The sequence below is a fragment of the Streptomyces sp. NPDC008139 genome, from assembly GCF_042957025.1.
In the GTDB taxonomy this organism is placed as follows: Bacteria; Actinomycetota; Actinomycetes; order Streptomycetales; family Streptomycetaceae; genus Actinacidiphila.
On record NZ_JBIBHM010000014.1, the window covers coordinates 1 to 224,429 of the forward strand.

Annotated in this window: 188 protein-coding genes and 13 pseudogenes; 80 read left to right on the forward strand and 121 right to left on the reverse strand. The window is 71.3% G+C overall.

Annotated elements, in window-relative coordinates:
* Positions 1-92: 92 nt before the first annotated feature.
* Together ACFZBB_RS27385 and ACFZBB_RS27390 are read right to left on the reverse strand one after the other, a co-directional pair.
* Positions 93-611: pseudogene (locus ACFZBB_RS27385) on the reverse strand (Shedu immune nuclease family protein); the annotation flags it as partial.
* A gap of 57 nt (positions 612-668) precedes the next feature.
* Positions 669-1,196, reverse strand: coding sequence for a GNAT family N-acetyltransferase (locus tag ACFZBB_RS27390; protein ID WP_391127553.1), 528 nt, complete (start codon positions 1,194-1,196; stop codon positions 669-671).
* 91 nt (positions 1,197-1,287) lie between these two features.
* Between ACFZBB_RS27390 and ACFZBB_RS27395 the strand changes: the two genes are divergently transcribed.
* The 3 genes from ACFZBB_RS27395 to ACFZBB_RS27405 all read left to right on the forward strand — a co-directional run bounded on the left by ACFZBB_RS27395 (position 1,288) and on the right by ACFZBB_RS27405 (position 4,225).
* Positions 1,288-2,055: a transposase gene (locus tag ACFZBB_RS27395; RefSeq protein ID WP_391127557.1), complete on the forward strand. Its 768-nt coding sequence runs from the start codon at positions 1,288-1,290 to the stop codon at positions 2,053-2,055.
* A 146-nt stretch (positions 2,056-2,201) separates the two neighbouring features.
* Complete coding sequence (locus ACFZBB_RS27400; RefSeq protein ID WP_391127560.1) at positions 2,202-3,485, forward strand: putative toxin; 1,284 nt, start codon at positions 2,202-2,204, stop codon at positions 3,483-3,485.
* On the forward strand, positions 3,482-4,225 hold the full coding sequence (locus ACFZBB_RS27405) for a HEAT repeat domain-containing protein (protein WP_391127563.1): 744 nt from the start codon (positions 3,482-3,484) through the stop codon (positions 4,223-4,225). Before ACFZBB_RS27400 ends, ACFZBB_RS27405 begins: the two co-directional genes overlap by 4 nt.
* A gap of 1,566 nt (positions 4,226-5,791) precedes the next feature.
* Here ACFZBB_RS27405 and ACFZBB_RS27410 read toward each other — a convergent pair.
* Positions 5,792-6,249, reverse strand: a pseudogene (locus ACFZBB_RS27410) (AAA family ATPase); the annotation flags it as partial.
* A 27-nt stretch (positions 6,250-6,276) separates the two neighbouring features.
* On the opposite strand from ACFZBB_RS27410, the gene ACFZBB_RS27415 reads away from it, so the two are divergent.
* On the forward strand, positions 6,277-6,468 hold the full coding sequence (locus ACFZBB_RS27415) for a hypothetical protein (RefSeq protein WP_391127565.1): 192 nt from the start codon (positions 6,277-6,279) through the stop codon (positions 6,466-6,468).
* 33 nt (positions 6,469-6,501) lie between these two features.
* On the opposite strand, the gene ACFZBB_RS27420 is transcribed toward ACFZBB_RS27415, so the two are convergent.
* The 5 genes from ACFZBB_RS27420 to ACFZBB_RS27440 all read right to left on the reverse strand — a co-directional run bounded on the left by ACFZBB_RS27420 (position 6,502) and on the right by ACFZBB_RS27440 (position 11,116).
* Positions 6,502-6,942, reverse strand: a complete 441-nt coding sequence (locus ACFZBB_RS27420; protein ID WP_391127568.1) for a hypothetical protein — start codon at positions 6,940-6,942, stop codon at positions 6,502-6,504.
* 357 nt (positions 6,943-7,299) lie between these two features.
* The gene (locus ACFZBB_RS27425) at positions 7,300-7,668 is read right to left on the reverse strand and encodes a VOC family protein (RefSeq protein WP_391127571.1); all 369 of its coding nucleotides are present in this window, start codon (positions 7,666-7,668) and stop codon (positions 7,300-7,302) included.
* A 115-nt stretch (positions 7,669-7,783) separates the two neighbouring features.
* Positions 7,784-8,107 (reverse strand): hypothetical protein, encoded by a 324-nt coding sequence (locus ACFZBB_RS27430; protein ID WP_391127574.1) that lies wholly within the window; start codon positions 8,105-8,107, stop codon positions 7,784-7,786.
* A complete protein-coding gene (locus tag ACFZBB_RS27435; protein WP_391127577.1) occupies positions 8,104-9,585 on the reverse strand; it encodes an extracellular solute-binding protein in 1,482 nt (493 codons plus the stop codon). Before ACFZBB_RS27435 ends, ACFZBB_RS27430 begins: the two co-directional genes overlap by 4 nt.
* A complete protein-coding gene (locus tag ACFZBB_RS27440; protein ID WP_391127580.1) occupies positions 9,566-11,116 on the reverse strand; it encodes a SulP family inorganic anion transporter in 1,551 nt (516 codons plus the stop codon). The genes ACFZBB_RS27435 and ACFZBB_RS27440 overlap by 20 nt, the downstream gene beginning before the upstream one ends.
* A gap of 381 nt (positions 11,117-11,497) precedes the next feature.
* Here ACFZBB_RS27440 and ACFZBB_RS27445 point away from each other — a divergent pair, with 381 nt between their 5' ends.
* From ACFZBB_RS27445 to ACFZBB_RS27455, 3 genes are all read left to right on the forward strand, one after another.
* On the forward strand, positions 11,498-11,902 hold the full coding sequence (locus ACFZBB_RS27445) for a MerR family transcriptional regulator (RefSeq protein ID WP_355343487.1): 405 nt from the start codon (positions 11,498-11,500) through the stop codon (positions 11,900-11,902).
* A 180-nt stretch (positions 11,903-12,082) separates the two neighbouring features.
* Positions 12,083-12,406, forward strand: coding sequence for a multidrug efflux SMR transporter (locus ACFZBB_RS27450; protein ID WP_188282846.1), 324 nt, complete (start codon positions 12,083-12,085; stop codon positions 12,404-12,406).
* Positions 12,403-12,939: a TetR family transcriptional regulator gene (locus ACFZBB_RS27455; protein ID WP_391127583.1), complete on the forward strand. Its 537-nt coding sequence runs from the start codon at positions 12,403-12,405 to the stop codon at positions 12,937-12,939. Before ACFZBB_RS27450 ends, ACFZBB_RS27455 begins: the two co-directional genes overlap by 4 nt.
* A 10-nt stretch (positions 12,940-12,949) precedes the next feature.
* Here ACFZBB_RS27455 and ACFZBB_RS27460 read toward each other — a convergent pair whose 3' ends face one another.
* The 14 genes from ACFZBB_RS27460 to ACFZBB_RS27525 all read right to left on the reverse strand — a co-directional run bounded on the left by ACFZBB_RS27460 (position 12,950) and on the right by ACFZBB_RS27525 (position 29,845).
* Positions 12,950-13,627 carry an FCD domain-containing protein gene (locus ACFZBB_RS27460; protein ID WP_391127586.1) on the reverse strand — a complete coding sequence of 226 codons (678 nt, stop codon included), beginning with the start codon at positions 13,625-13,627 and terminating at the stop codon, positions 12,950-12,952.
* Positions 13,628-13,691: 64 nt separating this feature from the next.
* A complete protein-coding gene (locus tag ACFZBB_RS27465; RefSeq protein WP_391127589.1) occupies positions 13,692-14,579 on the reverse strand; it encodes an LLM class flavin-dependent oxidoreductase in 888 nt (295 codons plus the stop codon).
* Positions 14,576-15,772: an amidohydrolase family protein gene (locus ACFZBB_RS27470; RefSeq protein WP_391127592.1), complete on the reverse strand. Its 1,197-nt coding sequence runs from the start codon at positions 15,770-15,772 to the stop codon at positions 14,576-14,578. The genes ACFZBB_RS27465 and ACFZBB_RS27470 overlap by 4 nt, the downstream gene beginning before the upstream one ends.
* Positions 15,769-17,481 carry a hydantoinase B/oxoprolinase family protein gene (locus tag ACFZBB_RS27475; RefSeq protein WP_391127594.1) on the reverse strand — a complete coding sequence of 571 codons (1,713 nt, stop codon included), beginning with the start codon at positions 17,479-17,481 and terminating at the stop codon, positions 15,769-15,771. The genes ACFZBB_RS27470 and ACFZBB_RS27475 overlap by 4 nt, the downstream gene beginning before the upstream one ends.
* Positions 17,478-19,517, reverse strand: a complete 2,040-nt coding sequence (locus ACFZBB_RS27480) for a hydantoinase/oxoprolinase family protein (protein WP_391127597.1) — start codon at positions 19,515-19,517, stop codon at positions 17,478-17,480. The genes ACFZBB_RS27475 and ACFZBB_RS27480 overlap by 4 nt, the downstream gene beginning before the upstream one ends.
* A 29-nt stretch (positions 19,518-19,546) precedes the next feature.
* Positions 19,547-20,548 (reverse strand): ABC transporter permease, encoded by a 1,002-nt coding sequence (locus tag ACFZBB_RS27485; protein ID WP_391127600.1) that lies wholly within the window; start codon positions 20,546-20,548, stop codon positions 19,547-19,549.
* Positions 20,545-22,107, reverse strand: a complete 1,563-nt coding sequence (locus tag ACFZBB_RS27490) for an ATP-binding cassette domain-containing protein (protein ID WP_391127603.1) — start codon at positions 22,105-22,107, stop codon at positions 20,545-20,547. The genes ACFZBB_RS27485 and ACFZBB_RS27490 overlap by 4 nt, the downstream gene beginning before the upstream one ends.
* A 3-nt stretch (positions 22,108-22,110) precedes the next feature.
* Positions 22,111-23,130 carry a substrate-binding domain-containing protein gene (locus tag ACFZBB_RS27495; protein WP_391127606.1) on the reverse strand — a complete coding sequence of 340 codons (1,020 nt, stop codon included), beginning with the start codon at positions 23,128-23,130 and terminating at the stop codon, positions 22,111-22,113.
* A 100-nt stretch (positions 23,131-23,230) separates the two neighbouring features.
* On the reverse strand, positions 23,231-24,679 hold the full coding sequence (locus ACFZBB_RS27500; protein ID WP_391127609.1) for an aldehyde dehydrogenase family protein: 1,449 nt from the start codon (positions 24,677-24,679) through the stop codon (positions 23,231-23,233).
* Between the two features lie 75 nt (positions 24,680-24,754).
* Positions 24,755-25,684, reverse strand: coding sequence for a dihydrodipicolinate synthase family protein (locus ACFZBB_RS27505; protein WP_391127611.1), 930 nt, complete (start codon positions 25,682-25,684; stop codon positions 24,755-24,757).
* A complete protein-coding gene (locus tag ACFZBB_RS27510; RefSeq protein WP_391127614.1) occupies positions 25,681-27,174 on the reverse strand; it encodes an FAD-dependent oxidoreductase in 1,494 nt (497 codons plus the stop codon). The genes ACFZBB_RS27505 and ACFZBB_RS27510 overlap by 4 nt, the downstream gene beginning before the upstream one ends.
* Positions 27,161-27,421 carry a 2Fe-2S iron-sulfur cluster-binding protein gene (locus ACFZBB_RS27515; protein ID WP_391127617.1) on the reverse strand — a complete coding sequence of 87 codons (261 nt, stop codon included), beginning with the start codon at positions 27,419-27,421 and terminating at the stop codon, positions 27,161-27,163. The genes ACFZBB_RS27510 and ACFZBB_RS27515 overlap by 14 nt, the downstream gene beginning before the upstream one ends.
* Positions 27,418-28,602, reverse strand: coding sequence for an FAD-dependent oxidoreductase (locus ACFZBB_RS27520; RefSeq protein WP_391127620.1), 1,185 nt, complete (start codon positions 28,600-28,602; stop codon positions 27,418-27,420). The genes ACFZBB_RS27515 and ACFZBB_RS27520 overlap by 4 nt, the downstream gene beginning before the upstream one ends.
* Positions 28,603-28,645: 43 nt before the next feature.
* The gene (locus ACFZBB_RS27525; RefSeq protein WP_391127623.1) at positions 28,646-29,845 is read right to left on the reverse strand and encodes an MFS transporter; all 1,200 of its coding nucleotides are present in this window, start codon (positions 29,843-29,845) and stop codon (positions 28,646-28,648) included.
* 56 nt (positions 29,846-29,901) lie between these two features.
* On the opposite strand from ACFZBB_RS27525, the gene ACFZBB_RS27530 reads away from it, so the two are divergent.
* The 3 genes and pseudogenes from ACFZBB_RS27530 to ACFZBB_RS27540 form a co-directional block, all read left to right on the forward strand.
* Positions 29,902-30,480 carry a CGNR zinc finger domain-containing protein gene (locus ACFZBB_RS27530; RefSeq protein ID WP_391127626.1) on the forward strand — a complete coding sequence of 193 codons (579 nt, stop codon included), beginning with the start codon at positions 29,902-29,904 and terminating at the stop codon, positions 30,478-30,480.
* Positions 30,481-30,594: 114 nt separating this feature from the next.
* Entirely contained in the window at positions 30,595-31,005 is a 411-nt protein-coding gene (locus ACFZBB_RS27535; RefSeq protein ID WP_391127629.1) for a MazG nucleotide pyrophosphohydrolase domain-containing protein, read from the forward strand.
* Positions 31,006-31,064: 59 nt separating this feature from the next.
* Positions 31,065-31,763: pseudogene (locus tag ACFZBB_RS27540) on the forward strand (SAM-dependent methyltransferase); the annotation flags it as partial.
* A gap of 38 nt (positions 31,764-31,801) precedes the next feature.
* Here ACFZBB_RS27540 and ACFZBB_RS27545 read toward each other — a convergent pair.
* The 5 genes from ACFZBB_RS27545 to ACFZBB_RS27565 form a co-directional block, all read right to left on the reverse strand.
* Positions 31,802-33,376, reverse strand: coding sequence for an isocitrate lyase/phosphoenolpyruvate mutase family protein (locus ACFZBB_RS27545; protein ID WP_391127632.1), 1,575 nt, complete (start codon positions 33,374-33,376; stop codon positions 31,802-31,804).
* Between the two features lie 189 nt (positions 33,377-33,565).
* The gene (locus tag ACFZBB_RS27550) at positions 33,566-34,483 is read right to left on the reverse strand and encodes an ABC transporter permease subunit (RefSeq protein ID WP_391127635.1); all 918 of its coding nucleotides are present in this window, start codon (positions 34,481-34,483) and stop codon (positions 33,566-33,568) included.
* Positions 34,480-35,697 carry an ABC transporter permease subunit gene (locus ACFZBB_RS27555; RefSeq protein WP_391127638.1) on the reverse strand — a complete coding sequence of 406 codons (1,218 nt, stop codon included), beginning with the start codon at positions 35,695-35,697 and terminating at the stop codon, positions 34,480-34,482. The genes ACFZBB_RS27550 and ACFZBB_RS27555 overlap by 4 nt, the downstream gene beginning before the upstream one ends.
* A gap of 49 nt (positions 35,698-35,746) precedes the next feature.
* Positions 35,747-36,988: an extracellular solute-binding protein gene (locus tag ACFZBB_RS27560; protein WP_391127641.1), complete on the reverse strand. Its 1,242-nt coding sequence runs from the start codon at positions 36,986-36,988 to the stop codon at positions 35,747-35,749.
* Positions 36,989-37,211: 223 nt separating this feature from the next.
* Positions 37,212-38,297 (reverse strand): substrate-binding domain-containing protein, encoded by a 1,086-nt coding sequence (locus tag ACFZBB_RS27565; RefSeq protein WP_391127644.1) that lies wholly within the window; start codon positions 38,295-38,297, stop codon positions 37,212-37,214.
* A gap of 165 nt (positions 38,298-38,462) precedes the next feature.
* Here ACFZBB_RS27565 and ACFZBB_RS27570 point away from each other — a divergent pair, with 165 nt between their 5' ends.
* Positions 38,463-40,685, forward strand: coding sequence for a glycogen debranching N-terminal domain-containing protein (locus ACFZBB_RS27570; RefSeq protein WP_391127647.1), 2,223 nt, complete (start codon positions 38,463-38,465; stop codon positions 40,683-40,685).
* 36 nt (positions 40,686-40,721) lie between these two features.
* On the opposite strand, the gene ACFZBB_RS27575 is transcribed toward ACFZBB_RS27570, so the two are convergent.
* Together ACFZBB_RS27575 and ACFZBB_RS27580 are read right to left on the reverse strand one after the other, a co-directional pair.
* The gene (locus ACFZBB_RS27575) at positions 40,722-41,546 is read right to left on the reverse strand and encodes an ROK family protein (protein ID WP_391127650.1); all 825 of its coding nucleotides are present in this window, start codon (positions 41,544-41,546) and stop codon (positions 40,722-40,724) included.
* Between the two features lie 264 nt (positions 41,547-41,810).
* Positions 41,811-43,277 (reverse strand): cation:dicarboxylate symporter family transporter, encoded by a 1,467-nt coding sequence (locus tag ACFZBB_RS27580; protein WP_391127653.1) that lies wholly within the window; start codon positions 43,275-43,277, stop codon positions 41,811-41,813.
* Positions 43,278-43,413: 136 nt separating this feature from the next.
* Here ACFZBB_RS27580 and ACFZBB_RS27585 point away from each other — a divergent pair, with 136 nt between their 5' ends.
* The 3 genes from ACFZBB_RS27585 (at position 43,414) to ACFZBB_RS27595 (ending at position 47,135) form a co-directional block, all read left to right on the forward strand.
* Positions 43,414-45,225, forward strand: coding sequence for an ATP-binding protein (locus tag ACFZBB_RS27585; protein ID WP_391127656.1), 1,812 nt, complete (start codon positions 43,414-43,416; stop codon positions 45,223-45,225).
* The gene (locus ACFZBB_RS27590; protein WP_391127659.1) at positions 45,222-45,908 is read left to right on the forward strand and encodes a response regulator; all 687 of its coding nucleotides are present in this window, start codon (positions 45,222-45,224) and stop codon (positions 45,906-45,908) included. The genes ACFZBB_RS27585 and ACFZBB_RS27590 overlap by 4 nt, the downstream gene beginning before the upstream one ends.
* A 246-nt stretch (positions 45,909-46,154) precedes the next feature.
* Positions 46,155-47,135, forward strand: coding sequence for an aldo/keto reductase (locus tag ACFZBB_RS27595; RefSeq protein ID WP_391127662.1), 981 nt, complete (start codon positions 46,155-46,157; stop codon positions 47,133-47,135).
* A gap of 16 nt (positions 47,136-47,151) precedes the next feature.
* Here the strand turns inward: ACFZBB_RS27595 and ACFZBB_RS27600 are convergent, their stop codons facing one another.
* Both ACFZBB_RS27600 and ACFZBB_RS27605 read right to left on the reverse strand, forming a co-directional pair.
* Positions 47,152-48,756, reverse strand: coding sequence for an ATP-binding protein (locus ACFZBB_RS27600; protein WP_391127664.1), 1,605 nt, complete (start codon positions 48,754-48,756; stop codon positions 47,152-47,154).
* Positions 48,753-49,415 (reverse strand): response regulator, encoded by a 663-nt coding sequence (locus ACFZBB_RS27605; RefSeq protein ID WP_391127667.1) that lies wholly within the window; start codon positions 49,413-49,415, stop codon positions 48,753-48,755. Before ACFZBB_RS27605 ends, ACFZBB_RS27600 begins: the two co-directional genes overlap by 4 nt.
* Positions 49,416-49,550: 135 nt before the next feature.
* On the opposite strand from ACFZBB_RS27605, the gene ACFZBB_RS27610 reads away from it, so the two are divergent.
* Positions 49,551-50,165, forward strand: a complete 615-nt coding sequence (locus tag ACFZBB_RS27610) for a hypothetical protein (protein ID WP_391127669.1) — start codon at positions 49,551-49,553, stop codon at positions 50,163-50,165.
* A gap of 81 nt (positions 50,166-50,246) precedes the next feature.
* On the opposite strand, the gene ACFZBB_RS27615 is transcribed toward ACFZBB_RS27610, so the two are convergent.
* Positions 50,247-50,843, reverse strand: a complete 597-nt coding sequence (locus ACFZBB_RS27615) for a substrate-binding domain-containing protein (protein ID WP_391128041.1) — start codon at positions 50,841-50,843, stop codon at positions 50,247-50,249.
* 186 nt (positions 50,844-51,029) lie between these two features.
* Between ACFZBB_RS27615 and ACFZBB_RS27620 the strand changes: the two genes are divergently transcribed.
* From ACFZBB_RS27620 to ACFZBB_RS27630, 3 genes are all read left to right on the forward strand, one after another.
* The gene (locus tag ACFZBB_RS27620) at positions 51,030-51,470 is read left to right on the forward strand and encodes a protein-tyrosine phosphatase family protein (protein ID WP_391127673.1); all 441 of its coding nucleotides are present in this window, start codon (positions 51,030-51,032) and stop codon (positions 51,468-51,470) included.
* Between the two features lie 378 nt (positions 51,471-51,848).
* Entirely contained in the window at positions 51,849-52,343 is a 495-nt protein-coding gene (locus ACFZBB_RS27625) for a hypothetical protein (RefSeq protein WP_391127676.1), read from the forward strand.
* 127 nt (positions 52,344-52,470) lie between these two features.
* Positions 52,471-53,424 (forward strand): GNAT family N-acetyltransferase, encoded by a 954-nt coding sequence (locus ACFZBB_RS27630; RefSeq protein ID WP_391127679.1) that lies wholly within the window; start codon positions 52,471-52,473, stop codon positions 53,422-53,424.
* 123 nt (positions 53,425-53,547) lie between these two features.
* On the opposite strand, the gene ACFZBB_RS27635 is transcribed toward ACFZBB_RS27630, so the two are convergent.
* Positions 53,548-54,762 (reverse strand): FG-GAP-like repeat-containing protein, encoded by a 1,215-nt coding sequence (locus ACFZBB_RS27635; protein WP_391127681.1) that lies wholly within the window; start codon positions 54,760-54,762, stop codon positions 53,548-53,550.
* Positions 54,763-54,944: 182 nt separating this feature from the next.
* Complete coding sequence (locus tag ACFZBB_RS27640) at positions 54,945-59,234, reverse strand: glycoside hydrolase family 3 C-terminal domain-containing protein (RefSeq protein WP_391127684.1); 4,290 nt, start codon at positions 59,232-59,234, stop codon at positions 54,945-54,947.
* Between the two features lie 452 nt (positions 59,235-59,686).
* Here ACFZBB_RS27640 and ACFZBB_RS27645 point away from each other — a divergent pair, with 452 nt between their 5' ends.
* Both ACFZBB_RS27645 and ACFZBB_RS27650 read left to right on the forward strand, forming a co-directional pair.
* Positions 59,687-62,947 carry a family 78 glycoside hydrolase catalytic domain gene (locus ACFZBB_RS27645; protein WP_391127687.1) on the forward strand — a complete coding sequence of 1,087 codons (3,261 nt, stop codon included), beginning with the start codon at positions 59,687-59,689 and terminating at the stop codon, positions 62,945-62,947.
* A 171-nt stretch (positions 62,948-63,118) separates the two neighbouring features.
* A complete protein-coding gene (locus tag ACFZBB_RS27650; RefSeq protein WP_391127690.1) occupies positions 63,119-63,421 on the forward strand; it encodes a DUF1330 domain-containing protein in 303 nt (100 codons plus the stop codon).
* A 31-nt stretch (positions 63,422-63,452) separates the two neighbouring features.
* Here ACFZBB_RS27650 and ACFZBB_RS27655 read toward each other — a convergent pair whose 3' ends face one another.
* Positions 63,453-63,992 (reverse strand): hypothetical protein, encoded by a 540-nt coding sequence (locus ACFZBB_RS27655; protein WP_391127692.1) that lies wholly within the window; start codon positions 63,990-63,992, stop codon positions 63,453-63,455.
* Positions 63,993-64,116: 124 nt separating this feature from the next.
* Between ACFZBB_RS27655 and ACFZBB_RS27660 the strand changes: the two genes are divergently transcribed.
* Positions 64,117-65,340, forward strand: coding sequence for a cytochrome P450 (locus ACFZBB_RS27660; protein WP_391127696.1), 1,224 nt, complete (start codon positions 64,117-64,119; stop codon positions 65,338-65,340).
* Here the strand turns inward: ACFZBB_RS27660 and ACFZBB_RS27665 are convergent.
* Positions 65,321-67,678, reverse strand: a complete 2,358-nt coding sequence (locus ACFZBB_RS27665) for an FUSC family protein (protein WP_391127698.1) — start codon at positions 67,676-67,678, stop codon at positions 65,321-65,323. The genes ACFZBB_RS27660 and ACFZBB_RS27665 overlap by 20 nt on opposite strands.
* 125 nt (positions 67,679-67,803) lie before the next feature.
* On the opposite strand from ACFZBB_RS27665, the gene ACFZBB_RS27670 reads away from it, so the two are divergent.
* Complete coding sequence (locus ACFZBB_RS27670; RefSeq protein WP_391127701.1) at positions 67,804-68,400, forward strand: HD domain-containing protein; 597 nt, start codon at positions 67,804-67,806, stop codon at positions 68,398-68,400.
* A 172-nt stretch (positions 68,401-68,572) separates the two neighbouring features.
* Positions 68,573-69,553, forward strand: coding sequence for a helix-turn-helix domain-containing protein (locus tag ACFZBB_RS27675; protein WP_391128044.1), 981 nt, complete (start codon positions 68,573-68,575; stop codon positions 69,551-69,553).
* A gap of 571 nt (positions 69,554-70,124) precedes the next feature.
* Here the strand turns inward: ACFZBB_RS27675 and ACFZBB_RS27680 are convergent.
* On the reverse strand, positions 70,125-70,397 hold the full coding sequence (locus ACFZBB_RS27680) for a hypothetical protein (RefSeq protein WP_391127703.1): 273 nt from the start codon (positions 70,395-70,397) through the stop codon (positions 70,125-70,127).
* Between the two features lie 10 nt (positions 70,398-70,407).
* Here ACFZBB_RS27680 and ACFZBB_RS27685 point away from each other — a divergent pair, with 10 nt between their 5' ends.
* Positions 70,408-71,031 (forward strand): thaumatin family protein, encoded by a 624-nt coding sequence (locus ACFZBB_RS27685; protein ID WP_391127706.1) that lies wholly within the window; start codon positions 70,408-70,410, stop codon positions 71,029-71,031.
* On the opposite strand, the gene ACFZBB_RS27690 is transcribed toward ACFZBB_RS27685, so the two are convergent.
* The 3 genes and pseudogenes from ACFZBB_RS27690 to ACFZBB_RS27700 form a co-directional block, all read right to left on the reverse strand.
* Entirely contained in the window at positions 71,004-71,801 is a 798-nt protein-coding gene (locus ACFZBB_RS27690; protein ID WP_391127709.1) for an alpha/beta fold hydrolase, read from the reverse strand. The genes ACFZBB_RS27685 and ACFZBB_RS27690 overlap by 28 nt on opposite strands.
* Positions 71,802-72,008: 207 nt before the next feature.
* On the reverse strand, positions 72,009-73,244 hold the full coding sequence (locus ACFZBB_RS27695) for an alginate lyase family protein (RefSeq protein WP_391127712.1): 1,236 nt from the start codon (positions 73,242-73,244) through the stop codon (positions 72,009-72,011).
* Positions 73,245-73,465: 221 nt separating this feature from the next.
* Positions 73,466-73,777 (reverse strand): annotated as a pseudogene (locus ACFZBB_RS27700) (glycoside hydrolase family 88 protein); the annotation flags it as partial.
* A gap of 17 nt (positions 73,778-73,794) precedes the next feature.
* On the opposite strand from ACFZBB_RS27700, the pseudogene ACFZBB_RS27705 reads away from it, so the two are divergent.
* Positions 73,795-74,292 (forward strand): annotated as a pseudogene (locus ACFZBB_RS27705) (sigma factor-like helix-turn-helix DNA-binding protein); the annotation flags it as partial.
* 80 nt (positions 74,293-74,372) lie between these two features.
* On the opposite strand, the gene ACFZBB_RS27710 reads toward ACFZBB_RS27705, so the two are convergent.
* From ACFZBB_RS27710 to ACFZBB_RS27730, 5 genes are all read right to left on the reverse strand, one after another.
* Positions 74,373-75,134: a TipAS antibiotic-recognition domain-containing protein gene (locus tag ACFZBB_RS27710; protein ID WP_391127715.1), complete on the reverse strand. Its 762-nt coding sequence runs from the start codon at positions 75,132-75,134 to the stop codon at positions 74,373-74,375.
* 108 nt (positions 75,135-75,242) lie between these two features.
* Positions 75,243-78,332: a glycoside hydrolase family 38 C-terminal domain-containing protein gene (locus ACFZBB_RS27715; protein WP_391127718.1), complete on the reverse strand. Its 3,090-nt coding sequence runs from the start codon at positions 78,330-78,332 to the stop codon at positions 75,243-75,245.
* 139 nt (positions 78,333-78,471) lie between these two features.
* On the reverse strand, positions 78,472-79,476 hold the full coding sequence (locus ACFZBB_RS27720) for a substrate-binding domain-containing protein (RefSeq protein WP_391128047.1): 1,005 nt from the start codon (positions 79,474-79,476) through the stop codon (positions 78,472-78,474).
* A 61-nt stretch (positions 79,477-79,537) separates the two neighbouring features.
* Positions 79,538-80,551 (reverse strand): ROK family protein, encoded by a 1,014-nt coding sequence (locus ACFZBB_RS27725; protein ID WP_391127721.1) that lies wholly within the window; start codon positions 80,549-80,551, stop codon positions 79,538-79,540.
* Positions 80,548-82,242 carry a class I mannose-6-phosphate isomerase gene (locus tag ACFZBB_RS27730; RefSeq protein WP_391127724.1) on the reverse strand — a complete coding sequence of 565 codons (1,695 nt, stop codon included), beginning with the start codon at positions 82,240-82,242 and terminating at the stop codon, positions 80,548-80,550. The genes ACFZBB_RS27725 and ACFZBB_RS27730 overlap by 4 nt, the downstream gene beginning before the upstream one ends.
* Positions 82,243-82,555: 313 nt before the next feature.
* Here ACFZBB_RS27730 and ACFZBB_RS27735 point away from each other — a divergent pair, with 313 nt between their 5' ends.
* The 5 genes from ACFZBB_RS27735 to ACFZBB_RS27755 are packed head-to-tail and all read left to right on the forward strand — an operon-like array spanning position 82,556 to position 89,965.
* Complete coding sequence (locus ACFZBB_RS27735) at positions 82,556-83,815, forward strand: extracellular solute-binding protein (protein WP_391127727.1); 1,260 nt, start codon at positions 82,556-82,558, stop codon at positions 83,813-83,815.
* Positions 83,812-84,762, forward strand: coding sequence for an ABC transporter permease subunit (locus ACFZBB_RS27740; RefSeq protein ID WP_391127730.1), 951 nt, complete (start codon positions 83,812-83,814; stop codon positions 84,760-84,762). The genes ACFZBB_RS27735 and ACFZBB_RS27740 overlap by 4 nt, the downstream gene beginning before the upstream one ends.
* A 1-nt stretch (position 84,763) precedes the next feature.
* On the forward strand, positions 84,764-85,573 hold the full coding sequence (locus ACFZBB_RS27745; RefSeq protein ID WP_391127733.1) for an ABC transporter permease subunit: 810 nt from the start codon (positions 84,764-84,766) through the stop codon (positions 85,571-85,573).
* 14 nt (positions 85,574-85,587) lie between these two features.
* Positions 85,588-86,793: a glycoside hydrolase family 76 protein gene (locus ACFZBB_RS27750; protein WP_391127736.1), complete on the forward strand. Its 1,206-nt coding sequence runs from the start codon at positions 85,588-85,590 to the stop codon at positions 86,791-86,793.
* 58 nt (positions 86,794-86,851) lie between these two features.
* Positions 86,852-89,965, forward strand: coding sequence for an alpha-mannosidase (locus ACFZBB_RS27755; protein ID WP_391127739.1), 3,114 nt, complete (start codon positions 86,852-86,854; stop codon positions 89,963-89,965).
* Here ACFZBB_RS27755 and ACFZBB_RS27760 read toward each other — a convergent pair.
* From ACFZBB_RS27760 to ACFZBB_RS27830, 15 genes are all read right to left on the reverse strand, one after another.
* Positions 89,857-90,699: a GntR family transcriptional regulator gene (locus ACFZBB_RS27760; RefSeq protein ID WP_391127742.1), complete on the reverse strand. Its 843-nt coding sequence runs from the start codon at positions 90,697-90,699 to the stop codon at positions 89,857-89,859. The genes ACFZBB_RS27755 and ACFZBB_RS27760 overlap by 109 nt on opposite strands.
* A gap of 114 nt (positions 90,700-90,813) precedes the next feature.
* Positions 90,814-91,428 carry a TetR family transcriptional regulator gene (locus tag ACFZBB_RS27765; RefSeq protein WP_391127745.1) on the reverse strand — a complete coding sequence of 205 codons (615 nt, stop codon included), beginning with the start codon at positions 91,426-91,428 and terminating at the stop codon, positions 90,814-90,816.
* Complete coding sequence (locus ACFZBB_RS27770; protein ID WP_391127748.1) at positions 91,428-92,276, reverse strand: oxidoreductase; 849 nt, start codon at positions 92,274-92,276, stop codon at positions 91,428-91,430. Before ACFZBB_RS27770 ends, ACFZBB_RS27765 begins: the two co-directional genes overlap by 1 nt.
* Positions 92,277-92,397: 121 nt before the next feature.
* Positions 92,398-93,633 (reverse strand): alpha/beta fold hydrolase, encoded by a 1,236-nt coding sequence (locus ACFZBB_RS27775; RefSeq protein WP_391127751.1) that lies wholly within the window; start codon positions 93,631-93,633, stop codon positions 92,398-92,400.
* A gap of 199 nt (positions 93,634-93,832) precedes the next feature.
* Positions 93,833-95,380: a glycoside hydrolase family 88 protein gene (locus ACFZBB_RS27780; RefSeq protein WP_391127754.1), complete on the reverse strand. Its 1,548-nt coding sequence runs from the start codon at positions 95,378-95,380 to the stop codon at positions 93,833-93,835.
* 40 nt (positions 95,381-95,420) lie between these two features.
* The gene (locus ACFZBB_RS27785; protein ID WP_391127757.1) at positions 95,421-97,814 is read right to left on the reverse strand and encodes a polysaccharide lyase family 8 super-sandwich domain-containing protein; all 2,394 of its coding nucleotides are present in this window, start codon (positions 97,812-97,814) and stop codon (positions 95,421-95,423) included.
* Positions 97,815-98,115: 301 nt separating this feature from the next.
* Positions 98,116-99,405 (reverse strand): GDSL-type esterase/lipase family protein, encoded by a 1,290-nt coding sequence (locus tag ACFZBB_RS27790; protein WP_391127759.1) that lies wholly within the window; start codon positions 99,403-99,405, stop codon positions 98,116-98,118.
* A gap of 193 nt (positions 99,406-99,598) precedes the next feature.
* On the reverse strand, positions 99,599-100,111 hold the full coding sequence (msrA, locus tag ACFZBB_RS27795; RefSeq protein WP_391127762.1) for a peptide-methionine (S)-S-oxide reductase MsrA: 513 nt from the start codon (positions 100,109-100,111) through the stop codon (positions 99,599-99,601).
* Between the two features lie 202 nt (positions 100,112-100,313).
* Positions 100,314-101,123: a phosphatase gene (locus ACFZBB_RS27800; protein ID WP_391127765.1), complete on the reverse strand. Its 810-nt coding sequence runs from the start codon at positions 101,121-101,123 to the stop codon at positions 100,314-100,316.
* A gap of 93 nt (positions 101,124-101,216) precedes the next feature.
* A complete protein-coding gene (locus ACFZBB_RS27805) occupies positions 101,217-105,308 on the reverse strand; it encodes a discoidin domain-containing protein (RefSeq protein ID WP_391127768.1) in 4,092 nt (1,363 codons plus the stop codon).
* A 419-nt stretch (positions 105,309-105,727) separates the two neighbouring features.
* A complete protein-coding gene (locus tag ACFZBB_RS27810) occupies positions 105,728-107,236 on the reverse strand; it encodes an alpha-L-arabinofuranosidase C-terminal domain-containing protein (protein ID WP_391127771.1) in 1,509 nt (502 codons plus the stop codon).
* A gap of 153 nt (positions 107,237-107,389) precedes the next feature.
* Positions 107,390-108,325, reverse strand: coding sequence for an ABC transporter permease subunit (locus ACFZBB_RS27815; protein ID WP_391127774.1), 936 nt, complete (start codon positions 108,323-108,325; stop codon positions 107,390-107,392).
* Positions 108,315-109,232, reverse strand: a complete 918-nt coding sequence (locus ACFZBB_RS27820) for an ABC transporter permease subunit (protein ID WP_391127777.1) — start codon at positions 109,230-109,232, stop codon at positions 108,315-108,317. Before ACFZBB_RS27820 ends, ACFZBB_RS27815 begins: the two co-directional genes overlap by 11 nt.
* A 5-nt stretch (positions 109,233-109,237) precedes the next feature.
* Positions 109,238-110,518: an extracellular solute-binding protein gene (locus ACFZBB_RS27825; RefSeq protein ID WP_391127780.1), complete on the reverse strand. Its 1,281-nt coding sequence runs from the start codon at positions 110,516-110,518 to the stop codon at positions 109,238-109,240.
* Between the two features lie 280 nt (positions 110,519-110,798).
* A complete protein-coding gene (locus ACFZBB_RS27830; protein ID WP_391127783.1) occupies positions 110,799-111,842 on the reverse strand; it encodes a substrate-binding domain-containing protein in 1,044 nt (347 codons plus the stop codon).
* A 293-nt stretch (positions 111,843-112,135) separates the two neighbouring features.
* On the opposite strand from ACFZBB_RS27830, the gene ACFZBB_RS27835 reads away from it, so the two are divergent.
* Positions 112,136-114,010 (forward strand): arabinofuranosidase catalytic domain-containing protein, encoded by a 1,875-nt coding sequence (locus ACFZBB_RS27835; protein ID WP_391127786.1) that lies wholly within the window; start codon positions 112,136-112,138, stop codon positions 114,008-114,010.
* Positions 114,011-114,095: 85 nt separating this feature from the next.
* Here the strand turns inward: ACFZBB_RS27835 and ACFZBB_RS27840 are convergent, their stop codons facing one another.
* Positions 114,096-116,417 carry an FUSC family protein gene (locus ACFZBB_RS27840; protein WP_391127789.1) on the reverse strand — a complete coding sequence of 774 codons (2,322 nt, stop codon included), beginning with the start codon at positions 116,415-116,417 and terminating at the stop codon, positions 114,096-114,098.
* A gap of 307 nt (positions 116,418-116,724) precedes the next feature.
* Here ACFZBB_RS27840 and ACFZBB_RS27845 point away from each other — a divergent pair, with 307 nt between their 5' ends.
* Complete coding sequence (locus ACFZBB_RS27845; protein ID WP_188280047.1) at positions 116,725-116,931, forward strand: cold-shock protein; 207 nt, start codon at positions 116,725-116,727, stop codon at positions 116,929-116,931.
* A gap of 87 nt (positions 116,932-117,018) precedes the next feature.
* Here the strand turns inward: ACFZBB_RS27845 and ACFZBB_RS27850 are convergent, their stop codons facing one another.
* The 17 genes from ACFZBB_RS27850 to ACFZBB_RS27930 all read right to left on the reverse strand — a co-directional run bounded on the left by ACFZBB_RS27850 (position 117,019) and on the right by ACFZBB_RS27930 (position 132,896).
* Positions 117,019-117,996 carry a MurR/RpiR family transcriptional regulator gene (locus tag ACFZBB_RS27850; RefSeq protein WP_391127792.1) on the reverse strand — a complete coding sequence of 326 codons (978 nt, stop codon included), beginning with the start codon at positions 117,994-117,996 and terminating at the stop codon, positions 117,019-117,021.
* A gap of 53 nt (positions 117,997-118,049) precedes the next feature.
* Positions 118,050-118,472: a cyclophilin-like fold protein gene (locus ACFZBB_RS27855; protein ID WP_188280045.1), complete on the reverse strand. Its 423-nt coding sequence runs from the start codon at positions 118,470-118,472 to the stop codon at positions 118,050-118,052.
* Positions 118,473-118,526: 54 nt separating this feature from the next.
* On the reverse strand, positions 118,527-119,018 hold the full coding sequence (locus ACFZBB_RS27860; protein WP_391127795.1) for a hypothetical protein: 492 nt from the start codon (positions 119,016-119,018) through the stop codon (positions 118,527-118,529).
* A 61-nt stretch (positions 119,019-119,079) separates the two neighbouring features.
* The gene (locus tag ACFZBB_RS27865; RefSeq protein WP_391128050.1) at positions 119,080-119,832 is read right to left on the reverse strand and encodes an ATP-binding cassette domain-containing protein; all 753 of its coding nucleotides are present in this window, start codon (positions 119,830-119,832) and stop codon (positions 119,080-119,082) included.
* Between the two features lie 22 nt (positions 119,833-119,854).
* A complete protein-coding gene (locus tag ACFZBB_RS27870) occupies positions 119,855-120,835 on the reverse strand; it encodes an ABC transporter permease subunit (RefSeq protein ID WP_391127798.1) in 981 nt (326 codons plus the stop codon).
* On the reverse strand, positions 120,832-121,779 hold the full coding sequence (locus ACFZBB_RS27875; protein WP_391127801.1) for a transporter substrate-binding domain-containing protein: 948 nt from the start codon (positions 121,777-121,779) through the stop codon (positions 120,832-120,834). Before ACFZBB_RS27875 ends, ACFZBB_RS27870 begins: the two co-directional genes overlap by 4 nt.
* Before the next feature lie 247 nt (positions 121,780-122,026).
* Positions 122,027-123,358 carry an ammonium transporter gene (locus tag ACFZBB_RS27880; protein WP_391127804.1) on the reverse strand — a complete coding sequence of 444 codons (1,332 nt, stop codon included), beginning with the start codon at positions 123,356-123,358 and terminating at the stop codon, positions 122,027-122,029.
* Positions 123,359-123,437: 79 nt separating this feature from the next.
* Positions 123,438-124,793, reverse strand: a complete 1,356-nt coding sequence (locus ACFZBB_RS27885) for an ammonium transporter (protein WP_391127807.1) — start codon at positions 124,791-124,793, stop codon at positions 123,438-123,440.
* A 79-nt stretch (positions 124,794-124,872) separates the two neighbouring features.
* A complete protein-coding gene (locus ACFZBB_RS27890) occupies positions 124,873-125,937 on the reverse strand; it encodes an urease accessory protein UreD (RefSeq protein WP_391127809.1) in 1,065 nt (354 codons plus the stop codon).
* Positions 125,934-126,563, reverse strand: coding sequence for an urease accessory protein UreG (ureG, locus tag ACFZBB_RS27895; RefSeq protein WP_355349715.1), 630 nt, complete (start codon positions 126,561-126,563; stop codon positions 125,934-125,936). The genes ACFZBB_RS27890 and ureG overlap by 4 nt, the downstream gene beginning before the upstream one ends.
* An 81-nt stretch (positions 126,564-126,644) precedes the next feature.
* On the reverse strand, positions 126,645-127,343 hold the full coding sequence (locus ACFZBB_RS27900; RefSeq protein ID WP_391128053.1) for an urease accessory UreF family protein: 699 nt from the start codon (positions 127,341-127,343) through the stop codon (positions 126,645-126,647).
* Between the two features lie 74 nt (positions 127,344-127,417).
* Complete coding sequence (ureC, locus tag ACFZBB_RS27905) at positions 127,418-129,142, reverse strand: urease subunit alpha (protein ID WP_355349718.1); 1,725 nt, start codon at positions 129,140-129,142, stop codon at positions 127,418-127,420.
* Complete coding sequence (locus ACFZBB_RS27910; RefSeq protein ID WP_391127813.1) at positions 129,142-129,606, reverse strand: urease subunit beta; 465 nt, start codon at positions 129,604-129,606, stop codon at positions 129,142-129,144. Before ACFZBB_RS27910 ends, ureC begins: the two co-directional genes overlap by 1 nt.
* Positions 129,607-129,649: 43 nt before the next feature.
* On the reverse strand, positions 129,650-130,486 hold the full coding sequence (locus ACFZBB_RS27915) for a sirohydrochlorin chelatase (RefSeq protein ID WP_391127815.1): 837 nt from the start codon (positions 130,484-130,486) through the stop codon (positions 129,650-129,652).
* The gene (locus ACFZBB_RS27920) at positions 130,483-130,788 is read right to left on the reverse strand and encodes an urease subunit gamma (protein ID WP_355349727.1); all 306 of its coding nucleotides are present in this window, start codon (positions 130,786-130,788) and stop codon (positions 130,483-130,485) included. Before ACFZBB_RS27920 ends, ACFZBB_RS27915 begins: the two co-directional genes overlap by 4 nt.
* A gap of 106 nt (positions 130,789-130,894) precedes the next feature.
* Entirely contained in the window at positions 130,895-131,884 is a 990-nt protein-coding gene (locus ACFZBB_RS27925; protein ID WP_391127818.1) for an urea transporter, read from the reverse strand.
* Positions 131,885-132,362: 478 nt separating this feature from the next.
* The gene (locus tag ACFZBB_RS27930; RefSeq protein ID WP_391052165.1) at positions 132,363-132,896 is read right to left on the reverse strand and encodes a TerD family protein; all 534 of its coding nucleotides are present in this window, start codon (positions 132,894-132,896) and stop codon (positions 132,363-132,365) included.
* 364 nt (positions 132,897-133,260) lie between these two features.
* Between ACFZBB_RS27930 and ACFZBB_RS27935 the strand changes: the two genes are divergently transcribed.
* Positions 133,261-134,121: a GH25 family lysozyme gene (locus tag ACFZBB_RS27935; RefSeq protein WP_391127821.1), complete on the forward strand. Its 861-nt coding sequence runs from the start codon at positions 133,261-133,263 to the stop codon at positions 134,119-134,121.
* A gap of 143 nt (positions 134,122-134,264) precedes the next feature.
* Here the strand turns inward: ACFZBB_RS27935 and ACFZBB_RS27940 are convergent, their stop codons facing one another.
* A complete protein-coding gene (locus tag ACFZBB_RS27940; protein ID WP_391127824.1) occupies positions 134,265-134,519 on the reverse strand; it encodes a hypothetical protein in 255 nt (84 codons plus the stop codon).
* 102 nt (positions 134,520-134,621) lie between these two features.
* Complete coding sequence (locus ACFZBB_RS27945; RefSeq protein ID WP_391128056.1) at positions 134,622-135,428, reverse strand: VOC family protein; 807 nt, start codon at positions 135,426-135,428, stop codon at positions 134,622-134,624.
* Between the two features lie 345 nt (positions 135,429-135,773).
* On the opposite strand from ACFZBB_RS27945, the gene ACFZBB_RS27950 reads away from it, so the two are divergent.
* Genes ACFZBB_RS27950 through ACFZBB_RS27960 form a run of 3 tightly spaced genes read left to right on the forward strand, consistent with a single transcriptional unit; the run spans position 135,774 to position 139,320 of the window.
* Complete coding sequence (locus tag ACFZBB_RS27950) at positions 135,774-137,456, forward strand: FAD-dependent oxidoreductase (RefSeq protein ID WP_391127826.1); 1,683 nt, start codon at positions 135,774-135,776, stop codon at positions 137,454-137,456.
* Positions 137,453-138,973, forward strand: coding sequence for an ATP-binding protein (locus ACFZBB_RS27955; protein ID WP_391127829.1), 1,521 nt, complete (start codon positions 137,453-137,455; stop codon positions 138,971-138,973). Before ACFZBB_RS27950 ends, ACFZBB_RS27955 begins: the two co-directional genes overlap by 4 nt.
* Positions 138,970-139,320 carry a UBP-type zinc finger domain-containing protein gene (locus ACFZBB_RS27960; protein ID WP_391127832.1) on the forward strand — a complete coding sequence of 117 codons (351 nt, stop codon included), beginning with the start codon at positions 138,970-138,972 and terminating at the stop codon, positions 139,318-139,320. Before ACFZBB_RS27955 ends, ACFZBB_RS27960 begins: the two co-directional genes overlap by 4 nt.
* A gap of 98 nt (positions 139,321-139,418) precedes the next feature.
* On the opposite strand, the gene ACFZBB_RS27965 is transcribed toward ACFZBB_RS27960, so the two are convergent.
* From ACFZBB_RS27965 to ACFZBB_RS27975, 3 genes and pseudogenes are all read right to left on the reverse strand, one after another.
* The gene (locus ACFZBB_RS27965; RefSeq protein ID WP_391127836.1) at positions 139,419-140,408 is read right to left on the reverse strand and encodes an LAETG motif-containing sortase-dependent surface protein; all 990 of its coding nucleotides are present in this window, start codon (positions 140,406-140,408) and stop codon (positions 139,419-139,421) included.
* A 315-nt stretch (positions 140,409-140,723) separates the two neighbouring features.
* Positions 140,724-141,140 carry an ATP-binding protein gene (locus ACFZBB_RS27970; protein WP_391127839.1) on the reverse strand — a complete coding sequence of 139 codons (417 nt, stop codon included), beginning with the start codon at positions 141,138-141,140 and terminating at the stop codon, positions 140,724-140,726.
* 211 nt (positions 141,141-141,351) lie between these two features.
* Positions 141,352-142,036: pseudogene (locus ACFZBB_RS27975) on the reverse strand (D-alanyl-D-alanine carboxypeptidase family protein); the annotation flags it as partial.
* A gap of 127 nt (positions 142,037-142,163) precedes the next feature.
* On the opposite strand from ACFZBB_RS27975, the gene ACFZBB_RS27980 reads away from it, so the two are divergent.
* The 3 genes from ACFZBB_RS27980 to ACFZBB_RS27990 all read left to right on the forward strand — a co-directional run bounded on the left by ACFZBB_RS27980 (position 142,164) and on the right by ACFZBB_RS27990 (position 145,675).
* On the forward strand, positions 142,164-143,036 hold the full coding sequence (locus tag ACFZBB_RS27980) for a universal stress protein (protein WP_391127842.1): 873 nt from the start codon (positions 142,164-142,166) through the stop codon (positions 143,034-143,036).
* Positions 143,037-143,204: 168 nt separating this feature from the next.
* Complete coding sequence (locus ACFZBB_RS27985) at positions 143,205-143,828, forward strand: FAD-dependent oxidoreductase (protein ID WP_391127845.1); 624 nt, start codon at positions 143,205-143,207, stop codon at positions 143,826-143,828.
* A gap of 143 nt (positions 143,829-143,971) precedes the next feature.
* Positions 143,972-145,675, forward strand: coding sequence for a GAF domain-containing protein (locus ACFZBB_RS27990; RefSeq protein ID WP_391127848.1), 1,704 nt, complete (start codon positions 143,972-143,974; stop codon positions 145,673-145,675).
* Between the two features lie 12 nt (positions 145,676-145,687).
* On the opposite strand, the gene ACFZBB_RS27995 is transcribed toward ACFZBB_RS27990, so the two are convergent.
* The 4 genes from ACFZBB_RS27995 to ACFZBB_RS28010 all read right to left on the reverse strand — a co-directional run bounded on the left by ACFZBB_RS27995 (position 145,688) and on the right by ACFZBB_RS28010 (position 148,821).
* Positions 145,688-146,677: an Acg family FMN-binding oxidoreductase gene (locus ACFZBB_RS27995; RefSeq protein WP_391127851.1), complete on the reverse strand. Its 990-nt coding sequence runs from the start codon at positions 146,675-146,677 to the stop codon at positions 145,688-145,690.
* A gap of 100 nt (positions 146,678-146,777) precedes the next feature.
* The gene (locus tag ACFZBB_RS28000; RefSeq protein ID WP_391127853.1) at positions 146,778-147,488 is read right to left on the reverse strand and encodes a response regulator; all 711 of its coding nucleotides are present in this window, start codon (positions 147,486-147,488) and stop codon (positions 146,778-146,780) included.
* A gap of 209 nt (positions 147,489-147,697) precedes the next feature.
* Positions 147,698-148,129: a cyclic nucleotide-binding domain-containing protein gene (locus ACFZBB_RS28005; RefSeq protein ID WP_391127856.1), complete on the reverse strand. Its 432-nt coding sequence runs from the start codon at positions 148,127-148,129 to the stop codon at positions 147,698-147,700.
* Positions 148,129-148,821 (reverse strand): CBS domain-containing protein, encoded by a 693-nt coding sequence (locus ACFZBB_RS28010; RefSeq protein ID WP_391127859.1) that lies wholly within the window; start codon positions 148,819-148,821, stop codon positions 148,129-148,131. Before ACFZBB_RS28010 ends, ACFZBB_RS28005 begins: the two co-directional genes overlap by 1 nt.
* A 329-nt stretch (positions 148,822-149,150) precedes the next feature.
* On the opposite strand from ACFZBB_RS28010, the gene ACFZBB_RS28015 reads away from it, so the two are divergent.
* Positions 149,151-150,278 carry a universal stress protein gene (locus tag ACFZBB_RS28015; RefSeq protein ID WP_391127862.1) on the forward strand — a complete coding sequence of 376 codons (1,128 nt, stop codon included), beginning with the start codon at positions 149,151-149,153 and terminating at the stop codon, positions 150,276-150,278.
* Between the two features lie 281 nt (positions 150,279-150,559).
* A complete protein-coding gene (locus tag ACFZBB_RS28020; protein WP_391127866.1) occupies positions 150,560-152,944 on the forward strand; it encodes a phosphoketolase in 2,385 nt (794 codons plus the stop codon).
* Positions 152,945-153,023: 79 nt separating this feature from the next.
* Here the strand turns inward: ACFZBB_RS28020 and ACFZBB_RS28025 are convergent, their stop codons facing one another.
* Positions 153,024-154,184: a cation:proton antiporter gene (locus ACFZBB_RS28025; RefSeq protein ID WP_391127869.1), complete on the reverse strand. Its 1,161-nt coding sequence runs from the start codon at positions 154,182-154,184 to the stop codon at positions 153,024-153,026.
* An 81-nt stretch (positions 154,185-154,265) separates the two neighbouring features.
* Complete coding sequence (locus tag ACFZBB_RS28030) at positions 154,266-154,820, reverse strand: hypothetical protein (protein ID WP_391127872.1); 555 nt, start codon at positions 154,818-154,820, stop codon at positions 154,266-154,268.
* 488 nt (positions 154,821-155,308) lie between these two features.
* Between ACFZBB_RS28030 and ACFZBB_RS28035 the strand changes: the two genes are divergently transcribed.
* The gene (locus ACFZBB_RS28035; protein ID WP_391127875.1) at positions 155,309-155,932 is read left to right on the forward strand and encodes a hypothetical protein; all 624 of its coding nucleotides are present in this window, start codon (positions 155,309-155,311) and stop codon (positions 155,930-155,932) included.
* 145 nt (positions 155,933-156,077) lie between these two features.
* Here ACFZBB_RS28035 and ACFZBB_RS28040 read toward each other — a convergent pair whose 3' ends face one another.
* Positions 156,078-156,584, reverse strand: a complete 507-nt coding sequence (locus ACFZBB_RS28040; protein ID WP_391127878.1) for a hypothetical protein — start codon at positions 156,582-156,584, stop codon at positions 156,078-156,080.
* A gap of 60 nt (positions 156,585-156,644) precedes the next feature.
* Complete coding sequence (locus ACFZBB_RS28045; RefSeq protein ID WP_391127881.1) at positions 156,645-157,802, reverse strand: site-2 protease family protein; 1,158 nt, start codon at positions 157,800-157,802, stop codon at positions 156,645-156,647.
* Between the two features lie 604 nt (positions 157,803-158,406).
* Between ACFZBB_RS28045 and ACFZBB_RS28050 the strand changes: the two genes are divergently transcribed.
* A complete protein-coding gene (locus tag ACFZBB_RS28050; RefSeq protein ID WP_391127884.1) occupies positions 158,407-159,969 on the forward strand; it encodes an arabinofuranosidase catalytic domain-containing protein in 1,563 nt (520 codons plus the stop codon).
* A 12-nt stretch (positions 159,970-159,981) separates the two neighbouring features.
* Here the strand turns inward: ACFZBB_RS28050 and ACFZBB_RS28055 are convergent, their stop codons facing one another.
* Positions 159,982-160,866, reverse strand: a complete 885-nt coding sequence (locus ACFZBB_RS28055; protein ID WP_391127887.1) for a ribonuclease BN — start codon at positions 160,864-160,866, stop codon at positions 159,982-159,984.
* Between the two features lie 206 nt (positions 160,867-161,072).
* On the opposite strand from ACFZBB_RS28055, the gene ACFZBB_RS28060 reads away from it, so the two are divergent.
* Positions 161,073-162,125, forward strand: coding sequence for a phosphotransferase (locus ACFZBB_RS28060; protein ID WP_391127890.1), 1,053 nt, complete (start codon positions 161,073-161,075; stop codon positions 162,123-162,125).
* Position 162,126: 1 nt separating this feature from the next.
* On the opposite strand, the gene ACFZBB_RS28065 is transcribed toward ACFZBB_RS28060, so the two are convergent.
* The 3 genes from ACFZBB_RS28065 to ACFZBB_RS28075 all read right to left on the reverse strand — a co-directional run bounded on the left by ACFZBB_RS28065 (position 162,127) and on the right by ACFZBB_RS28075 (position 166,467).
* The gene (locus ACFZBB_RS28065; protein ID WP_391127892.1) at positions 162,127-162,945 is read right to left on the reverse strand and encodes a family 1 encapsulin nanocompartment shell protein; all 819 of its coding nucleotides are present in this window, start codon (positions 162,943-162,945) and stop codon (positions 162,127-162,129) included.
* Positions 162,942-164,024 (reverse strand): Dyp-type peroxidase, encoded by a 1,083-nt coding sequence (locus ACFZBB_RS28070; protein ID WP_391127895.1) that lies wholly within the window; start codon positions 164,022-164,024, stop codon positions 162,942-162,944. The genes ACFZBB_RS28065 and ACFZBB_RS28070 overlap by 4 nt, the downstream gene beginning before the upstream one ends.
* 223 nt (positions 164,025-164,247) lie before the next feature.
* Complete coding sequence (locus ACFZBB_RS28075) at positions 164,248-166,467, reverse strand: NADP-dependent isocitrate dehydrogenase (protein ID WP_391127897.1); 2,220 nt, start codon at positions 166,465-166,467, stop codon at positions 164,248-164,250.
* Between the two features lie 432 nt (positions 166,468-166,899).
* Between ACFZBB_RS28075 and ACFZBB_RS28080 the strand changes: the two genes are divergently transcribed.
* The 5 genes from ACFZBB_RS28080 to ACFZBB_RS28100 are packed head-to-tail and all read left to right on the forward strand — an operon-like array spanning position 166,900 to position 170,801.
* On the forward strand, positions 166,900-167,088 hold the full coding sequence (locus ACFZBB_RS28080; protein WP_188280008.1) for a hypothetical protein: 189 nt from the start codon (positions 166,900-166,902) through the stop codon (positions 167,086-167,088).
* A 14-nt stretch (positions 167,089-167,102) separates the two neighbouring features.
* Complete coding sequence (locus tag ACFZBB_RS28085) at positions 167,103-167,819, forward strand: hypothetical protein (RefSeq protein ID WP_391127900.1); 717 nt, start codon at positions 167,103-167,105, stop codon at positions 167,817-167,819.
* Positions 167,816-168,799 (forward strand): DUF6895 family protein, encoded by a 984-nt coding sequence (locus ACFZBB_RS28090; RefSeq protein WP_391127903.1) that lies wholly within the window; start codon positions 167,816-167,818, stop codon positions 168,797-168,799. Before ACFZBB_RS28085 ends, ACFZBB_RS28090 begins: the two co-directional genes overlap by 4 nt.
* Positions 168,799-169,725, forward strand: coding sequence for a DUF6895 family protein (locus ACFZBB_RS28095; RefSeq protein ID WP_391127905.1), 927 nt, complete (start codon positions 168,799-168,801; stop codon positions 169,723-169,725). Before ACFZBB_RS28090 ends, ACFZBB_RS28095 begins: the two co-directional genes overlap by 1 nt.
* Entirely contained in the window at positions 169,722-170,801 is a 1,080-nt protein-coding gene (locus ACFZBB_RS28100; protein WP_391127908.1) for a serine hydrolase, read from the forward strand. Before ACFZBB_RS28095 ends, ACFZBB_RS28100 begins: the two co-directional genes overlap by 4 nt.
* 1 nt (position 170,802) lies before the next feature.
* On the opposite strand, the gene ACFZBB_RS28105 is transcribed toward ACFZBB_RS28100, so the two are convergent.
* Positions 170,803-172,461: a DHA2 family efflux MFS transporter permease subunit gene (locus tag ACFZBB_RS28105; RefSeq protein ID WP_391127911.1), complete on the reverse strand. Its 1,659-nt coding sequence runs from the start codon at positions 172,459-172,461 to the stop codon at positions 170,803-170,805.
* 130 nt (positions 172,462-172,591) lie between these two features.
* The gene (locus ACFZBB_RS28110) at positions 172,592-173,560 is read right to left on the reverse strand and encodes an oxidoreductase (RefSeq protein WP_391127914.1); all 969 of its coding nucleotides are present in this window, start codon (positions 173,558-173,560) and stop codon (positions 172,592-172,594) included.
* A gap of 292 nt (positions 173,561-173,852) precedes the next feature.
* On the opposite strand from ACFZBB_RS28110, the pseudogene ACFZBB_RS28115 reads away from it, so the two are divergent.
* A pseudogene (locus ACFZBB_RS28115) lies at positions 173,853-174,847 on the forward strand (aldo/keto reductase).
* Positions 174,848-174,944: 97 nt separating this feature from the next.
* Here ACFZBB_RS28115 and ACFZBB_RS28120 read toward each other — a convergent pair.
* The 5 genes from ACFZBB_RS28120 to ACFZBB_RS28140 all read right to left on the reverse strand — a co-directional run bounded on the left by ACFZBB_RS28120 (position 174,945) and on the right by ACFZBB_RS28140 (position 182,404).
* On the reverse strand, positions 174,945-176,270 hold the full coding sequence (locus ACFZBB_RS28120; protein WP_391127917.1) for an NtaA/DmoA family FMN-dependent monooxygenase: 1,326 nt from the start codon (positions 176,268-176,270) through the stop codon (positions 174,945-174,947).
* A 17-nt stretch (positions 176,271-176,287) separates the two neighbouring features.
* Positions 176,288-177,619: an NtaA/DmoA family FMN-dependent monooxygenase gene (locus ACFZBB_RS28125; protein WP_391127921.1), complete on the reverse strand. Its 1,332-nt coding sequence runs from the start codon at positions 177,617-177,619 to the stop codon at positions 176,288-176,290.
* A gap of 170 nt (positions 177,620-177,789) precedes the next feature.
* A complete protein-coding gene (locus ACFZBB_RS28130; RefSeq protein WP_391128059.1) occupies positions 177,790-178,653 on the reverse strand; it encodes a DMT family transporter in 864 nt (287 codons plus the stop codon).
* Between the two features lie 180 nt (positions 178,654-178,833).
* A complete protein-coding gene (locus ACFZBB_RS28135; protein ID WP_391127924.1) occupies positions 178,834-181,215 on the reverse strand; it encodes a chitobiase/beta-hexosaminidase C-terminal domain-containing protein in 2,382 nt (793 codons plus the stop codon).
* Positions 181,216-181,552: 337 nt separating this feature from the next.
* The gene (locus ACFZBB_RS28140; RefSeq protein ID WP_391127928.1) at positions 181,553-182,404 is read right to left on the reverse strand and encodes an alpha/beta fold hydrolase; all 852 of its coding nucleotides are present in this window, start codon (positions 182,402-182,404) and stop codon (positions 181,553-181,555) included.
* 101 nt (positions 182,405-182,505) lie between these two features.
* Between ACFZBB_RS28140 and ACFZBB_RS28145 the strand changes: the two genes are divergently transcribed.
* Positions 182,506-182,928 (forward strand): winged helix-turn-helix transcriptional regulator, encoded by a 423-nt coding sequence (locus ACFZBB_RS28145; protein WP_391127931.1) that lies wholly within the window; start codon positions 182,506-182,508, stop codon positions 182,926-182,928.
* 159 nt (positions 182,929-183,087) lie between these two features.
* Here the strand turns inward: ACFZBB_RS28145 and ACFZBB_RS28150 are convergent, their stop codons facing one another.
* A complete protein-coding gene (locus ACFZBB_RS28150; RefSeq protein WP_391127934.1) occupies positions 183,088-183,654 on the reverse strand; it encodes a TetR family transcriptional regulator in 567 nt (188 codons plus the stop codon).
* Positions 183,655-183,763: 109 nt separating this feature from the next.
* Here ACFZBB_RS28150 and ACFZBB_RS28155 point away from each other — a divergent pair, with 109 nt between their 5' ends.
* On the forward strand, positions 183,764-184,687 hold the full coding sequence (locus ACFZBB_RS28155; protein ID WP_391127937.1) for an NmrA family NAD(P)-binding protein: 924 nt from the start codon (positions 183,764-183,766) through the stop codon (positions 184,685-184,687).
* A gap of 63 nt (positions 184,688-184,750) precedes the next feature.
* Here the strand turns inward: ACFZBB_RS28155 and ACFZBB_RS28160 are convergent, their stop codons facing one another.
* On the reverse strand, positions 184,751-185,332 hold the full coding sequence (locus ACFZBB_RS28160; protein WP_391127941.1) for a TetR family transcriptional regulator: 582 nt from the start codon (positions 185,330-185,332) through the stop codon (positions 184,751-184,753).
* 137 nt (positions 185,333-185,469) lie between these two features.
* On the opposite strand from ACFZBB_RS28160, the pseudogene ACFZBB_RS28165 reads away from it, so the two are divergent.
* A pseudogene (locus ACFZBB_RS28165) lies at positions 185,470-185,769 on the forward strand (class I SAM-dependent methyltransferase); the annotation flags it as partial.
* Positions 185,770-185,880: 111 nt separating this feature from the next.
* Positions 185,881-186,366, forward strand: a complete 486-nt coding sequence (locus tag ACFZBB_RS28170; protein WP_391128061.1) for a GNAT family N-acetyltransferase — start codon at positions 185,881-185,883, stop codon at positions 186,364-186,366.
* Here the strand turns inward: ACFZBB_RS28170 and ACFZBB_RS28175 are convergent.
* On the reverse strand, positions 186,356-186,799 hold the full coding sequence (locus ACFZBB_RS28175) for a glutaredoxin domain-containing protein (RefSeq protein WP_391127944.1): 444 nt from the start codon (positions 186,797-186,799) through the stop codon (positions 186,356-186,358). The genes ACFZBB_RS28170 and ACFZBB_RS28175 overlap by 11 nt on opposite strands.
* A gap of 183 nt (positions 186,800-186,982) precedes the next feature.
* On the opposite strand from ACFZBB_RS28175, the gene ACFZBB_RS28180 reads away from it, so the two are divergent.
* Entirely contained in the window at positions 186,983-187,528 is a 546-nt protein-coding gene (locus ACFZBB_RS28180) for a GNAT family N-acetyltransferase (protein ID WP_391127948.1), read from the forward strand.
* Positions 187,529-187,549: 21 nt separating this feature from the next.
* Here ACFZBB_RS28180 and ACFZBB_RS28185 read toward each other — a convergent pair whose 3' ends face one another.
* Entirely contained in the window at positions 187,550-187,789 is a 240-nt protein-coding gene (locus tag ACFZBB_RS28185) for a MarR family winged helix-turn-helix transcriptional regulator (protein ID WP_391127951.1), read from the reverse strand.
* On the opposite strand from ACFZBB_RS28185, the pseudogene ACFZBB_RS28190 reads away from it, so the two are divergent.
* The 3 genes and pseudogenes from ACFZBB_RS28190 to ACFZBB_RS28200 all read left to right on the forward strand — a co-directional run.
* Positions 187,780-188,298, forward strand: a pseudogene (locus tag ACFZBB_RS28190) (virginiamycin B lyase); the annotation flags it as partial. The gene ACFZBB_RS28185 and the pseudogene ACFZBB_RS28190 sit on opposite strands and share 10 nt — an antisense overlap.
* A 141-nt stretch (positions 188,299-188,439) precedes the next feature.
* A pseudogene (locus ACFZBB_RS28195) lies at positions 188,440-188,820 on the forward strand (phosphotransferase); the annotation flags it as partial.
* 243 nt (positions 188,821-189,063) lie between these two features.
* A complete protein-coding gene (locus tag ACFZBB_RS28200; protein ID WP_391127954.1) occupies positions 189,064-190,263 on the forward strand; it encodes an anhydro-N-acetylmuramic acid kinase in 1,200 nt (399 codons plus the stop codon).
* Between the two features lie 107 nt (positions 190,264-190,370).
* Here the strand turns inward: ACFZBB_RS28200 and ACFZBB_RS28205 are convergent.
* Positions 190,371-190,583: pseudogene (locus tag ACFZBB_RS28205) on the reverse strand (VOC family protein); the annotation flags it as partial.
* Positions 190,584-190,585: 2 nt separating this feature from the next.
* Between ACFZBB_RS28205 and ACFZBB_RS28210 the strand changes: the two are divergent.
* Both ACFZBB_RS28210 and ACFZBB_RS28215 read left to right on the forward strand, forming a co-directional pair.
* A pseudogene (locus ACFZBB_RS28210) lies at positions 190,586-190,933 on the forward strand (MarR family winged helix-turn-helix transcriptional regulator); the annotation flags it as partial.
* A gap of 148 nt (positions 190,934-191,081) precedes the next feature.
* Positions 191,082-191,738, forward strand: coding sequence for an isochorismatase family protein (locus ACFZBB_RS28215; RefSeq protein ID WP_391127957.1), 657 nt, complete (start codon positions 191,082-191,084; stop codon positions 191,736-191,738).
* A 274-nt stretch (positions 191,739-192,012) separates the two neighbouring features.
* Here the strand turns inward: ACFZBB_RS28215 and ACFZBB_RS28220 are convergent, their stop codons facing one another.
* The 4 genes from ACFZBB_RS28220 to ACFZBB_RS28235 all read right to left on the reverse strand — a co-directional run bounded on the left by ACFZBB_RS28220 (position 192,013) and on the right by ACFZBB_RS28235 (position 196,142).
* Positions 192,013-192,855: an alpha/beta fold hydrolase gene (locus tag ACFZBB_RS28220; protein ID WP_391127960.1), complete on the reverse strand. Its 843-nt coding sequence runs from the start codon at positions 192,853-192,855 to the stop codon at positions 192,013-192,015.
* Between the two features lie 86 nt (positions 192,856-192,941).
* Positions 192,942-194,285 (reverse strand): glutaminase, encoded by a 1,344-nt coding sequence (locus tag ACFZBB_RS28225; protein WP_391127963.1) that lies wholly within the window; start codon positions 194,283-194,285, stop codon positions 192,942-192,944.
* Positions 194,286-194,415: 130 nt separating this feature from the next.
* A complete protein-coding gene (locus ACFZBB_RS28230; RefSeq protein WP_391127966.1) occupies positions 194,416-195,075 on the reverse strand; it encodes an NAD(P)-binding domain-containing protein in 660 nt (219 codons plus the stop codon).
* Positions 195,072-196,142: an Atu2307/SP_0267 family LLM class monooxygenase gene (locus ACFZBB_RS28235; protein ID WP_391127969.1), complete on the reverse strand. Its 1,071-nt coding sequence runs from the start codon at positions 196,140-196,142 to the stop codon at positions 195,072-195,074. Before ACFZBB_RS28235 ends, ACFZBB_RS28230 begins: the two co-directional genes overlap by 4 nt.
* 472 nt (positions 196,143-196,614) lie before the next feature.
* Between ACFZBB_RS28235 and ACFZBB_RS28240 the strand changes: the two genes are divergently transcribed.
* The 3 genes from ACFZBB_RS28240 (at position 196,615) to ACFZBB_RS28250 (ending at position 199,109) form a co-directional block, all read left to right on the forward strand.
* A complete protein-coding gene (locus ACFZBB_RS28240) occupies positions 196,615-198,090 on the forward strand; it encodes an alpha/beta fold hydrolase (protein ID WP_391127972.1) in 1,476 nt (491 codons plus the stop codon).
* A 262-nt stretch (positions 198,091-198,352) separates the two neighbouring features.
* Positions 198,353-198,661, forward strand: a complete 309-nt coding sequence (locus ACFZBB_RS28245) for an N-acetyltransferase (protein ID WP_391127975.1) — start codon at positions 198,353-198,355, stop codon at positions 198,659-198,661.
* Positions 198,662-198,698: 37 nt separating this feature from the next.
* Positions 198,699-199,109, forward strand: coding sequence for a (4Fe-4S)-binding protein (locus ACFZBB_RS28250; protein ID WP_391127978.1), 411 nt, complete (start codon positions 198,699-198,701; stop codon positions 199,107-199,109).
* 84 nt (positions 199,110-199,193) lie between these two features.
* Here the strand turns inward: ACFZBB_RS28250 and ACFZBB_RS28255 are convergent, their stop codons facing one another.
* Complete coding sequence (locus tag ACFZBB_RS28255) at positions 199,194-200,162, reverse strand: zinc-binding dehydrogenase (protein WP_391127981.1); 969 nt, start codon at positions 200,160-200,162, stop codon at positions 199,194-199,196.
* Between the two features lie 168 nt (positions 200,163-200,330).
* On the opposite strand from ACFZBB_RS28255, the gene ACFZBB_RS28260 reads away from it, so the two are divergent.
* From ACFZBB_RS28260 to ACFZBB_RS28270, 3 genes are all read left to right on the forward strand, one after another.
* Positions 200,331-200,921, forward strand: a complete 591-nt coding sequence (locus ACFZBB_RS28260; protein ID WP_391127984.1) for a TetR family transcriptional regulator — start codon at positions 200,331-200,333, stop codon at positions 200,919-200,921.
* Between the two features lie 174 nt (positions 200,922-201,095).
* Entirely contained in the window at positions 201,096-201,380 is a 285-nt protein-coding gene (locus tag ACFZBB_RS28265) for a helix-turn-helix domain-containing protein (RefSeq protein ID WP_391127987.1), read from the forward strand.
* A 118-nt stretch (positions 201,381-201,498) separates the two neighbouring features.
* Positions 201,499-201,966, forward strand: coding sequence for a MarR family transcriptional regulator (locus tag ACFZBB_RS28270; protein ID WP_391127990.1), 468 nt, complete (start codon positions 201,499-201,501; stop codon positions 201,964-201,966).
* A gap of 147 nt (positions 201,967-202,113) precedes the next feature.
* Here ACFZBB_RS28270 and ACFZBB_RS28275 read toward each other — a convergent pair.
* Positions 202,114-202,386 (reverse strand): annotated as a pseudogene (locus ACFZBB_RS28275) (GNAT family N-acetyltransferase); the annotation flags it as partial.
* A gap of 62 nt (positions 202,387-202,448) precedes the next feature.
* Positions 202,449-203,471 carry an SIS domain-containing protein gene (locus ACFZBB_RS28280; protein ID WP_391127993.1) on the reverse strand — a complete coding sequence of 341 codons (1,023 nt, stop codon included), beginning with the start codon at positions 203,469-203,471 and terminating at the stop codon, positions 202,449-202,451.
* Positions 203,472-203,735: 264 nt separating this feature from the next.
* Between ACFZBB_RS28280 and ACFZBB_RS28285 the strand changes: the two genes are divergently transcribed.
* The 4 genes from ACFZBB_RS28285 to ACFZBB_RS28300 are packed head-to-tail and all read left to right on the forward strand — an operon-like array spanning position 203,736 to position 208,443.
* Complete coding sequence (locus ACFZBB_RS28285) at positions 203,736-205,025, forward strand: extracellular solute-binding protein (protein ID WP_391127996.1); 1,290 nt, start codon at positions 203,736-203,738, stop codon at positions 205,023-205,025.
* 1 nt (position 205,026) lies between these two features.
* Positions 205,027-206,007: an ABC transporter permease subunit gene (locus ACFZBB_RS28290; protein ID WP_391127999.1), complete on the forward strand. Its 981-nt coding sequence runs from the start codon at positions 205,027-205,029 to the stop codon at positions 206,005-206,007.
* A complete protein-coding gene (locus ACFZBB_RS28295; protein ID WP_391128002.1) occupies positions 206,004-206,840 on the forward strand; it encodes an ABC transporter permease subunit in 837 nt (278 codons plus the stop codon). Before ACFZBB_RS28290 ends, ACFZBB_RS28295 begins: the two co-directional genes overlap by 4 nt.
* A gap of 7 nt (positions 206,841-206,847) precedes the next feature.
* On the forward strand, positions 206,848-208,443 hold the full coding sequence (locus ACFZBB_RS28300; protein WP_391128005.1) for a glycoside hydrolase family 3 N-terminal domain-containing protein: 1,596 nt from the start codon (positions 206,848-206,850) through the stop codon (positions 208,441-208,443).
* Between the two features lie 67 nt (positions 208,444-208,510).
* On the opposite strand, the gene ACFZBB_RS28305 is transcribed toward ACFZBB_RS28300, so the two are convergent.
* On the reverse strand, positions 208,511-209,809 hold the full coding sequence (locus tag ACFZBB_RS28305) for an MFS transporter (protein WP_355347595.1): 1,299 nt from the start codon (positions 209,807-209,809) through the stop codon (positions 208,511-208,513).
* 75 nt (positions 209,810-209,884) lie between these two features.
* Here ACFZBB_RS28305 and ACFZBB_RS28310 point away from each other — a divergent pair, with 75 nt between their 5' ends.
* A complete protein-coding gene (locus tag ACFZBB_RS28310; RefSeq protein WP_355347598.1) occupies positions 209,885-210,439 on the forward strand; it encodes a TetR/AcrR family transcriptional regulator C-terminal ligand-binding domain-containing protein in 555 nt (184 codons plus the stop codon).
* 16 nt (positions 210,440-210,455) lie between these two features.
* Here ACFZBB_RS28310 and ACFZBB_RS28315 read toward each other — a convergent pair whose 3' ends face one another.
* Positions 210,456-211,688, reverse strand: a complete 1,233-nt coding sequence (locus ACFZBB_RS28315; protein WP_391128009.1) for an ROK family protein — start codon at positions 211,686-211,688, stop codon at positions 210,456-210,458.
* Between the two features lie 178 nt (positions 211,689-211,866).
* On the opposite strand from ACFZBB_RS28315, the gene ACFZBB_RS28320 reads away from it, so the two are divergent.
* The 6 genes from ACFZBB_RS28320 to tkt all read left to right on the forward strand — a co-directional run bounded on the left by ACFZBB_RS28320 (position 211,867) and on the right by tkt (position 218,466).
* The gene (locus tag ACFZBB_RS28320; protein WP_391128011.1) at positions 211,867-212,895 is read left to right on the forward strand and encodes a substrate-binding domain-containing protein; all 1,029 of its coding nucleotides are present in this window, start codon (positions 211,867-211,869) and stop codon (positions 212,893-212,895) included.
* Positions 212,892-213,905: an ABC transporter permease gene (locus ACFZBB_RS28325; protein WP_391128014.1), complete on the forward strand. Its 1,014-nt coding sequence runs from the start codon at positions 212,892-212,894 to the stop codon at positions 213,903-213,905. The genes ACFZBB_RS28320 and ACFZBB_RS28325 overlap by 4 nt, the downstream gene beginning before the upstream one ends.
* A gap of 137 nt (positions 213,906-214,042) precedes the next feature.
* Positions 214,043-214,828 (forward strand): ATP-binding cassette domain-containing protein, encoded by a 786-nt coding sequence (locus ACFZBB_RS28330; protein ID WP_391128062.1) that lies wholly within the window; start codon positions 214,043-214,045, stop codon positions 214,826-214,828.
* Complete coding sequence (locus ACFZBB_RS28335; RefSeq protein ID WP_355347614.1) at positions 214,825-215,535, forward strand: nucleoside/nucleotide kinase family protein; 711 nt, start codon at positions 214,825-214,827, stop codon at positions 215,533-215,535. The genes ACFZBB_RS28330 and ACFZBB_RS28335 overlap by 4 nt, the downstream gene beginning before the upstream one ends.
* Positions 215,532-216,299, forward strand: a complete 768-nt coding sequence (locus tag ACFZBB_RS28340; protein WP_355347616.1) for a glucose 1-dehydrogenase — start codon at positions 215,532-215,534, stop codon at positions 216,297-216,299. Before ACFZBB_RS28335 ends, ACFZBB_RS28340 begins: the two co-directional genes overlap by 4 nt.
* 52 nt (positions 216,300-216,351) lie before the next feature.
* Entirely contained in the window at positions 216,352-218,466 is a 2,115-nt protein-coding gene (gene tkt, locus ACFZBB_RS28345) for a transketolase (RefSeq protein ID WP_391128017.1), read from the forward strand.
* 128 nt (positions 218,467-218,594) lie between these two features.
* Here the strand turns inward: tkt and ACFZBB_RS28350 are convergent, their stop codons facing one another.
* Complete coding sequence (locus tag ACFZBB_RS28350) at positions 218,595-219,188, reverse strand: hypothetical protein (RefSeq protein WP_391128020.1); 594 nt, start codon at positions 219,186-219,188, stop codon at positions 218,595-218,597.
* Positions 219,189-219,401: 213 nt separating this feature from the next.
* On the opposite strand from ACFZBB_RS28350, the gene ACFZBB_RS28355 reads away from it, so the two are divergent.
* Together ACFZBB_RS28355 and ACFZBB_RS28360 are read left to right on the forward strand one after the other, a co-directional pair.
* On the forward strand, positions 219,402-219,653 hold the full coding sequence (locus tag ACFZBB_RS28355) for a hypothetical protein (protein WP_391128023.1): 252 nt from the start codon (positions 219,402-219,404) through the stop codon (positions 219,651-219,653).
* A gap of 113 nt (positions 219,654-219,766) precedes the next feature.
* On the forward strand, positions 219,767-220,405 hold the full coding sequence (locus tag ACFZBB_RS28360) for a TetR family transcriptional regulator (protein WP_391128026.1): 639 nt from the start codon (positions 219,767-219,769) through the stop codon (positions 220,403-220,405).
* 54 nt (positions 220,406-220,459) lie between these two features.
* On the opposite strand, the gene ACFZBB_RS28365 is transcribed toward ACFZBB_RS28360, so the two are convergent.
* From ACFZBB_RS28365 to ACFZBB_RS28375, 3 genes are all read right to left on the reverse strand, one after another.
* On the reverse strand, positions 220,460-220,801 hold the full coding sequence (locus tag ACFZBB_RS28365) for a hypothetical protein (RefSeq protein WP_355347631.1): 342 nt from the start codon (positions 220,799-220,801) through the stop codon (positions 220,460-220,462).
* A 110-nt stretch (positions 220,802-220,911) separates the two neighbouring features.
* Positions 220,912-221,553 (reverse strand): HAD-IIIA family hydrolase, encoded by a 642-nt coding sequence (locus tag ACFZBB_RS28370; protein WP_391128029.1) that lies wholly within the window; start codon positions 221,551-221,553, stop codon positions 220,912-220,914.
* Between the two features lie 117 nt (positions 221,554-221,670).
* Entirely contained in the window at positions 221,671-222,888 is a 1,218-nt protein-coding gene (locus ACFZBB_RS28375) for an AAA family ATPase (protein WP_391128031.1), read from the reverse strand.
* 194 nt (positions 222,889-223,082) lie between these two features.
* On the opposite strand from ACFZBB_RS28375, the gene corA reads away from it, so the two are divergent.
* Positions 223,083-224,066, forward strand: coding sequence for a magnesium/cobalt transporter CorA (gene corA / locus ACFZBB_RS28380; protein ID WP_391128035.1), 984 nt, complete (start codon positions 223,083-223,085; stop codon positions 224,064-224,066).
* 171 nt (positions 224,067-224,237) lie between these two features.
* Here the strand turns inward: corA and ACFZBB_RS28385 are convergent.
* The coding region (locus ACFZBB_RS28385; protein ID WP_391128038.1) for a biotin/lipoyl-containing protein at positions 224,238-224,429 on the reverse strand (192 nt) is incomplete at its 5' end.

Here is a 224,429-nt window from a genome sequence, read left to right on the forward strand (position 1 = left end):
CCCTCCGCGCGAAGTCCACGCCGAGTATGAGAAGTTGCGAATCGCCGCGTGAAATAAACGGTCAGAAGCCTGTCCGGAAAACGTGAGGCCCCTCAGTCGAAGGTGATGATCTCGACGTCCTGGATCGATGTCCGGTATAGCTCGAAGGAACTGATCTTCTCTGGATTCACGGCGCCATTGTGGGTGAACTCGCGCAGGCTTCCGATCACCAGGGCCTGCCGGGGTCGTGTGGTGGATAGTTCGACGCCGGTCGGGGTGCCATCGTCGTCGTGCATCCGGGTGATGAACTCGTGGGAAATGAGCTGCAGGGCCTTGGAGACGGTCTTCTGCACCTGCGCCACGCCGCCGCCCAGTTCCTTCGATGCCTGGTAGACGCCCCTGCGGTACTCGGTCTTGGCGAGCAGTTCCGTGTCGTGGGTCTTGATTTCACAGAAGAGCATGCTGCTGATCAGGCCCTTGGAACGCATGATGGCGTCGATGCGTTTCCCAGCTCCGCCGAAGATGTTGGCGCCGGTGGTGATGCGTTCCAGTTTGCCGTCGTCGATGGATTCGCAGGCGATGAGGTTGAGTCCGTAGCCGAAGATCCACTGGTTCGCCTCGAAGAATGCCTGCCAGACCGCCTCCGCCCCACGTGTCGTTGCTAAGGGTTGTCCCGTAACTGCTGGTCTTCACTGGGGAGCGTGACGCAGGTCCCGGATGTACCAGTCGAACTGTCTGCCGTCCTTGCTGTGCGGCTGCTTGCCGCGGGTGAATCCTGCCCGCTGCGCGACTGCAGCGGATGCGGGATTCTCCGGATCAACCTGGATCACCGCCTCCTCCCCGCCCTCAGTGGCCGCGTACTGGGACGCCAGGAGGACTGCGCGGGTAGCCAGGCCACGCCCCCTCCAGGACGGATAGAGGCCGTAAGCGACATTCACCTGGCCGGGAGCCAAGCCCTCGCCTGCGAACCGCAAGTCGATCGTCCCCGCGAGCGCCTCGTCGGCGCCCACACGGATGCCGAAAGCGCGGAGCGGCCCGGCAGTGTCCCACTGTTCCCGACAATGCCGGAAGTACGCTTCGACGCCCTCGCGCGTGCCGGGACCGCCGTTGAGCCAGCGAACCAGCAGCTCATCCTCCCCAGCGAGATGTGCCTCCACATCGTCCAGGTGCAGCGGCGACAGAGTGACGATCTCCTCGGACAGCTTCACTTCATGCATCCGCCGATTCTTGACGCCGAAGCCGCGTCGCACCATCGGATTCCGGCGGGACGTCGCGCAGAGCTCCCCCGCCACAGGAGATGATCTTGGTGTGGCTGGTGTGATCACGGCGTCGGAGCCGTCTTGGACAGCCCCGTTCACCGGGCTGAGTCCGCGCTGCTTCGGCAAGCCGCTGACCGCGCTGCGGCGCGAAGGCGCGGACGCGGCCCGCAGGGGACGACCGTGGAGCCTGCCGTTGGAGGACCGGGCACTGCTGGTCGCGGCGTACTGGCGCACGAACTTGACGATGCGGCAGATCGCACCGCTCTTCGGAGTCTCAAAGTCCGCGGCCGATCGGATCATCGACCACCTCGGGCCGATGCTCGCGCTCCGGCCCCGCAAACGGTTCGCCAAGGACACCGTGCTCATCGTGGACGGCACCTTGGTGCCCACCCGCGACCACACCATCGCCGCGCAGTCGAAGAACTACCGGTACTCCACCAACCACCAGGTCGTCGTCGACGCCGACACCCGCCTGATCGTCGTGGTCGGCCGGCCTCCGCCCGGCAACCGCAACGACTGCAAGGCATGGGAGGAATCCGGCGCCAAAACTGCCGTCGGCAAGACCATGACGATCGCCGACGGCGGCTACCCAGGCACCGGACTCGTCATGCCGCACCGCCGCCGCAAGGGCGAAGACCTGCCCGACTGGAAGGAAGTCCACAACAAGCCCCACAAGCAGGTCCGCGCCCGCGTCGAGCACGTCTTCGCCCGCATGAAGACCTGGAAGATCCTCCGCGACTGCCGCCTCAGAGGTGACGGCGTCCACCACGCCATGCTCGGCATCGCACGCCTGCACAACCTCGCCCTCGCTGGATAGATGTACGGGCCGCACAGCGAACAGCCACGTCCGCACTGACCCAAAGATCATTTACGGGACAGCCCTTAGGCGCCCGCGACTACGACCCCACCACCGGCCGCTTCATCAGCGCCGACCCCATCCTCGACACCGCCGACCCGCAGCAGATGAACGGCTACAGCTACAGCAACAACAGCCCGGTCACCTACAGCGACCCCAGCGGCCTCCGTACCGACTGCGGCAGCAGCAGCCGCGACGGCGCCGCCTGCCCCAAGAACGACCAAAACGGCAACGGCCTGCCCGACAACGGCAAACAAACAGGCAACAGCCCCGCTCCCGTAACCACGAGCACGGACACGTCCTACTGCGACCAGGACTGCCAGCGTATGAGGGACGCCTACAAGTGCGGTGTCCTCGGCTGCCAGGCAACACACAACCTTGGCGAATGGTGCCAGCACAACGAAGTCCTGTGCTACGCGCTCTCCAAGTCCGAAGGGTTCAACCGCACGATACAGAAAATCTGGGACACCGAGAAGGAAATACTCGGGATCTCTGACTTTGAGTCATGCAGAAACGGAGACCTCCTAGCCTGCGCGGAACTCCAGGCGAGCGTCGTATTCCAGAGCAAGCTGAGAGTCCTTGCGGCAGCGCTTCGCGAGGGCAACAAGTACACCGGTGGCACTCTAGGATGTTTGACGCGGGAAAACAGCTTCTCGCAGTCCACCCTCGTGCTCATGAAAGACGGCAAACTCAAGCCGATCAAGGACATCAAGCCCGGCGACGAGGTCGAAGCGGCAGACCCGAAAACCGGAAAACACATCGGCACCCGCCGCGTAACCGCCAGACTCGTCCACCACGACGACGACCTGACCGACGTCACAGTCCAGGCCTCGACCGGCGAGACAAAGACGCTTCACACCACTTCCCGCCACCCCTTCTGGGACGACACCAGCCACACCTGGGTGGAGGCAGGTCAGCTCACACCAGGCCATGTCCTCAACACGGCGGACAACAAGCACACCCGCATCCTCTCTGTCGCCGGCCGGCCCGGCGCCGCCGCGATGTACAACCTCACCATCGAACAGCTCCACACGTACTATGTACTCGCCGGCACCACGTCAGTCTTGGCGCACAATGACGGCGGAACGATAATTTGCCAGCTCGGACAACAGGACGAGAAAGCTTCCGGAATTACCAAGAATACTCAAAAACTGATCATCAATGGACGGACCAGAATTCCCGATGAGCTCGACCCTGCGGCAGGTGTGATCGGAGAAGTTAAGAACGTGAAGTACCAGCACCTATCGAAGCAAATAAAGGACGACTTGTCCTACGCCAGCGCAAACGGCTACCAGTTCAATCTCTACATCCGCTCTACCACTCGAATTTCCAGGCCACTTCAGGATTTGGTCAATTCGGGTGACATTAACTTGATCAGGAACCTTCCATGACAGAAAAAGATCCGCGTGCGAGTAGCACTCGCCTCAGTCGCGAGGAGATCAGTGAGGTCGTGCACGGTGACCCTATTGCCCGAGCAGCGAAATCACGCAATAACCAGGTCATTCGGCGTCGGCAACTCTACGCCAATAGCGCTGGCGGGGTGCTAGCGGACCTCGCAGGTGTGGGTTTTTCGATTGAAAGCGTCGGAGAGCTGCTTCGGCTACGTTTGAACTACCGGACTGCTGTACCAATACTGCTCGACTGGCTGCCCCGATCTTCATACTTGCCACTCGCAGAAGACATCACGCGGACACTATCGGTCGGGTTCGCCAAAAAAGAGGCTGCACCTAAATTCTTGACACTCTTCCGCGAGCCGCCGGAAGTTGAAGATCCGATGCGACCAGAGAATTCTGAGCCACCAAAAGAACACCTACGATGGGTGCTAGGAAATGGACTGGGGATCTTCGCCGATCCATCAATAACTGATGAACTTTTCGATCTTGCGTGCGATCGAAGATACGGCCAGGCTCGTTCACAGATCGTTCTCGCCTTGCCCAAGACCAAGGACGATAGAACCCCAAGGATACTGCAAAGCCTATTGGAAGATTCTACGGTTTCAGCCTTCGCAATCGAGGCTCTCGGGAAGATGAGAATCACGGAAGCGCGTAAACAGATCGAAGGAATGCTCACCAGCCCAGACATGAATATTCGAGACCAGGCCAAAAAGGCACTCAAGCGCATCGCCGAGTGAGAATTTTGTTCTCGCCGACTCTGGACCTGGCTCCTCGCGATCGTGGAAGCCGAGCGCCAGGGTCGCCGATACGCTCGGATGGCCCCACTCTGCCTGTCGCAGAGTCGGCTCATGAGCACTCCGTCGCCGCCTGTCCGCATATCTGTGACGGCCGCCGTTGTTGGCGTATTGCTGATCCTGGTTCTCGCCAGTTGCACCACCGGCGAGGGCGCTGCTCATACCTCGGGCGCGACTCCGAATTTCTCCGCAAACCACCCGGACATGTTCCGATGTCAAAACAGACTTCGACCGCCAGGAGAAGCTCCTCGAAATCAGCCGGGACCCGGCCCAGTTGCGGATCGGCATCAACCTCATCGTCAGGAACCCCGCGTGCTTCTCCACGGAGGCGGTCAACGGCGCCCATGTCGTCGCCGACCTGAACAAAGGCGTCAGGCCCACCACGCCGCCGTTTGCTTCATGACCAATGAGTGGAACGGGCAGCCCCTGACCGCCACACGAGCCGCAAAAGATGTTGCACAACACTGACATGGCTCTGCCCGGAGTTCCGTGAATTCCCAGGCCAAAAGGACGTGTGCGGGAAAATTTCGGCGAGGAACGCATTGCTGGTGGGGGTTTGCTCGCTGGATGACGCACTGCTCTCGGACGTCGATGTGCGGATAGAGTCCATAGACTTCACGGCGGACGTCCTGGTTCCGGTAACGGCCGTGTGCGGTCCGCCACTCAGATGCCTGGAATGCCGAGCCAGGGCTCGGCGGGTGCACTCCTGCTACAAACGCTCTCTGGTCCAGCGACCTTCGACCGGGAAGAAGTTGCTGGTCAGACTGAGGGTCAGGCGGTCATCCACAACCTGGCCGAGCGCCGGAGGCGGACATACGTCGAGCAGGTCAGCGGGTTGAACGAGCGGTACCGCCGCTCCAGTCTCGGGCTGAAGGCCTGGCTCCAGCAAGTCGAGCTCGGCGGGCGGCCGTGCGCCGCCTGCACATCGTCGCAGGCCGCCGTCGAGCTTCCGCGCGATCGCGCCCAGTGTGTGTGCAGGTTCTCCAGCCGGACGGCCTCGGCCAGCGGCAGCGAGTGGCGTGCGGTCCATTTCCAGTCCGACGGCTACATCTGCTGGGGGGCGCCCATTCCCCGTTCTGGCGGCGGCTCATGCGGAATCAGGGCTGTTTCAAAGTCCGAGTGATCCTGCGAAGTCGCAGGTCACGGTGGCGTGCCGATTCCCGGTCGACCCGTCTCTCACAACCGACACCGACACCGACCACGGTGCAACCGCACAACCACCAACGCATCAGAAGTGCCGTTTCCATGACAGTGGAGCGGGACGGGGTGTACCACCCCGTGTCAGCCGAAACCCCTGCACGTACCGTCTCGTGTCAGTGACCCAAACCCCCGCACCCACCACGACCAGCAGGAAGACCGAGGGCTGACGTGCCGTCACTGACACCACCCCACTGACACCAAAGCGGCACATCGCACAGCGAACACGGCGAAGTTGTCTTCGAGATGGTGTGCCAGCCGCTGCCAGCGGCGTGCTTTTCCCGGATCACCCGCCTGCTGGTCGGTGGGGCTCGGGTCTTGTCCGGCTGTGTCGATGACGAGGTGTTCCCGGTTCCACGGCTCGTAGTCGCGGTTGAGGACCTGCTGCCAGTCGGGCAGGGGCAGGTCGGGGATGTCGATCGATCGTGTGGTCACGCGCTCGCGGTGCTCGACCGGGTCCGAGCAGATGACTTCCACTTCGACGACGGGGACGGCCGCCTGGGTCCCCGCGCTTTGCCAGCGGTCGCGGGTGACGTCAGGGGGTTCACGGATTCCGCGATCACGGTCAGTCCTTGCCGGAGATGTTCCTCGGCCAGGGCGTATCCGATGACGTAGCCGGCCGGTCCGACGGGGTGCTGTGCGAGGCCGGAGCGGACGATGGCCTGTTCGATGGTGTCGATGCGCAGGTGGACCGCGCCGATGCGCCCCGCCGTCAGCCAGGCCAGGGTGGTCTTGCCGGTGCCGGGGAGTCCGCCGATCACGATGAGCATGTCCTCATCCTGCCGGAGCGGAAGGAGATGAAGCAGGTGGTGCCGTGGGAGAGCTGGTGCCGGTCCGGGATGCGGGCCCGCGGCGGGGCGGCCGAGCCGCCGCTCCTCACGGGCGACCTGCCGGGCAACGACGTCACGGTCGGCGTACAGGGTGACGGCGGGGAGTGCCAGGCGCCGGAGTTCGGCGCCTGGCACTCGGTGAGATCCGGGCGGGTGTAGCGCTGCCACGCTCACCGGGGAAACGGGCCCCTGTTACTTGGGCCAGACCGTGTGTACGCCCCCGGCCATCTGGGTGCACTTACCGTTGTTGCCCAGTCCCTCCCGGACCCAGATGTTGCGCACGCTGGAGGCATAGTTGAAGGACTTGTCCAGGGTGTGGCCGGCCCCCGCGACGTACACCCACTCATCCCGGGTCCCACCGTCGGCGTACGTGGCGTGGAGCTGCGCGCAGGCCCCCTTGCCGTCGCCCTTGGTGTCCTCGATGGTGACGTCGATCTGGACCCTGCCGCTGTCCAGGGTGCATCCCTCCCCGTGCGTGTAGGCCCCCGCGATGTCCGCGGCCGTGCCGGTGGTGCCCCAGCTCCTGCAGTTCGCGGCGGAGGCGCTCTGTGCGGGGCCCATGACGAGTGCCCCGCACACCAGAGTGAGAGTGCCGATCGCCGCCGACGCGGCCTTGTACTTCAGTGCTGTCATGCCCTTTTCTCCTTCAGGAGAGTGCTGTCCTGGGGTGGTGGCGGCGCGGGTGGACCGCGCCGCCCGGCTTGCACCACCGACATTGCCGGACGTTCCCGGGCCCTCACAGCGTCCGCCGCCAGCTGACGTACTCATGGGCCGTCCCACCCCCTGAGCTGCGCAGATGCCGCCGCGCATGACGAAGCCGTGGGACGCGGCGCAGGGCGCCAGCCGCCGCGAATCGAGTACACGACGACCGCTACCTCGGCCAGGACGACGGGGACGATCCCGTGGTCGTCACCGGCTACAGCGCCCGGCTCGTCGGCAGTTGATCGCTACCGCCGGAAGTCCTCGACCAGCGCACGCCCCAGGGCGGCGTCAGCGGGCCGGGATCGGCTGGGTGAGGTTCACCGGGTTGCCGTCGGGGTCCTGGATGTGGGCGACGCGTTGTCCCCACGGCATGTCGGTGGGGCCGCCGCGGACCGAGCCGCCCAGCGCCTCCACCCGCCCGAGCGTCTCATCGACGTCGGCGACACCGATGCTGAGCAGGATCCGCGGCGCCGCAGGCGTACCCGGGTCCGCCTTGGCCACCAGCCCGAGGTCGGTGTCGCCGATGCGCAAGCCGAGGTAGAAGGCCGGACCTTCCGCCGGCTCCCGGAAGATCTCCTCAGCGCCGAACAACTGCGTATAGAAGCCGAGCAGAACGTCCTGGTTCGCGGTCACGATCACGGGCTGGATGGTGGACATGGCACTCCTGTCGAGAACGGTCGGGTCGCTGGGTAGACCGTTCGGCGACGGTGAACTCATCGGGCCCGGCACGTGGGCGCCCTGACCGGCACCGGGCGCCCGCCACCGGAATCCCCTACCGCCCCGCGAACCGGAAGCGGGCGATGGCGATCGCCGCGAACAGCGCGATGACCAGCGGCAGCACCACCGACGACAGTGTCACCGCCAGCGGATTGCGCACGAACACCCCGAAGTGCGGTTTGGCCAGGGCGCGTTGGAAATTGCCCAGGCTGATCGGCCAGGGAACGAACTGCGGCACCGCGCTGAGGATCTTCCCGCGCGGCTTCAGCGCGGTGCCCACCATCCAGTAGACGGGGAAGAGCATCACCGCGGAGATCGCCACGGCGATCGTGCCGTTGACGCTGCGGCGGCGCCGCGCGGGGGTCATGCGCATACTCATGCCGTCTCTCCCCGGTCGTCTCCCTGGTCGTCTCCCTGCTTCGCCGTCCTGCGGACGTAGGCGACGGAGAACACCGCGAGGATCAGTACGGTCACCACCGCGATCGGCGCGCCGCTGCCGTAGTCGTTGCGGCTGAAGGCGGTGATGTACGCGTACACCCCGAGCGTCGTGGTCTGTCCGTCGCGCCCGCCCTGCGCCAGCACCCAGATCGGGGTGAACGAATTCACCGACCGGATGACCTCCAGCAGGGTGAGGATCGCCAGCACCGGCCGCAGCACCGGAATCGTGATGTGCCGGAATGTCTGCAGCGTCCCCGCACCGTCCAGGCGCGCCGCCTCGTACAGCGACTCGGGTATCTGCCCGCGCGCCGCGAAGAGCGTCAGCGCGACGAACGGCAGGCCCTTCCAGACCGTGAGCAGGATGACGAGCCCGAGCGCCTGGTGGGGATGGGAGAACCAGTCGTACGCGGTGAGGTCTCCGAAGACCCGCACCTTGGTCAGCAGCCAGTTCCCGACCCCGTACTGCGGCTGGTACATCCACTGCCACACCAGCGTCCCCGCGACCATCGGCATCGCCCACACCACGACCAGCGACACGGTCGTGACCACGCGGGCCCACGCCGACACACCGGTCAGCAGATGCGCAATCAGGAACCCGGGCACCATCAGCAGTGCCACGCACACCACGGTGAAGACCACCGTGCGCAGCAGGACCGAGCGGAAGTCCGCGCCGGAGAACAGGGGGGTGAAATTGTCGACGCCCACGAAACCGGCGTGCCCGGTGAACAGCGACCGGGGGCCGAAATCCTGCGTGGACAGCACCAGCAGGCGGAGCAGGAGGTACCCCTGGCTCCACAGCAGCGCGACAGCCGCGGGGGCGGTCATCACCCACGGCAGCAGACGCCGCCGGGTGGCGGCGCCGGTGACGATCCGCAGCCAGTCCCGCGCGGCCTTCTTGTCGGGGCTGTTCGCCGCGATGCCGATGGTCGAGCCGGACACGGTCACCGGCATGGCCCTGTCCGCGGTGTGGCCCGGCAACGCGAAGAAGCCGATGTCGTCCTTGAGCGCGGGGTTCTTCCCCAGGACCGCCGCGGGCTCCCACGCCTTGACGTAGACCATCGCGGCCTTGCCGTCGGCGAAGAGCTGGTCCTGGCCGGGGCTGTCGGTGTTGACGCCGACCGAGGACTTGGTGGAGCAGGTGTTCTGGAAGGTGCGCCACGCGGCGAGGCCCGCCTGATCGGCCGGTGAGAACATCTCGGCCTTCCAGGTGCCGTCCTTCTGCGTGGCGACGGTGCCGCCCTTGCCGAACAGGAACGGCATCCCGCTGAACCAGTACCGGCCCGGCAGGTAGAAGCCGGAGAAATCCGCCGTCTTCTTGTTGGCCGCGGCCAGCTTCCCGCAGTCCTCCTGGAGCTTCCGGGGCGGCCGCCGCTGAGGTCGGCCGCCCCGGACGCGTGCGTCACGTGCTGATGAGTTCACCGGTGAGATTGCCGTGCATCTGGGCGCTGGCCCGGTTGAGGCCGACGATCTCCACGCTCTTGCCGCGGGCGGCGTACTTCGCCGTGACCGTGTCCAGGGCCGCGACGGAGGAGGCGTCCCAGATGTGCGCGTCGGTCAGGTCGATGACGACGGTACAGGGGTCGGCGGCGTAGTCGAACCGGGCCACCAGGTCATTGGAGGACGCGAAGAAAAGCTCGCCGGTCACGGCATAGACGACGCTGTCACCATCCGGGTCGGCGACAGCGGTGACCTCGGTGAAGCGCGCGACGCGCCGGGCGAAGATCACCATGGCGGTGACCGTGCCGACGACGACGCCGATCGACAGATTGCCGGTCGCGACCACGACCGCGACAGTCACCGCCATCACCACGGTCTCCCCCACCGGCATCCGTTTGAGGGTGGCGGGCTTGATCGAGTGCCAGTCGAACGTGCCGACCGAGACCAGGACCATGACGGCCACGAGGGCAGCCATGGGGATACGGGAGACGACCGGACCGAACACGATGCACAAGATGAGCAGGAAGAACCCGGCCAGGAAGGTGGACAGGCGGGTCCGCGCACCGTTCTTCACGTTGATCATCGTCTGACCGATCATCGCGCAGCCGCCCATGCCGCCGAAGAAGCCGGTGACGATGTTGGCGACGCCCTGCCCGATGGACTCACGGGTCTTGTTGGAGCGGGTGTCGGTCATCTCGTCCACGAGCTTGGCGGTCATCAGCGACTCCATCAGCCCCACCAGCGCCATCGCCAGCGCGTAGGGGGCGATGACGGTCAGGGTGTGGACGGTGAAGGGCACGTCCGGCAATCCTGGCACCGGCAGTGAGGAGGGCAGTTTGCCCTTGTCCCCGACGGTGGGCACCGCGATACCGGCGGCGACGGTGACCACGGTGAGGATCACGATCGAGACCAGCGGCGCGGGCACCGCCCTGGTCAGCCGGGGGAAGAACACCATCATCGCCAGACCGGCCGCGACCAGCGGATAGACCTGCCAGGGCACGTCGTGGAGGTTGGGGACCTGCGCGGCGAACAGCAGGATGCCGAGCGCGTTGACGAAGCCGACCATCACCGCGCGCGGTACGAACCGCATGAGCGTGGCCACGCCGACCGCGCCCAGCGCGATCTGGATGATCCCGGCGAGGATCACCGTGGCGATGAGGTAGCCGAGCCCGTGCTGACGGGCCACGGGAGCGACGACGAGCGCGACCGCGCCGGTGGAGGCAGAGATCATCGCGGGCCGGCCGCCGACGAACGCGATGACCATCGCCATCGTGCAGGCGGCGAACAGGCCGACCTTGGGGTCGACGCCCGCGATGACGGAGAACGAGATCGCCTCAGGGATCAGCGCGAGTCCGACGACCAGACCGGCCAGGACCTCGACGCGGAAGACCTTCGGGGACAGCCACGGGGGCGGGGGCAGAGCGCGCAGGCGCGCGGACGGGAACGGGAAGGAGGTCGGCAACACCGGGGGGACCTGTCGTGCTCGGGCGCGGCCGGTCGGCAGCGCGGTCATGGGGCGCAGGGCCGGGACGGCGGTGCGCGGATCGCCCGTCGGCGCGGGCGGAAGTCCGGGAGCGCGGCCGAGCCGCACGGCAGTTGGCGGAGGCGACTCAGTACGCTGGTGATGTCACGGCGGGCAGCAGGCGGCGTACGGCTGTGGCATGCGCACGCTTCGTCTCTCCTGCTCGCGAAATGAGCGGGGGCGTCGTCGGCCCCGACACTGCGGTGGGCGGACACGACGGAGCCGCGCACCGTTGGGGAACGACGCACGCCGTCCTCAACAGCAGCGACTCTACCCTAACGTTAGGGTAGAGATGGGTTCAGGGCCGCACGGGACGCGGCGGTTCACCACCGGGGCGGCGTCCCGCGACGAGAAGGGGCCGAGAAGACGGTCGTGGGCAGCACACACATGCAGATCGGCGAGGTCGCCGAACGAACCGAGCTGTCCCTGCGGACGATCCGGCACTACGAGGAGGCCGGACTGGTCACCCCGTCCGCCCGGTCCCAGGGCGGTTTCCGGCTCTACACCGAGACCGACGTCGCCCGCCTCATGGTCATCCGCCGGATGAAGCCGCTCGGCTTCACCCTGGAGGAGATGCGCGACCTCCTTGACGCCACCGACCGGCTCGACGCGGCGGACCTCGCTCCCGGCGCCGAGCGCGACGCGCTCCTGGAGCGCGTCAGGGCCTACGAGCAGGCCGCCGTCCAGAAGATCCACGACCTGCGCGTCCAGTTGGCGCGCGCCGAGGACTTCGCCGCGACCCTCCGCGTCCGCCTGGACCGCGCTCCCCGGCCCTGACCCTCACGTCACCGCCCGTCCGGACGGAGTTGGGCTCGCCGTGAGCGGCCCCCGGGAGGGCCCCCGCAAGGCCCTGTTCCGACCCCCGCGCCTCTCCCCGCCGAGGGCCAGGCCATGCCGTGGGACAACCGAGTAGTACGTTTGTACTTGTACATCCGTACTACTCGGGAGGCGCGCGGCGTGCCCTACGTATTGCTCGGTCTGGCCATCGTGGCGGAGGTGCTGGGCACCAGCCTGCTCAAGAGCACCGAGGGGTTCACCCGGCTGTGGCCGACGGTGGTGTGTCTGGTCGCGTACGCGGGCGCGTTCGTCGCCCTGGCGGTGGCCGTGCAGAAGGGGTTGCAGGTCAGTGTGGGGTACGCCGTGTGGTCGGGGCTGGGGACGACGCTGATCGTCATCATCGGGGCTCTCTTCCTGGGCGAGCCGGTCACGGCGGTGAAGGTGCTCGGCGTCGCCCTGGTGGTCGCCGGGGTCGCGGTACTGAACCTCAGCGGTGCGCATTGACCGGGCGGCGCGATCCCGAGGGGCGTCGGCGGCGGATCACCGAGGCCGCGTGCCAGGTCATCGCCGAGTCCGGGGTGGACGCCGTCACGCACCGCCTCGTCGCCGCGCGCGCCGGGGTGCCGCTCGGCGCGACCACGTACTACTTCGCGAGCCTGGACGACCTCACCGCCGCCGCGCTCCGCTACGCCGCGGATCTCTCGGCACAGGAACTGCGCGCCTGGGAGACGGCTCTCCACGACAGCGCCGACGTCCCGGCCGCGCTGGCCGAGCTGACCGCCGCGTACCTCGCCGACCGTCCCCGCGCCCTGACCGAGATGCAGCTCTACCTCGCCGCCGCCTACCGCCCCGAACTCCGCCCCGCCGCCCGTGTCTGGGCCGACGGCCTCACCGACATCCTCACCGCGTACGCCACCCCGCGAGCAGCGCGAGCGGCCGTCACGTACCTCGACGGCGCTCTCCTCCACGCCCTCACCCGCGACGAGCCCCTGAGCGCGGCTTCGCTGTCGGCGGCCCTCGCCGCCCTGCTCGGCTAGGGGGAAGGGGTCAGGCTTCGGTGTGGCCGGACCACCAGCCGAGGACGTGGCCGATGTGGCGGACCATGAGGTCTTCGCACGCGTCGGCGGAGCCCGCTTCGAGGAGGTCGAGCATCTCCAAGTGCTCGCGGGCGGACGCCTGGAGTTCTTCGGTGGCGACCAGGTCGGCGAGGCCGGTGAGGCGGGTCTGGGCGCGGAGGTCGGCGACGATGTCGTGCAGGCGCGTGTTGCCGGCGAGCTTGAGCAGGGTGAGGTGGAAGGTCGTGTCGGCCTGGAGGTAGCGGGCGAGGTCGGCGTCGCGGGCACCGCGCACGATCTCCTCGGCGAGGCCGCGCAGATGGGCCAGGTCGGTGGGGGTGAGCCGGCCCGACAGGCGGCGGACCGCCGGGGCTTCGAGCAGTTGGCGGACGTCGACGATCGCGCGCAGATCGTCCTCGCTCACAGCGGTGACGCGGAAGCCCTTGTTGCGCAGGATCTCGACCATGCCGCGCTTGGCGAGGTTGAGCATGGCCTCGCGGACCGGGGTGGCAGAGACTCCGAAGCGAGCGGCGAGGGTGGGTGCGGAGAACACCTCGCCCGCGGGCATCTGACCGGAGACGATGGCCGCGGCGATCGCCTCCTCGACCCGCTCGCGAAGGCTGGTCGAGGGGGTGAGCAGCCCCAGAGACGTGCTGTCCTCAATCGCCATGATCTTCCCCATCACCAGTCAACAGCCAATCCCTGTCAGTGCAATGGCACATCTTACGGTTCGGTCAGGTCCCGCAGGCGGCGTGGGTCGCGACGACCGTGTCGAGCGCGGCGGCCGGGACGCCCCGTCCGTCGGGGCGTGGCCAGTGCACGGTGAGTTCGTCGAATCCGGCCGCTGCCACGTCCTCGGCGAACCGCCGGTAGGTGTCCCGGTCGCGGAACGGGCGGGTCTCGTCGAGTGCCACCTGGGCGATACGGCGGATCTGCTTGCCCGGCGCGACGGCGGCGATCGCGGTGTCCAGATTGCGGTTCTGCTCGGCGATCGCCGCCAGCCACTCCTGCGGCGCCGGTGACTGGCGGTAGGGCCCGTACGTCACCCAGGCCGAGCCGAGGAGCGCGGCCAGGCGCATGCTCCGGGGGCCGGTCGCGGCGACGGTCAGCGGCACCCGGGGCGTCTGGACGCAGCCGGGGATCATCCGCGCGTCCCTGGCGCTGTAGAAGGACCCGCTGACGTCGGTGCGGTCCTGCTCCAGCAGGGTGGCCAGAAGGGTCGCCCACTCCTCGAAACGGTCGGCGCGCTCCTTGCGGGACAGCGGCGCCCGGCCGAGCACACGTGCGTCGGCGTCCTCCGCGCCCGCTCCCACCCCGAGGTCCAGCCGCCCGCCGGCCAGATGGTCGAGGGTCATGACCTCCTTCGCGAACGGCACCGGGTGGCGGAAGTTGGGCGTGGCCACCTGCGCGCCGACGCGCACGGTGGACGTCGCGCCGACCGCCGCCGCGAGCAGCGGCACCGTGGCGAACCAGGGGCCGTCCGCCAGGTCGCGCCAGGACAGGTGGTCGTACGTCCAGACCGTGCGGACACCGGCCTGTTCCGCGTCGCGGACCCGGGCCAGGAATTCGGCCGGGGCCCGGTCGGGCAGGACCAGGCAGGAAAGGCGAGGGACAGTGGTCACTTCAGCACTCCGCTCTGCACCACGGTGCGGCTCCTGGTCTCGTCCCAGAGCAGCGTCCGGTCGTCGGTGAGCGGCCCGTCCAGCAGGAGCAGGTCGGCGACGGCGCCGACCTCGACGCGCCCGAGGTCGGGCCGGTTGATGAGGTCCGCGTTGACCCGGGTCGCCGAGCGCAGGGCCGCCTGCCAGCCGATCGCCTCGCTCTGGAGCCTGAGCCCGCGCAGTTGGTCGTCCTCCAGGTCGGCCATCAGGTCGGTCCCGAAGCCGACGCGTACTCCCGCCTGTTGGGCGCGTCGCACGGCGATGAGGCCGGAGTCCAGGACCTCGGCGTTCTTGGCGCGCTGCACGGGGCTCAGGCGCACTTCCTGCCAGCGCCTGGCCATCGCGTCGTAGGCCGCGAGGGTCGGTACGAGGAAGGCGCGCGCCTCGGCCATCGCGGTGGCGGTGTCCTCGTCGAGCAGATTGCCGTGCTCGATGGAGCGCACGCCGTTGGCGACGGAGTGCCGGATCGCCTCGGGTGAGTAGGCGTGGGCGGCGACGTAGGAGCCCCGGCGGCGGGCTTCGTCGGTGACCGCCCGGATCTCCTCGGCCGAGTACTGCGGCACCCGGATCGGGTCGGTGGGCGACACCACCCCGCCGGAGGTCATGATCTTGAGGGCGTGGGCGCCGCGGCGGAACCGGTCGCGGGCCGCGGCGCGCAGATTGTCGACCCCGTCGACGACCTGGTTCATGGGTCCTGAGTGGAAGCAGATGTCGGTGTCGGCGGCGCGCGGGTCGCCGTGGCCGCCGGTCTGGCTCATGGCGGGTCCGGTCCACAGGTAGCGGGGGGATTCGATCAGGCCGGTGGTGATCGCCTGGTCGAGTCCCGCGTCGCCGCCCGCGACGTCCCGGACGGTGGTGAAGCCGCGGCGCAGCGCCCTGCCCAGTCGGCGAGCGCCCGCCAGGGCCACGTAGCTCAGCGGTGCGTTCTCCAGCCGCCACGCGTCGAGGCTGGTGGCGTAGGCGTGGAAGTGCGCGTCGATGAGCCCCGGCACGAGCGAGGCTCCGGCGGCGGCGAGTGTGCGCGCGGCGGTATGTCCTTTGGCCGCGCCGGGGCCGACGGCCACGATCCGGCCGTCGTGGACGACCACGTCGGCCTCGGCGGGTTCGTCCTCGTGCAGCAGCGCGTCGGTGACGACGAGGTCGACGGCGGTCATCGGGCTGCCCGCAGTTCCGCGGTGGCCGACCGGTCGACGGCCCAGGGCTGTTCGGTGATCACGACGCCGTAGGCGGACCGGGCGGCCTCGACGGACACATAGCCGTCGATGACGTCCTCCAGCACCTTGGCCGGGTCGCGTTCGTACGCGGGACCGTAGCCGCCCCCGCCGCCGGTGACGTTGGCGAGCACGTCCCCCGTCTCCAGCGAGTTGTAGCTGCCGCGGGTGACGACCTCGCGGTCGGTGCCCGGGTTGAGCACGATACGGGCGGGGGTCGCGGGATCGCCGCCCTCGACCGGCCACGGCGCGGACTTGGTGCGGTAGACCAGCGCGATGCCGGTGGACGGCGCGGTGAAGCGGTAGACGCGCTGGACGCCGACGCCGCCGCGATGTCTGCCGGGGCCCGCCGTGTCGGGGACGTAGCCGTAGCGCTCGATGAACATCGGTGACTTCTGTTCCAGCACCTCGACGGGGTTGTTCCGGCATCCCGGCTCGGACATGTGCATGATGCCGTCTTCGCCGTCGCCACCGGTGTGTCCGCCGAACCCGACGGCCTCGTTGGTCGCTTCGAGCCAGGGCTGGCCGGTGCGCGGGTTCGTGCCGAGGCCCATCATGGACGAGACGTCGCCGCCGGAGCAGGCGGGAATGCGGTCCGGCATGCCCTGGGCCAGCGCCTTGAGGATCACCTCGCCCGCGAGCAGGCCGGTCCAGAGGGTGAAGGTCGGCATCGGCGGCACGGCGTGCATGACGCTGCCGGGGTCGGTGACCACCCGCAGCGGGGCGAAGTTGCCCGCCACCACCGGGGTGTCCGGGGTGGTCAGGGCCTTGAACACCAGGCTGGACAGGGCGATCGTCTGGCCGACGGGCAGGTTGATGGGGCCGCGGACGTCGCGTTCGCTGCCGGTCCAGTCGACGACGAACTCGTCGTCGGTGATGGTGACCGTGGCCTTCAGGAGGATCTCGCGGTCGGTGTCGACCCCGTCGGAGTCGACGATGTCGGTGGCGCTCCAGGTGCCGCGCGGCAGTTGGGCCAGGGCCAGCCGGGCCAGCCGTTCGCCGTGGTCGTTGATCGACCCCATCGCGGCGACGAGGACGTCGGCACCGTGCCGCTCGGCGAGTTCCTGGGTGCGGCGTACGCCTGTCACGCAGGCCGAGACCTGGGCTTGGAGGTCGCCGATGGTCCGCTCGGGCATCCGCGAGTTGAAGCGGATGATGTCGAAGATCTCCTGGTTGTGGACGCCCGCGCGGTACAGGCGCGAGCCGGGGAAGAACATGCCCTCCTCGTACATGTCGAGCGAGTCGAGCACGTATCCGGGGTTCTTCTGTTTCAGGTCCAGGACGTGGATACGGCAGGAGGCGAAGCCGATCAGCCGCGTGCCGACGTGGATCGGGGCGAAGACGAGGGTGTCCAGGGTGTGCGCGGACGACCAGTAGGGGTAGTTCAGCAGGAACACATCGCCGGGTGCCATGTTGTCGGCGCCGATGTACTCGATCACCCGGCGGATGCCGTAGTCGTTGCCGCGGGTGAAGATCGCGATGCCGGGGGCGTCGGCGACCACGTCGCCGTTCGCGTCGTGCACGCCGATGCCGTAGTCGTGGATCTCGTAGACGACGGTGTTGTACGCCGTCCGGCACAGATTGCGGGCCATCTCCTCGGCGGTGGCGAGCATGGCGTGCCGGATGACTTCGAGGGTGATCGCGTCGGTCACTGGTCCTTCTCCTCCGCCTTGACGCTGATGACGAGTTCGCCGTGCTCGGCCACGCGCAGTCGGTCGCCGGTGTGCAGCACGGTGGTGGCGGTGTGCTCGGCGACCACTGCGGGGCCGTCGATCGCGTCGCCGACCAGCAGGGATTCCCGGCTGACCAGGCGGTACGGCACGCCGCTGTCGGAGTGGGCGTAGACCTGGCGCCGGCCGAGCACCGGCGGTTCCCCGGCGGTGCGCTCGGGGTGCAGCGGCCACGCGGGCTTGTCGACCAGGCCGACCGCGCGCAGCCGCAGCGTCACGATCTCGACCGGGTCGTCCATCACGTGGCCATAGAGGCGTTCGTGGAGTTCACGGAAGCTCTCGGCCAGACCCTCGGCGGCGTTCTCGGCCGGGTGGGGCACGGTGGCCGCGTGTTCCTGGCCGGAATAGCGCAGGTCGACCGAGCGGTACAGGGCGCGGTTCTCCGGTGCGAAGCCCTCCGCGCCCAGGGCGGCGTTCGCTTCGGCCTCCATCGCGGTGAACGCCTCGTCGAAGTACGCGTCGGGCGTCGAGGCCAGCGGGAGCACGTCGGTGCGCGCGTGGTCGTGCTGCACGTCGGCCATCAGCATGCCCAGCGCGGAGAAGGCGCCCTGTCCCGGTGGCACGATGACGGTGGGGATGCCCAGTTCGCGGGCCACGTCCACCGCGACCAGACCGCCGCCCCCGCCGAAGGAGAGCAGCGCGAAGTCCTTGGGGTCGCGGCCCAGTTCGACGGTGATCGCCCGGACCGCGCCGACGATCTTGGTGGTCGAGATGCGGACGATGCCGCGGGCCACGGTGGTCAGGCTCATCCCGAGGTGGTCGGCGATCGGCTGGAGCGACTTGGCGGCGAGATCGTGGTCGAGCACCAGCGACCCCCCGAGCGGCAGGTCACTGCCCATGTAGCCGAGGACCAGGGCGGCGTCGGTGAAGGTGGGCTGGGTGCCGCCCCGCCCGTACGCGGCGGGGCCCGGGGAGGCCCCGGCGCTCTGCGGACCGACCTGGAGCGCGCCGGCCGCGTCCAGCCAGGCGATCGAGCCTCCGCCCGCGCCGATGGTGTGGATGTTCAGCGATGTGGTGTTGATGGGCAGGCCCTCGAACTCGGCGCCCTGGTGCAGCACCGGCTCGCCGTCGAGGACCAGGGAGGCGTCCAGGCTGGTGCCGCCCATGTCGATGGTGATCAGGTTGGGGATGCCGATCACCTTGGCCAGCGAGGCGGCGCCGACGACCCCTCCGGCCGGGCCCGACAGGATCAGGTTCACCGGCTGCCTGGTGGCCGTCGCCGCGGTCATCGCGCCGCCGCCGGAGCGCGACATAAGGAACCGTCCGGTGAAGCCGCCCTCGCCCAGCCGCTTCGTCAGGGCTTCGAGGTACGTCCGCATGATCGGCTTGATGTACGCGTCCAGGACGGCGGTCGAGGTGCGCTCGTACTCCCGGTACTCGCCGGACAGTTCGTGCGAGAGCGTCACCTCGACGCCGGGCGCGACCTCGTGCAGCACCTCGCGCATGGCGAGTTCGTGCGCCGGGTTGGCGTACGCGTGCAGGAAGGCGACCGCGACGGCCTGGTAGCCGCCGCCGACGATCTCGGCGGCGACCGAGCGGGCACCGGCCTCGTCGAAGGGTGTGGCGACGCTGCCGTCGTACAGCGAACGCTCCACCACTTCGAAGGTGTCGCGCCGCTTCAGCAGGGCCTCGGGCTTGCGGTAGGTGAGCGCGTACATCGGCCGCCGGTCGGTGCGCCCGAGCAGGTAGACGTCGCGGAAGCCCGCGGTGCCGACGACCGCCACCTTCGCTCCGGTCCGTGTCAGCAGCGAGTTGAGGCCGAGGGTGGAGCCGTGGTTGAAGGTGGTCACCTCGCTCAGTACGGACTCGGCGGCGGCGAACGCCTCCAGCACTCCCCTGGTGGGCTCGGCGGGTGTGGTGGCCACCTTCTCGAACCGCAACTCCCCGCTTTCCGGGACGAGTTTCACCACATCGGTGAAGGTGCCGCCGACATCGATGGCGATGCGCACTTCGGCCATGTCGAACCTTTCTGCGTTCGGGTAACTGGTCAGCGCCGACGGCGGTCGGCTGCCGCGAGCGCCACAGCGGCGAGGATGATGACGCCCGTGACCAGGTCTTTCATCTGCGGATTGATGTTGAGGATGTCGAAACCGTTGCCGATCAGGGCGATCAGGAACACACCGACCACCGAGCGCCAGACCGCGCCGACACCCCCGTAGATGCTGCTGCCGCCGAGGATGATCGCGGCGATGGCCTGGAGTTCCAGGCCGCTGCCCGCCTGGGGCTGGCCGGACGCGAGGCGGGAGACCCCGATCGCCGCGGCGATGCCGACGGCCAGACCGCTGAGCGCGAACACGGTGACCTTGACCCGGTCCACGCGCACCCCGGACAGGTGCGCCGCGTCCGGGTTGCCGCCGACGGCGAACACATGGCGGCCGAAGACCGTGCCGTTGAGCAGCAGCCACCCGATGGCGAAGACGGCCAGCAGGATGAGGACCGAGTAGAAGATCCCGGCGACCTGGCCGCGCCCGAGCTTGGAGAAGCCGCTGTTGGTCACGGTGATCAGCGAGCCGCCGGTGACGAGCACGGCGATCGCCTTGTAGACGAGGCTGGAGGCGAGCGTGGCGAGGAACGAGTGGACGTTCAGCCGGGTCACGGCGAGCCCGTTGAGCGCGCCCATCGCCATGCCGAGGAACGGGGCGGCGAGCAGCGCCAGCCAGACGCTGCCGCTGGAGGTGGCGATCTGCGCGGCGACCACGCTGACCACCGCGTACATCGCCGCCGTGGAGAGGTCGAACGCCCCCGAGACGATGACGAACGTACCGGCGACGGCGATGATCGCCAGCGGCGCGTTCTGGTTGAGGATGTTCATGACGTTGGTGAAGGACAGGAACGACGACGAGATGATCGACAGGGTCACGAAGACCGCGACCAGCAGGATCAGTGCCGCGTAGTCCCCGGCGAAGGCGATGACGCGCGGGCCGATGGGGGTGCCGCCGCGGACGGCGGCGCCTGCTCCGGCGTCGGGCGCGGTTTCGGTGGCGGTCATTGGACGGACTCCTTTGCCTTTCCGGCTTCTGCCGTTCCCGCTTCGCCTGTCGCGGGCGGGTCGGCGACGTCGAACAGCCGCCGTAGGACGTCTTCGACGGCCATGCCCCGGGGGTCCACCTCGTCGAGCACTTCGCCCCGGCTGACCAGGTGGGCCCGGTGGGCGAGGCCGAGCACTTCCTCGTGTTCCGAGGAGATCAGCAGCACACCGATGCCGCGGGCGGCCAGGTCGGCGATCAACTCGTAGATGGCGAGCTTGGCGCCGACGTCGACACCGCGGGTCGGCTCGTCGAGGATCACCAGCTTGGGGTCGCCGACCAGCCATTTGGCGATCAGCGCCTTTTGCTGGTTGCCGCCGGAGAAGCCCTGTACCGGCAGCTCGGGCTTGGCCGGGCGCAGTTCCAGGCGGCGGACCAGCTCGTCGACCTGCTTGCCGACGGCCCGTCGGTCGATCACGCCGAACCGGGAGAAACGGCTCAGCGAGGGGAGCGTGATGTTCTCGGTGACGCTGCGCTGGAGTACCAGGCCCTGACCGTGCCGGTCCTCGGGGACCAGGACGAGTCCCTCGTCGCGGCTGCGCCGCGGCGTGGCGCGGCGCAGCGTGCGGCCGGACAGCGTGACGGTGCCCGCGGTGGCGTGGTCCGCGCCGATCAGGGCGCGGGCGATCTCGGTGCGCCCCGAGCCGACCAGGCCCAGCAGCCCGAGGATCTCGCCGGGCCGTATCTCGAACGAGGCGCGCCTGACTCCCCGGTCGCTGGCCAGCCCGTCCACGGTGAGCAGCGGTGGTACGTCCTTGGCGGGCGCGGGCGGCAGCGGCGGGAACGTGACGGCGAGTTCCCGGCCGAGCATCGCCTCCACCAGGGACGACTTGGTCTGGTCCGCCGCGGGCGCGGTACGGATCTTGTGGCCGTCGCGCAGCACCGTGACGGTGTCGCTGACTTCGAGGACGGCGTCGAGGAAGTGCGAGACGTAGACGACCGCCCGTCCCTGCGCGGTGAGATGGCGGATGACCTCGTGCAGCCGCTGGGTCTCGTGCGCGGTGAGCGAGGAGGTCGGCTCGTCCATCACGATCACCTTGGCCTCGCGGGCCAGGGCGCGCAGGATCTCGACCTTCTGCTGGTCGGCGATGCGCAGGTCGCCCACCCGGGCCTCGGGGGCAATGCCGAACCCGGTGATCTCGTCGAGCTCGGCGAACCTGCGGCGCTGGTCGCGCCGCAGGACGCCGAATCTGCTCTGCTCGATGCCGAGGAACACGTTCTGGGCGACCGTCAGATCGCTGACGAGCGACAGCTCCTGCGCGATCATCACGAGCCCGCGGCGCTGTGCGCGTACCGTGTCCCACCGCCCGACCGGCTGCCCGTCGACGCGGATCCGTCCCGCGTCGGGCGAGTAGACCCCGGCCGCGATCTTGCCGAGGGTGGACTTCCCCGCCCCGTTCTCGCCGACCAGGGCGTGCACGCTGCCCGCGTGCACGGCCAGGTCGATGTCGTCCAGGGCCACTGTCCCGCCGAACCGCTTGGTGATGCCGGTGAGTTCGACGACCGGCTGGGCGGTGACCATCGGTCAGCCGTTCCACTCGCCGGTGAAGTCCGGGGTCTTGGCCAGCGTCTCCTTGGTCGCGTACGGCTCGGTCGCGCCGACCTCGTCCGCGTTGACGACGGCCTTCGCCGTGCCCCCGTCCATCGCCTTGATCAACTGCTCCATGGCGGCCTTGCCCATGCTCACCGGGAAGTTGACGTAGTCCGCCTTCCAGGTGCCGTCGCGGACGGCGGCCACGGCGTCCTTGGTACCGCCGGCGCCGGTCAGGTAGATGCTGCCCGGCTTGATGCCCGCGTTCTGCAACGCGATCTGGGCGCCGGCGGCCTCCTGGTCGGCGTTCGACAGGATGACGTTGATGTCCTTGTGGGCCTGGAGCACATTGCTGATCGCCTTGAGCGAGGTGTCCCGGTCGTACTGGCCCTCGACGGTGCTGACGACCTTGATGTTGGAGTGGGTGCCGAGCACCTTGTTGTACGCGTCGCGGCGGGCGACGTCGAGCGGCGTCGACAGGTTGCCGACCAGCAGCACGACGTTGCAGGGGCTGATGTTCGCGCAGTAGGTGGCGACCCCCTCGGCCTGCTTCTGCGCGGCCGTGGCGGCGGGTACGCCGACGGTGGTGACCACGCCGTCGACCTGCGCCTCCATCGTGTTGATGTCGGGGCCGATCGGGTTGAGGACCGTCGCGACGGGGATCTTCTTGGGCAGCGGGAACGCCGCCGCCAGGCCGACCCCGTCGTTGGGTACGACGACGACGCCGTCGTAGTCACCGGTGCTGGTGACGTTCTGGAGCTGCGAGAGCTGGGTGTTGGAGTCGAACTGGCCGTCGAGGAGCTTGAGGGTGACCTTCTTGCCCGACGCGGCGGCAGCCTCCTGCACGCCCTTGTAGACGGCCTGGTTGTAGCCGTTCTGGCTGGAGGCCGCGAGCACGGCGACCTTGAACGTCCCGCCCTTCGAGCCGCCCGAATCGGCGGCGCCACAGGCGCTGATGAGGAGGAGGGCGGTGGCGGTCACAGCCACGCTGCCGGAGATACGCAAACTGTTCATCGGAGAGCCTCCGGTTAGATTGCCATGGCTTAGTGATATGTCACACTGCACACATCGGGAAAGGGCTCCCCGGTAACAACTGTGTTTCGGCCAGTGGTTGTCAGGCGGAACGGTTTCCCCAGTTCTGCGACGCACCCGCTGCCGCGCGCCGCTGGGGAACCCGCCAGGGGTTGTCGTCGCGCAACGGCGCAGGCAGCAGCTCCGTCGGGCAGTCCTGGAAGACCACTGGGCGCAGGAAGCGCTGGATCGCGGCCGTGCCGACGGACGTCGTCGCCGGGGCGGTGGTGGCTGGGAATGGTCCCCCGTGCTGCATCGCCGGGGTCACCGCGACGCCGGTCGGCCAGCCGTCGAACAGCAGGCGGCCCACCCGTTCCCTCAGTACCGTGACAAGACCGCGCAGCCACGCGTCGCTCTCTCCCGCGGCGCGGTGCACCGTGGCGGTGAGCGCGCCGGGGAACAGCTCCCCGACCGCCGCCACCAGGAGGTCGAGGCGGTCGGGGTCGTAGCGCACGGCGATCGACAGGGGACCGAACGCCTCGTCGAGCAGTGTGGCGCGGTGCTTCAGCAGATCGTCGAGTCCGACCTCGACCAGGGTCGGTGCGGCCAGGCTCCGGCCGGATGGCTCGGCCTCCACCGCTCCCTCGGCCAGTACGGACACGCCCGGGGTCGCGAGTACGGCGGCGCGGCGCGCGGTGTAGGCGGCGGCTATGCCCTCGTACAGCAGCGGATGGCCGGGCACCGCCTCCGCCGCCGAACCGAGCTTGTCGGCGAGGCCGTGGCCCTCCGGGAGGAAGAGGAAGCCGGGTTTGGTGCAGAGCTGTCCCGCCGAGCCGGACACGCTGGCCACAAAGCCGGTCGCGATCGTGTCGGCCCGCTCGGCGAGCGCGCCCGGTGTCACGACGACCGGGTTCACGCTGCCCAGTTCGCCGTAGAAGGGGATCGGGCGCTCGCGCCCGGCGGCGATCGCGGCGAGCAGCCGGCCGACCTTGTAGGAGCCGGTGAACGCCGCCGCAGCGATCCGGTCGTCGTCGCGCAGCAGCCGTACGGCGGCGTCCTGGTCGTGGACCACGGCAAAGGTCTCCTGGGGCAGGCCGACCTTGACCAGCGCGGCCCGCACCTTCTCGGCGGTCAGCGCCGACAGCCGCGGGTGGCCGGGGTGCGCCTTCAGGATCACCGGACAGCCGGCCGCCAGCGCGGAAGCCGTGTCGCCTCCGGCGACGGAGAACGCGAAGGGGAAGTTGCTCGCGGCGAACACCAGCACCGGCCCCACCGGCAGATGGAACCGCCGCAAATCGGGACGGGGGCCCAGGACGAAGTCCGGGTCGGCCTCGTCGATCCGCACGTCGAGGAACTCCCCCTCGGCGCACACGTCGGCGAACATCCGCAGTTGCACGACCGTTCGCTTCAGCTCTCCGGTCAGGCGTGCCTCGGCCAGTCCGGTCTCCGCCATCGCGAGCGGGATCAGTTCGTCGGCCGCGGACGACAGCTCGTCCGCGATCACGTTGAGCAGCGCAGCGCGCTCGTCCGGCGAGGTCTCGGTCAGCTCCATGGCGCCTCCCCGGACGGTGCGAGGGCTGCCGGATACCGGTCGGCTGCCGGGCGCAGCCGTCGTCGCGCCCGCACGTCAGACCGCTTCCGCGGACAGCGCTTCGATGCCGGAGATCGCGCGGTCCATCGCGGCCCGTACCTGCTTGTCGTGCTCAGGGGTGAGCGGTCCGCGCGGCGGGCGGCACGGGCCGCCGTACCGGCCGACCATGTCCATTCCCAGCTTGATGGCCTGCACGAATTCCGTCCGCGAGTCCCAGCGGAAGACCGTGATCAGTTGCTTGTAGAGCTCTCGGGCCTGGTCGTACCGCCCGGCCACCATGTGCTCGTAGATCGCGACGGACTCTGCGGGGAAGGTGTTGGGGAAGCCCGCGAACCAGCCGACCGCGCCGTCGAGCATCAGTTCCAGGAGTACGTCGTCGGCGCCCGCGACGATGTCGATGTCGCAGAGTTCGCTGATCTCGAAGGCCCGCCGGACGTCGCCGCTGAACTCCTTGACCGCCACCACCCCGTCGATCTCGGCGAGTTCCGCGATCAGGGGCGGCACGAGGTCGACCTTGGTGTCGACCGGGTTGTTGTAGATCATCGTCGGCAGGCCGACCCCGGCGATGTGCCGGTAGTGCTCGACCACCTGCTCGTCGCTGGCCCGGTAGAGCGTGGGCGGCAGGGCGAGTACGGCGTCGGCGCCGTCTGCCTTGGCCAGTTCGGCCCAGTGCTCGGCCTGGTGCCAGCCCGCGCCGTGCACACCGGCCAGTACCAGTCCGCGCCCGCCGACGGCCTCGACGGCCACCTGCACCACGCGGCGGCGCTCCTCGTCGGTCAGCGATGAGTATTCGCCGAGCGAGCCGTTCGGCCCGACACCGCGGCAGCCGTTGCTGATCAGCCAGTCGCAGTGCTCCGCGTAACGGTCGTAGTCGACGGCGAGTCCGGCGGGGGCGGAGCTGTCCGGCTTGTAGGGCAGCGCCGTCGCGACGATGACGCCGCCGAGGTCGAATTGCTTACTGGTCATGGTCTGCCTTTCATCGGTGGGGTGTTCTGAGGTGGATCGGTGGGAGAGGGCGTGGTGGTCGATGGGGCCGCCGCCGGTCGGACCGTGGCGATGTCGCCGAGCCGGACCGGTACGACGATCGGGCGATGGGCCATGCGCCCCAGGTCCAGCGGGGCGGTGGGCAGGAGGTCTTCGACGTTCCGGCCGCAGGTGCGGCCCTGGCACATGCCAAGACCCGCGCGGGAGCTGAGCTTGAGGGAGCGCAGCCCCCAGCTCCCGGTGGCGGTGGCCGCGGCGCGCAACCGCTCCGCGGTCACGTCCTCGCAGCGGCACACCACGGTGCTGTCGCCGACCCATGAGCGCCAGCCGGGCCGGATGCCGTGTGCGCGGTGCATGCGGTCGGCGAAGGCGCGGTGCCGGGTCAGTTGAGCGGTGCCACCGGCCCCGCCCGCCGCGGCTCGTCCCGCCGCCTCGCCCTCGGCGAGGGCCAGGTCCGCGCCGCCGATACCGGTGATCTCACCGGCCGCGTAGACACCGGGTACGGAGGTGCGCTGTTCGTCGTCCACGCGCACGCTTCCGTCGGCGGTGAGCGCGCAGCCCGCCGAGATGGCGATCTCGGTGCGCGGGACGAACCCGTGGCCGACGCACACCGCGTCGACCTCGATACGCCGCTCGGTGCCCTCGCGCGGTGTCCAGTCGTCGGTGATCCGGGCGACGGTGACGGCTGTCACCCGGTCGTCGCCGTGCGCGGCCACGACGGCCGCGCCGGTGCGGTAGGGGACGCGCCGTACGGCCAACGCGCCGACGTATCCGCCGAGTTCGGCGGACTTGGACAGCACGTCCTTCGGCCGCATCTCGTACGGGCGGGGCAGCCAGCCGCGGGCGATCCGCCGCCAGGTGCTCGCCTCGACGACGCCGACCACGCTCGCGCCGACGTGGAGGAGGCCGGTGGCCACGGGAAGCAGGAACGGACCGGTGCCCGCGACCAGGACCCGCCTGCCCACGGCGACGCCGTCGCCCTTGGCCATCGCCTGCGCGGCGCCCGCCGTGTAGACGCCCGGCAGGTCCCAGCCCGGGAACGGCAGTGTGCGCTCGTGCGCTCCGGTGGCGATCACCAGGGCGCGGGGTTCGAAGACCCGGCGGCGCCGGTCAGCGCCGTCGGCCGGGCCGACCAGCGTGTGGACGACCGGCGGCCCCGCGTCGCGGCGGTCCACCGCCCAGACCTGGGCGCCGGTGACGATCTCGCAGTCGGGGTCCCGCGTCAGCGCGGCGCGCAGCGCGGTGAAGCGGGCCCACTTGTGTTGCAGCGCGTGGCTGTCCGGCGCGGAAGTCCTGGCCGGCGCGTGGCCTTCCGGGGCGGAAGCCCCGGCCGCCGCGTGTCGCCAGAACTGGCCGCCCAGGACGGCCGACGCGTCGAGCAGGACGACCCGCGCCCCGCAGAGCCGGGCCGCCCGAGCCGCGGCGAGCCCGGCCGGTCCCGCTCCGATCACCAGCACGTCAACGCTCGACATCGCTCGCCCCCGTCTCGACGATGTCGCCGTCGGCCACCAGGCGTTGGCAGGCCCGCACGTCACCGAGGCCGTTCACCGTCACCAGGCAGTCGAAGCAGACGCCGATGCCGCAGAACAGGCCGCGGGGCCGACCGGTGCCGGCGGTGGTGCGCCAGGAGACCCGGCCCTGCGTCATCAGCAGCCCCGCGATGGTCTGTCCCTGCCGGGCTGACAGGCGTTCGCCGTCCAGCGTCACGGAGATCTTCATCCGGTGGTCTCCTCCTTCAGTCCCAGCGACGGTCGGGTCACGGCGTACGGGGCGGCCGGGATCTCGGGCTCCGTGCCGGTCATCAGTGCGCCGATCAGTTCCGCGGTGCCGGGCGCGAGCCCGATGCCCGCGCCCTCGTGTCCGGTCGCGTGCCACAGGCCGGGCAGCCGGGGGTCGGGCCCGATGACCGGGAGGTGGTCGGGTACGAACGGCCGGAAGCCGCCGTACGCGCGCATGACCGGAACGTCGGCCAGAAACGGGAAGAGCAGCATGGCTTTGGCGGCGAGTTCGCCGACCACCGCGGCCTCGATCCGCTCGTCGAATCCACGGCGCTCGCGCGAGGAGCCGATCAGTACGGTCCCGGCCGCCGTCGACTCGACGACGCTGGACGTCTGGAGGGCCGCGTCACCCGACTCGACGGCTCCCACATAATCCGCGTCGTACACCTTGTGCCGGACGCGGTGCGGCATGCGCGCGGTGACCAGGACGGTTCCGCGTCGGGGAAGCACCGGGAGGCGGACGCCCAGACTGGCCGCGACCTCGGCGGACCAGGGTCCGGCGGCCACGACCGTGTGCCCGGCGGCGAAGCGCCCGGCCGTGGTCTCCACACCGACGAGCCGTCCGCGGTCCACGACGCCGCCGAGAACGGTGACGCCCTGTCGTACCCGTGCGCCGTGCCGACGGGCCGAGGCGAGCAGCGCCTCCGTCGCGACGGCCGGTTGCACCTGGGCGTCGCCGGGATAGAAGACGGCCGCTTCGACGCGCGGCGTCAGGTCGGGTTCCAGCTCGGCGGCCTCCGCCGCCGTCACCGCACGGGCGTCCACGCCCGCCTTCCGCTGTGTGGACGCGAATGCCAGGAGCGCGTCCGCCCCCGCCCCCGTCGTCGCGACCACCAGGCCGCCCTTCGCCTCGAACTCGGGGTCGGGGAAGCCGGGCCCCAGCTCCTCCCCCAGATCGGCGGCGAGTTCGGTCCACAGGCGGCCGGACAGCACCGCGAGGTCGAGTTCGGCGCCGGGGCCCTTGTCGGAGACCAGGATGTTGCCCTCCCCGCTGGACGACGTCCCTCCGGCGGACGCGCCGCGGTCCAGGACGGTCACCCGGAATCCGCCCATGGCCAACTTCCTGGCCACGGCGGCCCCGATGATCCCGGCCCCCACGATGACGACGTCCGCACTTCGCATTTCAGTAGCATGTCACATGTCACGCGCCATTGGTAGATGTGGTTCAGGGCCATACGCGCAGGCCACCGGGTGCGCGGCCCGGCGCGGGGATTACGGAGAACGCCAGAGCGGCCAGCAGCGCCGTGATCGCGGCGAGGGTCAGTGAGCAGGACAGCGACCGGCTCGCCAGTGGTCCGGCGGTGGCCGCCCCCAGGGCGTAGGCGGTGATCTTCAGACTGGCGCCCGTGGTGAAGATCTGGCCCCGCAGGTGCGCGGGGGCCTCGCGGTGGCGGACGGCGAACAGGGCGGCGAGTTGGGGGCCTTCGCCGATTCCCGCCAGGAGGAAGGCCGCGACGAGCGCGGCCGGGTGGCCCCCTATGGCCAGGGCCCAGGCGGCGGACTGGACGAGGGCCCCGGCCCAGATGATCGCGTCGGGGGCCGCCGCACGCGGAAATCGGGCGAGCGCGGTCGTGGCCAGCAGAGCGGAGACCGCCGCGCAGGACAGCAGGAGGGCGCCGCGGCCGGCGCCGCCCAGGACCCGCTCGCCCAGGAGCGGGAGGCACGCGGTCACCATGCCTTGGGCCACGCAGGAGATCACCGAGGTGAGGGTCGCCCGGGCCAGCGCGGGTCGGCCGAGGATGACCCGGGTTCCGGCGGCGAGGTCGTGGAGCACCGACGTGGTCCGGACACCTCGCGCCGGACTCGGGCGGCCGGGCAGCGTCCACGCGGCGGGCAGCGCCAGGGCGATGAACGTGAGGGAGACGACCACGGCTGTCGAGGCGCCGAGCGCCACCGCCACACCGCCCGCGAGAGCCGGACCGGCCAGGCTCGCGGCGCTGAAGGTCATGGCGTCGAGGGCGTTCGCGCGGGGCAGGCGGTCGCCCGTTGCCACGCGCGGGAGTTGGGCCGTCCATCCGCCGGACAGGGCAGGTCCCAGCAGTCCGGTCGTCACGGCGATCACGATGGTGAAGGGGAACGGCAGGCGGGTAAGCCCCGCGAGGATCACGCCGAGCCCGGTCGCGTAGAGGACGAGGGCCCAGGCGAGCAGGCGCCCCGGTCGTACGGCTCGGTCGAGGAGCGCGCCGAGCAGCGGCCCGCCGATCGCGGCGGAGACCGTGATGCCCGCGAGCAGCGAGCACGCGGCGGTGGTCGAACCGGCCAGGGTGAAGCCCGCCAGCATCAGCGCCGGCCCCGACATCTCGTCGCCGGTACGGGCGGCGACCGCGCCGGTGAGATAGCGGCGGAGCGTGTAACGGTTTCTCATCTCCAGGACGTTATGCAGGTAACTCAAATCTCGGCAAGATGCGTTACATTCGACAGATGTCCTCCCACAGCGACGACTGGTCCACCCGGCACTCGGTGCTGGCCACCGCGCGGCGAACGGCCGCCCTGCTCAACGTCCTCGCCGACGAGCGCCCCGACCCGGCCGGGGTCGCCGACACGCTCCGCGCGTACGGCGAGGCGGAGCCGGTCGACCTGACCACCGGCGATGTCGCGGCCATGCGCGCGGCCGCCGCCCTGCTGCGACCAGCCTTCGCCGCCGAGGACGCCGACGCCGCCGCGGCCGTCCTCAACCGCCTGCTCAAGGACCACACGGGACCGCTGCGCCTGTCCTCGCACGGCGGCGGCACGCCGTGGCATCCGCACCTCGACCACGACGACGAAGCCCCCTGGGACGAATGGCTCCTCGCGTCGTCGTGCATGGCCCTGACCGTTCTCGTCTGGGACCGCCAACGCCCGCCCGGCGGGACCTGTGCCTCCCCCAGTTGCCGGAACGTCTTCCTCGCGCAGGGCAGCGGTCCCGAACGCCGCTACTGCTCCCGCCGATGCGCGACCCGCGAACGCGTCGCGGCCCATCGACGCGCGCACGCCACCGGACAGTCGGGCGAGGTCACGTAGCGCGTCGCGGGCGCCGACCGGCGGACCGTCCGGGCGCTCCGGGGCGCAAGGACCGAAACCGGGCGGCGAACACCAACAGCCCGTGTCGACAACGCGGTTGGCTACAGTCGGCGTATGAGCGCTTCCTCACCCGCCGACCTGGTCCGCACATTCCACCGCGCCTTCGGACTCGACGTCCGCGATACGCCGACGGAGGTGTCGCCCGTTCTCGCCGCGCATCGCGGGGAGTTGCTCGCCGAGGAGGCGACGGAGGTCGCCGAGGTCTCGGTGACCGGTCCGCTGGACCATCTGGCGCACGAACTGGCCGACGTCGTCTACATCGCGTACGGCACAGCCCTGGTGCACGGGATCGACCTCGACGCGGTCATCGCCGAGATCCACCGGTCCAACATGACCAAGCTGGGCCCCGACGGACAGGTCTCGCGCCGGGCCGACGGCAAGGTACTCAAAGGGGAGCACTACGAAGCCCCGGACGTGTCAGCGGTGCTGCGCCGCCAGGGCTGGGCGCCCGGCGGCGCGAGTTGAGGACTCCGAGAGAATCGCCGCCCATGGACGCCGACAGCGCGAGGCCGCACGCGGGACGCATGCTCGACTTCTATCTCGGCGGCACCCTGCACACCGCCGCCGACCGCGCCGCCGCGCGGCGGATGCTGGAGGTCAACCCGCATCTGATCACCAGCGCGCGCGTGAACCGGCGGTTCATCGACCGGTCGGTGCGGTATCTGGTCGGCTCCTGCGGGATCACGCAGTTCCTCGACCTGGGGTCGGGCATCCCGACCCGTACGGCCGAATACCCGAATCTGCACGAGAGCGCGCAGGCCGTCGACCCCGCCTGCCGTGTCGTGTACGTCGACAACGACCCGGCCGTCCGCGCGTACGCGGCCGGGCTGCTGACCAGCACACCGCGGGGCCGGGCCGTGTACATGGAGGCCGATGTCACCGACGGCGCGGCGCTGTACGAGCGTCCGGAGATCGCGGGCGTCCTCGATCTCACTCGGCCCGTCGCGCTCGGCATGAACGCGCTGCTGCACTTCTTCGCGGACGACGGCCAGGCGCGCGGGCTGGTCGAAGCCTTCACCGGGCCGTTGGCGGCGGGCTCGTATCTCATCCTCACGCACATCACGCGCGACTGGGCGCCGGAGGTCATGGACGCCCTCGTCCGGCTGTACCGCAAGGACGTCACGGACGGGGGCGCCCGCTCGCGCGCCGAGATCGAAGCGCTCGTCGGCGGACTCGACGTCGCCTCCCCCGGTGTCGTCAATCCTGCCGACTGGCGCCCCGGCCCCGGCGACGCCCCCGTACCGTCCGAGCAGGTCAACCTCTACGCGCTACTCGCCCGGGTCCCGACGGGCCCTAGCCGCTGGACCTCGGCGTACGAGGGGGCGGTGAGATCCGTCGGCCGCCCGTCCCGGACGGCCGTCGCGGTGGAGACCGCCGAGGCCAGGGCTCCTCGGTAGAGGAGGGAGCCGAGGCTGACCCTGCGTACGCCCATCGCGGCCAGTTCGGCGAAGGGCGGTCCGCTCGGCGCGTACAGGATGTTCAGCGGTACGACGAGGGACGACGTCAGGGCGGTGATCTCGTCCGGGTCCGACAGTCCGGGGACGAACACCCCGTCCGCACCGGCCTGTTCGTAGACCGCGAGGCGGGACGAGGTCGTGTCCTGCTCGCAGCCGAGCCAGTGGGTGTCGGTGCGTGCGTTCACGAACAGCGCCGGTACGGCGGATTTGACGGCGGCGATCTTCGCGGCGTGCAGGGCGACGGGGGCGAGCGTGCCGTCGGAGCGGCCGTCTTCGAGATTGATCCCGGCCGCGCCCGCCGCGTACAACTGCTCGGCCAGTGCGACGACTTCGGCCACGTCGTCGCTGAAGCCGCCTTCGGCGTCGACGGTGAACAGGAAGGAGCCGCGGCCGAGTCGGCGGGCCAGGGCCACGGTCGCGTCCGCGGTGGCGGCGGCGCCGTCCGGCAGGCCGAGGGCCGCGGCCACGCCCAGGCTGGTGGTGCCGATGGCGGGAAAGCCGGCTGCCGCCAGGGCGGCGGCGCTGGCGTAGTCCCAGGCGTTGGGCAGCAGCAGCGGGGCGGCCTGGTGGTGCATGCGGGCGAAGGGGGTGAGCGGGCGCCGGAGCAGTCCTTCTGCCAGGGCGAGCGCGTGGGCGCGGCCGGGGCAGACGCGGGGCGGGGCGCCGAAGGTGAGGGGTACCGGGTGGGTGCGGTTGGCGGTCGCGAGGTCGAGGAGCACGGTGTCGCCCGCGGCGATCTCGCGGCCCGCGATCCGGGTGGCCGCGACGGCGACGCGCCGCATGACCCGTACCGGCGGGGCTTCCCACAGCACCCGCGCCAGCGGTACGTCACCGCTCTCGGCGGCGGTCTCGACGAGCGCGGCGGTCGCCTCACCTGCCTGGACGAGCAGTCCGATGCGGTGGGCCGCGGCCTCCAGCACGGCGTCGTCTCTCGGCTCCGGCGCCAGGAGCGCGACCAGCCGGGCGACCGCGGCGTCCGCCGTCCCCGCGTCGCCGCCGCCGAAGTAGGCACCGCCGATCGCGCTCACCCCCTCCGCCACCGCGCCCGGCTCCGGCATCCCCAGGGCTTCGGCCAGGACACGCACCACCACGCGCGCCCGGGTCTCGCTGTCCGAACCTTCCGAGCCTTCCGAGCCGTCGGCGGCTGCCGCATCCCGTAGCGTCACGGGTTCCAGCCGCGCGAGTTCCGCCTCGACCAGAGCGCGCCGTCGCCGGTGCGCCTGCCCGGAGCTGAAGCGGGCGACCGCGGACCGCAGCCACGCCACGCTCGCCCCGGCGGACCCGATGTCCCCGGCCGGCGGTTCCGGTACGAGCGCCGGGTCGGCGAGCGCCGCCCGTACGTCCGCCCAGCGGTCGAACTCATGCGTCTGATGCCTCATGGCCCCGACGCTACGACCGGTTCCTTTCGGCGCCGGCCGAAGCGTCCCCGCCACGCGGCGGCACAATCGGCGGCCCGACGCGGACGCCGACACACCACACCCGGCGGGCGCCCTGTCAGGTGGGCGCCCGCCGGGGGGACTGAGGGGCCCGGAGGCCGTGGGCGGAGTGCGGAGTGCGGGTCGGGAAGGCTACTCCTTGACCGCACCCGAGTTCGCGCTGCGGACGAAGTGCCGTTGGAAGACGAAGAACAGCAGCGCGACCGGGATCGTCGACAGCAGGGCCGCGGTGAGCTTCAGCGGATACTGCGTACCCGCGCTGAGGCCGCCGGAGACCAGGTGGGCCAGACCCGTGGTGAGGGTCTCGTACTGCGGGGACTGGGTGGCGACGAGGAAGTGGGTGAACTCGTTCCAGGAGCCCTGGAAGGACAGGATGGTCAGGGTGATCAGCGCGGGCTTGGCCATCGGCAGGACGACGGACCAGAAGGTGCGGAAGACGCCCGCGCCGTCGATCCGCGCCGCTTCCTCCACTTCCTTGGGCACCGACACGAAGAACTGCCGCATGATGAACACCCCGGCCGCGTCGACCAGCAGCGGCACGATCATTCCGGCGTAGCTGTCGAACATCCCGAGCTGGTTGAGTACCAGGAACTTCGGGATGAGCAGGACCACGCCGGGCACCGACATGATCGTCAGCAGCCCGTTGAACAGCAGGTTGCGGCCCCGGAAGTCCAGCCGGGCCAGGGCGTATCCGGCGAGCGAGTCGAAGAAGACGCGTCCGGCGGTGATGAAGACCGTGACCACGATCGAATTCGCCAGCCAGCGGGTGAACGGCACCGCGTCGCCGGTGCCGCCGAGGCCGAACAGGCGCCGGTAGGAGTCCAGCGAGAACGGGTTCGGCAGCAGCGACAGCGGATGGGCCGCCGCGTCCGGGTCCGTCTTGAGCGAGGTCGCGATCTGTACGAAGAACGGCAGGACGTACAGCAGTCCCATGCCGATCAGCAGCCCGTACACCACGATCCGCAGCGCCTGGCTGCCGGACGACCGGCTGCCGGGACGGCCTTTCGCGGACCGGCCGGAGGAGCGTCGTTCCATCGTCCCGGCGCTCATGACGTCCTCCCTCGCACCAGCCGCGCCCGCAGGCGGCTGAATCGTGTGACCGCGTCGCGGTCGCGCAGCAGGACGCGCTGCACCAGCGTCATCACCAGGATGATCGCCAGCAGCAGGAAGGCGATGGCCGCCGCGCGCCCGTAGTCGGCGTCCTGGAATCCCGCGGTGTACGACAGGTAGGCGGGGGTGAGCGTCGTGTTGGCGGGTGCGCCCTGGCTCATGACGTACACCGCGTCGAAGACCTGCCAGGTGCCGATCAGTCCGAGGGTGACGACCAGGAAGAGCACCGGGCGCAGCGCGGGCAGCGTCACGTTGCGGAACGACTGCCAGCGGTTGGCGCCGTCGAGCAGCGCGGCCTCCTCCAGCTCCGCGGGTACGTCCTGGAGCGCGGCGAGGAAGATCAGCATGTACGTGCCGGAGCTGGTCCAGATCGCGAGAATGATGATGGTGCACATCGCGATGGAGGGTCCGGCCAGCCAGTCCCACCAGGACAGTCCGAGGAATCCGTGCGCGGCGAGCGCGGGCACGGGCTTGTCCGGGTCGACGATGCCGAGGCCGCCGAGCACGGTCCACACCAGGCCGTGCGCGTCGGTGAACCACTTCGGTCCGGTGATGCCCACCCACTTCAGCAGCGCGTTGACCGCGCCGCTGCCCTGGAAGAGGAACAGGAACACCGTGGATATGGCGATCGAGCTGGTCACGGACGGGAAGTAGAAGACCGTGCGGAACAGGCTCTTGCCCTTGACGCGGCGGCTGTTGACCGCCACGGCCAGAGCCAGGGCCAGGGCCGTCTGGACGGGGACGACCAGCAGGACGTAGTACAGATTGTTGCGGATCGACGTCAGGAAGAGCTGTCGGTCCTGACCCGGCCGGGTCAGCAGATCGGAGTAGTTGCGCACCCCGACGAAGTCGGCGGCGCCGCTGAAGGGGTTCGACTGCCCGTTCCAGTGCAGCAGGCTGACCCACAGCGCCATGCCTATGGGCAGGAGCAGGAAGAGGCCGAGCACGACCACCATCGGGCTGACGAACAGCCAGCCCCACAGGCCCTGATGCCCCTTGATCGCCCGGTCGCGGCGCCCGCCGCCGAAGCGGGGACCGCGGCGCGTACCGGCGCCCGCCGTCCCGCCGCCGCGGGCGCCCCGTGTGCCCGTGCCTCCCGGCGGGGCTCCCGACCCCGCCGGTACGGCGACGGCGCCGCTGCCGTGCTGGCTCATCTCTTTCTCCTCCCGCTCCTGCCCCCGCGGTGCTGCCCGGCCGGTACGGTCAGTTGTCGCTCTTGAGTACCTGGTCGCCGTTGGTCTGGAGGCTGGACAGGATCTTCTTGGGATCGCCGGTGGCCAGCCCGGACAGGTCGGTGTCGAACTGGGCCAGGACCTTGGTGAAGCCGGGTACGGTCACCGGACCCTGCGCGTACGCGGTGCCGTCGGCGAACGCCACGCTCGCCGGGTGCTTCTCCTTGAACGTCGCCAGCGCGCTGTCGCGCGAGGGCAGCACACCGATGGCGTCGGCGAAGGACAACTGCTGGTCGACGGTGGTGAACGCCTTCACCAGGTCGACGGCCGCGTCGTGGTGGGCGCTCTTGTTGGCCACGCCCCAGCAGTTGCTGAAGGACAGCGTGCCCTTGCCCTTGGGCCCCTCGGGCAGCGGGACGACCTTGTAGCCGACCTTCGGGTAGTCCGCGGTCATCGCTCCGGTCAGCCAGTTGCCCTCGATGGTCATCGCGGCCTTCTGGGTGCCCAGTGCCTCACCGCCCCAGCCGGTGTCGACCTGCTTGGGGAACTTCATCACGCCGTCGTTGAGCAGCTTCTTCACATACGTGAGCGCCTCGACGTTCGCGGGGCTGTCCGCGGTGACCTTGCTCTGGTCGGCGTTGGTGACCCAGCCGCCGGCCTGCTTCATGAAGGGGCCGAGCTGGTTGTACGAGGCGTTCACGACCAGACCGGTGGTCTTCTTCGTCGTGAGCTTCTTGGCGACCTTCTCCAGGTCGTCCCACGTCTTGGGGTAGTCCGCGTCGGTGAGCCCGGCGTCCTTCCACATGGCCGTGTTGACCGCGAGCGCCAGCGTGGAGCTGTCCTTGGGCGCGCAGACGAACTTGTTGTCGTAGGTGAAGGACGCGCGCAGCGCGCTGTTGAAGTCGTCCTTGTCGGAGAGCTGGTCACCGTAGGCGTACAGCGAGTTGCCCTTGGCGTAGTTGGCGAAGACGCTGGAGCCGACGTAGAAGACGTCCGGCGGCTTGCCGCCCGCGAGGGCCTGGCCGAGCTGCTGGTCGAGGTTCTGGGCGGCGATCACCGAGACGGTGTTGCCGGTCTTCTTCGCCCACGCGGTGGCGGCCTGCTTCACGGCGTTGGTCTCGTTGTCGCCCGAGGAGCCGATCATCACCGTGAGGCTCTGCTTGCCGCCCGAGTCCTGCTTGCCGCTGCTGTCGCTGCCGAAGTTGGACGAACACCCGGCGACCAAGAACACCCCGCACACGGCGGTGGCGGTCGCGGCTCTGCGTACTGTCATCGTTTCTCTCCAGGACTGTCCGGATCATCCGGAACCTACGGAACTCCGCGAGCCGGGCGATGAGGGCGCCCGATGGCGGCGGGCCTGCGTGGCCGTGCCGCTTTATCGCTTTGTAGCTTTATGGCGTGACAGACGTGTCCGGTCTGTCAGGTCAGGACCGTGGGGCGCGGTCCATGTCACCCCACGGTCCTTCAACCCTTCGGACCAGGCGGTCCGTCGGGAGCTAGGGGGCGGACGGCCGGTCGTCGGGCGACTCCGCGGCGGACGGTCCCGCCGCGGAGCTCTCCCGGACGATCAGCTCCGGCGTCAGCAGCACATGCTCGGGATCGGCCTCCGGGTCGCCGATGCGCGCCATGAGCAGCCGGGTGCAGACCCGGCCGACCTCCTCCAGCGGCTGACGGACGCTGCTGAGGCCAGGACTGAGCAGACCGGCCGCCGGGGAGTCGTCGAAGCCGACCACCGCCACGTCCCGGCCGGGGGTCCGGCCGCTGTCCCACAGCGCCCGGTAGCAGCCCAGCGCCAGGGTGTCGCTGGCCGCGATGACCGCGGTCACTCGGGTCAGGACCCGCGCCACCGCGTCCCGCGCCGCGTTCACGTCACCCACCGAGGAGACCCGCAGGTCACGCACCGGCAGGTCGTGGCGCCGCATCGCCTCGCGCCAGCCCGCGGCGCGGTCGTCACCGACGCCCGAGCCACGCGGCCAGCCGAGGAAGGCGATCCGGGTGTGTCCGGCGGCCACGAGCTGGTCGACGGCCGCCGACGTACCGTACGCGCCGTCCACGTCGACCCAGTCGCCGGTGTCACGGGCCGACCAGGACCGGCCGAACGCCACGAAGGGTACGCCACGTTTGTGCAGCCAGGCCGGGCGCCGGTCGCCGCGGTGGGTGTTGCTCAGCACGAACGCGTCGACCGAGTGGTCGCGCAGCAGCGCGTCGTAGCGGTCGACCTCGTCGTCCGCGCCGGACCGCGCCGCGAACAGCAGCACACGGTGCCCCGCCTTGTCCGCGGAGTCCGACAGCGCGTGCAGGAAGTCGTCGAGCACGGGGGTGGATTCCCCCGCGAACGTCGGCTGGATGGCATAGCCGATCAGCCGGCTGGACCGGGTGCGCAGCGAGCGGGCGGCCTGATGCGGCCGGTAGTCCAGCTCGCTGATCGCCTCACGGACCCGCTCCAGCGTGCGGGGTGCCAGCAGATCGGGCGAGTTCAGCGCGTTGGACACGGTCTGTACGGACACGCCAGCGCGCTGGGCGACCAGAGCCAGTGTCACCGGCTTGTTGTTGCGCCCGCCTGAGCTGGTCGTACGCGGCACCACGGCCTCCGTTGTCCATGCGCCGCACCACTCGAAATGCGGCGCTGCATCTTCGATGGATCGATAAAACTCCCTTTCACTGCTGGTTGGCAAGGGTTAGAGTGAATTTTGATCGATCCAAATTCTGAAGCACTATCTCGGTCCACCGACGAGAGGCACCACCCTGTGAACACGGCCGTCCAAGGGCACAGCACCGCGAACCCGTCTCCCACGGACGTCGTCACCGAGGGCTTGCAGCCCTTCCTGCACGACGCCTGCACCACGCTCTACGCGCCCAGCCTGGTGCTGTCCCGACCAGGCGGGGACATCTCCGCCGGTGCGGACGGCTTCTTCCACGGCGACCGCCGGGTGCTGTCGAGCCTGGCGGTCCGGGTCGAAGGCGTCCCCCTGATCCCGGTCGGCCACACGCTCGGCCCCGCCGACAGGACCGCCTTCCGCGCGATCCTGCGCGGTGTCGGGGAACACACCGCCGACCCCGCGGTCACGCTGCGCCGGATCCGCTCGGTGGCGCCGGGCACGCTCCGCGAGGAGCTGGAGATCGTCAACGCGGGGCTGCGGCGGATCCGTCTCGACGTGGTGGTCGCCGCGGCCACGGACCTGGCGCGGATGACCGACGTCAAGTCCGGGCGCACGGTCGCCGCGCTCCCCGCGAGGGCCGAGGACACCGGGCTGACCTGGGGCGACGACGAGCTGACCGTACGGCTGCGGCCGGTGTCGGTGGCCGTGACCGCGCCCGGCGCCGGTACGGCGTCGGGTTCGGTGTCCGGCCGCGCGCCGATGCCGGGACAGGACTCCGGCAACGGTTCAGGACCGCGCGAGCCGCTGGTCGACGCCGACAGCGGTGAGCTGCGGTACACCGTGGAGCTGCCGTCGGGCGGCACCTGGCGGGCGACGGTCGAGTGCGGTGTCAGCGACGCGGAGCCGGACCAGTTCCCGGCCGTCGCGCGGGACGCCGTACCGTGGTCGCCCACCGAACTGCACAGCGCCGACGGCCGTCTGGACCGGCTGCTGGCCCGGTCGGTGGGCGACCTGGAGCGGCTGCTTCTGTCGGACCCGCTGCACCCCGAGGACCGTTTCCTGGCCGCCGGGTCGCCGTGGTTCCTGACGCTGTTCGGCCGGGACTCGCTGTGGGCGGCGCGGATGCTGCTGCCGCTGGGCACGGAGCTGGCCGCGGGGACGCTGCGCACGCTGGCCCGGCGCCAGGGCACCGTCACCGATCCCCGTACCGAGGAGCAGCCCGGCAAGATCCTGCACGAGGTGCGCCGCGAGACCCTGCACCTGGCCGAGGGCGCGAAGCTCCCGCCGGTGTACTTCGGCACCGTGGACGCCACCCCGCTGTGGGTGATCCTGCTGCACGACGCGTGGCGCTGGGGTCTCGACCCGCGGCAGGTGCGCGAGCTGCTGCCGCACGCCGAGGCCGCCCTGGAGTGGCTGGCCACCTACGGCGACGCGGACGGCGACGGGCTGCTGGAGTACATCGACACCACCGGCCACGGGCTCGCCAACCAGGGCTGGAAGGACTCCGGCGACTCGATCCGCTGGCGCGACGGCCGCCTCGCCAAGGCGCCGATCGCGCTCTGCGAGGTCCAGGCGTACGGCTACGAGGCGGCGATGGCGGGCGCGGCGCTGCTGCGGGCCTTCGACCGGCCGGGCGCCGAGCGCTGGGAGCAGTGGGCGGAACGGCTGCGCAGCCGGTTCCGGGAGAGCTTCTGGGTCGAGGACGAGCAGGGCCGTTACCCGGCCGTCGCCCTCGACGCCGACAAGCGTCCGGTGGACGCCGTGACCTCCGGCTTCGGCCACCTACTGGGCACCGGGCTGCTGGACCCGCAGGAGAGCGCCCTGCTGGCCGCCCGGATCGCCGGACCCGAACTGGACTGCGGTTTCGGGCTGCGCACGCTGAGCACGGACTCCACCGGTTTCAACCCGTTCGGCTACCACATCGGCTCGGTCTGGCCGCACGACACCGCCATCGCGGTGCACGGCCTGGTCCGCGCCGGATTCCCCCGCGAGGCCGCCAAGCTGGCCGAGGGCCTGATCGCCGCGTCCGCCGGTTTCGACGGACGGCTGCCGGAGCTCTTCGCCGGGCACGGCTCGGAACTGGACAGCGCGCCCGCCCCGTATCCGGCGGCCTGCCGTCCGCAGGCGTGGTCGGCGGCCTCCGCCGTCCTGCTCGTCCAGGCCGCGCTCGGGCTCGAGGCCGATGTGCCCGGCGGGTCGCTGCGAATGTCCCCGCTTGCGGCGGGCCGTCTCGGCCCGCTGACCATGAGCGGTCTGCGGGTCGGCGAACAGCCGCTGACCGTACGGCTCGACGCGGACGGCCGGGCGGGGGCCGACGCTCCGGACACCCTGACGGTGGAGGGCGCGGACCGCTTCGGCGCGGCGAACTGAGCGCCGCCGCGCCCGCGTAGCCGTGAGGTCCTTCGGTCACTGCCCCCGATCGGTGGGCTTCGGCCCTGGTCCGGGGTCGGTGTTCGAGGCGGTACGGGCAGGGACGGAGGTCCAGGCGGCGTCGTGCTCGGCGCTGCGCTGGACCGCGTCCAGGACGAGCTGGACCTCCAGGGCGTCCGCGAAGGACGGCTCGGGGGCGCGCTCCTCGGCGATGGCGGTGACCAGGTCGCGGGCCTGGTGGGTGAAGGCGTGCTCGTACACGAACAGGAGGTTGTCGACGGAGCGGGCGACGCCGCTGTGGTGTTCGCCGAGCGCCATCAGATTCACGTCGTTGTCGACGACGACCGGGCAGCCGTGCTCGCTGGTCAGAGTGGAGCGCACCGGGAAGCGGTCCCAGCCGGGCATGATCGGCGGGGAGACGGAGACGCCGTCCCGGAAACTGACCGGTCCCGGCAGGCCGATGCCGATGGTGTCGAGCCGGGCGCTGCGGCTCTGCGCGCCCAGTTTGCGCAGGAGTTCGCTGACCCGGTCGAGCACGGGTCCGGGTCCCTGGCGGATGTCGGCGCTCTCGGAGTACGAGGCGACCGCCGCCAGGCGGCCGTCGGTGATCTCGACGTCGATGGAGCTCGCACCCAGGTCGACCGCGGCGAAGCGCAGTTCCGGGTCGAGTTGGACGAGGGTGGAGCGGCGACCGCCGCGCGAGGCGGCGGGTCCCGCCTCCAGGATCGTGCCGCTCGCGATCATCCGGTCGAGTTCGGCCACCAGCCGTGGGCGCGGCATCTCCAACTCGTCGGAGAGCTGCGCCCGGGACAGCGGCCCGAGGTCACGCAGTCGGCTCAGTACGCGGTACTGGATGCTCACAGGCCCACACTTCCTCTGATGGCATCAGAAGTTGTGACGGAACGTTAGGACCGCACCAAGGGTTGGTCCAGAGCTTTCACCGAGATTGCTAAAGGTAGTTATAGGGATGACAAAAAGAGTGGACGGTCCGAACTGAAGGTGGATCACTTCCGGCCACGCGTCGGGGAGTTGTTTCGGTGGCGGGCGTTCCGGGGCGCCGGGCACACGCGCGGGCCCCGCCGGAAGGGGGAGTTCCGACGGGGCCGTTCGGGAGGGCGCGGGAGGTCAGAGGGCGGCGGTCTCCTTCTTGGCCAGGGCTCCCTCGGGCGCGGACTGATCGGGCGCGGACTGATCGGGCGCGGACTGATCGGGCGCGGACTGATCGGGCGCCGGCCGGCCGGGAACGGGCTGGCCGGGTGTGGCCGACGGCACGTAGGCGTCGTCCTCGTCGGACAGGGTCGACTCGTCGAAGGGCAGCTCTCCCGCGAAGACCCGCTGCGCGCGGTCGCGGTCGAACTCCTTCGTCCAGGTGCCGATCAGCACGGTGGCGACGGCGTTGCCCGCGAAGTTGGTCACGGCGCGGGCCTCGCTCATGAAGCGGTCGATGCCGACGATCAGACCGATGCCGTCGACCAGCGCGGGGCGGTGCGACTGGAGCCCGCTGGCGAGCACGGCCATGCCGGAGCCCGACACCCCGGCGGCGCCCTTGGAGGCGATCATCATGAACAGCAGCAGCGAGATCTGCTGGCCGAGGGAGAGCGGCTGGTCCATCGCGTCGGCGATGAACAGCGACGCCATCGTCAGATAGATCATCGTGCCGTCGAGGTTGAAGGAGTAGCCGGTCGGGACTGTGATGCCGACGACGGGCCGGCTCACCCCGAGGTGTTCCATCTTGGCGATCAGCCGCGGCAGCGCCGACTCCGACGACGACGTGGAGACGATCAGCAGGAACTCCCTGGCGAGGTAGCGCAGCAGGTGGAAGAGGTTGACCTTGGCGAACAGCCACAGCACCGCGCCGAGGATGACCACGACGAAGATCAGGCAGGTCACGTAGAAGCCGATCATGATCGTGGCCAGCGCCTTGAGCGCGTCCACGCCCGCGGAGCCGACGACGGCGGCGATCGCGCCGAACGCGCCGACGGGGGCCGCCCACATGATCATCGACAGGACGCGGAAGACCAGTTTCTGGATGTGCCCGACGCCGCGCAGCACGGGCGCCCCGACCGGTCCCATGGCCTGGAGGGCGAAGCCGACGAGCAGCGCCACCAGCAGCGTTTGCAGCACCTGGCCTTGTGTGAAGGCGGAGACCAAGGTGGTCGGGATGATGCCGAGGACGAAGTCCACGCCTTCGGTGGGGGCGTCGGTGGCCTGGGCCTGGCCCGCGTTCTTCAGCGCCTCGGTCAGGTGCAGCCCGCTGCCGGGGTGCAGGATGTTGCCGACGAGCAGGCCGATGGCGAGCGCGGCGAACGACATGGTGACGAAGTAGCCGAGCGCGAGGCCGCCGACCTTGCCGACCTTGGCGGCGTTGCGGACGGATCCGATGCCGAGCACGAGTGTGCAGAAGATGATGGGCGAGATCATCATCTTGATGAGATTCACGAAGCCGGTGCCGATCGGCTTCAGCTCGACGGCCACACCGGGCGCGAGGAGGCCCAGCACGGCGCCCGCTATCGTCGCCAGGATGACGGCGGTGTAGAGGTAGTGGGTATGGTCTCGACGGCTCGTGACGTCGCTGGGGGCCTGGGCTGACACCTTCGTCTCCCTCGGTCCGCGGGCGCCGTCCCGAGCGCCCGCGATCGGACAGGTCCCGGTGACTATGCGCTCGGGGCGTGAGCCAGGTCACGTTTGCGTTCATTGAGTTCGCGGGTTGGCGTGCACACTGTTGTGCATGCCCGCCATACCCCCCACGTCGAGCACGGCGGCCGGACCGACGCGCCGGGCCGCGGCGGCGAGCCCGGCCGCCCCGACGAGCCGGCGTGCGCAGACGAGTCCAGGTACGCCGACGAGCCCGGCCGCCCCGACCGTCGAGCGCGCGACGGCCCGGCGTTCCAGGCCCGCCCGGTTCACCGTGCCCGGACTGAGCCGCTTCCGCCGCACTCGGACCCGGCCGCGCAGCCTGGCCGGTCAGCTCTTCGCCGTGCAGGTGGTGATCGTGGCCCTGGTGGTCGGGGGCTGCGCCGTGCTGGCGTACGTCAACGCGGCCAGCCGGGCCGAGGACGCGGCCCGTGACCGGGTCTCCGCCGCGGCCACCGCCGTCGCGGACTCCGACACCGTGGTGCGGGCGGCGCGCTCCGCCGATCCCACTGCGGCCCTCCAGCCGTACGCCGACCGCGTCACCGCGGACGCGGGCGTGGACTTCGTGACGATCATGGACACCCACGGCATCCGCTGGACCCATCCCGACAGGTCGCTGATCGGGAAGCACTTCCTCGGCCACATCGGCCCCGCCCTGCGCGGGCAGACGTTCACCGAGACGTACACCGGTTCGCTCGGCGCCTCGGTACGCGTCGTGACGCCGGTCCGCTCCGGCGACCGGATCGTCGCGCTGGTGAGCGTCGGCATCAAGGTCGACACCATCAGCCAGCAGGTCCGCAAGCAGCTCACCGCCCTGGTCGTGGTGGCGCTGGCCGCGCTCGTCGTCGGCGGCCTCGGCACGTATGTGGCCAACCGACGGCTGCGCACGCACACCCACGGGATGGCCGCGACGGAGCTGAGCCGGATGTACGACTACCACCAGGCGACGCTGCACGCGCTGCGCGAGGGCCTGATCCTGCTCGACGCCGACCGCAGGGTCGCGCTGTGCAACGACGCGGCGCGCGAGCTGCTGAGCCTCGGCGAGCAGGAGGTCGTCGGCCGGTACGTGGACACGCTCGGCCTGCCCGTGTCGCTGACCGGCGCGTTGCTGGCCGCCGAGCCGCGGGTCGACGAGGTGCACCTGACGTCCGAGCGGGTCGTGGTCGTGAACACCTCGCCGGTACGCGGCGGCGAGCGCCGCGGCACCGTGGTCACCCTGCGCGACCACACCGATCTCCAGGCGTTGACCGGGGAGTTGGACTCGGTGCGCGGCTTCGCCGAGGCGCTGCGTTCCCAGGCCCACGAGTCGTCCAACCGGCTGCACACCGTCGTGTCGCTGATCGAACTGGGCCGCGCGCAGGAGGCGGTGGACTTCGCCACCTCCGAGCTGGAACTCGCCCAGGCGCTCACCGACCGGGTGGTGGCGGCGGTCGGCGAACCGGTGCTCGCGGCGCTGCTGCTCGGCAAGGCCGCCGAGAGCCACGAGCGCGGGGTGGAGCTGACCGTCACCGAGGACAGCCGGATCGACGACGGCGTCCTGCCGCCCGCGCTCACCGCCCGCGACCTGGTCACCGTGCTGGGAAACCTGATAGACAACGCGATCGACGCGGCCATCGAGGGGGCCGCCCGCGGCGGCGGCCGGCCGTCGGTCACCGTACGGGCCAAGGTCGAGGAGGACGAGCTGCTGCTGAAGGTCACCGACTCCGGGCGCGGCGTCGACCCCGCCACCATCCGCGAGGTGTTCCGGCGCGGATGGACCACCAAGAGCGAGGGCCACGGTCTCGGCCTCGCCCTGGTCGAGCAGGCCGCGCGCCGCGCGGGCGGCACGGTCGGCCTCGACCGCGCCGAGGGCGGTGGCGCGGAGTTCACCGTACGGCTGCCGCTGGGGCAGGAGGCACGCGCGTGATCAGGGTACTGGTCGTCGAGGACGATCCCGTGGCGGCCGACGCGCACCGGATGTACGTCGAGCGGCTGCCCGGCTTCGCGGTGGCGGCCGTCGTCCACACCGGCGGCGCCGCGCTGCGCCTGCTGGGCCGGCAGCCGGTGGACCTGGTGCTGCTCGACCTCAATCTGCCCGACGGTCACGGTCTCGACCTGGTACGACGGATGCGCAGCGCGGGGCAGAGCGCCGATGTGGTGGCGGTGACCTCGGCGCGGGATCTCACGGTCGTGCGGCAGGCCGTCTCGCTCGGAGTCGTGCAGTACCTGCTCAAGCCGTTCACCTTCCCCTCGCTGCGGGACCGGCTGGAGCGCTGGGCGCGCTACCGCAGTGACGCGGCGGGCGGTGAGGCGTCCGGGCAGGACGAGGTGGACCGGGTGCTGGGGGCGCTGCGCAGTCCGCAGGCCACCGTGCTGCCGAAGGGGCTGAGCGGTCCGACCCTCGAAGCGGTGACCTCGGCCTTGCGGGCGGCGGCGGACGGCGGCTTGTCCGCGGCTTCGGCGGCCCAGGCGGCGGGGGTCTCGCGCATCACGGCCCGCCGCTATCTGGAGCACCTGGTCGACACCGGGCTCGCGGTCCGAAGCCCGCAGTACGGGCAGGTCGGCCGCCCGGAGCTGTGTTACCGCTGGTCGGACGGGGCGAAGCCGTAGGGCGGTACGGTCCGGGCCGGTCACGGACGGTGCGGGTCGGTACGGGCCCAGTCGGCCCGGGCACGGTCGGCCCGGGCACGGTCGGTGCGGCGGGTGACGGGCGCGGCGGCGGGCGACGTACGGTGATCATGCGGGTGGGCGGGATGTCGCGGGTGTACGCCCGCGCCGCACAGCCGCAGCCGTGTTCGTTTTCGCAGCCGTCCTCGTCGTAGCAGTCGCAGTCGCCCCACGGTCAGGAGCCGTCGCATGGTCACGCAGCCGCCGCCGTCGCTCGCCGACGTACCCCACCGGATCGGCCTCGGCCTGGCCGCTCTCGGGCGGCCCGGATACATCAATCTCGGCCGGGAGCGGGATCTGCCGCCGGGCCGGGACGTGGCGGCGATGCGACGGCGTACGCACGAGGTGCTGGACTTCGCGTACGCGCACGGCGTGCGCTACTTCGACGCGGCGCGCTCGTACGGCCGGGCCGAGGAGTTCCTGGCCGAGTGGCTGGACGCGGGCGGTGACCGGCCGGGGGTCATGGTCGGCAGCAAGTGGGGTTACACCTATACGGCGGGCTGGCGGGTCGACGCGGAGACCCATGAGGTCAAGGACCACAGCGTCGGGGTCTACGACCGTCAACTCGCCGAGACGCGCGCGCTGTTCGGCGATCGGCTCGACCTCTACCAGGTGCATTCGGTGACACCGGACAGCCCGGCTCTCACCGATCCCGTCCTGCACCGGCGGCTGGTCGCGCTCGCCGGTCAGGGGGTGGCCGTGGGCATCTCGACCAGCGGGCCCCGGCAGCGTGACGCGATCCGCGCTGCCCTCGATGTCAGCGTCGACGGGCGTCCGGTGTTCGGCAGCGTCCAGTCCACCTGGAATGTCCTGGAGCCGTCGGCGGGCCCCGCGCTGGCGGAGGCGCACGAGGCGGGTCGTACCGTCATCATCAAGGAAGGTCTCGCCAACGGGCGTCTCGCCGAACGCGATCCGCGGCTGGACGCGGTGCTGGCTCCGGTCGCCGAGGCGACGGGAGCCTCCTACGACGCTCTGGCGCTGGCCGCCGCGCTGCGTCAGCCGTGGGTCGACGTGGTGCTGTCGGGAGCGGCGACCGAGGATCAACTGGCCTCGAATCTGCGCGCGACCGACGTCCGTTTCGACGACTCGCAACTCGGCCGTCTCGTCACGGAGTTGGCGCAGACACCGGCCGCGTACTGGGATCATCGCTCGCGCATGCCGTGGAACTGACGCGGAGCTGACGGAGTCACACATCGGCGGCCGGCAGCCGGAGTTCGAAGCGGGCACCGCCGCTCGGCGCGGCGCCGACGGTGAGCGTGCCGCCGTGCCGGTGCGCCACGTCGCGGGCGATGGCCAGGCCGAGTCCGGCCCCGCCGTCGTCCCGGCTGCGGGCCTCGTCGAGCCGTACGAACCGCTCGAATATCCGCTCGCGCTCGGCCTCCGGTACGCCTGCGCCGTCGTCGGCGACCGCGAGCACGATCCGGCCGTCCCCGCGGCGTACGGACACGGTGACCTCGGTGCGCGCGTGCCGTTGGGCATTGTCGAGCAGATTGCGGACGAGCCGGCCCAACTGACCGCGTGATCCGTTGACTTCGGCTCTCAAGGCGGCGTCCTGACCGATGTCGACGGCGACCGGCGTACGGTCGGCGGCCCGCCCCTCGGCCTCCTCGCGCACCAACGCGGCCAGATCGACCGGCCGTTGCGTCGGGGTCTCCCCCGCGTCGAGACGGGCGAGCAGCAGCAAGTCGGCCGCGAGTCGCTGAAGCCGCACGGTGTCCTTGACGGCGCCGGGAACGTCGAGCAACTGCGGGTGCGCGGAACCCACTTCGAGCTGCGTGCGCAGGGAGGCGATCGGGCTGCGCAGTTCGTGCGAGGCGTCGGCGACGAAGCGGCGCTGCCGCTCGACGGACGCTTCGAGGGCGGTGAGCGTTTCGTTGGTGGTACGGGCCAGCCGGGCCACCTCGTCGTGCGCCGCGGGCTCCGGCACCCGCCGGGAGAGGTCTTCCGAGGCCGTGATGGCGGCCATCTCGCGGCGGATGCCCGCGACCGGGGCCAGTGCGCGGCGGGTGACCAGCCAGGTCACGCCGCCGACGACCGCCAGCAGGACGGGCAGTCCCGCCAGCATGACCACGGTGGTGGTGCGCACGGCGCTCTCGCGCGCCGCGAGTGAGGCGCCCGCGTGGACCAGGACCGTCTGCCCCGCGAGGTCGGTGGCCTTGACCGACGCGAAGCGGTAGGCGGCGCCGCGGCCGTCCAACGTGGCGTGTCCCGCGCCCTCTTGGACGGTACCGCTGATCTCGCCGACGACGGGGTCGGCGGTGCCGGTGGGCGTGGCGTGGTCGTCGCTCCCTCGGCCGCTGGAGGTCGTCTCCTGCGCGTCGCCGTCGCGCCCGCCCTTGCCCCGGCCACGGCCGCCACCTCCGCCGCCGTGGTCGTCGGCGGACCCGCTCGGCGACACGGTCGGTGGCGGCGTCGGCGCCGAGGTCGGACTGACGGTGGGTGTCGGCTCGGGCGCAGACCCACGCGGCCTGACGTCCGGCACTCCCGTCCCGCTGATCTTCTCCAGGGTCCTGCTCGCGGCGAGCAACCGCCCGTCCGTGGTGGCCACTTGGACGGGTGCGTCGTCGGGGAGGGCGAGCCCGGAGTAGAGCGCGGCGTCCGCCTTGCGGGTCGCGACGGCCACGGCGACGCGGCGGGCGGTGTCGTTGGCCTGGCTCTGGGCCTGCTCGGTGAGGTTGGCGCCGAGCGAGAGGAGGACCGCGATCCCGGCGGCCACCATCGCCACCGTCACCACGGCGGTCGCGCCCAGCACCGTCTTGGCCTGCACCGACCCGAGCGGGCGGCGCCTCATGACGTGACCAGGCGGTAACCGGCGCCGCGTACCGTCTGGATGGTGGCCGCGCCCAGCTTGCGGCGCAGCGCGCTGATGTAGACCTCGATGATGTTGGGGTCGCCGTCGTAGGCGAAGTCCCAGACGTGCTCCAGGATTTCCGGCTTGCCGACCACCTGGCCCGCCCGGACGGCGAGTTGTTCGAGGACGGCGAACTCCTTGGCGGTGAGCGCCACTTCGTCCTCGCCTCGGAACACCCGCCGGGCGGAGGTGTCGACGGCGAGGCCGCCGACCCGCAGGACCGGCGAGGCGCCGGGCGAGGCCCGGCGGCGCAGCAGTGCCTTCACCCGTGCGACGAGCACGACGTAGGAGAACGGCTTGGTCAGGTAGTCGTCCGCGCCGGTGTCCAGGCCCTCGGCCTCGTCGTACTCACCATCCTTGGCCGTGAGCATCAGGATCGGTACGTCGTTGCCCGCGGCGCGCAACGCGGCGCACACGCGGTAGCCGTTCATGCCGGGCAGCATGATGTCGAGGACGACGAGGTCGTAGGCGCGGTCTCCGGCCAGGTGCAGTCCCGATAGCCCGTCGTGGACGACGTCCACGGCGAAGCCCTCGGCCGTCAGTCCCCTGGCCAGGGAGACGGCGAGTCTCTTCTCGTCCTCCACGATCAGCAAGCGCATGGGCCCACCCTCCCAAATCGAACCTGAAGCGATCTTCAGGTCGCTTCAGGCTGCCTTCAGCTTGCTCCAGCCATCGTGTTGGCACGGACACAGCAACGACACAGGCCGGGTACAGCCCGGCCGGGGAGGCTCCTCATGAAGCGCAACATCACCGTCGCCGCCGTCGCCGCGGCGGCCCTGCTCGCCGGTGGCGGCTACACCGCCTTCGCCGCGGGCGACGACCACGGCGGCCGTGCGGCGGCCGTCCCGAGCGCCACGTCCCCGCACGACGCGGGCGACGACCACGGCGGCGACCGCCGTACGCCGTCGACGGCTGCCCCGACGGGCGTCCCGCGCACCGGCGCCCCGACTCCCAGCAGCACCGGCCTCACGGCGGCCGAGGCCGTGGCCGCCGCGCTCACGTTGTATCCGGGGACGGTCGTCTCCGTCGAGCGTTCCGGCGCGGACTTCTGGGAGGTCAGGGTGCTCGGAAAGGACGGCGTCCTGCGGGAGTTGAGGGTGAACGCGACCTCCGGCGCCGTCAGCCTGGACGGTCACGGCGGCGGCCGGGGCGCGGCGACTCCCCGCCCGACGCGCTCCCCCGGAGGTGACGACCACGGCGGTGGCACCCCGAGCCCGACCCGTTCCCCCGGAGCCGACGACCACGGCGCCGACGACCACGGCGGTGACCGGTCGGGCGACCGTCATGGGAGCGGGCACGGCGCGGACGACGGCGGTCAGCACCGGGGCCGGGGCGGCGACGACTCCTGAGCCGTGGGCGCGGCGGGTACGAGAGGTGGGTCGCGGTGCCGTCGCCGTACCCGCCTCCCCCGGCCCCGTCGTGACCGGGCGTCAGCTGTCGGAACCCTTCCGGGCGGGTCCGGTGCTGTGGCGCACGATCAGGTCGGGACGCGGAAGGTGGAGGGTGGCGGTCTGCGGGCCGGCGAGGCGGATGGCGCGCAGGAGGAGTTCGACGGCCTGTCGGGCCATCTGGCGTTCGGGGATGGCGACCGTGGTGAGGGCCGGTCGGGAGAGCCGGACTTCGGCGTTGTCGTCGTGGCCGACGACCGAGAGGTCGTCCGGGACGGAGCGGCCGAGGGCTCTGGCGGCCTCCAGCGCGCCGAGTGCGAGAACGTCGTGGGTGGCGAAGACGCCGGTCACGCGCGGGTCGGCGGTGAGGGCGGCGGTCGCGGCGGCGAAGCCGCCCTCGGGGGTCGGTTCCGGGCCGAGGAAGACGGCGGTGTCGGGTACGGCGAGGCCGTCGGCGGCGAAGGCGCGGCCGAAGCCCGTGACCCGGACGGTGTGCGCGGGGCCGGCGACGACGGCGACCCGCTCGTGGCCGAGGCCGCGCAGGTGCCGTCCCGCGAGGTGACCGGCGCCCTCGTAGTCGATGGTGACGACGGGGAACAGCTCGGGGGGCCGCGTTCTCCCACGCGCAGAGCGCGACAGGGAAGCGCGCGGCGGCCAGCAGCGGGAGGTGGTCGATGAGGTCGCGGTCGCCCGCTATCAACAGGGCGTCGACCGAGCGGCTGGACAGACCGGCCATGACCGCCTGTCCGCGCGCGTTCGCCGCGCCCGGTGTGGCGGCGGCCCCGCGCACGGGAAGCGACCGGCGGGCCTCGGTAGGGTGCCGGGATGACCGAGAGCTGGGACCCGTCGGGCGACGGGATCGTACGGTTTCCGTCCGGTGCGCTGGTGCGCGGGCGGGGTCTGCGCCGACCGCTTCCGGCGGGGCCGACGCCGTCCTTCGGCGTCTATCTGCTGGGCGGCGAGCCGCCGTTGACCTGCTGGGAGGCGCGGTGGGTGCGCTGGCCGGATTTCCGGCTGCCCGCCGATCGACGGCAGGCGCGGGCGGCCTTCGAGGAGGCGCTGGCCCGGGCGGCGGACGAGCGGGTGGAGGTCGCGTGCGGCGGCGGCATCGGGCGGACCGGAACGGCCCTCGCCTGCATGGCCGTTCTGGACGGGGTCCCGGCGGACGAGGCCGTCGCCTTCATCCGTCGGCGCTATCACCACCGCGCGGTGGAGACGCCGTGGCAGCGCCGCTTCATCCGCCGCTTCGACCGCGCTGAGCGCTGAGCGCGCGCCTGCGGCGATCCCCAACGCGCCAGGCCGGTACGGGAATCCGTCATCGCTTGTTCGCTGATCGTAACGCGGGCGAAATGCCGGTTTGATGTCCTGTCGAGTCACAGAACGGCCCGGTCCCCGGCCTCTTCGTGAGAGCCGCACCGGAGGCGCTCAGGGCTCGGGGGCTCGGGGGCTCGGGGGCTCGGGGGCTCGGCGGACCCAGCGGTTCCGACGGGTCCAGCGGGTGAGCGGGGGAGGACGGCCCGGATGGCGATGGACAGCGGGTCGGCGGTATGGGCGGACGGACCTCAGCCGCCGAGCGGCCGATGTCTGGTCAGTGTAGAACTCGGCATTGAGCTCGGCGTCGAACTCGCCGTCACGCAACGGGACATGCCCACGGCCTCGGTGGCCGACCGACCGGCGCCCGCGCTCTCGCTGGCCGTACGGACGCCGGGGCGGCAGGCCGTCCTGTCGGCCGCGCCCGGCGCGGCCCTGCCGGGTGAACACCGCGTCGTGGACGAGCACTTCGTGGTCGACGCGGACACCCACGAGGCGCCGAAGTGGCGGCAGCTCGCCGATGTGCTCTACGGGAGCAGGTCGCGCTCGGCAGGCGACGCGAGCCGCTGGCTGCTGGCCGTCACCGCGGCGCACGGCACCTGCCGGATAGCGGCCGTTCCCTTGGTCAGGGACGGCGGTTGGGCGGTGCTCGACACCACGGACCGGCAGATCACCTTTTTACCGGTGACGACGTCGCTGCGGCCGTGGTTACTGCCGTCGTGCCTGCTCGGCTGGCTGACGGCGGGCGGCACGCTCCAGGAACTGGCCGACGCCCGCCTGGACTGCTTCCCCGCCGAGTCGGACGGCCCGCGCCCCGGTGAGGGCTGAGCCCGATCCAGCTCTGCCGCCCCCGAGGTCGGTCACAACACGCCCGCCCCGTGTTCTCGGCCACCGCGACCGGTGGGCCCGGAAAACCGTTCGACGGCTCCGCCGAGTCCTGGCACCGTGGCGGACCATGACCGACTTCGAGCTGCTGACCGCCGCGGACGTACAGCTCATGCAGGACATGGCGCAGCGCGTCACCGCCGTGCGCCCTGACCTGGTGAACACCGACGCGTCGTACGGCGAGCTGGCGTGGAACTGGGGCAAGGGACACGCCGCCGCCGGCGCGAACTGGCCGCGGCGGCTGTGGTTCTCCGGCGGGGAGCCGGTCGCGTGGGGCTGGGCCCAGCTTCCGCACCGGCTGCGGCGCAGCGACGGTTCTGTGCGGGATGCGACCGGCGCCTATCTGGCCTATCAGGTCCATCCCGACCACGCGGGACTGGTCGACGAGGTGATCGACTGGTTCCACGCCACGACGCCGGACGTCGAGCGGACGGTGGTGCCGAGCGGTGCCGACACGTTCGGCCTGACGCGGTGGGCGGCGCACGGCTACGAGCCCGATCCGGCCTCGCTCGGCGAGAAGGGATCCTGGACGCAGCTCAACGAGCGGGAGCTGACCGACGTCGAGGAGCCGCTGCTGCCGGACGGATTCCGGTTCCGTACCGCCGAGGAGGCAGGGCCGCAGGCCGCGGTCCGGGCCCATGTGGACGCGTGGGCGCCCTCGACGTACACGGCCGAGAGCTATGAGGGTGTCCGGCGGGCGACGGGCTACCGTGCGGATCTGCACCTCCTGGTGGAGGCGCCGGACGCGACGATGGCGTCCTCGACCGTCATGTGGTTCGACGAGGCGAACGCGACCGTCGAGTTCGAGCCGGTCGGCACCCATCCGGACTACCGGCGTCTGGGGCTGGCCAGGGCGATGCTTCTGCACGGCATGCGTCGCGCGCGGTCCGCCGGGGCCACGCACGCGACCGTCGCCTGCCTGGGCGCGCCGGGCTATCCGGCGGCGCGCGCCCTGTACTACGGCGTCGGATTCCGGGAGTTCTCGCGGGACGCGCCGCTGATCAGGGTCCGCGCCTCCGGCTGAGCGGCCCGCGCCGAGCACCGCCGGACCAGCGCGGCGACCGGCGCACCGACCGCCGCGCGTGACCTCCTCGACTCCCTGGTGGGCCGTCCGCCGGACGCATCCGTCCGGTGACTCCCGGCGGGCTCAGAACAGCGCGTCGCCCTCGGACAGGCTCACGCGCGCCCCGGTGTCGAAGACGCCCTCCGACGTCCCCGCCGAGTACACGCGCATCTGCCCGGTGGTGGCGGCCACCAGGTCGGGCAGCAGGTCACCGGTCAGGTCGCCGATGCCGAGGAGCGTGGTGAAGGGCGTCCAGCCGCCGGTGCCCGCCAGGACGCGGGCGCCGAGGCGTCCGTGCCCGTCGCCCGGATAGAGCCACAGCTTGCCCGTGGACAGTTCGGTCACGACGAGGTCGGGGCGGCCGTCGCCGGTCAGGTCGCCGGGGGCGGCGAAGGCGCCCATCACGTTCCAGCCGGGGCCGACGAGCAGGCGGGTGCCGAAGGTGCCGTCGCCCCGGCCGGGGTACATCCACAACTGGCCGGTGGTGTCGCGGGCCAGCAGATCGCCCGTGCCGTCGCCGTCGAGGTCTCCGGCGGCGGTGACGGCGGTCATCGTGTTCCAGCCGGGACCCACCAGGAGCCGGGCGCCGAAGGTGCCGCGGCCGGTGCCCGGATACATCCACAGCCGGCCGGTGGTGTCGCGGGCCAGCAGGTCCTCCGTGCCGTCGCCGTTGAGGTCGCCGTGCCGGGTCAGCGCCGACATGGAGTTCCAGCCGGACCCCTCAAGACCCGCGGTGCCGTCGCCGGGCAGCCGCCACAGCTTTCCGGAGTACGTCCGCAGCAGCAGGTCCTGGCGGCCGTCGCCGTTGAGATCGCCGAACGGCTGGGCGGGGCGTTTGAAGACTCCGTACGGCGCGATCCACGGCAGGTACTCGGGGCCTCCCTGGCACTCCCGCATGGTGTGCGCCCAGCGGAAGGAGCTGAGGTTGTGGTCGAGAGTGGCGCCGGGGCTGGTGAACCGCGACAGCTCCCAGCGGTCGTCGCCGGTGCCGGTGGTGTCGGCCTCGACGTCGTGCACGGCGTCGAGGTACTGGTAGTCGGCCAGGCTGTACATGCACAGGGCGTGGTAGCCGGTGCGGTTGTAGACCGAGGACGCCTTGTCGTCCCACGCGCCGAGGGTCGGCTGCGCGGCCGTGTAGGACGTCAAGGCCCCCTGGCCGCCGGGCTGGTCGAACAGGCACAGGGCGCCCTGCGGGCAGCGGTCGTAGCCGGTCGCGGCTTGCGCGGGGGCGACTCCCCCGGCCACAAGTCCGAGCGCGACGGCGGTGGTCAATAAGGTGGCGCGCAGTGAGATACGCATGATGGTCCCCCCAAGGAACATCCGGCCCGCCGGGCGGGTGCGGGCCGGGCACACCCTAGTCGTGCCCGGCCCGGCGTGTACGGCACTCGGCGGTACCGTTCCCCGCCCGGGAGGGGTGGACGGGGAACGGCGGTCATGGTCCGGCGGGTCCTGTCGGCCAGACGAGACTTTGCGGACACGCCCTAGGTGACGGTCAGGCCGAAGACGTGCAGCCGGGTGCCCGCCTGATCGCCGGTGACCGTGGTCGGCAGGGTGACGTACGCCAGCGTCCTGCCCGCGGCCAGCGGGATCTTGGTGGCGTACAGGCTGACGGCGGTGTCGGCCGGATAGCCGCTGTTCGGCGGACGGTTCCAGCGGGGTGCGGTGGCGACGGGTTCGTCCTCGGGAAGCGGGGTGCTCGGGGTCCAGTTGGTGAGGGCGAGGGTGAACGGGGCGGTGCTGCCGTCGGTGTACGTGAGGGTGCCGGTGCCCGATCCGCTGCCGTTGTTCGCGGCGCCGAGGAACCACAGGGCGGATCCGCTCTTGTCCACCGCGATGTGCTGTCCGGCCGCGACCACGTTGTCCGCGCCGCCCGGTGCCGGGTCCGGCCAGGTGAAGGTCGCCGGGCCGTGTGCGACGGGCTGGCCCGGCTTGACGCCGACGTCGGCGAGGGCCTGGGCGGAGTAGCTGAATCCCGCGCCGTCGAAGTCGGCCGCGCCGGGGGCGGTCTCGTCGCCGACCCCGGTGTTGTCGTAGGCGGCGGCGAGTGATCCGTACAGCAGGGGCAGTGCGAGCGATCCGCCGTCGAGCGGGTGGTCGTGGCGGGCCACGGTGGCGGTGCCGGTGAGGTCGAGCGCCGCGGAGGTGGCGTTCGCCCCGACGGTGACGGTCAGCTTGGTGGTGGCGGTGGCGCGTGGGCGCAGGGTCACCGCGGCCCGGGACGGTGTGACGGTGACGCCGGTCGGCGCCTTGATGTCGGCGGCGACGGTGACGGTCTGGTCGGTCGCGTTGCGCAGGGTGAGGGTGGCGGGGAATGCGGTGCCGGTGCGTGCCAGCTTGGTGGCGGAGGTCAGTCGCGCGTCCACCAGCGGCGCGGTGGTGACCTGTTGGCCGCCGGAGACGCTGAATCCGCCGCTCGCCGTGGCCGTCGCGGTGAGCCGCCACAGGCGGTTCTGCGCGTCGGCGGGCGGGGTCACCAGCCATGAGGTGCGTGGGCGGGTGCGGGGGTCGACACGGTTGAAGGTGGCGGGCGTCAGGGCCCGTACGGTCCATCCGGCGGGTACGTCGAGGCCGAGCCGGACGTGCTGGAGCGTCCGCGTGCCGCCCGCGGTGAGGGTGGTGGTGACCACGTTGCCGTGGACGGGGTCGAGCGCGGCGGGGGCCTGTGCGGTGACGGTACGGGCGCCGGTGGTCGTGGTGAGGGTGTGGGCGCCGGTCAGCGGCAGATCGCGGGAGGAGTTTCCGACGTAGATCCGGTACGTGCCCGGAATCGTCGTCCAGGCGTGGGCCTTGGAGTCCCAGGTGCGCAGGTCGTCGGGCGCGAGGGTGAAGGTGACGCGCTGCGACTGTCCGGCCCGGAGGGTGACGCGCTGGAATCCCTTGAGCTGCTTGGGGGGTTCGCCCGCGCCCGCCGGGTCGCCGACGTAGAGCTGGGCGACCTCGGAGGCGGTACGGGTGCCGGTGTTCTTCACCGTCGCGGAGACCTTCACCGGCCCGGTCGTGCCGGTGACGCCCGGTGAGACGGTGAGCCCGCTGAAGGAGAAGGACGAGTAGGTCAGGCCGTAGCCGAACGGGAAGAGCGGGGTGAGGTGGTGGGCGTCGTACCAGCGGTAGCCGACCTCAAGTCCCTCGCTGTAGTGGTAGTTGGTGGTGTTGGTGGCGACATCGACGGTGCCCGGGTAGCGGGACGGGTCGGCGGTCGGCAGTTGCGCCATGCTCGCGGGCCAGGTCTGGGGCAGCTTGCCCGAGGGGTTGACGTCGCCGAACAGGACGGAGGCCAGTGCGGCGCCGTTCTGCTGGCCGCCGTACCAGGACTCGATGACGCCGTCGACCTTGTCGAGCCACGGCATGAGCACGGGCGCGCCCGTGTTGAGGACGACGATCGTGTGCGGGTTGGCCGCGGCGACGGCGGCGACGAGGTCGTCCTGCGCGCCGGGCAGGGTGAGATTCTGCCGGTCGCCGTCCTCGCTCTCATCGTCGTTGACGACGACCACGGCGACGCTGTCCTGTCGGGCGGCAGCCGCCGCGGCGGCGATGGCCGCGGTGTCGGGCACCTGCCAGCCCAAAGTGACCGAGCCGTTGCTCGGCGGGCTGGTCGGCGTCCCGGCGACCGGTCCCGTGGGGCCGTTGACCGGCTGGTAGTTCTCGACCGTGATCGGGGTCCGCACACCGCCCTTGAGGCGGATCGCGGACACGCCGGGGCCGTACTGCGCCCAGTCCTGGAAGACCGGCTGCCCGTCGAGGGTCATCCGGATGCCGCCGGTGTTGGCCATCGAGAACGTGTACGTGCCGGTGACCGGGGCCGTCAGGTAGCCCTTCCACCGCACGGAGAATCCGGCCGGGTTGACGCCGGGTCCGGGCGCGGCCGTGTAGTGGTCGTCGACGGTCGGCTCGACGCGGGTGAGCGCTGGGGTGCCGGACAGGTCGAGGTTGTTGAAGTACTGCGTGGTCAGGCCGGGTTGGCCGTCGGCGGTGGTGAAGGTGGCGGCCGGTACGGTCGGCAGTTTGTCGGTCACGCCGGGGACGTCGACTCCGGTTCTGCCGATGGCGACCTGGGCGCCGGTGCCGTCCGCGCCGAAGGCGGTCAGTTCGGCGATCGACCACCAACTGTCGGCGGTGCCGGTCTGTTCGATCCTGATGTAGCGGGCCTGCCGGGCGGCGAAGGTCGCGGTGACGACCTGTCCGGTGCCGGCGCCCTCGGCGACCGGGTCGCCCCATGTGGCGCCGTCCGCGGAGAGCAGGACGCGGTAACCGCGGGCGTAGTCGGTGCTGTTGCCCGCGTCCAGGGTGACCCGGTCGATGCTGTGCGAGGCGCCCATGTCGACGCTGACCCACTGGCCGTCGGCCATCGGGACGCCGCTGGACCAGCGGGTGCCCGCGTTGCCGTCGACCATGTTGCGCGGCTGGTCGGAGGGGCCGGCGGAGGAGGACGCCCGGGCGGCCCAGGAGCCGAGGTAGTCGACGCGGCCCTTCGTCCCGAGCCGCTGGGCGATGCCGTCGGCCACGGTGACGACGGACGAGGCGTCCACGGGTACGTGCGAGCTGCCGCCGCCTCCGGTGATCGGCGCGTCCTTGGCGGCGGCGCCGATCACGGCGACCGTGGGCGTCCTGGCAGGGTCGAGCGGGAGCAGCCGGCCCGCGTTCTTCATCAGGACGGTGCCCTGCGCCGCGATGTCGCGCGCGGTGGCGACGTGCGCGGGGGTGGTCGCGGTCGCGGCCGGCGAGCCCGGCGTGGAGTCGAAGAGGCCGTAGGCGAATTCCTCGGTGAGCAGCCGGGCGACCTTGTCGTTCAGCACGGCCATGCCGACCTGCCCGGAGCGGACCGCGTCGGCGAGCGGCTGTCCGAAGTTGCCGGGGGCGGGCATGTTGAGGTCGAGACCGGCGTTGGCGGCCTGGACGGTGCTGCGGGCGCCGTCCCAGTCGGTGACGACGAATCCGTCGAAGCCCCAGTCCTGCTTGGCGGTCCGGTTCAGCAGATACGCGTCCTCGTTGGAGTGGACGCCGTTGACCAGGCTGGTGGCGGCCATGATGGAGGCGGCGTCGCCCTGCTGGACGGCCTGCTTGAACGCCGGGTAGTAGATCTCGTTGAGGGTGCGTTCGTCGACGATGGCGTTGCCGTTGTTGCGGTTCTGCTCGGTGTCGTTGGCCGCGAGGTGCTTGAGGTCGGCCATCACGCCCTGGGACTGGACGCCTTGGACGTACTTGGTGGCCATCGCGCCGGACAGGTAGGGGTCCTCACCGGCCATCTCGAAGACGCGTCCGCCGCGCGGGTCGCGCTCCAGGTTCACATCGGGTCCGAGGTTGACGCTGACGCCCTTGGTCTTCGCCTCGGCGCCGACGACCTGTCCGTAGGCGGTCTCCACGGCCGGGTCCCAGGTGGCGGCGGCGGCGACCGGAGCGGGCATGGCCGTCGTGCCGCCCATCACCACGCCCGCTCCCCCGTCGTTGAGGTTCAGCGCGGGTATGCACAGCCGGGGTATGGGGGCCACCACGCCCGCGTAGCCGGGGAGTTGGCTGCCGTGGGTCATCGACAGCTTCTCGTCGGTGGTCATCCGCGCGAGCACCTGCGCGGCCCGCTGTTCCGGGGCGGCCTTGGAGTGCAGCCAGGGGCAGGAGGCCGTGCCGCTGTCGGCCGCGGCCTGTCCGGTGACGGCGGGCAGCAGTCCGGTGGCCGAGGTGAGCAGCAGGGCGGCGGTCAACGCCCGTACGAGCCTGGCCCGTCGGGCCCGTGCGGGCCGTCCGCCGTCGGGCTGCGCTGCGGGGTGTGCGGTCATCGGTGTCCCATCTGGAGTACGTCGCGCGGTGCGCGGCCGTGGTGCGGCGCCGCCTGCCCGGTCAATCGATTCAGTCCGTCGTCGCGACGAACGGGCCCGCCTCACAGGGGTGGTGCGGGGCCGGTCGCCGGGCGCGGGCCCACGGGGGACGCGCCGTATCCGAAGCGGAGCAGGCCATATAACGATTCAACAGGAGCCGTGGAGAACCTAAGTCCATCTCAGCAGCCGGTCAATAGGCGTGAGCGCGGAATTACCCGAAAGCCCAAGACCAGGAAATTGAAACGTCTTTCAATGTCGACAACGATGTCTGCTTCGATGGATCGGGCGGACACCCCCGGATGACCGCTGCACGGAACCGGGCCGCGTCAGAAGTATTGACGCCCCGCCACGCGTTCTCATACGTTTCTCACGCCCCAACGGAGTGAATCGTTTCACTCACTGCAAGGAGTCCGATGTCCGGTTTTGCGCGGGAAAAACTGTCGTACGGGATCGCCGTCGCGGTCCTGGTGACGTCGCTGTCCCTGGGCGGCGCGCCCTTCGGCCACCCCTCGGCCGCGCAGGCCGCGTCCGGCGGAATCTCCGTGGGTGAGCTGACCGCTGACGCCACGACGGATCCGCTGGGCATCGACGATCCGCGTCCCGCGCTCGGCTGGAAACTGCGCGCCGCGGCCAACGGCCAGCGGCAGAGCGCCTATCGGGTGCTGGTGGCGAGCAGCCCAGCCCGCCTGAACTCCCCGAAGGCGGACGTCTGGGACAGCGGCCGGGTGGCGACGGACGATTCGACCGGCGTGCCCTATGGCGGTCCGGCGCTGGAGTCCTCCCGCACCTACTACTGGAAGGTGCAGGTCTGGGACGCCTACGGCCGGGCGTCGGCCTGGAGTCCGGTCGGGCACTGGGAGATGGGCCTGCTGAACCCGGCGGACTGGAAGGGCGCGCGGTGGATCACCCCGGACACCGGCGGCGCCGCCTCCTGGTCGGACTTCACCCTCGACACGGACTTCACCATCAAGGCGGGCGCGGCCAGCGTCCTGTTCCGCGTCAAGGACAGCCGCAATTACTACATGTGGCAGATCAACGCCGCCTCGACGCCCGGCAAGGTGCTGCTGCGCCCGCACGTCCAGAAGGACGGCTCCTTCGCCACCCTCGGCGAGGTGGACCTCAGCCCGGTGATCACCCCGGCGAACGCCGGCGCGCCCCACCACCTGACCGTCAGGGCGGACGGCGCCACGATCACCACCTCGGTCGACGGCACGCGGGTGGACACCCGGACCGACACCACCTTCACCGCCGGCACCCTGGGCTTCCGCACCTCGACCACCGGTGGTGTCGCCGAGGACGCCCTGTACGACAACATCGTGGTGCGCGGTCTCGACGGGGCCACGCTGTTCTCCGACGACTTCTCCGCCTCGCCCGACCCGTACTTCCCCGACTCGGCGGTCACCGACGGGCAGCTCGAACCCAAGGGCGACCCGACACTGCTCGACCCGAACCCCGCGGCGCCCCTGCTCCGCAAGGGCTTCACCCTCGACGGCCGGAAGAAGGTCACCAAGGCGCGGGCGTACGTCTACGGCCTCGGCTTCTACGAGATGCACCTCAACGGCGCGAAGGTCGGCGACCGGGTGCTCGCACCGGCGAGCACGCCGTACGACCAGCGTGATCTGTACGCCACGTACGACATCACCGGCTCACTCAAGCAGGGCGCCAACACGGTGGGCCTCTGGCTGGGCAACGGATACGGGCCGCGATTCAGCCCGTACGGCTTCCGCTGGACCGGGCCCAAGCAGGCCGTCGTACTGCTCGATGTCAGCTACTCCGACGGCACCCGGCAGAGCGTCGTCAGCGACGACTCCTGGAAGTGGTCGACCGGCGCCGTCACCGCCAATGACCTCTACGCGGGTGAGAGCTACAACGCGCGCCTGGACAAGCCGGGTTGGGACCGCGCCGGGTTCGACGACTCCGGCTGGCAGCCGGTACGGACGGTGGCGGCGCCCTCCGACAAGCTCGTCGCGGACACCATGCCGCCGGTCAGGGTGACGGACACGCTCCGCGCGGTGAAGCTGACGCGGCCTCAGCCCGGCGTCTACGTCTACGACTTCGGGCAGAACATCGCGGGCTGGGAGCGGCTGCGGGTGACGGGGCCCGCCGGGACGACCGTGAGGATGCGGACGGCGGAGGAGATCGGCGCGGACGGGATGCTGGACACGGCCACCAACAGGTCGGCGGCGTCCACCGATTCCTACACTCTGGCGGGCACCCGTACGGCGGAGACGTACGAGCCGCGCTTCACTTACCACGGCTTCCGCTATGTCGAGGTCACCGGCTTCCCCGGCACACCGGCCCTGAGCACCCTGGACGCGCGCGTGGTGCACGCCGACGTGGCCTCCACGGGCACCTTCACCTCCTCCGACGCGCTGCTGAACCAGATCTGGCGGAACAACCGGTGGAGCGTCCTCAACAACTCGATGAGCGTCCCGACCGACAACCCGGTCCGCGACGAGCGGACTCCTCCCGGCATGGACGTGCAGGCGTATCACGACGCGTCCACCCGTGAGTTCGGCATGGACCGCTACTACGCCAAGTACCTCCAGGACATGCCGCCCGGCACGGCGCTGCCGAACGACGCGGGCAACGCGCAGCAGCCCGACATGGGCGGCAACCAGGTCACGCTGGCGTGGACGCTGTACGAGCAGTACGGCGACCGGGCGACGCTGGCGGCCACGTATCCGGCGATGAAGGCGTTCGTCGACAAGAACGCCGCCGATGTGCCGGGGCACATCTGGCCGAGCAACCGGGGCTTCGGCGACTGGTGTCCGCCGGACCGCAGTGCCAACGCCAACGGGGGGCGCGGCGGACCGAACGCGGGCGCCTGCACCAGCGAGGTGTCGGTGGTGAACACCGCGCTGTCGTACCTTCAGGCGGTGGATGTCGCCAAGTCGGCGACGGCGCTGGGCCACAGCGCGGACGCCGCCCGCTACGGGACGCTGGCGCGGGACATCAAGGACGCGTTCAACGCCGCGTTCCTCAACGCGGCGGGCGACACCTACGGGGACGGGCGGCAGACCACGAGCGTGCTGCCGCTGGCCTTCGGCATGGTGCCCGCGGCGCATGTGGCGGCCGTCGGACGGCAACTGGTCGCCACCATCACCGAGAAGGACGGCGGACACCTCGACACCGGCATCTTCGGCACCCGCTACCTGATGGACGCGCTCGCCGCGATCGACCGGATCGATGTGGCGATGACGGTGCTGGACCAGCGCACCTACCCCGGCTTCGGGTACGAGATCGGCCAGGGCGCGACGAGTTCGTGGGAGCAGTGGACGTACTACTCCAACATGGAGACCCACGACCACGCGATGTTCGCCGGTGTCAACGCCTCGCTCTACACGCGGTTGGCGGGCATCGAGCCGACCGGGCCGGCCTACCGTACGGTGACGGTCGCGCCGCGGATCCCTGCGGGGATGCGGCACGCCGCGGCCTCGATCGCCACCCCGCTCGGCACGGTCGCCAGTTCCTGGACCGTCGCGAACGGCCGGACCACGCTCGACGTCACGGTGCCGGTCGGCTCGACCGCGACCGTCCATGTGCCGCTGCCCGACGCACGGCATCCGCGGGTCGAGGCCACGCACGGCGCTCGGCTGCTGCACAGCGACGACGGGGAGGCGGTCTACACGATCGGTTCCGGCCACTGGCGGTTCACGGCGGCGGGGCGGTGAGCCGTTCGCGGGCCGGAGCGTGACAGTCACGCCAATTCCCGCACGGCGCGTGGACTTTGGGACCATTGCGCGGCCGTCCCGAATTCGGCATGCTGAGCGCCGGATCACATGTGATCCACAGCGTTCCACGTCATGTGACGTATTTCGCAGCCGAATTCGGGGAGACCGCAGATGACCGCGTATGTCCTGCTGGAAATCCAAGTGACCGACATGGCCGCCATGGCGGACTACCGGGAGATCGCGCAGAAGGCGGTGGCCGAATTCGGCGGCGAGTACCTGATGATCAACGCCAGGCCGGAGGCGGTCGAGGGCACGTGGGACGGGGCCAAGGGACTGACGCTGCTGTCGTTCAGCAGCGTGGAACAGGCGCGAGCGTGGTACAACTCGGACACCTACGCGCCCGGCATCGAGATCGCCAAGAAGGCGACCGTACGGCGCCTCGCCATTCTTCCCGGCTTCGGCGAAGCGGTCTGACCGGTTCGGCGCCGTATACGGTCCGCGCGGATCAGGGCAGTTCGAGCATCGGCTCGCCGCAGGACTGGCATTCGGCGTACACATCGAGCTCGTTGAGGATTTCGGCGTATTCGCCGTGTCCCTTGAGCGCGGCCGTGGCCGCGAGCAGATAACCCGTGGTGACCTGGTCGTGCTCGCCCGCCACCAGCGTCTCCCCGAGCAGGGCCAGCGCCTCGGGGAGCGCCTGCCGGTACGCCTGCGCGAGGTCGTCGGGCAGGCCGTCCCAGACCTGCCCGTACTCGCCCGAGCACATGGCGACGAGCCCGATCACGTACAGGTAGTCGTCCCTCTCGGCCGCCGGGAGGCCGCGCGCGATGGCGACGATGTGCGGCACGGCGGCGTACGCGGCGGGCCAGGCGGTGCCCTCGGAGCAGAGGTACGGCCACAGGTCGTCGAAGCGTTCGCGGTCGGCGGGGTGGTCGAGCAGATGGCGCAGTTCGTCGGGCACGCAGGGGGCGTCGGAACCGCCCTTGCCGTTCGACCGGTCGCGGTGGTCGAGCGTGGGCCAGCGGGGGTCGTCCAGAGGCAGCATGGCCAGGAGTGTAGGGGCTGGCACGGGGCGCGAAAGCGCCTAGGTGCGGCTGCCCGCAGTGCCCTAGCGTCGTGACCGCCCGCATGCCGTACGCGCCCGTGAGCAGGGAAGCAGAGGACGTATCGTGACCGTCGTACCGCAACCGCCCGACATCCTCTCGCCGCAGTTCGCGGCCGACCCGTATCCGGCCTACCGAGTGCTGCGGGAGCACTACCCGGTCGTCTTCCACGAGGGCACCGGCAGTTGGCTGCTGTCGCGGTACGAGGACGTCGAACGGGCCTTCCGGGACCCGGTGTTCACCACCGACAACTACGCCTGGCAGCTCGAACCGGTGCACGGCGGGCGGACCATCGTGCAGATGAGCGGGCGGGAGCACTCCGTCCACCGGGCGCTGGTGGCACCGGCCTTCCGCGGCCGGGAGTTACGGGAGCGGTTCCTGCCGGTGATCGAGCGCAACGCGCGCGATCTGATCGACGGCTTCCGTGACGCCGAACAGGCGGACCTGGTCGATCAGTTCGCGACCCGCTTCCCGGTCAATGTGATCGTCGACATGCTCGGGCTCGACCGCGACGACCACGACCGCTTCCACGCCTGGTACGCCGCGGTGGTCGGCTTCTTCGCCAATCTCGCGCAGGACCCCGAGGTCGCCGAGGCCGGGATGCGCGCGAGCCGGGAGCTGGCCGCGTATCTGGTGCCGATCGTCCACCGGCGGCGGGCGGAGCCGGGCGAGGACCTGCTGTCGTCGCTGTGCACGGCGGAGATCGACGGCACGGTGATGACCGACCAGGACATCACCTCGTTCGTGAGCCTGCTGCTGTCCGCGGGCGGCGAGACCACCGACAAGGCTATCTCGGGGATGTTCCGCAATCTGCTGGCCAACCCCGAGCAGTTGGAGGCCGTGCGGGCCGACCGCGACCTGGTGGCGGCGGCCTTCGCTGAGTCCCTGCGGTTCACTCCCCCGCTCCAGATGATCATGCGGCAGCCGGCGCAGGACGTCACGCTCCACGGCGTCACCGTCCCGGCGGGCGCGACGGTCACCTGCCTGATCGGCGCGGCCAACCGGGACGAGCGGCATTACGACAGGCCCGACACCTTCGACATCCACCGCACGGACCTGACCACCGCGAACGCCTTCAGCGCCGCCGCCGACCACCTGGCGTTCGCGCTCGGGCGGCACTTCTGCGTGGGCGCGCTGCTGGCGAAGGCCGAGGTGGAGGTCGGCGCCAACCAACTCCTGGACGCCTTCACCGAGATGGGCTTCGCCGACGGGACGCCGGCCCCGGACAGCGGGGTGTTCGTCCGCGGTCCGCAGCGGCTCGACCTCAGCCTCACGCCCGCGAGGACCTGACCCGCAGCGCCCGACGCGGGCCGAACGGGCCTCGGCCCTGACGCAGGGTCGCGGCGGCCCGCGCCGGGCGCAGGATGCCCGCCTGGAGGCGGCGGGCCGCGTCGATGTGGTCGAAGGTCCAGATCATCTTGACGGCGGTGGAGGTGCCGCGCCCGTCGTCGGCGGTGAGGTCGCGGCGTACGGCGTCGAGCAGCCGCCCGTCCGCGGCCTCGTCGCGGGCGGCACGGTCGGGGACGGCGCCGGAGCCCGCCAGGGCCCGCGCGGCGGCCTCGTACCAGTCGACCAGCAGGGTGCCCGCGTAGAGGATCTCGCCGCGGGCCGCCGTCCTGTCCTCCTGCGAGGTGACGGTCTCGCGCTCCCACAGGTCGAGGATCGCGTCGGAGGTGAGCCGCAGCGCGGCGACGCCGGTGATGAGGGTCGTCACGTCGGCCAGCGGGATGTGCTTGGTGCCGCGCTCGGCGAGGAAGCCGCGGAAGGCGTCGTCGAGGCGGCGCGAGGCGGCGGCGGCCCGGCGCCGCTCGTCCTGCGGGGTGGCGGGCGCGGGGGCGGCGGCGTCGCAGCGTGCGACGCCGTACTGGATGGCGCCGCGCAGATAGTGGGCGCCTTCCGCGTAGGAGTCGGCCAGCGCCTGGCCGAGGGCGCGTCCTGCCCCGCGTGGCCAGAACAGCGCCCCGGCCACCAGGGAGACCCCGCAGCCGAGGGCCACGTCCTCGACGCGGACGAGCCCGATCTGCCAGCCCGCGGGCTCGATGATGTTGTAGAGGATGAGCAGGACGGTGGTGAATCCGGCCTGTCCCGCGGCGAAGGAGATGGCGGCGGGGGCGAGTCCGGCGAAGGCCACGGCGAGGGGCAGCAGCAGCCACAGGGCGGTGGTGTGGGTGCCGACGCCGTAGACGATGCCGCCGCCGATGACGAAGCCGACGCCCGTGCCGAGCAGGCCGCGCAGCGCGTTCTGGCCGGTGCTCAGGGCGTTGGAGCGCAGTACCGCCAGGGTGCCGAGGACGACCCAGAACGAGTGCTGGACGCCGGTCGACTCGGCGAGCAGGACGGCCAGGGCGAGCGCGATGGCGCCGCGGACGCTGTTGTGCAGCCAGACGGAGTGGCGCTCGACGTGGGCTCCTGCGCGTTCCTGCGCGGAGGACAGGAAGGACGGCACGCCCGAGGGCCCGCGGCCCAGGACGTGGTCCCACCAGCCGCGGCGCAGGGCGGCGACGGTGAGGCCGATGTTGGTGGCCATGGCGGAGATCGCGAAGCTCATCTCCTGGGCGCGAAAGCTCGGTTCGAGGGCGCCGAGGATTCCGGCCATGGCGTCGTCAGCGGCGGGGGTGGCGGGCGTCTCGGCGGAGCCCGGCGTCGTCGTCCGGGGCCGGTGCAGCGGCAGATCGCCGGTGACGGCCGTCTCCATCGCCTCGCGGGCGGCCTCCAGCCGCCGCAGGTCGCGCTCCAGCTCCGCGGAGCTGTCGGAGACCGACTCCAGGCTGGCCGCGCCGTGTTCGAGCAGGGTCGCTGCGGCCACCTTCACGTCGCAGACGACCGCGTCCGTCGGCCCGGGCTCCTCGTCGAGCGGCATGCGCTCCAGGATCGCGTCGAGCCACACCACCTGGTCGACCAGCCGGACCAGCGTACGCGCCGACGTGGACAGTCCCGTGGGGCGGTACGGCGTCCCGAAGAACGAGGTGCGCAGCGCGGCGACGGCGGCGCCCGCCTCGTCGGACAGCGCCCGGTACTCGGCCGCGCCGACCGGTCCGAAGCCGCCGCGGACGCAGTCGACCTCGGAGCGCAGCCGCCGGGCCAGCAGCGCGCACGCCGTGGCGGTGGCCAGCCGCAGCGGTTCACGCCGGGGCGCGGGCCACAGCAGGCCGACGGCGATCACCGACGCCGCCCCGGCCAGCAGCCAGCCCGCGAGCCGGTCGGGCAGCGCGCTCACCGGGGCGGGCAGCGTCACCGGCAGCACGAAGGCGACCAGCAGCGCGGTCGAGGCGCCGGCCAGCACCGAGCTGACGACCCCGGCGAAGAGCACGAGAAAGCCGACGACGAGGGTGACCAGGACGGCCAGCCACGCCGTCCGCGAGGCGAGCGTCCCGACGGTCACCAGGACCGCGCCCGCCGCCACCAGACCGGTCTGCGCGGCGAGCCGTTGGCCCATGGCGCCGCTGAAGTCGACGAAGAGCAGGCCGGACAGCGCGCCGAACGAGGCGAAGGTGGCCATGGCCGGGTTGCCGACGACCTTGTCGCACAGGGCGAACAGGGCGGGCATGACGATCGCGGCGCGTCCGGCGCGGCGCAGCGCGGACAGGTCCGCGTCGCGGGTGCGGAGCCAGTTCAGGACGTTCAGCACGGCGGCGCCCCGCGTCGTCGTGCCCGCCGCGCCGCGTCCGGTTCTGTGGTCATCAGTAGAGCATCGCACTGCGTACGGCCGCCCGCGGGCCCCGGGCGCGGGGTGTCGGGTCATACGCTGCGGAAGTGAATCTTCCCACCGCCGAGCGCGTGCGCGCGCTGCACGAGAAGTACGCTCCGACCCGTGAGTCCCTGTCCCTCGTCCGCACCCACTGCGAGATCGTGGCGCGGATCGCCCTCGACCTGGCCGCGCGTTCGCCCGAGCCGGTCGACATCGGGCTCGTCGAGACCGGCGCACTCCTGCACGACATCGGCGTCTACCGGCTGGGCGACGACGCGTACGTCCGGCACGGGGTGCTCGGCCATGAACTGCTGCGCGCGGAGGGCCTGCCGGAGGAGCTGTGCCGTTTCGCCTCCCACCACACCGGCGTCGGGCTGACGCGTGCCGACATCGAACGGCAGCGGCTGCCCATCCCGCCCGGTGAGTACGTCGCCGGGACCGTCGAGGAGCGGCTGGTGATGTACGCGGACAAGTTCCACTCCAAGTCCAGCCCGCCGAAGTTCCTGGACGCCGCCGCGTACGCCGGGAAGGTGGCGCGGTTCGGACCGGACAAGGTCGTCGCGTTCCGTGCGCTGATCGCCGAATTCGGTGAGCCGGACCTCGACCCGCTGATCGCCGAGTTCGGGCACCGCGTCCGGCGCGGTGACGTGCGAAGGACCTGACCGCAGGGCGTGCCGGGTCGGCGACGCCGCCGGGTGCCGTGCGGGGCTCGCCGGGGCGCATGGCAAACTCACCGGGGTCGCCGACGCGGCGCCGTACGTTCCGCTTTCCGGGACGGCCGGGGCGGGCACGACGTCGGCGGCGCGATGTCGCGGTGCGGAAGTGGGTGTGGCGATGCTGGCGGAGACGGTCTTCCGCAGCGAGGACCTGGCGGTCGAGGACCGATTCGACGCCTGGCGCGAGTGCATGAACCGTACGCACGCCCCGATGCGACTGGAGAGCGAGTGCGCGGCCGACTTCAAGGCGCATCAGCGGCTGATCGGGCTGGGCGCGGTGTCGATCTGGCCCGCGACCTTCGAGCAACTGGTCTTCCTGCGCACCCCGAAGCTGATTCGGCAGTCCGACCCCGAGGTCTACCACCTCTCGCTCCTGCTGAGCGGTGAGGCCGGGGTGTCGTGGGGCCGGGAGGAGAACTCCTACGGCGCGTTCGACATCCACACCAACGACTCCTCGCGGCCGTACGAGATCTGGACCGGGCACGGGTCGATCTCCTCGGTGGGCGTCGAGATCCCCAAGGTGCTGCTGCCGCTTCCGCAGCACCGGCTGGACAAGGTGATCGGGCGGCACATCACCGGACGCGAGGGCGTGGGCGCGCTGCTCGCGCAGTTCCTCACCCAACTCGCCGCGGACACCGTGCCGTACGCGCCCTCCGACGGTCCTCGGCTGGGCGCCGTGCTGGTCGACCTGGTGGCGGCGCTCCTCGCGAACGCCCTGGACGCCGAGGCGGCGCTGACACCGGAGACGCGGACCCGGGCACTCACCTTGCGGGTGAAGTCCTTCATCCGGCAGAATCTGCACGATCCGGAGCTGACGCCTCGTCATATCGCTGCGGTGCACCATATTTCGCGCAGTTACCTGCACCGGCTCTTCCAGGCGGAGGCCGAGACGGTCGCCTCGTACATACGCCGCCTGCGGCTGGAGGGCGCGCGTCGCGACCTGGCCGATCCGGCGCTGCTGGAGACGCCGATCCATCTCATCGCGGCCCGCTGGGGCTTTCCGCGGGCGGCCGACTTCAGCCGCGCCTACCGCGCCGTCCACGGGGCGGCGCCCACCGACCACCGCCCGCGGTCCGTACGTCCGGGTGCGGGTTCCTAGGGCGGTCCGGCGGCCGTTGTGGACGCATTGCCAAGTCGTCAGGCGACCGGCTGCTAACGACAGGCCGACGCCGTGACCGGCAGGCTGGCCAGTGCATGCCCCAGGTCGGGCCCGCCACCCGCGGGCCCCGGCCACGGGGCGGCCCGTCCGTCGCCCGTGAGGGCGGTCCACCACGGACGGTTCGCCGACAGACAGGAACCGATCATGCACATCGACACGCCGAAGGCGGCCCGCCGCCGCGCCAACTGGGTCCCGCTGCACGACGACGAGACCTAGCGGAATCCCGGACGGCAGGCGCCGGGACTTCCTCCGCGCCCGGCCGGACGGCCGGGGCGCGCCGGCGGTTGCGGTCCGAGTGACAGGGGCGGGAGCCACGGGGGTGTTCCCGCCCTTCGCCATGCCGTCGCCGGACGGTTTGTGTTATCCGGCCGCGTCCCACGGGGTCTCCGACGTGTACCGATGCACGGGGCACGGCTGGAGGCGGCACGATGGGACGCAGGCGGCGGACGAGATCCGTACGGGGCTGGTGGGGGCTGGTCGTGGCCGCCGTGGTCGCGAGCGGGGTGGTCTTTTACTGGCCGTCCTCGCCGGGCGGTGACGGCTCCGCGAGTACGGAGGCGGTGGCCCGCCAGGCCGCGGCTTCGGCTCCGGCGGCCCCGACCGTGTCCGGGTCGCCGACGGCGTCCGCGACCGCGACCCGCGCGTCCGCCTCGCCGTCGGCGACCGCGCGCCCGTCGCACCGGCCGAGCCCCAAGCCGTCTTCGCCGAAGCCGTCCGCGCCGAAGTCAGCGGCGGCCGGGGCCGGTTCGGGCGGTGGGCGGACGATCACGGTCGTCAACCGCACGCAGGAGACGGTGTGGGCGATCGTCACCGGCACCGCCGCGTATCCGAACGGCCGGGAGCTGCGGCCGGGGCAGAGCACGTCCCTCACCGTGGGCAACAAATGGGGCGGCCGGATCTGGGGCCGTACCGGCTGCACGTCCGGCGGCCAGGGCGCGTGCCTGACCGGGGACTGCACGTCGCAGTGCTCGGGCGCCAACCCGCCCACCACGCTCGGTGAGTTCACCTTCGACGCGTACGCCGGGCTCGACTTCTACGACGTGAGCATGGTCGACGGCGCGAATCTGCCGATGTACATCAACATCTCGCACACCGTGACCGCCGATCCGGTGAGCGCGACGGGTTGCTACAAGGGCACGTGCACCAAGCCGGTGGACTGCCCCAGCGCCATGCGGGCCATGTCGGGCGGCCGGGTCGTCGGCTGCAAGCCGCCGTGCGCGGCCTTCGGCGGGGACACCTACTGCTGCCAAGGCGCCTGGGCCGGGCGGGAGAACTGCGTGCCGTCGAAGTGGCCGGTGGATTACACGCAGGTGTTCAAGAAGGCCGCGCCGTACGCCTATTCGTACGCCTTCGACGACGCGGCGACGATGTCGTGCAAGGGGCGGTGCGACTACCGGGTGACCTTCGGCGTCACCTGAGGCGCGCGCGGGGCCTCACCCCACCGCTCCCCCAGGAAGTCCTTCAGCAGGTGGGTGACGGCGGCTGGCCGTTCCATGCTGGGCAGGTGTCCGGCCCAGGGCAGTTCGAGGTGGCCGGCGTCGGCGAGCAGTCCGGGCAGCCGGGCGGCGATCTGCCGGTAGTCCGCCAGATCGTGGGCGCCGGAGACGACGAGGGACGGCGCCCGTACCGCCGCGAGGTCGTACGGCGGCCGGAGCTGGTCGAACTCCTCGGCGGCGAGCTGTACTTCGTAGGCGTTCAGCTGCTGGACGCGTACGGCCTGCCGGGTGGTCTCGTCGCCCTCGGGGCCGATCCAGGTCTCGACCATCAGCTCGACGGCGCCCGCGAGGTCGCCCGCCTCCAAGAGCGCCTCCTCGCGTTCGTCCAGCGCGTCGAGTTCGGCGGAGGCTTCGCACCCGGCCATTCCCGGACACAGCAGCACCATCGCGCCGACCCGCTCGGGGTGGCGCGCGGCGATCTCCAGCGAGGTCTTGCCGCCGTAGGAGGCGCCGACGAGCGCCGCCTGACCGATGCCGAGCGTGTCGAGGAGTGCGATCACGTCGTCGGCGTTGTTGTACGGCGCGTCCGGCGCGGGGGTCAGGCCGAAGCCGCGCAGGTCGCAACGGATCACGCGGTAACCGGCGTTGGCCAGCGGCTGCCATTGCGGGTCCCACATCCGCCGGTCGCAGACCCCGGCGTGCAGGAATACCAGTGCGGGGCCGTCGCCCGCCGTGTCGTGAGAGAGAGTCATCCGGCAGACGGTACGCACCGCGCCGCGTGATTCCCTCCGGTTTTCGCTCTCGGCGACACTGTCGGCCGCCGCTGCCGGGCCGAACCTCCGGTGTCCGTCGGGCGCTTGCCGGACGCCGTGGTCGCGGGGCTCCGCGCAGAGCGCGCGACGAGGGCCGCGCAGCCCGGTGGGGTGCGCGGCCCTCGCGTGATTCGCCGTCCGCGTGGGTCAGTTGGGGTTCTCGGCGTTCGTGAGGGTCTCCCAGGCCACGAAGAGGTTGTTGGAACCGGCGGGCCGGTTGTTCTGCGTGAGGGTCTGCGTGTTGGTCATCGCGACCCCGCGCCGGGTGTGCAGCGCGTTGTAGCCGGTCTCGGTGATCGGGCCGAGGCCGCGGTTGACACTGCCGTTGCACAGCCAGCTCGGCGGCGCCGTGCCCAGTTCGTACTTGGACTGGAAGCCGAGCGCCTGCCGCAGCCGCTCGCCGATGTCCGTGCCGTACAGGTCGTCGCCCTGGATGCGGCTGGTCTCGGCGATGTGCGAGATCGCGGAGATGCCGTAGCCGGTGTGCGTGAAGTCGCGGCAGGTCTCCTGGGTCAGCCCGTCGACGAAGGTGGACTGCCCCTGCCAGTAGCTGACGATCTTGGCCTTGGTGTCGAGGTTCTGGCTCGGCACCGTCTTGGGCAGCGCCCCGTCCGCGGCGATGTAGACATAGGCCGCAGCGCGGGTGCGGAACTTGGCCATCGCCTTGTCGTAGTCGCTCTTGTCGTCGAGGAAGACGGAGATGCCGACGGCGGCCTCCATCATCGACAGCTCCCAGTTGCCGTTGCTGTTCGAGCCGTTGATGATCTCGGGCAGGTAGACGTTGCGGAGCATGGTGCCGAAGCGCCCGGCGTTCGGCCAGCCGCCGGTGTAGGTCGACTTGATGATGTCGGCGGCCTTGGGCCACGACGAGCCCGCCCAGCCGGTCTGCAACGGGGCGTTGCTGTTGGTGTGCTGGGTGATCGTCGCCGACCACGCGTCCATCAGCTTGATGGACTCCTGCGCGTAGCGCGCGTCACGGGTGAAGTACCAGGCCAGGGCGTCGGTGTAGGCCGCTATCGCGTCCTCGCGCTCGTCCGTGCAGCCGTTGTTGGGGTTGGAGTACGAGCCGCACTCGACGTTCGCGCGCGGCTTGGGCGTACGGGTCAGCGAAGCGTACGAGCTGGCCATCATCTGGTTGTACGCGCTCTTCCACGGCTCGGCGTTGGCCTGCACCTTGGCGCGGGCGAAGTCGAGTTGGGCGGCGGAGACGGTCACTCCGGGGTGGACGAAGGCGGCCGGTGCGGCGCTGGCGCGCTGGGCGCCTCCGGGCCAGGCGGAGAAACCGGTTACAAGGGCCGCAGCCGCACAGGCGGCGGTGACCAGCAGAGCGGGGCGCCGTACGCGGCGGTGGCGCGCGGGCGAGGGCGTGGGGGTGCCTGCCATGCGGTGACCATCCGATCTTGAATGGGGGGCTGCTCGTGAGCGGGCGCGTTCCCGGGTGTGCGCGTGGGTGAGCGCGTAATCCCCGGTGTGCACTGTGGCGTTCCTGAGTGTGAACTGAGCTTGCATCTCTGAACACTTGACTGACCGCAGACCATAGGTACGGACTAATATCCCCGTCAAGCCCCTGCGCCGTGCGGGAGTTGGCCGAACCCGGCTCGCGATCAGGTGGCGAGCGCCGCGAGTTCGGTCCCGGCGAGCAGGAATCCGCCGACGCCGAAGTCGGCCGTGCTGTCGTACGTCACGGGCTGGCTGGAATCCGGCCGGTCGCCGACCTTCTGGATGTAGCCGAGGGTGCCGTCGGGGTGAACCGCCGTGGCCAGCAGGCCGTTCCAGGCGCGCGCGGCGACCGGCAGATACGTGGCCCGGTCGACGAGTCCCGCGCGTACGGCGTACGAGGTGCCGTAGGCGAAGAAAACGGTTCCACTCGTTTCGGGGCCGGGGAAGTGCGCGGGGTCGGCGAGGTTGACGTTCCAGAAGCCGTCGGAGCGCGCTGGTCCGCAGGCACGGCCAGTTCGAGGAGTGCGAGGACGCCGTGCAGGAGGCGGTGCTCGCCGCGGCCGTGAAGTGGCCGGCCGACGGTGTGCCGGACCATCCGCGCGGCTGGCTGATCACCGCGGCCTCCCGCCGGCTGATCGACCAGATCCGCAGCGACCACGCCCGCAAGGCGCGGGAGACGGCCGCGGCGGCCCAGTCCCCCGAGCGGGAGGCGGGCGTCAGCCCGGGTCCCGGCGAGGACGGCGCGCCGGAGGGTGACGACACCCTGATACTGCTGTTCCTGTGCTGCCACCCGGCGCTGACGCCCGGCTCGCAGACCGCCCTGACTCTGCGCGCGGTCGGCGGTCTGACCACGGCGGAGATCGCCCACGCGTTCCTGGTGCCCGAGGCCACCATGGCCGTACGGATCAGCCGGGCCAAGCAGCGGATCAAGGCTGCGGGCAGCCGCTTCACCCTGCCCGAGGCACGCGAGCGCGAGGAGCGGCTGCACGCGAGCCGTCTGAAGCCCGGCGCGCGCTGAGCGGGTGACAGCGGGGTACGGCGACCGCGTACCCGACGGGCGCGAGCGGTGGGTCAGCTCAGCCGGTCGTCGGCGTAGACCGCCATCGCGTCGCGCTGGTACTCGGCCAGCCCGGCCGCGATCTTGTCGTACGCCGAGCGGAAGCGCGGGTCGTCGGTGAACATCTGCCCCAGTCCCTTGTACGCGGTCGCGTCGGGAGTCCAGAACCCGCACAGCCATTGGTAGTGGGCATCCGTCTCGGCCTGCACCGCCGGGTCGGCCACTGGCGTACCGGCCGCCATGAAATCGGCCATGCGGACCATCCGCGCCGTGATCTCGCGCTGCGTCCGCTCCTGGTCCTCGGCCGTGAGCGGGCCGGCGATCCGCCGGGACTGCTCGTACTCGCGCGGCCACCGCTCGCGCGCCTCGGTCTCGTAGCGCGAGGCGTCGAAGCCCTCGAACAGATTCTCCGGCCTGTTGATCTCCGGCATGTCGTCCCCGTCCTTTCCTTCCTCCAACTCCGCGATGGTGCGGCCGACCGTGCGGACCAGGGTGTCGAGCCGGTTCCGCTCCGCCAGCAGACGCCGGTGGTGCTCCCGGAGCACGGCCACCCGGTCCGCCTGCCTGTCGAGGACGGCCGCGATGTCCCGCAGCCCCAGGCCCAACTCCCGCATCAGCAGGATCTGTTGCAGCCGCAGCAGATCCCGCTGCTCGTAGGAGCGGTGCCCGTTGCGGCCGGTCCCCGCAGGGGGCAGCAGACCGATCTCGTCGTAGTACCGCAGCGTCCGGGACGTCACTCCGGACAGCCGGGCCACGTCCGCGATCGACCAGGCCATCGCCCTGCCTCCCCTCGCCGGCCGGTCGTTCCGGCCACATGGACGACCGTAGAAGTTGACGCGGCGTAAAGCGCAAGTCGAAGGCGGGCGGTGCCGACGACGGGCGGGTCAGTGGTCGGACAGGGGCGGCGCGGTGTCCGTCGAGGGGGTCAGGCGCAGCGTGACGATCTCGAACGGTCGCAGGCGCAGGTCCACCGCGCCGTCACGGATCTCGGCGGGCGGCTGGTCGGCCAGGGGGCGTTCCAGCAGGTCGCAGGGGGTGGCGGTGTGGAGGGCGAAGCCGGGGGTGAGGGTGGTGCGGGTCCGGGCGCCGTTGGCTTCGTAGAGGCGTACGACGATGTCGCCGCTCGCGTCGTCGGCGAGCTTCACAGCGCTGACGACGACGCCCTCGTGGTCGACCGTCGCCAGCGGTTCGACCGTGGTGGCGCCCGGCACGCGGCGCTCGGGCAGATGGATGGCGTACCCCTCGCGGACGGCGTCGCCGATGGACGCGCCGGGAAGCAGGGCGTAGCGGAAACGGTGCACGCCCTGGTCCGTCTGCGGGTCGGGGAAGCGGGGCGCGCGCAGCAGGGACAGGCGCACGGTGACGGCGGCGCCGGGGGCGCTGCCGCTTGTGGAGCGGGTGACGTCGTGGCCGTAGGTGGAGTCGGTGACCAGGGCCACGCCCCAGTCGGGCTCCGCGAGGTGCAGGAATCGGTGGTTGCACGCCTCGAAACGGGCGGCGTCCCAACTGGTGTTGGTGTGGGTGGGCCGGTAGACGTGGCCGAACTGGGTCTCGGCCGCGTAGCGGTCGGCGTGGACGTCCAGCGGGAAGGCCACCTTCAGGAACTTCTCCGTCTCGCGCCAGTCCACCTCGGTGGAGACGTCCAGGCGCTTGTGCCCGGCGGTGAGGGTGAGGTCCTGCAGGGCGCGCGAGTGGCCGAACGAGCGCTCGACCCGGACGGTGACGGCGTGGGCCGTCGCGGCGGTCACCTCGACGCGGTCGGCGGCGGTCAGGTCGGTGACGGTGTTGCGGTAGTACGCGTCCACGTCCCAGGCGTCCCACATGGTGGGGAAGTCGGGGTGGAGTTGGAGCAGGTTGGCCGGGCGCCCCTCGGCGAGGGTCTCGCGGTCCGCGGCGAGGTCGTGGACCGACACCACCAGGCCGCGGTCGTCGATCTCGACCCGCAGCAGGCCGTTGTCCAGTACGTGGCCGCCGCCGGGGCGGGCCGAAGCGGTGACCGTCCCGTCGGCGCCGCGGTCGGCGACGCGCGCGGCGCCCCCTGCCGGGACACCGCCGCGGGCGTGCGGGGCCGCGTTGAAGACCAGGGCACCCTCCCCCTCCTGGTCCCCCTCCCGCGACGGCGCACCGGCCAGAGCGAGTTGGGCGGCGTCGATGATCGACCGCAGCTCCACCGCGAGGGCGGCGTACGTCGCCTCGGCCTCGCGGTGCACCCACGCGATGGACGAGCCGGGCAGGATGTCGTGGAACTGGTGCAGCAGCACCGTCTTCCAGATCCGGTCCAACTCCTCGTACGGGTAGGGCAGTCCGACCCGTACGGCGGCGGTCGCGGACCACAGTTCCGCCTCGCGCAGCAGATGCTCGCTGCGGCGGTTGCCCTGCTTGGTGCCCGCCTGGCTGGTCAGCGTGCCGCGGTGCAGTTCGAGGTACAACTCCCCGACCCAGACCGGCGGTTCGGGGTACTCGGCGCGGGCCTTGGCGAAGAACTCCGCCGGGGACTCCCACTCCACCCGGGCCGAACCCTCCAGGTCGCGGAGCCGAGCGGCCTTGGCGATCATCTCGCGGGTCGTACCACCGCCGCCGTCGCCCAGCCCGGTCGGCGCCAGCGACCGCCCGGCCATGCCCTTCTCCCTGAAGTTGCGGGCGGCGTGGGCGACTTCGCGGCCTTCCAGGCCCGCGTTGTAGGTGTCCATCGGCGGGAAGTGCGTGAAGACCCGGCTGCCGTCGATGCCCTCCCAGGCGAAGGTGTGGTGCGGGAAGGAGTTGGTGCGGCTCCAGGAGATCTTCTGGGTCAGCAGCGAACTCGACCCGGACGCCCGGATGATCTGCGGCAGCCCGGCCGCGAAGCCGAAGGTGTCCGGCAGCCACACCTCGTCGCTCTCGATGCCGAACTCGTCCAGGAAGAACCTCTTGCCGTGCACGAATTGACGGGCCATCGCCTCGGAGCCGGGCATGTTCGTGTCCGACTCGACCCACATTCCGCCGGTGGGCACGAACCGCCCGTCGGCGACGGCCTGTCGGACCCGGGCGTAGACCTCGGGGCGGTGCTCCTTGATCCAGGCGTACTGCTGCGCCTGGGACATGGTGTAGACGAAGTCGGGCTCGTCCTCGATCAGGGCCGTCATGTTCGCGGTGGTACGGGCCACCTTGCGGACGGTCTCACGCAGCGGCCACAGCCACGCGGAGTCGATGTGCGCGTGGCCCACCGCGCTGATCCGGTGGGCCGACGCGTGCGCGGGCGCGGCCAGCACGTCGGCCAGCAGGGCTCGGGCCGCATCGGCGGTGCCGCCGACGTCCTGGAGGTCGATCGCGTCGAGCGCCCGTTCCACCGCGCGCAGGATGTCCCAGCGGCGGGCCGAGTCGGCGGGCAGCTCGGGCATCAGCTCGCCCAGCACTTCGAGGTCCTGCACGAGCTCCCAGACCGTGCGGTCCAGCACGGCCAGGTCCATCCGGCCCAGGACGTACTGCGACGCGCGGCCCGCCGTCGCCTTGTCGCCCAAAGCGGTCGGGCGGAAGGGCGGGGTGTCCAGCACGATCGGGTTGGCCGCGGCCTCGACGTGCAGCAGGATCTGCTCGCCGCCGGTGACGGGGTCGCCGACACGCACCCACTGATTGCGCGGGTTGAGGCCCTTCACCGGGGTGCCGTCCGGCCGGTAGACCAGGCCCTCGCACTGGAAGCCGGGGGTGTCCCGCTCGAAGCCGAGGTCCAGCAGCGCCTCGACGGTGCGGCCCGCCCACGCCTCGGGCACGGTACCGCTGACGGTGAGCCAGCTCGTCCCCCACGGCGGACCCCACGGCTCGCCGGGCGCGATCGGCCGGCGGGCCGCAGCGATGCCTTCGGCCACCGGGACCGGCTCGTCGGGCGCGTCCCAGATGCCGACGGTCAGCGGCACCCGCTCCCCGTACACCGCGGGGCGGACGCGCTCGTTGAGGACGCGTTCCAGGCGGGACTCGATGAGGCTGCGGTCGTCGTGCATGTACGGGCTCCGGGGTGTGGTGGGCGGCCGGGTCGAATGGCTTACGGGCGTGGCGGAGTGGGAGCGGGGCTCGGGGACCGTGAGGCTCCGGACGGGCAACGCGCCTGCTTCCGGGGCGCGTTGCTCCGGCGGCGCGCGACTAGGACACGTCCCGGTCCGGGCCGCGGTCCTCTCCGTGGGCGATGATCGTGGTGCGCACCACGACCCGGCGCGGCGGCAGCGCTCCGGCGCCCTGCCGGGCCAGGCGCTCGCCGAGCAACTGGGCGGCGCGGCGCCCGATCTCGTCGGGGTCGTAGTCCACCACCAGCACCGGCACGCTGAGCACGTCGGCGAGGTCGAAGTCGTCGAACCCCGCGAGCGTCGCGCTGGCGCCGTGGTGCCGCAACGCCCGGTAGGCGCCCAGGGTGTTGCGGTTGTTGGTGCAGAACACCGCGGTGGGCGGCGCGGGCAGCGCGAGCAGTTCGGCCGCCGCCGCCTCGGCCGAGGCGAGATCCTCCTGGCCGCGCTTGACCAGGGCGTCGTCGGGGTCGATGCCCGCCTCGTGGAGGGCCGCGCTGTAGCCGCGGTAGCGCTCGGAACCGGTGTACACCGACGGCGGGTTGCCGAGGAAGCCGATCCTGCGGTGTCCTGCCGCCAGCAGTCGGCTGGTCGCCGCGTACGCGCCGCCGAAGTCGTCGACCAGGACGCAGTCCGCCTCGAATCCGGCCGGGGGGCGGGCGACGGTGACCACGGGCAGGGAGGTGGGCAACTCCTCGGCCAGATACGCCTGGTCGGCCCCCGCCGGTACGAGGATCACGCCGTCGACCCGGCGCGCGGAGAAGTCCCGGACGGCGTCGCGCTCGCGGCCCGCGTCACCGGCCGTGTTGGTGATCATCACCCGCAGGCCCTCCTCGGCGACCGCCGCCTCGATGCCGAGCGCGAGCCGGGCGTAGAAGGGGTTGGCGAGGTTCGTGACGATCAGGCCGATGGTGCCGGTGCCCTGTCCGTGCCGGAAGTTGCGGGCCAGAGCGTTGGGCCGGTAGCCGAGCTGCCGTACCGCGGCCTCGACGCGTGCGCGTTTGTCCGCCGACACCCCGGTGTCGCCGCGCAGGACGCGGGACACGGTCATCGCGCTGACCTCGGCGAGGGTGGCGACCTGTTTCATGGTCGGTGGTGCGGTGGTGAGCGGCGCGCCGGCCACGGTGGTCTCCCTCTCGGCTCGTTGACTAGAGAATAGAGGCATCGTTGTCTTCCGGAACCTCGGCCGCGTACCGCGCCGCGCCGATCAGCCCGGCTTCGGCCGGCCGGGCCGCGGGCAGCGGCGGCGGGAGGTCGCCGGGGAGCCCCGCGGTCAGTGCCGGACCGATCAGGTCCCAGGAGCCGGTCATCGAACCGCCCACCACGAGCGCGGTGGCACCGAAGCGGCGCAGCCACGGGCCCAGCGTCTCGCCGAGGACGGCGAAGGCGTCGTCCAGCACCCGGCGGGCGGCGCCGTCCCCGCCCCTGGCCTCGGCGGCGATCTCCCGTACGTCCAGGTCGCGTCCCGACGCCTGCCGGTAGGCCGCGATCAGGGCCCGCCGGGACACCCGGTCCTCCAGCGGGGCGCCGTGGTGGGTGAGCAGGTCGGCGCGGCCTTCCGGCGGTACGGTCGGGCCGTCGTTGACGGCCGCGCCGTCGTGCAGGAAGGCGGAGCCGACTCCGGTTCCGAGCGTGATGCCGACGACTCTGGCGTGTCCGCGGCCCGCGCCCTCCGCCCACTCGCCGCGCAGGAACGCCTCCGCGTCGTTGAGGAAGACCGCCCCGGTGCGGGACGGCAGACCGGCCCGCAGCAGCGCGCCGAGGTCGGTGCCTTCGAGCGCGTCGAATTTGCCGACGCCCCGGTAGCGGGCGATGCCCCGGGCGTAGTCGAACGGGCCGGGCAGCGCGACGCCCCAGCGGGCGGGCGGCGCCGACGGCAGGGCGTGGGCGGCGTGCAGCAAGGTGGCGGTGATCCGGTCGGCGCCCGCGTGGCCGTCGAGGGGTTCGCGGTGGGAGGCGAGCACTCGGGAGCGCGCGCCGCCGAGCCGCACGAGCGCGGCGGTCACATGGGTGCCGCCGACCTCCAGGACGGGGACCGACCGGCCCGTGTCCGTACCCCTGGCGTCCTTGTCCACGCCGTCCTCCGCCCCGGAGTCGGCCTCTGTCCCGGCGCCGCGGTACACGTCTCCCCCGGCGCCGGTGTTCCCTCCCCGCTCGCTCACTTCACGAACGCTTTCACGATCCTGGTCTCGCCCGCACCCGTGCCGGTCAGGGTGTACGCGCCGACCGCGGCCGGTACGACCAGCGTCTCGGCGTATCCCAGGCGGTGCCGCGCGCCGGATTCGGTGCGGACCAGGACGCCTTCGCCCTCGACGACGTTGATCACGTGGAAGCGGCCTTCGGTGCTGTCCGGGGCGGTGGCCGCACCCCGGACGCTGAGCCGGTGGACCACGAAGAACATCTCGGGGAGCTGCCCGATGACCTCCTCGCGCCAGCCGTCGCCCTTGCGCACCACCTGCGGGGCCTGGACGAGGTCCCGGCCGACGGCCTCGCCGGTCCGCTCGGTGTCGAGGTTGCGGAAGGCGTGCTCGACGTGGACGGCGCGCTGCCGGTCCCGGGCGTCGCGGCGCAGCCAGTCGTAGAACCGCAGTGAGTAGAGGTACGGGGTGGCGCTGACCTCCAGCACCACATTGCCCTTGCCGCTGCCGTGCGGGGTGCCGCCGGGGATGAGGAAGAGCTGGTGCGGGGTGGCGGGGAAGGTCTGCACGAACTCCTCGATGGCGAAGGCGTTCCCGCCGGAGTCGGCGTCGTGGGCCCGGCCGCGGAATTCCTCGACGTCGGCGTCGCCGCGCAGGCCGAGGTAGACGGTGTTCTGCTCGCTGCCGACCATCAGGTAGTACGTCTCGTGCTGGGTGTACGGCCAGCCGAAGACGTCCTTCATGTAGTCGGGCTGCGGGTGGCAGTGCACGGAGAGGTTTCCGCCGGCCACGGTGTCGAGGTAGTCGAAGCGGATGGGGAAGGAACTGCCGAACATGGCGTGGACGCGCGGGCCCATGACGCGCTCGGGGTGCAGCGCCACGAGGAGCTGGAAGGGGATCTCGACCTGGGCGGTGTCGTCGCCGATGAGGATCCCGGACTCGGGGGCGATGAGTTCGTAGCCGAGCGCGGTGTTCGGGCCCTCGGGGTTGAAGCCGAGTTCGCGGCGGGCCCACTGGCCGCCCCACGGCGTGGTGTTAAAGGTCGGGCGGGTACGGAAGGGGCGGCCGGTGAGGTCCGCGGCGCTGGCCCGCAGGGCGGCGCCGCTCAGTGACACCGGTCCCGCGGGGTCCTGGAGGTCCAGCCAGCGGTCGATCCGGTCGGCGAGGCCGTCGCGGTGCCGGTCGAGTACCGGCCAGTCGATGTAGAACAGCCGGCGGTTCCGCGCCGCGCCCTCCCGCTGCCCGAGGTTGGTAACGGTACCGGCGGCGACGGCCGCCTCGGCGTACCGCTTGGGCAGATCGGCGTACCAGAGGACGTCGTGTGCGACGAGCGCGGCGCCGGGGCCGTAGACGACGGTGAGCCCGTCACCGGCCTCCAGGGTGGGCAAGGGGCCGAAGAAGTCGGCGAGGGCCGCCTCGGACAAGGCGGCGAAGTGCGGGTCGTCGGCCAGTGGTCCCGACGCGCCGAGCGCTTCGATCTGCGACCAGGGGGCCAGGTGGGAGCGGATGTCCACGAAGGACAGGCCGGGGCCTGCCGCCGCGAGGCCCGCGCGCACGGCGTCCCAGTCGAGCGCCCATGGGCCGTCCACGGCCAGGACGCCTCTGGGCTCCGGCAGTTCGGCCAGGGCCGCCGCCCAGCCGCGCCGGGGCCGTGCCCCGACGGCGTCGTAGCGCGGATTGGGCTGGTAGGGCAGGCCACTGCCGTCGTGGTGCACGGGGACACCTTTCGTCGTTCGGGTCACTCAATACGGTATCGGTACCATAACCCATCGCCAGCGACCGGTCTCAATCCGGCGACAATCAACGGCGCTCCACACGGCATTTTCGGGTTTCCGACAGATGAACCCTTGCCACCCCTCATTGTTACCGTTACCTTCAAGGCGGTCGTGCACCCGGCGGCTGTTTCCCGCCGGGGTCGCACAGGACGGCAGATGACGGAAGGACAGGTCGATGCAACCTGGCCGCGCTGATGACAGGGCGGAGCCCGACGGCTCGACGAGCCCCCCAGACGGTCCCACCCGCCGCGGAGTGCTGGCAGGCGCCGGGGGTCTCGCGCTGGCGGTGGCGCTGGCCGGCTGCGCCCGGGGCAGCTCCACCACGAGCGTGCCCGGCGCGGCGAACCTCTACAACGACAACGCCACCTGGTCCGACGGCTACAAGAAGGCCGGCGCGGTGCTCAAGCGGATCAGCGGCTACGACCTGCGCCCGTTGTCCAACGCCTCCACCACCTCCTACCAGGAGGTGGTCCACACCTCGGTGCAGACCAACCGGGCCGCCGACGTCGTCAAGTGGGCGTCGGGCTATCCGCTGTACTCACTGGCCCGCTCCGGCGGTCTGACCGAACTCGGCGCCCCGTGGGAGGCCGCGGTCCAGCGCGGCTGGGTCTCCACCGAGCTGAAACCGGCGGTCAGTTACGAGGGCAAGGTGTACGGCATCCCGCTGTACCAGTCGTCGTACGTGTTCTTCTACGCCAAGCCGGTGTTCGCCAGGTACGGACTGCGCGAGCCCGCCACCTGGGCGGAGTTCACCCACAACGCCGAGGTGCTGAAGAAGAACGGTGTGACGCCGTTCCTCGCCACGCAGAACGGCGTCTGGCCGGCGTTCGAGTGGTTCGAGGAACTGGTCAGCAAGATCGACCCGGACTTCTACACGCGGCTGGTCAACGGACAGGCGAAGTACACCGACGACACCGCGGTGGAGGCGCTCACGCTCTGGCGGGACTTCTACGCCAAGGGCTGGATGACCGCGCCCGACTTCGACGGCGCCAACGGCCCGGCGCGGATGAAGGCCGGGAAGCTGGCGATGTTCCTGCACGGCACCTGGGAGTCGGCCGCGATCGGCGCCGCCGGACTCACACCGGGCACCGACTACGGCGCGTTCATCATGCCCGCGGTGCACGAGGGCACCAAGCCGTCGGTGATCGCCGAGTCGGGGGTCTTCGCGGTGCCGAGCCGCGCCGCCAACCACGACGGCGGGATCGCCGCCGTCTCCCACTGGCTGGACCCGAGGGTGCAGCGGGTGTGGTCGGACTTCCTCCAGGACAGCTCCGCGAACCCGACGGTGCCCGCGTCCAACCCGGTGATCGAGGGCGTGCAGCAGGACATCAAGCGCAATCACCGGACGCTGCTGACCCGCTACAACGAGGCGAGTCCGCCCAATCTGATCCAGGGGAACATCCTCGACCTGGGCAATTTCATGATCCATCCCACCGCGGTCCGCTCGACGCTCGGCTCGATGCAAAAGCGCGCGGGCAAGGAGTGGGACATCTGGCGGAAGGGCGGCTCATGAGTGCGACGACCGATTCGATCCGTGCGCGGCGCGGACTGCCGTCCGGCGGTCCGAAGCCGCCCGCGGCGAAGGGACGGGCGGCGGCGCAGCTCAAGGAGCGGCTGATGGCCGGCGGTTTCCTGCTGCCCGCCGCCCTGTTGGTGACCGCGGTCCTGCTCGCGCCGTTCTGCTACACGCTCTATCGCAGCTTCTTCAGCGACTACACCCACTCGACCTTCAACGGTTTCGCCAACTACCGCGCCTTCTTCACCGACCCGAATCTGCTCAAGTCCCTGGAGAACACCCTGATGTGGGTGGTGGGCGCGATCGTGCTGCCCACCGGCATGGGCCTGCTGATCGCGATGCTCACCGACGCGACGCGGTGGAGCCGCGCGGCGCGGCTCGCGGTGACCATCCCGTACGCGATCTCCGGTTCCGCGGTCGCGGTGGTGTGGAATTTCATGCTCACCAGCGACGGAGCGGTGAACGGCGCGCTCAGGGGGCTGCATCTGGGCGGCCTGACCGGCACCTGGCTGCTGAGCTGGCCCGGCAACACCATCGTGATGATCATCGCGAGTTCCTGGCAGGCGACCGGCGTCGCGGTGATCCTCTTCATGGTCGGACTCCAGGGCATCGCGCCGGACACCCTGGAGGCGGCGGCGCTCGACGGCGCCGGGCCGTGGGCGCGCTTCCGCCATATCGTCCTGCCGCAGTTGCGTCCGGTGTCGATCATCGTCATCGGGATGAGCCTGGTGAACGGGCTCAAGGCGTTCGACCTGATCTTCGTCCTCACCCAGGGCGGTCCCGGCCGGGCCACCGAGACGCTGGCGGTGTCCATGTACCAGGAGACCTTCCTGTTCCTGCGGCCGGGAGCGGGCGCCGCCATCGCCGTACTGCTGACGGTCATCGTGCTGCTGGCGTCCTGGACGTATCTGCGCCGACAAGTACCGACCCAGGGCAAGGTGTGACATGAGCAGAGTCATCCGCAATACCGTCGTCGTCCTGGTGGCGCTGCTCTGGTTCGTCCCGACGTATCTGCTGCTGGTCAACGGGCTGACGTCGGTGGGCAGTTACTCGGGCAGTCCGCGCTGGTACCCCAACAGCTTCGGTCTGTTCTCCAACATCCGCGCGGCGTGGAATCTCGCCGACCTCGGTCCCGCCATGGCCAACAGCCTCTACTACGCGGTGGCCAGTTCGGCCGGTGCCGTCCTGCTGGCCTCGCTGGCCGCGTTCGCCGCAGCGATCATGCCGGTGCGGCGCCGCGCCCTGTGGTTCTGGCTGATCTACGCGGGCACCCTGCTGCCGCTCCAGGTCTTCCTGCGCCCGCTGTTCCTGGCGTACGCCAACACCGGTCTGTACGACACCCAGATGGGCATGGTGATCATCTACATCGCGATCGCCATCCCGTTCGCTTTCTTCGTGCTGCGGAACTTCGCGGCCACGCTGCCGTCCGAGGTGATCGAGGCGGCCCGGCTGGACGGGGCGTCCTGGTGGCGGCTGTTCTGGAGCATCTACGTGCCGCTGTCGAAGTCCGCGATGGTCGCCGCCTTCGTCTTCCAGTTCGTCGCCGTCTGGAACGACCTGCTGTTCGGCATCACACTGGCCACCAGCCGCAACATCCGGCCGATCATGGCGGCCCTGGCCGACCTCCAGGGCAACTACTCCAACGTGGGTCCGCCGGTGGTGCTGGCCGGCGCGCTGGTGGTGTCGCTGCCCACCGTCGTCATCTTCTTCCTCTCCCAGCGGTTCTTCGTCTCCAGCCTCAAACTCAACGCCTGACAGGGAGTCCTGCCATGACAACAGCGCGTACCGCCCGCCGGGCCGGTCTGCTGCTGACCGCGCTGGCCACCGCAGCGGCCGGTCTGCTCGCCGCGCCCGCCGCGCACGCCGAGGGCCACCGGACCACCGACTGGGCCGGACGCGCCGAGGCGAGCTACCAAGCGCTCCAGCGCGACCTCTACCTCGGCCCCGCGGGTCACCATCTGTACCGGGAGACCACCCCGCAGGCGCCGGGCGGCAACCCCTACTCGTACCTGTGGGAGTTCCGCGAGGCCACCCAGGCCACGGTGTATCTGCGGAACACCCCGCACAACGCGGGCCGGTACCGCAAGGACGTGGCGGACCGTTTCGCCGCCCTCCCGCGGTACGCGGCCACCGATCCGGCCCGTCCCGGTTACGCCTCCTACCCGTCCGCCCCGCTGGGCACCGGCGGGGACCTGTTCTTCGACGACAACGCGGTGGTCGGCCTGTCGTTCCTGACGCAGTACCGGGCCGACGGCGACCGGGCGATGCTGGCCAAGGCCCGCGCGGCCTTCACCACCGACACCCGCGCCTGGGACGACGACGCCGCCAAGACCTGCCCCGGCGGCATGCACTGGGTCGAGACCGACGCCAACACCATCAGGGCCGCGAACGTGACCGGCCTGTTCGCCCAACTGTCCGCCGGGCTGTACCAGATCACCAAGGAACCGACGTATCTGGACTGGGCGCGCAAGGCGTACGACTGGAACAGGACCTGCCTCCAGCAGTCCCCCGGCCTCTACCGGAACGACCGGGACGACAACGGCAGCGTCAACACCACGCTGTGGACGTACAACTCGGGCGCGATGATCGGCACCGCCACCGAGCTGTACCGCGCGACCGGCCGCCGCGCGTACCTCGACCAGGCGGTGCGCGACGCCGACGGCGCGCTCGCCTACTGGACCGCGGACGACCGGCTGTACGACCAGCCGGCCATCTTCAACTCCTTCCTCTTCCAGGACCTGCTCCTGCTGGACTCCCAGCGCCACGACCCGCGGTACCGCCAGGTCCTCAGCGACTACGCCGACCGGCTGTGGGAGCAGAACCGGGACCCGGCCAGCGGGCTGTTCCGCTTCCAGGCGAGCAACGGCGGCGCCCCCGACCCGGCCCAGCCGGTCGCCACGCTCAACCAGTCCGCCGCGGTCCAGCTCTTCTCGCTGCTGGCGTGGGACCCCAGGGACTACGACCGCACCACCTGACGGCGACCGCGCCCGCCCCCGGCCCACCGCACACCCACGCCAAGGAAGCACGCATCCGATGACCTCAGGTCACACCCGCCCCTCGTGGTGGGACTCCGCCATCGCCCGCGACGCGCTGCGCGAGCGCGCCGTCGCCCAGGTCCACCAGCACGGCGGGACGACGGTCCGGCTGTCCCCCGAGCCGCTGCTGCGGCGCACCGCCTCGGGCGGGCTGACCCAGTCGGTCCGGGTCGACGTCGCTCCGGCCCCGCCGGCGCCTGTCACCCGCGCGGTACTGCGGGTCGCCGACGGCGCCCCGGTCGACTGCGAGGTGATCGACGGCCCTGCCGGTGCGGTACGGGTGCTGGTGCCGGAGGTCGACGCGGAGGTGTCCGCGACACTCGACCTGCCGGGGCTCGGGCTTCCCGAGCCGCTGCCGCTGACCTTGCGCCCGCAGCGGCACTGGACCGTGCACCTGGTCCAGCACGCGCACCTGGACATCGGCTACACCGACCCGCAGGGCACGGTGCTGGCCGAGGGCCGCGCGGCGCTCGACACCTGCCTTGAGCTGATCCGGGCCACCGACGACTGGCCGGAACCGGCGCGCTACCGCTGGTCGGTGGAGGGCTTGTCGACCTTCACCGACTGGGCCGCGCACCGGCCGCCGGGGCAGGTCGCCGAATTCGTCCGGCGGGTCCACGAGGGCCGGATCGAGCTGACCGCGCTGCCGTTCAACCTGCACAGCGAGACCTGCTCGGTGGACGAACTCCACGAGTTGCTGCGGGACGCGGTCGCCATCAGGGAACGTCACGGGGTGCCGCTCACCACGGCGATGCAGACCGACGTGCCGGGTCAGGTGGTCGGTCTCCAGGACGCGCTCGTCGAGCACGGCATCCGCGGCCTGTCGGTGGCGCACAACTGGGCCGGGCGGGCCGTCCCGCACCTGGTCGGCGGGGCGCGGTTGCCGCGGCTGTTCCGCTGGCGGGCCGGCGACGGGCGCTCGGTGCTGGTGTGGCGGACCGACACTCCGCACGGGCTGGCGTACATGGAGGGTTCGATCATCGGCTTCGACGAGTCCGCGGCGGCCGTCGACGACCTCTTCCCCGCCTATCTGACGGCGCTGGCCGCCCATCCGGTGCCGCACCAGGGCAAGGGCGTCCCCGGCTACCCGATCCTCGACGCCCCTTACGAGGCCGACCCGTATCCGTGGGACCTGCTGCACCTGCGGGTGCTGGGCACCTTCGCCGACAACGGGCCGCCGCGGCTGGTGGCCGCCGAGACAGTACGGCGCTGGAACGAGACGTGGGCCTACCCCCGGCTGCGGCTCTCCCGGCACGAGGACTTCTTCGCCGACGCCGAAGCCCGGTTGGGCGACCGGCTGGAGACGTTCGAGGGCGACTGGTCGGACTGGTGGGTGGACGGGGTGGGCGCCGGGGCGGCGCCGATGGCGATGAACCGCGCCGCCCAGTCCGCGCTCACCGACGCCCAGACGCTGGACACGCTGGCCGAGCTGCGCGGCGCCGAGGGCGAACCGGCCCCGGCCGCGGACACCGCCGAGGTCTACCGGGCGGCGTCCCTGTTCAACGAGCACACCTGGGGCGCGGGCGACCCCTGGACGTACGGCTGCCGGGGGCACCGGTCCGGGGAGCAGCAGTGGCACTGGAAGTACGGGCAGGCCGTACGGGCCCACGACGGGGCCCTCGCGCTGCTGGAGCGGGCCGGACACCGGCTGGGTTCCGCGCTGCCGGTGGGCGAGGGCGCCCGCGCCAGCTTCCATGTCGTCAACACCCGCGGCCGGAAGCGCACCGACGTGGTCCGCTTCTTCCTGCCGGAGAGCGTGCTGCCGCTGGACCGGCCGGTCCGGGTGACGGACGGCCGCGACGGCCGCGACCTGCCGGTGGTCTGCGAGCCGCAGACCAATCCGCTGCACCGGGCCGCCGGACGCCATCTGCACGTGACGGTGGCGGACGTGCCGCCGCTGGGTACGGTCCGGCTGGATGTCACGCAGGCCGACCCGGTTTCTGTTGAGGGTGACGTGCCGGAGAGTACGGTGCCGGACGGCGCCGTGCTGGAGAACGACTTCCTGGCCGTCCGGGTCGACCTGCGCCGCAGCCGTATCGCGTCCGTGGTGGACAAGGCCACCGGCGCCGAACTCGTCGCGGACGACGCGGTGTTCGGCTTCAACGGATACGTCTACGACCGGTACGCCACAGCCGGCGGCTTCAACCACCAGTCGAGCAAGACGGTCGCCGACGACTCCATGCACCTGCTGGCCGGGCGCGAGGTGGCGCCCGCGTCCGTACTGGTGGAGCGCACCTCCTCGGCGGTGGCCGAGACCCTGGTGTACGAGTGCGTGCCGCCGGGCGCGGCGCGGCTTCGCACCACTGTCACACTGCCGCACGGCGTCGCCCGGCTCGACATCGCCAACCATCTGGCGAAACCCGCCACCATGACGAAGGAGAGCGCCTTCTTCGCCTTCCCCTTCGCGCTCGACGCCCCGGTGGTCCGGATGGAGGCCAGCGGCGGCGTCGTCGGGACCGGCCTGCCGCTGGTCCCCGGCTCCGCCCTCCATATGCGGGCGATCCGCCGCTGGGTCACGCTCGCGCAGGGCGACACCGCCGTGGGCTGGGCCACCCATGACGCGCCGCTCCTCCAGCACGGCAACATCGCCGTCCCGTACGTGCCCTACCCGCCGTCGGTGCCCGGCCAGGAGCCGGGGACGCTGTACTCCTGGGTCCACAACAACATCTGGGACACCAACTTCCCCAGCCAGCAGGCCTTCGAGCAGACCTTCCGCTACAGCGTGGCGGTGCGCCGGGGCGGTGACCCGGCGTCGGCGGCGGCCCTGGGCATGCGCGCCTCCGACCCCGGCCACCCCCTGCTCGCGGTACGGGCCACGGGCGCCGTCGGCGGCGGCGCGGCCGAGACGTCCCTCGTCTCGGTGGACCACCCGGAGGTCCGGGTCGTGGGGCTGCTGCCCCACGAGCCCGACGCGTTCCTGATCCGCCTCCAGTCCTTCGCCGACCGACCGGTGGCAGCCGCCGTCACCCTGACACCGCCGTACACCACCGCGCTGCGCTGCTCCTACCTCGGCGAGAACGGCGAGCCGGTCACCCCGGACCCGGACGGCACGCTCCGCGTACGGCTCGCCCCCAGGGGCACGGCGGCGCTGCTGGTGGTCACGGAAGCCTGACCGGCGGCGGGCCGCCGACGCGGACCGGTCCCGCGTCGGCGGATGCCGCGTGCCGGGCCGCCTCGATGACGCGGAGTACGGCGACGCTCTCGCGCGGGTCGACGGGCGGTGGGGTGCCGGTGCGCCGGGCTGTTGCCAGCTCGGAGTAGCAGGTCTCGTACGAGCCGGGGCGGGTGGGGACCGGGCGGGGGGGCGGCGCCGGCGGCGATCTCGCCGCGCGGTTCGGCGGGCTTGACCCCGACGTCGGCGTCGCCGGGGCGCAGTTGGACCTCCTGCAGGTCGAGGCCGAAGGTGCGGTGCGAGCCGCGGGCGCCGCGCAGCAGGAAGCGCGGGCGGTCCTGGGCCGCCAGGGAGCTCATCCACAGCCGGGTGCGTACGCCGTTGGTGTGCCGGAGGGGCACCAGGACGTCGTCGTCGTTGACGGCGTTCGGCCGGCGGGCGTCCTCCTCGAACAGCCCGATCATCGCGTGACCGAAGCCCTCGGACGACTTACGGTCGGCGACGAAGGTGCCGCGGCCCTTCTCCCGGATGACCGCGCCCTCGCGTTCGAGCCCCTGAAGCGCCTGGCGCACCACGGTCCGGGACACGCCGTAGCGCTCGCACAACTGGAAATCGCCGGACAGGCGGTCGCCCGGTTCGAGTCCACGCGCCGCGATGTCCTCGATGATCAGCTGCTTGAGCCGGTGGTAGAACGGGACGACGGAACCATGGTCGATGCCACGGGCACAGTGCACGGCACAACGACAACCGCCCCGTCGCGTCGTCAGCTCCTGGCTCTCCCGTGGCACACAGGACTCGCCGTGACGCACGGGGTTCGGTACCGGACCCCGCGGTCCGCCGCGGAGGGCTCACACGGTCAGGCCGGCGGTGGTCAGCCAGATGTGTTCGCAGGTCGCGGACGCCTCGCGCAGCTTTTCCGGGGACTCCCGCGAGGCGTGGTAGAAGGTCCGCTCGATCATCCAGCACAGGGCGCGGGCCAGGGCGGAGGACTGGTGGGGCGCGGTGCCCGGTGTGATTCCGGCGCGTTCCAGGACGGCGGTGATGGCCGTGATGAAGAGGTCGGCCGTGTGGTTCCACAGCTCGCCGATCTCCGGCACGGTCAGGGACAGGTCGATCGCGGTGCGCATGACCAGGCCGTGCGCGTTCCACAGCTCGACCGTGCGCCGCATGGCCGCCGCGACGGCCTGGCGCGGTTCGTCGGCCTGGGCGGTGGTCCTGGACCGCTCCCACAGGTGCTCGACCGTTCTGGCCACGAGCGCGGTGACCACTTCCTGCTTGGAGCCGAAGTAGAAGTACAGCGCGCCGCGGGTGATGCCCGCGCCCCGGGCGATGTCGGCGACCGTCATGGCCTCGTGGCCCTTGGTCGCCAGCAGTGCCTCGCAGGTGTCGAGGATGGCGCGCTCCCGGACATCGCCCTTGCGTTCGGCGGTCCGGCGGCCTCGGGCGGGTTCGTGGCCGGGCATCAGAGCTGAGCGCCCTCGGCGAAGTCGGTCGTACGCGACAGCGTCTCCCATGCGCGGATGTCCTCGTCCACAGCCGTGCGCGCGGCGGCGACCAGGCGCAGCGCGTCCGAGCCCAGGACGAGGTGGGCGGGCGGCCGGTCGACCGACGTGATGTGCACGACCGCCTCTCCGGCCTTGGCCGGGTTGCCCAGTTGGTTCCCGCTGGCCTTCCGCCGCGCTTCGCGGATGGGGGTGAACAGCTCGTCGTAGTCGTCGATGGACTGCTCGGCGCGCGTCATGGACCGTCCGGCCCAGTCGGTGCGGAAGGAGCCGGGCTCGATCGCCGTCACATGGATCCCGAACTGTGCGACCTCCTTGCCCAGCGCTTCGAGGATGCCTTCCAGGGCGAATTTGCTGCCGCAGTAGGCGGACATGCCGGGGACGGCCATGAGCCCGCCCATGGAGGTGACGGCCATCAGGTGTCCGCGACGACGGCGCCGCATGGGGGGCAGCGCCGCCCGCAAGGTGGCCACGGCTCCGAACACGTTGACCTCGAACTGCCGCCGCACCTCGGCCAGCGGCGTCTCCTCGAACGTGCCCTCCAGGCCGTAGCCGGCGTTCGCGACGACGACGTCCAGCGGGCCGACGCTCCGCTCGACCTCGGCGACCACGGCCGTGACGGCGTCGCCGTCGGTCACGTCCAGGACGCGGCCGTGCGCGCGCCCGGATTCCAGCTCCTCGAAGGCCAGCAGGTCCTTCTCCGAGCGGACGGTGCCGACGACGGTGTGCCCGGCGGCCAGGGCGGCCTGGGCGAAAGCGCGCCCGAGGCCCGTGCTGACGCCCGTGATGAGCCAGTTCCGCGTCTCCATGTGCTCCTCCTCGACAGTCTCGCGGGGAGCCGAGGTGCTCCCACACCAAAAAGTCTACACCGTGTCGATTTTTATCCCCGCCGTGTCGATTCTGCCGTCCGGGGAAGAGATCGCCCGGCGCTCAAGGCCTGCGCGTGCGGAAGGTGCCGCGGAGGTCGGTGACCCAGGCGTCGGGGTTCTCCCAGGGGATGAAGTGGCCGCCGTGGTCGTGGGCGTTCACGTTGACGTGGTGGAACCAGCGGGACTGCGGCCCCGTCTTGAACGCCCGGACGCGGTCGGCGGCGGAGTGAATGCCGGGCGGGTTCTCGTACGTGACGAAGGTGAGGCCGACCGGGGTCTCGACGACCGGGGTGCGGTCGTGGGCGGGGGTCCAGGGGTAGCGGTTGGCGTTGGCGTAGTACCGCATCGACGTGGCGATGGAGTTGTTGACCCAGTAGATCGTGGCGTGGGTGAGCAGGTCGTCCTTGGTGAAGACGGATTCGAGGTCGCCGCCGTTGTCGCTCCAGGCGTTCCAGCGTTCGAGCAGCCAGGCGAGCAGTCCCGCGGGTGAGTCGCTCAGCCCGTGGGCCAAGGTGGCGCCGTCGAGCATGTGCGCCACCAGGTGGGTCGCCGAGCGGCGGTCCTGTTCGATGATGCGCGCGCGGATGTCGGCGGGCTGGTCGTCGGTGAGGGGCCGGTTCCGGGCGAAGTCCCAGGCGCGGGGGCCGGTGAAGAAGTCGAGGGGCAGCCCCGAGCCGATGTGGATGCCGTACAGCTCGTCGGCGTATTTGTGGCCGAGCTGGCTGGTGACGATCCCGCCGATGTCGCAGCCCCCGGCGGCGTACTTCTCGTATCCCAGGGTCTGGGTCATCAGGGTGTGCCAGAGGTCGGAGACCTTCCAGAAGTTGACGTCGGGGAGGCCGGTGAGCGGGCCGGGGAAACCGAAGCCGGGCAGGGACGGCACGATCACGTCGAAGGCGTCGGCGGGGTCGCCGCCGAAGGCGGCCGGGTCGGCGAGCGGGTCGATCACCTTCGACCAGTGCCAGAACGTCCACGGCCAGCCGTGGGTGAGGATCAGCGGGATCGGGCGGGGGCCGCGCCCCGGCTTGCGCAGAAAGTGCACGGGGACACCGGCGACCTCCACCTGGTAGTGCTCGTAGGCGTTGATGGCGCGCTCGGCCGCCCGCCAGTCGTAGCCGTCCTTCCAGTAGGCGACCAACTCCCGCAGATAACTGGCCGGGACGCCGTACGACCAGTCCTCGTTCCCCTCGTCCAGCGGCGGACGGGTCAGTTCGAGACGGGTGCGCAGGTCGTCGAGGACGCGGTCGGCCACATGGATCGCGGTGGGCTCCAGCGCGATGGCGTGCGCGGTGGTCATGGCGTCATTCCTTTACCGGGTCGAAGAGAGCTGCGCCGTCGGCCTGTCGGGCCGACGGTCGTAGCGTTCCAGAACCGGGAACGGCGCTCCACCGCCACTCCCCCGCCCACGGGCCCGCGGGCGCACGGAACTGAGGCGGGCTCGCGCGCGCTCATGGGCGGGGAGGTCTGCCGCGGATCTGCTCGCGGGAGCAGAGCTCTCAGCCGTTGACCTGCTCGAAGAAGTAGAGGAAGGCGCCCAGCCCGTGGAAGTCGTTCGTGGCCCGGGAGCGGGCGGTGTAATACGCGTAGTCCCCGACATTGGTGCCGACCGAGATCGAGGTCAGATACGTCAGGCCGTCGCTGTGCAGGGAGATCCGGTCCAGTTCCCCGCGCTTTCCGGCGTCCACCGTGGCCTGGTACGTGGCGGCCGGGACGTATCCGCGCTTGATCGCCGCGTCGGCGGTCAGGGTGAACATCGCCGAGCACGACGTCTCGGTCCAGTTCCCCGCGCTGCTCCCCTTGTCCACGACCTGGAACCACCGACCGCTGGCCGGGTCCTGGTAGGCGGCGATGCCGCGCACCAGATCGCGTACGGTCGCGGTCAACTGGGCCCGCAGCGGGTGGTCGGCCGGGATCAGGTCGAGGATCTCGGTGGCGGCGACGCCGTACCAGCCGACGGCGCGGCACCAGTATTCGGAGGACAGGCCGCTGTTCGGGTCGGACCAGGTCGCCGCCTTGGACGCGTCGTAGGCGTGCTTCAGCAGCCCGTTCGCCTGTTGCAGATGGCTGGCGTAGACCACGAGCTGCTTGGCCGCGATGTCGTAGGACTGCGCGCTGTCGCCGATGTACCTGCCGTACTGCGCCATGAAGGGGTCGGCCATGAAGGTGCCGTCGGACCAGAGCTGGTTGGCCCGGTCGGCGCTGTTGGCGTGCCAGAAGCCGCCGTCGCTCGTGGTCGGGTACCCGGCGCCGGGGAGCAGCCGGTCGTGGATCTGTTTGGCGGCCAGGCCGTACTTCGCCTCACCGGTCTCGCGGTACAGGGCGATCATCACCTGTCCCGGCATCATGCTGTCCAGGCTGTTGAAGGTGATGCCGATGTGCCCCGAGGCGTCCACGAAGCGGTCGGCCCACGCCTTGATGTACGCGATCAGGGCCGCCCGGCGCGCGGGGTCCGCGGTGTGCTGGGCGACCTGGTACTGCCCCATCAGGTAGAGGGCGACCGGGTAGCTCCAGCCGCCGACGGTCGCGGGGGTGTACCGCTGCATGGTGGAGTCGACCAGCGCGTCGGCCCAGTCCGTGCTCCGCGGGTCGGAGACGGTCAGCGAGTCGAGGTTGGGCAGGCCGCCCGCCGTGGTGCCGGTCACGCGGATCGCGTTGGTTCCCGCCCGCAGCGTCACCGGTATCCGGGTGACTGCCCAGGTGTTCCAGTCCGTGGTCGCGGCGAAGGCCGGTGCGGAGATCACCGTGCCGTTGACGCTGACGGTGCCGGCGCGTCCCGCCCCCGTCCCGTTCGCGTGGCGCAGGGCCAGCGCGAAGCCGCCCGCGGCCGGTGCGCTCACGCTGAACTCGACGTACGCGCCCACCTCGTTGGCGGTGTTGACGAAGCCGGTCCCGGTGTATCCCAGGTGGTCGCGGTCCACCGTGCCGTGGAAGACGGTGGCGTTCTCCGCCTCGTAGAGCGATGACGCCGCGTGCGCCGAGCCCGACGTCACGCCGTAGCTCGCGACGAGCATGCCGATCACCACTGCTAAAGCCCTCATGCGCATGTGCGACTTCCTTTCTCGCGGGCTGGCGGGCCGCCGGCTGTCAGACGGTGAAGCGTGCGACGAAGGTCTTTCCGGCCGCTCCCGCGACCGCTACCGAGAGGCGGAGGTCGGGCGCTGTGGCGAGGACGGTCACCCCGGGGTCGACGGAGGTGGCGGCCGAGACGGCGCCGTCGACGGTGACGACGACCGACCCGGTGAGCTGCTGGGTCGGGTCGCTCACGGCCACGCTGAGCGTTCCGTTCGTCCGGTGCGTGACGACCGAGGCGGTCCTGTCGACCTGGATTCCGGCGGCTTTGGGCGCTCCGGCCTGCCAGACGTTGGCCATGGCCACGCCGGAGCCGGAGCGGCTGACGGCCTGCACGGCGGCGGTGTTCGAGGCGACGGTCACATCGTTCGACGCCGCGAACGCCGAGGTCTGGGCCGAGGTGGCGGCGGGCAGTTGGATGTAGCGGTAGCTGCCCGCGGTCGGGCTCACGCCGTGGTCGACCCACATGGTGACGAACCTGCGGGTGTACGCGGCGGTGTCGTCGTAGACGCCGCGGTGGTCCATGTCGGTCCACTTGCCGGTGCGGTCCTGGCGCAGGAGGGTGACGTGGCCGCCGACCGGGAAGACATAGCCGCCGAGGTTGTCCACGAAGATCGACCGCGGCTGGACCACCGTCGGCGTATTGCTCGGCGTGGACAGGACAACGTTGCCATCGACGTGGATGTTCGCCTGCCCGTTGGGGCCGGTGTTGCGGTTCTCGATGACCGACTCGATCGTATGGCCGTCGTCGCTGGTGATCCCGGCGCCCAGGCAGATGACGACGTCGTCGACGCAGAACCACGACTTGTGGCCCTTGAGGGTCTGCACGGCGAACGACAGCCCCATACCGGCGGCCACGTTCCCGTCCAGCAGCGCGCCGCCCGCCCAGGTGTTGGTGGAACCGCGGTTCGCGCCGAGCGCGAGGGTCTTGGTGTCGAGCGTGACGCCGGGCAGCCGGTACTTGTCCCCGGCCGGCCAGTACCCGTTCACCCAGTGACCGGGCTGCGTGGGCAGATAGAGGTACGTGGCGCCCTCGCCGGTGTACCAGCCCTGGAGGTTCTCGTTGTTCGCGGACTCGTACGGCTTGATCCGCGTGCTGTCCATCGCGATGCCGAAGGCGAACGTGGGCCGCCGGTGCACGATCCGCGCCATCGAGGTCGACACGACGGAGGTGGTGGACTCCGCCGCCGCCGGGATGGCGCTGTCGGCGACGACGGCGCGGCCGAGCGCGATGGACGAGATCCGCACCTGTTCGAGCGGCGCCGCGTCGAAGGCGAAGAAGTCCTGGTAGGTGTCCGCGCTGATCCAGCCCTTGGCCTGCGACCGGACGGTGAGCGCCTGGTCGGCCGGGAAGACGCGGGCGAGTTGGAGGAGGGTGGCGGTGGTGAGGCGGCCGATACGGTGGTCGGTCTCGTAGAAGCGGGAGAGCGCCCGTCCGCGCACCATGTCCATGAACGCACCGCGGTAGATCCACGGCCGGTAGTTCGCCTGCGTCCAGGTGTAGACGCGCTGCACCTGGTCCGTTGTCGCCGCCCACGGGGTGCCTTGCACGGTGACCAGCAGGTAGGTCAGGTACTGGAGCAGCGACACGCCGTAGGAGCCGTTGTAGGCGTGGACCGAGTGCTGGATGAAGCCCCCGTCGGGGTAGAAGCCGTCGCCGCTGGTGCTGTACGGGAAGAGGTGCGCGATCGCCGCCATGGCGCTGTCGATGACGGCCGCGTCCTGGCTCAGCGCGCCGCGCACGGTCGCGATGGCGCAGTTCCAGTTGAGGTTGGCTCCGGTGGCCGTCCCACCGTTGACCTTGGTCGGGTCGGGCGCGTAGCGGGTGACCGCGGCCATCGCGGTCGAGATCTGGCTCGCCGAGAGGTGGTCGTACAGGGCGACGCAGGTGTCGTTGAGGGCCAGCGGTATGCCGATCTCGAAGTCCCACCAGTTGTCGTACCGCGCGGTGACGCCGTACTTGTGGGCGAGGAACCAGTCGAGTGCGGATGTGAGGTCCGCCAGGAGCGTCGCGTTGCCCGACAGCGACGAGCCCGGCGAGGCGTAGGCGAGGGCGAGTTGGCGCAGCCGTCCGATCACGTCGCGCTGGACGGCCGAGACGGTGGAGCTGTTCAGGTCCGCCCACAGGTAGGTGCGGGAGTTGGCGGTGTTCAGCGTCGACCACAGGCCGTTCGCCGTGTCGGCCATCGCCTGCGCGTAGGCGGAGATCACCTGGTCGGAGGCGTCGTAGCTGCCGATCAGCGTGTTGCCCCACTGGGTACGGACCGTCGCGAAGTCCGAGGCCGTCGCCGCGGCGGCGCGACTGGGCGCGGCGCCGGCGGCGCCGAGGAACCAGGCGGGGGCCAGCGCGGCACCGGCCAACAGGGCGGAGCGACGGGTGAGGCCGCGGGACGAGTGGTCAACGGACATGGAGCACCCTCACGGTTGGGGGGAGGACATCGGCCACGGGAGCGGCGCGGCCGATCGGGAGACGCTCGGCGCCGTGAGGGATCGTGGCTTCCGGATTCCCGGAAGTCAAGGGATAATACGTATTAGTACGGGGCTCCGCGCCGACCGCTGAGCGTCCGACGGCCGGTCAGCGACCCTTCCAGGAGGGCTCGGTGGCGTGACGGGGCGGCCGTGACGGAGTGCCGGGCACGGGTCCGCTCAGGCCGAGGTCGGGCACGTCCTGCCGCCGTGCGCCGTGGCCGCCGAGCCGTACGGAGACGGCTCAGCGGAACAGGTCGAGCGCAACGGCCGCGGCCATCGCGGTGTGGCCCGCGTCGTTGGGGTGCAGGCCGTCGCCGCTGCTGTACGCGGCGGCCAGCTTGTCCGGGTCGGCAGGGTCGGCGGTGACGCGGGCGAAGTCGATCACGGCGTCGTACACACCGCTGGTGCGGATCCAGTCGTTGACGGCGTTCCGCTTCTCGGCGTTGGCCTGGCTCCAGAAGCCGAAGGTGTCGTCCTTGAAGGGCATGATCGTGCCGCCGATGGCGATCAGGCCCGCGGCGTGCGCGCGTGCCACCAACTGCCCGTGCCCGGCGATCAGTTGCTCGGCCGTCACCGTCTCGGACAGCGGCGCCACGGTGCCCGGGTGGCCGAGGTCGTTCACGCCGATCAGGGTGATGACGTACGCCGCCGCGGGCTGGGCGAGCACGTCGCGGTCGAAGCGGCGCAGGGCGCTCGGTCCGAAGTTGAGCGCGTACGCCTCGGCCGGGTTGCCCGCGGGCGGATTGGGGTCGTGCAGCAGGCGGTTGCCGGAGATGCCCGCGTTCACCACCGCGCGGTCGCCGGCCGGGCGGGCCGACCGCAGGCGCGCGGCGAACTGGTCCGGCCAGCGCAGATCGGCGCCGACGGTGCTCTTGCCGCCGTCGGTGATCGAGTCCCCGAGCGCGACGATCGCGGACGCCTGCCGCCCGGCCCGGACGCTGACGCCGGACACGAGGTACACCGCCTGCGGCTCGGCGGTCGGCGTGACCGCCGTCGCGCCCGTGACATTGCCCGCGGCCACCGCGTTCTTCTGGAGGGCGTACGCGTGCAGGCTCGTGGCGGCCGTACGCTCCGGCAGGTAGAGGCTCACCACCAGGTCGGCGCCGCCGGGAAGGGCCAGGTCGACGGGATCGCTGACGGCCGGAGCCCCGGCCGGGATGAGGACGGACCCGCTGCCGCCGAACGTCACCCGGCGGTCCGTGGCCGGGACGATCGCCGTGCCCTGCGTTCCCGCGCGGCGGGCGACCCGTACCTCGCCGATGTACGCGGCGCTCTCACCGAATTCGTTCGTCAGCCGTAACCGAAGCGCGGAGCCGCCGAGGCTCAGACGCAGCACATGGCGGACCGTCTGGTTCTCCAGGTGGACGACGGCGGCCGTCGGCGCGGCGTTCGGGGGCCCGGCCCAACTGCCGACCCACTCGGCCCCCGGGCCGCCGGGGCGCGCGTGCGCGGGCTCCGCGGAGGCCAGGGATCCGGCGCCGGCCGCCGCCGCGGACGCGGCGCCCGCGAGCAGCAGAGCCCTTCGTCCCATGGGGCGCCTCGGCGTGCCGCCCGACGACGACCCCGACATCTGGCCTCCCGGATACGAGTCGCCACGCGCACTGTATGCGCCACGGTCCGACGCTATCAATGGGGCGTCGGACGGCCAGCGGGGAAAGGCCGGATGCGGCAACCAGCGGTGCCGGGTGTGCTGGGCTTGCTGAGCGGGCCGGGCGGGCCGGGCGTCAGTCCTTGGCACGGGCGGGCAGGCGCCAGCCGGGGCGTACGTAGTGGCAGGTGTAGCCGTCGGGGTAGCGCTCCAGGTAGTCCTGGTGCTCGGGCTCGGCCTCCCAGAAGGTACCGGCGGGCGAGACCTCGGTGACGACCTTGCCGGGCCACAGGCCGGAGGCGTCGACGTCGGCGATCGTGTCCTCGGCGACGCGCTTTTGCTCGTCGTCCTCGTAGAAGATGGCCGACCGGTAGCTGAGGCCCATGTCGTTGCCCTGGCGGTTCTTCGTGCTCGGGTCGTGGATCTGGAAGAAGAACTCCAGCAGCGCCCGGTAGTCGGTCCGCTCCGGGTCGTAGGTGATCTCGATCGACTCGGCGTGGGTGCCGTGGTTGCGGTACGTGGGATTCGGCACGTCGCCGCCCGCGTATCCGACCCGTGTGTCCGTCACGCCGGGCAGGCGTCGGATCAGGTCCTGCATGCCCCAGAAGCATCCGCCGGCGAGGACGGCCTTCTGTGTCTGAGCGGTCATCTCAGTCCTCCTCGTGTTCCATGGCGGTAACACACGGCGGACGCCCCGTGTTCCGGGGCGTCCGCGGCGGTCTCTGCGGTGCTTCGGGCACCCACCGGAAGCGTACTGGCCGTGGGCGGCCGGTGGGCCCCGCCGGGGTGACGCGGCTGCGTTCCGCGGGGTCGTACGGGACGGGGCGCGGTCGTACCGGCTCGCGCGGGTCTCAGGCGGTGAGCCCGGCCTCCGACAGCAGATAGGCGGTCATCGGCTCGTACGCCTGCGGGTCCACCACGTGGTCGTCGAGCGGGACGGTCACCGCGATGGTGCCCTCCGCCTCGCCGAGGAAGAGCGCCGGATCGTTGCAATCGGCGAAGGCGACGGTCCTGATCCCGCGCTGCCCCGCGCGGCCCGCCCAGCCGTGGTCGGCCACCACCAGGTCGGGCAGCGGCTCGCCCGCGGCGGTCAGCGCGTCGAGAATGGCCGACATCGGCTGCGGCGCGTGGGTGTGCCACAGGGTGGCGCCGTCCTCCAGTACGGCGACGCTGCCGAACTGACGGACGTCGCCGTAGGAGTCGTCGTCGCCCTCGGTGGTGGACAGGCCCTTGGGAATGGCGACGACGGTGGCGCCGGCCGCGCGCAGCGCCCGCGCGATGGCCTGGTGCACATCGAGCAGCCCGCCCGGGTGCCCGGTGGCGACCAGCACCCGCCACCGCTGCCGGGCCGCCTCCCGCAGGACGGCCGCCATCCGGTCGAGTCCTTCCACGGTGAGCCGCGCGTCGATGGTGTCCTGACCCTGGAGGTGTCCGGGGTCGGCCACCACGCCGACGCGCTCGGCCATCACGGCCAGCACCGTCTCCTCGGTCCACCGCTCCCCCAGCTCCAGCCCCAGCCAGAAGCGCCGGTTTCCCTTCACCAGCTCCCTGTAGTGCCGCAGATTCCCCTGCCGCGGGGTGGCGACGTCCCCGGCGATGCGGGTCCGTCGCAGATGGTCGATCAGCTCGTCACGCGAAAAACGTATATCCACCGAATCCATGCCCCCATTCTCCGTGTCCCCCGCCGTCCGCCGACGGCGGGGGTGGGACTGACCTGCGGATTCCCCCGCCGCCGCCCGCCTCGCGCCCCGGCGTCAGGGGCGGGTGAGGGTGGTGGGGGCGGTGTAGGACTCGGCGCGCAGGGCGGGCCGGGAGGAGGGGAGGGCGGCGGCGGGGAAGGTCAGGGTGAGGGTGCGGGACTCGCCGGGCAGCAGCCAGAGGTAGTTGTCGCTGTAGAGGGTGGGCAGGACGCGCTCGCCGGTGTGGTCGTCGAGGAGCGACAGCCGGACCATGGCGGCGACGGCGGAGCCGCGGTTGCGGACGGTGGCGGTGAGGCCGCGGCGGGCGCCGGAGTGGGTGAGACGGCCGAGGTCGGTGGACAGGCGGGTCTGCTTGGCCTTGTTCAGGGCCCGCATGTCCTTGGTGTCGCGGTAGCGCCAGTAGGTGTTCTCGGACAGCACGCGGCCGAGCGGGTCCTCCAGGCGGAGCCGGAGCAGGTGGAAGGACGGCAGGGTGTCCATCCGGTCGGCGGTGAAGGCGGTGACCGACGACGACGGCGCGATGTTCACCAACTTACGCTGTTCCGGGACGAGTCGGCGGCCGTCGAGGTCGTAGTAGTTGGCCGTCACCCGGGCGCCGGTGACCGCGTGCGGGGTGTGGTTGACGGCGATGACCTGCCACTTGTCGGGGTCGGCCTGGACGTGCAGCGCCTCGCACGCCTTGCGGGCCCCGTAATAGGTGCCGTTGACGTCGAAATCGTAGTCGTAGGTCTGCCACACCGTGCTGTGCCACGCCGGGTGGGACATCCACAGCATCAGGCCGCTGGCGTCCTTCCACAGGTTGGCGTTCCACGCCTCGAACATGGCGCGGGTGTTCTCGTAGTTGACGAACTGCGCCTTGCGCGCGAAGTCGTCGAGGCCGGTGGCGGTGTCGAGGCGGGCCTCGATGGCGGCCTGGTAGTTCTGCGGCGCCTGATTCCCGCGTGTGCTCCAGTCGTGGTAGTACCAGGCCGCGCCGACCGGCCACTCCGGCTCGTCGCCGACGAGATTGCGCATGCTGGCGGCCGTGGACACCACCGGCATGCCGATCTCGGTGTGGAAGCCGAAGCTGCCGCTGCCGTACGTGGACGGCGCGTAGTAACGGGCGGGCTCCACCCATCCGTAGGGGCCGCCGCCGGTGATGATGCCGCCCGCGGAGTTGTTCTGGTACATCACGCCGGGCGCCTCGGAGGTGACGGCGTCGCGCATGCCGGTGTCGATCGCGGCGGGCGGATTGCCCTCGTTGGCCCCGCACCACACGACGACGCTCGGGTGGACGCGGTAGCGCCGTACGGTGTCGCGCGCCAGGTCGTTGTACGCCTGGTGGTCCGGCGGGTCCATGCCCCACGCGTTGGGGAAGTCGTTCCACACCAGCAGGCCGTGCTCGTCGCAACTGGCGAAGAACTCCTCGCGATTGCTGCTGGCCACCCAGTTGCGGATCATCGTGAAGTTCATGTCGCGGTGCATCCGCACGGCCGCGTCCATCCGCGAGGCGGGCATCCGGCGCAGCAGTTCGTCCCAGCCCCAGTTGCCGCCGCGGCAGAAGACCCGGACGCCGTTGACGCTGATCTTCAGCGGTTCGGGCGTGTTGTCGACGGACTTCACGTCCGTCCAGGTCTTCGCGTCGGCGGACACCTGGATCGTGTACGTCTTCGGGTAGGCCGCTTCCCACACGATGACGACGCGGTCGAAGCTCTGGGCCGAGCCGAGGTCGACCTGGATCCACTGGTTGTCCCGGTACTCCGACGACCAGCGGGAGTTGGGGTCGCCGTCGGTGGCGTGGGACGCCGGGTTGCCGGAGTCCTCGGAGGAGGCGCTCGCGGTCTTGTGGAGCGCGAGGTCGGTGCCGGGCCTGGCGCTGTCGACCACGGAGAGCGTCCACAGCGAGTTGCCCCAACTGGTCGCGCGGGCACCGCCGTTGATCCGTACGTAGCGGGCGGTCACCGCGCTGAAGTCCTCGGTCTGGAGGCTGGCGTCGCCGCCGTTGAAGGGCAGCGGGACCGCGGAGTTGTCGACGGACTTCGCGTCGGTCCAGGCCGAGCCGTCCGCCGAGACCTGGACGACGTACGTGCGCGCGTACGCCTGTTCCCACGTCAGGTCGACGCGGTCGAAGGCGACTTGGGCGCCGAGGTCGACCTGGACCCACTGGTCGTCCTCGAAGGACGAGGACCAGCGGGTGCCCTGGTCGCCGTCGGTGACATTGCCCGGCTGGTGGTCGTCCTCGTCGACCGACGAGGCGGTGGCCGTCTTGCGCAGCGCGAGGTCGGTGCCGGGCGCGGCGCTGTTGACCACCGACAGGCTCCACAGCGACGAGCCCCAGGCGGTGGCGCGGGTCAGGCAGTGCACCCGTATGTACCGCGCGGTCCGCGCCCCGAGGTCGACGGACTGCGTGTACGCGTCGCCGCTGGCGGTGAAGGGCAGCGGCACGGCGAATTCGTAGCCGAACTGCCGGATGCCGAATCGGGTGGTGCGCCGGTCGCTGGTGCGGCCGTCGACGGTCGCGGTCAGCGTCAGGTCGTGCAGGGCGGCCTCGCCGTAGCCGTTGGGCCACCACAGCTTGGGGTTGCGCAGCCGCAGCTTGCCGTACACGGACGGGGTGAAGGTGACGTCCTTGCCGCCGCCCGCGGGCACGGTGACCGTCTGGGTCACCTTGACGTCGTCGAAGGCGGCGGTGACGGTGACGCGCCGCTCGGTGGTGTCGGCGTTGCGCACGGGGACGACGATCGTCACCTCCGCGCTGCGGGTGTCGGGCAGATCCGGCAGGACGGTGTCGACGCGGGGGTCGCCGATGACGGCGTGGCCGGTGGAGCGCAGCCGTACGTGGTTCCAGATCCCGGAGACGCGGTCGCGTACGGCGGGCATCCAGTCCCAGCCCGAAGAGGCCAGGTAGGTGGGCGAGTTGCGGTTCATCATGGTGGCGCCCGCGTCCACGAAGGCCAGTCCGGCCGCCCCCTTGTCGCCGGGGCTGCCGGGGAACGGCATCGGGGTGATCTTCACGGCGAGGGCCTGTTCGCCGCGGGCGGTGAGCAGCGCCGTCACGTCGTGGGCGGAGCGGGCGAAGGGGTAGGTCAGGCCGCCGACCCGCTTGCCGTTCAGCCAGATGTCCGCGGTGTGGTTGACGCCGTCGAACTCCAGCCAGATGTGGCGGCCCGAGCCGGTCGTCAGGTTACGGGGCAGCTCGAAGCCGCGCCGGTACCACCACGAGTGGCGGGACAGCGCCTCGGGGATGTGCAGGTTGTTCAGGCCGGCCACCGGGTCGGGCAGATGGCCCTGTTCGACCAGTGAGGCCAGGACGGTGCCGGGCACGGTCGCGGGCAGCCAGCGGCTGGTGTCCACCGACGGGCGGGACAGCTCGGCGCCCTCGCCGCCCGCCCAGTCGTCCATGGTCAGCGTCCAGCCGGACTCCAGCGGCACGGTGCCGTCTGCGGCGGTCTTCAGCGCGGGGGCCTGGTGGTGATGGGTGCCCCAGTCGGTCCAGCCGGTGGCGGCGGGACGGTGGGCGCGCGAAGTGCCGTACACCGCGAAGCCGTTGAGGCCCAGCGGGTTGGCGTTGGAGCGCTTGCGCACGGTCAGCCGCACCCAGCGCGCGGTGACCTTGCGGTCCAGCGCGATGTCCACAACGCCGCCGGTGCCCGAGGTGGTCCGGTACACGGTGGTCCAGGCGTGCTGGTCACGCGAGGTCTCGATGACGAAGTCCACCGCGCAGCTCGACAGGATCTCCTGCCCTGTGGTGCTGTCGCGCGGATTGCCGCTGTCGGAGGGAGTGAAGACCGGGTCGTTGACCGTGGCCTCGAAGGTCAGCTTCACGGAGTCGACCTCGCAGTCCGCCTGGAGGTCGACACAGATCCACTGCGGGTCGCCCGCCGCCGCCCGCCAGCCGGTGCCGCGTACGCCGACGGTGCCGATCCCGTCGACCGCGAATTCGCCGGGCGTGGGCGCGTAGTCCGTGGACGACACGGTGATCGGACGGTAGGCGGCGAGTTCGGCCCGCGCGGCGGCGGTCCCCGACGGCGCCGCGGGCCCGGCGGCGGGGGCCGGGGTGAAAGCGGAGGCAGCCGTGGGAAAGGCGGTGCCCAGGCCGAAGCCCGCCAGGAGGGTGGAGCCGGTGGCGACGATCCTTCGCCGGGAAAGGTGCGGCTGATCCGACATGTCCAAAAGTCCAATCCCACGTGAGCCGACGGAACGATCGGCCCGGCTCTCAACTCAGATGACAACGTTGCCATAGGCTGTAATCCCTACCGGCTTCTGTCAAGACCTGCCGCGATGTCCGGATCTCCGACACGGGTGGAAAGGGGGGTGAGCGGAGAGCGAGGGACCGCTGTCGAGCGATGTCGACACGCGACGTGAGCTGACCTTTCCGCCACCGGAGGGGCGGCGCCGCACGTGCGTACCGGCCGCCCGCGAACGGCACGCCTTCGTGCGGATTCGCGGGAGCCGCCGCCCTCCCCCGCGCACGGCCCGGGCGGGCGGCGCCGCCCGGTCGTCCGGCGGGCGGCATATCCGGCCTACGGGTCGAAACGGCTCCGGGGTACGGGCGGCGCGGGGACGGAGCCAGAGGGTCCGGCGGATCAGCTCGTGATCGGCGCCGTCCGGATCATCGTCCAGGAGACCGGCGGAAGCTCGGCGGACAGACCGTTGGCGTCCACGAAGTGCCGGGTGCTGGAGCGCGGCTCGACGCGGCCGGGTGCCGTCTTGGAATTCGTGGCGAGCAGGTCCTGGCCGCCGAGGACGACGTGCTCGACCACGTCGTGCTCGGCGCCGACCATCCGCAGCCGCAAGGTGGCCGCCTGGGTGTCGTCCCGGTTGACGGCGAAGATCGTCGTCTCGCCGGTCTCGGGGTCGCGGGTGGCGGTGACGTCGACGGCGGCGACGTCGCCGAGCGTCGTGGAGTGCAGTACGGGTGAGTCCGGCTCGACGCGCAGGACCTCGCCGCGGGCGTGCCGGGCGGTGAGGGCGAAGGGGTAGAAGATGGTCTGCCGCCAGGCCCCGGTGTCGGGTTCGGTGCGGATGGGCGCGATGACGTTGACGAGCTGCGCGAGGCAGGCGATGGTCACCCGGTCGCTGTGCCGGAGCAGGCTCATCAGGAGGTTGCCGAGGACGACGGCGTCCTCGACGGTGTACTCGTCCTCGATCAGCCGGGGCGCCTGGGCCCATTCGAGGTTGTCCTGGCCCTCGAACCGGCTCTCGTACCAGAGATTCCACTCGTCGAAGGAGAGCTGGAGCTTGCGGCGGGAGCGCTTCTTGGCGGCGATGTGGTCGCAGGTGGCGACGACTCCCTCGATGAAGGTGTCCATGACCTGCGCGGAGGCGAGGAAGCCCACGCGGTCGTCGCCGTGCTGCTCGAAGTACGCGTGCAGTGAGATGTAGTCGACCACGTCGTACGCCTCGTCCAGGACGTCGGCCTCCCAGGAGCCGAAGGTCGGCATCCGTTCGTTGGAGCTGCCGCAGGCGACGAGTTCGACGGACGGGTCGATCCGGCGCATGGCCTTCCCGGTCTCGGCGGCCAGACGGCCGTACTCGGTGCCGGTCTTCTGGCCGACCTGCCAGGGTCCGTCCATCTCGTTGCCCAGGCACCAGGTCTTGATGCGGTGCGGTTCGCGGACGCCGTGGGCGATGCGCAGGTCGGAGTAGCGGGTGCCGCCGGGGAAGTTGGCGTATTCGAGCAGATTGCAGGCGTCCTCGACGCCGCGGGTGCCGAGGTTGACGGCCATGATCGGTTCGATGTCGGTCTGTCTGGCCCAGGCCATGAACTCGTTGAGCCCAAAGGTGTTGGGTTCGAGCGAGCGCCAGGCCAGGTCGAGGGCGACCTGGCGCTCGTCGCGGGGGCCGACGCCGTCCTCCCAGCGGTAGCCGGACACGAAGTTGCCGCCGGGGTAGCGGACGGCGCTCACGCCGAGTTCACGGGTGAGCTTGATGACGTCGAGCCGCAGGCCGTCCACGTCCGACTCGGGGTGGCCTGGTTCGTATATGCCTCCGTAGACGCAGCGGCCCATGTGTTCGACGAACGAGCCGAACAGGCGCGGCGGAACCGGGGCGATGACAAAGGCGGGGTCGATGGTCGCGGTGCAGGTGAGCACTCCGGTCTCCGGTTTCTCTGTGATGTCTCAGCGAAATGGGCACGGCGGAAAAGGGCAGGCGGAAGGAGCGGTACGGCGCGGGGGGGGGGACGGCGGGGGATGACGGGGCGACAGCGGGGCGCGGAAAGGCGGCGGGAAATGGGCCGGGCGGCGCTATTTGATTCCCGTGGTCGCGACGCCCTGCACGAAGAAGCGCTGGAGGACGAGGAAGGCGATGGCCAAGGGGCTCAGGGAGATCGCGGCGCCCGCCATGAGCGCGGCGTGATCCACACCCGACTGACTGGAGAACAGCGTCAGAGCCGCGGGCAGCGTCTGCATGTCCACGTTGTTCGTCACGACCAGCGGCCACAGGAAGTCGTTCCACAGCGCGGCGAACTGGATGATGAACAGCGAGGCGAGGGCCGGTTTGGCGTTGGGCAGGATGATCCGCCAGTAGACCGTGAAGTCGTTGGCCCCGTCGATCCTGGCCGCGTCGTCCAGTTCGCGCGGCAACTGCATGAAGAACTGGCGGAGCAGGAAGATGCCCAGCGCGCTGGTCGCGCGGGGAATGATCAGGCCCTGGTACGAATTGAGCCAGCCGAGGTGGAACAGGGTCAGGAAGACCGGCACGAGGGTGACCTGGAAAGGCACCATCAGCGTGGCCAGGATCAGCAGGAACACCACGTTCCTGCCCCGGAAGCGCAGCCTGGCCAGCGCGAACGCGGTCATCGAGTCGAACAGCAGCAGGAGCACGGTCGTGCCGCCCGCGAAGACGAACGTGTTGAGCACGAGCTTGCCGAACGGGAGTTGGCCGAGCACCGCGCGGACGCCGTGCAGGGTCCAGTCCCGCGGGATCAGCCGGGCGGGGTCGGCGTACAGGTCGGCGTTGGTCCGGAAGGCGACGCCGAGCATCCAGACGAACGGGATGATCATCGCGACCGCGCCGACGGTGACGGCCGCCCAGGACAGGACCGTGCCGCACCTGGCGCCGTACCGGACGGCGACCTTGGCCGCGGGCCACAGGCGTACCGGCCCGGTCGGCCGGGGGCCGTTCCCGTACGGGCTCGCGCCGCCCTTGGCGGGGCGCGGCCGGAGTGTGTCAGTCGGCATCGCGGAACCTCGACAGACGCAGTTGGAGTGCGGAGATCGCCAGGATGATCACGAAGAGAACCCAGGCGACGGCGCTGGCGTAGCCCATCTGGAATTCCACGAAACCCTTCTGGTACAGGTACATCACGACGGATTCCGTGTGGAAGATCGGCCCGCCGCTGGTCATGGAATAGACCAGGTCGAACAGTTGCAGCCCGGTGACCGTGGCGATCAGCGTGGTGAACAGCAGTGCCGGACGCAGCGCGGGCAGGGTCACATGGCGGAATCTCTGCCACGCGCCCGCGCCGTCGAGCGCCGCCGCCTCGTACAGGTCGGGCGGGATCTGCTGCATACCGGCGAGCAGCACGATCATGGTGAATCCGACGTTCTTCCAGATGCCCACGACAATGACGGTGGGCAGCGCCAGCGAGGTGGATTGGAGCCATTCGGGAGGCGTGACGCCGATTCCGGAGAGCCAGGCGTCGACCAGGCCGACCTGCGGGTCGAGCAGGAATTTCCAGACGATGCCGCTCACCACGAGCGAGGCGATGAAAGGGAAGAAGTACGCGGTGCGCAGCAGCGCCGCATACCAGGTCGTCCTGCGCAGCCGGGAGGCGATGGCCAGGGCGATCAGCACTTGTCCGACGGAGACGGCGGCGGTGTAGATCACCGTGACGCGCAGCGCGTTCCAGAACCGCGAATCGTGGTAGAGCGCCGTGTAGTTGTCGAGACCCACGAACTTGTGGTGGGCCTCGCCGACGGTCCAGTCGTGCAGGCTCATCCAGCCGGACTGGACGATCGGCTCCGCGATGAACACGCCGATCAGCAGGACGCTCGGCAGGATGAACAGATAGGCGCTGTTGATACGGGGCCTGCGCCGCCGTACGGGTGCGGGCTTCCCGGCGGAGGAGAAGGGTGTGCTCGACATGAGGGCTACTTCTTGCAGCCGGTGAGCGAATTGATCGCCTTGGCGGCCGAGTCGGCGGCGGACTGGACGTCGGCGCCGCGTTCGATCTTCTGGATGAGCGGGACGTAGACGTCGCTGTCGATACGGGTCGAGTTCGGCTGTCCCGCGAGGTAGAGCTTGGCGTGCGGCAGCGCGGCGGCGAACTGCGCGACGGTGGGATCGCCGTTGACGGCGCCGCCGAGGTCGGTGCGGGCGGGCGGGAATCCGGAGACCTTGGAGAACTGCGTCTGGGCGGTCTTGCCGGTGTACCAGGCGAGGAATTCCTTGGCCTCGGCCTGGTGCTTGGAGGTGCGGGCGATCATCAGCGGGACCGTCGAGGCCAGTGTCACCGGGCCCGCGGAGCCGACCGGGACCTGGGCGATGCCGAGGTCGACGCCCGCGGACGTGAAGCCCGCGGCGGCCCACGGGCCGTTGATCTCCATCGCGGCCTTCTTGGCGGAGAACAGCGTGTCGGCGTCCGCGCCCGCCTGGCCGACCGGGCTGATGTGGTCCTGGCTGACCAGGCGGCTCCAGCGGGTCAGCGCCTGGACGCTGGCGGGGCTGTTGACGACGGCGCAGTTGTCGGGGCCGACGATGTCGCCGCCGCTCATCCACTGGAGGATCGGCCACATCTGGATCGTGTTGTTGTCGGCGAGCGAGAGGCCGTACTGGCTGGGCTTGCCGCCCGATCCCTTGGTGAGCTTCTTGGCGTCGGCGATGAACTCGTCCTCGGTGGCGGGCGGCCGGCTGATGCCCGCGGCGGCGAACATCGCCTTGTTGTAATAGAGCACGAGCGTGGCCATGTTGGCGGGTACCGCGTAGAGCTTGCCGTCGACGGTGAAGGCGGACTTCACGGCGGCGGGGAAGGCGGCGGAGTCGATCTGGCCGGTGCCGGCGCCGACCGCGGGGTCGAGCGGCAGCACCGAGTTGGTCTTGATGTAGGTGAAGATCGCGCCCGGGTCGGAGCTGGGGGTCGCCAGGTCGGGGCCCTGGCCGGTGGCCCAGGAGGCGGGCAGTTTCTGGCCGATGGTGGCCCAGGGTTCGGCCGTCATCGTGACCTGGATCTTGGGGTGGCCGGCGTTGAACTCCTTGATCAGCGCCTGGTACGAGGGGGCGTCGGGGCCGGTGAAGCCGGTGAGCATGGTCAGCTTGACCACGCCGCCGGACGTACCGCCGCCCGCGCCGTTGTCGCCGCAGCCGGCGAGGAGGAGTGAGACCGTGGTGGCGGCGGCGAGTGCCGCGGCCGTTCTCCCGAATCTGACGTACATACCGATCGTTCCATTCCGTTCGGTGCCCCGTCGCTGCGGGGTCGGAGGGTCGATGTGGCTGTCTCCTTCTGCGCACCGCCCGTCCGGGGGCGCGCACCGCCCGTCTCCGGGCGTCAATCACCCGTCCGCGGGCGTGCGTCAGCCGCGTGCGGGTGTGAACCACCCGTCACCGGGCGCGTACCGCCGGTACTGGGCGTGAACCGCCCGTCCGGGCGGGGGTGTGGGGTACGGCGTTGGCCTTCGGCCGTCGCCGGTGGGCTGGGCGGGGCGGGGCGGTCGCTCAGCCGGGGTGGCTTCCGCAGGACTCCCGGATCACGAGGTCGAACGGCAGCACGGTGTGGACCGGGTCGGGTGCGGTCCCGTCCACCAGGTCGAAGAGGATGGCCGCGGCCTTCTGTCCGAGCGATTCGGCGGGTACGTGGACGGTGGTGATCCCCGGCGTGGTGAGCCGGGAGACGCCGAAGTCGTCGTATCCGGCGAGCGCGATGTCCTCCGGTATGCGCAGGCCGCGGGAGCGGATCTCCAGCATCGCGCCGTAGGCCATCTCGTCGTTGGCGGCGAAGATCGCCTGGACGTCGGACATGCTGTCCAGCACCTGCCGTGCGGCGAGCCGGCCGGACTCCTCGCTGAAGTCGCCGACGGCCAGGGTGTGGGTGCAGGGCCGTCCCGAATCGGCCAGCGCGGTGCGGAAGCCCTCGTAACGGTCCACCGCGGTCTGGTGGTTGAGCGGTCCGCTGATGTGGGCGATACGGGTCAGCCCGTGGTCCTCCACCAGGTGGCGGGTGATGGCCGCGGCGCCCGCGATCTCGTCCACCCCGACGCTCACCGCGTGCGGCAGGTGGACGAACCGCCCGATGAGGACCACCGGCAGCGCGGAGTCCACCATGCGGTTGACGTTGGGGTCGCTGATCGAGGCCGAGGCGACGATCGCCCCTGACGCGGCCTGCGAGCGCAGCACCCGCTCGTAGGCCGCGACGCCGTGGGTCTCGTCGGGGTTGGTCGACACCATGAGCGCGGCGTCGCGGGTGTTGGCCTCCGCGGTCACCCCCACCAGCAGGTGCATGAAGTAGGGGTGGCCGAAGACGTGCTGGCCGGTGTTGGGCACGACGACCGCGATGGAGGTCGAACGGCCCGCCCGCAGTGCCCGCCCCGCCGAGTTCGGGACGTAGCCGAGCTTGGCCGACGCGGCCCGTACCGCCTCCTTGGTCGTCTCGCTGATCCGCGGATGGTTCGACAGCGCCATGGAGGCGGCGCTCTGCGAGATCCCGACCGCCGTCGCGACGTCCTTGAGCGTGACGGTGGCGCGCTTGTCCGCCGACGCCATATGGCACCCCTCTCAGCAAGAAGCCACCGCCTGAAGCAGGCAACCACCGTCGGGAAGATACCGGCCGAATGTGGTGCGCCAAGGGTTGCTCTAACGATTCAGCGCCTCGGACGCTAGGTGACGCCGAACCGCTCGTCAAGCCTTCGGGACAAGATTGTCCGGGCGTATGACCGCAGGGTCAGAGAGTTGACGGGCACTACGGGACGCCTCTAGCTTCGAAGTCGCTGAATCGTATGAGCAGTTCGCATCTCTCACCGTGTTCCGTGCCATCCCCCCACGGAGAAAGGTCGACGATGACCGCTTCGACGACGACCGTTCGCGACCACCCACCATCCGCACGCCACCTGTTGAGACGCTTACGCGGCGTCCTGCTCGCCCTGGGCGCGACCTTGACCCTGACCCTCGGCCTGCTGGTCGGCGTCACCGGTCCCGCGCACGCCGCCGCGAACCAGCCGTGCGACATCTACGGCAACGCGGGCACCCCCTGCGTGGGCGCCTTCAGTACGGTCAGGGCGCTGTACGGCTCGTACAACGGCGGCCTCTACCAGGTCACCCGCGTGCGGGACAATGCCGCCCTCGACATCGGGCCGACCGAGACCGGCGGCTACGCGAACGCCGGTGCGCAGAACTCCTTCTGCAACGGCGCGGTGTGCGTCATCACCAAGATCTACGACCAGTCGCCGCGCCACAACGATCTGACCGTCGAGGGTTCGGGCACCGCCGGGGCCGCCGATGTCGGCGCCCTGGCGAACGCGCTGCACGTCACGGTGGCGGGGCACTCCGTCTACGGCGTCTATGTGCCGCCGGGCGTCGGGTACCGCCATGCCGTCGGTTCGGGTGTCGCGGTCAACGGGCAGGCGGAGGGGATGTACATGGTGACCAGCGGTACCCATGTCAACCGCGACTGCTGTTTCGACTTCGGCAATGTCGAGGCGATCCCGAACGACACGGGCGCCGGTCACATGGACGCGCTCAACATGTCGTTGGCCCGCGCGTGCAGCCCCTGTTCCGGCGACGGGCCCTGGGTGCAGGCCGACCTGGAGAACGGCATCTTCCAGGCGGACACCAACGCCCACAGCGTCAACGGCGGCAATTCGAGCCCCTTCGTCACGGCCGTGCTGAAGAACAACGGCCAGACGTCCTTCGCTCTGAAGGGCGGGAATTCGCAGTCCGGCGGGCTCACGACCTGGTGGAACGGCGCGCTGCCACCGGGCTACGCGCCGATGCGGCAGGAGGGCTCCATCGTGCTCGGCACCGGCGGCGACAACAGCAACCGCGCGGTGGGGTCGTTCTTCGAGGGCGTCATGACCTCCGGCTATCCCACCGACGCGGCGGACAACGCGGTACAGGCGAACGTCGTGGCGGCCGGCTACGTGGGCGACACGGCCGGGGTCGCTCCGGCGACGGTCGCCGCGCCCGGCGGGAAGTGCGTGGACGTGACCGGTGACGACGTCGCGAGCAAGGGCGCCGCCGTCCAGCTCTGGGACTGCCAGAGCGGCGCCGCCGATCAGCACTGGGTGCACGAGCCCGACAGTTCGCTGCGGACGCTGGGCCGCTGCATGGACATCAACGGCAACGGCACCGCGAACAACACGCAGGTCGAACTCTGGGACTGCAACGGGGTCGGCGGGCAGAAGTGGGTGCAGCGGGCCGACGGCTCGCTGTTCAACCCGCAGTCCGGCCGCTGCCTGGACGCCACCGACGGTGCGACCGCCAACGGCACCCGCCTCCAGATCCACGACTGCAACGGCACGGCCGCGCAGGTCTTCACCGTCAACGGCGGATCGATGATCGCCGGGCCCGGCGCGAAGTGCCTGGACATCACGGGCGACGACATCGGCGGCAATCTGTCCGCGGCGCAGTTGTGGGACTGCCAGTCCTACGCCCGCGACCAGCACTGGGTGCACACGTCCACGAACCGGCTCACCACGCTCGGCCGCTGCCTCGACATCGCGGGCAACGCCACCGCGCAGGACTCGTTGGTGGAGCTGTACGACTGCGACACCGCGGTGGGCGGCCAGGTGTGGGTCCAGCGGTCCGACGGATCGCTGCTCAATCCGCAGTCCGGGCGCTGCCTGGACTCCCCGGACGGCGCCACGGCCAACGGCACCCGCCTGCGGATCCACGACTGCAACGGCACGGCCGCCCAGAAGTTCGCCCTGAACTGACCGCGGCGCCGCCGAGGCCCGGTGGCGCGGGAGCGCGAGCCCCGTACCACCGGGCCCTCGGCGCCAAGGCTCACGCGCGACGGATTCAGGCCGCCCGGCGGCTGCCGGTCCTGCCGCCCGACGTCGCGACCGTGACGCCGAGCGGCCGGGCCAGGCCCGCCACGCCCTCGTCCAGCCGCTGGAGGTGGCGCAGCACGCGGAAGGTGACGGAGCCCGAGCGCGGTACGGCGGAGCCGGAGCCCTCCAGCATGGAGGCGATGCTGGGCTCGGTCCGGATCGCGCCCTCCGCCGTCCCGCCCGTGACCGTCGTACCGTCCTTGGCCCTGCCCTTCCCGCCCTTGTCGTCCTTGATCTCCTCCACATGGGCGATGAGCACGTCGAGGTTGTGCTCCAGACGTACGCCGACGGCCGTCAGCCGGGGATCGGCGGCGATGCTCCTGCTGTACGGGACCAGTTCGGCGGTCGCCGCGAGCGAGCGCGCGTGGTAGGCGCAGGTCTCCAGCAGGGCGACCAGATAGCGGGCGGTGCGCCTGCGGCCCCGCAGCGGGGTGATCGGGTGGGTCAGCGGGTGCGTGGAGCGGCGCAGGTCGTCCAGCGCGGTGTCCAGTTCGCGGGCCATGTCCAGCAGGTCGACGGCGGGGCCGCCGCTGAGCTGGGCGACGGCGGCGGTGGCCACGTCGCGGAGCTTGGCCAGGACGGTGACCAGTTGCTCGTCGGTGCGCAGATCGGTGTGGACCGGGAAGATCAGCACGGCCGCGATGACCCCGCAGGCGGCGCCGAGCGCGGTCTCCTCGATGCGCAGTACGAGCACCGAGACGCTGTACGTGTGCAGCAGGCTGTAGAGCAGGCCGAGCATCGCGGTGACGAAGAACGACATCAGCGCGTACGACACCGGGGCGGTGAAGAACATCGCGAAGATCAGCACGAGGACGAGGGTGAACGCCGTCCAGGTGTGGTTGCCGACGGCCCCGGCGAGCAGCACACCGGCCACCACGCCGCACACCGTGCCGATCAGCCGCCGGTAGCCCTTGACCAGGATCTCGCCGGTCGAGGAGGTGTTGAGGAAGACCACCCAGCAGGTCAGGACCGCCCAGTACCAGCGCTGCGTGGACAGGAACTCGCCGCCGAGGATGGCCAGCGCGGACCCCGCGGAGACCTGGACTGCGGCGCGGGTCGTGCGGCGCCCCAGGCCGGTACGGTCCTGCTCGCTCTCGCCCTCCCCCGCCAGCGCCAGGTCCTCGGCCTCGAACTCCTCGCGGGAGCGGATCGTCTCGGGTGTGTCGTCGGACTCGTCGCCCGGCCCGTCGAGCGCCAGCCGCAGGCCGAGGACGGCGCGCGCGGCCTCACCGATGCCGCGGAAGGCGTCCTGGACGGCGAGCGAGGCGCGCGGCAGATTCTCGTCGTCGCGGTAGGCCAGCAGGCGGTTGCGCACCTGGGTGACGGCGGTGCCGGGGTCGTCGGTGCCGAGCCGGGTCACCAGCAGGTGCAGCGCCCGCAGCTCGGCGCGCAGCTTGCGCAGCGCGTCGTCCTCGTCGTCGGTGCGGCGCGCGGGTGCGGGCAGCGGCGCGTTCGGCAGGTGGAGCGTCAGGGTGTCGGCGCGTTCGGCGCTGCGGGCGGTGAGCAGCAGCAGGCCGAGGCGTTCGACGGCGATCTCGGCGTCCGCGACCCGGCGTTGCAGCAGGGCGGCGGTGGCCTCGTCGTCGGTGCCCACCTCCAGTGCGCTCTGGATCATCAGGGCGGCCTCGTGCAGCCGGGCGACGTCCTTGCGCAGGTCGCCGATGACGCTCTCCAGCCGGTCGGAGTCGGCTTCGAGGAGGTCGATCTGGGTGGCGACGAGTTGGGCGGTTCTGGCCCGGAACGCCTGGCGCAGCCGCCCCAGGGTGCGTTCCGGGGTCTCGGGGACGAGCGCGAAGCGCATGACGGCGCTGCACGCGAAGGCGACGGCCAGCGAGAGGTAGAGCGACGGCAGGCCGGCGCCGGTGGCGTGGACGAACAAGGAGAGGAAGTAGATCTGGAAGCCGATCATGCCGAGCGCGGTGCCGCGTTCGCCGAAGCGGCGGGCGTAGGCGGCGCCGAAGATCAGCAGGATGAAGGCGAGGTCGCCGATGACGATGTGCGGGTTGAGCAGTGCGCCGAGCGACACCGAGGCGAACGCGGTGGGCAGCCCGAGGGCGAGGGTGACGGCCTGGTCGCGTACCCGCTTCTCGCGGATGGCGAAGGTGGAGACCATGGCGGCCATGGCGCCCGCGACCATATGGGTCACGGAGATGTGCAGCAGGGACAGGATCAGCAGGGCGAGACCGATCGAGCCGACCGTCCGCAGTCCCGCCATCAGCCGCAGCAGGCCGGGGTCGGAGGCCGAGTAGCGGTCCCAGACCCTGTGGCGGATCCTCCGTGCCGTTCTCATCGTGCCGCCGCGTTCCCTCGTCAAGGTCGGATCCCGCCCCAGCATCCCACGAGCGTGCCCGGCCGGTGCGACCGCCCACCCCCTGACGGGTCAGTGTTGCTCCGGATGACGGGTCGCTCAAGGGCCGGTTTCCGGCCGCGGCGCGGCGCATGTTCGCCCTCCGCGGTCATCCGCGCGATCGGCGTGCATGCGGCGCGCCGCGATGGGGTACGTACGGCTGCGGGTGCCCGTAGGCGGGCATCCACAGGCCGCGGATCCACCAGGTTCCGCGACCGGTGCAGACCACAGACGCAGAGGACTCACACGCATGGCCAACGGCACGGTGAAGTGGTTCAACTCCGAGAAGGGCTTCGGGTTCATCGCCCAGGAAGGCGGAGGCCCCGATGTCTTCGCCCATTACTCCAACATCCAGGGCAACGGATACCGGGAGCTGACCGAAGGCGAGCCCGTCACCTTCGACGTCACCCAGGGCCAGAAGGGTCCGCAGGCGGAGAACATCGTCCGCGCGGGCTGAGCCGTACACGGTCCTCCGGGTCCGGGTCCGCCGTCATGGCGGGCCCGGACCCGTCCGTTTGCGGGCGACCCCCTCGGTCCGACCGCCTCAGTCCTCCGGCAGGAAGAAGTCGTGGTCCGCGGCCAGTTCCTCCAGCGCGTCGAGGCGCTGCTGGGTCCGCTCGGGGTGGACGTCCGCGAGCAGTTCCAGCAGGGCGGCGGCCATCTGGACGGGGGCGATCTGGGAGTCGAAGACGAAGTGCGGATTGACCGGCGCGGGCAGCAGCACGTCGGCGTAGGAGGCCAGCGGGGTGAGGGTCGAGTCCGCGAGCAGGACCACCTTCAGGCCGGACCGCCGCGCCGCCTCCAGCGTGAGCAGCGCCTGCGTCGGGTAGCGCGGCATGACGATGGCGAACAGCGCGGACGCCCCGGCCAGCCGCGCCTGTGTGACCTTCTCCAGCATGTGACTGTCGCTCCCCCACAGCGCCATGACGTTGGGGTGGATCTTCGAGGCGAAGAACGAGAACCACGAGGCCATCGGCACCGAGCCGCGAAATCCGCAGACCGGCATCGGCGCGGAGTCCGCCAGCAGCCGGGCCGCCTCCTGGAGCGGCGCGAGGTCGGCGAGGTGATCGCGCAGGTAGCGCAGGCTGTCGATGCTGTGCTCGACGGCGAGCTGCATACGGTTCAGCGCGGGGTCGGCGCCGCCGACCGCGCGGGCGGGGCGGGGAGCGAGGACGATCTCGCGGATCGCCTCGATCATCGCGCCGTAGCCGGAGTACCCGACCGCCGTCGCGAAGCGGATGACCGAGGCCTGGCTGACCCCGGCCCGCGCGGCCAGCTCGCCGCTGGACAGGAAGGCGACCGAGGGCCCGTGGTCGCAGATGTAGCGGGCGATCCGCCGCTGCGCGGGCGTCAGCCGGCCGGACTGGAGCTGCGCCACGAACAGCGAGTCCAGTGCGGCCGGTATGGCCGCGCCGCCGCCCGAACCCGCGGGGTCGGTGCCGCCGGCGGGCTCGGAGTCCGTGCGGTCCGGTCCCGGCTCCGCCGTGTCCGTACGGCCGTCCGCGGGCCCGCTGACCGGCATCCGCCAACCCCTCTCCTGTGCGCCACGCGCGGTCGGGCGCCCTCCTGCCCGCGTCACGCGAGCGAGAGCTCCACCAGCGCGCCCTGGCGCAGCCACGTCTCCAGACCGACCAGGCGCATCTGGAGCGCCCCTTCGACGACCTCTCCGATGTAGGAGATCTTAAGCGGCTCGTCGGCGGTGTCGTCACCGTAGACGATGCAGAACTGCTGCCGCGGGCTGTAGAAGCAGACGGCGCCGGTGGCCTCGCCCTTCTCCTCGCGCCGCATCCGGCCGACCTGCTCGGTGCGGTACATGTTCTCCCAGGGCGCGACGATCGGCAGCGAGAAGAAGACCATGTCGCCTATCAGCTTGCCGTGCTGGAGCGTGCTCTTCATGGGCAGCTTCTCGCGCAGGACGGCGGCCAGACGCGGCACCTTGTCCTCCCAGACATCGATCAGGCAGACCTGTTCGCCGCCTACCGTGAACCGCAGTTGCATGATGACCTCTCCGAACTCTCTTCAGGGAATGTGACGTTGACTGCCGGTCGGGGCTCAGACCGCGGCGCGGTCCTTGCGCGGGAAGGCGTTGCCCAGCGCCCACGGGTAGACCGCGTCCACGCACATGTGCAGGCGGTTGGCGTACGAGATTGCCGCCGCCGTCAGCCGCCGCAGATCGGCCAGGGATTCGACCGCGCAGGCGCCCGCCACATAGCGGTGGATCAGCGCCGCGGCGTGCGGCAGCCCGACGAAGTCGAAGAAGTCCGCCTTGTAGCCGATGATCTCGGCGATGACCGCCTGGAGCGTGCCGAGGTCGGCGGTGTCGGACTCGGCGACCTGGAGCAGTCCCCAGAGCATCTCGTCGGCGAGCGTGCGGGCCTCGCCCTCGGCGAACATCAGGGTGCTCAGGTACTGCCCGCGCGCCCCGGTGCCACGCGGCACCTCGCCGCGGCCGAGCGCGGCGACCTCCTCCGGGACGGTGAACCAGATCGCCTCGCGTTCGGCGTCCAGTTCGTTGATGAGGGCGTCGATGTCGACGGTTGACATGGGGGTCCTTTCGTCCGGGGTGAGCGGGGTGGTCGGGAGGAGGCGGTCCTCGGGCGGGAGTTCAGAGCACGGCGTCGAGGAACTCACGGGTGCGGGCGTGCCGGGTGTGGTCCAACACCTCGGCGGGTGTGCCGTGTTCGACCACGACGCCCTGGTCGAGGAAGGTGACGAACGAGCCGATCTCGCGCGCGAAGGCGATCTCGTGGGTGACGACGATCATCGTCATGCCGGACTCGGCCAGGTCCCGCATGACCGCGAGCACCTCACCGACCAGTTCGGGGTCGAGCGCGCTGGTCGGCTCGTCGAAGAGCATCAGCTTGGGCCGCATGGCCAGGGCGCGGGCGATGGCGACGCGCTGCTGCTGCCCGCCGGACAACTGCGCCGGGTAGTGGTGCGCGCGGTCGGCCAGACCGACCCGCTCCAGCAGCTCCATCGCCTCGGCGCGGGCCCGGTCGCGGGACAGCCCGCGTACGGTGCGCGGCGCGGTGGTGACGTTGTCGAGCGCGGTCATGTGCGAGAAGAGGTTGAACCGCTGGAAGACCATGCCGATCTCGGTCCGGTTGCGGGTCACCTGCCGTTCGCGCAGCTCCACCAGGTGGTCACCGGCGACGTGGTGACCCATCAGCCGGCCGTCGACCACGATGGCGCCCGCGTCGATGGTCTCCAGCCGGTTGACGCACCGCAGGAACGTCGACTTGCCGGAGCCCGACGGGCCGATGAGACACGCCACCTCGCCCTTGGCGACGGTCAGGTCGACGCCTTGGAGCACCTCGACGTGTCCGAAGGACTTGCGTACGCCGCGGGCGTCGACCATCAGCCGCCGCCCGTCCTTGACTTCACCGCTCATCGGGCAGCTCCTCTGTCTCCTGCGCCTTCGTCGAAAGCGGCCTCGACCGCTGCCGCTTCGGCCACGGCGACCTCGGCCGCACCGACTGTGCGCGGTCGAAGCGGCGTTCCAGGAAGCTCTGCGCGACCGAGAGCACGCTCGTGAACAGCAGGTACCAGAGGCTGACCACGATCAGCAGCGGGATCGTCCGGAAGTTGTGCGCGTAGATCGACTGCGCCGAGTACAGAAGGTCGGACAGCGAGATCACGCTGACCAGCGAGGTCGTCTTCAGCATGCCGATGAACTCGTTGCCGGTCGGCGGGATGATCACCCGCATCGCCTGCGGCAGCAGGATCTTGCGGTGGGTCTGGGCCGCGCTCATGGCCAGTGCCCGGGCCGCCTCCAACTGCCCCTCGTCCACCGACCGCACACCGGCCCGGACGATCTCCGCCATGTACGCGGCCTCGTTGAGCCCGAGGCCGAGCAGCGCGGCGGAGTACGGGGTGATCAGCGCGGTCGAGGAGCCGGAGGCGAACACCGGCCCGCCGAACGGCACTCCGATCGACAGCTCGGGGAACAGCGCCGCCAGGTTGTACCAGAACACCAACTGCACCAGCACCGGTGTGCCGCGGAAGAACCAGATGTAGAGGTGGCTCACCCCGGAGGTGAAGGGGTTGGCCGACATCCGCATCAACGCCAGCACCGCGCCCAGCACGATCCCGATCACCATGGAGAGCGCGGTCAGCCACAGGGTGGTGACCAGGCCCCGCAGGATCGAGGAGTCGAACAGGTAGTGGCCGACCACCGACCAGGCGAAGTTGCCGTTCTCCACCAGGGTGTCCGCGGCCACCGCGAGCAGCAGCAGGACCACTGCGGCGGTCACCCATCGCAGCGGGCGGGCCGGGCGGCGTACCGGCAGTCCGGCCACTTCGTCCGCGCTCAGCACGGCGTTCTCGGCGGAGGCGACCCGCGCGGCGGCGGGGGCGGTCATGGCGTCGGGGTCGGAATCGGGTTGCTGGCCGCCAGGTTGACGCCCGGCTCCGTCAACTGAAGGTCGTCCAGGTCCCACTTCTTCATGATCGTGGCGTATTCACCGCTGGCGATCAGCGCCTTGAGGGCGCCGAGGAACGCCTGCTGCAACTGCGTGGCGTCCTTCTTGAAGATCATGCCGTTGTAGTACTTCTGGAGCAGCGGATTGGTGACCATGCGGATCGGCTTCGGCGCGGCCTTCTTGAGGGCGTCGGCCGCCGCGTAGTCGTTGAGGACGAAGTCCACGCGGCCCGAATAGAGCGCCAGCAGCGCCGCGTTGGCGGTCGGGAACTTGTGCACGGAGATGGCCGGCTTACCGGCCTTCGTACAGTGCGGGTTGAACGTGGTGTCGATCTGCTCGGCGAGGTCGAGGCCCTGCTGGGTTCCCGTGCTGAGACCGCACAGCGACAGCGGGTCGGCGGTGACCTTGGTGTTGGACTCCAGCGTGTAGACGGCGCCGGTCGCGTACGCGTTGTCGACGAAGGTGACCTGCTTCTCGCGCTCGGTGTTGTCCGATATGCACTCCATGGCCATGTCGTAACGGCCGCTCTGGACACCCGGTATGAGGCTGTCGAAGGTGATCGACGTGGCGTCCACCCGGATGCCGAGCTTGGCGGCCATGGCGTTCCACAGGTCGGGCTCGTACCCGACCATCGTCTTGCTGCCGCCCTCGACGCTCTCGCACGGCGGGTACTCGGCGTCGGTGGCCAGTTTGACGACGCCGGACTTCCTGATCGCCGCGGGCAGCAGCGCGTTGAGCGCGGGGTCACCGCTCGCGGACGCCGCCGCGGAGGCGCTGCCGCTCCCGGTCGGGCCGGCGTTCGCGGCCGGTCCACCGCCGTCGCCGCATGCCGCGACCGTCACCACCCCCAGCAGCGCGGCCGTGACGGACACGAGGACTCTCACCGAACGATCCATCTCTTCCTCCCACCTCGGGCTCCCGGATCACGGTCCCCTCACCCGCCACCCAGGCCCCTTTGCGCACGGTCGCGTCATTACGTGGCCGCCGTGAATCGACCTATGCAACGTAAGTTTGTGACGCATCCAATGCAATGCCTCGGGAAGATGAATTTTTCTATTCACAGCGAGGTAACATGTCGGCAATCGCCTGCCGTGCCCGATCCGGCCCCCTGCGCGGCGGCCCGTACGAAGGTCAGTTCCGCTCGTGGGAGGCGAGCAGAGTGCGCAGTTGGGCGATGAGATGACTGGGGTCGTTGTCGTCCGTCGGCGCGGCGGGACCGCGCAACGCGTCGGTGACGTCCTGGAGTTGGCTGGCGACATCCGTGTCGTACGCCTGCTCGTGCTCCACGATGCCGCCGGGCTGGCGCAGCCCGACGGTCTTGTCGACGACCTTGCCGATGACGGCGGTCATGGTGAAGGAGAACAGCCCCAGGACGAGGACGGCGACGAGCTGGTCGCCGAGCAGCCCCCACGAGCCGCCGTAGAACAGGCCCTTCTTGCCGGTGACGGCGCCGGTCGCGGCCAGGCCGGCCATCACCATGCCGAACAGGCCGCCCCAGCCGTGGATGCCGACGACGTCCAGGGTGTCGTCCACGCCGAGCCGGTACTTCCAGCTCACCGCGAAGGCGCAGGTCAGCCCGGCGAGGAAGCCGATGACGGTGGCCCATACCGGGCTGACCCCGGCGGCCAGCGGCGTCATGGACACCAGGCCGGTGACCGCGCCCATGGAGATGTCGAGCAGGGTGACGCGCCGGTTGTGCCAGTAGCTGGTCACAGCCCAGCCGATCATGGCCGCGCCCGCCGCGAACTGGGTGTTCACGAAGGCCATGGTGGTGCTGGCGGGCCCGTTCAGATAGGAACCGGCGTTGAAGCCGAACCAGCCGAACCACATCAGGGCCAGGCCGATCACGACCAGCGGCAGATTGTGCGGACGGATCGGCTGACGCTCGAAGTCCTCGCGCTTGCCCGCGACGATGGCCAGGGCGAGACCCGCGGCGCCCGAGCTGAGTTCGACCACGGTGCCGCCGGAGAAGTCGACGGCGCCGACCTCCTTGGCGACCCAGCCGTCGCTGTCGAACACCCAGTGCGCCATGGGCACGTACACCAGCAGCGTCCAGGCGCAGACGAAGGCCGTCCAGCCGCGCATCGTGGCGCGCCCGGCCACCGATCCGCTGATCAGGGCCACGGTGACGATGGCGAAGCTCATGTGGAAGACGGAGTGGATCACGGTGGGCACGTCACCGGTCGCACTGTTGAGGGAGATGCCGCGCAGGAAGGCGTGGTCGAGGGTGCCGATCATGCCCAGCCCCTCGGCGTCGGGGCCGAAGGCGAGCGAGTAGCCGACCGCCCACCAGATCAGCGTGACGACGGCGACACAGGCGAAGCACATCTTGAGCATGGCGATGATCTGACTGGTCCTGACCATGCCGCCGTAGAAGAAGGCGAGTCCCGGGGCCATCAGCAGGACCATGGCCGTGGCCATCATCAGCCAGGCGGTGTTGCCGGAGTCGAAGTGCTGGTTCATGACGGGTCCTCACACGGACGGCCGGGCGTGGCCGCTGATTCGGGTACGAGTACGGCTGCGGATGGGTACGCGGGCGCGGTCATCGGTCGCGCTCGCGTTGTTCCAGGACGTCGAGGATCCTGTTGACGCGGGCCATGTCGTCGTCCGGGGCCGCCGGGGCGCCCACCCGCTCCGGGTGGCGCGGCTCGTCCAGCCGGGCCCTGACCTCGTCCAGCGTCGCGTTGTCGTACGCGATCTCCTCGTCCCGGCCCGGCACGTCCTCGTACTCCACCTTGGTACGGAAGCCGACCGTGCGGTTGACGGCCTGGGCGATGAGCCAGGTGACGACGAAGGAGAACGAGCCGCAGGCCAGCACGGCGACGATCTGGCGCCAGAGCAGATCGAAACCGCCGCCGTAGAACAGGCCCTCGCGTCCGCTCATCGCGGAGGTCGCGAACAGGCCGATGGACACCGTGCCGACGATGCCGCCCCAGCCGTGCACGCCGACCACGTCCAGGGTGTCGTCCACGCCGATCTTGAACTTGAGGTTGATGGCGAAGGCGCACACCACCCCCGCGGCGAAGCCGATGCACACCGCGCCCAGCGGCGACACCTCACCGCAGGACGGTGTGATGGCGACCATGCCCGCGACGGCCGCGGAGGTGACACCGAGCATGTCCACGCTGCCCAGCCGCCACTTCTCGATCAGCGGCCAGCCGATCATGGCCGCGCAGGCGGCGAGTTGGGTGTTGAGGAAGGCGGTGGGCGCCGCGCCCTCCACATGCAGCGCGGATCCCGCGTTGAAGCCGAACCAGCCGAACCACAGCAGGGCCAGGCCGATCACGACCAGCGGCAGATTGTGCGGGCGCACCGGCCGGCGCTCGAAGTCCTTGCGCTTGCGCAGCACGACGGCCGCGGCCAGGCCCGCCGCGCCGGAGTTGAGTTCGACGACGAGACCGCCCGCGAAGTCCAGCGCCTTCAGATGCGCGGACACCCAGCCGTCGGGGGCGAACACCCAGTGCGCCAGCGGTACGTAGACCAGCAGGGTCCAGGCGGCCACGAAGACCAGCCAGCCGCGCATGGTGGCGCGGCCCGCGATGGAACCGCTGATCAGCGCGACGGTGATGATGGCGAACGACATCTGGAAGCAGGAGAACAGCAGCGTGGGGACGCTGCCGTGCAGGTCGGTCATGGTGACGCCGCGCAGGAAGGCGTGGTCGAGGTTGCCGAGCAGGCCCGCGCCGAGGTCGGGACCGAAGGCGAGGGTGTAGCCGACCGCCAGCCACAGCACGGTCACCAGGGCCAGGCAGACGAAGCTCATCTTGAGCATCACCAGCACGTGCTGGGTGCGGACCATGCCGCCGTAGAAGAAGGCCAGGCCGGGTGTCATCAGCAGCACCATCGCGGTGCTCGCCAGGAGCCAGGCGGTGTCGCCCGTGTTGGCGGTGGCGGCCATGAGCAAGGGAAACTCCTGTGAACGTACGGCGTTCGGTCGAGGTCGGCGCCGTTGTCGTCGTCGGCTGGGCGTGCGGGGGTCAGGGCTTGCGCATCGCGGGCGCGGGTACGCCGATCAGCAGCCTGCGTACGCCGTCCCACGCGAGACGCAGCGCGCTCGCGGCGGTCCGCGGGTCGTCGGTGAGCAGCCGCAGCCAGGCCCCGCTGTCGCCGGGCAGCACGCTCACGCCGAAGAGCGCCGGGCTGTCGGCGAGGGCCTCGTGCAGGGTGTCGGCGACGGCCGCGGCCGGTGCGCGCGCGGTGACGACGTAGAAGGTGGACACGATGTCGTGGCCGCCGAGGACGGCCAGGCCGGTCACCGGGGCAGCGCGGGGTTCGAGCCGCATGGCGTCCACGGCGAGGAGCGCGCCGTCGGGGCGCCGGATCTCGACGTCGGAGGCGAAGACCTCGTAGGCGTGGCGCTCGTCGCGCGCCAGGCGGCCCGCGTAGAGCGTCTCCGCGGCCAGGACGGTCGCGGTGGCGTCGGCGGTGACGGTGGTGCGCTGGTAGTAACGGGCCCCGGCGTAGGGGATCGTCGGGTCCGGCAGGTACTCGACGTAGGAGTCGGCCCCGGCGTCGATGGCGACCTGCTGGGTCGCGTAGTCGAACTCCATGCGGTGGACCCTGGTGGCCGTCTGCGTGGTGAGGTGGGTGGCCGCGCCCGGTCCGCAGGTGACGTCGATACGGAGCCGGTCGCCTTGCAGGATGCCGCCGCCGGTCGACATCACCTGTGTGATGGGCAGGTCGGGCCTGGCCGGGTCGTAGTAGAGGGGGCGCATGATCTGGAGCGGGGTCTTCTGGAAGTGGCCGGTCAGTTCCGTCCGTTCGGCGCGGCGCTCGAAGGTCAGCTCCAGCAGCCCGACCTTGCCCGCGTGACCGACCGGCAGGGTGTCGGGCACGGCCGCGTGCCGGCGGACCTCCCGGGGGACGCGCGCGGGTTCGTAGTGCGCCGGGTCCAGCCGGGCGGGGCGCGGCGGCGCGGCGGCCCGGTCGTCGGAGCCCTTCGTACGCACCGGGTGCTCGGGCCCGTCCGGTTCGGCCACTCGTACGGCCGGCGACGGCGCTTGCCGCGGCGCCCGGGCACGAGCGGTGCCGGTGAGGCTCATACGGCGGCGACCTTGCGGTACGTCTCCAGGAAGGTGGCGATCTCCTCAAGACCCTGCCCGCTCAGGCAGTTGGTGAGGATGACCGGCGCGCCGTCGCGTACCCGGTGCGCGTCGGCCTCCATCACCGACAGGTCGCACCGCACGTACTGGGCGATGTCGATCTTGTTGATGACCAGCAGGTCCGACTCGGTGATGCCGGGACCGCGCTTGCGGGGCATCTTCTCGCCCTCGGCGGTGTCCAGCACGAACAGGAAGAGGTCGACCAGGACCGGGCTGAAGGTCAGGGTGAGGTTGTCGCCGCCGGACTCGAAGAGCAGCGTGTCCACGTCGGGGAAACGGTCAAGCAGTTCCGCGCCCGCCGCCAGATTCATCGTCGGGTCGTCGCGCACCGCCGTGTGGGGGCACGCCCCGGTCTCGACGCCCACCACACGCTCGGGGTCGAGCACGCCTTCCAGGGTCCGCCGGACGTGCTGGGCGTCCTCCTGGGTGTAGATGTCGTTGGTGACGACGGCGGGCCGGTGCCCGCGGCTGGTGAGGATCGGCACCAGGGCCTCGATCAGCGCCGTCTTGCCCGATCCCACCGGGCCCGCGATGCCGACGCGCAGGACGTGGCGTTCGTTGTGCATGGGGTGCTGCCTTCCGTCGCTGAATGTGTGTGTCGTGGTGGGGGTCCGGCCGTGCGGCCGGAGTCAGGACATGACGGGGCGTCAGGTCATGAACAGCCGTGCCTGCGCGCGTTCGTGGCGGCCCGACATGACGTCCGCCATCGGTACGCAGCCGCCGAGGTCGGCCAGCTCCGCGGTGAGGGCCCGCCCGACGACCTCCTCGATCACGGGCGCCGTCGCCCGCAGGACGACCTGGGCCCGGACGTGGTCGGTCAGCCGCAGCCGGAGCGCCGCGCCGACGAAGCTGACGGAGAGCGCGAACAGGTCGCCGGTCACCGCCTGTTCCGCGTCCACCCCGGCGGCGGCGTACACCGCGCCCGCGACCGCCGCCTGCGAGCCCGGCGCCCCGCCGCCCGCCACGAGCGCCGCGTAGCGCTCCAGGACGGGTCCGCCGATCACGGTGCCCGCGATGTCGAGGAGTTGGCGCCCGACGCGGGTGGAGGCCACCCGCATCTCGCGGTTGAGCTTGGCCGCGTGCAACCGCTGGTCGACCCGCGCGACCAGGTCCCAGTCCCCCGCGCACACCGCCCGGTGCGTGAGCACCAGGGCGGTGGCGTCGCAGGGACCGATCCCGTGGCGCAGCAGGCCGGCGAGCAGCCCCGGCACCTCGGCCGCCGTCACGGCCTTGGCCTGGGCGAAGCCCTCCAGGCTGTGCGAGAGGGTGTAGAAGCCGCTGGGGAAGGCCGAGTCGGTCAGCTGGAGGCTGACCAGCAGCGCCCCCAGCCGCCCCGACCGCCCCATGACGGAATCGGCCGGAGCGTGCGGGGCGGCCGGGGTGTGGGCGTCGTCCGAGCCGTGCGCGTCGTTCGAAGACGTCATGCCAGGAAGAACAGTTGGGTGAGCGGCAGTTCGCGGGCGGGGTCGATGGTCGTGGGGACTCCGTCCAGCGTCACCTTGTACGTCTCGGGGTCGACGGTGATCTTCGGCAGGGAGTTGTTGCGGACCATGTGCTGCTTGCCCACCGAGCGGCAGTGCCGTACGGGCAGAATCCTGCTCTCCAGGCCGAGTCGCTCCGGGACACCGCCCGCGATGCCCGCCTGGGACATGAACGAGACCCGGGTGGCCTGCTTGGCGCGGCCCTTCGCGCCGAACATCGGCCGGTAGTACACCGGTTGGGGGGTGGGCAGCGAGGAGTTGGGGTCGCCCATCTGGGCCCAGTTGACCAGGCCGCCCTTGATGACCATCTTCGGCTTGGCCGCGAAGGCGTTGATCGGCCACAGCACGATGTCCGCGAGCTTGCCCGCCTCCAGCGACCCGATGTGCTCGGCCATGCCCGCCGCGATGGCCGGGTTGATCGTCATCTTCGCGAGGTAGCGCAGCACGCGCAGATTGTCGTTGCGCTCGCTGTCGCCGTCGAGCTTGCCGCGCTGGTCCTTGCAGTGATGTGCGGTCTGGAAGGCGCGGGTGAAGGACTCGCCGACCCGGCCCATTGCCTGGGAGTCGGAGGAGAAGATGGAGATGACGCCCTCGTCGTGCAGCACCGTCTCGGCCGCGATCGTCTCCGCCCTGACCCGCGAGTCGGCGACGGACACGTCCTCGGGGATGTCGTGGCTGAGGTGATGGCAGACCATCACCATGTCCAGCAGCTCGTCCACCGAGTTCACCGTGTACGGCAGGGTCGGGTTGGTGGACGACGGCAGGACGTTGGGCTCACCGGCGATCCGCATGATGTCCGGGGCGTGACCGCCGCCGGCGCCCTCGGTGTGGAAGGTGTGGATCGTACGGCCGTCGATCGCGGACAGGGTGTCCTCGAAGAACCCGGACTCGTTGAACGAGTCGGTGTGGATGGCCACTTGCACGTCGTACTCGTCGGCGACCCGTAGCGCGGTGTCGATCACGGCCGGGGTGGTGCCCCAGTCCTCGTGCACCTTCAGACCGCACACCCCGGCCTCGACCTGCTCCACCAGCGCGTCGGGCTGCGAGCCGTTGCCCTTGCCCAACAGCCCGATGTTGACCGGCAGATCCTCGGCCGCCTGGTACATCCGGCCGATGTTCCACGGGCCCGGTGTGCAGGTCGTGCCGTTGGTGCCGTCGGTGGGTCCGGTGCCGCCGCCCACCAGCGTGGTGATCCCGTTGCTCAGCGCCGCCTCGGCCTGCTGCGGGGAGACGAAGTGGATGTGCGTGTCGATGCCGCCGGCCGTCGCGATCAGGTGCTCGCCGGAGATGACCTCGGTGCCGGGACCGATGGTCAGCAGAGGGTGGACGCCGTTCTGGGTGTGCGGGTTGCCGGACTTGCCGACCGCCGCGATGAAGCCGTCCTTGACGCCGATGTCGCCCTTGACCACGCCCAGCACCGGGTCCAGCACGACCACGTTGGTGATGACCAGGTCCAACGCGCCCTGGGCGGCGGTGGCCTGCGGGTCCTGGGCCATGCCGTCACGGATGCTCTTGCCGCCGCCGTAGACGGCCTCGTCGCCGTAGAGGCCCTCGTTGAAGTCCTTCTCGACCTCGACGACGAGGTTGGTGTCGGCGAGGTGGAAACGGTCGCCGACGGTCGGGCCGTACAGGTCCGTGTACTGCTTGCGCGGGAGCGTCGCCATCACCGGTCACCCTTCGTCTTGTTCTTCGCGCTCTTCGCGCCCTTGTCGTTCTTCGCGGCGCCGTCGGCGGCGCCCTTGCCCGCGCCGCCGGCGCTGTCCCCCGTCGCGCCCTTGAACCCCAGGGCGACGGCGCGGGCTTCGGCGGCGATCCGGGTGGTGGCCGAGTTCAGGCCGCCGTTGACGAGCCCGCTGAAGCCGACCAGCCGCCGGTGGCCGCCGAATGCGGTCAGCGTCACCTCCCGTGAATCGCCGGGCTCGAAGCGCACCGAGGTGCCCGCAGGGATGTCCAGGTGCATTCCGTACGCGGCCTCGCGGTCGAACTCCAGGGCCCGGTTGGCCTCGAAGAAGTGGTAGTGCGAGCCGACCTGGACCCCGCGGTCACCGGTGTTCGACACGGTGACCGTGGCCGTGGCGCGGCCGGCGTTGATCTCGACGGGATCATCGCCGTACAAGTAATTCGGCATGGCTGGTCTCTCTTTCTCGCGGGAACGGCGGCAACCGGTCGGTTCAGTGCGGGAGATGGGCGTGCGGGTGGCTGTGGGTGTGCGCACCTGGTGCGGAGACGTCGGCGTGCGTGTGGGCGAAGCCGTGGCCGTGGTCGGCGTCCAGGCCCGCGGCGACGCCGTCGTCGCCGTGCGCCAGCCGGTGCAGGGCCTCGGTGCGGCGGGCCGCGACGACCCCCTCGACGGCCGCCCGGCTCAGCAGCGGGCCGCCGTCGACCGCGCCCGCGACCGGCGGGGACGACGTGGTGGGCGGCCCGAACCCGGCAGACAGCAGCAGCACGTCCTCGGCGCCGAGCCGTCGGCAGCGCTCCACGCCCTGCGGCACATCGGGGTCGCCGTCGGTGAAGGCGACCTCGACCCAGCGGTGGCCGCCGTACTGGCGCACCAGCCGGGCCACCCGGAACAGATCGGCGTCGGCGAACGGGTCGGCGGCGGGCGCGGTGACCAGGACGGCGGTAGCCTCTCCCGCGCCCCGGCCCGCGGCGGCGCGCAGCCAGCCGACCAGGTGGTCCTGGGTGCCGAAGGGCGCGCTCAGCACCGTACGTCCGCTGCCGCCGCCCTCCTGTGCCCAGCGCAGCGACCGCGCCGCCTCGGCGACCAGCGCGCGGTCGCGGCCCAGCGTCATGGGGATCACGCAGACCGGTGCGTCGCGCTCGGCGAGCAGGCGGGCGACCGCTTGGGTGAGCGGCGCCCCGGCCGGGACCACGGTGTACGTGTCCCCGGTGCCGCTCCCGGCCCACGGCGCGAGGTCGCGGGCGGCGGCGCTCTCGTGCCCGCCGACGAGCACCACGCTCGCGGCGGCGGCCGGGGTGCGCACCGTGACGGGGCTCGGCGCCGTCATGCCCCGACCGGGTCGTGACAGGACACCAGCTTGGTGCCGTCGACGAATCCGGCCTCCACCTGGAGCAGCGGCAGCATGTCGCGTACGCCCGGCATCACGTCACCGGCGGCGACGACCTGCTTGCCCAGCTCCATGCACTCCGCGACGGAGCGCCCGTCGCGCGCGGCCTCCAGGATGGCCTCGCTGATCAGCGCGCATGCCTCGCTGTAATTCAGCTTCACACCGCGGTCACGGCGCTTGCGGGCCAGATCGGCCACCACGTAGATGAGGAGCTTGTCGACTTCGCGAGGGGCGAGGTTCATCCGTTCACTCTCTTCTTGGGCTCTTCGGCTCTTCGGTTGGGCTCTTCGGCTTCAGGGGTACGGACAGGGGGCGGGAGGTCGCCTGAGGGTGATCACATGCGGGCTGTCACGTGCGGCGCAGGCGCGGGATCGAGGGGACGGCGGCGACGAAGACCACGGCGGTCAGCACGAACGGCCAGGTGAGGGCGTGTCCGCCGAAAGGCGCGACGATGTTGTCGAGGGCGGAGGTCACCACCGTCGCCACCCCCGCGCCGCCGATGGCGTAGACCAGGCTCCAGGGGCCGGGCGCGACGAACACCCCGCACAGCGCCATCGCCACCAGGACCGCGTTGTACCCCAGCAGCCCCTGGCCGACCTCGGCCGCAGGTGCGCCGAGCAGGACCGCGACGGCCAGCGCGGTCGCGCTTCCCACACACGCCATCGCCGCCGCCAGCCGGTTGGCCAGCGCGATGCCGATGAGGAACATCAGGCCGACGTACCACTGGGACATGAAGAAGATCTGGCCGAAGCTGGAGAGGAAGGCGTGCCAGGTCTGATCCCACGTCAGCGCGGTCCGGCCGCTCGCGGTCGCGGGCAGGGCTGCGAGGCTGTGCCCCTGATGCCACGCCTTCTCGAATCCCGGCGCCCCGACGGTCATGACGGTGGTGACCAGGCAGAACGGAATGGTGAACGTCGGTACGTCCCAGGTCCCCAGCATGATCGCCAGCGCCGTCGTCACGACGACCACCAGGCTGGAGGCGAAGACGGCGAGCAGGAACGTCGACCAGTGGCCGGGGCCGAGGAAGACCGAGAAGCCGGTGCCGACCAGACAGCCGTTGAACCCCCGCAGCCCCGCGCCGACCAACGCGTGCTCGATGCCCAGCACGTGGGCCGTCGCGGTGGCGACCGCCGCGCCCAGCAGCCCGTACACCCCGTGCTGCCAGCCCGAGACGAACAGCGCCGCGAGGAACACCGCCCCGCACAGCGCGCTCGGCATGAAGTCCACCTGCGCGATGCCGCGCAGCACCTCCGTCCCGAACGCCAGCGGAGGGCGGTTCTCCAGACGTCCCAGCGCCCCGCCGCCGCTGCCACCGCCCGGTCCGGCCTTGTCGGACATGCAGATTTCCACGCCTTCGGTCAGAACGGCCAGGTGCGACCCCGTGCGCCGTGCATCCGGACAACCGATCAGCACAGATCCGTCTACAAATGGACGAATCGGTGCAATCAGACCAACATCACGGAAGCTAGCAGCGCCGGAGCCGCGCCCGGCGCCGACATGATGGCGCCTTCACCCATTCGGCGACTTGTGTGATGACGTGTCCGCTGACCGGGGGCGCGCAATTTCCGCCCACAGGACGCCAGTTGCCGTTCCGCTCGCACCTTCTCCGGGCGTGCGGACACCTCCCGCGATCCGCGGGCAGGCCGACGGCGCACCCCGGCTCGTCGCGGAAGAGCGGCGTGGAGCGCTCCGCACGGGCCTCCGGCCCCGGCCTCGGGGGCTCGTCCCCGGGAATGTCCTGGACCAGCGGATGGGCGCGCGCTGAGAACGTCCTGGACCAGCCGCTGGGCGCGCGCCAGGAAGCAACGGCCGCTCTCTAGGCGGCCCCGCCGCCCATCAGCCGTCCGAAGGCGGCCGGATCGGCGTCGTATCCGCGGATGTTCCGGTGGAACCGCCACTCCCCCGCGTCCCCGCGGGTGAATTCGGCGACGGTCGCGGCCGTGGCGTCGGCCACATCGGCGAAGTCGTACTCCAGGAGGGCGTTGTATCCCTCCAGCAACCGGATGTCGGGGTTCGCCGCCTGACCGAAGGTGAGCCGGCCGTCGCGCTGCTGGATGGCGACGCCCACCACGACGCGGCCGTACGAGGCCGACAGCCGGTCGAGTTCGATGGTCATGCTCTCGTCGGCGCCGAAGCCCTTGCCGGTCTTGCTGTCGCGGTTCAAGGTGATGGTGCCGTCGGGCGAACGGCTGTCGAAGTACACGAGGTACGCGGGCTCGCCGTGCCGGTCGTCCGTGGCGAACGTCGCGGCGATCAGGTCGAGATCGGTGTCGGGCGAGCCCAACGGACTCGGATCCCACCGCAGTTGGACCTCGATCTTCCCGCTGCCCTTGTTGAGGCTGCTGCTCACCGGGTCTCCCCCTCCTCGGAACCGCGCCAACGTGCGAGAACGTACCCATCGTGCCGGAAGCGAACGTGCCGGATGCACGGGCCGCGCCGCCCGGTCGTCCGCGCCCCGGCCGTGGCCGCATCGCCGACCGCCGGGGTCCATGCCTCGATTAACCACACCGCCGGGCGCGCTGTCCACACCGCCTCCGGCGGCGTCCTGCGTACTTTCACCACCGGGGCGCGCCGCAGCTCCCGGCCCCGCGTACTGGCATAGACCAATGATGGTCACCGGAGTCCCTTCCGCCCCTCGGTTCTACGCGCGTAACGTACCTCGTTGTCATGACCACACCACCAAGGAACCACCCCCCTCGCCCTTGGAGGCGCACATGGACAACGCCGGACACGACTCCCGGCGCCGGTCGGTGCCACGCCGCGCGCTCGCGGCGATCGGCACGCTGACCGCTCTCCTCGCCCTGTTCGTCGCGGCTCCCGGCGCGGCCACCGCGACCTCCCCTTCCGGCGGCGGCAGCCCGACCGCACACCCCGAACTGGACTGGATGGGCTCGACCGTCGCGGCCCACGAGGGCCGGTCGAGCGGCGGCGCGGTGACCCCGAACGCCGCCCAGACCCTCGGCTTCGACGTGAGCCACTACCAGGGCGCCGTCAACTGGGCGGGCGCGTACGCCAACGGCGCCCGGTTCGCCTATATGAAGGCCACCGAGGGCACGACCTTCCGTGACCCCAACTTCTCGGCGAACTACACGGGTTCGTACAACGCGGGCTTCATCCGCGGCGCCTACCACTTCGCGAACCCCAACGCCTCGACGGGCGCGGCCCAGGCCGACTACTTCGTCGCGCACGGCGGCGGCTGGTCCAAGGACGGCAAGACGCTGCCGCCCATGCTGGACATCGAGTACGGGCCGTCGTCCACCTGCTGGGGGCTGAGCCAGGCCGCGATGCGTACCTGGATCACGTCGTTCATCAATGAGGTGCACGCCAAGACCACCCGCTGGGCGACGATCTACACCACGACCAACTGGTGGACGACCTGCACGGGCAACACCTCCGCCTACTCGGCCAACGACCCGCTGTTCATCGCGCGGTACGCCTCCAGCGTCGGCACCCTGCCGGCCGGCTGGCCGTTCTACACCTTCTGGCAGCACGCCGACTCCGGCGTCTTCCCCGGTGACCAGGACTACTTCAACGGGGCGTTGAGCGGACTGCAGAATCTCGCCAACAACACCTGAGCGCCCGACGCCTGAGCGGGCGGCACCTGAGCGGGCGGCACCTGAGCGCGCACGACGGCGGCCCCGCACCCACGGCAGGGAGGAACCGTGGGCGCGGGGCCGCCGCATGCGCGGACGCGGGCCGTCAGCGGACGGCCGCGACGTCAGTGGGAGCTGTGGTGGCCCTCGAACGCGTAGCCGCCACCGGCCTCGAAGCCACCGATCTCACCCTTGACGGTGGTGATCCCGTACGGGCCGCCGAGGTTGGTCTTCTCGAAACCGGCGAAGCCGCCCGCGGTGTGGAAGCCGCCCATCCCGGAGTGACCGCCGTCGTGCGAGACGGCGGCAGCGGCCGGAACAGCCGACAGGAGCCCGGCGGCGGAAACGGCGGCGACGGTGATGGCGATACGACGAAGCATGTCACTCTCCTGTGTGTGGGTGGGTGAGCCTTCACCGTGACCCGGTACCGCCCGGCCCGCACCTCGTCGCGCGCACACGGCTGACGGGCAGCCCCGAACGGGCTACGTGACGTCCGGCGCGGTCAGCGTGAACAGTCCGCCGTCCGGGTCACGGACGACCGCCGACTCCCCCGCGGGGCCCGCGTGGTGCGCCACGACACCGCCGCCGTTGGCGCGGACCGCCCGCAGCGCGGCGGGCAGGTCGCGCAGGGTGAAGAAGACCTCCCAGTGCGGGCGCTCGACGGGGTCGAGCGCGGCCTGCACCGCGCCGCGGCCGAGCCGGGCCACGACCCGCCCCGCGCTGCGCAGCACCACCTCGTCGCCCTCGTACGCCACCTCGCAGGCGCCCGGCCGGTCGCTGGCCCACAGCAGCACCTCGCCGTAGAAGATGGCCGCCTCGAACGGGTCGGGGGTGCGCAGCCGCAGCCATACCGGCTGCTCGTCGCGCCAGCGCGGCCAGGATTCGGAGAGCAGGCCCTCCCAGATGCCGAAGACGGCGCCGTTGCGGTCGGCGGCCAGGGCCGCGCGGCCGGATTCGAAGGCGATCGGGCCGACGGCCACGGTGCCGCTGCGCTCCCTGATCCTGGCCGCGGTCTCGTCGGCGTCCTCGACCGCGAAGTACGGCGTCCAGGCGACGGGCACCTGCCAGGCGGAGGCCAGCTCGGCGATGCCCGCCACCGGCCTGCCGTCGTCCAGCGCGACGCTGAACCGGCCGCCCAGCTTCGTCCCGCGGTAGGTCCAGCCCAGGACCGCCGCGTAGAAGCGGTGGGTCGCGGCCAGGTCGCGCGAGGTCAGACTGACCCAGCACGGCGCGCCGAAGACGGCGTCGCTCGATGTCGCGCCCGTCCCGGGGCGCGGGCTCTGGCGCATGGACACGGCAATCACCACCTGACGGGTTCGACGGAGGGCCGGACGCGTTCCCGCGGGCCGCCGGGCCGGCGGGGCGGATCGTCCTGGTCCGTCCCTCAGTGTGCCGTCGATGGGCCCGGACCTCCTGTCGAGCCGGTCGGACCGTCACGCTCCGTGGCGCCCGGCGCCTGACGGTGAGCGCGTACGGCGCGGCGGCCGGGGGGCGCCGAGGTGCCGCCGGGCGCGTCCTCCGAGGGCGAACACGGTGGAACTGCGGGTGACAGACCGCGTACCTAGGATGGGAGTGGCGGGCCCCGGCGCCATGCCGTGGCCCGGCACCGGTGATCCGCACGAATGGGGGCATGGATGCTGGGGACAGAGCCCAGCGGCGCGACACGGACCGTGATCGTGACCGTCGACGACGATCCCTCGGTGTCGCGTGCGGTCGCACGCGACCTGCGGCGGCGCTACGGCGAGGAGCACCGGATCGTCCGGGCGGAGTCCGGGGAGTCGGCGCTGGAGGCGCTGCGCGAGATGCGGCTGCGCGGCGACGCGGTCGCGGTGATCCTGGCGGATTACCGGATGCCCGCGATGAACGGCATCGAATTCCTCGAACGGGCGATGGATGTGTATCCAGGCGCCCGCCGCGTGCTGCTGACGGCGTACGCCGACACGGGCGCGGCCATCGACGCCATCAATGTGGTGGACCTCGACCACTATCTGCTCAAGCCCTGGGACCCGCCGGAGGAGAAGCTGTACCCGGTGGTGGACGCGCTGCTCGACGCCTGGCGCGCCTCGGACCACCGTCCGGTGCGGGAGACGAAGGTCATCGGCCACCGCTGGTCGGCGCGTTCGTCGGGGGTCCGCGAATTCCTGGCGCGCAATCAGGTGCCGTATCACTGGTACGCCTCGGACGAGCCGGAGGGCCAGAAGCTGCTGGCCGCCGCGGACGAGGACGGGGTACGGCTGCCGGTGGTGATCACCCCGGACGGCAAGCCGCTGGTGGAGCCCACCGACCAGGATCTGGCCAGCAGTGTCGGTCTGGCGACGACGCCCTCGGCGCGCTTCTACGACCTGGTGGTCATCGGCGGCGGCCCCGCCGGTCTCGGCTCCGCGGTCTACGGCGCGTCCGAGGGGCTGCGGACCGTGCTGGTGGAGCGCACCGCGACCGGCGGGCAGGCGGGGCAGAGCTCCCGGATCGAGAACTACCTGGGCTTCCCCGACGGGGTCTCCGGCGGGCAGCTCACCGACCGCGCGCACCGGCAGGCCACCCGCTTCGGCGCCGAGATCCTGACCGCGTGCGAGGTCACGGGGCTCGAGGTCAGCGGCTCGGCGCGGACCGTGACCTTCGCCGACGGCTCCGCGGTCTCGGCGCACACGGTGATCCTGGCGACCGGCGTGTCCTACCGCCAGCTCGACGCGCCCGGCGTGTCGGAGCTGACGGGCCGCGGTGTGTTCTACGGTTCCGCGCTCACCGAGGCGGCCCGCTGCCAGGAGCAGGACGTGTACATCGTCGGCGGGGCGAATTCCGCCGGGCAGGCCGCGGTCTATCTGGCCAGGGGCGCCAAGTCCGTGACGATCCTGGTCCGGGGCGACTCGCTGACCTCGTCCATGTCGCACTATCTGGTGCAGCAGATCGGGGCCACCCCGGCGATCAAGGTGCGTACGCGCACGGAGGTCGTGTCCGCCGAGGGCGAGGACCATCTGGAGCGGATCACGCTGCGCGACACCGCGACCGGCCTGACCGAGACGGTCGACGCGGGCTGGCTCTTCGTGTTCATCGGCGCCGCCCCGCTGACGGACTGGCTGGACGGGGTGGTGCTGCGCGACGAACGCGGGTTCGTCGTGGCCGGTCCCGATCTGGCGCCGCCGGGCGAACGCCCGGTGGACTGGCCGCTGGAGCGGCCCCCGTACCACCTGGAGACCAGCGTGCCGGGGGTGTTCGTGGCCGGTGACGCGCGCGCCGAGTCCGCCAAGCGGGTGGCGTCCGCGGTCGGCGAGGGCGCCATGGCCGTCATGCTCGTCCACCGATACCTGGAGCGGCTATGAGCGTCCAGTACCTGCCGTGCGACGTGGCCGAGCTGCGCTCGCTCTTCTTGTTCGAGAAGCTGACCGACGACCAGTTGGACTGGCTGTGCCGCAAGGGCCGGGTGCAGATGGAGGAGCCGGGCGCCGTCTATCTGGAGGGCGAGCCCGCGACCTGCTTCTACGTGCTGCTCGAAGGCACGGTGGTGATGTCCCGGCGGGTGGGGGCCGACGACGTGGAGGTCTCGCGCACCTCGGACCGCGGGGTGTACGCGGGCGCCTTCCAGTCGTATCTGGGCGACCGGGTGCCGCAGGTCTACAACAGCTCGCTGCGGGTCACCGAGCCGTCGCGCTTCTACGTACTGTCGGCGGACCACTTCGCCGAGCTGATGCGCGAGTGGTTCCCGATGGCCGTGCACATGCTGGAGGGGCTGTTCTTCGGCAACCGCAGCACCAAGCAGGCCATCGGCCAGCGTGAGCGGCTGCTGGCCCTGGGGTCGCTGTCGGCCGGTCTCACCCACGAGTTGAACAATCCGGCCGCGGCGGCGCTGCGGGCCACGGCCACGCTGCGCGAGCGGGTGGCCGGGATGCGGCACAAACTGGGCATGATCGCCGGGGGGCCGCTCGACCGGGCCACGCTCGCGACACTGATCGAGCTGCAGGAGCGGGCGGTCGAGCAGTCCGCGAAGGCCGTGCAGCTCACCCCGATGGAGACCTCGGACCGCGAGGACGCCATCTCCGACTGGCTCGACGACCACGGTGTGACGGCCGGGTGGGACCTCGCGCCGAATTTCGTGCAGGCCGGGCTCGACACGGACTGGCTGGAGCGGGTGGCCGCCACGGTCACGCCCGACACCCTCGACAGCGCGATGCGGTGGCTGAACTACACGGTCGAGACCGAGCTGTTGATGAACGAGATCCAGGACTCCACGGCCCGGATCTCGACCCTGGTCAACGCGGCGCGGCAGTATTCGCAGCTCGACCGGGCGCCGTACCAGGTGGTGGACGTGCACGACTTGCTGGAGAGCACGCTGCACATGCTGACCGGCAAATTCGGTCCGGGCATCAAGGTGGTCAAGGACTTCGACCGTACGCTGCCGAAGATCCCCGGCTATCCGGGTGAGCTGAACCAGGTGTGGACCAATCTCATCGACAACGCGGTGGCCGCGATGGAGGGGACGGGCACGCTGACGGTGCGTACGGCGCTGGACCGCGAGCAGCTTCTGGTCGAGTTCCGTGACACCGGAGCCGGTATCGCGCCGGAGATCCGGGAAAGGATCTTCGAGCCGTTCTTCACCACCAAGCCGGTGGGCGAGGGCACGGGGCTTGGACTCGACATCTCCTGGCGCATCGTGGTGAACAAGCACCACGGCGACCTCCAGGCGGAGTCGGTTCCCGGCGACACCCGTTTCCTGGTCCGCCTGCCGCTCACGGCGGAGCAGCCGGAGGCCGCACCTGATGCCGCGTCCGACGCCCGGCCGGAGGCGGCGCGGCAGGCCAGCTCCGACAGTCCGTCCGACAATCAGCGGGAGCCGTCATGACGACCACCCCAGGTATCGACCCCACCGCCCAGCCCAGCGGGGCCGGTTGCGCCGACTGCGACGCGGCGGGCGGCTGGTGGTTCCATCTGCGCCGCTGCGCCCAGTGCGGGCACATCGGCTGCTGCGACTCGTCGCCCGCGCAGCACGCGAGCGCGCACTCGGCGGCCACCGGCCATCCGATCATGCGGACCTTCGAGCCGGGCGAGGACTGGTTCTGGGACTTCACGACCGACGCGTACGTCGAGACCGACGTGACGCTGGCCCCGCCGCAGAGCCGTCCGGCCGACCAGCCGGTGCCGGGCCCGGCCGGCCGGGTCCCGGCGGACTGGCGCGCCCACCTCAACTGAGCGGCGGACGCGCCGAGTCGGCGTACCGCGCGGGCCGGCGTACGTCGGGCGGGAGCACGTCGTCACGGCGTGCTCCCGGCCCGCGTACGCCGGATCCGTCAGCGGTGGGCGCTGCTGTTGCGGCGGCGGGTGAAGTAGACCGCGCCCGCGCCGAGGACCAGCAGGGCGGCGCCGCCGCCCGCGAAGGCCACGGTCTGCGAGCCGTTGCCGCCGGTCTCGGCCAGGTCACCGCTGGAGGTGTCGGAGGCCGGTTCCACGACCGGCGAGCCGACCGGGCCCGCGGAGTTCGTGGGCGACGCCGTCGGTGACGTGGTGTCGTCGACGACCGGGGCGCTGGAGCTCGGCGTCGTCGACGGAGTGTCGGACGGGGTGTCCGACGGCGATTCCGACGGGGTGTCGGTGACGGAGTCCGTCGGGGACGGGCTGGTCGTCTCGCTGTCCGAGGGCTCGGGCGAGGTGGTGGTCGAGTCGCTGGGCTCGGGGCTGTCCGTCGTCTCGCTGGGGGACGGGGACGGGGAGTCGGTCACCGAGTCGCTGGGCGACGGGGACGGGGTGGAGCACGGCGCGCTGCCGTTCCACGCCGTGATCAGGTTCTCGGGGGTCGCGGAGTACGGGTAGCGCGGCAGCTTGCCGTGGCCCTTGCCCTCGCCGCCGTCGTACTTGATGCCGTTGCCGTACAGGTCGATCTGGCCGAAGCAGGACGGCGCGTAGGCGCTGACGTCCAGGGTGGCCCGGGTGTTCTTGTGGTCGAGCTGGGTGGTGTCCCAGCCGAGGAACGCCTGCGTGCCCGAGGTGTCCCAGGTGGGGCCCTCGGCGCTGTAGGAGGCGAGCGAGACGACGTACGTGCAGCCCTTGTTGACCTTGTCCGTCAGCCGGACGGTGACCTTCGTCGGGGCCGGGTCGTTGATCCGGCCGTTGTCCGACCAGGTCTTTCCGCCGTCCTCGGAGTGCTCGATGTGCGACCGGCCGCAGTTGTTCTTGTCGTTGCCGGACGCCTGCGCCGTACCGACGCCCGCCAGCGTGACGGCGGCGGTGAGCGAGCCGAGGCCGACCACGCCTATGGCTCGTCTGGTGATGGAACGCTGCACTGAATCTGCTCCCTGCACTGTGAACGGGCAGCGGAGGCAGGCGGAGCGGGCCGGACCCTATGCCGTACGCGAGACTCGTGCCCGATGGCCTGCGATGGAGTCTCGCCGCCGACGATGATCGGCCTGTTGGCCGGTGACCGAGTATGCCCGTGCGGGGGACGGTCTGTACAGCGCGAAAACGCCGTTTTCGCGGCTTTGCGGTCGGATTATCGCCCTGCGAATGTGTCGCCGCACTGATACCGAAATGGGGCGGCGTTCACGGGAGTTCGCAGGAGTTCCCAGGAGTTGACTGGAGTTCACCCGCGGCGGGGCGCTTCACCAGGAGTGCGTGCAGGTGCCGCCGGGCGCGTGGAAGCAGGCGGTGACGGTCTTTCCGTCGGAGCGCGGGTGGGCCTCCCACTCGTCGGCGAGCGCGTCCACGATGGCCATGCCCCGGCCGTGGGTGCGCTCCTCGTCGGGCGCCTTCTCGGCGGGCAGCATGTCGGAGGAGTCGCTGACGCTCAGGTGCAGGCAGCAGCCGTCCCAGACCATGACGACCTGGGCCTCGCTGTGCGCGTGCACATGCGCGTTGGTGACGAGTTCGGAGACGGTCAGGACGACGGAGTCCGCCGTGTCGGGCGCCTGCGTGCTCCAGCCGAGCACGTCCAGGTGCTCGCGCGCCCACTCGCGCCCGGCTCTGACTCCGTACGAGACAGGGAACGACCTGGCCCAGCCGACTGCTTTCACGGACATCTCGCACGCTCCCGCACCGAGTCGTTGTGTGCTCGCCGACCGAGCCCCGGCTCCGGTGACGGTCGGGGCCCCCGGCCGCCATGCCGGTAGGGCGATTGGCGGCCGGGCGCGATCCCCTGCGAGTCCCCTGCGGGGGATGAACGTCCCCTACCCCCGCCCGCGAACGCCATGCCGGGCGGGGGCGGGAGGCTTCCCCCCCCCCGCCGCCCCGCTACCTCTTCAGCGCGTAGTCCATCAGCTTCCGCGCGTCCGCCGCGCGGCCCGCCGGCTCGGAGCGGCGAGCACCGTGCCGATGACGGTCCGCTTGCCGCGGGTGGCCGCGAAGACCAGGCGGAACAGGGACACGGGCCCGGATCCGGTCTTGACGCCGGCGGCGCCGCGATAACTCCCGAGCAGCGTGTCGGTATTGGTCCACGTCATGGTGCGGTGGCCGCCGTTCTTCTTCGCGACGCTCTGCCTGATCGATTTCGTCTTCACCACGGCACGGAACGTGGGGTACCGCATCGCGCTGCTCGCGATCCTCGTCAGCTCGCGCGGAGTCGAGCGATTCGATCCGTTGCCGACGCCCTCGAACGAGTCGAAGTGGGTGTTCCTCAGACCGATGCTCTTCGCCGTGGAGTTCATCTTCGCGATGAACGACTCCACGCGTGCGGCCCGCGTCCGGCCGCTGCCGCAGGTGTCGGCCAGCGCGTACGCCGCGTCGCAGCCGGACGGCAGCATCATCGCGTACAGCAACTGCCGGAGGTGGGGCGGTCGCCGACGACCAGACCGTCCGACGACGCGCGCTTGGCCACCACGTAGTCGTGGTACGCCTTCTGGACGGTGACCTGCGCGTTCAGGTCGAGGCGTTTGTCGGCCGGCACCACCCGGGCCGTCATGACCTTGCTGGTCGGTCCGACCCCGCCGGAATCGCACGGCTCCGGGCCGTTCGGTACGGGTACGGGGCCGCCGGTCCCTCACGCCGAGCGCCGAAAGCGGGGATGCTGGAGGCAGGGGGCCGGTACACGCCAAGGAGGTCCATTCATGACACGCGCGATCGTCAAGGGCGCCGTCGTCGCGGGGACGGACGGCTCGGCCGAGAGCCTCGCGGCGGCGGACTGGGCCGCGGACGACGCCGTGCGCCGCGGACTCCCGCTGCGTCTCGTACAGGCGGTCCCGCCCGGACACAGCCGTACGGGACCGGTCACGCCGACGGCTCCCCGTGAGCGCGTGACGCGTCCCGCATGGTCCGCCCACCCGACCGCGGACGAGATCGGCCGCCGGCATCCGGAACTGTCCGTCACCGTCGACCAGATCGCCGAACAGGTGCTTCCGGTGCTCCTCTCCGCCGCCGACAGCGCCGAACTGGTGGTGCTGGGCACACGAGGCACGGGGGCGGTGCAGGAGCTTGTCCTCGGCTCGACCGCGCTCACCGTCGCGGGCCGGGCACCGGTCCCCGTGGTCCTGGTGAGCGCCGCTTCCGGCACGGGCGCTCCGCCGGGAGCCGACGACGCCGGTGACGTCGTCCTCGGCCTCGACCTGGCCGCGCCGGACGGCCGACCGGTCGAATTCGCCTTCGCCGAAGCCGCCCGGCGCGGCGCGCGGCTGCGCGTCGTGCACGGCTGGAGCGAGCCGCTCCACGACGGCGCCGGTCCCGTCGATCCCGATCAGGCGCTCGCGGCGGCCCTGGGCCCCTGGGCCGAGAAGCACGCCCGTACTCCGGTGGTCACCGAGGCCGTGGTCGCGGGGGCCGCCTCGCAGCTCGCGGCGGCGGCATCGCACGCCGCGCTCCTCGTCCTGGGCCGCCGGCCCCGTACCACCCCGATCAGCGCGCATCTCGGTTCGACCGCGCACGCCGTTCTCCGCCGGGTGACGCTGCCGGTGGCGATCGTGCCGCACGCCCCGGCGGACACCTGAGGCGAATCACCCCTCGCCGCCGCGCCCCGCGAGCGGCGCGGCCCCGGGCCGCCCGGTTCCGTCGGCCGCCGACCGGATCGCGTAGGTCGAGCCGGTGCCCGAACGGCCTCGGGGGGAAGGCCGGTTGGCCCGTGGTGGAGGTGGCCGGGGCTGCCGGACAGTGCGGGTATGAAGAAGCGAATCGTCATCCTGGGAAACGGCAGCACCGGAATCCTGGCGGCCAACAGGCTGCGCCGCCGGTACGACGAGAGCGAATTCCAGATCGTCGTGGTCGGGAAGTACGACACGCGTGACCACGAGGTCGAACTTCTCATGGCCATCGGCGTCCTCGGTTCGCACACCCTCCTGCCGCCGGAGGACGGCCGACTCCGCGCCGGGATCGACTTCCGCCACACGGAGATCGGCAGTGTCGACGTGGCCCGGCGGGAGGTCTGCTGCACCGACGGCTCCTCGATCGGTTACGACGTCCTCGTGGTGGCCACCGGAGCCCGGCCCGTACCGACGCCGGACGGTGTGCTGTACGGCGGCGCCAGGTACGTCGTACGCTCCGCGGGGCTCGGCGACGCGTGCGGTCTCGTCCGGGTGGACCCGCGCACCCTCCAGTCCCGCGCCACTCCCGAGGTGTTCGCCATCGGCGCCGCGACGGGAACACCCGCCGACACCGGTGCGGGCGCGCACGTCGCGGTCGAACACCTGGTGGCGGGCGTGCGGGAATTCCTCACCCGTACGGCGGACCAGGCGTCCGTGAGCGTGCCCGCGCGGGAGCCGCGAGACGCCGCACAGCCCTCGTAGCCGCTCGTACGCCGATTCTCGCCGCGGCACTCGGCCGCCGTCAGGGCACCTCAGCCGATACGGTGTGGGCAGGGGTCGATGCTCGGGTTCGCGGTGCGCGTGGAGGACCGGTGGGAGAGGACGGCGACAGCTCGGGCGGGCGCTTGCCCCGTTTGCAGCTCGATGAGTTGCTGGACGAGTTGCAGGTCCGCATCGGGGCGGTGCGCGGCACGCAGAATCGGGTGCACAGTCTGCTGGAGGCCGTACTGTCAGTGGGCCGGGAGCTGGACCTCGCGCATGTGCTGCGGCGGATCGTGGAGACCGCGGTCGTCCTGGTGGACGCCGAGTACGGCGCGCTCGGGGTGATCGGCGACGACGCGCGGCTCTCGGAGTTCCTGACCGTCGGGGTGTCCGAGGAGGAGGCCCGCGCGATCGGGCCGCTGCCCTCGGGGCACGGTCTGCTCGGCGAGCTGATCCGCCACCCGGAGCCGCTGCGGCTCGCGGAGCTGTCCGATCACCCGGCGTCGTACGGCTTCCCGGCGAACCATCCGCCGATGCGCTCCTTCCTCGGGGTGCCGATCCGGGTGCGCGACGAGGTCTTCGGAAACATCTACCTCACCGAGAAGCGCGGTGGCAGGGAGTTCGACGGCGACGACGAGACGCTGCTGTCGACCCTGGCGGTCGCGGCGGGTGTCGCGATCGAGAACGCGCGGCTGTACAAGACCGCCCGCGAGGGGCAGCGGTGGATGGCGGCCAACGCGGAGATCGTGAGCAAGCTGCTGTCGGGCGCCGGTGAGATGGATGTGCTCGGGCTGATCGTCGAGCACGGCCGGCACATCCTGGCCGCGGACCTGGGCGTGGTGGCGCTGCCGGTCAAGGGGACCAGCGACCTCCAGGTGATGATCGCCGTGGGGGTGGACGCAGAGACCCACCGCGGTCTGGTGCTGCCGTGCGAGGGCTCGTTCATGGGCGCCGCGATGGCCGCGGCGCGGCCGATCACCACGGTGGAGATCGCCAAGGACCCGCGGGTGACGTCGGGGCCGCCGCGCTGGAACGGCCTGGGGCCGACGATCGCCGTGCCGATGATGGCGGGCGGCGCGGTGCGCGGGGTGCTGCTGCTCGCCCGCGAGCTGGGTTCTGTCCCCTTCACCGAGGCGGAGTCCTCGCCGCTGCTGAGCTTCGCCGGGCAGGCCGCGCTGGCGCTGGAGCTGGCCGAGCGGCGGCGCGGCGCCGAGCAGCTCGCGCTGCTGGAGGACCGCGACCGGATCGCCCGTGACCTGCACGACCTGGCCATCCAGCGGCTGTTCGCCACGGGGATGACCTTGCAGAGCGCGGTGCGCTTCGTCCAGCATCCGGAGGCGAGCGAGCGGCTGCTGCGTGCGGTGGACGACCTGGACGAGACCATCAAGATCATCCGATCGACGATCTTCGGACTGCGCTCGCACGACCGGGAGCGGACCGGGAGCGGCCTTCGGATACGTGCCTCGATGGCGGTCGAGGACGCGGTCCCGACGCTCGGCTTCACCCCCGCCCTGCGGATGGAGGGGCTGATCGACACCGATGTGCCCACGCCGGTCGCGGAGGAGACCGTCGCCGTCCTGGTCGAAGCCCTCTCCAACGTCGCACGGCACGCCCGGGCGACCTCCGCCGAGGTCTCCCTGGTCGTCGCGTCCGGGACCCTGACCGTCACGGTCGACGACGACGGCGTGGGCGCCCCTTCCGGCGGGCACCGCAGCGGGCTGCGCAATCTGGAGGAGCGGGCCGCGCGGCTCGGGGGCGAACTGTCCCTCTCCGCCAGCCCCCGCGGCGGCACCCGCCTGGTCTGGCGGGTGCCGGCCGCCCCGCCCTCGGCGGGGCCCAAGGCGTAGCCGGGCACCGGGCTAGGGCGTGTGCGTTCCGGCATCGGTGACGTCGGCGGCGGGGCGCCGGGGTGTGGTCGGGCCCTGCGGTCCGTAGCCGAGGCGGATCAGCATCTGTACGTGTTCCATGCCGCCGCGCGGGTCGCGCAGCAGCCACCGCAGGTCGTCCCATTCCAGCGCCTGATGGAGCAGTGACGCGCGGACAGTGTGAGCGGTCGCGACGAGCAGGACGTGCTCCAGCGCCTGACCGGCGCGCAACCAGTCGGCGGGGCGGTCGTGGCAGGTGGACAGGACCGCGATCACCGGGTGCCGCTCGAAAGCCGCGGAAGGCTGGTAGTTCTCCGGGCGCAGCGCGGAGAAGTCGCGCAGCGGCAGTCGGCCCGCGCTGTCCTGCGGGCCGAGCGCCCGGCCCGGCAGGCCGTCCGCGCTCCCCTCACGGATCCAGCTCCGGCTCTCGGCCCGGCGGTCGGAATCGCTCATGCCGCGCCGCTCGGCCTCCGTGGTGAACTCCAGCAGGCGGGCCGTCTCCTCAGCGGCGGGCCGTACCAGCCGGGCGCCCTCGGCGTCCGCGGCCTCGGCCAGTTCGGTCAGCACCTCGGCGGGGAGCGCCTGCTCGGAGAACGGCAGCCGGCTGCTGTGCCGCCGCCAGATCGCGTCGTACAGGTCCTGCCGGTCGTGGCGGACACCGGTCTGCAGCGGTCCGGCCAGGCGTACGGAGGCCAGCAGGTCGGGCTCGGCGGGGTCGGGCAGCAGTCGCGGCACCGGGTCCCAGCCGAAGTGGGCGACCGCGACCCGGAGGTTGAACAGGGCGGCGCCGACCGACAGGTGGACGGCGCGTCCCATCGGGTCGATGTGCCGCAGCCCGCGGTCGACGGCCGCCCGTACCTCCAGCGTGCTGGTGTCGGGGTCGAGCCGGAACCGCCACGGCTGAGTGTTGTGGATCGAAGGCGCCGCGCCCGCCGCGGAGATCAGCTTCTCCAGGGTCTCCGCGTCCAGTGGTGCGGTCCGCATCTTGTTCTCCTCCCGGCCGTCCTGCTTCCAGGCTGACGGAGCACGACGGGCGGCGGGAGGGGCCGTTGGTGCCCGGCCGGAGGGCCGGTCGGCCCCGTGTTCAGCGGCGGCCGTGCTCCGGCCCGGAGTGCTGGGCGGTGTCGTGCGTGGCCATGACGGCCGCCTGGATGCGGCGCTCCACGCCGAGCTTGGCCAGCAGCCGCGAGACGTTGTTCTTGACCGTCTTCTCCGACAGGTACAGGCGCTTGCCGATCTGGCCGTTGGTGAGTCCTTCACCGACGAGTTCGAGGATCTCGCGCTCGCGCGGCGACAGCGAGGCGAGCGCCTCGACCTCGGGTTGCGCCGTCGCCGTCGGGCCGCCGCCGCGCAGATTGCTCATCAGCCGGGAGGTGGTGGCCGGGTCGAGCATCGACTGCCCCGAGGCGACGGTCCGCACGGCGGCGACCAGGTCGGAGCCCTTGATCTGCTTGAGCACATAGCCCGCTGCGCCCGCCATGATCGCGTCGAGCAGCGCGTCGTCGTCGTCGAAGGACGTCAGCATCAGGCAGGCGAGACCGGGCATCCGGGACCGCAGCTCGCGGCAGACGGTGATGCCGTCGCCGTCGGGCAGCCGGACGTCCAGGACGGCGACGTCCGGCCGCAGGGCCGGTCCGCGGGCCTCGGCCTGTGCGGCGGTCGCGGCCTCGCCGACCACCTCGATGTCGGGTTCCGAGTCGAGCAGGTCGTGGACGCCGCGCCGGACGACCTCGTGGTCGTCCAGCAGGAAGACCCTGATCGGCGCCTGCGGTGAGAACTGCCGTACTTCGGTCATGTGCGCCGATCCTTCGCCCTGTCGTGTGCCGCGCCCGGTTCTCCGATCATGAACGGTCGTACGGACCCGTTGCTAGGGCCGAACGGTCCCTTGGCCGGTATCGGACGTCGGGGCAGGGTCTTGCGCACCGTTGTCGCCAATCGCGTGCCCACGGCCGGGTGGCCGCTCACCCTCCTTCGCTTCCGTATCCGCCGCGCGTCACGCGGTGCTCACCGGTCGAGCAGCCTGGCACGGGTGCTCTGCAACCGGTGAGCGACGACCTCGCCGACCCGCATCGCCAGGGCTCGTCCGAACACCGGGTCCGCTTCGGCCAGCGCCCGTACGACGGTGGCGTCGAACTCCTGCGCCCGTACGGGGCTTTGGGCCTGGGCGCCCATGTGCCAGACGTACGGCGGGAACAGCCAGGACCAGCCGAGCAGGTCTCCGGGACCCAGCATCTCCACCTCGGGAGCCGGGCGTCCGGGCCGCCGGAGGTCGAGCGTGACGGCGCCGGTGTGCACGACCCAGAACCGGTCGGCCCGCTCGCCCTCCTCGTAGATCCGGGTGCCCGCGGGGAACGACACCTCTCGGGCAAGGCTCTCCAGCCGCTGCCGTCCGGGGGACGGGAGCGAGCTGAACAGGCCAGTGGTAGCGGTTCTCATCACCGTGCCCCTTCCGGTCGCGTCGCTTCGGCGAGGGAGTCGTCGAAGTGTGAGGTGAGTCTGTTGACGACGCCGACGACCCCGTCGATCCGTCCGGTCATCCAGCCGGCCACCGGCACCTGGTCCGCCCGCTCCAGCCGGCCCTCCAGGGTGACCACGCCGCCGGTGACCGTGACCCCCACCGCGTCCGACGGCGCCCAGAAGGTCTTGACGAAGACCTCGTCGATCACCTCGGCGCGGATCTCGTCGTCCGGGCGGAGGAAGACCCGCAGCAGGTCGCGCCGCGTCACGATGCCGACCAGGCGGCTCTCCTCGTCGAGGACGGGCAGCCGCTCCACCCCGTGCTCCAGCATGGTGCGCGCGGCCCCGACGACGGACTCGTACGCCTGGACGGTGACGGCCGGGGCCGACATCAGCTCACCCGCGGTGCGGGCGCGGGCCTTGGCCGCCTTCCGGTACGCGGCACAGTTCAAGGACATGCGCCGCGCGGGGACGTTCCACGCCTGCTCCGCCTGGCGGAACATCAGGTCGGTCGCGGAGATCACCCCGATCACCTTTTCGTCGTCGTCCACCACCGGCACACCGCTCACCCGGTGCTTCCCGAGGAGCCCGGCGACGTCCTTGAACGGTGTCGCGCGGCGGACGCTGACGACGTCACTCGTCATCACGATCCCGACCTCACGCTGCTTCATGACCCACTCCTCCGCGGACGCGCTCTCACCTGCCGCCCCTCTCCCTTCACGGTGCGGCGCGCGCACTGCGTGTTCCAGGGCCACAAGGGGTGGCCGCCCAGGCCGACCGGCCCTCGCGAGGTCCCGGCGCCGGGGCCGGTGGGCCGGCTCGCGCCGCCACCCGGTTCCGCTCCACATCGGCCAGGAACCAGCACGGAGCCTGCGGCGAAATCCCCCGTTCATATGTATAACCAGGAGAATAGAGAGATAAAGGGCAAAAGCGAGGGATCTCGGGGGCGTCCGGCCGATGTGCGGGCCGGTTCGCCCGCGGCGGCGAGAAGGGAACGGCCATGGCGTGCGGAAGCCTGCGGGTGTATCTCGGGGCGGCCCCGGGGGTGGGCAAGACGTACGCGATGCTCGGCGAGGGCCACCTGCGTGCCGACCAGGGCACCGACGTGGTCATCGCCTTCGTGGAGGACTACGGCAGGCCGCTGACCCACCGGATGGCGGAGGGCCTGGAGCAGGTGCCGCGCCGGACCGTCGGATACCGCGACTGCGCCTTCACGGAGATGGACCTCGACGCCGTCCTCGCCCGCCGCCCGCAACTCGCGCTGGTCGACGAGATGGCCCACACCAACATCCCCGGCTCACGGAACAAGAAGCGCTGGCAGGACGTCCACGAATTGCTCGACGCGGGCATCAACGTGATCTCCACCGTCAACATCCAGCATCTCGAATCGCTCAACGACGTGGTGGAGCACATCACCGGAGCCAAACAGCGCGAGACCGTTCCGGACGACGTGGTCCGCGGCGCGGACCAGATCGAGCTCGTGGACATGTCCGCCGAGGCGCTGAGGCAGCGGATGGCCGACGGCGACATCTATCCGCCGGAGCGGGCCGAACTGGCACTGGTCAACTACTTCCGCGCCGGAAACCTCACCGCCCTGCGCGAGATCGCCCTGCTGTGGGCCGCCGACCGGGTGGAGGAGGCTCTTCAGCGCTACCGCGAGGGCCACGGCATCCAGGAGCCCTGGTCCGCGCGCGAGCGGGTGCTGGTCGCCCTCTCCGGCGGCGCCGAGGGCGACACCCTCATCCGGCGCGCCAAGCGCACCGCGTCCCGCGGCGCGGGAGGCGAATTCCTCGCCGTCCACGTCGAGCCCGACGACGCGTCGACGTCCCCTTCCGCTCACCTGCCGACCGGCCAGCGCGCGCTGGTGGAAGAACTCGGCGGCACCTACCACACGCTCACCAGCGGCGACCCGGCCCGCGCCATCCTCGACTTCGCCCGGCGGGTGAGCGCCAGCCAGATCCTGATCGGCGCCACCCGGCGCACCCGCCTCCAGAGGCTGTTCAGCCGGGGTGTCGGCGAGATCATCGTCGAGGGCTCGGGCGACGACATCGACGTATGCGTCGTCACCCATTCCCGTGCCGCCCACGGCCGGCTGCTCCGCGGCCACCAGGCGAGGCAGGACGGCTGAGCCACGCGCGGCGCTCCGCCCGACGGGATGTCGGCACCACGCGGCCGGGGCGGTTGCTCCATGAGCGATGCGGAAGGCGTCTCCGCCCGGATCGGCGCCACACGCACCGGGCGGTTACCCAGGCCGACCGGCACCTCGTGGCAGACTCGCGCGAGGAACGCCGTGTCCCGACGCGGGGGCGCTGGCCCGAACGGCCCCCGATCGCTGCCCGGTCGGCTCTGTCGGACCGCGGGCGAGACCTCCGAGTCTGGGACGACGACTTCGACTCCGCGGAGGAAGACATGTCTCAGGCACCCCCGGCCCAGCCGGGCAGCGCTCTTGACGACACCGAACTGGCCGCCCTGGTCGCCCACTGGAAGGCGGCCAACTACCTGTCCGTCGGCCAGATCTACCTGCTCGCCAATCCCCTGCTCGAGGAGCCGCTACGCCCCGAGCACATCAAGCCGCGGCTGCTCGGCCACTGGGGGACCTCCCCCGGCCTCAACCTCGTGCACACCCACCTCAACCGGGTGATCAGGACCCGCGGGCTGGACGCGCTCTGCGTGTGGGGCCCCGGACACGGCGGTCCCGCGGTGGTGGCCAACTCCTGGCTCGACGGCAGTTACTCCGCGACCTATCCCGACATCGGGCGGGACGCGGACGGCATGGCCCGGCTGTTCCGGCAGTTCTCCTTCCCCGGCGGCATCCCCAGCCACGTCGCGCCCGAGACGCCGGGCTCGATCCACGAGGGCGGCGAGCTGGGATATTCGCTGTCCCACGCGTACGGCGCGGCCTTCGACAACCCGGACCTGCTGGTGGCGTGTGTCGTGGGCGACGGCGAGGCGGAGACCGGTCCGCTGGCCACCTCCTGGCACTCCAACAAATTCCTCGACCCGGTGCACGACGGCGCCGTCCTGCCGATCCTGCACCTCAACGGCTACAAGATCGCCAACCCGGCGGTGCTGGCCCGGCTGCCCGAGCACGAGCTGGACGAACTGCTGCGCGGCTACGGCCACGACCCGATCCACGTGACGGGCGACGACCCGCACGACGTGCACCGCGCGATGGCCGCGGCCATGGACACCGCGCTGGACCGTATCGCCGCCATCCAGGACGCGGCGCGCGCGGGCGGCGACGACGAGCGGGCCCGGTGGCCGATGATCGTGCTGCGTACGCCGAAGGGCTGGACGGGACCCGCCGAGGTCGACGGGCTGCCGGTGGAGGGCACCTGGCGTGCGCACCAGGTGCCGCTGGCCGGGGTCCGTGACAACCCGGAGCACCTGCGCCAGTTGGAGCAGTGGCTGCGCTCGTACCGCCCCGAGGAGCTCTTCGACCGGGACGGCCGCCCGAGCGCCCAGGTGCTGAGCTGCACGCCGGACGGCGAGCGGCGCCTGGGTCTGAACCCGCACGCCAACGGCGGGCTGCTCCGGCGCGACCTGCCGGTGCCGCCGCTGGAGGACTTCGCGGTGGCGGTCGACAAGCCGGGGGTGAATCTGCACGAGCCCACGCGGGTGCTCGGCGGGCTGCTCAAGCAGATCATGGCCGACACCGCGGAGCACCGGGACTTCCGGCTGGTCGGCCCGGACGAGACCGCCTCCAACCGGCTCGAAGCCGTCTACGACGTGAGCGGGAAGGCGTGGGAGGCCGAGGTGCTCGACACCGACGAGCACCTGGAGCGCGGCGGCCGGGTGATGGAGATCCTGTCCGAGCACACCTGCCAAGGGTGGCTGGAGGGCTATCTCCTGACGGGCCGTCACGGCCTGTTCTCGTGCTACGAGGCGTTCGTGCACATCGTCGACTCGATGGCCAACCAGCACATCAAGTGGCTGCGCACCTCACGGCCGCTGCCGTGGCGGCGGCCCATCGCGTCGCTCAACTACCTGCTGACGTCGCATGTCTGGCGGCAGGACCACAACGGCTTCTCGCACCAGGACCCCGGCTTCGTGGACCATGTCCTCAACAAGTCCCCCGAGGTCGTGCGGGTCTATCTGCCGCCGGACGCCAACACCCTGCTGTCCGTGGCCGATCACGTGCTGCGCTCCAAGGACTACGTGAACGTCGTGGTCGCCGGGAAGCAGCCCTGCTTCGACTGGCTCGACCTGGAGGCCGCCCGGGCGCACTGCGCACGCGGCGCCGGTATCTGGGAATGGGCGAGCTCCGAGGACGGCGCGGAACCCGATGTGGTCCTGGCCTGCGCCGGTGACGTCCCCACGCAGGAGACCATCGCCGCCGTGTCCCTGCTGCGCGAGCACCTTCCCGACCTGTCGGTACGGGTCGTCAACGTGGTCGATCTGGCGCGGCTGCTGCCCAAGGACGAACACCCGCACGGCATGCCCGACGCCGAGTACGACGCGCTGTTCACCCCCGACAAGCCGGTGATCTTCGCGTACCACGGCTACCCGTGGCTCATTCACCGGCTCACCTACCGCCGCACCGGCCACGCCCATATGCATGTGCGCGGTTACAAGGAGAACGGCACCACCACCACGCCGTTCGACATGGTGGTCCGCAACGACCTCGACCGCTACCGGCTGGTCATGGACGTCATCGACCGCGTCCCCGGCCTCGCGGTGGCGGCGGCGCCCGTCCGTCAGAAGATGGAGGACACCCGGCTGCGCCACCACGACTGGATCCGCGAACACGGTGTCGACCTGCCCGAGGTCGCCGACTGGTCCTGGACCGGCTGAGGGCCGGGAAAGACCAGAGGTGGGAGCGGCGGGCCTTCCGGATTCCGGGAGGCCCGCCGTCGGTGCACGGGGCTCGCGGTCAAGGGGCGGCCGGTGCCGCGAGGGCGTCGTCCTTCGGGGTGCTCGGGCCGGTGAGGGAGGTCGCGAGGGTGGCGGCGGCGATGGTCACCAGGGCGCCGAGCATGAGGGCAGCGGCTTCACCTGGTTCGAGCAGGCGCAGTTGGGTGCCCAGGGTCGCGGCGGCCACCGGGACGCCGAGCTGGGCGGAGGCGAGGACGCCCACGGCGAAGGGCTGGCCGGTGACCCGCAGCGCGGCGTGCACCGCGACCGCGCCCAGCCCGAGCGCCACGCCGAGCACCGCGAAGGAGGGATGACCGGCCAGGGCGCGCAGATCGAGGGACGCCCCCAGCCACAGGAAGAACAGCGGGCCGAGGAAGCCCTCGGTCAGGGCGAAGAGCTGTTTCGCCAGGCGGCGGGGCTCGCCGATCGCGGAGACGACCAGGCCGAAGGAGAAGCCCGCCAGCATGATCGAGACATGGGTCCGCACGGCGAGCGCGGCCAGTGCGAACAGGATGACCAGGCTGATCCGCAGTTCCAGGGCGAAACGCCGCTCCTCGGAGAGCCGGTGCATTCTGCGCCGCAGGCCGTCGCGCTCGAACCGGCGCAGGACCAGGAACAGCGCCGCCGCGCAGGCGATGACCGCGCACGCGCCGAGCGCCGCGCGGGCGGCGTGGCGCGGGTCGATCACCAGGGGCAGGGCGACGATGCAGGCCGTGTCGGCGACCGCGACCTGGGGCAGCATGCGCAGGATCTGGGGGCCGCCGAGCGACAGCGAGTCGACGATCGGCAGGATCAGCGCGGCGGACGACGACGCCATCAGCACCGTATAGAGGGCGGTGTGCCCGGTGTCGAACCCCTGCGCCAGGAGGAATGCGGGGACCGCCGCCAGGACGCCGACGGCCAGGGCGCGCCCGACCCCGTTGCCCAGTCCCGCGCGCAACTGCGGGTCACGCACCGGTACCCGTGCGCCGGCGACGAACATGATCAGGGCGAAGCCGATGTCCGCGAGAAAGGTGAACGTCGGATCGTCGGCGTGCAGGTAGCCGATCACGGTGGGTCCGAGCAGGACACCGGCGGCCAGCTCGCCCAGGACGACGGGCAGGTGCCACTGTTTCGGCAGGGCCAGCAGCGGGCCCAGCAGGGCGGCCAGGGACAGGACGGCCAGCGTCGCGAAGCTCACAGGCGGGGTCTCCTGGCAGACGGAAGGACCGGCGGGTCACTCACCGTACTGGCGGGACCGCGGCCGGGCCAGCACCGTCGGTCACACGCTGTGGTGGCCCCAGCGGGAGTCGGCGTCCGTCCACTCGGCGTCCCAGCGGGCACACCGGCGGTGGTCGAGAAGTTTGGTGGTGATCCCGCAGCCGATCAGGACGCCGACGCAGATGGCGAAGGCCGCTCCCGCGCCGATCACATCGGCCTGGAATTCCCCGGAGGAGGGGGACAGCGGCTGCGCGACCTCGACACCCTGGCTGTTGGTCCACACCGGAACGACGGCGCCGCGGGAGGTGCCGGGGCTGGCGGTGACGATGCCGGTGAGCACGGTGCCGTCGGGTGCCTTCCACTGCGCCGGTACGTCCACCCGGGACAGCCGGTAGCCGTCCGGGGCCTTCTGGGTCAGGACCGCGCTGGTGCTGTGCCGGTCGAGACGTTGCTGTGCGTACTCGCGCTGGAGACCGTGCGCGGTCGAGACTCCGACCAGCACCGCGACCACCAGCGCGGCCAGGGCCGCCGCGAGGAAGGCCCACGCCTCCACGGCGTACGAACGTCGGCGCAGCGGATTCTTCCGCAGACGCCACAGCCAGATTCCGCGTTTCACGGTCGGTCCCTCCTCGTCGAGCGACACGACGGGGGCCGACTGACCCCGTGTCTCCACGCTCCCGCGTCCCGCGCCGTCTGCGGAGGGCCGAACGGCCCTGTCGGGTGGGTGGACCGGACCGCGTGGGACGCCGAGGGCTCCGCCGGCCGGACCGCATGAGCGCTTCGGAGACCCGTCACCGAAACGGAGCGGGCACGAGCACACGGTGAGGGGTCGCGGGATGGCCGGACGGGTGAGGTCTGTCGGGGCGCCGGAAGGTACCAGCGGCGCACGGTGGCCGGCGGGGCCACCGTGGGACGCCTGCCGCCTCGAAGCCTCGAAGCCTCGACGCCTCGGCACTCAACGCCTCGGGCTCTCGGCCCAACCGGGCCGCCGGGCAGAGCCGTTCGGCCCTGCGGGTCGGACCGTGAGCCCCCAGCGTGCGACCAACACCGCGCAGCACAGTGGTGTCTGACCGAACGTCAACCCCCATTGAACTGGGAGCCGTCATGGCAGTCCACGACCACACCCGGCAGCGCGCAGGGTTCCGCCTCCCCGCTTGGAACAAGGCGTCCGCCGACCGCGGCGGCGACGCGACGGCCGTCGGCACCGACTCCGCGCTCGTCGCCAAGTCGCTCGCCACCGTACGGATCGCGACCGGTTTCGTCTTCCTGTGGGCCTTCCTCGACAAGACCTTCGGCTGGCACTACGCGACCGGCTCCGGCAAGGGCTGGATCGACGGCGGCTCCCCCACCAAGGGCTTCCTGTCCGGTGTCTCCGCCGGTCCGCTGGAGTCGTTCTTCCACGACATCGCGGGCAAGGGCTGGACCGACTGGCTGTTCATGCTCGGCCTGCTCGGCATCGGCGTCGCCCTCATGAGCGGTATCGCCCTGCGCCTGACCGCCGCCGCGGGCACCGTCTTGATGGCCATGATGTGGGCCGCCGAGTGGCCGCCCGCGCAGCACCTGTCCACCGGCGCGCCGAGCATGTCCTCCAACCCGTTCGTGGACTACCACCTCATCTACGCCCTCGCGATGATCGCCTTCGCCTTCGCCGCGGCGGGCACCACCTGGGGCCTCGGCCGAGCCTGGGCCCGCATCCCCCTCGTCAACCGCCACCGCTGGCTCGTGTGAGCCCCGCACCACCCGCGTGCGACGGGGCACCGCCACCACGGCGGTGCCCCGTCGCACGCGTGCGCGCCCTCGATGTCCGTCGTGGGCGCCGTCAGCGGTCGTCAGCGGTCGACCACGTTCGTGAACGGTCGGTCAGCGGTCGTCGTCAGCGCGAGGCCCGGCGGAGCCGCTGTATGCGCCGCAGGCGGCGGAGCCTGGCCAGGAGCGTGCGGTGCCGTGCGGTCGGCACGTTCTTCGCGGGGGACGGCCGGGGGTCCGCCGGGTGTGGCTGGGGATTCGCGGTGGACGGCCGGGAGGTCGCGGGCGTGGGCGCAGGCGGACCGGGCGGCGTCGGCGCGTCGGGCCGCGGGCCGGGGTCCCGGGCCGGGTAGAGACCCTCCTCCGGGTAGCGGGCGGTGGCGATGGCGTCGACGATCTGGTCGTCGGTGAAGGCGGCGCCGCCGAGGACGTGCGGGAGGAAGCCGATGAGGACGCCGTCGCGCGTCACCACCGCGTCCAGCCCGGCGGCTCCGCCGAGGTTCCACTGGGCCTCGCTGCCGTCGCCCAGCGCCACGCCGATGCCGAATTCGTAGACGCCCGCGTCGGCTCGGTGGGCCATGACGCCTCGTGCGCGCAGGGCGGTCACCATGCGCTCGATGCGTTCAGGATCCATGGCAGAAGTCCTTCTTTCCGTCGCCTCTCCCCCGTGCCGCCGCGTGGGTGCGGCTTTCGGTCAGGTGGTGTGGCCCGCTCCGTGAGTGGCAGGGGGCCGGGCCGGCGGGTGCGGATGGCGCCGGGTCAGCCCGGCGATGTCCTCGGCGGTGACCAGGCCGACGACGCGGTTGTCGCGCAGGACGAGAACGGGGCTGCCCGAGGTGGTCGCGAGACGGTCGAAGACGTCGGTGACCCGGTCGTCGGGGTCGACCAGCAGGCAGCGGTCCAGTGGCAGGGCGACGTCCCGTACCCGGGTGTCCCGCCTGCGCACCGCCGGGACGGACAGGAGCGCGGACGCGGTGACGACGCCGCTGGGCCGGCCGTCGAGGTCGGTCAGCGGAATCACCGTACGGACGCCGACGCCGGAGGCCGAGGTGGCCAGGAATTCGTCCACGGTGTGCCAGTCCTGGCCCGCGACGGCTGGGTGCATCGCCTGGGTGACACGGACGCCGCGCAGGTTCTCGTACAGCACCGAGCGGCGGACCTCCGCGTAGGCGGTGAAGGAGATGAAGGCGCCGAGCAGGACCAGCCACAGCCCGGCGGCCTGGCCCATGAGGACTTCGAGCCAGCCACCGGCGAGCAGTGCGACGCCGAACACCTGGCCGCAGCGCCCGGAGATCCTGGCCGCGCGCTCGCGGTCGCCGCGGATCCGCCAGATCACCGCTTGCAGGACCCGGCCGCCGTCGAGCGGGGCGGCGGGCAGCAGGTTGAAGACGCCGAGGAGTCCGTTGGCCCACGCGACCCAGGCGAGTACGGCCGCGGCCACGGCCCAGTGCAGCGTGTCGTCGACCGCCACGGCGGCGGCCAGGAACAGCCCGCCGAGCACCAGGTTGGTCAGCGGTCCGATCGCCGCCACCCAGCCCTCGTCGCGCGGTGTGGTCGCGGACCCCATCCGCGTGACACCGCCGAGCGCGAAGATCGTCACGTCCTTGACCTCGATCTTCGCGCGTCGCGCCGCCAGGGCGTGGGCCGCCTCGTGCACGACCAGGCTCACGGCGAGCGCCAGGGCACCGATCAGCGCCCCGGTGCGGTAGGCGGCCGCGGAGTGCCCCGGCGCCCAGGCGGACAGGACGCCGCCGCCAAGGCCGACGCTGACGAAGACGATCAGCAGGGGCGCGCTCCAGTGCATCCGCAGCGGCACACCGGCGATCCGGCCCAACCGCACCGATCCGTTCATCGCACCCTCCAGCCCCCGTCGACCGCGCACCGCGCAAATCGCGACAAAAGTCGCCCTCCCCTCCATGGTCCTCCCCCGAGCCCCGGACCGTGCGGCCCGGCCGACTCGGGAGCGGGATCTTGACGTCTCCCATGCGCCGCCGCCCCCGTCCCCCAAGGCGCCCGACGAACGGAGGCCGGGGTGCCCGGTGCGGGATTTCTTCTGCGCAACGCCTTGACGCCATCACAGTGAGCGCTAACAATAACGGCCAAGCGATAGAGGTCAGACCCCCGCGTGACGCGCTCTCGCGCTCTGCGTCCAGGCCGAGCCGCCACGGACGGGCCCAGGAGTCGAGAGCGCGTCGGCGGGGCGAACGGCCGTCCGGTATCCCGACGCCGCCTGGGACGGCGCAGGCCAGGACCGTTCACGCACGGCCGGCGCGCCTCGGCGGGCGAACCGGCCGCGCGCCGCCTTCGCGTTGCCGCAGCACCGGACCAGGTCGCGTTGTTAGCGATCACAATTCAAGCCCACTGCGACCGTCACGGATCCGCCGTGCGGCCAGGTGCGATACGCCGCCGCCCGCTGCCGCGCGGCGGTCCCCCCACTCACATCGAGGAGGACATTCATGTCCCTGACCGCAACGAATCCCTTAGCGGGTCGCTTCAGGAAATGGGCGCTCTGCCTCGCCGCCGCGGCGACCCTCGTCGCGGGTCTCCTGATCGGCGGCACGGGCACCTCCCACGCGGCGGGTTCGCTCCCGTGCGACGCGTACAGCGCGGGCGGCACCCCCTGCGTGGCCGCCCACAGCACCACACGGGCGCTGTACTCCACGTACAACGGCTCGCTCTACCAGGTCAGGCGCGCGTCCGACAACGCCACACAGAACATCGGCGTGCTGAGCACGGGCGGATACGCCAACGCCGCCGCGCAGGACTCGTTCTGCTCCGGGACGACCTGCGTGATCACGGTCATCTACGACCAGTCGGGACGCGGCAACAACCTCACCCAGGCGCCCGGCGGCGGGGCCGCGGGCGGGCCCGACAATCTGGCGAACGCGACCGCGGCGCCGACCACGGTGGGCGGCCACAAGGCGTACGGCGTCTATGTGGCGCCCGGCACCGGCTACCGCAACGACCACACCAGCGGGATCGCGACCGGCGACCAGCCGGAGGGGATGTACGCGATCCTCGACGGCACGCACTACAACGGCGGCTGCTGCTTCGACTACGGCAACGCCGAGACCAGCAACAACGACACCGGCAACGGCCACATGGAGGCCATCTACTTCGGGAACATCAAGGTCTGGGGCTACGGCGCGGGCAACGGCCCCTGGGTCATGGCCGACCTGGAGAACGGCCTGTTCTCCGGCGTGAACCAGCACTACAACGCCAACGACCCGACCGTGAATTTCCGCTACCTGACCGCCATGGTCAAGGGCGGCCCGAACCAGTGGGCGATCCGCGGTGGCAACGCGCAGTCGGGCGGCCTGTCGACGTACTACAGCGGCGTCCGCCCCAACGTCTCGGGCTACAACCCGATGCACAAGGAAGGCGCGATCATCCTCGGCATCGGCGGCGACAACAGCAAGGGCGCCGCCGGTACGTTCTACGAGGGCGTGATGACGTCCGGATACCCCTCCGACGCCACCGAGAACGCGGTGCAGACCAACATCGCCTCCGTCGGGTACACGACCCAGTCGTCGGGCTCCGGTTCGCTGACCCCCGGCTCGCGGATCTCGCTGCGGGCCACGACCGCGTGCTGCACCACCGACTACATCCGGCACGACGACAGCGACGCCAATGTGGTCATCTCTCCGGTGTCCGCGTCCAGTTCGGCGACCGACAAGGCCGACGCGACCTGGATCGTACGGGCGGGTCTGGCCAACAGCGCCTGCGTCTCCTTCGAGTCCGCCAACACCTCGGGGCAGTACCTGCGCCACTCCAACTTCCAGCTCAAGCTGAATTCCAACGACGGCAGTTCCCTCTACGCCCAGGACGCCACCTTCTGCCCCCAGCCGGGCAACAACGGCCAGGGCAACACCTTCCAATCCGTCAACTACACCGACAAGGACATCCGCCACTACAACAACACCGTCTACATCGGCGGCAACGGCGGCTCCAATGCCTGGGACAGCGCCACGTCCTGGAGCGACGACACGAGCTGGGTCGTCTCCCAGCCCTGGGGCTGAACCGTCCGACGGCTACGGGCCGCGCCGCCACCCGGCGACGCGGCCCTCCGCGTCCGCCACCGCCTCTCCTTCCGTCTCTGTCTCCGCTTCCGTCCCCGTCTGCTGACGGCCGGCCGCCCGGCGGGCGCGGGTCTGCTGGATCTCGCAGCCGATGAGGGGGCCGCCGAAGAAGACGAAGCCGACGCCGATCAGCCAGCACTGCACCATCAGGACGGTGCCGACCGAGCCGTAGGTGACGGCGTTGGTGACGATGAGCGGCGAGAAGACCAGCCAGGAGAAGCCTCGCAGGCCGACGAGGCCCGCCATGGTGAGGACGGCGCCGGGCAGGGCCGCACGCCAGGTGATGAGGCCGCCGAGGAGGAAGCGCTGGCCCCACCAGAAGAAGAGGACGCCGAAGACGAGGGTGAGGGTGATGCGGACGACGGCCTGCCGCCAGCCGTGGCTGAGGAAGGCGCCGCTCTGGGCCTCGGCGAAGAGATACGCCGTCAGGCCCGCGAGCCACACCGCGCGCCGCCACACGCTGTGCCAGGGGCTGGCGGGCAGCTCCCACACCTTGCGGTAGCCGGTCTCGACGCTCGCCGCGAAGGACAGTCCGAAGACGGCGAGCGAGGCCAGGCTGAGGGCGCTGGTGGTACTCAACACCCGCCGTGGCGTGGCGAACAGGCGCTGCACGGACTCGGCCGGGTGCGGGGACAGGCCCATGCCGTCGACCACCCACTGGGCGAAGCCGGTGCGTTGGAAGGGCGCCGCCGCGGCGACCACGATCAGCAGCGGCATCAAAGTGACCAGGCCGAGCGCGGCGAAGCCCATCGAGCGTTGCAGCAGCTCCAGTTCGCCGCCCTTGCGCCACACCCGTCCGGCCGCCGAGCCTTCCCAGACCCGGCGCAGATCCACCATCGTCCCCCTCCTCAGCCGGAGTTCAGCCCCGTGCGGTCGCTGTCACCGTTCCCCGTACGCCGTCGTCGTTCCTGTGTTCGGCGTATGCCCCCGGCCACGGCCGGCTATCCGGGACGCGCCCGGTCTCCGCGGCGCGGTACGGGAATACGGGATACGGATCGTCACCGCCCGTGGGAGACTGCACGGTCGATCACGAGGGGTGGGGCATGCACACGGGACGCGGATTTCCGGACCGCGAGCGGCTGGAAGGGGTGGCACGGGCCGCCCTCGGACCCGGCCGCCGCATCGCACGGGTCGACCGACTGCGCGGCGGCAGCAAGAAGGGCGTCTACCGGCTGACGCTCGACGACGACTCGACCGTCATCGTCTACATCTGGGACGACACCGAGAACTACTGGCCCAGCGACGCTACGGCCGCCGACCACACCGACCCGTTCTCGCACGCCTCCGGCATCGACCTCTTCGAGGCCGCGCACGGGCGCCTTCACGCCCTCGGCGTCCGCTCACCGCGGATCCGCCTGACCGATACCAGCAAGGCGCTCTACCCCGCCGACATCGCGGTGGTCGAGGACGTGCGGGGCCCGACTCTTGAGGAGATGCTGCGCGCCGACCCCCGGAGCGCGGCCCCGGTCATGGACCGGCTCGCCGAAGCGCTCGGCCTGATGGCGGACCACGCCGCTCCGGGCTTCGGCAAGGTCGCGCTGGTCGACAACGGCGGTGTGTCGAAAGGCGGTTCGTGCGAGGGGGCCGTCCTGGACCGCGCCCTCGACGACCTGTACGAGGCCGCCCGGCGCGACACCCGTATCGCCGTCGTCCGCGACCGGCTGGAGGACGTCGTGCGGACGGCGTACGCCGCGGTGCCCGCGCGCGAGCGGTTCGCCGTCGTGCACGGCGAACTCGGGCCCGACCACGTACTCGTGGACGCCCACGGCACGCCGGTCCTGATCGACGTCGAGGGACTGATGTACTTCGACGTCGAGTGGGAGCACGCCTTCCTGCGCATCCGCTTCGGCGACCACTACGCCCGGCTGCTGCCCGGCCGCCCGGCGCCCGGCCGTGGTCCGGGGCGGGGCGGGGCGGAGCTGGACGGGCGGCGGCTGCGGTTTTACGCGCTCGCCATGCGGCTGTCGCTCGTCGCCGGGCCGCTGCGCCTGCTCGACGGCGACTTCCCCGACCGCGACTTCATGCTGGGCATCGTCGAGCACAACCTCCGGGAGTCCTTGGCGTTCCTGGAACCCGACCGGACCCGGTCGCCCTGACTCAGACCGCGATGGCGCGCGGGGCCGACTTCAGGGAGACGGCGGCTTCCGCGGTGTGGACGAGGAAGGTCAGGGTCTCCTGGAAGTAGAGCCGCACGCTGGTGTCGTCGTGGGACAGGTAGCCGATGGACAGGTCCTGACCGAGGCGCAGTTCGAAGTCGCCGCCGCGGCCGGCGATCAGGAAGGCGCCGTCGATGGCGGGCGCCCAGATGATGTCGCCGTCCAGCAGCCGGGCCAGGTGCTGGTGGATCGGGTAGCCGTGGTCCGAGGTCTCGTTGACCGCGGTGTACGCGTCGGCGCTGAGCGCCAGGTGGTAGGTGCCGTCGACGCCCGCGAGGCGCAGCGCGGTGATCGCCTGGCTGACGGCGTTCGGGTAGTCGCGTACGTCGTCGGGCAGGGTGATCGCCTGGTTGGAGGAGGCGGCGCGGATGCCGTCGATACCGGCGGCCGGGTAGCCCTCGAAGATCACCCGGTCCTCGGCGAAGGCGAGCTGCCGGGCGGCGTCCTTGACAGGCTGCCAGTCCGCGTCCTTCGCGCCGCGCTCGACGTCGTCCACCTGGCGGCGGTCGACGCTGAAGGGCAGCCGCAGTTCGACCACCGGCCGCGAGCGCCGTACATGCGCGGCGACGCCGTCGGCGGGCGACTCGATGGCGTCGAGGTGCCCGGTGGCGACGGCGGACAGCTCGGATCCGGCCGGTTCCGGTACGTCCACGATCCGGCGCCCCGCCACGTTGCGCTTGAACGTGCGTCGCGCCTCGTCCTCCAGATCGGCCCAGGCGGCGGCGGAGATGGGGGCCAGTTCACGATGCAGGTTGTTCACGGCGTGGTGCTCCTCTTCAGGTCGCCGATACCCAGCGAGTCGTCGGGTACGGCGGGGGCGGATTCGACGGAGGCGGATTCGACGGGGACCGTAACGGGGGCGGGTGCGGCCGGGGTCGCGGAGCCCGACGCGGACGCGCGGGCGGGCGGGTCGGGGAGGTCGTCCAGGAAACCGGCGGCCGGGGCGTGGAACAGGGTCCCGGTGACGGCCGTGGAGAAGTCCAGGATGCGGTCGTGGGTGGCGGGCGGCAGGCCGAGGAACATGTTCCGCAGCATCTGCTCGGTGACGTCGGGGGTGCGCGCGTAACCGATGAAGTAGGTGCCGAACTCACCCCTGCCCGGACTGCCGAAGGGCATGTTGTCGCGCAGGATCTTGCGCTCGGTGCCGTCGGCCTCGGTGATGGTGTTGAGGGCGACGTGCGAGGCGTCCTCGTCCAGCTCCACATTGCTCAGCTTGCGGCGGCCGATGATCTTTTCCTGCTCCTCGACGGGCAGCGCGTTCCAGGCGTCGAGGTCGTGCAGATACTTCTGCACGATGACGTAGCTGCCGCCCGCGAAGTCGGCGTCCTCGTCACCGATGAGCACGGCCCGGTGGGCGGCCGGGCCGACCGGATTCTCACTGCCGTCGACGAAGCCGAGCAGGTCGCGGGCGTCGCGGTAGACGAAGCCCTGGGTCTCGTCGCGGAGCGTGACCGAGCCGCGCAGCCGGTTCATGATCTCGGTGGCGAGCGAGAAGCACAGGTCCATCCGGGTGGCCCTGATGTGGAAGAGCAGGTCGCCGGGGGTGGAGACGGCCCGGTGCCGGGCGCCGCGCAGTTCCTCGAAGGGGTGCAGCCCGGCGGGGCGCGGTCCGTCGAAGAGCCGGTCCCACGCCTCGGAGCCGATGCCCGCGACACAACTCAGCCTGCCCTCGGGGCTGCCGAAGCCGATCGACCGCTGCAAGCCCGCGAGGTCGGCCAGCAGGTCGCGCGCCACGGCCTCGCCGCCGGGGTCGACGGTCACCACCAGGAAGGTCGCCGCGGTGGTCAGCGGGCTCAGCACCGCCTGCGGTTCCGCCGCCGGGGACGGTACCGCGGGCACGCCGCTCTCCTGTGTCGTCAATGCGTTCCTCACCAGGCTCGGATCGGACAGGGACCCCGTGGATCGGACGGGGTCCGCGTACAAGCGGGACATCTCAACTATCGCAAAGCACCGGGACTCGTGCCCGCGCCCCGGCCGGACATGCCGGTCGGGGCGCGGGGAGGTGCGCTGCGGTGATGTCCGCCGGGGTCGATCCGTACAGGTCAGCCCGGGGGCGGCGGGGTCAGCCCAGGGTCGACAGCGCCTGGTTCAGCGTCTGCGACGGCCGCATGACGGCCGCGGCCTTGGCCGCGTCGGGCCGGTAGTAGCCGCCGAGGTCGACCGGCGAGCCCTGGACCGCGATCAGCTCGCCGACGATGGCCTGCTCCTGCTCGGCCAGCGTCGTGGCGAGCGCGCCGAACGCCTCCGCGAGCTTGATGTCGTCGGTCTGCGCGGCCAGCTCCTGGGCCCAGTAAAGGGCCAGGTAGAAGTGGCTGCCGCGGTTGTCGATGCCGCCGAGGCGGCGGCTGGGCGACTTGTCCTCGTTGAGGAAGGTGCCGGTCGCCCGGTCGAGGGTGTCCGCGAGGATCTGGGCGCGCGGGTTGTCCGTGCTCTGCGCGAGGTGCTCGAAGCTCACCGCGAGGGCGAGGAACTCACCGAGGCTGTCCCAGCGCAGGTAGTTCTCCTTGACGAGCTGCTGCACGTGCTTGGGCGCGGAGCCGCCGGCGCCGGTCTCGAACAGTCCGCCGCCGTTGATCAGCGGGACGACCGAGAGCATCTTGGCGCTCGTGCCGAGTTCGAGGATCGGGAAGAGGTCGGTGAGGTAGTCGCGCAGCACGTTGCCGGTGACGGAGATGGTGTCCTCGCCGCGGCGGATCCGCTCCAGCGAGAAGGCGATGGCGTCGACCGGCGGCAGGATCCGGATGTCGAGGCCGTCGGTGTCGTGCTCGGGCAGGTACCGCTCGACCTTGGCGATCAGGTTGGCGTCGTGCGCGCGGTCCTCGTCCAGCCAGAACACCGCGGGGGTGCCGGTGGCGCGGGCGCGGGTGACGGCGAGCTTGACCCAGTCCTGGATCGGCACGTCCTTGGTCTGGCACATGCGGAAGATGTCGCCCGCGCTGACGGCCTGCTCCAGCACGGCCCGGCCGGCTCCGTCAACCACGCGCACCGTACCGGTGACAGGGATCTCGAAGGTCTTGTCGTGGCTGCCGTACTCCTCGGCGGCCTGGGCCATCAGGCCGACGTTGGGCACCGAGCCCATGGTGGCCGGGTCGAAGGCGCCGTGGGCTCGGCAGTCGTCGATGGTGACCTGGTAGATGCCCGCGTAGCTGCGGTCCGGGATGACCGCGAGGGTGTCGGCCTCCTGGCCGTCCGGGCCCCACATGTGACCCGAGGTGCGGATCATGGCGGGCATGGACGCGTCCACGATGACGTCGCTGGGCACGTGCAGGTTGGTGATGCCGCGGTCGGAGTCGACCATGGCCAGCTCGGGGCCCTCGGCGAGCTCGGCGTCGAAGGACGCCTTGATCGCGGCGCCCTCGGGCAGCGACTCCAGGCCCTTGAGGATGCCGCCGAGGCCGTCGTTCGGGGTGAGACCGGCCGCGGCGAGCGTCACGCCGTGCTCGGCGAAGGTCTTGGGGAAGAAGGCGCGCACGACGTGGCCGAAGATGATCGGGTCGGAGACCTTCATCATGGTGGCCTTGAGGTGCACCGAGAACAGCACGCCCTCGGCCTTGGCGCGGGCGATCTGGGCGGTGAGGAATTCACGCAGCGCCGCGACCCGCAGGACGGCGGCGTCCACGACCTCACCGGCCAGTACGGGTACGGATTCGCGCAGCACGGTGGTGCTGCCGTCGTCCCCGGCCAGCTCGATACGGAGCGATCCGGCCTCGGAGACGACCGCGGACTTCTCGGTCGAACGGAAGTCGTCGCCGTCCATGTGCGCGACGTTCGTCTTGGACTCCGGCGTCCAGGCGCCCATACGGTGCGGGTGCGCCTTGGCGTAGTTCTTCACCGAGGCGGGGGCGCGGCGGTCGGAGTTGCCCTCGCGCAGCACCGGGTTGACGGCGCTGCCCTTGACCTTGTCGTAGCGGGCGCGGACGTCCTTTTCCTGGTCGGACTTCGGGTCGTCCGGGTAGTCGGGCAGCGCGTAGCCCTGCTCGCGCAGCTCGGCGATGGCGGCCTTGAGCTGCGGGATCGACGCCGAGATGTTCGGCAGCTTGATGATGTTCGCGGCGGGCGTCTTGGCCAGTTCACCCAGCTCGGCGAGCGCGTCGTCGATCCGCTGGTCCTCGCGCAGGTACTCGGGGAAGACGGCGATGATCCGCCCCGACAGCGAGATGTCGCGGGTCTCGACGGTGACCCCGGCGGTGGAGGCATACGCCTCGATCACCGGCAGCAGCGAGTACGTCGCCAGGGCCGGAGCCTCGTCGGTATGCGTGTAGATGATGGTCGAGTCAGCCACCGGTCACTCCGTCCAGGTCTGCAACATTGCTCGACATCAAGATATCCCGTGACCGACCCGTGTCCTACCCGCCCCCACCCCCGCGCCCCCCGCCGACGCCCCGGATGCCGCCGTACGCGCGCCGCGCGCCGGCGCCCCGGCGCAGGTCAGAGGGCCCGCGTCGGGCAGCGCCGGGCATCCGACCTCACCTGTCAGACAATATTCATGGCCGCGAACTCGCCCTCCCCGCGCGGTCGTACGGGAGCGTCGGGCCACGACGGATGCCGCGAGGGCGACGAGAGAGCCGCGGCGTCCGGGGCGCGGACCGGGCCGTACGCACCGGTGTCGCGCGGGCCGCGATACGGGTCACCACCTGGGCGATTTGTTCCATTTGCGGCGCTTTGGGACCTCGGCCATGCTGAAGGAGATCCAGCCGAACAAGGAGATGATTCCATGAACTCGGATCTCACAGCCCCGGTCGAGTCGGCGGTCCTCGCCGCTGAGGTCGAAGGACTGCTGGACTCCGCGGAACCCGAGGGCATCTACCGCGACACGCGCGAGTGCGGCGGCGGTCTGCTCCTCGCAGGACTTCTGCTGATCTCGCCCCCGACCCCCCGTCCGACGAAGACGGACGCGTCCTGAACTGAGGGGTCACGTTGGCAGAGCAGGCGCAGGGGACATCCCCGCTGAGCGCTGTGGTCGCCGATGTCGCACAGGCAGTCGCCCTCGCCCTTCGGGGCGGGGGCGGCTCCTACGCGCTGTCGCGCGTACTCCCGCAGGGCGAAGCGGTGGCATCGGCCGCGATCCGGGTACTGGGCGCCGACGTACTGGCGCCGTACGCGCTGGATCGCGGCCCCGCCCATGACACGGACGGCACGGCGGGCACGGCCGATCAGGCCCTCGTCCGCGCCGCGCTCACCGCCTATCCGCCGGGGGCCGACGCCTCCGAGGTGTCGGTGTGGAGCTACCGGGGGCTCGCGGCGGCGGCGCGCGCCTTCCTGCCCGCGGACGCCGACGGCCGGCCGCCGGAGCCGCCCGCCGCGACGCAGTGGGCCGCCACCGACGCATGGCCGCGACTGGCCCACCGGGTCTCGCAGTTGGCCTCGCTGTCGCTGCCGGGGCTCGACACCCCGCTGGCCGGATGCCTGGCGGAGCGCACCGACGACCTGGCCCGCGGCTTCGTCCGCGCGGTCCGCCGTCGCGACTGGCTCCAGGCGGCCGGGCTCGGCCGCTGGCTGGCGGGCCTGCCGGACGTTCCGGACTCGCTCGGTCTGGACAGCGGCCTGGTGTTCGTCCGTCAGATGAGCGGCGACGACCCCCGCGTGGCGCTGCACATCACCGCGGCGGCGCGTTTCCACGGGCGCGGTTCGTGACCGGCGGCCGGGTCCCCGCGGCGGGCGCCGGCCCGGAGCCGCTGGACCGCATGGCCGTCTCGGCGCTCACCTGGCTGGACGGCATGCGCCCGTGCTTCCGGCTGCCCGCGGACGTGACGACCGACGCCGATCCCAACACCACGCTCAAACCCCTCGGCGAGCTGGCCGAACTCAGCCACCTCATCCGTACGCACCACCCCCTGCCCGCCGTCCGCGACCTCGCGGACGGCCTCTTCCGCTTCGCCTGGCGCGAGACGCGCGACGGTGAGCTGTTCGGCGACCTGATCCGCGGCGAGCCGCGCGCGACCTACCCGGTCGAGCTGTACGGGGTCTTCGCGCAGACCGGGCTGAGCCATCCCGGCGTCGAGGACCTGGTGCGCACCATGACCGGGCTGCGCGGCTGGCGGGTGGCGCGCGAGGACCACACCCGTACCCTCGGCGTCCTCAACGCCGAGCGTCGGATCGGGCTGCGCCACCACGCCGACTTCGACGCGGTGCTCGCCATGACGGGACTCGGCCGGGCGGTCGAGCCGTGGACGCTGGACCGCAAGGCGGCCTACGGCGTGACGCACGACGTCTTCCACCTCACCGACTGGGGCCGCGCCCCGCACCGGATGCCCGCGGACCGCGCCGAGTATCTGCGGCTGTGGATCCCTTCCTGGCTGGAGAGCTGGCTGGAGGAGGAGCTGTGGGATCTGGTCGGCGAACTGCTCGCCGTGGCGGCCTGCCTGCCCGGGCCCGTCCCCGACGCGGCGGCCTGGCGGCTGCTGGCCGGGGCGCAGGGCGCGGACGGCGCGGTGCCCGAGATCGGCGCCGGACCGCCGCCGGGCACGGCCGCCGCCGAGGCGTTCACCGCCTGCTACCACTCCACGTTGGTGACCGCCTTCGCGGCCACCCTGGCCCGGATCGGCCCGACGCGGCCGGCGGGCCCGACCGCGGGCGTACGGCGCCCGGTCCTGGAAAGCGAGGCAGCATCGTGATGACGACGGCCGCATCCCCCGCGCTCCTGCACCAGGTGGGCGAGCGCGCGCTGGCCTGGCTCGACGCGAACCGGGAGCACTTCCGGCTCACCGACGACGACCGCGCCACCAGCGGCGCGGTCATCGAACGCCTCAAGCCCATCGGCGAGTTGGCGATCAACATGCGGGTGCTCTCACGCGAGGGTGTGGCCGGGTCACGGCAGCGCGACCGGTCGCTGCGGCTGCTGGACTTCGCCTGGCGCGAGTTGCTGGACGGCGGCAACGTACTGGCGTCGCTCCAGCGCGACGAACCGCTCTCCCCCGTACCGCTGGAGATCTACGCGACCTTCTACGAACTGGGCCACCGGCACCCCGGCGTGGAGGACGCGGTCGCCCTCTCGCGCCGCACGGCGTCCTGGCGGGCCCTGGAGATGGTGCCCAACCGGCGCCTGGGCCTGCTCAACGCCGAGCGCAAGCTGGGCCTCGTGCCCAGCGGCGACTTCGACCTGGCGGTGGAGCGGACCTGGCTGGGCCAGACGCCGGAGCCCTGGACGGTGCAGTTCCACATCGCGTACGACCTCACGCACACCGTCTTCCACCTGACCAACTGGGGCGAGGCGCCGGACCGTATCCCGCCCGCGATCGTCGACTACCTGACGCGGTATCTCCCGGCCTGGACCGAGGACTGGGCCGACCTCGCCCACTGGGACCTGCTCGGCGAACTGCTGGTCGTGGACGCCTGTCTGCCGCGTCCGGCGCTCGACGGCGAGGTGTGGGAGCGGTACGCCGGCGCGCAGTCCGACAGCGGTGCGATGCCGGTGCGCAACGGGATGCCGGACGGGGACACGGCCGAGGTCTTCGACCAGGTGCACCACCCGACGCTGGTCGCCGCCTTCGCCTCCGCGATGGCCACCTCCCGCGCGCTGTCGGCGGACGCGGTCGCGTGAGCGCCACGGCGGTGGACCTCGCGCCGGACGAGGCCGAGGACCGTACGGCCGACGGCACGCCGGTCCTCGACCTGCTGGAGCGGGCGGTCACAGAGGTCAGGGCGCCCGATGTCGTGCTGGCCGTCTCCCGCGCGGGACGGCGGACACTGGTGGGCGGCGGCAGCGCGCCGCCGCGGGCGGCGCGCGAGGAGGCGCGGTACGAACTCGGCTCGCTCTCCAAGACGTTCGCCGTGCTGCTGCTGGCGGAACTCGCCCGCGACGGTGTGCTCGGTCTCGACGACCCGCTCGCCGCGCACCTGCCGGACCTGCCGCTCCCCCACCGGTACGCGCGGCGGATCACGCTGCGGCACCTGGCGACCCACACCTCGGGGCTGCCGCGCGTGCCGCGTGACCTGGTGGCGGGCGCGGTGCTGCGGCCGTACGCCAACAGCTACGCCCGCTACAACACCGGACGGCTGCTGCGGGCATTCGCGGACACCCGTACCCGCCACGCCCCCGGCAGCCGCTGGCACTACTCCAACCTCGGCATCGCGCTGCTCGGACCCGCGATGGAACACGCCACGGGAACGGACTACGGCACGCTGCTGGCGGGGCGGGTGCTGGCGCCCCTGGGTCTGCACGGCACCACGACGGGGCCGGGCCGCGGCCTCGCGGCGGTCGGCTACCGGACCGACGGGCGTACGCCGCTGCCGCCGACCGACATGGCGGCCTTCACCACGGCGGGCGGGGTCCGGTCCACACCGACCGACCTGCTCCGCTACGCCGAGGCGCATCTGCGGCCCGGCGGCACGGCGTTGGAGGCGGCGCTGCGCGACGTCCAGGTCCCGCAACTGCGCCGAGGGCTCGGTCACCGGAACACGCACACGCTGACCTGGTACCACCATCCGGCGCCGGGTGGCCCCCTGCTCTTCCACGCGGGGGCCACCTTCGGGCAGCAGACGTTCCTCGGCTTTCACCCGGCCACCGGTACGGCGGTGGCCGGATGCGCCACCCGGCACGACCGCGGCTGCCGCATCGTCAAGACGGCCTATGCGCTGCTGTACCGGCTGTGCGGCGAGCCGAGGGACACGGCCTGACTCAGGAGGTCGCCGCCTCCGCCTTCTCCTCCTGCGAGAAGTCCCCCGCCGTGGTGCGCAGCGGGACCTCCTTGATGAGCAGCGACAGCACGAAGGCGATCACCAGGACGCCCGCGCCGACGAGGAAGGCGACGTTGATCGCGTCGGTGAAGCCGGTCTTGAAGGGGTGGGCGAGCGCCGGGTCGACATGGCTGAGGAACGACGTGTCGTTGAGCGTGCCGGTGCTGCCCGAGGACGCCGAGGTGAGCGTCTTGAGCTGGTCCGGGTGCGCGGCGGCGGCCTGCTGGAACGCTTCTTCTCCCTTGGCGGCGGCGAAGGCGGAGCCGATCTTGCCGCCCACGACGGAGTAGACGATCGACAGGAAGACGGCGACGCCGAGCGTGCCGCCCATCTGCCGGAAGAAGGTCGTCGAGGAGGTGGCGACACCGATGTCGCGCGGCGGCACCGCGTTCTGCATGGCCAGCACGATCGTCTGCATGTTCAGGCCGAGTCCGGCGCCGACGACGAACATCGACACGTCCACGTAGAACAGGCTGCTGTCGGCCGACATCTGCCACAGCATCAGCATGCCGCCCACCAGCAGGGCGCAACCGAGGATGGGGAAGATCTTGTAGCGGCCGGTGCGCGAGGTGATCTGGCCGGACACCATCGAGAAGATCATGATGCCGAGCACCAGCGGCAGGGTGAGCAGACCGGCCTTGGTCGGCGAGTTGCCCTTGACGAGCTGGAGGTAGAGCGGCAGCAGCGTGATGCCGCCGAACATGCCGATGCCGATGATCGCGGACTGCGCGGAGCCGACCGCGAAGACGCCGTTGCGGAAGAGCCGCAGCGGCAGCAGCGCCTCCTCGCCCGCCCGGCGCTCGGCCAGCAGGAAGGCGACGATGCCGACCGCGCCGATGATGTAGCAGGACAGCGAGGACGCGGCGCCCCAGCCCCACTCGCGGCCCTGTTCGGCCACGATCAGCAGCGGTACGAGGGCGACGATCAGCGCGGTCGCCCCGAGGTAGTCGATCCGGTGCGGCCGTCGTTCCTGGCGCACGTGCAGGACCCTGGCGACCACGAACAGGGCGAGGATGCCGATGGGGACGTTGATCAGGAAGATCCAGCGCCAGCCGTCGATGCCGAGCAGCGAGTCCTGCCCGGCCAGCGCGCCGCCGATGACCGGTCCGAGCACGCTGGACGTGCCGAAGACGGCCATGAAGTAGCCCTGGTACTTGGCTCGTTGGCGCGGCGGGATGATGTCGCCGACGATGGCGAGCGCGAGCGAGAACAGCCCGCCCGCGCCGATGCCCTGGAGGGCGCGGAAGCCCGCGAGCATGTACATCGACGTCGACAGCATGCACAGCGCCGAGCCGACGATGAATATCGCGATGGCGAAGAGAAAGAACGGCTTGCGCCCGTATTGGTCGGAGAGCTTGCCGTACAGCGGTGTGCTGATCGTCGAGGTGATCAGGAAGGCGGTGGTCACCCACGCCTGGGCAGTCAGGCCGTTGAGGCTCTCACCGATCTTGTAGATGGCCGTGGAGACCACCGTCTGGTCCAGTGCCGCCAGGAACATGCCGAGCAGCAGCCCCGAGAGGATGACCATGATCTGCCGGTGTGTGTACTCCGTCGGGGGCGCCGCGGTACCGGACGGCGCGGCGTCTGCCTGAGCACTCATGGTGCTGCTTCCTCTCCCGTAATGCTGCTCTGTTTGCCTTGGGCAACATTACGCCGCCCGGTGCCGCGACCCCCTACCGGCTGCTGGGGAGTGCGGGGTCGCGGGTGCGGGCGGGGCGTGAGCGGGCGGCCTACCGGGGCGTGACGGCGTCCACGCCGGTCAGTTCGGCGGACAGCGTCCACAGCCGGGCGGCCTGGTCCGGGTCGATCGCGTAGTCCTTGACACCGATCCTGGTGCCGTCCGCGGGCGCGGGCTCGGCGATCTCGCAGTCCGCCAGGTAGACGCCGCCCTTGCCGTCGAGCATGGGCGAGGTGGCGGCCCAGACCTGGGTGGCGGCGCCCTGCTCGGTGCTCTTGAGCCCGGCGGACTCCAGCGGCTCGCCGTTCTCGTCGATCAGGCCGCGCTCGATCAGCTCCGACTGGGGCAGGTGGCGCTGGAGCGGGGTGAGGATGCCGCCGGGGTGCAGCGCGAAGGCCCGCACCCCGCGCCGCGCGGCGAGCTGGTCGAGGTGCACGGCGAACAGCACGTTGGCCGTCTTGGCCTGGCCGTACGCCTGCCACTTCTCGTAGCCGCCGCGCGCGTACTGCGGGTCGTCCCAGCGGATGGCGGAGTAGTGGTGACCGGCCGAGGAGACCGCGACGACGCGCGCACCGCCGTCCTCGATCGCCGGCCACAGCCGGTTCACCAGCGCGTAGTGCCCGAGGTGGTTGGTGGCGAACTGCGCCTCCCAGCCGGGTCCTACCCGCGTCTCGGGGCAGGCCATGACGGCGGCGCTGTTGATGACGACGTCGATGCCGCGCCCGGTGGCCAGGAAGCGCTCGGCGAAACCGCGGACGCTGTCGAGGTCGGCCAGGTCGAGCTCGTCGACCTCCACGCCGTCGATGCCGTCGAGCGCGTCCTTGGCGGTCGCGGGCCGCCTGGCCGGTACGACGACATGGGCGCCCGCCGCGGCCAGCGCGCGGGTGGTCTCCAGGCCGATGCCGGAGTAGCCGCCGGTGACGAGGGCGAGCTTGCCGGTCAGGTCGATGCCCTCCAGCACCTCCCGCGCGGTGGTCTGTGCGCCGAATCCCGAGCCGATCTCGTGCTGAGTCGTTGTCATGTCTCACACGCTAGGAGCTGGAGTGGACTCCAGCGCAAGTGCCGCGGCCCCGGCCGTGTCGGGGCGGTTCCTAGAAGAAGCCCTGGTTCGGCAGCGGCGTTCCGTTGAGTTCGTAGCGGCCCACCGCGACCGCTTTGAGCGTCTTCGGATTGTGGGCGGCGATCGTACGGATGTTGCGCCAGTGCCGGTCGAGGTGGGCGCCGCGGCGGACCAGCGAGCCGCCGCCGACGTCGAAGAGCTGCCCGTGCCGCCCCCGGTGACGACGGCGCGTTTTCCTTCGAGTTCGAGACCCATGGACTTCCCCGATCGAGTGCCCGACGTCTCGGCCCTCGGCCTGGGCTTCATGAGCTTCGCGCGGTCCACCGACGCCGACGAGCGGCACAACGCGTCGGCGTTGGTGGGCGAGGCGATCGACCTCGGCATCGACTTCTTCGACACCGCCGACATCTACGGCCCGGCCATCAGTGAGACGCTGCTCGGGCAGGCGGTCAAGGGCCGCCGTGACGGCCTGGTCATCGCCACCAAATTCGGCAACCCGCTCGACCGGGCCACCAACCCCGACGCCCGCCCCATCGACGGCCGTCCGGAGTACGTACGGTCGGCGGTGGAGGGCTCGTTGCGGCGCCTGGGCGTCGACCACATCGACCTCTACTACCAGCACCGCGTCGATCCGACGGTGCCGATCGAGGAGACGGTCGGCGCGCTGAAGGAGCTGGTCGAGGCGGGCAAGGTCCGCTGGATCGGCCTGTCGGAGCCGGTCCGCGGACCCTGCGCCGCGCCCATGCCACACATCCGGTCACCGCGATCCAGAACGAGTGGTCGCTCTTCACCCGCGACATCGAGGCCGAAACGCTGGCCATCGCACGGGAGTTGGGCATCGGCATCGTGCCGTTCTCGCCGCTCGGCCGCGGCTGGCTGGCCGGTCGGCTGCGCAGCCGGGCGGACCTGACGGGCCGTCGGCTGGAGCACCCGCGGTTCGCCGAGGAGGTCTTCGACACGAATGTGAAGCTGGCCGACGAGGTCGTCGCCGTCGCGGCCGAACTCGGCGCCGAGCCCGGTCAGGTGGCCCTCGCCTGGGTGCTCTCGCGGGGTGAGGACGTCGTGCCGATCCCCGGCACCCGGCACGCCGCGTATCTGCGGGAGAACGTCGGCGCGTTCGACGTCACGCTCGCACCGGAGCAGGCCGCGCGGCTGGCCGGTATCGCCGAGCGGGTCGAGGGCGACAGGGCGCTGCGGCCCGGCGCCATCGGGGCCGAGGCGCGCCTGCCGGCTGCCGCCGGTTCCTGATCCGGCGGCAGCCCGAAGAGCCGCCCAGGCGTACCGACCCCGTGGGATGGGGGTCGGTACGCCGGGCGGCTCCGTTGCGCCGTGCGGCCGTCCGGACTCAGACCGGGGTGGCCGCCGGGAAGGGCAGGCCGAGGTTGCCGCGCAGCGTGCTCGCCTCGTACTCCCTGCGGAAGATCCCGCGCCGCTGGAGCTCCGGCACCAGGTGGTCGACGATGAGGTCGAGGCCGTCGGGGTAGAGGTCGTGGTTCAGGTTGAACCCGTCCGCCGCGCCCTCGGTGAAGTACGCCTCCATCTCGTCGGCGATCTGCTCCGGGGTGCCCACCACCATGCGGTGACCGCCGCCGGCGACGTGCCGGTCGAGCAGGTCGCGCACCGTCAGGTTCTCGTTGCGGGCGGACTGGAGCACGGAGTTGGCGAAGCCGTAGCTGCTCGGCTTCCAGTCCGGCGAGTTGATCAGGTCCCAGGGCGGCTGCCGGTCGAGCTCCAGGCTGTCCACCGGCAGGCCGAGCTGCGCCGCCAGCGACGTCAGGGCGTCGGTATTGTCGGTGCTCAGACCGGCCAGCAGGTCGCGGCGCTCGCGTGCCTCGGCCTCGGTGCTGCCGATGACCGGCCACAGTCCGGGCAGGATGAGAACGTCGTCGGGGTCGCGGCCGTGAACGTCGCGGGCCCGGGCCTTCACCTTGGCGGCGAAGTCCTTGCCCTGCTGGAGGTTGTGCGCGGCGCAGAAGACCGCGTCGGCGTACTTCGCGGCCAGGTCGATGCCCTGCTCCGACGCGCCCGCTTGCAGGACGACGGGGTGGCCCTGCGGCGAACGCGGCACCTGGTACCAGGCCTTGACCCGCAGGTGCTCGCCGACGTGGTCGACCTCCCGCACCTTCGCCAGGTCGGTCAGCTCACCTGACGCCTTGTCACCGACGAGCGCGTCGGGGTCCCATGACTCCCACAGCGCCCTGATCACCGCGATCGCCTCGTCCGCGCGGCCGTAGCGGGCGTCCCGGTCGGGGTGCGCGTCGAGGCCGAACTGGGCCCCGGCACGCGGCGACTGCGTGGTGACGACGTTGACCGCGGCCCGGCCGCCCGAGGCCAGGTCGAGCGAGGAGCCCAACCGGGCGATGTGGTACGGGTGTCGGTAGGTGGACGACACGGTCGCCACCAGGCCGACGTGCGTGGTGGCCCGGGCGATCGCGGTCAGCACGACGAACGGGTCGATCGCGTTCCACGGCCTGGTGAAGTCCTGCTGCGAGAAGCCGAGGGTCTCGGCGAGGAACACCGCGTCCAGCAGGCCGCGTTCCGCGGTCCGGCCGAGGTTCTCCCATTCGTCGATGTCGAGGAAGCCGAGCGGGTCGTCGCGCAGGCGCCAGCCCCCCGGTGCTCGGCCCAGCGCGTTGGCGTTGACGTTCAAGTGCAGTCGGCGTGTGCTCACTGGTGGCGGTCTCCTGATCAGGCCGTGCGCGCGGTGGCGCTGCTCGCGTCGGTCACCAGGGGCGGAAGCCCGTAGTGGCCGCGCAGCGTGGTGGACTCGTACTCCCTGCGGAAGATCCCGCGCCGCTGGAGCTCCGGCACCAGGTGGTCGACGACCTGCTCCAGGCCGGAGGGGAAGATGTCGAAGTTGATGTTGAAGCCGTCGGCGGCGCGTTGGGTGAACCAGTTCTCGATCTCGTCGGCGACCTGCTCGGGCGTGCCGACGATCGCGTTCTGCGCGTTCGCGCGGCGTTCGAGGACCTCGCGCACGGTGAGGTCGCCCTGGCGTGCCACGGACAGCACGCCGTTGGCGGCGCCGACGCTGCGCGGGCTCCACCGCGGCGAGTTGATGTAGTCCCAGGGCAGGGCCTTGTCCAGGCTCAGCAGGTCGACGGGGACGCCGAGTTGGACGGCCAGCGCGCGCACTGCGGCGTCGTCCGCCTCCACGGGGCCGACCAGGTCGGCGCGGCGCCGGATCGCCTCGGCCTCGGTGCCGCCGAGGGTGATGTTGAGGCCGGGCAGGACCAGGAGTTCGTCGGGGTCACGCCCGTGGGCGGCGGCGCGGGCCTTCAGCCCGCGGTAGAACTCCTGCCCGGTCGACAGGGTGTTGGAGGCGCAGAACACGGCGTCCGCGTGCTGCGCGGCCAGTTCGATGCCCAGGGGCGACGCTCCGGCCTGGACGATGACCGGCCGCCCCTGCACGGAGCGCGGGAACTGGAACCGCGACCTGAAGCCCACGTGTTCGCCGTCGAAGTCCACCGTCGGGACCCGGCCGTCGTCCACCAGTTCGCCCGTCGTGGGGTCGGCGACCAGGGCGTCCGGGTCCCAGGAGTCCCACAGCCGCTTGACGGCGTTCAGCACCTCTTCGGCGCGCCCGTACCTGACCTCGCGTGCGGGAAGCGGTCCCCGCCCGTACAGGGCCGCGGCCGCGTCCTCGCCGGAGGTGACGATGTTGACCGCCGCCCGGCCGCCGGAGGCGATGTCGAGCGTCGCGGCGCGGCGCGCGATGTCCCACGGCTGGTAGAAGGTCGCGGACAGGGTCGTCACCAGACCGATGTGGCGGGTGGCGCGGGCCACCGCCGTCTGGAGCATGAACGGGTCGAAGGCGTGCCACGGCTTGCTGAAGTCGGTGGCGCCGAGGTGGTCGGCGAGGAAGACCGCGTCCAGCAGGCCGCGCTCGGCGATCCGCCCGAGCTTCTCCCAGGAGGCGACGTCGAGGAACCAGGTGGGCGGAGAGCTGTGCCGCCAACTGTTCGGCGGTTTCGCCAGCCCGTTGGCGTTGACGTTGAGGTGCAGGAATCGTTCGGTCACGGCCCCATGCTTGGGCGAACCGCTCCGGGGATGAAGCCGAAGCGGCTACCGGTTCCCTTAAGCTGCCCTTCGCGGTCCGCGCCAGGGCCGGGCCGGTGCCGGGCCGTTGTCGACCCGGAGCCGAGTGGATGTCAGGTCGGTGCCGAGCCGGTGCCGGGCGGCCCGTGTCGTCAGCCGGCCAGTTCCCTGATCAACGGGACCGCGCGGGAGAGCCGGACGGTGCCGTACGCGATCAGGCCGACCGCCGCCAACTGCGGCACGACCCACCAGCCGGTACGGATGTGCTCGCCGTAGACGGTGATGCCCAGCGCCAGGCTGACGGTCGCGTCGCCGAGGGTGAGGGCGGGCTGCGAGGCGATGATCGGCCCGGACTGGAGGGCACTCTCCAGCAGGAAGATCGCGGTGACGCCGCACAGCGCGAAGCCGTAGGTCTGCCAGGCGGTCAGGAAGGCGACGCCGCCGTGCGCGGAGAAGGTGTCGGCGGCGGACTTCATCAGCGCCGCGGTGAGCGCGTTGGCCACCGCGGAGGCGGCGCCCAGCAGGGCAGCCCTCGGCGCGCCGGAGGGCCGGTGGCGGGCGATGACGACCGCCCAGCCGATGACGCCCACGCAGAGCAGGACGGCGGGCACCCAGTGCGCCATGGACGCCTGCGCGGCGCCGCCGCCCGGCGCCGCGGCACCCAGGGCGAGCGCCAGGCCCGCGACCATGCAGGCGACGCCGCTCCAGCCCGCGCGCGGCAGGGCGCGCCCGAGCAGCGGCACGCTGAAGAGCAGGGCGAGCGGCAGTTCCAGGATGAAGACGGGCTGCGCGAGGGCCAGCGGCCCCGTCACCAGGGCGAGGGCCTGGAAGGCCGCGGCGCCCGCCACTCCGCAGATGCCGAGCAGCCACACCGGCTGCCGGATCATCGCGAGCATCTGACGCGGGCGCATCGCGTCGTTGGGCGGCACGGCGAGCGCGGCCTTGCGCTGGAGGACGGTTCCCACCGCGTTGCTGGCCGCACCGAGCAACGCGAAGAACACACACAGCACCAGCAGGGTCGGCCTCCCGTGACGTAACTCCCCTGGCGCAGCGTAGGCGGCGGGCGGCGCCGACGCACACGCGGGTGGGGGTCACGGGCCCGGCTTCACCCGTTCGCGGGGGCGGCCCGGTGCTCCCGCCTGCGCGGGAGCACCGGGCCGCCGTCACCGTGGGTTCACGGTGAGGGGATCAGCGGGTCAGGGATAGGACACGACATTGCTGGGGGTGGTGTTGGACGCGGTGACCGCTCCGGTGTCGTTGATGACGTGGGTGATGGTGCCCACGCCGCCGAGCGAGACGGTCAGCGCGCTGTGGAATTTCACGCCGGAGGTGTTGGGCACCTCGAACGCGTGGTAGCTGTTCACCGCCGGGTTGACGTTGAAGTAGCAGTAGCTGCCGAGCCCCCACGCCTCATGGCTGGTGACGTTCGCGCCGACCTTGTAGGCGGCGTATCCGTTCTGACCGTTGGGGTTGACCCAGGCGGCCTGGTTCGGCGGGTCGTACGGCATCTCGTTCTGGAAGAAGATCGTCTTGCCGCCCTGGCCGTTCCAGACGACCTCGTACTTCTGGTAGTGCTCGACGAACAGTCCGGTCGCGAGCACATTGGCGCCGTTGACGATCAGACCGGTGTCGGCGGTGTTGGACGTCCAGCCGACGCCGCTGCCGTGGTCGGCCCGCCAGGCCCAGATGTGGTCGATGATCGTGTTGGCGCTGTTCACGATCAGGCTGGTGGTGGCCTTGCCCGCGACCTGGCCGCCGATCCGGAAGAAGACGTCCTGGACGGTGGTCGGGTTGGCGGCGTGGCTCGCGGTGGAGCCGGAGGGGCCGACGGTCAGCAGCGCGGCGGAGTTGGTGGTGCCCGCGTCGAAGAGCAGACCCTTGAGCCGTACGCCGTCCACGTCGGCGACCTGCATCGCGTTGACGCCGTTGTCGGGCACGAACGTCGGGTAGCCGATGCCGAGGATGGTGGTGTTGGCCTTGGTCACGTTGAGCGTCTGGTTGAGGTGGTAGACGCCGGGGGTGACGAAGAGGTTGCAGCCCTGGGACAGGGCGGTGTTGATGGTCGCGGCCGTGTCCCCGGCCTTGACCACGTAGAACTGGCTCATGGGCAGCGAGGTGCCGGGGGTGCTGCCGTTGGCCCAGCTCGGTCCGGACGCGTTGGTGCGCAGCGACGGCAGGAAGACCCGGTACTTGCCCGCGCTGTCGACGTACAGGTACGGCACGTCACGGGAGACCGGGGTGGTGGCCAGCGTGGTCTCCGGCGGGTTCGGGAAGGTGTTGGCCGGGGCGCCGTTGACGCCGGAGAAGACCATGTTCCACACGCCGCCCGCCCAGCTCCCGAGGTTGCTGTCGCGGGTGTACCACTGCTGCTGCGAGACGGACGCGGCCTGGCCGCTGACCTTGGTGTCGGCGATGTAGCCGCCGCTGGCGTAGCCGTAGCTGGCCGGGTAGAGCGCGAGCCCGCCGTGCACGTCGATCCGGCGGAAGGGCGCGGCCTGCGCGACGGCCCAACGGTCGGTGCCGCTGGAGGGGTTGATCGCCAGATTCTCCGCCGAGCGCCAGAAGTTCTGGGTCGCGTTGCCCGCGTCGGAGGCGTTGAAGGCGTCCACGGTGACGTCACCGTTGATCGTGACGTCGTCGGGGTTCTGGCCGAGACCGGCCACCGAGGTGTAGAAGCCGACGTTGTCGGACACGTTGTACGTGCCCGGCTTGAAGAGCTGCGCGACCCGGTTGTTGCTGAACTGCGCGGTCTGGGTGTCCTTCTGCTGCGCGAACTGCGCGTCGAGCTGCGCCTGGATGGTGGCGCTGGACATCGACGGGTCGTAAATGTGGACGCTCGACCCGAAGTTGGGAGTGTCCGACTGCGTCGGGCAGCTCGCCGAGGTCGAGCCGATGGTGTAACTGGCGGTGGCCACGGCCGAGTTGGTGGACCCGGACTTGATGCCGATCGCCTTGACCGTGGTGCTCGCCGAGATGTTCAGCGGAGCGCTGTAGAGCGTGGAGGAGGCGGTCGGCGTGGAGCCGTCCAGCGTGTAGCGGATGCTCGCGCCCGAGGTGGCGTCGGATATCGTCACGCTCTGCGCCGAACTGAAGGTGCCGCCCGCCGGGCTGAACGTCGGCGTGGCGACGGTCGTTCCGGTGCCGCCGGTACTGCCGCCGGTCGTACTGCCGCTGCCCTGGGTGTACGAGAAGTGCGGCGTGTCGTACTGCGGGCCGCTCTTCTCGTACGTGAACCAGTAGTCGAGCACGGTGCCGGTGGTCAGCGAGCTGACGGTCTGGGTCCAGACGCCCGCGTTGTTGGTCATCCGGACGTTCTGCTGATTCGCGCCGTTGACCAGGTAGTGGACGTCGACGTAGGCGGCGGCCGTGGTGGGCTTGAACGTGATCTGCGCCTGCGTGGCGTTCAGTTGGGCGACGCTCTGCGTGTAGTCGGACGCGTCCGCCGAGGCGGTTCCGACGGTCTGGGTGAGGCCGATGATCCCGGCCAGAACGAGGACGAGGGCCCCGAGCAGGGCGACCACGCGTCGCTGCCGACGCGGCGTGCCCTCGGTACGGGCGGGGAGGATGGATCTGCGCATGTGTGGGGGTCCTTTCGCCTGGGTTCGCGAAGTGAACACCAGGGTCAGCGCGGAGATGTGGGGGTGGATCGCGCTCGGCACTGCACATTCAGGGCCAAGATCCCGCCTTGGCCCTTTGATTCAGTCTCTTGAAAACGCTCTCAATCTGCGGATGGCGGTAATCCCGAATCCGTAAGGCAGTGTCAAGTGGCCATGGCGAGCCGTCAAGCACATGCACCGGATTCACACAGTGAACGATTCGAGTGGGGCGTGCGGGCGGCGTGGGATCCGTGGTGCGCCGCCCCGGTCACGCCGTGCCCGCGGTCATCCCCTGCCCCCGGCTCACGCCCTGCCCCGGTCACGCCCTGCCCGCGTCGTCGCGGGCCAGGAACGGGCGCAGGAGCGCGAGCAGGGCGCGCGGCCGGTGCAGCGGGATGATGTGGCCGCAGTCCTCGATGAGGTGTGCGGTGAGATCGTCGGCCAGGGGGCGCAGTTGGCGTGCGAGCACGTCGCCGACCGGCTGAGCGCCCAGGGCCATCGTCGGCACCGTCAGGCGGCCGGCGGCGACCGCCTGGCCGATCCGCGCCGCACTCTCGGGCAGGGCGCGGTAGTACGAGAAGGCGCGGCTCAACGCCTCGCGGCCGGTGTACGCGCGCACGAACGCCTCCCGAAGAGCGGGGCGTACTCCCTCGCCGAGCGTGCCGGAGCGCAGGAACCAGTCGACGTATTCGGCTTCGTGGCCCTCCAGTACGGTCTCGGCGAGGCCGGGCGCCGCGCGGTGGAAGCCGAACCACCACGGCGGTCCGGCGACGAGGAAGTCCTCGGCGCCGGGCAGCGCGCCCAGCAGGGATTCCATGACGACCAGGCGGCGGACGAGGCCGGGGTGGCGCAGGGCGAGGAGGAAGGCCGCGGGAGCGCCCGCGTCGATGCCCACCACCGCGGCGGAGGACACGCCGAGCGCGGCGAGGAGCGCCGCGGCGTCCTCGGCCAGGGTGCCCGCGTCGTACCCGGACGCGGCCGGACCACTCGCGCCGAAGCCGCGCAGGTCGGGCGCGATGACGCGGTAGCGGCCGGTCAGATCGGCCATGACGTCCGTCCACACCTCCCAGGTGTGCGGGAAGCCGTGCAGCAGCAGGACGGCGGGACCCGATCCGGCGAGGGCGACGTTCAGTTCGACACCGTTGACGGGCACGCGGCGCAGTTCGGGCATGACGGGACTCCAGGAGTGGTAACCGATGGTGACAAGATCACGCTAGGGAACTAACCTGGTCCGCCCAAGACGGCACTTTCCCCTCAGGTGGTGAGCCCCAGGTGACCACGTCCAGGCCCGACGCACCGGGCACGTCCGGGCCGCGGCCCGGCGACCGCGGTGACCTGCTGGATCCGCGCTGCCCGACCCGCCAGCTGCTCGACCGCATCGGCACCAAGTGGACGTCGATGGCGGTCAAGACGCTGGCCGAGCAGGCTCCGGGCGAGGTCCGCTTCGCCGAACTGCGGCGCCGTATCCCCGGCATCTCGCAGAAGATGCTGTCCGCCACCTTGCAGAGCCTGGTCCGCGACGGCCTGGTCACGCGCCGCGTGGAACCGACGGTGCCGCCCGCCGTCCACTACCGCCTCACCGACCTCGGTCTGTCCCTCGAACGCCCCCTCGCCGCCCTGCGCGACTGGGCCGAGACCCACATGCCGGAGATCGACCGCAACAACCGGCTCGCCGACGGGCCGTCTCCCGACTAGGGCCTGTCCGGCGGATCATGGGCGGTCCAGGCGGTGCCTGGTGCTCCCCCGGACTCCGTCCCGGCGGACCCCCTGAGCGCAAGGCGCCGGGATGCCCGCACAGCGGAGCTATTCGGGTATTCAGGCAACGCGGCGGGCGTGCGTGCCAGGCGCCGTCGCTCACCGCTGGGGGCTCAGGCCCGCCACCGACAGGTCGAAGAGTTGGCGGGCGCGGGCGGCGGGGTCGGGGGCGTGCTCCGTGGCCAGGGCGATGCCGACCAGCAGGGTGATCAGGTCGAGGGTGGTGACGTCCTCCGCCACCGCGCCGTCCCGCGCGGCGCGGCGGAGCAGCGGGCCCGCCGCTTCTTCGAGCGTGGCCGAGCAACTGTTGTTGTGCACCGGGTCGACTCCGGCGGCGTTGTAGGACAGCGCGGTGGCCAGACCGCGGGCGGAGACGCAGTAGGTGAGGACGTCGCCGAGCCACTCCAGCAGCGCGCCGCGGCTCTCGCCTTCGCCGGTCAGTTCGTGGGCGCGGACGCGCAGGGCCTCGATCCGCTCCCGGGAGACCGCCTCCAGCAGCGCTTGGCGAGTGGGGAAGTGCCGCCGCACGGTCGCGGAGCCGACCCCCGCCGTGCGGGCGATCTGTTCCAGCGAGGCGTCGGCGCCGTGGGCGGCGACTTCCTGCTGGGCCACGGTGAGGATGCGCGTGTAGTTGCGCCGGGCGTCGGCGCGCTGGCCATCCGGCATGGCCTACCTCCATGGTTGCCAAGTGGCGGGGTCCGCCATATCGTACCCGGTAGAGAAACGGCGGGCCCCGCCGTTTAGTCTCCGAGCGCACGAGCACCCGAGGAGCATCATGTCCGCACGCCCCGCACCGGTCCTGGTCACCGGCGCCACCGGCCGGCAGGGCGGAGCCACCGCCCGCGCCCTGCTCGCGTCCGGCGTCCCCGTCCGCGCCCTGGTCCGCGATCCGGCCACCGACCGGGCCAAGGCTGTCGAGGCGCTCGGCGCCGAACTGGTCACCGGCGACCTGCGCGACCGCGGCTCCGTGGTCCGGGCCGCGGAGGGCGTCCGCGCCGTCTTCTCCGTACAGATGCCCGAGATGACGGCGGAGAGCTTCGATTTCGAGGGAGAGGTGACGCAAGGCGTCAACCTCGTCGAGGGCGCGAAGGCCGCAGGCGTGCCGCAGTTCGTGCACACCTCCGTGACCGGCGCCGGTCAGCACACCGAGGCGCCCGGCTGGGCCGAGGGCCGCTGGCATTACATGGAACCCGTCCTGGGCGCCAAGAGCGCGATCCAGGACGCGGTCCGCGCGGCGGGTTTCCCCCACTGGACGCTGCTCAAGCCCGGCTTCTTCATGGAGAACTTCCTTCCGTCCATGGCGTTCCTGTTCCCGCGCGGCATCGAGGGCGGCCTGGTGAGCGTCCTCAGGCCGGACACCCATCTGTCGCTGATCGCGGTGGACGACATCGGCCGCGCCGCCGCGGCGGCCTTCGCCGATCCGGAGCGGTTCGACCGGGTCGAACTGGAGTTGGCGGGCGACTACCTGTCGATGACTCAGATCGCCGACGTCCTCTCGCGGGCCCTGGGCACGCACCTGCCCGCGCCGGACATGACAGAGCAGGAGGCGCTCGCCGCCGGAATGCCGGCCATGGCCGCCTCGCATGAATGGCTCAACGCGGTCGACCAGCCGGGCCGCCCGCAGTACGCGCGGGACCTCGGCATCCCGCTCACCGGCTTCGAGGAGTGGGCGCGGCGGCACATGGTGGCCGCGGCCTGAACCGCACCCGCGAGGCGAACGCGCCCGCACCGCGACCGGCCGGAGCCCGCGGTGAGCCGTCCCTCAGGCGCCGGGGAGGACGGCCGCGACGACCTTGCGGATCGCGGCGGGTGTCGGCGGCGGTCCGTTGCGGTCGGCGAACAGCAGATGGCCGGTGCCGATCAGGGTCGGGGCGAGGGAGCCGACGTCCGCGTCCGGCGCGAGGCGGCCGAGGTCGCGCTCGGCACGGAGGTAGGCGGCGATCATCTCCGCGGCCTGATGCAGCAGGGGGACCCCGGTCGGCATGGACCGGCGCAGGCGGGCGCGCAGGTCGTCCCGGAAGGTGATCAGGCTGACGATCGCGACCGCGACCGACTCGAACAGGCCCGTCAGCGCGTCGGCGACGTTGTCGGCGAGGGTTCCGGTCCCGGCGCGGGCGCGCAGATCCGCGGACCGCTGACCGACACGGGCGACGCGGTCCAGGACCAACTCGGCGAGGAAGTCGTCGAAGTCGGCGAAGTGCCGGTGCAGGACGCCTTTGGCGCAGCCCGCCTCGGTGGTGACCGCGCGGCTGGTCAGGGCGCTCGGCCCGTCCCGGAGCAGGATGCGCTCGGCGGCGTCGAAAAGCTGCTCCCGTACGTCCCGGATGGCTACCCCTGTCGGCACCGCGCGCCCGCCCTCGTCTCCTGCGTGAGCCGCACCCGATTGTCGAGTGGGCAGGCGCCCACCTAGAGTGGGCGCCTGCCCACTCTACCGGCCGAGCCACCGCGCCCGCCCATCGAGCAGCCCCATAGCACCGGCGGATGGCTGAGTCCTTCGGCGCCGACGCCGCACGCTACGACCGCGCCCGCCCCCGCTACCCCGAGGCTCTGGTGGAGCGGATCCGCACGGCCGCCCCCGGGCCCGACGTGCTCGACGTCGGCTGCGGCACCGGCATCGTCGCCCGGCAGTTCCTCGGCGCCGGATGCCAGGTGCTCGGGGTGGAGCCGGACGCGCGGATGGCCGACGTGGCACGGCGGTTCGGTGTCACGGCCGACGTCGCGACGTTGGAGGCGTGGGGCCCCGGCGGCCGGGACTTCGACGCGGTCGTGGCCGGTACGGCCTGGCACTGGATCGACCCGGTAGCGGGAGCGGCGAAGGCCGCGCGGGCGCTGGGGCCCGGCCGACGGAAAACCACAGGCCGCACGGCGGCCCAACTGCCTATATTCCTGACCATGCCCCAGATCGAACTGCTCCACCCGGACCACTCCCCCGCCCTGCTCGCCTTCGAGCGGGAGAACCGGGCCTACTTCGCCGCGACGATCCCCGACCGGGGCGACGACTTCTTCGCCCGCTTCGACGACCACCTCCGCGACCGGCTCGCCGAGCAGGAGACCGGCGCCTGCTACTTCCACGTCGTGACCGGCGCGGAGGGCGAAGTCCTCGGCCGGATCAATCTCGTCGACGTCGCCGACGGCGGCGCCGACCTCGGCTACCGGATCGCCGAACGCGCCGCGGGCCGGGGCCTGGCCACCTGGGCGGTACGGGAACTGTGCCGCACGGCCGCCACCGACTACGGGCTGACCGTCCTGCGCGCCGGAACCACCCTCGACAACGCGGCCTCCCGAGCCGTACTGGCCCGTACGGGCTTCACCGTCGTCGGCGAGCGCCAGTTCTCCGGCCGCCCCGGCCTGACGTACCGCCGCGCCCTCACGCCGTAGCGGACGGGGAGAGCTGTTCGCGCACCCACGCGGGATCGGGGTTGGTGTACGGCCGGCCCGCGACGACGACGGTCGGGACGGTCTCATTGCCCTCGTTGACCGCCCTCACCGCTTCCGCCGCGGCCGGGTCACGCCAGATGTTGACCCAGTGCAACCGGCGGGCACTGCGGCCGAGCCGGAAGCGCAGGCGCAGGCAGAATTTGCAGCCCGGCCGCCAGTAGACGATCGGCCGGCCGTCGGCGGCGCTGAGGCGTTGCGCCTCGGACGCGCCGATCGACCGGGGGAAGACCAGAGGCGAGTTCAGCCCGGCGAGCAGCACGAAGGCCAGCAGGAAGGTCGCGGCCCGGCCGGGGCTCCCGCCGAGGATCAGCCCGGTCGCGGCGGCCACGCCGCAGAGGACCAGCAGCATCGGCAGGAACCACGCACGCATCATGATCAGGCAGCTTATCGGTGCGGTGAACCGCCTCGCGGGCCAGGCCGCGGCTCGCCCGCGCGCCCACCGGACAACCGGACGACAGGACAACCGGAGTCGGCCTCGCGCGGGACGCGTCGCCGTCGGTCGACGACGCCGGTATTCGGTTTGCCGTCGGCCGACGGGCTCGGATAGGAAACGTGCATGCTCAAGGGGAACAAGGTCGGGCTGAGGGCCCGGCACGCGGATGACATCCCGGTCCTGCGGACCGAGCTCTACAACGACGTGGTCAACGCCGCGCGGGCCGAAGGCGGCCCGTGGCGGCCGGTCTCGCCCGAGTCGAAGGATCCGCGGCTGTTCGTGGACGACAAGGAGGAGGGGCACGTCGCCTTCTCCGTGGTGGAGTTGGACGGCAGCGCCCTGGTCGGCACCGCGACGCTCTGGGGTATCGACACCCACAACCGGTCGGCGCACATCGGATTGGGGCTGCTGCCGTCCGCTCGGGGGAAGGGCTACGGGACGGACGTGGTCGCGGTCCTGTGCCAGTACGGCTTCGTCGTGCGCGGCCTGCACCGGTTGCAGATCGAGACGCTGGCGGACAATGACGCGATGCTGCGCTCCGCCGAGCGGAACGGCTTCGTCCGCGAGGGCGTGCTGCGCTCGTCGGCGTGGGTGATGGGCGAGTTCCTGGACGAGGTCCTGCTCGGGCTCCTGGCCGAGGACTGGAAGCCCTCGCCAGGGGCCGCTTGAGGACGCGGGCACGGGCCGGTTTCACATGTGCTGCCCGTGGTGGTCCACGACGGCGGTGAGGACTCGGGCCAGCTCGGCGCGCTCCGGTTCGGTCAGCGGGGCGAGCACGTGGTCCTCCACCTCGGTCAGCAGTCCGTCGAGCTTCACGAGCCGGCGGCGACCCGGCCCGGTGAGCGCGATGATGTTCTGCCGGCGGTCGGCGGGGTTGGGCGAGCGTTCGAGCAGCCCGCTTTCGGCCAGTTCGTTGCGGCAGAATCGCACGTCTCACCCTCGACGGCGAATTCAGCGAATTCCCGCTGGACTCGACCGAGAGCCGCCCCACGGTCATCACTCCGGGCCCGGACGGGGCGCTCTGGTTCACCCTCCATCTGGCGAGCGCGATCGGCCGCGTCACCGTCGAGGGCGCGGTCGACCCGTACCCCCTGCCGACTCCGGGTGCCGCGCCGGTCGGCATCACCAGCGACGGGGTCGCCCTGTGGTTCGTCGAGATCGCGGCGGGGCAGATCGGCAGGATCACGACGGACGGGCGGATCGAGGTGTTCCCGCTCCCCGACCGTACGGCCAAGCCGCACGCCGTCGTCGCGGCCTCCGTGGGGGACTGCTGGTTCACCGAATGGGGAGCCAACCGCATCGGTCACCGCGCGGCGAGCGGCGAGATCACCGCGTACGACCTGCCGACCGCTTCGTCGCAGCCACACGGCATCACCGTGGGTCCGGAGGGCGCTGTCTGGCCGGCCCTGGAGGTGGGAGCCGTCGCACGGTTCGCGCCCGGAGGCGACCCGCCGCCTCGGCGGGGCCGGGCGGGTCGTCACCGGCCCCGCCCGGAAATCCGCCCGACAGACCGCGCCTCGCCCGCTGGGACGGTCGCGGCCGCTGAGCCGTATCGATCGCACCGCTTCAAGGAGGCCGTCCTGACCACGCAGAACACTCCGGGCACCGCGGACTTCCGCCCCGTGATCGACACCGCGCTGGTACGACGGCTGGTCGACAGACAGTTCCCGCAGTGGGCCGGACTTCCCCTGGAACCGCTCGGTGCGGCCGGTTCCGATCATGTGATCCACCGGCTGGGCCGGGAGTTGTCCGTCCGTCTGCCGCGGCACTCCGGCGCCGTCGGCCAGGCCGCGAAGGAGGCGCGGTGGCTGCCCCGGCTCGCCGCGCACCTGCCGCTGGCCGTCCCCGTACCCGTAGCTGTCGGACGGCCCGACCTCGGCTATCCGTGGCCGTGGGCGGTCACCCGGTGGCTGGACGGCGAGGTGGCCACCGTCGAGGGGCTCGGCGAATCGGCGGGCGCGACGGCGACGGGCGCCTGCGACGTGGGCCCGGTCGAGGCCGAGCGGCCGGTCTCGATCCGCTGACGGGCTCAGCGCGTAAGGGAGTTGACGCCCGTCCGGTCGGCAGACGCACCGTTCAGGCCGCGATACGGCGACGCCGCCGCGCGCGTCGACCGCGTGACGTCACGGAGCCCCAGGTGAGCGGGGAGGACACGTCCGCTCATACTGGGGCGACCGCAGACCCCGCACTCCTGGAGAAGTCACGTGATCGTCGTCGGTCTCATGTCGGGCACCTCGATGGACGGCCTGGATGTCGCCGTCGGTGAGTTCGGGTTCGACGGGGAGGTGCTGACGCTGCGGCCGCTCGGGGCCGAGGAGTACCCGTGGCCGCCCGAGACGCGGGAGCGGCTGCTCGGGCTGCTGCCGCCGTCCGCTGTCGGGCTCGCCGAGGTGTGCGAGGTGGACACGCTGGTGGGGCAGGCGTCCGCGGCGGCGGTCGTCAGGGCGATCGAGCGGTTCTCGGGCGGCCGGGCCGACCTCGTGGCCTCGCACGGCCAGACGGTGTTCCACTGGATCACCGACGGCCGCGCCCTCGGCACCCTGCAACTCGGCCAGCCCGCGTGGATCACCGAGGCGACCGGACTCCCCGTGGTCTCGGACGTACGGGCCCGCGACATCGCGGCGGGCGGCCAGGGCGCGCCGCTCGCCAGCACGCTGGACACGCTGTGGCTCGCGGACGACACGTCGGCCGGTGCCGGGACCGTACCGACCCGCCGGGCCGCGCTGAACCTCGGCGGCATCGCCAATGTGACGGTGGTCGGCGGCCGGGACGAGCCGGTCGTCGCCTTCGACACCGGCCCGGCCAACTGCCTGCTCGACGCCGCCGCCCGCCGCGTCACCGGGGGGCGCGCCGGGAGCGACCTCGACGGCCGCCTCGCGCTGGCCGGGACCGTACGCCCCGACCTGCTGGCCCGGCTGCTGGACGAGCCGTACTACCGGCGGGAGGCGCCGAAGTCCACCGGCCGCGAGCTGTTCAGGGCCGACTACGTCGAGCCGCGGTGCGCGGGGCTGCCGCCGGTGTCGGACGAGGATCTGATGGCGACGCTCACGGAGCTGACGGCCGTCACCGTCGCGGACGCCTGCCGCCGGTACGGGCTCACCGAGGTCGTCGCCTCCGGGGGCGGGGTGCGCAATCCGGCGCTGATGGCGGCGCTGCGCGAGCGGCTGAGCCCCGCGCTACTGGTCACCAGTGACGAGCGCGGGCTGCCCGCCGGGGACAAGGAGGCGTATCTGATGGCGCTGCTGGGCTTCCTCACCTGGCACGGGATTCCCGGTGTGGTCCCCGGCGCGACCGGCTCCGCGACCCCGCGGGTACTGGGCCGGATCACTCCGGGCGACGCGCCGCTCCGGCTGCCGGAACCGGCCCCGAGCCCGCGCCGCCTCGCCGTACTGCCGCCGGTCTGAGCCGGACCGTCTGGCGACGGCCCACGGTCCGCGGGGGCACACGCCGGCCGTGGTCGGCATCGCCTTGCGCGTACCGCCGTTGAGCCGGTGCGCCGATGAGCGGCCGATCAGGCGCGGTCGTGGAGCGTGATCTGGTAGCCGTCGGGGTCGGCGAAGGTGAACGTCCGGCCGAAGGGGCCGTCGACCGGCGCGGAGACGATGGTGTGACCGTCGGCGACGAGAGCGTCGTGGACGGCCTGGACGTCGGTGGCGTGCAGCCAGATCGCGGCACCGATGCCGGGCTGGGCAACGGACGCGAGATCGGTGCTGGGAACGATGTCGCTACTCCTGCCTGGAACTGCTGGCTCAACGGCCGGCCCTGTCCAACTCCGAACTCGCACGCGGCGCGTTCGTCACACGGCAGTCGATGAACGTGCTGCTCCAGACCCTGGAACGAGACGGCTACGTGACCAGGCCCGCGGCGGCGCCCGTCGGGAAGGTCCTCCCCGCGCGCCTCACGCCGCGCGGCCGACGGAGCCTGGAGAAGGCGACCGTGGCCGTCCGGTCCGTCGAGGTGAGGATGCTGGCCGGCCTGACCGACACCGAGCAGTCAGGCGCGTTCCGGATCCTGCGAAGCGTGATCCATTCCCTGCGCGACACCAAAGCCGACAGCCCACGCGGTACTAGTTGACGCATCATCGACCGACATTTAGTGTCGGTGACACATCAACAAACTGGTGGTGGGCCGCCCGGCCGGCCCACCTCTTGCTCGATGCCGCGTCGAGAAGTCGGCGTACCGCCGGGGACCCGCATACGCGAAGTTCCAGAAGGGGTATCTCGTGGGTACTGAGAACAAGGCCGGACTCGGAGCGCTGCTGACACCCGAGGAGAGCGTGCTCGCCCTCATCGACCACCAGCCGTTCCAGGTCGCCAACCTGCACAGCCACGAGCCGACGATGGTCGTCAACAACGCCGTCGGACTCGCCAAGGCCGCCAAGGTGTACGGCGTTCCGACCGTTCTGACCACCGTCCTGGAGGAGCGCGGCGGCCTTCTTCTCCAGGGTCTGCGGGATGTGTTCCCGGAGCAGAAGCCGATCAACAGGACCTTCATCAACACCTGGCAGGACGAGCGTGTCGTGAACGCCGTCAAGGCGACAGGGCGTAAGAAGCTGATTCTCGCCGGCCTCTGGACGGAGATCTGTGTGGCCATGCCGGCGATACAGGCGGCGGGCGAGGGCTTCGAGGTCTACGTCGTCACCGACGCGTCGGGCGGTGTCTCGAGGGAGGCGCACGACATGGCGGTGCAGCGCATGATCCAGGCGGGCGTGACCCCGATCACCTGGATGGCGGTGCTGGGCGAGTGGCAGCGCGACTGGGCCCGCGAGAAGACCGTTCAGGGCGTCGCCGAGGTCCAGGCGCAGCACGGCGGTGCCAGCGGTGTGGCTTTCGCCTGGGAGATGCAGCTTCTGGCCACGCCCGCCGGAAACGAAGCCTGACGCCACTGCCGTTGTGTGAAGTTCGTTCGGTACGACGACGGAAGGACTGGCGACGGAAGGACTGGCGACGGGCCGCCGGAGATTCCGGCGGCCCGTCGGCAGTTGACCTTCCGTCCCTCACCGCTTCTCGGCGGTTCGCAACGCCGCCGCGGCAGGTGAGCTGGCTGCCGCGTTCCAGCTCCGTGCCACTTCGTCGGTGCCCCCTCCCGCGACGCGAACTACAGTCCTTCCTCTTCCAGCGCCTCGGCTCCCGCGCCGCATCCGTCAGCCACCGTCACTTCGAGAGGAAGTCGCGCAGCGCGGTGTTGACCTCGTCGGCGTGGGTCCAGAGCAGGCCGTGCGGTGCTCCTTCGACCTCGACGTAGTCGGCCTCGGGGAGCGCCTTGTGGAATCGACGGCCAGTGGCGTCGATCGGGAGGATGTTGTCCTTCGTTCCGTGCAGGATCAGCGCGGGCTTGCCGCTCGCACGGACCGCCTCGACATCGGCGCGGAAGTCCTCGATCCATGCCGGGACCACGGCGTACGCGGCCACCGGAGCGCTGAGGACCGCGACGTTCCAGCTACCGGTCACGGCCTCCTCGCTGATACGGGTGCCGAGGTTCTCGTCGAGGTTGTAGAAGTCCGCGTAGAACTGCTTGAACCAGGCGTACCGGTCCGCCTTCGCGGCCGCCGCGATGCCGTCGAACACTTCCTGCGGCACGCCGTCGGGGTTGTCGTCGCGGGCGACGAGGAACGGCTCCAGTGAGGCGAGGAAGGCGAGCTTCGCGACACGCTCATGACCGTGCCGGCTCACGTAGCGGGCGAGTTCCCCCGTGCCCATCGAGAAACCGACAAGGACGACGTCCCGCAGGTCGAGAGTTTCGAGGACCGTGTTCAGGTCGGCGGCGAAGGTGTCGTAGTCGTAACCGGAGTTCACCTTCGACGACTGGCCGAAGCCTCGGCGGTCGTAGGTGATGACCCGATAGCCCTGGGCCAGCAGTTCGCGTGTCTGACGTTCCCAACTGTGCCCGTCCAGCGGGTAGCCGTGGATCAGGACGACCGGCTGCCCGGAACCCTGGTCCTCGTAGTAGAGCTCGACCGGCGTGCTGTTCTCCGTGCCGACGGTGATGTAACCCATGGTCTCTTTCCCTTTCCGGCCGACGAACCGAACGCCGACCCGTGTCTTTGAGCCCGATGGCTCGACTTCTGTGCGAGAACTCCGTTTCATCGGCGGCGAGTCGGACGATTCCCCGCTCCGTCGCCGACCGCTTCCCGTGCCGGGCCGTCCCGCGGCGGATGCACGGCCTGGTCCACGGTGTCCACGACGGTGACGCGGCCACCGTCGCCGGGATCGGGATCGGGCATGATCGATTCCGGGTCGGCGAGATACACCTCGTGACCACTCAGCGTCAGCCGACGCACGACCTCCAGCAGCACGCGCCGCGCCACGTCGTCCATCGAATGGACCCTCGTCAGGTCCAAGGCCACCCTTACGGCCGAAGGCGGAACGGCCATGGCTTCCTGAACGACCCTCTCGGCCGCGGCGAAGCCGATGCCACCTTGCAGTTGCAGGACCCGGAGCGCGTTCGGTCCGCTGCCCACGGCGTGGTGGGACCGCACCACCGCACGCGCGGCGGCGGGGACCTCCATCACGTGCAGTCCCATGTCCGCGGAGAATCGTTCGAACAGGGACACCCCGCGAACGCTGTTCCCGTGACGATCCAGGCGTGGTGAGAACGTGGCCATGCCGATCTGTCCGGGGAGCGCGCCGATCAGGCCCCCGGCCACCCCGCTCTTCGCCGGAATGCCGACCTGGGTCGCCCAGTCGCCGGCGGCGTCGTACATGCCGCAACTGAACATGACGCTCAGCACCTGTCGTACCACCGATTCCGGAACCACCTGCTCACCCGAGAGGGGGTTCATGCCCCGGTTGGCCAACGTCGCGGCCATCATGGCCAGATCTCGCGTGGTGACGCGCACGGAACACTGCCGGATGTAACCGTCCACGACGGCCTCGGGGTCCTCGGTGAGGACGTCGTGACTGCGCAGCATGTGGGCAATGGCGAGGTTGCGGTGCGCGTGCTCCATCTCCGACGCGCACACCGCCTCATCCGGCGTGAGCCGACGACCGGCGAACGCCGAGAGGCCGTGGAGCACGCGTTCCACGCGCTCTGCCGGAAGCAGGTTCTCCGCGCCGGCGAGTGCGTGCACGGTGATCGCACCGGCGTTGATCATGGGATTGAGAGGGCGCCCCGTATCGCTCTCGAGTGAGATCTCGTTGAACGCCTCTCCGGACGGCTCGACACCGACTTTGGCGAGCACGGAGTCGAATCCGCGATCGGCCAGCGCCAACGCGTAGACGAACGGCTTGGAGATCGACTGGATCGTGAAATCGACGTCGATGTCACCGGCGCCGTAGACCTCTCCATCGACCATGGCGAAGGCAGCGCCGAGGCGATCGGGGTTCGCCGCTGCCAGCTCCGGGATGTACTGCGCGGGTTCTCCGGACGTGTTCGACTCCACGTCCCGCAGTGCCTCCGCCAGATAGTCGGGAATGATCGACCGCATTCGTCCTCCATGCGCAATCGGCGTCGGGCGCGACGGTTTGTCTGACTGTCCTTCCACAGAGAAGAAGGCGCCGAGGTGACCGCGGTTTTCCGGTCCGGTCGAGGCGCCGCTGTTCTTCTGCGACGAGTGCTCAAGCAGCCGTGCCGGACTCGGGGGCGGCGGTGAGCGCGCGGAGCCGGTCGATGTCGACATTGGCTCCGAAGGCGGGGGTTCCGGGCTCAAGCCGGACGCCCGCCGCAAGGCCGCCGATGGCGAGGGGGTCGAATCCGAGTGTGGTGATCAGGTCAGCGACGACGGCGAGATCCTCGGGCGAGTCACCGGCGATCGCGATGGCCTTGCGTCCGAGGGAGCCGACTGGACGGGCCCCGTCCTCGAGATCGTGGTAGCCCATGTGGTTGAGGGCCTTCACGACACGTGCGCCCGTCAGGAACCGCTGAACGGCCTCGCTCGACGACGTACCGGGCGGGAGGATCTCGTCGCGGGGACCGTCGACCTCCCACCAGTGGTTCATCGCGTCGACGACCAGCTTGCCCTTCAGCTCCGTGACCGGGAGGTCACGGTGTTTGCCGAGCGGGAGGGCCAGGACCACCACGTCGGCGGCATCGACGGCCTGGGCCGGCCATACGGCGGTCGCTCCGGGCGTGAGGACTCTGGCGGTGAGCGCGACCTTGGAGGGGTCGCCGGACCCGGAGATCAGGACTCGATAGCCGGCGGCGACCGCCAGGCGTGCCAGGACAGTGCCGACCTTCCCGGCTCCCAGGATTCCGATCGTGGTGACAGGGTCCGTCATCGCGTGGCTCCCGCCGAGGCCGCGGGCCGCTCGGACAGGAGTTCACGGACCCGAGGGATGACCTGGGTGCCGTACAGCTCGACCGAACGCAGACGCGCGGAGGCCGAAACGGTGCCGGCGGCGGAGTAGATCATGTCGAACCGGCCCGCGTCCAGGACCCGGACGGCGTGGGCGATCCTGGCCGCGACCGTCTCGGCCGAGCCGACGTACAGCGACCCGCGGTCCACCTCCGCGTCGAATTCCTCCCGGCGGAGCGGCGGCCAGCCGCGCTGCCTCCCGATGCGGTCGCGGATCTCCTTGTACCCGGGGTAGAAGAGCTCCTTGGCCTCTTCGTCGGTGGAGGCGACGAAGCCGGGCGAATGGGTCCCGATCGGCTGCGCCGTTGTGCCGAACTCGTCGCTGGCCCGCCGGTAGAGATCCACGTAGGAAGCGAACCGGTCGGGAGCGCCGCCGATGATGGCGAGCATGAGCCGGAAGCCGTATCGCGCCGTGCGGAGCACGGACTGCGGTGTCCCGCCCACCCCTACCCAGGTGTTGAGACGTCCCGACTCCGTCTTCGGGTACACGTCCGCATCGCGCAGGGCGGCACGCGTGGTGCCGTCCCAGGTGACCGGCTTCTCGTCCAGGAGCCGATGGAAGAGGTCGATCTTCTCCTCGAACAGCACGTCGTAGTCCTTGAGGTCGTACCCGAACAGCGGGAACGACTCGGTGAAAGAACCGCGCCCGAGGATCACCTCGGCACGGCCGTTGGAGAGCGCGTCGACCGTGGCGAACCGCTGGAACACCCGCACCGGGTCGTCCGAGGACAGCACGGTCACGCCCGAGGCGAGCCGGATGCGCCTCGTGGCCGTCGCGATGCCCGCCAGCACCGTCTCAGGGCTGGAGATCGCGTACTCGGGTCGGTGGTGCTCGCCCAACGCGACGACGTCGATACCGACCTGATCGGCGAGGACCGCTTCGGTCACCGCGGCGCGGATGGCCTGGGCGTGCGAGACGATGACGCCCTGGTCGTCCCGGGGCCGGTCCCCGAAGCTGTCGATGCCGAACTCGATTTGCGAAACGTCCATCGTGCTCACTCGCTCAACGCTTTCGTTGGGTCGGGGCATGGCGATGCGTGGTTCGTGACCGCCGGGCGGGACATCCGTCCCGGGCGACCTGGGCGGATTCCCCGCCGGTCAGGTGCAGCGACCGCACCGCCGTCGCTTTAGTTGACACGTAAACCATGCCACCCTCATGGTTGAGATGTCAACTAGATGCCGGTGCGGCGTGCTCGACGGCAATGGATGGACATTCCCGCTCATTCTTCCCCTTATCTTCGACTGTTGCCACATCAACTAAGCCTTGCTTAGGCTGAGTTGAGGTGCCAGAGAGACACAAGGGACACAAGAGAGATGGGGCGACATGAGTGAACCGGGTGGCCAGGAGTCATCGGAAGATTCCACCCGGAACGGGGAGGCCGGGCACAGACTTCCGGCCCCTGACGCGGATTCCTCGCCGGATGCGGGCCCGCATGGCCCTGCCGCCCACCGGCGGGGGCGGATGTGGCCCCGCCGGAGGGTACTCGCTCTCACCCTCACCCTCGTCGCGGTCGCGGCGACCGCGCTCGCGGCCGCTTCCGCGGCGACGACGGACACACCCAAGGACACAGCGGCACCCCTGAAGTGGGGACCGTGCCCGAAAGAAGCCGCAGCGCCGCGGTTGGAGTGCGCGACCCTGCAAGTCCCCCTGAACTACAGCCAGCCCGACGGTCGCCAGATCGAGATCGCGGTTTCCAGACTGGCCAGTGATCAGCCGTCCAAGCGCCGGGGTGTGTTGTTCACCAATCCGGGAGGCCCCGGCGCGGCCGGGCTCATCTATCCCGCCGCCCTCGCGGCCTTGGGCATGCCCAAGGAGGTGGTGGACTCCTACGACCTCATCGGGTTCGATCCCCGCGGCGCGGGCCGCAGTTCGCCGGTGACCTGCGACCTGACCGCGGAGCAGCAGGAGCGGGGCGCGTTCCCGACGTACGCCCGCAGCGCCGCGGACGTCACCCGGGAGGCGACGTACGCGCGTACCGTCGCCCGGCAGTGCACCGGCTCGCGCAGCGCGTGGATGCTGCCGCACACCACCACCGCCAACACCGCGCGGGACATGGACCGCATCCGGGCGGCCCTGGGCGAGCGCAAGATCTCGTACCTCGGAGCCTCGTACGGCACCTCGCTGGGTTCGGTCTACGCCACCCTCTTCCCCACACGCGGCGACCGCATCCTCCTCGACAGCAATCTGGGGCCCCAGGGCTACGACGCCGGTGCTTTCCGGCTGGTCGCCAAAGGCATGGAGGAGCGCTTCCCGGACTTCGCGGACTTCGTGGCCGACCATCCCGAATACGGCCTGGGCACCACGTCCCGTCAGGTGACCGCGAAGTTCTTCGAACTCGCCAAGCGGCTCGACGACCATCCGGTCGGGGGTGTCGACGGGACGATGTTGCGCGGCAGGACGCTCGACGGTCTCTACGCCGACACGCTGTGGCCGGATCTGGCGAAGACCTGGCAGTCCCTCGACCAGGGCAAGCCCGTGCCCCCGGCCGCGCCGCCGAACGCGGAGAACTCCATGGCGGCCCGTCTCTACGTCCTTTGCGCGGACACCCGCTGGCCCACGAAGACCGGGGAGTACCAGCGTGACGTGGCAAAGGACCGACTGCTGTATCCGAAGCTGGGCGGGTCCACGGCCAATATCGGGCCCTGCGCTTTCTGGCCGCACACGTCCTACGAGCAGCCGGTGAAGATCGGCGACCGCGGCCCTTCGAACATCCTCCTCGTGCAGAACAAGCGCGACCCCGGAACCCCGCTGATCGGGGCCAAGAAGCTGCGCTGGGCGCTGGGCGGCCGGGCCACGATGGTGACCGCCGACGAAGGCGGACACGGTGTCTACCCCTTCGGCCGCAATACGTGCGCGAACGACGCCGTGACGACCTACCTGGTCGCCGGGAAGCTTCCGGCCCACGACACGACCTGTGCGGCCGAGCGGGCCTCATAGCGAACACGTACAACGGGCTGATTAGCGCCGGGTTCCCGAACTGGTTCGGGCGGCGATCAGCCCTCTCGGATCCGGTACCTGTGGCGTTCAGGACTGCTTGACGCGTCAATAATGACCTTCTAATGTAGATGACGCGTCAACCACATTCTTTCCGGTCCCGCCCGTCCGCCGCCGGTCCCACCGCGCGGTGTCGAGCGGCCGGCGCGCTGCCGGAGGCCCTCCGGAGCAGAGGTGGCGTAACCGGATACCACGAGGAGGACACATGGCGGTCGAAGTGAGGGACGCGCCCGAGGCGAAGCGCTACGAGGCCCGTGTCGACGGAGATGCCGAAGTGGCGGGCGTCGCGGAGTACATCCGTACGGCGGAGCTCATCGCGTTCGTGCACACCGAGGTCCGGACGGAGCACGAGGGGGCGGGAGTCGGATCCGCGCTGGTCCGTACCTCGCTCGACGAGGCACGTGCCGCGAACCTGCGGGTTCTGGCCACGTGCCCCTTCTACGCGGGCTGGATCAGCCGGCACCCGGAGTATCAGGACCTGCTCTACCAGTCCCGCAGCAAGGTCAGTGACTGACAAGCCGAGTACGGCAGGAACGGAGACGGGCGCGAGGATGAACAGCGGATCCGAGCAAAAGGCGTACCGGGCGGAGTCGATCACGGTGACGTTCGAGGCGCGGCGCTGCCTCCACGCCGCCGAATGCGTCCATGGTCTGCCCGAGGTCTTCGACCTGGAGAAACGACCGTGGATTCAGCCGGACAACGCCACGGCCGAGCGCCTGGCGGAAGTCGTCCGGCGCTGCCCCTCGGGCGCACTCCAGTACCGACTCGTCGAGGGTGGGGCGGAAACCCCCGACCGACCCACGACGATCACGCGCAGTTCCACCGGGCAGTTGACCGTCCGCGGGGAGCTGAGCGTGGAGACGCCGCAAGGGGTGCGCACCGAGACCAGGGCCGTGTTGTGCGGCTGCGGTCAGAGCCGCCTCCAGCCGTACTGCGACCACGCGGGGCCCTGCGGTCAGTGACACGGACCGGCGCCCCGGCCCCGCACAGTAGGGACACCGCTCGGCTGAGTTCTCGTCAGCAGCGCCGCGAACGGCTCCGCCCGCTCATGCGGCAGCGGTCGTCCGGATGCTTCCGTCAGCTTCTGTGCGGCCGACTTCGACCACCGCCTTGCCGTGGAGGGTGCGGGTGAGGAGCCGGTCGATCGCTTCGTCGACGCGGTGCCAGGAACCGCGCCACGCCACTGACGGAGTCAGCGCCCCCATGGCGACCCGCTCGCTCAACCAGCTGAGGTCGGGAGGCAGCGGAGCGCCGTCGAGCTGGTGGAAGGTGACGATGCTGCGGTTGTGACGCGCCGGACCGGCGATGAGGGCCCCCGGCGGGAACGACTCCGGCTCGGGAGCGACGTGCCCCAGGGCGACGAGCACCCCGTCCCGCTCCAGGAGGTCGAACGCCTCCACGAGGAACGCGCCACCGACACATTCGACGACTCCGTGCACGGATCCGGCGTACTCGGTGGGCCGAGAGACCACCTCGGCGGCACCGAGAGAGCGCAGCTCGTCGGCGTACGGCCCGGCCGAGCCGGTGACGGCGACGACCGTGGCCCCGCCCATGCGCGCGAGTTGCACCGCGTAGCGCCCGACTCCCCCGGTGGCGCCCGTGACCATGACGGTTCGGCCGAGGATGGGGCCGATGCGCCGTAGCGCGCGCAGAGCACTGTTGGCGGCGACCGGGATGGTGCTCATTCCGCCGAGATCCGCGCCCCGGGGAACCACACCGATCATCGCGGTGTCCGCGACCCTGTACTCGGCCCAGCCGTTCGCCTCGTCGAGTGTGATGACAGGCGTACCCACCGAGGGTCCGGAGCCGTCGCGAGCGGCTTCGACCACGTGTCCGGCCGCTTCCCACCCCGGAATGGCACCGTCGGGCAGTTCGCGCGCGGTCACGATCTCCCCGTAGTTGAGCGAGAACGCGTCTACCTTCACCAGGACCTGGGAAGGGCCGGGCCGAGGTGGTTCGGCCTCACCCACCCGGAGCGCCGTACCGCGTGTGTGGTCGACCATCAGTGCCCGCACGAAAGCTCTCCTTAATATGCCTCTGAGGGGCACATGCTACCAAGTGGCACATCGAGAGTTTCACGGTAGGCTGCACGAGTGGATGGCGCCAGACCGGTCGGAGGGCAGGGCGGAGCCCGGCCGGAGACACTCAGGGAGCGCAAGAAGGCGCAGACCCGCCGGGACCTCGTGGTCCATGCGCTGGAGTCCTTCACCCTGCACGGCGCGGATGCCGTCACCCTCGACGACTTGTGCCTTCAGGTAGGCGTCTCGAAGCGCACGTTCTTCCGGTACTTCACCAGCAAGGAAGACGTAGCGATGACGCCATTGCAGGATCTGTGGCGTGAGTTCCTGCGGCGGCTGGAATCGGAGCCGCAGTCCCGCGACGCCGACGCGACAGTCCTCTCCGTCCTGCGAGACACCTTGGTCGCCTCCATCCGCGAATGTGCGGCTCGGGACGCGAACTGGACCCGGCTCACACTCCTTGCGCTCGGGCTCGACGCCGTCCACCCGTCGTTCGCCGCGCACAATCTCCGGTTCTGCGACGAGGCCGTTCAGGCGGCGCTGAGCACCCTGGCACCGGTCCTGGGCATTTCGGACACGGACGATCCCAGGCCCAGGCTCCTGCTCGACCTCTTCCTCGTCGCCTCGCGTGACGCCCAACGAGTCTGGATGCGGCGTACGGAAGACGGCGACAGCGCGGAGAGTCTCGTCCTTCTCCTCAACCGCACCGTCGCCGCGCTCCCGGCGAGCCTCGAACTCAAGGCGCCTCACGACTGATCGCTCACGCGTTCACGCCGGCCGTCCCCACCGCCCGGCCCGCGACTCGGCTCGCACCAAGAACGCGCACCGCTCCGGCGCGCCCGTGTCTCGTCCACGTCAGATCTGGTTGGTGCCGCCGTCGACGTAGATGTTCGCGTCTGGACCCTCAAGGAGCTCGCCGAGATCAGCCGCATGCCGCGTTCCGCGTTCGCCCATGCCTTCAAGAGCCACGTCGGGGTCCCGCCGCTGGAGTACCTGATCCGGTGGCGCATCAGCCTCGCCCGCGACGCCCTCGCCCGCGACACCCTGTCGATCTCCGAACTGGCACGCGCCACGGGTTACCGGTCCGAGAGCGCGTTCAGCACCGCGTTCCGCCGCGTCGTCGGCTCATCGCCCGCACAGTTCCGGAACCAGGAACGGCAGTCGTCACGCTCGGCCGCGAACGGAAACCGAAGGAGCCGTCCCACGCTCAGCTGACCCCGCTCGCGCTCGCGACTCATACGGCGGATCCGCGGGCCTGACGTGGGGACATCGGGTCGCGTCCTCCCTGCCACGGGAGCAGGTGAGGTGTCAACAACATCGATAGACTGTGCGCATGGACGTGACGCCGCGCTGGCTCGAGCCGGAAGAGAAGGCTGCCTGGGACAGCTTCATCCGCATGCAGGAGACCCTCATCGGACGGCTGTCCCGCCACGTCCAGACCGACTCCGGAATGTCCGCGTCCGACTACATCGTGCTCTCCAGCCTCACCGAAAGGGGCGGGGGGCGCATGCGGTTCCTGGATCTGGCCAAATCCGTGGAGTGGGAGAAGAGCCGGATGTCCCACCAGGTCTCGCGGATGACGAAACGCGGGCTCACCGTCAGGGAGGAATGCCCCGACGACGGCCGTGGAGCATTCGTCGTCGCGACTCCCGCCGGCTACAAGGCCATCGAAGACGCCGCGCCGATGCACGTGGAGCGCGTACGGCGCCTGTTCGTCGACGCCCTGACCCCGAGTCAGCTCAGCACGCTCGCCCTGATCTCCAGAAGAATCCTGGACCACATCGAGAAGCAGCCGGACTGACCGGGCGTCACCGTCAGCTCACGTCCTGCTCGGCCGCCGAGGTCGCCGCCGACAGCCGACGCTTCCGCCCAGGCCATCCGCGCATACGCGGCCTGGAAAGGCTGTGGCGCCCCGGGGAACAGGCCCCCCGGGGCGCTATAAGAGCGGTCAGACGCCAAACGCAAGCGGGTACTGGATGGTGCCCGGCGGGACCGGGCGAGTGTCGTCCAGAGCCATGGCCGTCATGGCCTCGTCAGGTGCTTCGAAGGGTGCTCGGATGCCGAAGCGTGAGGCTGGCGTGAAGCCGAACCGAGGGTAGTAGTCGGCGTGTCCCAGGACGACGACGAGATTCTCTCCCGTGGCCCGGGCGGCGGCCAAGGCGACGCGGACGGCCGCGGAGCCGGCACCGGTGCGCTGGGCTGAGGGCAGTACCGCGCACGGAGGGCGTCGGTGCAGAAGGTGGCAGGGCGGTGGCGGCGGGCGAGTCGAGCGGTGTGGCGGGGTCAGTGGTCCTCGGCTGACGCGCGTCGGCCGGGGTGGGGATGGGGGCGGCGCTGGTGCACCACGCCGTAGGTCTGCGCGAGCGCGGCGGTCGCGCGGTCGTACGAGCGCTGGGCGATGCCGACGAACAGGCAGTCGACCACGGCCAGTTGGGCGATCCGGCTGGCGGTGGAGCCGGACCGCAGGGGCATCTCGCGGACCGCGGTGGTGAGCACCAGGTCGGCGGACCGGGTGAGCAGCGAGCCCGCGAAGTTGGTGAGGGCGATGGTGGTCGCGCCGCGCTCGGCGGCGGCCTCCAGGGGGTCGACGGTGTCCACGGTGGCGCCGGAGTGGGAGATGCCGACCGCCACGTCGTTCTTGCCGAGCAGGGCGGCGGCGGTCAGCGCCGCGTGCGCGTCCGTCCAGATGAACGCCATGAGGCCGATGCGGTGCAGTTTCTGGTGCAGGTCCTGGCCGACGAAGCCGCTCGCCCCGATGCCGAAGATGTCGATCCTGCGGGCCTGGGATATCGCCCGTACGGCCAGTTCCAGGGTGTCGAGGTCGAGGTTGGCGCCGGTCTCCTCCAGCGCCCGCGCCTCGTTGTACACGATTTTGTCCACGACCTGGGCGAGGGTGTCCGCCTCGCTGATGTCGCCGCTGGCCCGTAGCCGGTCCGCGCTCTGCGCGTCCTCGCGCGCCGCCGCTCCGGCCAGCGCCACGCGCAGGTGCGGGTAATTGCGCAGTCCGATCGTCCGGCAGAAGCGCATCACCGTCGTCACCGAGGTCTCCGCCTGCCCGGCCAGCGCCGTGCTGGACAACCGCGCCGCCCCGGCCGGATCGCTCAGGATCGCCGCCGCGACCCGCTTCTCCGCGGGCTGGAGGGAGGGGACGGCGCCGCGGATCCTGACCAGTACGTCACCGACGAGCGCGTCGTCGGGCGCCCGGTGCGCCGTGACCCCGGAGACGGGAGGGGCCGCCGCGGTCGGAGGGACCGCGGCGGACGCGTCCTGCGCGGTGGGCACGGGCAACAGTGCGCGCTTGGCCATGGCTTCCTCCAGATGACGTCAGCGACAGCGTAGCCCGGAGATGATGTTAAAAACGAACACTATGACCGCCCCTCGCGGTAGTTATTGACGCGTCAGGCCGTCATCTCCATACTTGCCGAATCACCGCAGCCCAAGGGCGGTCCGCAGCCGGACCGTCTGGCCATGCCGTACGCCCGACGGGCGGGGCTGCGCGTACGGGGGACGGCGCCGCCGAGGTCCCCCTCCGACACCTCTGGCACCGCACCGCGAAGGAGACACAGCTCGATGAGATCTATGTGCAAGGCAGGCATTGCCGGGCTCACCGCGGCCGTCTTCCTGCTCACCGCGTGCGGGAACGACGGCTCGTCCTCCTCTTCCCCCTCCTCGGCCGACGGCAAGTCGCTGACCTGGTGGGTCATGAAGGGCACCAACCCGGACGCGACGGCCTTCTACGCCGCGGCGAAGAAGGAGTTCGCCGCCGAGACCGGCGCCACCTTGAAGATCCAGGAAGTGCAGTGGGCCGACGCCCACGACAAGCTGGTCCGCGCCTTCGCGGGCGGCGGCGGCCCCGACGTCTCGGAGATCGGCACCACCTGGACCCCGGAGTTCGCCGCCGCGGGCGGGCTCACCGACCTCACCCAGCAGATCGACTCCGCGGGCATCTCCAAGGACCTGATCCCCGCCTTGAAGGACTCCGCGACCTACGACGGCAAGCAGTACGGCGTCGGCTGGTACGCCGGTGTGCGGGCGATCGTCTACCGCAAGGACGTCTTCACCGAGCTGGGTCTGAAGACCCCGGCCAACTGGGCCGAGCTCGAGCAGACCGTGAAGACGCTCAAGCAGAAGAAGCCCGACATGATGCCCATGCCGATCGCCGGCGCGAGCTCGTACGCCTCGGCGCCCTTCATCTGGGGTGCGGGCGGTGACTTCGCCAAGGACAGCGGCGGCAAGTGGACCGGCACCCTCGACTCACCGCAGGCCCGGGCGGGCCTGGAGTTCTACACCAACCTCGCGCTCAAGGACGACTCCTCCAGCGTCGGCGCCTCGACCTGGAAGGAGACCGACCTGCTCGACTCCTTCGTCAAGGGCAAGGCCGCCATGGTGATCCAGGGCAACTGGACCCCGAAGACCGCGGTCGCCACCGACCCCACCCTCAAGGACAAGATCGGCGCCTTCCCGATCCCGGGCAAGGACGGCGGCATCGCGCCCGCGTTCCTCGGCGGCTCCAACCTCGCGGTCCTCAAGACCAGCAAGAACCCCGATCTGGCCTGGAAGTTCATCAAGATGATGACCACCGGCGACCTGAGCAAGCAGTGGGCGGACCAGGCGGGTTACTTCCCCAGCACCACCACGCAGCTCAAGCAGTACGCCAACAGCCCCGACCCGCTGGTGGCGCCGTTCGCCAAGACGATGCTCGAAGCGGGCAAGAACGTGCCGAGCGCGCCGCAGTGGGGCGCCGTCGAGGGCGACCAGACCGTGACGCAGATGCTCCAGTCGATCCTTACCGGCACCTCGGTGCAGAAGGCCACCACGACAGCCTCTGACTCCATCACCAAGACGCTCCAGGGGAGCTGACGTGGAGGACGTCACCGTGACCGACGGCGTGCGCACCGTCCCCGCACTCGCGGAGGACGCGCGCCGTCCGGTCCGGCGCACGCCGCCGCTCGTGGCCCGGCTGCGGCCGTGGCTGCTGCTCGCCGCGCCGCTGGCCGTGATCGCGGCGCTGCTGCTCTACCCGATCGTGCGCGTCACCTATCTGTCGTTCCAGCGCTACGGTCTGAAGGAGATCATCTCCGGCCACCCGACGTACATCGGTGTGGACAACTACCGCGAGGCGCTGGCGGGCTCGTATCTGTGGCACACCGTGCTGCCGAACACCGTGCTCTTCGCGCTGGTCGCCGTCGCGGGCACCATCGTCTTCGGGACGCTGGTGGCGCTGCTGCTCCAGACCCTGGGTCCCAAGTCGCGCGCCGCCGTCATCGCCTCCGCGCTCATCGCGTGGGCGCTGCCGGCGGTCACCGGCACCTATGTCTGGGTGTGGATCTTCGACCCGGACTCGGGCCTGGCCCGGCGGGTCTTCCAGAGTGTCGGGCTGCTCGGTCCCGACGGGTACAACTGGTTCACCGACCGGCTGTCGTTCTACTCCATCGCCGAGCTGAACGTGATCCACCACAGCTACCCGTTCGTCGCCATCACCGTCTTCGCCGGGCTGACCACGGTGCCGCAGGAGCTGCACGAGGCGGCCCGGCTGGACGGCGCGAGCGCCTGGCAGCGGTTCTGGCACGTCACGGTGCCGGTGATGCGGCCGGTGTTCGCCGTGGTCACCGTGCTCTCCACGATCTGGGACTTCAAGGTCTTCACCCAGATCTACCTGATGCCGGGCGGCGCGGGCTCCAACCCGGACGTGCTCAACCTCGGTGTGTGGTCCTACATGAAGGCGATCAACCAGAACCAGTACGGGCTGGGCGCGGCCATCGCCGTCCTGCTCACCGTCGTGCTGCTGGCGATCACCGCGGTGTACCTGCGGGTGCTGTTCAAAGAGGATGAGATCCGATGACTGCCAGATCCTCCAACCGGGTCAGGACCGGCAAGTTCGCGGCCACGGCGCTGGTCCTGCTGTTCACGCTGTTCCCGGTGTACTTCATGCTCTCCACGGCCCTGAACGGGCGGGCGAGTTCGGGCACGGACAGCCTGTTCCCCACGCACTTCACGATGGGGCACTTCTCGAAGGTGATGTCCTCGGGGGCCTCGGGCGGCTTCGGCCGCTACATGGTCAACTCGGCGATCGTCACCGTGATCGTGGTGGTCGCCTCGGGTGTGCTCGCGCTGCTCGGCGCGGTCGCCATGGCGCGCTTCAGGTTCCGGCTGCGCACCACCGTGCTGGTGCTGATCCTCGTGGTGCAGATGCTGCCCGCCGAGGCGCTGGTCATCCCGCTGTTCCTTCAAATGAAGGACTTGCGGATGCTCAACTCGCTGCTGGGCCTGGCGGTCGTCTACACGGCCTTCGCGCTGCCGTTCGCGATCTGGAATCTGCGGGGCTTCGTGGCCGCGGTGCCGGTCGAGTTGGAGGAGGCCGCCTACCTGGACGGCTGCTCCTGGTGGCGGATGTTCCGCTCGATCCTGCTGCCGCTGGTCGTGCCGGGGCTCATCGCCACCAGCGCGTTCTCCTTCGTCCTGGCCTGGGAGGAGTTCACCTTCGCGCTGACCTTCCTGTCCGACCAGAACAGGATGACCGTCGGCGTCGGCCTCGCGGAGTTCCTCGGCCAGAACACCAACGACTGGGGCGGCCTGATGGCGGCCTCCACGCTGGTGACGATTCCGGTCGTGATCGTCTTCGTGCTGGCCCAACGACGGCTGACCATGGGCCTGGTGGCCGGCGCCGTGAAGTGAGGACTCCATGTCGTCTGTGAACACCAGGATCTCCGGGAGCACCACGAGCACGGCGCCCGCCGTGGACGAGCGGACCCGGCGCCTGGTCCACGCCGTCCTCATGCCGGGCTTCACCGGTACGTCGGCGCCGCCGTGGCTGCTCGACGCCCTGCGCGACGGCCTGGGCTCCGTCTGCTACTTCGGGCACAATCTGGAGTCACCCGAGCAGACCGCGGCGCTGTCGGAGCGGATCCACGCGGCCGGGCGGGCGGTCATCGCGATGGACGAGGAGGGTGGCGGTGTCACCCGGCTGCATGTGCGCGGCGGCTCTCCGCACGTCGGCGCGGCGGTGCTCGGCCGCGCCGACGACCTCGCGCTGACCGCGGCGGTCGCGCGCGGGATCGCCCGTGACGTACGGGCGGCGGGCATCGACCTGGCGCTCGCGCCGGTGGCGGACGTCAACTCCGACCCCGCCAACCCGGTGATCGGGGTGCGCTCCTTCGGCGCGGACCCCGATCTGGTCGGCACGCACACGGCCGCGTTCGTGACCGCGATGCAGGCGGAGGGGGTCGCGGCCTGTGCCAAGCACTTCCCCGGCCACGGCGACACGAAGGTCGACTCGCATGTGGGCCTGCCGGTCGTGGCGGTCGACCTGGAGACGCTGCGGAGCCGGGACCTCGTGCCGTTCGCGGGCGCGGTGGCGGCCGGGGTGCGCTGCGTGATGACCTCGCACATCGTCTTCCCCGCGCTGGACAGCGCGATGGCGACGGTCAGTCCCGCCGTCGTCGCCCTGCTCCGCGACGGTCTGGGCTTCGACGGCGTGATCGTCTCCGACGCGATCAGCATGCTGGCGGTCGCCGAGACCATCGGCTTCGCCGAGAGCGCGGTACGGGCGCTGGCCGCAGGCGTCGACCTGGTGTGCCTGGGCAATCCGGGCCTGCCGCTGACCGGTGACACGCCCACCGACGAGGAGGAATTCCGCGCGGTGCTGGACGCGGTGACGCGCGCGGTCGCCGAGGGTCGTCTGCCGGTGGCCCGGCTCGAAGAGGCGGCGGCCCGCGTCCACGCCCTGGCGGACTGGACCCAAGGGGCCCGAGGCGGCGACGCTTCGGAAGCTTCGGTGACGTCGGACGTGACCGAGGCCAACGCCGCCGCGGCGCAGCGGGCGCTGCGCGTACGCGGACAGGTCGCCGGCTCGCTGAGCGGGGCGGTGCGCGTCGTGGACGTGCGCAGGCGGCGCAATGTGGCGACCGGGCGGCTCTCCGACCTGGTCGCGGACGCCTTGCTCGAACGGCTGCCGGGCTCGACCGTCGAGGCGGTCTTCGCGCGGACGGCGACCGTCGAGGGCCGGGCCGAGCAGGGGGACCTGACACCGGGTGAGGCGCAGGACGGTACGGCCTCCCCCGGTATCCCGGCCGATGTGGTCCTGGTCGGCACTCCCGGCAGCGATCCCGCCCAGGACGCGGCGCTCGCACGGCAGTTGGCCTGCTCCCCCGGCGCCGTCGTCGTGTGCCTCGGCTGGCCGGGTACCGAGGACGCCCTGCCCGAGGCGCTCAACGCGGTCTTCACCCACGGCGAGTCCCTCCCCACCGCCCGGGCGGTCGCCGCACTGCTCACCCGCTGACGCCCGGCGGTCCTCGGCCGTGGGGCCGAGGACCGCGGGTGCTACGGGTGGGTGCTGTGCGTCGGTGCTACGCGTTCGCCGCCGTGCGGCTGATACGGACGCGTTGGGCGATCAGGGCGAGGGCGCCGAAGACGATGACGGCCGCGCTGTAGACGACGGCGGTGCGGTGGAGGCCGACGTCGGTGGTGGCGAATCCGGCGACCACGGCGGGGATGCTGAAGGCGAGGTAGGAGATCACGAAGGCGACAGCGAAGAGTTCGCCGCGCTCGGCCGGTTCGGCGATCCGGGCGAGGGTGCCGAAGCTGGCCAGACCGGCGGCGCCGAAACCGACACCGGCGACGGCGGTGCCGAGGGCGGCCGTGGTGACCGATTCGGCCTGCACTCCGGCCAGGCCGACGGCGGTGCCGGTGACCAGCAGGGCGGCGCCGAGCGCGAGGGTGCGTTCGGTGGGCCAGCCGCGCAGGGCGAAGGCGGTGATCGAGGCCGGTCCGCACAGCAGGGTGACGACGAGGCCGCCGATGACGTGGCTGGACAGGCCGAACAGTCCCACCGCGACCGAGGGGCCGAGCGCGAGGTACAGCCCTCCCAGCGCCCAGCTCGCGACGAGGATCGGCACGAGTCCGACGAGGTCGGCGCGGAGCCGGGGGGCGACACCGAGGCGCGGTTGCAGCGAGCGTGCCGCGCCGGGGCGCCGCTGCGAGGTCTCGGGCAGCAGGGAGACGAGCAGACCCGCGAGCACCAGACCGGCGAGCAGGAGTACGTAGACCAGGCGGGTCGGGTGCGGGCCGTACTGCACGAGGAAGCCGCAGCCGAGCGCGCCCACACCGAGGCCGAAGGTGGGGGCCGCGCCGCTGATGACTCCGGCGCGGTGCGGTGCGTGCGGTGGGTTGAGGTCGACGAGGGTCGCGCCGAGTGTCGTCATGGCCGCGCCGGTGGCGATGCCCTGGACGAAGCGGGCCACCAGCAGCACGGAGACGTCTCCGGCGACGATGAACAGCAGCATCGCGACGGCTTCGAGCGCGATGGCCGAGACGAGGACGGGGCGGCGGCCGATGTGGTCGGACAGTGCCCCGAGCACCAGCAGCGCGCCGATCATGCCGACGACGTACACCGCGAAGACGGTGGTCAGCATGGACGCGGAGAAGTTCCATTCATGCTGGTAGACGACGTAGAGCGGGGACGGCGCGCTCGACGCCGCCATGAACAGGATGAAGATCGCGGCGATGGCGGCGAAGGCGACGGGACGGCTCAGGCCGCGCCGCCGGGAGCCGTTCCCCGCGCCCGGTATCGCCACGGGCTCGGCGCCCCGGGACGTGACGCCCGGGGACGCGGGGCTCTTCTCTTGGGGCGTCAGCGCTCCGGTCATACGACTCTCCGATTGCAGTGATCGTTGCGTTAGCGACGCTCATGCTAACGCAGCGATTGGTGCGATAATTTCCGCATGACCGAAGCAGTCCAGACCCGTCCCGGTGGCCGTTCCGCACGCGTACGGGCCGCAGTGCACCGAGCCGTCGAGGAATCGCTCGCCACGGAACCGGGCGACGCGCTCACCATTCCCGCCGTCGCCGCGCGCGCCGGGGTGCACCCCACCACCGTCTACCGGCGCTGGGGCTCGGTGGCGCAACTCCTGGCCGATGTCGCGACCAGCAGGTTCAGCGGTGACATCGTCGTACCCGACTCCGGCTCGCTGGCCGGTGACCTGGAGCGGTGGATGGGCGACGTCGCCACCGACCTCGCCGACCCCGACGTGCTGGCCCTGATGCGCGCGACCATCGGCTCGGGCCCGGAGGGCGGCTGCGCGTGCACGGCCGATCGGCACGACCAGCTCCGCGCGATCATCGAGCGCGAGCAGGCACGCGGCGGCAAGGTCCCGTCCTTGGAGCGCGCGGTCGACACGCTGCTCGGCCCGCTGTACTACCGTGCGATCTTCAGCGCCCGACCCGCTTCCAGCGCATGGGCGCGCGGCCTGGTCGCCACACTCCTGGCGACCACGTAGCCGCGGGGGCCGGAGGTCACGTCACCACGATCGGAGAGCCTCCGGCGGCCAGGGTGATGTCGAGGGTCGCGGGATTCAGGACGTGGTCGCGGACGAGATAGCCCGCGCCCGCGATCCCGGCGCGGGACTTGTACCGGGTGGGCACGATGCGCAACTGCCGGGTGGCCAGCGGCAGTGAGCGCTGGTAGATCACCTCGCGCACACCTGCCAGCAGGTGGTCGCCTGTGGTGCCGAGCATGCCGCCGAGGACGATGACGTCGGGGTTGAGCAGGCTGGTGGCGTAGGCCACCATCTCGCCGAGGACGCGGCCCGCGGCCCGTAGGCTGGCGACGGCCTCGGTGTCGCCGCGCTTGACCTGCGTGACGACGTAGCGCGCGTCGTGGCTGTCGCTGTGCTGACGGCTGCGCAGGTCGCGGGCGAGGGCCCAGCCGCCGATCAGGGCCTCCAGGCAGCCGAGGTTTCCGCAGCGGCACTGGGGGTCGCCGAAACCGCCGATGTGCGCGTGACCGATGTCGCCCGCCGCACCCTGGGCGCCGCGGTTGATCTGACCGCCGATCACCATGCCGCTGCCGACCCCCGTACCGGCCTTGATGTAGAGCAGGTGCGGCTCGTCGCGCCAGAACCGCCGGTGCTCGGCCAGCGTGAGCAGATTGACGTCGTTGTCGATCAGGATCGGGACCTGCCAGGTCCTGCGCAGGTGGCCGCGGATGTCGTAGCCGTCCCAGCCGGACATGATCGACCAGCCGAGCACCTTGCCCGCGTCGTAGTCCACGGGCGCGGGCAGGCCGAGGCCGATGCCGGCCACCGGTATGTCGCCCAGTCCGGCCTGGACGATCATGTCGCGCACCGTCTCGGTGATCTTGTCGAGCAGGATGTCGGGGCCCTCGCCGAGGGCGAGTCGTTCGACCCGGTCGACCAGGATGTTGGTGTTGAGGTCGGTGACCGCGATACGGGTCCGCTCCTCGCCGATGTCCACGCCGATCATCAGCATCGCGGCGTGGTTGAGCTGGAGCGTCTTGGACGGCCGGCCGCGCGAGGGCACGTTCTCCGCGCCCTCGCGGATCAGGTCGGCGGCGAACAGCGCGTCGAGCCGCTGGCCGACCGTGGACCGGGACAGGCCCGTGACCTGGGTGAGGGCGGACCGCGTGCGGGCCTGGCCGGTGGTGATGAGTTCCAGGATTCTTCCAGGCCCCTCGTCGGCCCGCCACGGTGACGGGCCGCCTGTCGTCGTACTGGTCGTCGCAGTCATCTCACTCCCGGTCTCGGACGTCGGCCAGAGCTTAGTGAAGCACGTTCTTTTGTCGGTGGAAAGACAAAAGATAAATATTTCTGCTTGACAGTCAGTGAAACATTGCGAAATATCTCTGTCATCGCCCCATGCTCTGCCGACTGGCCGAGTTAACGGCCCCGCATCCAGGAGGAACCCCATGAAGATCACCCGATGGGCCAGCAGACCGGCACAGCTCGGAGTCATGGCCCTGGCCGGAACCTGTGCCCTCGCCGTCGCGGGGTGCAGTTCGAGCAGCGGCACCACCACCGGCAGTTCCGGCGGAGCGGTCACGATCGGCATCGTCGAACTGAACCTGAGCAACCCGTTCTTCGGCACCCTGGAGAAGGCGACCGAGGCCGCCGCCAAGGCCAAGGGCTGGAAGGTCATGAAGGCCGAGGCCAAGGTGCCCGGTGACTCCGCCACCCAGGTGACCGCCATCGAGAACATGATCGCCAACAAGGTCAAGGCCATCGTGCTCACCCCGGCCAACGCGACCGCGCTCAACGGCGTGGTGAAGCAGGCGAGGGACAAGGGCATCCTCGTGGTGACCGTCAACTCGCCGCTGTCGCCGGAGAGCGCCGCGGACGCCACCTACGCGACCGACAACGTGGCCGCGGGAAAGCTCATCGGCCAGTGGGCCAAGGCGTCCTCGCCGCAGGACCCGCACATCGCGATGCTCGACTTCGACCTGTCCGACGGTCCGGCCAAGGGACGGCACGACGGCTTCCTCGACGGCTACGGCATCACCGCCAAGTCGCCGCAGGTGGCGGGCACCGCGCTCACCCAGGGCACGATCGACACCGGGCAGTCCGCGATGGAGAACCTGCTGTCGGCCCACCCTGACATCAACGTCGTCTACACGATCAACGAGCCGGCCGCGCACGGCGCTTACACCGCGATCAAGAACAAGGGCCTCGCGGGCAGGACGACGCTGGTCTCGGTCGACGGCGCGTGCTCCGGCGTCCAGGACGTGAAGAACGGCGTCATCGGCGCCACCGCCATGCAGTTCCCCAGCAAGATGGGTGAGATGGCCGTCGAGGCCGCCGCCGCCTTCATCAAGGACGGCACGAAGCCGAAGGCCGGTGTCACCGACTCGGGCACCGTCCTGATCACCGACAAGCCGGTCAAGGGCATCGCCTCCGAGACCTCCGCCTGGGGCCTCGACCACTGCTGGGGTCCGAAGTGACAGGAACGACGACGCATGGCGCGGACGCGGAGGCGCTGGAGACGGGGATCTCGCGCGGCAGCCTGCTCCGCGCCTTCGCCGGCAACCAGATCGCCGGACCGCTCGCCGCCCTGATCGTCGCGGTGATCGTCTTCACGCTGTCGACCAGCACGTTCTTCAACGCGGAAAATCTGTCGCTGATCGCCCAGCAGTCCGTCGTGGTCGGCACCCTCGCCCTCGGACAGACCCTGATCATCCTGACGTCGGGCATCGACCTGGCCAACGGCGCGATCATGGTGCTCGGTTCGGTCGTGATCGGCAAGATCGCCGTCCACAACAACCCGGCACTGGCGCTGCTGGTCGGCCTGGTGGTGTGCGTGGCGGTCGGCTCGGTCAACGGCGCGCTGGTCTCGCTGCTGAGACTGCCACCGTTCATCGTCACCCTCGGCGTCATGTCCGTGGTGGCCGCGGCGGCCCGGCTCTACACCTCGTCGCAGACGTACCCGATCAACCCCAGCCTGCTGACCTGCCTCAACAACGGTGTGACAGTCGGCGGGGTGACGATCACCTACGGCGTGATGCTCTGGATCGGCCTCACCGCCGTCCTGGCCTACGCCCTCGGACAGACCTCCTGGGGCACGCGGGTCTACGCCCTCGGTGACAACCACAAGGCCGCCGAACTCGCCGGGATCAAGGTCAAGCGCCTGCTCCTCGGGGTGTACATGGTCGCTGCGGTCGTCTATGTCTTCGCCGCCTGGCAGGCGCTCGGCCGTACCCCGACCGCCGACCCGAGCGGTTACTCGACCGCCAACCTCGACAGCATCACCGCGGTCGTCATCGGCGGCACCAGCCTGTTCGGCGGTCGCGGCGGCGTCATCGGAACGTTCATCGGCGCGCTGATCGTGACCGTGCTGCAGAACGGCCTCACCCAGGCCGGTATCGACTCGCTCTACCAGCAGGTCGCCACCGGTGTCCTGGTGGTCGTGGCGGTCGGCGTCGACCAACTCGTACGAAGGAGGCAGTCGCGATGACGCACTCCGCATCCCTTTCCGACGGGTCCGCTCCCGGCAGGTACACCCCCACCGGGTCCCAGCCCGCCGGGTCCGGGTCCCAGCCGAAGGTGCTGGAGGGCCGCGGCCTCACCAAGCACTACGGCCACGTCGTGGCCATGGACAACACCGACTTCGACCTGCGGCCCGGCGAGATCCTGGCCGTGATCGGGGACAACGGCGCGGGCAAGTCGACGCTGATCAAATCGCTGACCGGCGCGGTCGTCCCCGGCTCCGGCACCCTGCGTCTGAACGGCGAGGAAGTGCAGTTCCGCAGCCCGCTCGACGCGCGCAGGGCGGGCATCGAGACGGTGTACCAGGAACTGGGCGTGGCCCCGGCCCTGGACATCTCGCAGAATCTCTACCTCGGCCGGGAGCAGCGCCGTCGCGGCGTACTCGGCACCGTCTTCCGGCAGTTGGACAAGGGCGCCATGCGCCGCGGCTCGGCCCAGCAGATGGCCGACCTGGGCATCCGCGTCCAGTCCATCCGGCAGAAGGTCGAGACGCTGTCCGGCGGGCAGCGGCAGGCCGTCGCGGTGGCGCGCGTCGCCGCGTGGGCGACCCGCGTCGTGGTGATGGACGAACCCACCGCCGCGCTCGGCGTGCGCGAGACGAACCAGGTCCTCGACCTGATCCTGCGCGTCCGCGACAACGGCCTGCCGGTGGTGCTCATCAGCCACAACATGCCGAACGTCTTCGAGGTCGCGGACCGGATCCACATCCACCGGCTGGGACGGCGTATCGCCCTGGTCGACAAGAACGACACCAGCATGGAAGAAGCCGTCGCCGTCATGACCGGCGCCAAGGCGCCGGACACCCTCGTGGGCGTGGAAGCACCCGCCGGGGACTCCGCCCCGCAGGGCGCGCACGCGGCACCGACGGATCTCTCGAAAGGCGAAAATTGAACCCCCCAGGACCGGCCGCCGACCCCCAGCACAATCCCGGGGCCGACGGCGCGGACTACGACGCCCTCATCGACTCGGCCCGGGCGCTGATCACCTCCGGGCAGCGCCGGATCCTCGGTATCACGGGCGCGCCCGGCTCCGGGAAGTCCACTCTCGCCGAAGCCCTGGTGAACGCGCTCGGTGACCAGGCGGTGCTCGTCAGCCTCGACGGCTTCCACCTGGCCAACGCCGAACTGCACCGGCTCGGCCGCCACGCCTCCAAGGGGGCCGCCGACACCTTCGACGCGGCCGGTTACATCAACCTCCTGCGCCGGCTGCGCGCCCGCGACGAAGAGGTCGTCTACGCCTCGTTCTTCGACCGCGCCATCGAGGAGTCCATAGCCTGCGCGGTGCCCGTCCCCCGTGACGTCCCGCTGGTCGTCACCGAGGGCAACTACCTGCTGGTCGACGGGCCCCGGTGGGGAGCCGTACAGCCGCTGCTCGACGCGTGCTGGTACGTCGACCCCGACGAGGACGTGCGCATGGAACGGCTGATCGCCCGGCACATGCGGTACGGCCGGTCGGCGGCGGAGGCGTACGAGCGGTCGCACGGCTCCGACCAGCGCAACGCAGAACTCATTCACGCAACCCGCACCCGCGCGGACCGGATCGTCCGGGTGCCCGACGCGCAGTCAGCGCCGACGTCAACCGAGGAGCAATCGGCATGAGTGTCCTGGATCAGTTCCGGCTGAACGGCAAGGTCGCCGTCGTCACCGGCGGAAACCGCGGTATCGGCAAGGCCATCGCCACCGCGCTGGCGGAAGCGGGCGCGTCCGTCGCCATCGCGGGCCGGGACGAGGCGCGCAACGCCGAGGCCGTGGCCGAGCTCACCGCGCTCGGCGCCACCGCGATCTCGACGAGGACCGACGTCACCAGCCGCGCGGACATCGTGGCCATGAACGAGCGGGTCACCGCGGAGCTCGGCCCGGTCGACGTCCTGATCAACAACGCGGGCATCGGCATCCACGGCGAGTCCCTGACCATCGACGACGACAGTTGGGACCGTGTGATGGCCACCAACCTCGACGCGGTCTGGAAGGTCAGCCAGGTCGTCGGCGAGTCGATGGTCGAGCGCGGCACCGGTTCGATCGTCAATGTCGGCTCCATGTCCGGCATGATCATCAACCGCCCGCAGTGGCACGCCCCTTACGCCGTGTCCAAGGCCGGGGTCCACCACCTGACCAAGTCCCTGGCCGCCGAGTGGGCGCCCAGGTCGGTACGGGTCAACGCGATCGCGCCCGGTTACACGAAGACCGAGATCTCGGACATCGACCTGCCCGAGTACAAGCACTACTGGATCGACGAAGTGCCCATGCAGCGGTACGCGCAGGCGTCGGAGATCGCCCCGGCCGCGCTCTACCTGGCCAGCCCCGCCTCGTCCTTCGTCACCGGCGAGATCCTCGTCATCGACGGCGGCTACACCCTCTGGTGAGCCGGCGGGCCCCGCCCCGCCCGCACCCTCTTTTCGTGTCGAAGGAGCGCTCGTGACGAGCACGTACGTTCAGCATGCCCACATACCCTGGACCGAGGACGACCAGCGGGCCGTGACCACCGCCCGCGTCCTGGCCATGGACGCCGTGCAGGAGGCGGGCCACGGCCACCCCGGCACCGCCGTCAGCCTGGCGCCCGCCGCCCATCTGATATTCCGGCGTTTCCTGCGCCACGACCCCGCGGACCCGCGGTGGCGCGGGCGGGACCGGTTCGTCCTGTCCTGCGGTCACTCCAGCCTCACGCTGTACATCCAGCTCTACCTCGCCGGATATCCGCTCACGCTGGACGACCTGCGCGCCTACCGGAAGCGCGGCAGCCTCACCCCTGCGCACCCCGAGTGGGGGCACACGCCGGGTGTGGAGACCACGACCGGGCCGCTCGGCCAGGGCATCGCCACCGCGGTCGGCATGGCGATGGGCGCCCGCCGCGAGCGCGGCCTGCTCGACCCCGACGCGCCCGAGGGGACAAGCCCCTTCGACCACCGGGTCTTCGTCCTGTGCTCCGACGGCGACATCCAGGAGGGCATCAGCGCCGAGGCCGGTTCCTTCGCGGGGCACCAGCGCCTGGGCAATCTCGTCGTCGTCTACGACGACAACCGGATCTCCATCGAGGGCAGCACGGACCTGGCCACGAGCGAGGACGTCGGCGCCCGCTACGAGGCGTACGGATGGCACGTGCAGCGGGTCGGCCTCGCGGCCGACGGCGACGTCGACGTGTCCGCCCTGTCGCGGGCGCTGGAGGAAGCCGCCGCCGAGACGACGCGGCCGTCGATCGTCTTGATGCGCAGCATCATCTCCTGGCCGGTGCCCGGCGCGCAGAACACCGCGAAGTCGCACGGCTCCGCTCTCGGGGCCGACGCCGTCCGCGCGGCGAAGTCCGTCCTCGGCGTGAACCCGGACACCGCCTTCGACGTATCGGCCGATCTCCACGAGCGGCTGACGTCGGCGGCGCGCGCGGCGGGTTCGGCGGCCCACCGGGAGTGGGACGCGGCGTTCGACGCGTGGGCGCGCGGGAATCCGGACGGGCGGGCGCTGCTCGACCGGCTGACGGCCAGGGGGCTCCCCGCCGCCTTCGAGGACGCGCGTCCGGTCTTCGCGGCGGACACGCAAGTGGCCACGCGGAAGGCGTTCGGGCGGGCGTTGAACGCGGCAGCGGCGGAACTGCCCGAGCTGTGGGGCGGCTCGTCCGACCTCGGCGACTCCAACAACACGACGGTGGAGGGCAGTTCGTCCTTCCTTCCGGCGTCGAGCGCGCAGCCCGGCGCCGACCCGGCGGGACGCACCGTCCACTGGGGAATCCGCGAGCACTTCATGGCCGCCGCGATGAACGGCATCGCGCTGTCGGGCCTCAGCCGTCCCTACGGCGGCACCTTCCTCGTCTTCAGCGACTACATGCGCCCGGCGGTACGGCTCGCCGCGCTGATGAAGCTGCCGACGCTCTATGTGTGGACGCACGACTCCATCGGTCTCGGCGAGGACGGCCCGACCCACCAGCCGGTCGAGCACCTGGCGTCCCTGCGGGCGATACCGGGCCTGGACATCGTGCGCCCCGGTGACGCCAACGAGACGGCCGTCACCCTGTGGAAGGTGCTCGGCGCGGCCGGGTCCGCCGGGCCGACCGGCTTCAGTCTCAGCCGTCAGGACCTGCCGGTCTTCCCCGACGGCACGGACGGGTTCGGCTCGGCCGCCGAGGCGGTCAGGGGCGGCTACGTACGGTACGAGGCGCCCGTCGCGGACCTGTCGGCCGCTCCGGCCGACCCGGACGTCGTGGTCATCGCCACCGGGTCCGAGGTGCAGCTCGCCGTCGCCGCGGCGCGGGCGCTGGCCGCGGACGGGATACGGGCGCGCGTCGTGTCGATGCCGTGCCGTGAGTGGTTCGACGCGCAGGACGCGGCGTACCGCGACAGCGTCATCCCGCCGGCCGTACGCCGCCGGATCGCGGTCGAGGCGGGCGTCGGTCAGGGCTGGTACGACCTGATCGGTCTCGACGGCCGGTCGATCGGCGTCCAGGAGTTCGGCGCGTCGGCGTCGGCCGCCGAACTCTACGAGCACTTCGGGCTGACGGCGGACGCGGTCGTGTCGGCGGCGCGGGAGCTGATGAGCAGGTAGTAAGGCGGCAGCGGGGCCGCCGGTCGGAGCGCGGGGTTCGGGCGTACGCGCAGGCGTCAGGCGCTCGCGCAGGCGTGAGGCGTCAGGCGCTCGCGCAGGCGTCGTGCTCCGGCCCTCACCGTCAGGCGTCAGCCGTCGAAGGAGGCGGCCAGGCGGTTGCTCTGCGAGACCGGGAGTTCGCGCTCGATCAGCGGGATGAAGTCGCGCTGTTCGTGGCCGAGGAACTGGTCGATGTCGGCCAGCACACCGTTGACGGTCTGGGCGCGCGTTCCGGCCGGACCCGGCGACGCGATGGAGCCGTCGAGGAGGGCGAGGAGGTACGCGCCCTCCTCGCGGTCGCGCCGGACCGCCTCGGCGACCGGCGGGTGGGACTCCAGCGCGCGCCCCGCCGTGGCGTCCTTGGCGGCGCAGTGCCGACGGAAGGCGTCGGCCACCGACCGCAGATCGGCCGGGGCGGTCGTCTCCTTGTTGAACAGCACCTGGATCATGTCGTGCACCGCCGTGCCGGACGCCAGCAGCCGGACGGACACGCCGTGGAACCTGGCCCGGTCGGCGGTGGCGGCCTCGGTCTCCGCGTCCCGGATCGACTGGTTGAACTCCTCGGAGTGGTTCTGGATGTTGTGCGGACCCTTGGACCGGTCCCCCATGCCCTGCCCCGCGGTGGCGCCGTCCGTCTCCGGATCCCACACGGTCGAGCCCTGCCGTCGCGTTGCCTCGTTCATGTCCGGACCTCCTCCACCGAGGGCGAGCCGCGGCGCGTGAGCCGCGACACGCGGGCGAACACCCCGATTGTCCCCCTCTCCCCCATTCTCCGCCCCTCCACCGCCTCTCCACCCGGCCGCGTCCCCGGCCACCGGCGATGGAGGGGCGGCTGTCGTACGAACGTGACGAGATGGACTCGCACAAATATTCGAACACGTGCCAGGATTGCCCCCATGAAGCAGCACGACTTCCCCGCTGATCTCATCGAGGCGCAGCGCGACTGGTACATCACCTACCGCCTGCTCGCCGACGCTTCCGCCGGTACGCAGACCACCGTGCTCCGGCGCCGCCTGCAAAGGCTCTCCGTCCGGATCTCCACCCATCCCTACTGGGCGTCGCTGCCCGGAACGGCTCCGGCCGCCCGGATGGAGCTCAAGCAACTGACCTGGGCCGCCTCCGAGCAGTCCCCCCGGCCGGCCGTGTGACCTCGGACCTCGGGCCGGGCGCGACCGCCCCGCGACCGTCCCGGCTCGCCGCCCCCGGGCTTGCCCCGCCGCCGCGGCATAATGCAGACAGATCTGTCCGAAAGGTGACGGCCATGGCGACTTCCCGGACCACCACGAAGCCGTCGGCGCGTGAGCGGCTGCTCGCCGCCGCGGACGAGCTGTTCTACGCCGAGGGCGTGCGGAGCGTCGGCATCGACCGGGTCATCGAGCACGCGGGCGTGGCCAAGGCGTCGCTGTACAACACCTTCGGCGGCAAGGAACAGCTCATCCGGGCCTACCTGGACACCCGCCACGCGGGCATCACCGGGCGGATCACCGACGCGGTCGACAGCCGCGACACTCCGCGCGAGCGGCTGCTGGCGGTCTTCGAGGCGCAGGGCGCGCTCTTCGGGGAACCGGACTTCCACGGCTGCGCCTTCATCCGGGCCAGCGCGGAGGCCGGTCCCGGCAGTCTCGTGGAGGAGGCCGCGGACAACTACCGTGCCTGGCTGCGGGAGTTGTTCACCCGCCTCGCCGGTGAGGCGGGCGCCGCCGACCCGCAGTCGCTGGGCCGCCAGCTCCATCTGCTGTACGACGGCGCCGGGATCTCCGCCCGGATGGACCGCGACCCCTCGGCGGCCGTCGCCGCCCGGGCCGCCGCCTCGGCGCTGATCGCGGCGGGGACCGCGGCGGGGACCGCTGACGTCGGCCGGACCGGGCCCGCCGTGACGGTGGCGAGCGCGCTCGGCTGACGCCCTCCGTACGACCGGCCCCGCAGCGGACAGGCGTACGGGATCGGTCTGGCCCTAGGAATCCCGGTCGTCCGGCCCGGCGCCGGAGCGCTCACGCAGGATGCTCTCGACGGCGGCCGGATCGTCCGGGGTGATGAAGGGCCGGACGAATTTCCCGGTGTCCAGGACGAGACCTTCCGTCTTGGACAACCGCCGCGGATCGAGGCTGGCCCAGTAACGGGGGTTCGCGGTGCCCCAGATGCGGCCCTGCCCGCTGAACACCCCCATCTTCACGCGGGTGACCGTGCGGATCGACGCGTACGGAATCGTCTTCGTGCCCCAGGGGAAGTAGTAGCCGCGGATCCGGAGCGCGTCAGGTGTGCACTCGATCCAGCCGTCCTGGTAGCTCGTACTCATGTCCCCGCCCTCTCTCGTCATTCCTCCGCCTCCCCACGGAACGGATGATCAATCCCGTCGCGGTCCGCGCGCGGTGCGGCTTCTGATGTCGGTGCCGCTTCCGGAGCCGGTCAGCGGGACGCGATGGCGACGAGTTCGGTCAGGGAGTTGATCCGCCAGTCCGCGGCGGCGGCCACGTCGGGGTCGTCGGCCCACAGGTGGCCCCAGGGCCCGCGGCGCAGGTGGGCGACGCGCAGTCCCGCGCGCTTCGCGGGGAAGACGTCGTTGCCGGGGTGGTCGCCGACGTGGAGGATCTCTTCGGGTTCGGCCCCCGCGACCTCGACGACCTTCGCGTAGAAGCCGGGGCTCGGTTTGGCGACGGCCCATTCCGCGGAGGTGGCGACCAGGTCGAGCGGCAGGTCGAGGCCGCGCAGCAGTTCCCCGACCCGGGCGGTCTGATTGCCGGCGGCGAGCACCTTGATGCCGGCCTCCCGCAGCCGGGCCAGCGCGGGGCGGACGTCCGGGTACAGATCCGTCTCGTCCAGGTGCTCGCCCCGCCCGGCCGCCTCCCTGGCGGCGTAGGCGGCGGGGATGTCGAGGCCGGGGGTGATCAGCCGCAGCGCGTCGCCGTCGTCGCGCCCTTCGGCGACGACCGCTCCCACCAGGGCCGAGACGGTGTGTGACGGGACGCCGAGCCAGTCGGCCCAGCCCGCCCAGTGCCGCGCGTCGGAAATCAGGGTCTCGCCGATGTCGAACACGATCGTGGTAGTCATCGTCGTCACCCTAGGGCAGCCGCCGCGCCGCCCGGCGCGCCACGACCGGTCCTTCACTCCGTCGTGGCGGCCGTCGGCTCTCCGGTGGACCCGCGGACGGGCGGACGGCGGCCCGTCTCACCTCACACGCGCGCGCTCTTCCCCCGCGGGCGGGGACGGGTGCGGCAGGAGCTGGTCGGCGCGCAGCAGTTGACCGGGGGTGTGGAGCTGGGCGCGGAGCGCGAAAGTGGCGGGCGCGTCGAGCGGGGCGATGACGGTACGGCCGCCGGGCGCGCGGACGGCGAGCAGCTCCGCGGGGTCGACCTCGTCGGTGTCGAGGAGGTCGGGGCTGTGGCTGGTCGCGATGACCTGGCGGCGGTCGCTGGCGTCCCGCAGCGCGGCCAGCAGCGCGCCGGTCGCCGTGGGGTGCAGGGCGGTCTCGGGTTCCTCGACGGCCACCGTGCTGTAGGCGCCGCCCGCGGGGGTGAACAGCGAGGTGAGGACGCCGAGTGCGCGCAGGGTGCCGTCGGAGACGGAGGGCGCGCCGAACCGCCAGGGCGCCTTGGCGCCGGGCACGTCCTGGGTGAACTCCAGGATCTCGCGGCCCGCGCGCGTGCGCCGGGTCACGCCGTGGATGCCCGGCACGATCTGCCGCAGATAGCTCTCGATCCGCGCCTTGTCCTCCCGGCCGCGCACGCTCCGGCCCAGCCGGTGCAGTACCGCGGCGATGTCGGAGCCGTCGCGCTGGAGGAGTTGACCGGATCCGGGCGTACGCGGCTCGCGCATGGCCTCCGGGTTGAGGGTGAACACGCCGATGTCGGCGAGGCCGTCGTGGACGTGCTTGAAGGGCTTGCGGGTGGCGAGGTCGGCGAGCAGCAGGCTGTGACGGTCGGCCGCGGGCATACCGGACTCGGTGCTGGAGGTCAGCACCCCGTCGTCCACCCGGTAGGCGGCCTCGGCCGGTGCGGTGCCCGCGCCGTCGCGGGCGGTGGCGGCGGGCCGTACGGTGCAGTGCTCGCGGACGATACGGAAGCCGCCGCCGCGTACGGCCGCGACCTGGATTCCGTAGCCGCCGTCGCCGTGCGGCCCGCGGAAGTCGAGGTCGACGCTGAAGCGGGTCGGGTGTCCCGCCGACCTCCGGCGGACCTGCGCGACGCCGCCGCGCCGGTCGAGCGCTTCGTCGAGGGAGGTCCGCAGGCCCTCGGAGACCAGGCGCAGGGCGTCGAGGAAGTTGCTCTTCCCCGAGCCGTTGGGCCCGATCAGGAAGACGAGCGGGCCGAGCGCCACGTCGGCCTCCGGGATGCTGCGGTACTGCCGCAGCCGGACACGGGTCAGCGAGAAGGAGGTGTCCTGCATGCGGCCAGTCTGTCAGCCGCGCCGCCGGGATCCGCGCCGACCGGGCGGGTCGCGCGGTGGCGTGGCGCGGCCGGAGGCGCGATCCGGCCATGAAGCGGCGCGTTCCGGGCAGGAGCGGGCCAGGGCCGGACGGGCCCGGGAGCCGCGCGGGCGTGGGTGGTACGGCCGCGGACGTTCACCGAAGGGATCACCGCGTGATCGTGGATTGCGCCATCTACCGGGACGGTCGTCGCGAGGAGACGCCGGACGACCTGTCCGACGCGCTCGCCGAGGCCCGCGCGTCGGGGAACTGCTTCGTCTGGATCGGCATGCACGAGCCGACGACGAGCGAGTTCGACCGGGTCGCCACCGAGTTCGACCTGCATCCGCTGGCCGTCGAGGACGCGCTCAAGGCCCGTCAGCGGCCGAAGATGGAAGCGTACGACGGGGCGCTGTTCACGGTCGTGCGGCCGTTGCGCTACGACGACGAGAAGAGCCGCGTCACGGCCGACGAGCTGATGATCTTCATCGGTGACTCCTTCGTGGTGACGGTGCGGCACGGGCACGCGAAGACGGCCGCCGACGCCCGTTCCCGTATGGAGCGGTCCCCCGAGGTGCTGCGGCACGGTCCGGTGGCCGTGCTCTACGCGATCTGTGACGCGGTCGTGGACGACTACCTGGACATCGCCGCGGAGCTGCAAGTGGATCTGGAGGAGTTGGAGGAGCAGGTCTTCTCCCCCACCGGCGGCGACTCCTCGCGGGTGGCGGGCGTCATCTACTCCTTCAAGCGCCAGGTGCTGGAATTCCGCCGGGCCATCAGTCCGCTCTCGGAGCCGATGGCCCGGCTGGCCAGCGGCAACGCGCCGTTCGTGGATGCGCGCACCAAGCCGTTCTTCCGCGATGTCGCCGACCACCTGGCGCGCGTCAACGAGGCGGAGGAAGGGCTCGACCGGCTGCTGTCCGACATCCTGGCGGCGCATCTGACGCAGGTGGGTGTGCGGCAGAACGACGACATGCGCAAGATCTCCGCGTGGGCGGCCATGGCGGCGGCCCCGACGATGATCGCCGGGATCTACGGCATGAACTTCGACCACATGCCGGAGCTGCGCCAGATCTGGGGCTATCCGGCGGTGCTCGGCCTGATGGCGTCGGTGGTGACCTTCCTGTACTTCCTGTTCAAGCGGCGCGGCTGGCTCTGAGCCGGGTGCGGGTGGGGCGGTACGGGCCCGGTCCTACGGGCGTCCTACGGGCCCGGTCCTACGGGCTCGGGGTGTCCTACGGGCCCGGTCCGCTCCTGGGTCCCGGCTTCGGCCGGTCCTCGCCGCGGCCGGTCCTCGCCGCGGCTCAGCCGCCGGACCGGGCGGTCCCGTTCACTCCTTGATTTCGCAGATGACGGCGCCGGAGGAGACGGAGGTGCCGACTTCGGCCTTGAGACCGATGACGGTGCCCGACCGGTGGGCGTTCAGGGGCTGTTCCATCTTCATGGCCTCCAGGACCACGATCAGGTCACCCGCGGTGACCTGCTGGCCCTCCTCGACCGCGACCTTCACGATCGTGCCCTG

What these genes read in the sequence shown, in the direction of transcription:
- ACFZBB_RS28375 (WP_391128031.1), bottom strand. Translation starts at nt 222,888, where the DNA reads ATGCAGGACACCTCCTTCTCGCTGACCCGTGTCCGGCTGCGGCAGTAC.
- ACFZBB_RS27510 (WP_391127614.1), bottom strand. Translation starts at nt 27,174, where the DNA reads ATGTCGAGCGTTGACGTGCTGGTGATCGGAGCGGGACCGGCCGGGCTC.
- ACFZBB_RS27850 (WP_391127792.1), bottom strand. Translation starts at nt 117,996, where the DNA reads ATGCCGGTCAGCGGGCCCGCGGACGGCCGTACGGACACGGCGGAGCCG.
- ACFZBB_RS27535 (WP_391127629.1), top strand. Translation starts at nt 30,595, where the DNA reads ATGAGCGCTTCCTCACCCGCCGACCTGGTCCGCACATTCCACCGCGCC.
- ACFZBB_RS27935 (WP_391127821.1), top strand. Translation starts at nt 133,261, where the DNA reads ATGGACAACGCCGGACACGACTCCCGGCGCCGGTCGGTGCCACGCCGC.
- ACFZBB_RS27880 (WP_391127804.1), bottom strand. Translation starts at nt 123,358, where the DNA reads ATGAACCAGCACTTCGACTCCGGCAACACCGCCTGGCTGATGATGGCC.
- ACFZBB_RS27945 (WP_391128056.1), bottom strand. Translation starts at nt 135,428, where the DNA reads ATGCGCCAGAGCCCGCGCCCCGGGACGGGCGCGACATCGAGCGACGCC.
- ACFZBB_RS27900 (WP_391128053.1), bottom strand. Translation starts at nt 127,343, where the DNA reads ATGGGGCGGTCGGGGCGGCTGGGGGCGCTGCTGGTCAGCCTCCAGCTG.
- ACFZBB_RS27390 (WP_391127553.1), bottom strand. Translation starts at nt 1,196, where the DNA reads ATGCATGAAGTGAAGCTGTCCGAGGAGATCGTCACTCTGTCGCCGCTG.
- ACFZBB_RS27765 (WP_391127745.1), bottom strand. Translation starts at nt 91,428, where the DNA reads ATGCCCGGCCACGAACCCGCCCGAGGCCGCCGGACCGCCGAACGCAAG.
- ACFZBB_RS27995 (WP_391127851.1), bottom strand. Translation starts at nt 146,677, where the DNA reads ATGCGGACCGCACCACTGGACGCGGAGACCCTGGAGAAGCTGATCTCC.
- ACFZBB_RS27610 (WP_391127669.1), top strand. Translation starts at nt 49,551, where the DNA reads ATGAAGCGCAACATCACCGTCGCCGCCGTCGCCGCGGCGGCCCTGCTC.
- ACFZBB_RS28235 (WP_391127969.1), bottom strand. Translation starts at nt 196,142, where the DNA reads ATGGACGTTTCGCAAATCGAGTTCGGCATCGACAGCTTCGGGGACCGG.
- ACFZBB_RS28370 (WP_391128029.1), bottom strand. Translation starts at nt 221,553, where the DNA reads ATGACTACCACGATCGTGTTCGACATCGGCGAGACCCTGATTTCCGAC.
- ACFZBB_RS27430 (WP_391127574.1), bottom strand. Translation starts at nt 8,107, where the DNA reads ATGAGTATGCGCATGACCCCCGCGCGGCGCCGCCGCAGCGTCAACGGC.
- ACFZBB_RS27400 (WP_391127560.1), top strand. Translation starts at nt 2,202, where the DNA reads ATGAACGGCTACAGCTACAGCAACAACAGCCCGGTCACCTACAGCGAC.
- ACFZBB_RS27525 (WP_391127623.1), bottom strand. Translation starts at nt 29,845, where the DNA reads ATGAGAAACCGTTACACGCTCCGCCGCTATCTCACCGGCGCGGTCGCC.
- ACFZBB_RS28230 (WP_391127966.1), bottom strand. Translation starts at nt 195,075, where the DNA reads ATGACGGACCCTGTCACCACGATCGGAATCCTGGGAGCCGGGAAGGTC.
- ACFZBB_RS27890 (WP_391127809.1), bottom strand. Translation starts at nt 125,937, where the DNA reads ATGAGCCTCACCGGCACCGCTCGTGCCCGGGCGCCGCGGCAAGCGCCG.
- ACFZBB_RS27740 (WP_391127730.1), top strand. Translation starts at nt 83,812, where the DNA reads ATGAGTGCGACGACCGATTCGATCCGTGCGCGGCGCGGACTGCCGTCC.
- ACFZBB_RS28295 (WP_391128002.1), top strand. Translation starts at nt 206,004, where the DNA reads ATGACTGCCAGATCCTCCAACCGGGTCAGGACCGGCAAGTTCGCGGCC.
- ACFZBB_RS27785 (WP_391127757.1), bottom strand. Translation starts at nt 97,814, where the DNA reads ATGTCCGTTGACCACTCGTCCCGCGGCCTCACCCGTCGCTCCGCCCTG.
- ACFZBB_RS28050 (WP_391127884.1), top strand. Translation starts at nt 158,407, where the DNA reads ATGTCCCTGACCGCAACGAATCCCTTAGCGGGTCGCTTCAGGAAATGG.
- ACFZBB_RS27635 (WP_391127681.1), bottom strand. Translation starts at nt 54,762, where the DNA reads ATGCGTATCTCACTGCGCGCCACCTTATTGACCACCGCCGTCGCGCTC.
- ACFZBB_RS27485 (WP_391127600.1), bottom strand. Translation starts at nt 20,548, where the DNA reads ATGACCGCCACCGAAACCGCGCCCGACGCCGGAGCAGGCGCCGCCGTC.
- ACFZBB_RS27770 (WP_391127748.1), bottom strand. Translation starts at nt 92,276, where the DNA reads ATGGAGACGCGGAACTGGCTCATCACGGGCGTCAGCACGGGCCTCGGG.
- ACFZBB_RS27425 (WP_391127571.1), bottom strand. Translation starts at nt 7,668, where the DNA reads ATGTCCACCATCCAGCCCGTGATCGTGACCGCGAACCAGGACGTTCTG.
- ACFZBB_RS27830 (WP_391127783.1), bottom strand. Translation starts at nt 111,842, where the DNA reads ATGGCGTCGGCGGACAAGCGCGCCACCGTCACGCTCAAGGACGTCGCG.
- ACFZBB_RS27835 (WP_391127786.1), top strand. Translation starts at nt 112,136, where the DNA reads ATGACCGCTTCGACGACGACCGTTCGCGACCACCCACCATCCGCACGC.
- ACFZBB_RS28010 (WP_391127859.1), bottom strand. Translation starts at nt 148,821, where the DNA reads ATGAAGCAGCGTGAGGTCGGGATCGTGATGACGAGTGACGTCGTCAGC.
- ACFZBB_RS27815 (WP_391127774.1), bottom strand. Translation starts at nt 108,325, where the DNA reads ATGCCGACTGACACACTCCGGCCGCGCCCCGCCAAGGGCGGCGCGAGC.
- ACFZBB_RS28270 (WP_391127990.1), top strand. Translation starts at nt 201,499, where the DNA reads ATGGACGTGACGCCGCGCTGGCTCGAGCCGGAAGAGAAGGCTGCCTGG.
- ACFZBB_RS28355 (WP_391128023.1), top strand. Translation starts at nt 219,402, where the DNA reads ATGAAGCAGCACGACTTCCCCGCTGATCTCATCGAGGCGCAGCGCGAC.
- ACFZBB_RS28365 (WP_355347631.1), bottom strand. Translation starts at nt 220,801, where the DNA reads ATGAGTACGAGCTACCAGGACGGCTGGATCGAGTGCACACCTGACGCG.
- ACFZBB_RS28305 (WP_355347595.1), bottom strand. Translation starts at nt 209,809, where the DNA reads ATGACCGGAGCGCTGACGCCCCAAGAGAAGAGCCCCGCGTCCCCGGGC.
- ACFZBB_RS27415 (WP_391127565.1), top strand. Translation starts at nt 6,277, where the DNA reads ATGAAGCAGGTGGTGCCGTGGGAGAGCTGGTGCCGGTCCGGGATGCGG.
- ACFZBB_RS27715 (WP_391127718.1), bottom strand. Translation starts at nt 78,332, where the DNA reads ATGCACGACGACCGCAGCCTCATCGAGTCCCGCCTGGAACGCGTCCTC.
- ACFZBB_RS27980 (WP_391127842.1), top strand. Translation starts at nt 142,164, where the DNA reads ATGACACGCGCGATCGTCAAGGGCGCCGTCGTCGCGGGGACGGACGGC.
- ACFZBB_RS27645 (WP_391127687.1), top strand. Translation starts at nt 59,687, where the DNA reads ATGTCCGGTTTTGCGCGGGAAAAACTGTCGTACGGGATCGCCGTCGCG.
- ACFZBB_RS28095 (WP_391127905.1), top strand. Translation starts at nt 168,799, where the DNA reads ATGACGACGGCCGCATCCCCCGCGCTCCTGCACCAGGTGGGCGAGCGC.
- ACFZBB_RS28105 (WP_391127911.1), bottom strand. Translation starts at nt 172,461, where the DNA reads ATGAGTGCTCAGGCAGACGCCGCGCCGTCCGGTACCGCGGCGCCCCCG.
- ACFZBB_RS28310 (WP_355347598.1), top strand. Translation starts at nt 209,885, where the DNA reads ATGACCGAAGCAGTCCAGACCCGTCCCGGTGGCCGTTCCGCACGCGTA.
- ACFZBB_RS28150 (WP_391127934.1), bottom strand. Translation starts at nt 183,654, where the DNA reads ATGCCGGATGGCCAGCGCGCCGACGCCCGGCGCAACTACACGCGCATC.
- ACFZBB_RS27820 (WP_391127777.1), bottom strand. Translation starts at nt 109,232, where the DNA reads ATGTCGAGCACACCCTTCTCCTCCGCCGGGAAGCCCGCACCCGTACGG.
- ACFZBB_RS27490 (WP_391127603.1), bottom strand. Translation starts at nt 22,107, where the DNA reads ATGGTCACCGCCCAGCCGGTCGTCGAACTCACCGGCATCACCAAGCGG.
- ACFZBB_RS28015 (WP_391127862.1), top strand. Translation starts at nt 149,151, where the DNA reads ATGGCGTGCGGAAGCCTGCGGGTGTATCTCGGGGCGGCCCCGGGGGTG.
- ACFZBB_RS27800 (WP_391127765.1), bottom strand. Translation starts at nt 101,123, where the DNA reads ATGGATTCGGTGGATATACGTTTTTCGCGTGACGAGCTGATCGACCAT.
- ACFZBB_RS28280 (WP_391127993.1), bottom strand. Translation starts at nt 203,471, where the DNA reads ATGGCCAAGCGCGCACTGTTGCCCGTGCCCACCGCGCAGGACGCGTCC.
- ACFZBB_RS28315 (WP_391128009.1), bottom strand. Translation starts at nt 211,688, where the DNA reads ATGACTGCGACGACCAGTACGACGACAGGCGGCCCGTCACCGTGGCGG.
- ACFZBB_RS28110 (WP_391127914.1), bottom strand. Translation starts at nt 173,560, where the DNA reads ATGACAACGACTCAGCACGAGATCGGCTCGGGATTCGGCGCACAGACC.
- ACFZBB_RS27885 (WP_391127807.1), bottom strand. Translation starts at nt 124,793, where the DNA reads ATGGCCGCCACCGCCAACACGGGCGACACCGCCTGGCTCCTGGCGAGC.
- ACFZBB_RS28055 (WP_391127887.1), bottom strand. Translation starts at nt 160,866, where the DNA reads ATGGTGGATCTGCGCCGGGTCTGGGAAGGCTCGGCGGCCGGACGGGTG.
- ACFZBB_RS27920 (WP_355349727.1), bottom strand. Translation starts at nt 130,788, where the DNA reads ATGAACCTCGCCCCTCGCGAAGTCGACAAGCTCCTCATCTACGTGGTG.
- ACFZBB_RS27620 (WP_391127673.1), top strand. Translation starts at nt 51,030, where the DNA reads ATGACCGAGAGCTGGGACCCGTCGGGCGACGGGATCGTACGGTTTCCG.
- ACFZBB_RS27865 (WP_391128050.1), bottom strand. Translation starts at nt 119,832, where the DNA reads ATGGTCGACGCCCGCGGCGTACGCAAGTCCTTCGGACACGTCGAGGTG.
- ACFZBB_RS27860 (WP_391127795.1), bottom strand. Translation starts at nt 119,018, where the DNA reads ATGTCAACCGTCGACATCGACGCCCTCATCAACGAACTGGACGCCGAA.
- ACFZBB_RS28080 (WP_188280008.1), top strand. Translation starts at nt 166,900, where the DNA reads ATGAACTCGGATCTCACAGCCCCGGTCGAGTCGGCGGTCCTCGCCGCT.
- ACFZBB_RS27955 (WP_391127829.1), top strand. Translation starts at nt 137,453, where the DNA reads ATGAGCGTCCAGTACCTGCCGTGCGACGTGGCCGAGCTGCGCTCGCTC.
- ACFZBB_RS27520 (WP_391127620.1), bottom strand. Translation starts at nt 28,602, where the DNA reads ATGCGAAGTGCGGACGTCGTCATCGTGGGGGCCGGGATCATCGGGGCC.
- ACFZBB_RS27470 (WP_391127592.1), bottom strand. Translation starts at nt 15,772, where the DNA reads ATGACCGCCGTCGACCTCGTCGTCACCGACGCGCTGCTGCACGAGGAC.
- ACFZBB_RS27560 (WP_391127641.1), bottom strand. Translation starts at nt 36,988, where the DNA reads ATGACAGTACGCAGAGCCGCGACCGCCACCGCCGTGTGCGGGGTGTTC.
- ACFZBB_RS27440 (WP_391127580.1), bottom strand. Translation starts at nt 11,116, where the DNA reads ATGACCGCGCTGCCGACCGGCCGCGCCCGAGCACGACAGGTCCCCCCG.
- ACFZBB_RS27750 (WP_391127736.1), top strand. Translation starts at nt 85,588, where the DNA reads ATGACAACAGCGCGTACCGCCCGCCGGGCCGGTCTGCTGCTGACCGCG.
- ACFZBB_RS28140 (WP_391127928.1), bottom strand. Translation starts at nt 182,404, where the DNA reads ATGCCCGAACTGCGCCGCGTGCCCGTCAACGGTGTCGAACTGAACGTC.
- ACFZBB_RS28225 (WP_391127963.1), bottom strand. Translation starts at nt 194,285, where the DNA reads ATGCGGTCGATCATTCCCGACTATCTGGCGGAGGCACTGCGGGACGTG.
- ACFZBB_RS27625 (WP_391127676.1), top strand. Translation starts at nt 51,849, where the DNA reads ATGCCCACGGCCTCGGTGGCCGACCGACCGGCGCCCGCGCTCTCGCTG.
- ACFZBB_RS28060 (WP_391127890.1), top strand. Translation starts at nt 161,073, where the DNA reads ATGCACACGGGACGCGGATTTCCGGACCGCGAGCGGCTGGAAGGGGTG.
- ACFZBB_RS27970 (WP_391127839.1), bottom strand. Translation starts at nt 141,140, where the DNA reads ATGTCCGTGAAAGCAGTCGGCTGGGCCAGGTCGTTCCCTGTCTCGTAC.
- ACFZBB_RS28360 (WP_391128026.1), top strand. Translation starts at nt 219,767, where the DNA reads ATGGCGACTTCCCGGACCACCACGAAGCCGTCGGCGCGTGAGCGGCTG.
- ACFZBB_RS28135 (WP_391127924.1), bottom strand. Translation starts at nt 181,215, where the DNA reads ATGCGCAGATCCATCCTCCCCGCCCGTACCGAGGGCACGCCGCGTCGG.
- ACFZBB_RS27870 (WP_391127798.1), bottom strand. Translation starts at nt 120,835, where the DNA reads ATGACCGCCCCCGCCGCCGCGCGGGTCGCCTCCGCCGAGAACGCCGTG.
- ACFZBB_RS27505 (WP_391127611.1), bottom strand. Translation starts at nt 25,684, where the DNA reads ATGACCAGTAAGCAATTCGACCTCGGCGGCGTCATCGTCGCGACGGCG.
- ACFZBB_RS28300 (WP_391128005.1), top strand. Translation starts at nt 206,848, where the DNA reads ATGTCGTCTGTGAACACCAGGATCTCCGGGAGCACCACGAGCACGGCG.
- ACFZBB_RS28265 (WP_391127987.1), top strand. Translation starts at nt 201,096, where the DNA reads ATGCCGCGTTCCGCGTTCGCCCATGCCTTCAAGAGCCACGTCGGGGTC.
- ACFZBB_RS27780 (WP_391127754.1), bottom strand. Translation starts at nt 95,380, where the DNA reads ATGCGCATGAGGGCTTTAGCAGTGGTGATCGGCATGCTCGTCGCGAGC.
- ACFZBB_RS27460 (WP_391127586.1), bottom strand. Translation starts at nt 13,627, where the DNA reads ATGGCGATTGAGGACAGCACGTCTCTGGGGCTGCTCACCCCCTCGACC.
- ureG (WP_355349715.1), bottom strand. Translation starts at nt 126,563, where the DNA reads ATGCACAACGAACGCCACGTCCTGCGCGTCGGCATCGCGGGCCCGGTG.
- ACFZBB_RS27790 (WP_391127759.1), bottom strand. Translation starts at nt 99,405, where the DNA reads ATGGGACGAAGGGCTCTGCTGCTCGCGGGCGCCGCGTCCGCGGCGGCG.
- ACFZBB_RS27910 (WP_391127813.1), bottom strand. Translation starts at nt 129,606, where the DNA reads ATGCCGAATTACTTGTACGGCGATGATCCCGTCGAGATCAACGCCGGC.
- ACFZBB_RS27915 (WP_391127815.1), bottom strand. Translation starts at nt 130,486, where the DNA reads ATGACGGCGCCGAGCCCCGTCACGGTGCGCACCCCGGCCGCCGCCGCG.
- ACFZBB_RS28240 (WP_391127972.1), top strand. Translation starts at nt 196,615, where the DNA reads ATGTGGCCCCGCCGGAGGGTACTCGCTCTCACCCTCACCCTCGTCGCG.
- ACFZBB_RS28350 (WP_391128020.1), bottom strand. Translation starts at nt 219,188, where the DNA reads ATGAACGAGGCAACGCGACGGCAGGGCTCGACCGTGTGGGATCCGGAG.
- ACFZBB_RS27720 (WP_391128047.1), bottom strand. Translation starts at nt 79,476, where the DNA reads ATGAAACAGGTCGCCACCCTCGCCGAGGTCAGCGCGATGACCGTGTCC.
- ACFZBB_RS27655 (WP_391127692.1), bottom strand. Translation starts at nt 63,992, where the DNA reads ATGCTGCCTCTGGACGACCCCCGCTGGCCCACGCTCGACCACCGCGAC.
- ACFZBB_RS27825 (WP_391127780.1), bottom strand. Translation starts at nt 110,518, where the DNA reads ATGTACGTCAGATTCGGGAGAACGGCCGCGGCACTCGCCGCCGCCACC.
- ACFZBB_RS28020 (WP_391127866.1), top strand. Translation starts at nt 150,560, where the DNA reads ATGTCTCAGGCACCCCCGGCCCAGCCGGGCAGCGCTCTTGACGACACC.
- ACFZBB_RS28250 (WP_391127978.1), top strand. Translation starts at nt 198,699, where the DNA reads ATGAACAGCGGATCCGAGCAAAAGGCGTACCGGGCGGAGTCGATCACG.
- ACFZBB_RS28035 (WP_391127875.1), top strand. Translation starts at nt 155,309, where the DNA reads ATGGCAGTCCACGACCACACCCGGCAGCGCGCAGGGTTCCGCCTCCCC.
- ACFZBB_RS27855 (WP_188280045.1), bottom strand. Translation starts at nt 118,472, where the DNA reads ATGCAACTGCGGTTCACGGTAGGCGGCGAACAGGTCTGCCTGATCGAT.
- ACFZBB_RS27605 (WP_391127667.1), bottom strand. Translation starts at nt 49,415, where the DNA reads ATGCGCTTGCTGATCGTGGAGGACGAGAAGAGACTCGCCGTCTCCCTG.
- ACFZBB_RS27925 (WP_391127818.1), bottom strand. Translation starts at nt 131,884, where the DNA reads ATGTCCGACAAGGCCGGACCGGGCGGTGGCAGCGGCGGCGGGGCGCTG.
- ACFZBB_RS27500 (WP_391127609.1), bottom strand. Translation starts at nt 24,679, where the DNA reads ATGGAGCTGACCGAGACCTCGCCGGACGAGCGCGCTGCGCTGCTCAAC.
- ACFZBB_RS27405 (WP_391127563.1), top strand. Translation starts at nt 3,482, where the DNA reads ATGACAGAAAAAGATCCGCGTGCGAGTAGCACTCGCCTCAGTCGCGAG.
- ACFZBB_RS28170 (WP_391128061.1), top strand. Translation starts at nt 185,881, where the DNA reads ATGCCCCAGATCGAACTGCTCCACCCGGACCACTCCCCCGCCCTGCTC.
- ACFZBB_RS28180 (WP_391127948.1), top strand. Translation starts at nt 186,983, where the DNA reads ATGCTCAAGGGGAACAAGGTCGGGCTGAGGGCCCGGCACGCGGATGAC.
- ACFZBB_RS27545 (WP_391127632.1), bottom strand. Translation starts at nt 33,376, where the DNA reads ATGAGGCATCAGACGCATGAGTTCGACCGCTGGGCGGACGTACGGGCG.
- ACFZBB_RS27600 (WP_391127664.1), bottom strand. Translation starts at nt 48,756, where the DNA reads ATGAGGCGCCGCCCGCTCGGGTCGGTGCAGGCCAAGACGGTGCTGGGC.
- msrA (WP_391127762.1), bottom strand. Translation starts at nt 100,111, where the DNA reads ATGACCGCTCAGACACAGAAGGCCGTCCTCGCCGGCGGATGCTTCTGG.
- ACFZBB_RS27805 (WP_391127768.1), bottom strand. Translation starts at nt 105,308, where the DNA reads ATGTCGGATCAGCCGCACCTTTCCCGGCGAAGGATCGTCGCCACCGGC.
- ACFZBB_RS28245 (WP_391127975.1), top strand. Translation starts at nt 198,353, where the DNA reads ATGGCGGTCGAAGTGAGGGACGCGCCCGAGGCGAAGCGCTACGAGGCC.
- ACFZBB_RS27555 (WP_391127638.1), bottom strand. Translation starts at nt 35,697, where the DNA reads ATGAGCCAGCACGGCAGCGGCGCCGTCGCCGTACCGGCGGGGTCGGGA.
- ACFZBB_RS28175 (WP_391127944.1), bottom strand. Translation starts at nt 186,799, where the DNA reads ATGATGCGTGCGTGGTTCCTGCCGATGCTGCTGGTCCTCTGCGGCGTG.
- ACFZBB_RS27585 (WP_391127656.1), top strand. Translation starts at nt 43,414, where the DNA reads ATGCCCGCCATACCCCCCACGTCGAGCACGGCGGCCGGACCGACGCGC.
- ACFZBB_RS27745 (WP_391127733.1), top strand. Translation starts at nt 84,764, where the DNA reads ATGAGCAGAGTCATCCGCAATACCGTCGTCGTCCTGGTGGCGCTGCTC.
- ACFZBB_RS27840 (WP_391127789.1), bottom strand. Translation starts at nt 116,417, where the DNA reads ATGAGAACGGCACGGAGGATCCGCCACAGGGTCTGGGACCGCTACTCG.
- ACFZBB_RS27695 (WP_391127712.1), bottom strand. Translation starts at nt 73,244, where the DNA reads ATGGCAGGCACCCCCACGCCCTCGCCCGCGCGCCACCGCCGCGTACGG.
- ACFZBB_RS27845 (WP_188280047.1), top strand. Translation starts at nt 116,725, where the DNA reads ATGGCCAACGGCACGGTGAAGTGGTTCAACTCCGAGAAGGGCTTCGGG.
- ACFZBB_RS27950 (WP_391127826.1), top strand. Translation starts at nt 135,774, where the DNA reads ATGCTGGGGACAGAGCCCAGCGGCGCGACACGGACCGTGATCGTGACC.
- ACFZBB_RS27595 (WP_391127662.1), top strand. Translation starts at nt 46,155, where the DNA reads ATGGTCACGCAGCCGCCGCCGTCGCTCGCCGACGTACCCCACCGGATC.
- ACFZBB_RS28220 (WP_391127960.1), bottom strand. Translation starts at nt 192,855, where the DNA reads ATGGGTTACATCACCGTCGGCACGGAGAACAGCACGCCGGTCGAGCTC.
- ACFZBB_RS28000 (WP_391127853.1), bottom strand. Translation starts at nt 147,488, where the DNA reads ATGACCGAAGTACGGCAGTTCTCACCGCAGGCGCCGATCAGGGTCTTC.
- ACFZBB_RS27940 (WP_391127824.1), bottom strand. Translation starts at nt 134,519, where the DNA reads ATGCTTCGTCGTATCGCCATCACCGTCGCCGCCGTTTCCGCCGCCGGG.
- ACFZBB_RS27985 (WP_391127845.1), top strand. Translation starts at nt 143,205, where the DNA reads ATGAAGAAGCGAATCGTCATCCTGGGAAACGGCAGCACCGGAATCCTG.
- ACFZBB_RS27960 (WP_391127832.1), top strand. Translation starts at nt 138,970, where the DNA reads ATGACGACCACCCCAGGTATCGACCCCACCGCCCAGCCCAGCGGGGCC.
- ACFZBB_RS27675 (WP_391128044.1), top strand. Translation starts at nt 68,573, where the DNA reads ATGCTGGCGGAGACGGTCTTCCGCAGCGAGGACCTGGCGGTCGAGGAC.
- ACFZBB_RS27515 (WP_391127617.1), bottom strand. Translation starts at nt 27,421, where the DNA reads ATGAAGATCTCCGTGACGCTGGACGGCGAACGCCTGTCAGCCCGGCAG.
- ureC (WP_355349718.1), bottom strand. Translation starts at nt 129,142, where the DNA reads ATGGCGACGCTCCCGCGCAAGCAGTACACGGACCTGTACGGCCCGACC.
- ACFZBB_RS28155 (WP_391127937.1), top strand. Translation starts at nt 183,764, where the DNA reads ATGTCCGCACGCCCCGCACCGGTCCTGGTCACCGGCGCCACCGGCCGG.
- ACFZBB_RS27550 (WP_391127635.1), bottom strand. Translation starts at nt 34,483, where the DNA reads ATGAGCGCCGGGACGATGGAACGACGCTCCTCCGGCCGGTCCGCGAAA.
- ACFZBB_RS27630 (WP_391127679.1), top strand. Translation starts at nt 52,471, where the DNA reads ATGACCGACTTCGAGCTGCTGACCGCCGCGGACGTACAGCTCATGCAG.
- ACFZBB_RS27495 (WP_391127606.1), bottom strand. Translation starts at nt 23,130, where the DNA reads ATGAACAGTTTGCGTATCTCCGGCAGCGTGGCTGTGACCGCCACCGCC.
- ACFZBB_RS28285 (WP_391127996.1), top strand. Translation starts at nt 203,736, where the DNA reads ATGAGATCTATGTGCAAGGCAGGCATTGCCGGGCTCACCGCGGCCGTC.
- ACFZBB_RS28330 (WP_391128062.1), top strand. Translation starts at nt 214,043, where the DNA reads ATGGACAACACCGACTTCGACCTGCGGCCCGGCGAGATCCTGGCCGTG.
- ACFZBB_RS27640 (WP_391127684.1), bottom strand. Translation starts at nt 59,234, where the DNA reads ATGACCGCACACCCCGCAGCGCAGCCCGACGGCGGACGGCCCGCACGG.
- ACFZBB_RS27420 (WP_391127568.1), bottom strand. Translation starts at nt 6,942, where the DNA reads ATGACAGCACTGAAGTACAAGGCCGCGTCGGCGGCGATCGGCACTCTC.
- ACFZBB_RS28320 (WP_391128011.1), top strand. Translation starts at nt 211,867, where the DNA reads ATGAAGATCACCCGATGGGCCAGCAGACCGGCACAGCTCGGAGTCATG.
- ACFZBB_RS27775 (WP_391127751.1), bottom strand. Translation starts at nt 93,633, where the DNA reads ATGACCACCGCGCACGCCATCGCGCTGGAGCCCACCGCGATCCATGTG.
- ACFZBB_RS27480 (WP_391127597.1), bottom strand. Translation starts at nt 19,517, where the DNA reads ATGGCCGAAGTGCGCATCGCCATCGATGTCGGCGGCACCTTCACCGAT.
- ACFZBB_RS28045 (WP_391127881.1), bottom strand. Translation starts at nt 157,802, where the DNA reads ATGAACGGATCGGTGCGGTTGGGCCGGATCGCCGGTGTGCCGCTGCGG.
- ACFZBB_RS27755 (WP_391127739.1), top strand. Translation starts at nt 86,852, where the DNA reads ATGACCTCAGGTCACACCCGCCCCTCGTGGTGGGACTCCGCCATCGCC.
- ACFZBB_RS27690 (WP_391127709.1), bottom strand. Translation starts at nt 71,801, where the DNA reads ATGACTCTCTCTCACGACACGGCGGGCGACGGCCCCGCACTGGTATTC.
- ACFZBB_RS27710 (WP_391127715.1), bottom strand. Translation starts at nt 75,134, where the DNA reads ATGGCCTGGTCGATCGCGGACGTGGCCCGGCTGTCCGGAGTGACGTCC.
- ACFZBB_RS28040 (WP_391127878.1), bottom strand. Translation starts at nt 156,584, where the DNA reads ATGGATCCTGAACGCATCGAGCGCATGGTGACCGCCCTGCGCGCACGA.
- ACFZBB_RS27530 (WP_391127626.1), top strand. Translation starts at nt 29,902, where the DNA reads ATGTCCTCCCACAGCGACGACTGGTCCACCCGGCACTCGGTGCTGGCC.
- ACFZBB_RS28340 (WP_355347616.1), top strand. Translation starts at nt 215,532, where the DNA reads ATGAGTGTCCTGGATCAGTTCCGGCTGAACGGCAAGGTCGCCGTCGTC.
- ACFZBB_RS27650 (WP_391127690.1), top strand. Translation starts at nt 63,119, where the DNA reads ATGACCGCGTATGTCCTGCTGGAAATCCAAGTGACCGACATGGCCGCC.
- ACFZBB_RS28005 (WP_391127856.1), bottom strand. Translation starts at nt 148,129, where the DNA reads ATGAGAACCGCTACCACTGGCCTGTTCAGCTCGCTCCCGTCCCCCGGA.